This window comes from Streptomyces sp. SID8374 (genome assembly GCF_009865135.1).
GTDB lineage: Bacteria > Actinomycetota > Actinomycetes > Streptomycetales > Streptomycetaceae > Streptomyces.
In genome coordinates this window covers 2050853-2281538 of record NZ_WWGH01000001.1, presented here as the reverse complement: position 1 = coordinate 2281538, position 230686 = coordinate 2050853, and the positions used below count along the sequence as shown (strand labels likewise).

Genomic DNA, 230686 nt, shown 5'->3' with positions numbered 1-230686 from the left:
CGCGCGGCACGGCCGCCCACCCGGCCCGCTCTCGGCTCCGCCACCGCGGGCCGGCCAGCGACCAGGCCGCGCAGAGACAGCACAGCGGACGACCGGAAGCGCAGGGGAAGCCGGACGCGCCCGCACAGCGAACGCCAGGCCGACGGTGAGGCGACGGCGGGGAGTTGGCCGGGGCGGAGGCCGGAGATGGGGCCGGTCGGCCCCGTGGGCTTTACCCACCTCCCCGGGCTGGGCCCGTGTCGGGCAAGGCCAGGGGGCCACTCGTTCAAATTCCGGGCAGGTCCAAAGCCTGCCCGAGTTGCGGGCCAGCGTACGGCCCCCTGACCATGCCCGACCCCAACCCGGGCAGGACACCGGCCAAAGCCCACTCCACCGCCCTCGCCTGCGTAGCCGTCTGACGGCAACGGCGACGGCAACAGAGGCGCACAGCACGGCACTTCCATGCACACCCATGGACAGGCCGGAATTCGCTGACCAGCGAAAATGCAGGTGACGCCCGCCCGGCGCGCACACGTACTATGTGTTGGCGGGCGAGACGCCGGTACTCGTTCACAACAGCAACTGCATCCATGCTTCAGTCGCCTATCAGGACTGGGCGACGAAGGGTGCCCACATCCACATCGGGAAGAGTGAGGTTCGAGTCTTCCCGAATGATAAGGGTGGAATTGGGGCTGAAGCAATTCGACTGAGAAGCGGAACGGTGAGCCCGAAGGAAGTTCAAAAAGTTCTGAACGAGATTAACTCGAATCCCGCCCTGAGGGCTGACATCGTCGCAAAGGCTACATCTGCTCGCACCAGCATGAATTCCGGGGAATTCGGGATGCAATCCAATCGTGCTGCAGAGATGCATTTCCTTATAAAGAACTTGGAAAAACTCGAATGGGCGCCCTTCAGTTCTTGGCCGAGGTCCTTGAGTCTGGAGCCATCCAAGGGCTCGGACTGGACGCGCGACCTGAAGATTGGGAAGCAGAGCTTGGCTCCGGGTACCTAGACGAAGTACGCAAGGGTCGAATGCGTCGTGACTACGGGCTAGTGGAGCTCTCGTTCTTCAGGAAGGGCGAGATTTGGCAGTGCTTCGAGGTGAGCTTGCAGTTCACAGGCTGGCCAAAGGCATTCCCGGTGTTGTGCCGAGTTCCCTAATTGAGGAATACGGGGAAATGGAGTCGAGGGTTCGGTTCAGTGACCTCCAGGTAAACGTTACTGCCGAAATTCTCCAAGTCGCACAGATTGGTGACCGTGGTCGTCATCTTCATTCCAGATTTTCGGTGATGGAGTCTAGGGCGATCGTGCACGTCTTGGAGGCTGACTCTGGAGAAATCTTGCGGCGGGGTGATATTTGGTCGGTCTCTCTGGTCAGGGATTTCACCGCGCGAGCAGCTCCGATCTAGTGAGGGATCTCAGGAGATCCCAATAGCAAATCTGAAGCCCCGCCAGGTGACACCTGGCGGGGCTCTTGCGTGGTCTGACGGCAGTAAGTGACGGCAACGTCAGCGGACGGCGGTCGCGCAGAGCGGTGGGTCGTCGCCGTCGTCTCGCTGGCCGACCGGCTCAGCCGGGTTGAGGAGGGCGTGGCCGAGGAGGTCGATGGCGTTCTCGCTGGAGGCGGAGTCGGACGTGGGCGTAGGTGGTGGCGGTGACGCCGATGTGGGCGTGGCCAAGGAGACCCGGCCGCGTGCCGGGGGGGGGATCGGACGGCGGATAAATCCATCGACAGCGCCACACGGCGCCCGGCAGAGTGGCCGCCCGTGACGAGCAGCGAACTGTGGACCCGAGCGACCGCCGACCGCTACGACACCGAGGAGGCAGAGAACTCCTCGGCTGCCGCCCTCGCCCCGACCCTCGACTTCCTCGCCGAACTGGCGGGAGACGGCAGGGCTTTGGAGTTCGCCATTGGTACGGGACGGGTGGGCGTGCCCCTCCGGGAACGCGGCGTACCGGTGGTGGGCATCGAACTGTCCGAGCACATGGCGGCGGTGCTGCGCCGCAAGACCGACGAGAGCACGCTCCCGGTGACCATCGGAGACATGGCGACCACGACGGTGCCTGGCGGATTCACCCTGGTCTACCTCGTCTACAACACCATCTCGAACCTGCTCACCCAGGACGAGCAGGTCGAGTGCTTCCGCAACGCCGCACGCCATCTGGAGCCCGGTGGCCGATTCGTCATCGAGTTGGGCGTGCCGCCGCTGCGTTCCCTGCCACCGGGCCAGACGGCGGTGCCGTTCGACGTGTCCGAGCGGCATCTGGGCTTCGACACATTCGACCTGGTCGACCAGATGCTCGTATCCAACCACTTCACCCGCGACGAGGAGAGCGGCCAGTACCGCCGGGCCAACTCCCGTCACCGGTACGCCTGGCCGACGGAGCTGGACCTGATGGCAAGGATCGCCGGCCTCGAACTGGACCGCCGCGTCGCGGACTGGGACGGGTCGCCGTTCACCCAGGACTCCGCCAAGCACATCTCCGTATGGCGCAAGCCGACCTGAGCCCGCCGGCGCCACACCGCAACCAGGCCGCCCCGCACGACTCCCGACGTACACGACAGAACCTTCCGCCGATCGGGGCGACGGTGCGACTGGCCGGGCGCCCCCGGGGTATCCGGCGCACATGGCCCTCATGAAGCGTGTAGCCCTCGCCCCTCGCGCTGTACGGCAGCTGCGGCGCGTCCGATCGGTCTACCTCGGCGGGATGGTGCTCTCCCTGCTGGGCCTGATCATGCAGCTGGACCGCGACGCGGGCGGCAGGCAGACGGAGATCATGGCGGTCCTGCTCGTGGCGTTCGCCGCCCTGTTCGGGCTGACGGTCGTCCAGCTGTGGCGGCACACGCGGACCAGCCACTGCAGTACGGCGAAGAGGCTGACGCCGTCCATGTGACGCGGGCGGCCCGACGCCCCCCTCCACCAGGGATGGTCGCTCCGCTTACCGGAGGCGACGGCTTCTCTCAGCTGACGCACACGTGGCGCTGGGGCAGGTCATGGGTTCCGCGGTGATTCTGGACCCTGGATCGGCAGCGACGCCCCACACCCGGGGCCGCTGCGGACACCGCGGAACGGTCACCCCTGACGGAAGGCGCCCGATGAGCAAGCCGAAACCTGCCCGGACCCCTGATGGCCCCGCCTACGAGGGTCGTCTGCTGCCGCACCCGGACGAAGAGGTGGTCGACCAAGGCCTCGGATTCGACCTCGGCACACTGCACTCGCGCAGGCGAGCGCTGGCCTTCCTGGGAGGGATCGGCGGCATGGCGGCCCTGGCGGCGTGCGGCTCGGGCTCGAAGTCCACGGACGGGTCCGGTACGTCCGCGTCCCCGTCCACGTCGGCATCGACGTCCTCCGGTCTGACCGAGATCCCCGACGAGACCAACGGCCCCTACCCGGCGGACGGGACCAACGGAGTCAACGTCCTGGACAAGGACGGCATCGTCCGTCAGGACATCCGCTCAGGCTTCGGGGACTCGACCGCGACTGCTCAAGGCATCCCCTTCACCTTCGAACTCACGGTGCTGGACATCGTCAACGACGGCGGACCGATGGCCGGTGCCGCGGTCTACGCCTGGCAGTGCGACCGGGACGGCAACTACTCCCTCTACTCCGAGGGGGTCGAGGACGAGAACTACCTGCGGGGGGTGCAGGTGGCGGACAGCGAGGGCCGGGTGAAGTTCATCAGTGTCTTCCCCGCCTGCTACCCGGGCCGCTGGCCCCATGTGCACTTCGAGGTCTACCCCGACCTCGACGCCATCACCGACGCGGACAAGCGCCTGTCCACCTCACAACTGGCGCTCCCCAAGAAGGCATGCGAGACCGTCTACGCCACCGAGGGATACGAGACGTCGGTAGGCAACCTCGCCCAGCTGACCCTGAAGACCGACAACGTCTTCGGGGACGACGGCGGCGTCCACCAGCTCGCCACCACCACCGGCTCACCGAAGTCCGGCTACACGGCGAAGCTGACGGTCCCCATCGACACCAGCACCGAGCCCACGGCCGGTAGCGCACCGGAAGGAGGAGGCGGAGGCCCGGGCGCGGGAGGAGGACAGCCGCCCAGCGGAGCCCCGTCGGGCCCACCTCCCTCGGGGAACCCGTCCGGTCAAGGACCGGCGGCATCCGGCGGCTGACATCCGCTGTACGGGTGAAGGGCGGCCCGACCCCTAGCCACCAGCGGTAACACCACTCCTACGATGGGTGCCCGCGCCGATCCTGGGAGCCACCGTGCCGGACCACATCCCGGACCGCCCGCCGAAAACCCCACCCCCGCCGAAGCGCCCGATCTCCCCGCCACGCCCGGAGACGAGCCTCGCGACCACGGCGCGGGCCGGAATGCTGGTACGGAACCGCCGCGCGGCGAACTGGCAGCTGGAGGCGGCCTCTTGGTCGCCGGGGAAGGCGGCGGCGCATGTGCTCCGCAGGCTGCACGAGTGGGGCTACGACGGGGAAGTTGACGGGGTCGCAGGGCAGTTGACAGAGCTACTGGTGCGCACGGCGGTAGCGGAGGGCGGCAGGAGGGTGTCCGTACACCTCGCGGACCAGGGCGGCCAGGCACTGATCGTCGCGCTGTCGCACCAGTCGGCTCATACGGTCGCGGACACCGGCCTGCTGCCCGAACTAGCCAGACTGGGCGCGGTGTCCTGCGGCACGGACACGGCGGAGGACGGCAGGCGAGCGTGGGCGGTGTTCGCCCTGCAGGGGAGTGTCCCTTGGCGCGGCGGCTCCCGCGAATGTGTCAACGCTTGACGCGATTACGGAAGACCACGAAGTTGAGCGTGACGCTCAGGGCCGCCTCGAAGCGGTCCCCGGTGAACCGGTCCTCCGCGGAACACCTCCGCGTGTACGGGGACCACGTCGTCTACCTCGGCCAGATGGAAGAGACGCAGGGACCACCCCCGCCCACGCGGGGACCACGACGGCGGGCGCGTCGCGCTGGGCTGGCGGTTCGGGACACCCCCGCCCACGCGGGGACCACTCTTCCTGACCTGGGCGTTTATGAGGCCTTTGTAAATCCTTGACCCTCGCGCTCGCTACTCACACCTGCATAGTGACAGAGAGGGCGCTGAAGTAGTTTCGGGGCCTCCGTCCAGTCAGCCCCGCCCCCTCCACTACTCACCCCCGCAGATCCCCCAGCCGCGCAAGGGCATCACGAGCGGTCTCCTGTTCCTCGGCGGCGAGTTGGACCGAGGCCGCCTCCTCCAGCCAGGCCCGAGCCGCCTCCGTCTCTCCCAGCCTCTGCGCGATGTCCCCGCGCAGCACCAGCAGTTGAACCCTCTGTACCGGGGTCGGCTGCTCGTCCTCCAAGTTCAGTACCCGGTCGATGATCTTCGCGGCCCCCGGGTAGTCCTGCTTGGAATCCGCGAACAGGTCCGCCATGTGCAACGCGCGGGCGAATGTCTCCTTCGGTGCGGTGGCCGGCTCTTCGTCGCTCTCGTCGCCGATCACCTGGCCCACCCGGATCGTGTTGCCGGTCGGGTCGGTCGTCAGGAACTGGCGTACCCCGTACGACATACCCTTCAGCGGGCCGATGCGTGGCAGCCCGCGCGTCGGAATGCGCCCGTACGCCGCCTTGAGGCCGGACCGGAAGGCCGCGTGCAGGCCGTCAACGTCATCGGTGAGCACGTAGCAGCTCGAATGCGACGTGCTCGGGTCGTAGTCCTTCATGCCGTACAGCTGGATCTCGACGGCTCCGCGCTCGACCGCCGCATACACGTACGGGCTCTTCTGCAGGTGCGTCGTCTCGAAGCCCAGAGCTGTGTAGAAGTCGACCACGGACTGGATCAGTTCCGTCCGGCAAGGCAGTAGCGGGATGGTCTTCTCGTTCATAGCGCGACTCTAGTCAGGTTTGAGTAGCTGAGCGATGAGCCATGACAGCGGCCCCGTCAGGTCGATGACCGTGACGGAGCCGCTGGTAAGTCGTCGTACGTCAGGCGGAGAGCTCGCCGCCCTTTACGGCGGTGACGAACCGGGTCCAGCCCTGGGCGGAGAACCTCAGCGCGGGGCCGCCCGCCGCCTTGCTGTCGCGTACGGGGACGGTGGCGTAGCCGTGGGCGACCTCAAGGCACTCGCCCTGGTTCCCGCCGCTGTAACTGGACTTGAACCAGCCCGTGAGGGTGGACGCGTCCGCAACGCTCCGCCTACTGCTGACCATGTTCGTGCTCCTCCGCTGCGGCCCGCACGCGGGCCACCGACTCCTGGTGCGACAACGCATCGCCCAGAGCGAGATCGTAGGCCGTACGGCTGAACGCCACCAAGCGCGGATCGTCCATCAAGTTGCCCGTCTGGAAGCCCTCGACGTACGCCACTGGAGCGGAGTCCGCGAAGCTCATCAGCGTTAGCAGGCTCTGCTGGAGGGAGTGGGCCCCCGCTTCGAACGGCAGTACATGTAGTCGTAGCCGTCCCCTCTCCGCCATGTCCGCGATCTTCCGCAACTGCGTGGCCATCACCTGCGGGCCGCCGACCCGGCGTCGCAGCACTGCCTCGTCCAGCAGGGTCCACATGACAGGATTCAGCGGGCCGTCGAGAATGCGGGCGCGCTCTGTTCGAATGACGACGTCCTGGTCAACCTCCTCCCGGCGGTGGTTGGGCCGGTATGCCTGGAACAGAGCCCGTGCGTAATCGTTCGTCTGCAGCAGGCCGGGCACGAGCGTGAGCGCGAACTGCTGGATGAGCACCGCCTGCTGCTCCAACTCCGCCACGGCCGCGAAGTTTTCGTCGTATTTCGTATCCAGGTCCTCCAGCCACCGCTCGAAGAACCCGTCCGTCCCCAGCGCCCGGTCGATCCGTCGTGCGTCGTCCGGGCTCGGCAGTCGCCGCCCCGCCTCGTAATGGCTGATGAGGGTCGGGGAGCAGACCACTTGCTCGGCCAGCGTCTCCTGCGTCATCCCGACGGCCAGGCGTCGGAGACGTAACTCATTGCCGTACTTCTGCCGTGCTGTACGCGGCCGCTCGTTCGCCTTCATGCGCGCCCAACTCCCTGACCTGACCAGCGTGCTGTCATCCCCGACCCCCTGGAAGCGTAGCCACTCACGACCCCACTCTGTGATGGGTTCGCTACGGAAAGAAGCGACGCCCATCCACCGCGAAGACCAGAAAGCAGGCCTCCCATGAAGCACGTCTCCGCCCGGCCCCGAAACTGCTGCCACCCTGCCCGGGCCTTCGCCCCGGCACCGAAAGCGAGGCCGTCGCATGAGGGTGACCGGTGGGAGCGACGCCTCCGTCGCGCGGTTGCTGCCGTGGACGGGGACGGGTGGGAAGCCCTGCTACGTCGTGGGTGACGGCACCGGTTACGTGTCGCGGAAGGCCGACGAGGTGGAGGACCTCCAACTCGACATGGCGTACGAACTGCTCGGGCACGCCGACAGTCTGTTGGCCGAGCCTGCCGTCACCGCGCCCGAGATCCTCTTCCTTGCCCGTCGGCTGACCGAGTCCCTGGAGCAGGTCAAGCGGATCGCGGAGAGCAGGGGGCCCGGCTGGAGGCGGTGCTCCCTCAGGCCTCGACCCCTCCTCCTCAGTCGAACAGCGAGACCAGCCCGTAGATCCAGATCCCGACGAGGACTACCGCGAGGAGCAAGCACCCGATGCCCGACAGGGCGTCGGTCAGCCGACCGCTCTCCCACGCGTCCCCCTTCACCTCCACCAGCCCGTCCCACGTGACCGGCCGGCCCAAGGTGTCCGAGGCGTCCTCCCGTACGGCAGCCAGTTGCTGTGCCGCGAACGGTGTCGGGGCGTCCGATTCCGTGCCCCGCCAGGCCATGGCCCGCATCCGGCGTACGGCGTTGGCGTACCGCTCCTCGAAGGCCGCCGTCTCCTCCGGCGAGCGGTCCTCCTCCAGGTACATCCAGCGGCCGGCCTCCGCCGCATCCCCGTACAGGCGGTAGACCTCGGCCAGGCGGCGGCGGGGTGCGGGCTCGTGCGGGTAGGAGGAGACCAGGCCGCGCAGGCGCTGCCTCGCCACCGGTATGCGTCCGGCGGCGAGGTCCGCGTCCACGCGGGCCAGGGTGTCGTTGAGGGCCATGCGCTCATGATGGGGGCGGGGGAGGGGGCACACGAACAGGTTTTCACCTGGCCGGACGGACCGGGCCGTACTCCGCCTTCGTACCTCGCCAGGGCCTCCCGGCCTGCGAACCGCACTGTCAGCGGCACCCGGTAGCGTCGGACCATGTCCAACATGGCCGTCATCGAAGGGGTCCTGGAGAGGATCACGTACGCCAACGAGGAGAACGGGTACACGGTCGCCCGCGTCGACACCGGGCGCGGGGCCGGGGATCTGCTCACGGTGGTCGGTGCGCTGCTCGGCGCGCAGGTCGGTGAGTCGCTGCGGATGGAGGGCCGTTGGGGCTCGCACTCGCAGTACGGCAAGCAGTTCACCGTCGAGAACTACACCACCGTGCTGCCCGCGACCATCCAGGGCATCCGTCGCTACCTCGGCTCCGGGCTGATCAAGGGCATCGGGCCGGTGATGGCCGACCGGATCACCACCCACTTCGGCGTCGACACCCTCGACATCATCGAGAACGAACCGAAGCGGCTCGTCGAGGTCCCCGGCCTCGGCCCCAAGCGCACGAAGATGATCGCGGCCGCGTGGGAGGAGCAGAAGGCGATCAAGGAGGTCATGGTCTTCCTCCAGGGCGTCGGCGTGTCCACCTCCATCGCCGTGCGCATCTACAAGAAGTACGAGGACGCCTCGATCTCCGTCGTGAAGAACCAGCCCTACCGGCTGGCCGCCGACGTCTGGGGTATCGGGTTCCTCACCGCCGACAAGATCGCCCAGGCGGTCGGCATCCCGCACGACAGCCCCGAGCGGGTCAAGGCCGGTCTTCAGTACGCCCTCTCCCAGTCCTCCGACCAAGGGCACTGCTACCTCCCCGAGGAGCGGCTCATCGCGGACGGGGTCAAGCTCCTCCAGGTCGACACCGGGCTGGTCATCGAGTGCCTGGCCGAGCTGGCCGCCGATCCGGAAGGTGTCGTACGGGAGAAGGTGCCGTCGCCGGAGGGCGGTGAGCCGATCACCGCGGTCTACCTCGTGCCCTTTCATCGGGCCGAGCTGTCTCTCGCCGGGCAGCTGCGGCGGCTCCTGCGGACCGGGGAGGACCGGATGCCCGCCTTCCAGGACGTGGACTGGGAGAAGGCGCTGGCCTGGCTCGCGACGCGTACGGGGGCCTCGCTGGCGCCCGAGCAGGAGGAGGCGGTACGGCTCGCGCTCAGCCGGAAGGTGGCCGTCCTGACCGGTGGGCCCGGCTGCGGGAAGTCGTTCACCGTGCGGTCCATCGTCGAGTTGGCGCGGGCCAAGCGGGCGAAGGTGGTGCTGGCCGCGCCCACGGGGCGGGCCGCCAAGCGGCTGGCCGAGCTGACCGGAGCCGAGGCGTCCACCGTGCACCGGCTGCTCGAACTGAAGCCGGGCGGGGACGCGGCATACGACCGGGAGCGGCCACTCGACGCGGATCTGGTCGTCGTCGACGAGGCGTCCATGCTGGATCTGCTGCTCGCCAACAAGCTTGTGAAGGCCGTGGCACCCGGTGCCCACCTCCTCCTCGTGGGCGATGTCGACCAGCTGCCCTCGGTCGGGGCGGGGGAGGTGCTGAGCGACCTGCTCGCGGAGGGCAGCCCGGTCCCCGCCGTCCGGCTCACCCGGATCTTCCGGCAGGCCCAGCAGTCGGGGGTGGTCACCAACGCCCACCGGATCAACGCGGGGAAGCCCCCGCTCACCGAGGGGCTGAGCGACTTCTTCCTCTTCGTGGAGGACGAGACGGCGGATGCGGGCAAGCTCGCCGTCGATGTGGCGGCCCGCCGCATCCCGGCCAAGTTCGGGCTCAACCCGCGCCGTGACGTGCAGGTCCTCGCTCCGATGCACCGGGGGCCGGCGGGGGCGGGCGAGCTGAACGGGCTGCTCCAGCAGGCCATCACCCCGGGCCGGCCCGACCTCCCCGAGAAGCGGTTCGGCGGCCGGGTCTTCCGGGTCGGCGACAAGGTCACGCAGATCCGCAACAACTACGACAAGGGCGAGAACGGCGTCTTCAACGGCACCGTCGGCGTCGTCACCGCCCTCGACCTCGACGAGCAGAAGCTCACCGTCCGCACCGACGAGGACGAGGAGATCGGCTACGACTTCGACGAGCTGGACGAGCTGGCCCACGCGTACGCCATGACGATCCACCGCTCCCAGGGCAGTGAGTATCCGGCGGTCGTCATCCCCGTCACCAACAGCGCCTGGACGATGCTCCAGCGCAACCTGCTCTACACGGCCGTGACCCGGGCCAAGAAGCTCGTCGTCCTCGTCGGGTCCCGTAAGGCGATCGGCCAGGCTGTCCGCACGGTTTCCGCAGGCAGACGCTGTACGGCGCTGGATTTCCGGCTCCGAGGCGGCTCGGGAGAAGACTTCTCGTGACCCCCGCACAAAAATGATCGATCAAATCGGTGGGAAACATCACGGAGGTCTTCCGGAACCGCAGTCAAGGGGGCAGGATGAGTAAGTTGGCGGCACTCAGTGCCGCCAGTAGGTCCAATGGACGACCCCGAGTGCACTCTCCTGAGCCGAATGGGGGAGGGTGGAGACAGTCAGGGCACCTCGAAGAAGAGGCACTACGTCGGTGAGGGATGACGTGAGCGACAACTCTGTAGTACTGCGGTACGGCGATGACGAGTACACCTACCCGGTGATCGACAGCACCGTCGGCGACAAGGGCTTCGACATCGGGAAGCTCCGGGCCAATACCGGCCTGGTGACGCTGGACAGCGGATACGGCAACACCGCCGCCTATAAATCCGCCATCACGTACCTCGACGGTGAGCAGGGCATTCTGCGCTACCGCGGATACCCGATCGAGCAGCTCGCCGAGCGCTCGTCGTTCCTCGAGGTCGCGTACACGCTGATCAACGGCGACCTTCCCAAGGTCGACGAGCTGGCGACCTTCAAGAACGAGATCACCCAGCACACGCTGCTGCACGAGGACGTCAAGCGGTTCTTCGACGGCTTCCCGCGTGACGCCCACCCGATGGCCATGCTGTCCTCGGTGGTCAGCGCGCTGTCCACGTTCTACCAGGACAGCCACAACCCGTTCGACGAGGAGCAGCGCCACCTCTCGACGATCCGCCTGCTGGCGAAGCTGCCGACGATCGCGGCGTACGCGTACAAGAAGTCGATCGGGCACCCCTTCGTCTACCCGCGCAACGACCTCGGGTACGTCGAGAACTTCCTGCGCATGACCTTCTCGGTCCCCGCCCAGGAATATGAGCTGGACCCGGTCGTCGTCTCGGCGCTGGACAAGCTGCTCATCCTGCACGCGGACCACGAGCAGAACTGTTCGACCTCCACCGTGCGTCTGGTCGGCTCCTCGCAGGCGAACATGTTCGCCTCGATCTCCGCCGGCATCTCGGCGCTCTGGGGTCCCCTGCACGGTGGCGCCAACCAGTCGGTTCTGGAGATGCTCGAAGGCATCCAGGCCAACGGCGGCGATGTCGACTCCTTCATCCGCAAGGTGAAGAACAAGGAGGACGGCGTCCGCCTGATGGGCTTCGGCCACCGGGTGTACAAGTCGTTCGACCCGCGCGCCAAGATCATCAAGGCCGCCGCCCACGACGTGCTGTCCGCGCTCGGCAAGTCCGACGAGCTTCTCGACATCGCGCTCAAGCTGGAGGAGCACGCGCTCTCCGACGACTACTTCGTCTCGCGCAACCTCTACCCCAACGTGGACTTCTACACCGGTCTGATCTACCGGGCCATGGGCTTCCCGACCGAGATGTTCACCGTGCTCTTCGCGCTCGGCCGCCTTCCGGGCTGGATCGCCCAGTGGCACGAGATGATCAAGGAGCCGGGTTCGCGCATCGGCCGCCCGCGCCAGATCTACACCGGCGAGGTCCTCCGCGACTTTGTCCCGGTCGAGGGCCGCTGACTCAGGCCCGGTCTCGTACCGCCCGGTCGAGGGCCATCCGGCGTCCTCGGCCGACCCGCACCACCCCGTAGTGCCCGGCCTCTTCGGCCGACTGCCTTCGCCCCGCGTGCCGCGCTTCGCACAGAGCGCGGTGTCCGGGGCGATTCGGCGTTACGGGGCCAGTGGGCCCATGGGAGGCCTACGAGGACGGGGTCGGAGGCGGGAGGCCGTCCTGGGTGCCCCTGGAGAGCGAGAAACGCCCTGCCGCCGATCCCCCCACGGGTCGACGGTCAGGGCGCTTCCCATATCCCGGAGCGGATTCCCCCCACGGGATCCGGCCGGGCGTCTGAAGGGAGCCGAAGCTCCCGTTGTTGTGCTGTGCTGCGCTCTGCCGGGGTACGTACGCACGGGAGGGCCGCTCAAAGCTCCCCGGTGCACGTGCCCCGGCTCAACGCTTGCCACAGGAGCGTCCCCCAAGACACTCCATCGGACGTCCCCCAAGACATCCTTGGCATCGCACTCTAAGACTCGCGAACCCACCGGATGGTTACCCTGAGAACGGTGTGATCTAAATCTCTTTGTGGAAGTTACGTGAAGGTACGCAACCTAAGGCTGTTCGTGACGACGAACACGGACGAAAACGCCATGGCGGCTCCCGCGATCATTGGGTTGAGCAGGCCACTTGCAGCCAGGGGCAGCGCCGCAACGTTGTACCCGAAGGCCCAGAAGAGGTTGCCCCTGATGGTGGAAAGAGTACGCCTGGAAAGGCGGATTGCGTCAGCAGTCACCTTGAGATCTCCACGAACCAGCGTGAGGTCGCTCGCCTCGATCGCCGCATCCGTCCCGGTACCCATCGCCAGCCCCAGATCTGCCGTGGCCAGAGCCGCCGCGTCGTTGACCCCGTCGCCGACCATCGCGACGCTCCGGCCCTCCGCCTGAAGGCGCTTGACGACGTCCACCTTCTCCTCGGGGAGCACCTCGGCGTGGACCTCGTCGATGCCCACCTCACGGGCCACGGCCTCGGCCACCGCCCGGTTGTCGCCGGTCAGGAGGACGGGCCGCAGCCCCAGGGCCCGTAGCTGGGCCACGGCGGCCGCGCTGCCGTCCTTGACGGCGTCGGCCACCCCGAGCACGCCCCGGGCCTTTCCCTCCCAGGCCACGGCCACCGCCGTACGTCCCTGCTCCTCGGCCTCCGCCAGGGCGGCGGTCAGCTCGGGCGGGAGCGCGATGCCCGCGTCGGCGAGGAGGCGGGGGCGGCCGACGCGGACGGTGTGCCCCTCCACGACGCCTTGGACGCCGAGTCCGGGGATGTTGGCGAAGTCGTCGGGGGTGGGGAGGGGGCCGGGGAGGCGTTCGGCTGCGCCTGCCGCCACGGCCTGCGCGATCGGATGCTCGGAGGAGTGCTCCACCGCGCCCGCCAGCCGCAGCACGTCGTTCTTGTCCGTCCCTTCGGCGGTGTGGACGGTGAGGAGGGTCATCTTGCCGGTGGTGACGGTGCCGGTCTTGTCGAGGACGATGGTGTCGACGCGGCGGGTGGTTTCGAGGACTTCGGGTCCCTTGATGAGGATGCCGAGCTGGGCGCCTCGGCCGGTGCCGACCATGAGGGCGGTGGGGGTGGCGAGGCCGAGGGCGCAGGGGCAGGCGATGATCAGGACCGCGACGGCCGCCGTGAAGGCATCGGTGGGACCGGCGCCGCTGGCCAGCCAGAAGCCCAGGGTGCCGAGCGCGAGCACGATGACGGCGGGCACGAAGACGGCGGAGATGCGGTCCGCGAGGCGCTGGGCGGCGGCCTTGCCGTTCTGGGCGTCCTCCACCAGGCGGGCCATGCGGGCGAGTTGGGTGTCGGAGCCGATCCGGGTCGCCTCGACGACCAGGCGCCCGCCGGCGTTGATCGTGGCGCCCGTGACGGAGTCGCCCGCGCCGACGTCCACCGGCAGCGACTCGCCGGTCAGCATCGAGGCGTCCACGGCCGAGCTGCCCTCGACGACCTTGCCGTCGGTGGCGATCTTCTCCCCGGGGCGGACGACGAAGCGGTCACCGACGACGAGCCGGCCGGCGGGGATGCGTACCTCCGTACCGCCTCTGAGTACGGCGACGTCCTTGGCGCCCAGGTGCATCAGCGCCCGCAGCGCGGCACCGGACTTCCGCTTCGCGCGCGCCTCCAGATAGCGGCCCAGCAGGATGAACGTGATCACCCCGGCCGCGACCTCCAGGTAGATCGTGGAGCTCGCGTCGGCGCGCGAGACGGTGAGGTCGAACCCGTGCCGCATGCCCGGCATCCCCGCGTCGCCGAGGAACAGGGCCCACAGCGACCAGCCGAAGGCGGCGAGGGTGCCCATCGAGACGAGTGTGTCCATGGTGGCGGCACCGTGCCGGAGATTGGTCCAGGTGGCGCGGTGGAAGGGCAGGCCGCCCCAGATGACGACGGGCGCGGCGAGGGTCAGGGAGAGCCACTGCCAGTTGTCGAACTGGAACGCCGGGACCATGGCGAGCAGGACGACGGGGATGCTGAGGACGGCGGAGACGATGAGCCGCTGCCGGAGGGTGGCGAGGGAGGCGGCCTGTTCCGCTTCGGCAGCGTCGGGTGATGCGTCGGGCGGGGTGGGCGCGGGTTCCTGGTCCGCTTCCTGCTCAGGTGCGGGGCGACGGTCGGGCTTGCGTACGGGCTTGTGTACGGGCCCGGGCTCGGGGTTCTGCTCCTGCTCGGGCCCCGGCCCCGGCGCAGGGCCGCGCTCGGGCTCCCGCTCCGGCGCGGGTCCACGCGCGGGCTCCTGCGCGGGTTCCGGTTTCGGGCGGGTGAGGGGGCGGGCCGTGTAGCCGGTCTTCTCGACCGTCGCGACGAGGTCCGACAGTTCCAGGCCCTCCGCGAACGTGACGCGGGCCTTCTCGGTCGCGTAGTTCACCGTCGCGGTGACGCCGTCCATCCGGTTGAGCTTCTTCTCGACGCGGGCGGCGCACGAGGCGCACGTCATCCCGCCGATCATGAGCTCGGCCTCGGAGGCGTTCGCGGCCGGGGTCTCGGCTGCTGCTGTGCTGGCCATGTCCGAACTCCTGGGGAACGCAGGTCGGGCCGTACCTCACCAGTATCTGCTGGTGGGCCCGGCCCGACGGGGAGAAGGTGGTGCGCCGGCGCTCAGGCGGCCCGGCCGACGAGTTCGTAACCGGCCTCGTCGACGGCGGCGCGCACGGCGTCCTCGGCCAGCGGGGCCTTGGAGGAGACGGTGACGCGGCCGGTGGCGGCGACGGCCTCGACGGACGTCACGCCGCCCAGCGCGGAGATCTCCTCCGACACGGCGCCTTCGCAGTGGCCGCAGGTCATGCCCTTCACCTCGTACACCGTGGTGACCGAGTCCGCCGACTCGATCTGTACGTCGGCGGCGCCGCCGTGGCAGGAACCGCTGGGCGAGCAGCAGGAGCCGGTGGACTGGGTGGTGGGCTCGGTCTCGGCGGTCATGGCGTTCTCCTCTTCGGCGTACGAGTGTGGCGCGGGGGGCCACAGGGGTGCCCGGGGCGCCTCGCTGACTCCATACTATACCCCTAGGGGGTATGGGTGAGATCGGGGCGCGCCAGGCGCTGCCGATCGGGGGGGCGCGGTTCTAGGAGGTTCGTCCCTGGGGGTCCGCTCCCAGGGGGTTCGCCCCTAGAGGGTCCGGCCCTCGCGGGCGTGCGGGGCCAGGTGAGGCGAGTCGTCGCCGATCAGAGGGTCCAGGTAGCGGTACATGGCCGCCTTCAGCTCCCGGATGTAGGCCTCGCGCTCCTCGCCCTCCTTGGCCATGATCAGGTCGAGTCCCGCCTTGAACACCATGAAGGCCATCTCGGCGACCCGGTGGACCTGGGGGGCGGGGACCTCCGGGAGGTAGCTGAGGAGGATCTCCTCGACCCGGCTCAGCATGGCGGTGTGCAGGGTGTCGTGCTCCTCGGTGATCCGGCCGGGGATCTCCGAGCCGTGCATCAGCACGAAGAACGCCGGGTTCTCGCAGTTGAACGCGATCAGCGGGTCGAGGACGGCGTCCAGCATCCGGTCGAGGGGCAGTTCGAGGTGGCTCGGGGTGAAGGCCGCCCCGTAGGTGTCGCGCCAGCGGTGGAGCAGCTGGTCGCCGAGCTCTACGGCGATGGCCTCCTTGTTCGGGAAGAACTGGTACAGCGTGCCCGGTGAGACGCCGGCCTCGCGGGCGATGGCGTTGGTGCTGGACGCGGTGTAGCCGCTGGTGCAGAAGACGCTGGCCGCCGCCTGGAGGAGCTGGGCGATACGGGCTTCGCCACGGGCCTGGCGGCGGCGCGGGCGGGGTGCCCCCGAGGTGCCCTCCGGCCCTGCGGTGCCGCCGGCCTCGTCGGTCGCGGGTTTGCTGGCTGCGCCGTCCTCTGCGGCGCCCTTCTTGGCTCTGGCCTCCGGCACGACAATCCCCAGCTTTCCTGATGCGTTTGACAAACGCGAGTGCTCACTCGCATTCTAAGGAAACGCGAGCGATCACTCGTGTTTGCCAGTGTAAGTGGCAACGACTGACCCATGCTGCCCTGCGCCGCCGGGTCTCGGTGAAGGGGACACCGCACCATGTCCGAAGTCAACGGTCCACCCGGTACGGCCGGGCCGTCCGCTCCGCCGGGTCCACCCGCTCGGTCCGGAGCGTCCGCGTCCTCCGGGCCGTCCGCACCATCCGGGCCGTCCCGTTCATCCGGGCGCTCCGGTCCGCAGCCGGTCGGAGGCTGGACCCGGTTCGTCACCGCCAGGCCGCGGCTCGCCCTGCTGGCCGCCCTGGTGATCACCGCCCTCGCCGTGTTCGCCGGGAGCGGGGTGGCCGACCGGATGGGCAGCGGTGGCTGGCAGGCCCCCGACGCCGAGTCGTCCTACGCGACCGAGGCGCTGGAGCGGGAGTTCCCCGCCTCCCAGCCCAACCTGCTCCTCCTGGTGGACAGCGGCGCCGCCTCCGTCGACGATCCGGCGGTGGCAGCCGAGGCCGCACGGCTCACCGAGCGCCTCACCGCCGAGCAGGACATATCCGGAGTCACTTCGTACTGGCAGACCAAGGCGCCGGCCCTGCGCGCCGAGGACGGCCGCGAAGCGCTCATCGCGGCCCGGATAGGGGGCGACGAGACGGAGGCGGGCGAGACGCTCGAACGGATCGCTGCCGACTTCGCCGGGGAGAGCGGCCCGGTGAAGGTCTCGGTCGGCGGACCCGTCGCCGTCCAGCACGAGATGCAGACGATCATCCAGGAGGACCTGCTGCGGGCCGAGCTCATCGCCCTGCCGGTGACGCTCGTCCTGCTCGTCATGGTCTTCGGCAGCGCGATCGCCGCCATGCTGCCGCTCCTCGTCGGCATCGTCGCGATCCTCGGCACCAACGCCGTGCTGCGCGGACTGACCGAGTTCACCGACGTCTCGGTCTTCGCCATGAACCTCACCACGGCCCTCGGCCTCGGACTCGCCATCGACTACGCGCTGTTCATCGTCCGCCGCTTCCGCGAGGAGCTGGACACCGGGGCCGATACCCGGACGGCGGTCGGCACCACGCTGCGCACGGCCGGGCGCACGGTCCTCTTCTCCGCGCTCACCGTCGCCGTCTCCCTGTCGGCGATGCTCGTCTTCCCGCAGTACTTCCTGCGGTCCTTCGCCTACGCCGGGATCGCCGTGGTCCTGCTGGCCGCGGCCGCCGCACTGATCCTGCTGCCCGCCGCGCTCATGCTGCTGGGCCCCCGGGTCAACGCGCTGGACCTGCGCCGACTGCTGCGCCGCGGGAAGCGGACGGAAGCCGCTGCCGGGCAGTCCGGCAGGGGGTGGGCGCGCTTCGCCGGGCTGGTGATGCGCCGGGCGCCGGTCTTCGCCATCGTCACCACGGTGGGGCTCGTCCTCCTCGGACTGCCCTTCCTCGGCGTCAAGTTCGGTACGGCGGACGACCGCCAGCTCCCCGTCGGTGCCGAGTCCCGCGTGGTCCAGGAGCACATACGGGACGGCTTCCCCGGCAGCCCGAGCGGCGGCCTGGAGATGCTGGTCGAGGGGGAGGGGACGCCCGCCGCGTACGCGGCCCTCAAGGACCGGATCGAGAAGGTCCCGGGCGTGCTGCGCGTCGACGGCCCGGTCGCGGCGGACTCGACCGCGTACTTCAGCGTGCTGCCGGACGGCGAGGCGGTCGGGGAGGAGACCCAGCAGCTCGTACGGGACCTGCGCACGATGCCCGCCGACTCCTTCGACACCTCGGTGACGGGCACGGCGGCGGTCCTCGTCGACTCCAAGGACGCCATCGCGGACCGGTTGCCGTGGGCGATCGCCATCATCGTCGTGGTGACGCTGCTCCTGGTCTTCCTGCTCACCGGCAGCGTGCTCATCCCGATCCAGGCGGTCGCGCTCAACGCCCTCAGCCTGACGGCGATGTTCGGTGCGGTGGTCTGGGTCTTCCAGGACGGGAACCTCTCCGGGATCCTCGCCTTCACCAGTACCGGGGACATCGAGACGACCCTGCCCGTCCTGATGTTCTGCGTGGCCTTCGGCCTCTCCATGGACTACGGGGTCTTCCTGCTCTCCCGGATCAAGGAGGAGTACGACCGCACCGGCGACCACGAACGCTCGGTCACCTTCGGACTGTCCCGCACCGGCGGACTGATCACCGCGGCCGCAGTGATCCTCGCGGTCGTGATGGTCGCCATCGGCACCTCACGGGTCACCAACACCAAGATGCTGGGGCTCGGGATCGCCCTCGCCGTCCTGATGGACGCCATGGTGGTCCGCAGCCTGCTGGTCCCCGCGGTGATGAAGCTGACGGGCCGCGCCACCTGGTGGGCGCCCAGGCCGCTGCGCGCCTTCCACCAGAGGTTCGGCATCAGCGAAGGGGAGTCGGCCCCGGCCGGAGCCGGTACGAAGGGTGGGCCCGGCGGCCCGGGAGAGCCCACGGCCGACGGGGAGATACCGGACGAGGCGGCCCGGGACGGGGAGAAGGTCACCACGGGGGCGTAGGCGTACGACGGCTCTGCGGCCGGCCCGGGATCCGCTGGGAAAAGGGCCTCGGGTCGGCCGTGGAGGGCCCCTTGACGGGCCGTGAGGGCCGCGCGGAGGACCTGGCCGCCGGGCGGGAGGGGGTGGGGTCACCCTCCTGGCCATGGACCCGTCAGGAGCCCTCGAAGCGATCGTCAAAACGGCTCTGACCTGGGATTTCTCTCGTCTGACCTATAAAATTGGCGCAGAGGGAAAGGGGGCCGGATGGACCGGAACATCCGCACGACGGACGACGTAATGACGCTCCTGGACGACCTGTTCGCGCCCGAAGCGCACCGCTGGACCGCCGACGCCGGCTCATGGTGGGACGGCTTCTACGGGGACCGCTCGAAGCCGGTGCCCTTCTTCGTCGACAAGCCCGACGAGAACCTCGTCTCGTACGTCGACCGGGGGCTGGTCGCCCCGGGCCGCGCACTCGACCTGGGCTGCGGCCCCGGGCGCAACACGCACGCGCTGGCCTCGCTCGGCTTCGACGTCGACGCGATCGACCTCTCCCCGGCCGCGATCGCCTGGGCCGAGGAGCGCGCGGAGGCCTCGGGGATCAAGGCCCGGTTCCACCGCGGGGACGCCTTCGTCCTGACATCGGGCGGGGCGGCTGGGGCCGACGAGGCGAGTGGGGCGGGTGGGGCGGAGTTGGCCGGGCCGTACGACCTGATCCATGACTCCGGTTGCTTCCACCACCTGCCGCCCCACCGGCGTATCAGCTACCTCGCTCTCCTCGACCGCTGCCTCGCCCCCGGCGGCCACTTCACGCTCACCTGCTTCGCGGCGGGGGAGGGCGGCATGGGCTCCGAGCTGCCGGACGCGGAGCTCTACCGCCGGGGGGACCTGGGCGGCGGACTCGCCTACACCTCCGAGGAGTTGCGCGACATCTTCTCCGGCCTGGAGGAGATCGAACTGCGCCGGATGCGCGACGAGGCGCCCGGATCTCCGGTCTTCGGTGAGTCCTTCCTCTGGGCGGCACTGTTCCGCAAGGCGCCCCGACCGTAGGGGCCGTGTGCCGACGGCCCCGGGTCAGCGGCCCCGGTTGCGGGGGCGGGAGGCGACCCAGGCGCGGACGGTGTCGCCGTACCAGTACGGCTTTCCGTTCTTCACCTGGTCGGGCGGCGGGAGGAGGCCGTGTTTGCGATAGGAGCGGACGGTGTCCGGCTGGACCTGGATGTGGGCGGCAATGTCCTTGTAGGACCAGAGTGTTCTGTCCGTCATCCGTGACACCTCTCTGCGCTGCTCTGTTCTGACCGGTTCTGTCCGCCGGTTCTCTCTGCCGGTTCTGCTCCGGTGATCACGCAGCCTGCGCCCGGTTGAACGACATCGAACGGCAGGCGGGGTGGGGCTGTTGTACGCCTGTGACGGAAAACCCGCGTAACGGAGATATGTGTGGCGAAACGGTTACCGGTGTGACAGAAGGGGTGAGAGCAGCGGCGTGCGCCTCACCGTCCGGCCGATGTCAGACCCGGATGCCACGATGATGGCCATGAGCACTTCCGAACGTCCGATGCCCCCGTTGGTCGCCGACGAGCGCACCTCTCTGGAGAGCTGGCTCGACTTCTACCGCGCCACCCTCGCCCAGAAATGCGCGGAGTTGCCCGAGGAGCGGCTCCGTGAGGCCTCAGCGGCGCCCTCGTCGATCACCTTGCTCGGCCTGGTCCAGCACGCTGCGGCCGTGGAGCGGACCTGGTTCCGGCAGGTCCTCGTACAGGAGGGCGTTCCGCCGCTGTTCGCCCCCGCCGACGAGGGGAGCAGGCACACCGGTGGGTTCGAGCTCGCCGAGGACGCCACGTACGAGAGGGCGGTGGCGGTGTGGGAGGAGGAGGTCCGGCGGGGCCGGGAGAACTGCGCGGGGCGGGGACTCGACGACACCAGCCCCTTCATGGGCGGGGAGGTGACGCTGCGCTGGATCTACACGCACATGATCGCCGAGTACGCGCGCCACTGCGGGCACGCCGACCTGATCCGTGAGCGCATCGACGGGCGTACGGGGGTGTGACCCGGCGGTCAGGGCCGTCCGCAGGAGCGGAGGAACTCGCGGGTGCGGCGCGCGATCGGAAGCGGCTTGTCCGGGTCGCACGGGTACATGTCCTGCTCCACGATCGCGAACAGGTCGACGTCCAGGGCGCGCGCCGCATCCAGGACCGGTTCCAAAGCGGGTACGCCACCGGGCGGTTCGCACATCACGCCCCGTGCCACGGCCGGGCCGAACGGGACCTCGTCCGCCACCACCGCCGCCAGGATCTCGGGGTCGACCTGCTTCAGGTGGAGGTAGCCGATGCGCTCCCCGTACGTCTCGATGAGCTTGACGCTGTCGCCGCCGCAGTAGGCGTAGTGCCCGGTGTCCAGGCAGAGCGACACGAGGGAGGGGTCGGTGGCGTCGAGGAAGCGGTTGACGTTCTCCTCGCTGTCGATGTGGGTGTCCGCGTGCGGGTGGACGACGATGCGGAGCCCGTAGCGGTCCCGGACCTCCCGGCCGAGCCGCTCCGTCTGGGTCGTCAGGTCCCGCCACTGCGCGGGCGTGAGCGTGCGGTCCTCCAGCACCTCGCCGGTCTTGTCGTCGCGCCAGAAGGAGGGGATGACGACGAGGTGTTCGGCGCCCATGGCCCGGGTCAGTTCGGCGATGTCGGCGACATGTGCCCAGGTCCGGTCCCAGACATCGGGCCCGTGGTGCAATCCGGTGAAGACGGTGCCGGCGGATACGGTCAGCCCACGGCTGCGGGTCTCGTCCGTCAGCCGGGCCGGATCGGTGGGGAGATAGCCGTACGGACCGAGTTCGATCCACGCGTACCCGGCCTCGGCCACCTCGTCGAGGAAGCGCTGCCAGGGCACCTGCCGCGGGTCGTCGGGGAACCACACCCCCCACGAGTCGGGAGCCGAGCCGATACGGATGCGGGCCGAAGAGGGTGCGGAGGGGGTCATATCGCCCAGCGTCGTGGCCCGTGCGGACGAGTGTCAAGAGTTCGTCCGAATGTCCGGACAAAATGTTGACAGGGTTCCCGGGAGGGGACTAGACCTGGATCAGCCGGCCACCGGTGGGCAGAGCCGTGGGTCGCGCCGGTGGGTCGAAGGGATGCGCATGCCTGAGCCGTACGACGTGATCACCATGGGGCGGATCGGGGTGGACCTCTACCCCCTGGACATCGGTGTGCCGCTCGCCCGGGTCGAGACGTTCGGCAAGTTCCTCGGCGGCTCCCCGACGAACGTCGCGGTGGCGGCGGCGCGGCTGGGGCGGCGGACGGCGGTGATCACCCGGACCGGCCGGGACGCCTTCGGGGAGTACCTCCACCAGGAGCTGCGGGGCTTCGGGGTGGACGACCGGTGGGTGACGGAGGTCGAGGCGTATCCGACCCCGGTCACCTTCTGCGAGATCTTCCCGCCGGACGACTTCCCCCTCTACTTCTACCGGCAGCCCAAGGCGCCCGATCTGGAGATCCACCCGTCGGAAGTCGACCTGGACGCGGTGCGCGATGCGCGGATCTTCTGGATGACCGGCACCGGGCTGAGCGCCGAGCCCAGCCGCGCCGCGACGCTGACGGCGCTCCGGGCCCGCAGCGAGAGTGCCCGTGGCGGGAGCGCCCGCAGCGACAGTGCCCGCCGTGAGAGTGCCCGTAGCGAGGACCCGGCCCGGGAGCCCCGTACCGCGACCGTGTTCGATCTCGACTGGCGGCCCATGTTCTGGGACGGCGGAGACCACAGCTCCGTGGCGCCCGCCCGCTACCGGGAAGCGCTCGCCCACGCCACCGTCGCCGTCGGCAACATCGATGAGTGCGAGATCGCCACCGGCGAGCGCGAACCGCACGCCGCCGCCCGCGCCCTGCTCGCGGCCGGGGTGGAGCTCGCCGTCGTCAAGCAGGGGCCGAAGGGTGTCCTGGCCGTCCACCGCGACGGCTCCACCGCCGATGTGGAGCCACTGCCGGTGGAGGTCGTCAACGGGCTCGGCGCCGGGGACGCGTTCGGCGGGGCGCTCTGCCACGGGCTGCTGGCCGGCTGGGACATCGCCCGGATCATGCGGTACGCCAACGCCGCCGGGGCCATCGTCGCCTCCCGCATCGCCTGCTCCTCCGCCATGCCCGTCCCGGACGAGGTGGACCGGGCGCTCGCGGAGGGGGCGGTCACGGCGGACCCCACCTACGGGCCCTCCGGAGCGGCCTCATGACCCGTCCCACCCCTGCCACTCCCGCCGCCGCCTCCGTCCGCGACCTGGTCCGGCTCCGCGCCGAGCGCCCCGAAGCGGTGGCCGAAGCCGCCGCGCGACGGAAGCGGCGCCCCCTGCTCCGTACGGCAGACACCGCCACCGCCCGTGAGACCGCGCCCCACCCCGGCCGACTGATGATCATCGCCGCCGACCACCCCGCACGCGGCGCCCTCGCCGTCGGGGACCGGGCACTCGCCATGGCCAACCGGTTCGAACTGCTCGAACGGCTCTGCCTCGCCCTCTCCCGCCCCGGCGTCGACGGCGTCCTCGCCTCCGCCGACGTCCTGGACGACCTGCTCCTCCTCGGCGCCCTGGAGGACAAGGTCGTCATGGGCTCCATGAACCGGGGCGGGCTCGCGGGCGCGGCGTTCGAGCTGGACGACCGGTTCACCGGGCACCGCCCCGAGGACCTGGTCCGCCACGGGTTCGACGCGGGGAAGCTGCTGCTCCGCATCGACCACGAGGACCCCGGCTCCCTCGACACCCTGCACGCCGCCGCCCGCACCATCGACGTGATGGCCGCGCACCGGCTGCCGGTCTTCGTCGAACCGTTCCTCTGCCGCCGCGTCGACGGCCGCCTCCGCAACGACCTGGGCGCCGCCGCCGTCGCCACGTCCATCGCCATCGCGTCGGGCCTGGCCGGGACCTCCGCGTACACCTGGCTCAAGGTCCCCGTCACCGAGGACCCGGACGACATGGCGCAGGTCATGGAGACCTCCACGCTCCCCGCCGTCCTGCTCGGCGGCGAGGTGGGCGGCGACCTGGACGGGGCGTACGGCAAGTGGCGCGAGGCCCTGCGGCTGCCGACCGTACGGGGGCTGGTCGTGGGGCGTTCGCTGCTCTACCCGGTCGACGGGGACGTGGCGGGCGCCGTCGACACGGCCGTATCGCTGCTGTAGCCGGGAGAGGACGGGTAGGGAGTGGGTATGGACACGCACCGGAAGCGCGACGGCGCAGGCCACCACCTGCCCTCCGGCAGTGCGGGGCGCGGCCCGTACGCCCTGGACATCGACCCCGAAATGGCCGGATGGGACCGGTCCCATCTCCGGGTTCTGGAGCTGGAGCCGGGCGGAGTTCATACGCTGGTCACCGGGGAGTGTGAATGGATCATCCTGCCGTTGACCGGTGGCTGTACGGTGCATACGGCAGGGGAAACCTTTGAACTGCTGGGCCGGGAAAGCGTGTTCAGCGGGGTGAGCGACTTCGCCTACGTGCCGCGCGACGACCGAGCGCAGATCGCCTCCGGCGCAGGAGGCCGCTTCGCCCTGGCAGGAGCGAAGTGCGAGCGACGACTCCCCGCTCGCTACGGCCCCGCGCCGGAGGTACCCGTCGAACTGCGCGGCACCGGCACCTGCTCGCGCCAGGTCAACAACTTCGCCGCCGCCGACACCTTCGACTGCGACCGCCTGATCGCCGTCGAGGTCCTGACGCCCGGCGGCAACTGGTCCTCCTACCCGCCCCACAAGCACGACGAGCAGGTGCCGGGCGAGGAGTGCGAGCTGGAGGAGATCTACTACTTCGAGGTGGAGGGCGGCGGCCTCGGCTACCACCGGGTCTCGCCGTCGCGCGAGGGCGGTACGGATGTCCTCGCCGAGGTCGGCAGCGGCGACGCGGTCCTCATCCCCGACGGCTGGCACGGCCCGTCCATCGCCCCGCCCGCCCGCACGCTGTACTACCTGAACGTCATGGCGGGGCCGGGGGAGGAGCGGGCCTGGCTGATCCGCGACCATCCGGACCACGGATGGATCCGCGACACCTGGCGGGACGAGCCGGTGGACGCCAGACTGCCGCTGTACACGGCGCATCCGCAGACGGCCCGCCCGGACACGGCGCATCCGTCGCCCGGCCCGGAGGTAACAGGTTGAGCCCGACGAGTCCCGCGAGCCGCCCCGACTCCCGCAACGCGAGCCGCCCCGACTCCCGTAGCGCGAGCCGCGCCGACGGAGCGAGCCCCGAGAGCCCCACGCGTCCCGCAAGCCGCACCGGCCCCCGCAGCCCCACCCCCACCCGCCGCCTGACCACCGCTCAGGCCCTGGTCGCCTTTCTCTCGCGCCAGTACACCGAGCGCGACGGCCGCCGCCACCGCCTCATCAACGCCACCTGGGGCATCTTCGGCCACGGCAACGTCGCCGGGATCGGCCAGGCGCTCGTGGAGGCGGGCAACGGGAACGGAAAGCGGAACGGCGACCACGACGGCATCCGGACCGCGCCCCGCATGCCCTACCTCCAGGGCCGCAACGAACAGGCCATGGTGCACGCGGCCGTGGGGTACGCGCGCCAGTCCGGCCGGCTCTCCGCGCACGCCGTGACCACCTCCATCGGCCCGGGCGCCACCAACCTCGTCACCGGCGCCGCCCTCGCCACCGTCAACCGCCTCCCCGTGCTCCTCCTCCCCGGCGACACCTTCGCGACCCGGCCCGCCGACCCCGTACTCCAGCAGCTCGAAGTCCCGTACGCGGGCGACGTGTCGGTCAACGACTGCCTGCGCCCCGTCTCGCGCTACTTCGACCGGGTCACCCGCCCGGAAGCGCTGATTCCGGCGGCCCTCCAGGCGATGAGGGTCCTCGCCGACCCCGCCGAGACGGGAGCCGTCACGCTGGCGCTGCCGCAGGACGTGCAGGCGGAGGCGTACGACTGGCCGGAGGAGTTCTTCGCCGAGCGGGTCTGGCGGGTCCGCAGGCCCGCGCCCGACGCGGCCGAACTGGAAGCGGCGGTACGGGCGGTGCGCTCGGCCCGCCGCCCCCTGATCGTCGCGGGCGGCGGGGTCCGCCACAGCGCGGCCGAGGAGACCCTCGCCGCCTTCACCGCCGCCACCCGCATCCCGGTCGCCTCCACCCAGGCGGGCAAGGGGGCCCTGCGCCACGACCACCCGGCCGACGTGGGCGGCATCGGCCACACCGGCACGGCCACCGCCGACGAACTGGCCCGCACCGCCGACCTGGTCATCGGCATCGGCACCCGGTACACGGACTTCACCACCGCATCCGGCACCCTCTTCGAGAACCCGGCCGTCCGCTTCCTCAACCTCAACATCACCGGCTTCGACGCCCACAAGTTGGCCGCCCTCCCTCTCGTCGCCGACGCCCGCACCGGCCTGGAGGCGCTCACCAGCGCGCTCGCCGGACGGGGATACCGCGTCGACCCGGCGTACGAGACGGAGTACACCGGCGCGAAGGAGGCGTGGGAGGAACAGGTCGAGGCGTCCTTCACCACCCCCGACCCCACCGCGCGCCCCACCCAGACCCAGGTCCTCGGCCTCCTCGACACCCTGGTCACCGAGGACGACATCCTCATCAACGCCGCCGGTTCTCTCCCCGGCGACCTGCACAAACTCTGGCGCACCCGCTCCCGCGACCAGTACCACGTGGAGTACGGCTACTCCTGCATGGGCTACGAGATCCCGGCCGCGATCGGTGTCCTCCTCGCCACCGGAAGCCACGAGCGGACCCGTCCCGTCTGGGCCCTGGTCGGCGACGGCACGTACCTGATGAACCCCACCGAGATCGTCACCGCCGTCCAGGAGAACCTGCCGCTGAAACTGCTGATCCTCCAGAACCACGGGTACGCCTCCATCGGCGGCCTCTCCGAGGCGGTCGGCGGCGAGCGCTTCGGTACGGACTACCGCCACCGCGACGCCGACGGCGGCTTCACCGGCCCGCCGCTCCCCGTCGACCTCGCCGCCAACGCGGCCTCCCTCGGCATGCGTGTCCTGCGCGCCACCACCGTCGACGACCTGCGCAAAGCCCTCGCGGAGGCCCGCAGCGCGGAGGGCCCCACTTGTGTCTACGTCGAGACCGAAACGCCCGACACAGTGTCGGGCCCCCCTCCGGCACAGGCGTGGTGGGATGTTCCCGTAGCCGAAACCGCGACCCGACCGGCAGCGGTCGAGGCCCGGGAAGAGTACGACCGGCGGGTCGCCGCCCGACGCCACCACCTGTGAAAACACCCCTGCGCCTGCCTGAAGTCTGAAGGAGTACGTCATGACGAAGACCGTCAACCACTGGATCGGCGGCAAGACAGTGGAGGGCACGTCGGGCCAGTACGGTCCCGTCACGGACCCGGCCACCGGCGCGGTCACCACGCAGGTGGCGCTGGCCTCGGTGGAGGAGGTCGACGCGGCGGTGGCCGCCGCGAAGGCCGCGTACGCCACCTGGGGCACATCCTCCCTCGCCCAGCGCACCGCCGTTCTCTTCCGCTACCGCGCGCTGCTGGACGCCCACCGCGACGACATCGCCGCGCTGATCACCGCCGAGCACGGCAAGGTCCACTCGGACGCGCTGGGCGAGGTGGCCCGTGGTCTGGAGATCGTGGAGCTGGCGTGCGGGATCACCACGCAGCTCAAGGGCGAGCTCTCCACCCAGGTCTCCAACCGGGTCGACGTCTCCTCGATCCGCCAGTCGCTCGGTGTGGTCGCGGGCATCACCCCGTTCAACTTCCCGGCCATGGTGCCGATGTGGATGTTCCCGCTGGCGATCGCGTGCGGCAACACGTTCGTGCTGAAGCCGAGCGAGAAGGACCCGTCGGCCGCCAACCTGCTGGCCGAGCTGGCGGCGGAGGCAGGCCTTCCGGACGGCGTCCTGAACGTCCTGCACGGTGACAAGGTCGCCGTCGACGGCCTGCTCAACCACCCCGACGTGGCAGCCGTCTCCTTCGTCGGCTCCACCCCCATCGCCCGCTACATCCACGCCACGGCCTCCGCCAACGGCAAGCGCGTCCAGGCCCTCGGCGGCGCCAAGAACCACATGCTCGTCCTCCCGGACGCCGACCTGGACGCGGCCGCCGACGCGGCGGTCTCGGCGGCGTACGGCTCCGCCGGTGAGCGCTGCATGGCGATCTCGGCGGTCGTCGCGGTCGGCGCGATCGGTGACGAGCTGGTCGCCAAGATCCGCGAGCGCGCCGAGAAGATCAAGATCGGCCCCGGCAACGACCCCGCCTCCGAGATGGGCCCCCTGATCACCGCCGCCCACCGCGACAAGGTCGCCTCGTACGTCACGGGCGCGGCGGCCCAGGGCGCCGAGGTCGTCCTCGACGGCACGGGCCACACGGTGGAGGGCTTCGAGGACGGCCACTGGATCGGCCTCTCCCTCCTGGACAAGGTCTCCACCGACTCCGACGCGTACAAGGACGAGATCTTCGGCCCGGTCCTGTGCGTGCTCCGCGTGGAGACGTACGAGGACGGCATCGCCCTCATGAACGCCTCGCCGTTCGGCAACGGCACCGCGATCTTCACCCGCGACGGCGGCGCGGCCCGCCGCTTCCAGCTGGAGGTCGAGGCCGGCATGGTCGGCGTCAACGTGCCGATCCCGGTCCCGGTGGGCTACCACTCCTTCGGCGGCTGGAAGGACTCCCTCTTCGGCGACCACCACATCTACGGCAACGACGGCGTGCACTTCTACACCCGCGGCAAGGTGGTCACCACCCGCTGGCCGGACCCGGCGGACGCCCCGGCGGGCGTCGACCTGGGGTTCCCGCGCAACCACTGACGGCGTCCCCGCCCGGCAGGCCCCGTCGCACCTCGGTGGTGGCGGCGGGGCCTGCCGTACGCCGAAAAACCGGATGCCGGCCGGTGAGCGCCTCCCGCATCCTGTGACCCATGAACACCCCGCCCCTCCCGCCCCGTTATGAGATCCGCGCGCTCCACACCGCCACGACGGTCACCGTCTACCAGGCGTACCGGCCCGCCATCGGGCTCCCCGCCGCGCGCGACGGGCGGTTCCCCGCCGAGTGGAAGCGGGACCGCATGACGTGGATCAAGCCCAGCTTCCTGTGGATGATGTACCGCTGCGGATGGGGCACCAAGGAGGGGCAGGAGGTCGTCCTCGCCGTCGAGATCGACCGGAGCGGCCTGGAGTGGGCCCTCTCGCACGCCGAACTCTCCCACTACGTACGCGATGTGCACCCGGACCAGGCCGCCTGGAAGCGCGGCCTGCGCACCGCCCCCGCCCGGGTGCAGTGGGACCCCGAGCGCGACCTGGACCTGAACCCGCTCCCGTACCGCTCCCTCCAGCTCGGGCTGAGCGGCGAGGCGGCCCGGCGGTACGCGGACGAGTGGACCGTCTCCGTACGCGATGTCACCCCGCTCGCCCGCGAGGTGCACGCGGCGGTGCGGGCGGGGGAAAGGGAGAAGGCGGCCGCCCTGCTGCCGGTGGAGACGCCGCTTGATCTGGACGCTCCCCGGCCGGTGCCGGCCGGGCGGTAGGCGGGGTCGTCGCGGTCGTTGCGCGGCCAATGTCCGCAATGGGCTTCGGCCGGGATAAGGCCCGTACCGCATCCGGAGTACGGGGAGGGCGCACCGTACCTCTCAGGGAGGCTGCCCACCTCCCCCTGATGGCACTTCGGCCGGTGGCATCCTCCGTTTAGGGTCGAGGGATGGAGACCCCTACTGTTCGATGGCGGCGCCTGCTGCCCCGTACCCCTGGCCGGTGGGCCGCGGCCGTCGCCGCGCTCGCCGTCCTCGTGGGCGGGGGCACCTGGACCGCCGTCGCCGACGACGGCCCGCCCGCCGTGCAGCGCGAGGACCGGATGCTGCGGCCGGGCGGTGTGGAGATCGACACCTCGTACTTCACCGCCGGAGGTTCCGGTAAGCGGCCCGCCGTGCTCATCGGCCACGGCTTCGGCGGCAGCAAGAACGACGTGCGGGCCCAGGCCGAGAAGCTGGCCGCCGACGGGTACGCCGTGCTGACCTGGTCGGCGCGCGGGTTCGGGAAGTCCGGCGGGGCGATCTCCCTCAACGACCCCGAGGGCGAGGTCAAGGACGTCTCCGGGCTCATCGACTGGCTGGCGGAGCGCCCCGAGGTGGAGCTGGACAAGAAGGGCGACCCCCGGGTCGGGCTCACCGGCGCCTCCTACGGCGGGGCCGTCTCCCTGCTCGCCGCCGGGCACGACCAGCGGGTCGACGCCATCGCGCCCGTGATCACCTACTGGAACCTGGCCGACGCCCTCTTCCCCGACGGGGTCTTCAAGAAGCTCTGGGCCGGGATCTTCGTGACATCCGGCGGCGGCTGCGAGAAGTTCGAGAAGAAGCTCTGCGAGATGTACGAGCGGGTCGCCGTCAGCGGAAAGCCCGACGCCGAAGCGGTGAAGCTGCTCACCGAGCGCTCGCCCTCCGCCGTCGCCGACCGCATCAAGGTGCCCTCGCTCCTCCTCCAGGGCCAGTCCGACTCCCTCTTCCCGCTCGGCCACGCCGACGCCATGCAGAAGGCGATCAGCGCCAACGGCGCGCCCGTCTCCGTCGACTGGATCTCCGGCGGGCACGACGGCGGCGACAACGAGACCGCGCGCGTCGAAGGGCGCGTCGGCTCCTGGTTCGACCGCTACCTGAAGGAGGAGACCGGTACGGACACCGGTCCCGCCTTCCGTGTCACCCGTACCGGAGGCATCGACTCCACCGACGGCGCCGCCCTCAAGCGCGGCGCGAGCAGCGACACCTACCCGGGGCTGCGCAGCGGCGGCCGGGAGATCGCGCTGCGGGCGGGCGGCAGCGCGCCCACCGGAACCGGCCCATCCGCCGGAACCGCTGGGGCCGCCGCAACCGGAACCTCCACCACCGAAACGTTCCGCAACCCCGCCGGCTCCGCCCCGCCCGCCATCTCCGCCGTGCCCGGCGTCGGCGGCGGCCTCTCCCAGCTCTCCTCGCTCGGCGTCGGGCTCTCCCTCGACTTCCCCGGGCAGTTCGGCCGCTTCGAGTCGGCCCCGCTGGCCACCTCCGTACGCGTCACCGGCACCCCCACCGCCCGGGTGACCGTCAAGGCGACCGAGGGCCGGGACGCGGTGCTCTTCGGCAAGGTGTACGACGTGTCGCCGGACGGCAGGCAGCAGGTGCTGCCCTCCCAGCTCGTCACCCCCTACCGGATCACCCCCGACCAGCAGGGCAAGCCGGTGGAGCTGGCGCTGCCCGCCGTGGACCACGAGTTCGACGCCGGGCACCGGATGCGGCTCGTCTTCTCCGCGACCGACCTCGGGTACGCGTCCCCGGCCGAGCCCGCCACGTACACCGTGACCCTCGACGGACCCCTGACCGTCCCCACCGCACCCGCCGTCACCACCGCCGCGGCCACCCTCCCCTGGTGGACCTGGGGCCTCCCGGCCGCCGCCCTCGTCATCGCGGCCGCCCTCCTGCTCACCGCGCGCCGCCGCACCGCGACCCCCGCGCCGGACCCCGAACTCACCGACGTACCGCTCCAGATCACCGGCCTCTCGAAGAAGTACGCGAAGTCCGTCGACCGGTACGCCGTGCGCGAGCTGTCCTTCCGCGTGGAGAAGGGCCAGGTCCTCGGGCTGCTCGGCCCCAACGGCGCGGGCAAGACCACCACCCTGCGCATGCTCATGGGGCTCATCACCCCCGACGAGGGCGAGATCCGCGTCTTCGGGCAGGCCATCCGCCCCGGCGCCCCGGTCCTCTCCCGCGTGGGCGCCTTCGTCGAGGGCGCGGGCTTCCTGCCGCACCTCTCCGGGCGCGCCAACCTCGACCTGTACTGGCAGGCCACCGGCCGCCCCGCCGAGGACGCCCATATCGAGGAGGCCCTGGAGATCGCGGGCCTCGGCGACGCGCTCGCCCGTGCCGTACGGACGTACTCCCAGGGCATGCGGCAGCGGCTCGCCATCGCGCAGGCCATGCTCGGCATGCCGGACCTGCTCATCCTCGACGAGCCGACCAACGGGCTGGACCCGCCGCAGATCCGCGAGATGCGTGACGTGATGATCCGTTACGCGGCCGGGGGCCGGACCGTCATCGTCTCCAGCCACCTCCTCTCCGAGGTGGAGCAGTCCTGCACCCATCTGGTCGTCATGGACCGGGGCCGGCTCGTCCAGGCCGGTCCGGTCGCGGAGATCACCGGCTCCGGCGACATGATCCTGGTGACGACGGCCGAGGAGGTGTCCGAGCCGCTCGCGGAGAAGGTCGCCGCCCTGCCCGGCATCGGCTCCGCCGTCCGCACCGACGACGGGCGCGGGCTCCTCGTCCGCCTCGACGGGGCCACCACCTCCCGCCTCGTCGCCGACCTGGTCCGACTCGACGTCCCGGTCACCGGCGTCGGCCCGCACCGCCGCCTGGAGGACGCCTTCCTCACCCTGATCTCCGGAGGAGCAGCATGAGCGCCCCCGTACAGCCCCCCGAGGCCCGGGTGGAGACCGAGCACCCGGAAGCCGCCGGCTACCGCGCCGGGCGCACGCTCCCCCTCCGCGTCGAGGCCATGCGGCAGCTGCGGCGCCGCCGCACCCTGCTCATGGGCGGAATCCTCGCGGCCCTCCCCTTCATCCTGATCATCGCCTTCGCGATCGGCGGCACACCGGACGGCGAGGGCGGCGGCGGTGGCGGCCGGGGCGGCAACCGGATCAACCTGATGGACGTGGCGACCGAGTCCGCCGCGAACTTCGCCGCCACCTCGCTCTTCGTCTCGGCCGGCTTCCTGCTGGTGGTGCCGGTGGCCCTGTTCTGCGGGGACACCGTCGCCTCCGAGGCGAGCTGGTCCTCGCTGCGCTATCTGCTCGCCGCGCCCGTGCCACGGACCCGGCTGCTCTGGTCCAAGCTCGTCGTCGCGCTGGGCTTCAGCCTCGCCGCGATGGTGCTGCTGCCGGTCGTCGCGCTGGCGGCGGGCACGGCGGCCTACGGGTGGGGGCCGCTGAAACTGCCCACCGGGGGAGCGCTGGCCGCCGGGGACACCGTGCCCCGCCTCGCGCTCGTCGTCGCGTTCATCTTCGTCTCCCAACTCGTCACCGCCGGGCTGGCGTTCTGGCTCTCGACGAAGACGGACGCCCCGCTCGGGGCGGTCGGCGGCGCGGTGGGTCTCACGATCGTCGGCAACGTACTGGACGCCGTCACCGCACTCGGCTCCTGGCGCGACTTCCTGCCCGCGCACTGGCAGTTCGCGTGGGCCGACGCGCTCCAGCCCGAGCTGGAGTGGGGCGGCATGATCAAGGGGGCGGCGATCTCGGTGACGTACGCCCTGATCCTGTTCGCTCTGGCGTTCCGCGGGTTCAGTCGTAAGGACATCGTGTCCTGAACCTGATGTTCCGCGGTTTGCCCGGCCGCACTTGACCCCTGCCCGGCCTCTGTTGCCGCATCGAGATGGTTCCGCAACGCTTTCGTCGACTCCGGTGGGCGGCCCTGTACGTCACATTCACAAGTGTCCGAGACAGGTACGCGGCACCGTGATGACGTGGGGGGTTACGGATGATGGACCAGCGAAGCGGCAAGCGGACGACAAGGGGCAGGGCCGGGGGCAGGACGGGGGCGGCGCTTCTGCTCGCGGGTGGGATGCTGCTCACCGCGTGCGGTGCGGGCGGCTCGTCGGACGGCACCGCCGCTGACAAGCGCTCCGGCGCACGCCCGGCCCAGGGCTCCACCGGCGGGCAGCCCGCGCCCGACGCGGTGGCACCGGACCAGGGCCGGCCGTCCGAGAAGAGCGGCGAGAAGGGGAGGAACGGGGAGCACGGCGAGAACGGTGACACGGCCAAGCCGGACATCGCCGCCCCGGACTACCTCTCCACCTTCGCCCTGGACGTGGACACCGCGAGCTACGGCTATGCGCGCCGCACCCTCGGTGACGGCAGGCTGCCCGACGCGGCGGACGTACGGCCGGAGGAGTTCGTCAACAGCTTCAAGCAGGGGTACGAGCGTCCGAAGGGCAACGGTTTCTCCGTCACGGTCGACGGGGCCCGGATCGGCGCGGGCGCCAAGGGCGGCACCGGCTCCGGGGCCTCCGACTGGTCGCTGCTGCGGGTCGGGCTGGCCACCAAGGCCGCCCCGCCGAGCAGCGAACGGCCGCCCGCATCCCTCACGTTCGTCGTCGACGTCTCCGGCTCCATGGCGGGCGAAGGCCGCCTCGGGCTGGTCAAGAAGTCCCTGGACATCCTCACCGACGAGCTGCGCGACGACGACTCCGTCTCCCTGGTCACCTTCAGCGACGAGGCCGAGACCCGGCTGCCGATGACGCGCCTCAAGGGCCACCGGAACAAGATCCGCGACGCGGTCGACGCGATGGAGCCCGCCCAGTCCACCAACGTGGAGGCGGGGATCGAACGCGGCTACGAGGAGTCGGTCAAGGGCCACCGCAAGGGCGTGAACAACCGGGTGGTGCTGCTCTCCGACGCGCTGGCCAACACCGGCGACACCAGCGCCGACAACATCCTGGAACGGATCGACTCCGCCCGCCGCGAGTACGGCATCGCCCTCTTCGGGGTCGGCGTCGGCAGCGACTACGGCGACGCGTTCATGGAGCGGCTCACCAACCGCGGCGACGGCCACACCACGTACGTCGGCGACGAGGAGCAGGCCCGCAAGGTCTTCGTCGACCAGCTGCCCGCCCACATCGAACTCCGGGCGCGCGACGCCAAGGCCCAGGTCGCCTTCGACCGCAGGACCGTGAAGCAGTTCCGGCTGATCGGTTACGAGAACCGCAAGGTCGCCGACGAGGACTTCCGCGACGACAGCGTCGACGGCGGCGAGGTCGGCCCCGGCCACACGGTGACCGCGCTCTATGCCGTACGGCTGCGCGAGGGCGCGTCCGGCGAGGTGGCCAAGGCGACCGTGCGCTGGCTGGACCCCAAGACGCGCAAGGCGTACGAGGAGAGCAACACGGTCCGGACCGGGGCGATCGCCGGCGAACTCTGGAACGGCGCACCGCAGCGGCTCCAAGTCGCGGCGGTGGCGGCCTACTTCGCGGACACCCTGCGCGGCGGCGACCTGCCCGGCACGCCCGCACTCGGCGAACTGGCCTCCCGGGCGGACAAGCTGGCGGCCCGGACCGACGACGGTTCGGTACGGAAGCTGGCGACGGCGATCGGCCAGGCGCAGGCCCTCAGGGACGGGACCGGACCGGAGGACGGGGGAGACGGCGGCGAGGGGGAGATCGGCTGAGCGCACGGCCGCCGCGACAGCCGACGGCGTTCGCACAGTCATGCGAAATATGGCTGTGCGAACGGCTGTCACCGGTCATGATGTCGGCCATGACCTCACTGTTCCTCGCACTCTCCGTGATCGTCACCGGCCTCTACGCGGGCTTCATGCTGACGTTCCTGATCGCGATCATGCCGGGCCTCGCCGACCTGACGGACGAACAGTTCACGGCGGCGATGCGCCGTTTCAACGAGAAGGTCCCCGGCCCCCTCTTCCTCGTCCTCTTCTTCGGCGTGGTCGCCCTGCCCGCCGCCGCGCTCTTCACCGGACTCGGTCAGCACGACGAGGTGGCGGGCCCCGCGATCGCGGGGGCGCTGCTCTGCGTGGTCGCCGGGCACCTGGTCACGATCGCCGGGAACATCCCGCTCAACAACGCGCTCGCCAGGTCGGAGGGCGGCGACGACAGCGCCGCCCGTAAGGCCTTCGAACCCCGCTGGAACACCTTCCACCAGATCCGCACCGCGTTCGTGCTGGTGGCGTGCGTCCTGCTGGCCGTCGCGCTGTGAAACTGCCGACGCTACGGCTCCGACTCACACGTTGGGCACCTTGAGCCGGTCCCAGCTGGTCTTCCCGGGGATGCCGTCCGCGTCCGTGCCGGTGTAGCCGAGCTTGCGCTGCCAGGCCGCGTACGAGTTCCGGTCGGCGGTCGACCAGGCCGGGCCGGGGCCCACCGTGTACCGGCCGCACCCCTCCGCCACCAGCCGCTTGCCCATCGCCGTCACGATCGGGCTGTTGCGGCCGACCGTGAAGAACGAGGCCCCCGGGAACGGCTCGTACGCCGGCTTCGGAGGCGGCTTGGAGGGCCCGTCCGGCGCACCGCCCAGCCGCTTGCCGATCCTGGTGCGCATCGAGTTCATGGTGAAGCCGCGCGGATCGACCTTGCCCGGCTGCCACTCCAGGTGCCCGATCACCGACCGCGCGCCCCAGCCGTGCGCCCGGCACACGGCGGCCGCCGCCCGTTCGATCGCCAGCAGTTGGGCAGCCGGCCACGGGTCCTTGCCGTCGCCGAGGTTGACGCACTCGAACCCGTAGAAGTACCGGTTGCCGTCGGTGTTGGCCTCGTTGTCCGGCGGCAGGGCCTTCTCCGCGATGACGGCCCGCAGGACATCGTCGTCCCCGAGCCCGGCGTGGTTGGCCCGCCCGTTCCCCACGAGGTGGACGGTCCCGTCCTTGGCGATCACGCCGTGGCAGAGGGGGCCGGGGAGGGCGGAGTGGCCGTTGTAGCAGAGCTCCACCGAGGAGGCGGTGCCCGATGTGACGGTGTGATGGATCATGACGCCGTGCGTCGGGCCCCAGGGCCCCTTGTGATTCCGGTTGTTCGTACGCCAGCTCCTGTGTTCGACGACGTTGAGGCCTTCGTCGCGGAGGGCTTTGAGCAGCTTGTCGGCGGACAGCGGCGTCGCCATCGTGGCGCTCCTTTCCAGGCGGTGCGCAGATTCGCAGGCGTGTTCGGCGGTGGGAGAGCAGGCTCGGATCCCGGACGGCACAACGAAGTTGCGCTCGCCCGAACGGGTTTGCGGAGAAGTGGGGGGCGCCCTGCGACGGGATTCCGCCTACGGGCCGTACAGGATCGATTTGCCCGTTCTTGCGCCGCCCTGAACGTCATCCCGTACCGAACGTTTCGTCGGCCCGCCACCCTTGTGCTGCGGATTCCGCTTAGGGGGGTGGGAGGGGCGGGTGGGGTGGGTGTTCCGGCGTCGGTGCCTTACAGGGGGGGCGTCGCCCCGCTGCGGTACGACGCGGGGCAGCCCAGGTGCCCGGGCTCGGGGAGAAGGCCCGCGGCCGACGGGTCACCCACACCCGTCGGCTGCGGGTTGCTACTGGTGAGGGGAGGCGCGGGGCCGCGGGGCCGGGCCCGACCCCTCAGTCGGCGATGTCGACGCCGTAGCCGCGTACCAGGTCCGCGAGCCCGTGGTCGTACCCCTGTCCGACCGCGCGGAAGCGCCAGACCGGCCCGCGCCGGTAGAACTCGGCCAGGAGCAGCGTGCGTTCCGTGGTGGCGGCGTCGAGGGTGGCCCTGGCCAGCGGTGCCGCTCCGGTGCCGGGGACCGCGGTGACCTGGACCGCGCCGACGTCGCCGAAGGTCGCCTCCCCGTCGACGGCGGCCGCGACGGCGACCTTGCGGGAGGCGGGCGGGAGCGAGGCCAGGTCGACGGCGATCGTCTGCTCCGCCGGGCCGTCGGTGAGCAGCCGCACGGTGCCGGCGGGGTTCTCGGGCACACCGTAGAAGACGAAGTCCTCGTCGAAGGTGACCTGTTCGTCGTCGTCGAGAACGAACGCGACGACGTCGATCTCGCACGCGTCCTGCGGAGCCCAGGCCGCGGTGATGTGCCACAGCGATGCCGGAGCCCCCTGCGGGCCGGGCAGGTCCACGACACCGCCGCGCGGCAGGACGAGGGGGGTCCGCGGGCGCTCCGGGGTCGAGGGCCGACCGGCCTTGGGGGTGGTGCCGGTCCCGGCGGGGGCGTCCTCCGGGGCGGTCAGCCAGTGTTCGTCGTGCACGGGAAGTCCCAGCCCCGGCAGGCGTCGTATCCGGCGATCGGCCTCTCCGCCCGACAGGAGGACGGCATCGGTGACGCTGCGCGAGAGGTTGATGGCGGCGGAACCACCCAACTCGACGACCCGGGTGCGCGCGGCCGAGGCGGCGGGGTGCGTGCCGCCCAGGACGAGGACCCGCCGCCCGGCCAGGGGACGGCGGCCTTCCGGTGCTGCCGCTGGGGCCGGTCGGCCCGGAGCAGGTACGGCCGCTTCCGGTGAGGAGGGTGCGTCCACAGCCGCGAGTGCCGGGCCGTCCGGCGCAGGAGCGGTTGCCCGAGTCTCCGGAGCGGCTCTCCGGGGCTCAGGCACGGCCGCCGGAGCGTTCGCCTCGGGCACGGCCGCCTCGGGCGCAGGGGCGATGGTCTCTGAGCCCCCGGAAGCAGAGGCGCCCGACGAGCGCCTCGTGTCGGCCACCTTCGCCCCTGCCGCCTGGTGCGGTGTGCCAGGGCGTACGTCGTCGAGCAGCCGCAGGAACGTGTGCTCGTCGATCACCGGTACGCCCTCGGCCGCCGCCCGCCGGGTCTTCGCCGAACCTGAGCCCGCCTCGTTGGTGACCAGCGCGCTCGTGTGGCGGCTGACCGAGGACATGACGTTCAGCCCCGCAGCGACCGACCGCGCCACGAGCTCGGTGCGCGAGGTGGCCGTCTCCCCGGTGATGGCGATCTTCATGCCCTGCACGAGCGGGCCGCCCACTTCCGCCCGCCCCGGATTGCGGTACACGCAGGGCGTCTTCGGCGGCTGAGGTGCGAACTGCGTGTCCTGGCGCGGCGGGCAGGCCACCAGAGGAAGGGGCAGATCGAGCCGTGCGGCCTCCCGGAGCGTGGCGCGCAGGATGCCGGCCAGCACACGGGTGTCGTCCAGCGCGTCGTGCGCCCGCGTCTGCTCCACGCCGTAGTGCGCCGCGAGCGTGCCCAGCTTCATGTCGGCGGCGGGCGGGTCCACCTGCCGGTTGAGGGCGAGGGTGCACATCCGCTGGGAGACCGGCAGACGCAGACGGGCCCGGGCGAATTCGTGCGCCAGGAAGTCGTAGTCGAACTGGGCGTTGTGGGCCACCAGGACCCGGCCCTGCAACAGCGCCCCTATCTGCCCCGCCACCTGCCCGAAGGTCGGCGCCCCCAGCAGCCGCTCGGCGGTCAGCCCGTGTACATGGACCGGCCCCGGGTCGCACCCCGGGTTCAGCAGGGTCGAGAACTCCCCGGTCTGCTCCCCGTCCGGACCGATGGTCACCACCGCGACCGACAGCACCCGGTCCCGCCGCGCGATGACCCCGGACGTCTCCACATCCACCAGCGCCCAGTCGAAGGCGTAATCACGCGGGCCGGAAACATCACGGGAGGAGGAGCGCAGGGTCATGCCCGCAAGAATGATCCGGCATGTGCCCACTCCTCAACCGGAATGGCCTTTTTCCTGGATATGCGCAGGAAGCCGAGGAGCCGGGCTCCGTGCCGGATCTTCTCTTACGCCGCCACTACGCCGCTCCCCGCTAACCTGCCCCGACCAGCGAAAAGGCCCCCCGGTGCGGAGGGCCTCACGGTCGTGCGGTCGGTGTGCCCCCGGCAGGACTCGAACCTGCGGCCAAGCGCTTAGAAGGCGCCTGCTCTATCCACTGAGCTACGGGGGCCGGGAGTCCTGATCGGTGGTTCCGTGGCCGTGCCGGGACAAGGATAGGGCTCCGATCGCCTGGACCCGGTTGCTTCACCTGCGTGGCACGATGTGGAGGTTCGGTGAAGCGAACCGATAATCGCAGGTAGGTGCGGATCGTGCACCGCTTTTCGCGCCAAGCGGCCCGGGTGTTGTGCACTCGTTATGCCTGCGCCCCACTCGTCCCTCTTGTCCAGAGTTTGTCCGGAGTCCGTTCTGGTGCTGTCCAGAGGGTGGAACCGCCGCGCAGAGGGGCCTATACGCTTCAAAAAGGCGCCAAAATTGGGCATTCTTCGCATGTGGTGACCATGGACGTACGGCCTCAGCTCATCGACGCACTTTCCGCCCTGCGCGACCGTGTCGCCGCCGTGCGTCTTCCACTCCCGCTGCCGGGGGCCGAACGCGCCCGGCAGACGAGGGTCGAACTCCTCGCACAACTCGACGACTACCTCCTGCCGCGCCTCAAGGATCCCGAGGCCCCGCTGCTCGCCGTGATCGGCGGCTCCACCGGGGCCGGGAAGTCCACGCTGGTCAACTCGCTCGTGGGGTGCCGGGTCAGCGAGGCCGGGGTGCTGCGGCCCACCACCCGTACTCCGGTGCTGGTCTGTCACCCCGACGACCACCACTGGTTCGCCGGCGTACGGGTGCTGCCTCAGCTCACCCGGATCTGGCTGCCGCCGGGGCAGGCCCGGGACCCCGACGGCCTCGACGACCTCGGGGCGGGCGCCGACGACGACGCGAACGTGCTGCGGGTGGAGACCGCCGTCAGCCTGCCCCGCGGGCTCGCGATCCTCGACGCCCCCGACATCGACTCCCTCGTCGTACGCAACCGGGTCCTGGCCGCCGAACTCATCTGCGCCGCCGACGTCTGGGTGATGGTCACCACGGCGTCCCGGTACGCCGACGCGGTGCCCTGGCATCTGCTGCGTACCGCGAAGGAGTACGACGCCGCCCTCGTCACCGTCCTCGACCGGGTGCCCCACCAGGTGATCGGCGAGGTCTCCCGGCAGTACGCCGCGCTCCTGACCCGCGCCGGGCTCGGGGACGTACCCCGCTTCACCATCCCCGAACTCCCCGAGTCCGCGGGCGGCGGCAGCGGACTGCTCCCCACCACCGCCGTCGCCCCGCTGCGCGCCTGGCTCACCCACCGGGCCCAGGACCCCGCGGCCCGGCAGCAGGCGGTGGGGCGTACGGCCTCCGGGCTCATCGAATCGCTCAACGTACGGATGCCCGAGCTGGCGTCGGCCGTGGCAGCGCAGTACGCGGCGTCCGTACGGCTCACCGGCGTGGTCGAGGAGGCGTACGGCAAGGAGGCCGACCGGATCCGGCGCAGGCTCCGGAGCGGGGCCGTCCTCTCCGGGGACGCGCGGACCCGGTGGCGCGGCTACCCCCTCTACAGCGCACCCGGCGAACTCCTCGAAGCCCTGGTGGACAGCCTGATCGCCCTCCTCCAGTGCTCCGTCTCCGCCGCCGACGACCAGATCCGTACGCGGTGGAGCCGCGAGCCCGCCGCCGGGGTCTTCCGGTTCGAGAGCGCCGGGCGGGAAGCCGGGGGATGGGGGCCCGCCGAGGATATCGAGGGCCGGATCGCCGTGGCCGTACGGCGGTGGCGGCGGGTTCTGGAGGAGCTAGCCGAGGAAGAGGTGCGCCAGCTCGAACGCAGCGTGGCACCCGACCCCGAGACCGTCGCCGCCCTCCTCGCGGCGGCCCTGCTCGGCGGACGGCGGGCCCGTACGGCGGGGGAGCAGCTCGCCGAACGCATCGGGGCCCAGGGTGTGCTGCGCCTGCGCGACAAGGGCGGCCAACTGCTGACGACCTATCTGGACCAGGTGCTCGGCGGCGAACGCGACCGCAGGCTCGCCCCGCTGGACGCCCTCGACGTCGCCCCCGAACCGCAGGCCGAACTGATCGCCGCGCTTTCCGTACTGCAGAAGGAGAGGTGGCAGCGATGACTGCCGTCACGGACGAGGACCAGGGCAACGGCACGGCGGCCACCGGCGAGCGGAAGGAGAGGGCTCCGGAGGTTCCGGAGGCTCCGGTCAAGGAGGCCGCCGGACGCTGGGACGACGGGCTCATCGCGCGGCGCGCCGCGGCGGCCGACGCCCGGGGCGGTGATTCCGGCTCCGGTTCCGGCGGCTCCGTGACCGGTGGCTCCGGTTCCGGCTCGGGCGGCTCCGGAACCGGTGATTCCCGTACCGGTGACTCCCGTACGGGTGATGGCTCCGCCGAGTCCACGGGGCGGCCCGCCGACTCCGCTCCCGAGGACGACGACGTACGGCCGCAGGTCGAGGCGTACGGGCCCCCCGGCGGCCCCCTCCCCACCCGCCTCGACGCCCTGCGCGAACTCGTCGGACTCTCCCGCGCCCGCCTCGACCGCGACACCCTCGCCGAGGCGGGACGCGTGCTGGACGAGGCGGCGGCCCGGCAGCGGCTCTCCTCCCGGCACACGGTCGTCGCCATCGCGGGGGCCACCGGGAGCGGCAAATCGACCCTGTTCAACGCCCTCGCCGGGGCCCAGATCTCCGACACCGGGCTGCGCCGCCCCACCACCTCCCAGCCCATCGCGTGCAGCTGGACCGACGGGGCCGCCGGCCTCCTCGACCGCCTCGCCATCCCCGGCCGGCTCCGCCGCAGGCCCCACCCCGGACCCGCCGCCTTCGACGAGGCGCTCCAAGGGCTCGTCCTGGTCGACCTGCCCGACCACGACTCCGCCGCGACCGCCCACCGGGACCAGGTGGACCGGGTGCTGGCGCTGGTCGACGCGGTGATCTGGGTCGTCGACCCGGAGAAGTACGCCGACGCCGCCCTGCACGAGCGCTACCTGCGCCCCCTCGCCGGGCACGCCGAGGTCACCTTCGTCGTCCTCAACCAGATCGACCGGCTGCCCGGCGAGGCCGCCGACCTCGTCCTCGACGACCTGCGCCGCCTCCTCGACGAGGACGGCATGGCGCTCGGCGAGCACGGCGAACCCGGCGCCACCGTCATGTCCCTCTCCGCCCTGACCGGCGACGGGGTGCCCGAACTGCGGGAGATGGTCGGCCGGTTCGTCCAGGACCGCACGGCCGCCACCCGCCGCCTCTCCGCCGACGTGGACGCGGCGGCGGCGCGGCTGCGCCCCGTGTACGTGGCGGAGGGGCGGCCGGGGCTGGGGGAGCGGGCCCGGGAGGAGTTCACCGACCGGCTGGCCGAGGCGGTCGGGGCGGCCGCCGCCGGGCAGGCCGCCGAGCGGGAGTGGCGCCGGAACGCCGGGCGCGCGTGCGGGACGCCGTGGCTGCGGCTGTGGCGCTGGTACGAGTCCCGGGGGCTGCCGGGGAGCCTGGACCGGATGGGCCAGGCGCTCGCCCCGCCCGAGGAGGAGCTGACGGCCCGGCAGCGCGTGGAGCAGGCGGTCCGGATCGTCGCGGACGACGCCTCCGACGGGCTGCCCGCACCCTGGGCGCAGGCGGTGCGGGAGGCGGCGTTCAACGGGGCGAAAGGGCTGCCGGAGGCGCTGGACGAGCTGGCGGCCGCGGGGGGCGGCTCCTCCAAGGACGCGGGGAAGGCGTCGGGTAAGGGTTCGGGCGCTCCGGGGGGTGCCGGCCGGGGTCCGGCCACCGGCCTCGCGCTCGGCGGGCGGCCGGCCAAGCCGCCCCGGCCGAAGTGGTGGCCCGCCGCGGTGCTGGCCCAGGTCTCCATGACACTGCTCCAGGTCTTCGGCGGCCTGTGGCTGCTCGGCCAGATCGTCGGGATCCTGGAGCCGGGGCTCGTCACCCCCGCCCTGATCATGCTGGCCGGAGTCGTCGGCGGGCCACTGGTGGAGTGGTCCTGCGCGGCGGCGATCCGCGGCCCCGCCCGGCGCTACGGGCAGGACGCCGAACGCCGGCTGCGCGAGGCGGCCGCCGGGTGCGGCCGGGCCAGGGTCCTGGACCCGGTCTCGGCGGAGCTGGTGCGGTACCGGGAGGTGCGCGAGCGGTACGCGGCGGTGACGGAGTTTTCCACAACCGGCCAGTAGTCCACAGGCTCCGGCGAGATTCGTTTCCGGCGTCCACCATGAAGTCCGTACACCGGCGAAGTCGGTACATCGGTACACCGGTGAACGGAACAACAGAACGCCTGATCGACGGAACGCCGGAACGAGGGAAACGGGGCGGGAAATGAACGAGACGATGGTGACGCTGGTGGGAAACGCCGCCACGGCGGTGGACTTCCGCGAGACGGCCACAGGGGGAATGGCGCGATTCCGTTTCGCCGTGACCCCGAGGCGCCGGGACCGCGAGACCCAGCTGTGGACGGACGGCCCCACCAGCTTCTACACGGTGTGGGCCTGGCGGACGCTGGCTTCGAACCTGGCCGGTTCGGTCGCAATCGGTGAACCCCTGGTGGTGCACGGCCGGTTGAAGGTGCGCGAGGAGGAACGGGAGGGCGGGCGCAGGACGTTCGTCGACGTCGAGGCGGTCGCGGTCGGCCACGACCTGAGCCGGGGGACCGCCGCATTCCGCCGGGTCGTCCGGACCGAACCGGCGCTGACGGCAGCTGTACGGAGCGGAGCTGACGGAGAGTCGGAAGGCGGTTCCGCCGCGTCACAGGCCCTGGTCGACCGAACTCCCGAAAGGGTCGCTGTGTCCTGAAAGTGCTGGTCGGAGGGGCGGCCCCGGCGATAACGATTCCGATTCGGAATGGTTGGCCGGGGGCAGTACGGGGGACTGTGGTTCGCCCGGTCCTTAGGATTCCCAGAGCTCATGGGTCACTTGAGTCTGCTGGCGGGGCATTCCCCACACGCGCACCACGCGCGAGGGTCTCGCCCGGAGGGGAATTCTGTGTTTTCTGCGTCTTCAGTGTCCGCTTCGCCGTCCGACGCCAAGGCGGTGCACGCCGTCCGCGGCGGAGCAGCGCGCACCGGGGGGACCGGCAGAGCGGCGCACGCCGGGGGGACCGGCAGGGCGGCGCACGTCGGGGAGACCGGGCGGAGAGGGCGCGGGCGCGCCTTCCTCCGGCCGGTGACCGCGCTGCTGCTCTCCGGTCTCGTCGCGGCGGCCACCCTCGCCGGTACGGGTACGGCGGCCGCCGACGACCCGGGCCGCCACCAGGGCGGCGCGGCGGCGGTGCTGGACGGGCTGAAGACCTTCGACAGCGCCGTGCTCCGCCTGCCGGGCGAGAACGGCGCCCCCGACCGGACGCAGGAGCTGCCCGCCGGGCTCTTCGAGATGACCGTGGACGGCGGCGGCAAGCTCAAGACGTACTGCATCGACCTCCACAACCCCACCCAGGACCAGGCGAAGTACCTGGAGACGCCGTGGGCCGAGACCTCCCTCGGCGCCAACAGGAACGCCGGGAAGATCCGGTGGATCCTCCAGCACTCCTACCCCCAGGTCGACGACCTCGCCGCACTGGCCGAGGCGGCGGGCACCGGGCCCCTCACCGAGCGGACCGCCGCCGCGGGCACCCAGGTCGCCATCTGGCGCTACTCGGACGGCGCCGATGTCACCGCGTCGGACAAGCAGGCCGAGAAGCTCGCCGACTGGCTGCACAAGAGCGCACGCAACGTCGCCGAGCCCCGGGCCTCCCTGACGCTGGAGCCCGCCGCGGTCTCCGGCCGGGCGGGGGACCGGCTGGGCCCGGTGACCGTCCGTACGGACGCGGACCAGGTCTCCGTGTCACCCCCGGTGGACGCGGCGGCGAGCGGCATCACGGTGACCGACGAGAAGGGCGCGCCCGTCACCTCGGCCACCGACGGCGCCCGCCTCTACTTCGACGTGCCCAGGGGCTCCACCGACGGCTCCGCGTCCCTGACCGTCCAGACCACCACCTCCGTACCGGTCGGCCGCGCCTTCGCCGGAACCACCCGCACCCAGACCCAGATCCTGGCCGGCTCCAGCGAGTCCACGGTCTCCGCCCGGGCCACCGCCACCTGGGCCGAGACGGGCGCCGCCCCCGCGCTGACCGCCCGCAAGAACTGCGCGGCCGGCGGCGTGGACATCACCGCGGCCAACCAGGGCGACGAGCCCTTCACCTTCGAGCTCGGGGGCTACGAGCACACCGTGGCCGCCGGAGCCACCGAGACGGTGACGATCCCGGTCGCCGAGGACCAGCCGTACGACTTCACCATCACCGGCCCCGGCGGCCTCCGGAAGAACTTCACCGGCGTACTGGACTGCGCCACCAGCGGCAGCGTCATCGCGGCCGAGCAGGACCAGCAGGACCAGCAGGGCGACGAAGACACCGGGGTCGGCCCCCAGAGCGCCCGCCAGTCCGTCCCCGCCTCGACCGGCACCACCACCTCCGGCCTGGAGGGCGACCTGGCCGAGACCGGCGGCTCCAGCACCACCCCGATGATCGCCGCCCTCGCCGTCGGCTTCCTCGTCATCGGCGGCGGCGCCCTGCTCGTCATGCGCCGCAAGGAAGCACAGCAGCACGCTGAGTAGTTGACCGAGTGGCTACGGGTGCGCGGCCGTGAGCAGCGACGGGTGGCCGATCCCCGGACGGGTTTCCGTCCGGGGATGGACGTCAGGCAAGATGGGGTGTATCTGCCCACACCTCTATTGCTGCCGGACGGTTTCTCTTGGCTGAGTTCATCTACACCATGCGCAAGACGCGCAAGGCGCACGGCGACAAGGTGATCCTTGATGACGTCACCTTGAACTTCCTGCCCGGCGCCAAGATCGGTGTCGTGGGGCCCAACGGCGCCGGTAAGTCCACGGTGCTGAAGATCATGGCGGGCCTGGAGCAGCCGTCCAACGGTGACGCGTTCCTGTCGCCGGGGTACAGCGTCGGCATCCTCATGCAGGAGCCGAAGCTGGACGAGGAGAAGACGGTCCTGGAGAACGTCCAGGACGGCGCGGCCGAGATCATGGGCAAGCTCAAGCGCTTCAACGAGGTCGCCGAGCTCATGGCGACCGACTACTCCGACGCGCTGATGGAGGAGATGGGCAAGCTCCAGGAGGACCTGGACCACGCCAACGCGTGGGACCTGGACGCCCAGCTGGAGCAGGCCATGGACGCCCTGGGCTGCCCCCCCGGCGACTGGCCGGTCACCAACCTCTCCGGTGGCGAGAAGCGCCGTGTGGCGCTCTGCAAGCTCCTCATCGAGGCCCCGGACCTGCTCCTCCTCGACGAGCCCACCAACCACCTCGACGCCGAGTCGGTGAACTGGCTGGAGCAGCACCTCTCGAAGTACCCGGGTGCCGTCGTCGCCGTCACCCACGACCGGTACTTCCTGAACAACGTCGCCGAGTGGATCCTCGAACTCGACCGCGGCCGCGCGATCCCCTACGAGGGCAACTACTCCACGTACCTGGACCGCAAGGCCACCCGCCTCAAGGTCGAGGGCCGCAAGGACGAGAAGCGCCAGAAGCGGCTCAAGGAAGAGCTGGAGTGGGTGCGGTCGAACGCCAAGGGGCGCCAGACCAAGTCCAAGGCCCGTCTCGCCCGGTACGAGGAGATGGCGGCCGAGGCCGACAAGATGCGGAAGCTGGACTTCGAGGAGATCCAGATCCCGCCGGGCCCGCGCCTCGGTTCCATCGTCGTCGAGGTCGAGAACCTCTCGAAGGCCTTCGGCGACAAGGTCCTCATCGACGACCTGTCCTTCACGCTGCCCCGTAACGGCATCGTCGGCGTCATCGGCCCCAACGGCGCGGGCAAGACCACGCTGTTCAAGATGATCCAGGGCCTGGAGACGCCGGACAGCGGCTCCATCAAGGTCGGCGACACGGTCAAGATCTCCTACGTCGACCAGTCCCGCGCCAACATCGACCCGAAGAAGACCCTCTGGGCCGTCGTCTCGGACGAGCTGGACTACATCAACGTCGGCCAGGTCGAGATGCCGTCCCGCGCCTACGTCTCCGCGTTCGGCTTCAAGGGCCCGGACCAGCAGAAGCCGGCCGGCGTCCTCTCCGGTGGTGAGCGCAACCGCCTCAACCTGGCGCTGACGCTCAAGGAGGGCGGCAACCTGCTGCTCCTCGACGAGCCCACCAACGACCTCGACGTCGAGACGCTCTCCTCGCTGGAGAACGCCCTCCTGGAGTTCCCGGGCGCCGCAGTGGTCATCTCCCACGACCGGTGGTTCCTGGACCGCGTCGCCACGCACATCCTCGCCTACGAGGGTGACTCCAAGTGGTACTGGTTCGAGGGCAACTTCGAGTCGTACGAGAAGAACAAGGTGGAGCGTCTCGGGGCGGACGCGGCCCGCCCGCACCGCGCCACGTACAAGAAGCTCACGCGAGGCTGATCGTCTTGGCCCGTCACATCTACAGCTGCCCCCTGCGCTGGTCGGACATGGATGCCTTCGGCCACGTGAACAACGTGGTCTTCCTCCGCTACCTGGAGGAGGCGCGCATCGACTTCATGTTCCGGCTGGCGCCGGGGGACGGCTCGCCGTCGTTCTCGGGCGGGTCCGTCGTGGCCCGGCACGAGATCGACTACGTACGGCCGCTGGTGCACCGGCACGAGCCGGTCACCGTCGAGTCGTGGGTCACGAAGATAGGCGCCGCGTCGCTGACGATCGCCTACGAGATCAAGGACCCCGACCAGGTGTACGTACGGGCCTCGACCGTCGTCGTCCCGTACAACCTGGCCGAGGAGCGGCCTCGGCGGATCTCCGCCGAGGAGAAGCTCTTCCTCCAGAAGTACCTGGCAGAGGAGCCCGCCGCGGCATGACGGTGCCTGTGCAGTCGCTGCTGTTCGCCGACGCGAGGGAGGCGGCGGATCTCGCCGCCTTCCTCGGTCGGCTGCTCCACTACGACCGGGCCGCCGCGGTCCGGTTGCAGGCGGGCGGCGGCGACGCACTGGCCGTGTTCGGCCGCCCGCCCTCCTTCGAGGTGCTTGCGATCCGTGCCGCCCGCCTGGCCCGCCCCGAGACGCTGGACGTCACGGTGTCGGCCGGGGAGCTGCTGGAGTCCCTCGATGTCTCCGGGGAGGGCCCGGGGGATGCCTCCGGGGAGGGACCCGGTGAGCGGGGCGGTGCGCTGCCCGCTCCCGTGACCGGGCCGCCCTGGACCGGTGTCCTGCCGCCCCGGGGCCCCTGGCGGGAACAGGCCGGGCTGCCCCGGCCCGACGCCCTGCGCGCCGACCTCGACGCGGCCGTCGCCGAATTCCGTACGCGGGACGAGGCGCTGCCCGAGGAGCTGCGCACCCGCGCCGAACGCGACCGGATCGGCCGGGAGATCTGGTCCCGGCCCGTCGGCGCCACCGAACTGCCGCTGCGCGCGGTCCACGCCGCCCAGTCCCTCGGCTTCCTCCGCGCCGACCCCGGCTTCCCCGTCTCGCTCCTCGCCGCGGGCGGCTGGCTGCGGCTGCGGACCCCGTTCGGCTCGGTCGCCCTGCGCCGCGACCCCGTCGGCGGGCTGGGCTCGCTGGCCCTCACCGTCGACCACCGCTGAACGGAACCGGCCGGACCGCCGCCCGCCCGGGCCGTCTCAGTCGGCCGTGTTGACCATCGAGGCCGCCGCGTACGTCAGGTAGTCCCACAGCTGCTTCTCGTGCTCGGGCGCGAGCCCCAGCTCGTCCAGCGCCACCCGCATATGGGACAGCCACGCGTCATGGGCCGCCCGGTCCACCCGGAACGGGGCATGCCGCATCCGCAGCCTCGGGTGGCCCCGGTGGTCGCTGTAGGTGCGCGGGCCGCCCCAGTACTGCATCAGGAACAGGGCGAAGCGCTCCTCGGCCGGTCCCAGGTCCTCCTCCGGGTACATCGGCCGCAGCAGCTCGTCGCCCGCGACCCCCTCGTAGAAGCGGTGGACCAGGCGCCGGAAGGTCTCCTCGCCACCGACCTGCTCGTAAAAGGTCTGCTCCTGAAGCGTGTCGCGCGGAATCTCTGTCACCCGTCCATGGTCGCAGACGCACCGGCCGAGGTCAGGGGTCCTAGGACCAATGGCCGGGACCCTCCGCGATCCGTGCGCGGTCGCGTGCGGTCGCCTCCGCCGTCCCGCCGCAGGACAGTGGAGACATGGGCGCACACCGGGAAGTCCCGTCCGAGACCGAGGCCGAGACCGATCCTGAGGTCGAGGAGGCGCACCAGGCCCTGGTGCGGGACATCGTCGCGCAGGGCGGGCTCACCGACCCCGCCTGGCGTGCCGCCTTCGAGGAGGTGGAGCGCCACCTCTTCGTGCCGTACTACTACGTGCACGGCAGCCGGGGTTACGAGCGGCTCTGGGGCGAGGACCCCGATCCCGTACGACGTCGGCGCTGGGTGCGCGGAGTGTACGGGGACGAGGCGCTGGCCACCCGGATGCGGGACGGTGAGCTCATCTCGTCCTCCAGCCAGCCCTCGCTGATGGCCCTGATGCTGGACGCCCTCGACGTACGCGACGGGCACACCGTCCTGGAGATCGGCACCGGCCCCGGCTACAACGCGGCGCTGCTCTCCCACCGGCTCGGCGAAGCGGCGGTGACCAGCGTCGATCTCGACCCGGAGATCACGGACGCGGCCCGCAGCCATCTCGCCGCCGCCGGGTACCGCCCGACGGTGATCACCGGCGACGGGGCCCGGGGCTGCCCGCAGCGAGCCCCGTACGACCGGATCATCGCCACCTGCACGCTGCCCGCCGTACCGCCCGCCTGGCCGGAACAGTGCACTCCGGGGGCGCGGATCCTGGCCCCGGTCGCGACCGGGCTCGTCTCGCTGGACGTACGCGCGACGGCGCACGGTCCACGCGCCGAGGGGCACTTCCTGCACACCCCGGCGTACTTCGTGCCCCTGCGCGGGGGCTCACCGCACTCCGAACCGGTCGCGCGCCCCGGCGGAGTACCGAGGCGCGCGATAGGGGACGAGCTGTTCCGGTTCCTGCTGACCCTGACGGCGGGCAGCCTCGACCCGCGCGAGGCCCTCTCCCTCTGGGAGCGCGAGGGGCGCCCGCAGCGGGAGAGGTACGGCGTCACGGTCGCCGACGGCCGGGAGTGGGCGTGGCTGGACGACCCGGAGGGGCCGTATACCTGGCCCCTGGCCGGGTGAGGACCGGAAGCGCCGTTCCTCTCTAGTCCCGGCGGATCGTGATCGTCGTCCAGGCCCCGACATGCACCTGGTCGCCGTCCTGGAGGGGGACGGGGACATACGGCTGGATCGGGTCCTCGGCGCCGTTGAGCGTGGTGCCGTTCGTGGACTTCTGGTCGACCACGGACCACCCGCCGTCGGGCTGCTGCACGAGCACCGCGTGCTGGTGGGAGACGCCCGGGTCCTCCGGCGGCACCGACAGGTCGATGTCCGGGGACTCGCCCGTGCTGTGCCGGCGGCGGCCGATGGTGACCTGGCTCCCGGTGAGCGGCAGGCGCTGCTCGGGGGAGTACGCGGGCAGGTTCAGCCCGGTCGCCTCGGGGCCGCTGCGCTGCATCATCGCCAGGAAGTAGTCACGGTCCGGCGCGATGACGGCGGTCCAGGTGGTGGCGGTGGGCTGCTGCGGCTGTCCTTGGCCGGGGACCTGGCCGTAGCCCTGGTCCTGACCCTGGCTCTGGCCTTGCTGCCCCTGGCTCTGCCGGCCGCCCCGGTCGTAGCCCTGGTCCTGGCCGTAGCCCTGGCTGCCCTGACGCTGGTCGGGGTGGCCGCCCTGCTGACCCTGACCCTGGCCCTGGTACGGGGCCTGCTGCTGGAACGCCTGGGGCGGCTGCTGTGCCTGCGCCTGGGAGGGCGGTGGCAGCACCCAGTCGTCGCCACCGCCACCGCCGTGGGGGGACTGCTGCTGGGGCGGCGCGAACGGCGAGGACTGCTGCGGTTCGAACGGTGAGGGCGCCGACTGCTGCTGGTGTGAGGGAGGCGGTCCCTGCTGCTGGAAGACGGGCGGAGGCGGCGGGCCCTGCTGGAACGCGCTCGGCGGAGGACCGCCCTGACCGCCGCGCTCGTCCTGGCCGCCGTGACCGGACCGGTCGCCGTGACCGGTCTGCTCCGGGGTGAGTGGCTCGGCGGGGCGGTTCATCTGCGAGGGCCGCGAAGCCTGGAACTCGAACGGGTCGTGCTGCTGGGACGGGGGCTGGGCCTGGGGCTGCTGAGGTGCGCCGCCGGGACCGCCGCCGGGGCCACCCTGGCCGCTCTGTCCTCCGGGGCCTCCCTGACCACTCTGGCCGCCTTGTCCACCAGGACCCTGCTGGGCCAGGAAGCCGGGCGGCAGGTTGAGACCGGGCGGCGGGCCGCTGGACGCGCCGGGCTGCGGAGCCAGTGGCGTGTACGAGGTCGCCGTGTTGGTGAGGAAGTTCCAGCGGCACTCCTCGCAGTACGGGGCGCCCGCCTCGCGGGGCGTGCGGCACTGCGGGCAGAGCTCCGCCTGCATCGTCGGCGGACCGCCGTCGTTGCCGGCGGGCGGCGGGTAGCCGTAACCGGGTGCGGGGGGCGGCGGAGGCGGCGGGGGGACGGCGCCGGCGGGGGCGCCCGTTCCGGTCATGCGGTGTCCGCAGACCTCGCACCAGTCCTCTGAACCCGACTGGTGTCCGTTCGGGCAGGTCGGCATGTCGGCGCTTCCCCCTCTCCTCGTCCGGCCCCGGGGGCCGTCATGCTGTCGATCGATCGTGACCGTTCGGCCACCGGTGCTGCTACTTCTTGACGCGAACTGTCTTGGTGGAGCGCGTTTCGAGGGTCATCTCGTCCGCTTCCGCGACCTTCGCTTTCAGTCGCACAGTACCTGTCGCCGCATCGACGACGTCGACCACCTTCGAAAGCAGTTTCGCAGTGTCCTGGTTCCCGGACGCCGATGCCAATTGCACCGCACGGCCCAGTTTCGCCGTCGCACCGTCGAAGTCGCCCGACTTGCGGGCGTCCAGCCCCTGCTGGATGACTTGTGCCAGTTCCGCCTGACCTGTGTAGTGCGCGACCTGCGGATTGATCGAGGTCGAGGCCACCATGTCGTCCGTCCACACCGCCCGTACGAGCCCTTGCGAGAGGACCTGCGGGGCCCCCGCGCCCGAGGGGTCGGGGAGGATCAGCGAGACCCGGGCCGCCAGCATCTCCTGGCCGATCCCGGCCTCGGGGACCAGGACGCAGACGTGGTAGTCGCGGGACTCGTCGCCCCAGGAACCGGTCGGGTAGTCCCCGGCGCGCGGGCCCGCCTCGGTACGCCGGCCGGTCAGGTCCTCGACCGTGGGCGCGACCTGCTTCACGAACCGGATCTCCACCCCGACGGGCGTCCAGAGCCGCAGCGCCACGTCCGCGACCTCCTTGCCCATCGCGTTCTCCATCATCCGCGTGAAGTCGGCGGCCAGGTGCGAGGGGTCCGCGACGATGTCGGCGGTGCCGAGCAGCGCGGAGGCTATGGAGGTGACCTCCTTCACCTCCCAGTCGGTGCCGACGCCCCGGGCGTCACAGGTGAACCGGCCCGCGCACGAGTCCAGCGCGGCCCGCAGGTCCTCGGGCGCCTCGTGCTCGTTGCGGCCGTCGGTCAGCAGGATGCCGTGCCGGATGTCCACGTCGGCGGCGCCCAGCAGCCGGTCGGCCAGCCGCAGCCAGGTGCCGATCGCGGTCCCGCCGCCCGCGCTCAGCCTCCGCAGGGCCTCCTTCGCCTGGGCCTTCGTCTGCGCACCGGCGATCGCGAGCTGTCCGTTGCCCGGGTAGACCTCCTTGGCCACATGCGTACCGGCGACCACCGAGAACCGCGTGCCCTCGCGCAGCGTGTCGATGGCGGCGGCCGTCGCGTCGCGCGCGTTGCGCATCTTGGTGGGCGGGTAGTCCATCGAACCGGAACAGTCGACCATCAGCACCACCGCGGCGCTCGCCCCCTGCCCCGGCCCGGGTCCGTACCCGGGGACGTGTCCGGGTGAGGCCGCCGCGCCGGGCAGCGGGATGCCGCCGGTGGTGCCGCCGCCGGTCGAGGTGACGGTGACGATCGCGTTCACCTCGCGGCCGCCCTCCGGCAGGAACGCGTTCTGGTACACCTCGACGGAGAACTGCGGCACGTTCGACTTCGAGAAGTTGGCCATCTGGTCTGCTCCTTGAGGCTCAAACGGTGGTGCAGGCCGATCCTGCCCCTTGCGGCTCCACGGCGAACGGCAGCAGCGCCACTGTTACGTTGTCGTGGCCCCCGCCGTCGAGTGCGTGCCCGACGAGCACCTGGGCGCCGTGCAGCGGGCGCCGGTGGGCCTCGGGAGGCACGGCGGCGGCCATCTCCTCGGCGGATTCCGCGTAGTTCCACAGGCCGTCCGTGCAGACCACCACCAGGCCGGGGCGGTCCGGCTTGAACGAGGCGGTGTGCGGCTCCAGTTCGTAGGAGTCGGCGCCGAGCCAGCCGGTGATGGCGTGGGCGCGCTCGTCCGCGTACGCCTCGGCCTCGGTCATCAGGCCCGCCGCCACCATCTGCGCGGCCCAGGAGTCGTCCTCGGTGAGCCGGGCGGGCGGGCCCGTGCGGTCGTCCGGCACCCAGTAGACCCGGCTGTCGCCGACCCAGCCGACGACCAGCAGGCCGCCCGCCATGATCGCGCCGACCAGGGTGCAGGCCGGGGCGTTCTGATGGCGGTGGGCCTCGTGCTCGGCTGCTCCCGGCGGATCCTGGGCCAGCGCGTTGACCGCCTCGGAGGCGGCGACGATGGCCTCGTGCATCGCCTGCTGCGGGTGCGTGCCGCGCGGCAGGGACTCCAGCAGCGCCTCGTTGGCGGCGCTCGCGGCGGCGGCCGACGCCTCGTCGGGCCGGCTCGCCGAGGAGACGCCGTCGCAGACGATCGCGACGACGGCGGGCGAACCGTCCGGCAGCGCGGTCGAGGAGACCGCGAAGGAGTCCTCGTTACGGTGGTGGCGCAGGCCCCGGTCGCTGACGGCGGCCACCGAGCCGAGCTCCTGCTCCATGTGGTCGCGCTCGCGGGGCTGGGCGTGCCCGCAGTTCTCGCAGTACCCGTCGGGGTCGACCCGGCCGGACCGGCAGGCGACGCAGACCTTCGTCCCGGCGGCGGGCGTCGGTGTGGGCTCCGCCGTACGGGGATCGGGCGCGGCGAGCGCGAAGTCGCCGGAGCTGTCGGGGGATTCGGCGGGCGGGGACGCGGCGGGCGTGACGGCAGGCCCGGCAGCGGGCGCCCCGGCGGGCTCCTCAGCGGCCTGCCCCGCAGACGCCGCCCGGTCGTCGTGGCGCCCAGGGTCCGCCGCCCGGTCGTCGTGGCGCACCGGTGGCGTCGGGGCCTGCCCGTCGTGGCCCACCGGGGACGTCACCGCCTGCCCGCCCTCGTACGCCGGAGGCGTCGTCGGCAGCGGCGTGCCGCCCGAGTCCGTGCCGGGCAGGTCCGTCGGCCGGTGCACGGGCGCGGGCACGTCTGAGCTGTCCGTCGAGGAAGCGGCGGGCCACTCCACGGCCGCCACCGGCGGCGCAGGTGCGTCGGGCGCGGCGGGCGGCGCGGACGGGGGTGCGGCAGGCGCAGACGGCCCCCCAGTCGGCGCGGCAGCCCCCGGCGCCCCCGCAGGCGGCACCGTGATCGCCATCGTCGGCCGGTCGTCCGGGCGGGCCGGTACGGCCGTGAGGTCGTAGCCGCACGCTCCGCAGAACAGGTCGCCGGACGCCGGGGGTTCCTCGCAGCCGGGGCACCTCGCCAGGGCGGGCTGCTGGTGGCTCTCTGACATCTTCACACCCACGTCCGGGGGCGGAAACGGTTGGCCCGCTCCACCAGTTCGATCCTCTCGTCGCCCCGCTGGGCGAGCCGGGCGAGTATGCGGTACGAGCGTTCCAGGCCCAACCGCAGCCCCCGCTCGTCCAGTTCGGCGTCGAGCAGCTTCCGGGTGCCCGGAGGTCCGGCCGGCGATTTGCCCGGCAGCGGGGCGCCGGGACTACCGGAGAGTACCCAGTCCAGTGCCTTGCCCAGTACCTCGGTCGTCAACTGCTCGCGGCGCACCGGGTCCAGGCCGAACCCGGTCAGCGCCGCCACCTGGACGGCCGCGGCCGTCAGGTCGGTCAGCAGGGGCTCGGCGGGGTCCCGCTCGCGCAGCCGTGCGCGTACGGCTGCGACCCGGGCCGCCGTGTAGTGGATCGACGCCTCCGGCACCGACTCCAGGGTCCGCGCCGCCCCCGCCCGGTCCCCGGCGGCGATCTGCACCCGGGCCAGGCCGAACGCGGCGCTCACGAAGCTCGGGTCGGTCGCCCACACCAGGCGGTAGTACTCGGCGGCGTTGTCCAGCTGGCCCAGCACCTCCGCGCAGATCCCCAGCGCCAGCTTGGGCGCGGGCTCCCCGGGGAACGCGTCGTACACCGCGTCGAAGGAGAGCGCCGCGATCTCGTGGTCCCCGGTCACCAGCGAGGCGATGCCCCGGTACCACACGACCCGCCAGCCGTCCGGGTGCCGGGCCTCCAGCTCGGTCAACGCGGCGGCGGCGGAGTCCTGTTCACGCATCTCCAGCCGGGCCCGCAGCTCCCGCAGCCGGGTCTCCAGCGAGGCGGCGGGCACCATGTGCAGGGCCGCGATCAGCTCGGCGGGGGCGGAGGCCATCAGTCCGGCGAGGAAACCGGCGTTCGGGTCGTTCGCGTCGACCCGGGGGACCGGCAGCGCCAGCGCGGTGCCCCGCGCGTCGAACAGGGCCAGCCGGACGCCCCCGGCGGTCGTCCCGAAGGGTCCGTACGGGCCGGTGGGTCCGGGCCGTGCGGCGGATGCGGCCTCCCGGGGCGCGGGTACAGGGGCGTGCGCGGGGGGCGCGTACGCCGTCGCCGGGTCGCCGCTGCGCGGACCGGCGTACGAACCGGTGCTCGGGGCACTCTGCGGACCGGAAGACGAACCGGCGCCCGCACCGCCCGGCGGGCCGCCCCGCACATGGGTCGCCGCCGCCGTCAGCGGAGCCGCCCCTGCCGGAGACCACGCGCCCGCCCCCGGACCGGACGGCTGCCCGCCCATCGGCAGCGCCCCGGCCACCGCCGACGTCACGGCACCCGGAGCCACCGGAACGCCCTGCCCCGGTACGCCGCCACCCTGCGCCGGAACGGCCGGCAGCGGCCCCGTACCGCCCTTGCGGCGTCCGAAGCGCCCACCGCGCCCCGAGGCGGCCGCCCGGGAGCCCAGCCGGGAGACGTCGTCCACCTGCTCGGCGAACAACTCCGTGTCCGTCACCCGCAGTTCCGTACCGAACAGCGTCGACAGCGCCGGCCTCGGCCGCCCCGTCTGGAGTGCCACGACCTCGCGCAGCACCCCCGTCAGCTGCTCGGCCATCTCGGAGGCGGAGGCGAACCGCCGGGCCGGGTCCGGGTCGGTGGCCCGCACCAGCAGCCGGTAGAAGGACTCGTAGGTGCGGAACACCTCGATGTTGTCGGGGTCCGGGAGCGAGTCCACGAAGATGCTCGTGTACCCCTGGAAGTCGAAGGTGAGGACCGCCAGCGTCCGCGCCACCGTGTAGAGGTCGGAGGCGACCGACGGGCCGACCTCGGCGATCTCGGGGGCCTGGTAGCCGACGGTGCCGTAGATGGCGGACTCGTCGTCGTCCATCCGGCGCACGGCGCCCATGTCGATCAGCTTGAGCTGGTCCTCGGTCTGGATCGCGTTGTCGACCTTGAAGTCGCAGTAGAGCAGGTTGCGGCTGTGCAGATGGCCGAGCGCCTCCAGCGCCTCGATCCCGTACGCACAGGCCTGCTCCACCGGGAGCGGGTCGCGCTTGCCGGACGGGGTGCGGCGCTGGTTGGCGATCTCCTTGAGCGCCTTGCCGCCGACGTACTCCATGACGATGTATCCGTCGAGTGAGCCGGTGCGCTGGTCCAGGTGCTCCACGAAGTTGTAGATGCGGACGATGTTGGCGTGCTCGATCTCGGCGAGGAAGCGGCGCTCGGAGATGGCCGCCGCCATCGCGTCCTGGTCGCCGGTGTCCAGCAGCCCCTTGAGGACCACCCAGCGGTCCGATACGGCCCGGTCCACCGCGAGGTAGACCCAGCCGAGCCCGCCGTGCGCCAGGCAGCCCACCACCTCGTACTGGCCGTGCACGACGTCGCCGCCGGTCAGCTTCGGCACGAAAGAGTAGGGGTGGCCGCACTTGGTGCAGAACCCCTCGGTGCGGCCGGGCCGGTCCCCGCGTGAACGCCCCACCGGGGCACCGCAGTCCGAGCGGGAGCAGAACCGCTTGCGCTCGGGCACCTCCGGGTTCTCCATCACCGCCGTACGCGGGTCGGGCCGGGGCACGTCCGGGACCTCCACCAGGCCGACGCCGAGGCGGCCCCGGGTTGAGGAGGCGGCCGACGAGCCCGAGGAGCGCACCGAGACCGAGCGGGAGGCGAGGGAGCCGGAGAGCGAGCGCGACAGCCGACCCGACACCGAGCGCCGCGAGGTCGACGAACGGGACGAGGTGCGCGCGGAGGCGCGGGAGGAGGAGCGCTGCGAGGAGCTGTTGCGGTTGCTGGAACGGGCGCTGGCCCGGCCGCCGCCCGCGATCCCGGTGGGCGGCGAACTGAGCATGCCGGTCGGCGAGACGACCGGGGCCAGACCGCAGGTGTCGCAGAACAGCTCACCGCCGCCCATGTCCTCGTAGGCGCCCTCGCACGCCGGGCGCTGGCACTGCGTACTCATCGTGTCTCCCCCTGGTCCCCCTGGCCGCCCTGCCCGCCGCCGTCCCGCCGGTCCTCGGGACCCTCGGGCGGGCGCGGTGTCAGCAGCTCGGCCGCCGCCTGCTGGTAGCGCAGCACGTTCTGCTCGGCCACCCGCAGATCGCAGGGCGCGCTCCACAGCATCCGGCGCGCCGCGTCGTACCTCTCGATCAGCAGCGGGTCCTCCGCCAGGCCGTGCCGGGCCACCTTCGCCTTGTACGCGTCGAGTCGGCCGCGCAGCTCGGCGCGGACCGCCAGCGGGGCCGTCACCGAGGTCAGCGACTCCCGGGCGCGCAGCAGCTCCTCCTCGGCCTCCTGCTCCAGCGACTCCAGCAGCGGGGAGAGGCGGTTCCACTGGGCGCGCCTGCGGTACTCGGCGGCGATGTCCAGCCGCTCCTGGAGGGCGGTCGCCGGTCCGCTGACGGCGGGCACCTCGGAGGCGGCGATCTTGGCCAGCACCTCGCCGCGCGCCGCCCGCGCCTCGGTCAGCGTGCGGTCGGCCCGTGAGAGCACGTCCCGCAGCCGCATCAGCCGCGCCTCGGCGTCCTGCCGCACCGCGAGCACCGCCTCGATCTCCCGCCGTACGTCCTCCAGGGCGCGGGCCGCCCGGTCGTAGCGGGAGGTGTCCGGGCGTCCGCCGCCGGGCGCGGCGCTGCCGGGGCCCGGCAGCCAGAACGCCAGCGGGTCGGAGATCACCTGGACGCGCAGCGTGGTGAGCTCCTCGGTGATCTCCTCCAGGTCGTCCCCGGCCGGGTGCTCACCGGGGCGCACCCCGACCGAGTGGGCCAGCGAACGGGTGCGGTGCAGCTCGGCGGCGAGCAGGTCGATCCGGGCGGGCAGCGCCGACCAGACGGAGTCCGAGGCGACGACCATGTCCAGCGACCTGGCGTACAGCTCGTTCATCCGGGCGACCAGCTCCTGGAGCGAGAACCGCTCCGAGAGCCGGGCCTGGCCCGTCACCGATGAGGGCGGCACCGCACCGGAGTTGGCGACGGTGACCGCGTCGCCGCGCAGCAGCTCGGTCAGGGCGGCCAGGTCCTCCCGGTTGGGGTAGCGGCGGCGGGCCCGTATGTCCCGGGCCTCCTCCAGCGCGCCCGCGTAGGCGTCGAAATACCCCCACAGCAGCGTGATCGACTGCTCGGTCGCGGCCCAGCGCTCCCGGGTGACACCGGTCAGCTCGGCGCCCTCCAGGAGGCGGCGGCCCGCATGGTCCTGGAGGGCCAGGAGCGAGGTCTCGATGGCCTCGTGCTCCGCGCCGAGCCGGGCCAGCGCACGGTCCGCCTCGTCCCGGTCCATGACCGGGCCAGGGGGCCTCCCCGCGAAGCTGGGGAAGGATCCCGCGACACCCATAGATCACCTCTCCGCTCTCGCCGCCGGGCCGGTGGGCCCGGACGGGGTCAGTTGCTCCGGTACGGACGCGTCCACTCCGGCACACGTCCCCTCGGGTACGTACGTGGCCCGGCGCGCCGGGTTCACTCGCTGCGGTACTTCGGGGCGGGCGGCTCCGTGATGCCGGGCAGCCCGGCCGCCAGCCACTTGCGGTACGACACCATCCAGGCGCTGTCCTTCCCGCCCGCCCGGTAGTCGACCAGGACCTTGTTGACCCGGGCCACCAGATCGTCGGCCCCCTTCTTCGCCGCGACGCCGTAGAACTCGGTGGTGAACGGCCCCGCCCCCTTGAGGGCCACCGCCGGGTCCTGCGCCGCCTGCCCGGCGCCCAGCGCGTTGTCCGTGAGGACGGCGTCGACCTCGCCGAGCTGAAGGCGGACCAGGCAGTCCAGCTGGTTGGGGACGGTCAGCTGGTCCCGGTCCCGCTCGGTGCCGTCGAACTCGTCCTTGAATATCGCCCCGTACGACTCCTTCTCCAGCGCCTCGTACGCGGTGGTGCCCTCGCCGGAGCAGACCCGCTTGCCCTTCAGCGAAGCGTCGTACCCCGTGATGGGGGAGTCCTTGGGGGCCAGGATCTGCTGCCCGGTCCGGAAGTAGGCGGTGGAGAAGGAGACCTGCTCCAGCCGCTTGCAGTTGATGGTCATCGTCCGCACGATGACGTCGACCCGGTCCCGCTCCAGGGCGGCGATGCGCTGGTTGGTGGGGATGGCCCGGAAGATCACCGCGTTCGGGTCGCCCAGGATGTCCTTGGCCAGCGCCCGTACGAGGTCGATGTCGAACCCCTCCAGCTCACCGCTGTACGGGTTGCGGTAGCCCCAGCGGTAGCTGTTCTGGTCGACGCCGGCGACCAGCTTCCCGCGCGCCTTGATCTTCGCGATGCCCGGCCCGTCCGCCGACGAGGGCGGCAGGCTCGCCTCCGGATCGGTGCACGCCTCGGCCCGCACCGGCGCGGTTGTCGTCACGCCGGTGCCCGATGTCTCCGCTCCGGCGGTCCGCCCGCTGTGCCAGGAGAGCGGCAGCAGGGTCAGCGCGGCGGTGATCACGCACGCCACCGCCATCGCCGTCACCCCGCCCCAGCCGCGCAGCGTGCTGCGCGCGGGGCGGCGCCTCGCCCACATTCTCGACCTGGTCATCGCTGCCCCTCTCACCGGTACTCCGAGAGCCTGCGGTTGACCCCGAGGATCGCGGCGACCGCTCCCAGCACCGCCAGCGCGGCGGCTCCGATCGGCAGGCCCCGCAGGGCCCCTCGCCCGTCCTCGGCGGCCGCGGTGAACTCGCCCTGCTCATGGGCGAGCGCCGTCCGCAGCGCGGTGTCGACCTGCTGGAAGGACTGCCCCGTGGAGTCCTTCGCCCCGATGATCTGCTCCAGCGCGCCGTCGTAGTCGCCCTGGTCGTCCGTGGCGCGCGCCTTGCGGTGGCGCTCCTGCCACTCGGTGACGCCCTTGGCGGCCTTGGCCACCGGGGCGCTGCCGCTCTCGTCGTCCGCCAGCCGCTCGGCCTGCTTCAGCTGCGCCTGGAGGGCCTTCATGCCCGTGGTGTAGTCCGTCTCGTACTGGTCGGCCGAACCGTCGGCGGTCAGCACGGCGCCGCGCGCCACCAGGGTGAGGTTCTCGTTGGCGCGCGCCTTCAGGGAGTTGATCCGCGCGTTGTTGAGCACGTCGAGTGACTCCTGGCCGTGCGCCATCGCCGACCGCAGCTCGGTGCGGGCCACCGTGTGCCCCACCGCCAGCCAGAGCAGCACCACCGACGCGGCGGCCGTCGCCACCAGCAGTCCGTGGTTGAACACCCGGTTGGTGCGGCGGTAGTTGCGGCGCTGCGTCCACACCAGCGCGCCCAGCACGACGAGTCCGGCGGCCAGCGAGAGGAAGGGCCACTGCCGGGCGTCGGCGGCGTCCCGGTCGAGTCGGCCCGTCTCCGCCGCGTACAGCCGCTCGGCGGCCGGCAGCAGCTCCGTGCTCATCTTCTGGTTGGCGTACCGGAGATAGGCGCCGCCCAGCGGCAGCCCCTGCCGGTTGTTGGCGCGGGCCCGCTCGATCAGACCGGTGTAGACGGGCAGCAGCTCGTTGAGGGTGGTGATCTCCTGCCAGGAGCTGGTCGAGGAGTCGGTGTTCGCCGACGCCTTCACCAGCAGCCGGGCCGCTTCCTCGATGTCCTTGCGGTACTGGTCCTGGACGGCCTTCGGCTCCTGCGCCCCCGCGAGGAAGCCGCTGGCCGCCATCGTGTCCGCGTCGGCGAGCGAGCGGTAGATGTTCGCCGCGTCCGCGCTGAGCGGCTGGCTGCGTCCCACCACGTCGTCGGCGGCGGAGGCCCGGTGCGAGATCTCCAGGGCGGTCACCGCCCCGAACGCCACAACCAGCAGCGCCAGCACGGCCCCGATGATCTGGAGGCGGCCGGGCTCGGTCGTCGCCACGGCGCGCAGCCGACGGCTCCGCACGGCCCAGGTGCTCCGCCGTTGTGCGGGCAGGCCGGTGGGCGCGGGCGCCTGATCGGGCGCGCGCCGCGTCTGCGGGCCGCCCTGCGGCAGCTGTGTCACTCGACCTCCCCCTCGGTCACTGACGGTCCCCGGGCCCCGGGCGATCGGGGCCGGTGCCCGGCCAGAAGTATGGCCGCGGGGACGGGCACGCACATCACGAACGCCTGGATCCCGCACCGGTCAACGCATTCGATCAGGGCGGACGCGGCCGATCAAGGCGATCGGCGCAAGGTGCCCCGAAACATCCCCATAAGCGAACCGGCATCGTCGCCGGCCCCTTCGCACCGCTCCGTTCCGCCCCGAGCCTCCCCGACCGTCCAGCCATCCCCACGCGTTCCGGACTCCCCATCAGGTACACGTGTGGGGCGCCCGATCGGTTCCCCGGTCCCTTCCGCGTTCCCCCGAACGAGGGAGGGGCGCCCCACCGCGTCGAACGCGACGGGACGCCCCTCCCTCGTTCGGGCCGTCCGGGAGATCAGGCGTACTGCGCCCGCAGCCGCCGGTGGACCTCCGGCGCCGCCCGCGTGACATCCAGACCCAGCAGCGCCGCCCCCAGCACCGGCGGCTCGGAGACCACCCGCACCGCCGCCTTCGGGGCGCGTACCGCCAGCAGTTCGGCGATCCGGTCGTTCAGCTGCGGATGGCGCGCGGCCAGCACGCTGCCGCCCAGCAGCACCGGCGCCTCCTCCTCCAGCAGCCCGAGCCGGGTGAGCGCCACCGACGCCATCGCCACCACTTCCTCGGCCAGCCGCTCCACCAGCGCGGCGGCCACCGGATCCCCGGCGGCCGCCGTCGCGAACAGCACCGGCGTCAGCTCGTGCCGCCGGGTCAGCGGGACCGCGCCCCGGTGCAGCGCCTCGATCAGCGCGTACATGGAGTCGAGGCCGAAGTGGCCCGGCAGCGCACGGGCCAGCTCGGTCGGCTCACCGCGCCCGTCCTCGGCACGGGCGGCGAACCACAGCGCCTCCTCCGCGAGCCCCGCACCGCCGCCCCAGTCACCGGATATCCGGCCGATCGCGGGGAAGCGGGCGGTCCGCCCGTCCGGCACCATGCCCACGCAGTTGATCCCGGCCCCGCAGACCACCGCGACGCCCCGGGGCTCGTCCACCCCCGCGCGCAGGATCGCGAAGGTGTCGTTGCGCACCTCCACCGACGTGCCCCAGCCGCGGGCCTCCAGCGCCCGGGCCAGCTCGGCTTCCTCGACCGGCAGGTCGGCGTTGGCGAGACAGGCGGATATATGGCCGAACGAGCAGGGCGCGGAAGGCGGTTCAGCACCCATCCGGTCCGGCAGCGCGGCCACCGCCCGTTCCAGGACCGAACCCAGGACGTCGATCGCGGAGTCCACGCCCACCAGCGGCGGCTGGAACCCGCCGCCCCGGGCCGTGGCGAGAACGGTGCCGTCGTCACCGATCAACGCCACATCGGTCTTGCTGTTGCCCGCGTCGACGGCGACGACCGAGACGTTCACGCCCACGCGAGGTGCTCCCGGTTGTGCGCGATCAGCCGGTCGGTGAGCTGCTCGGCGTATTCGTACTGGCCGATCAGCGGGTGGGAGAGCAGCGCCTTGAAGACCCGGTCCCGGCCACCGCGCAGCGCGGCCTCCAGGGCGAGGTCCTCGTACGCCGTCACGTTGGCGATGAGACCGGCGTACAGCGGGTCCAGCGCCGGGACGGCCAGCGGGGTCGCACCGTCGTGGCCGACCCGCGCCTGCACCTCGATGACCGCGTCGTCCGGGAGGAACGGCAGCGTCCCCCTGTTGTACGTGTTCACCACCTGGACCGGCGAACCGCCACCGCCCAGCAGGGAGGCCGCGAGGTCCACGGCCGCCTCCGAGTAGAACGCGCCGCCGCGCTTGGCGAGCAGCTCGGGCTTCTCGTCCAGCGTCGGGTCGCCGTACATCGCCAGCAGCTCCTTCTCCATCGCCGCGACCTCGGCGGCCCGGGACGGCTTGGTCCCCAGCTCCCGTACGACCTCGTCATGGGCGTAGAAGTAGCGCAGGTAGTACGAGGGGACGACGCCGAGCCGGTCCACGAGCTTCCGGTCCATGTGCAGGTCGTCGGCGATCGCGTCGCCGTGCTCGGCCAGCAGCTTCGGCAGCACGTTCTCGCCGTCCGGGCCGCCCAGCCGCACGCCCAGCTCCCAGGTGAGGTGGTTGAGCCCCACATGGTCCAGGTGGACCTCGGAGGGGTTCACCTCCAGCAGCCGGGCGAACTTGCGCTGGAAGCCGATCGCCACGTTGCACAGGCCGACCGCCTTGTGCCCGGCCTGGAGCAGGGCCCGGGTGACGATGCCGACCGGGTTGGTGAAGTCGATGATCCAGGCGTCCGGGTTGGTGCGGCGCACCCGCTCGGCGATGTCCAGGACGACCGGCACGGTCCGCAGCGCCTTGGCGAGACCGCCCGCGCCGGTGGTCTCCTGGCCGATGCAGCCGCACTCCAGCGGCCAGGTCTCGTCCTGGTTGCGCGCGGCCTGTCCGCCGACGCGCAGCTGGAGGAGGACGGCGTCGGCGCCGGCCACACCCGCGTCCAGGTCGGTGGTCGTGGTGATCTTCCCGGCGTGGTCCTGCTTGGCGAAGATCCGCCGCGCCAGGCCGCCGACCAGCTCCAGCCGGTCGGCCGCCGGGTCGACGAGCACCAGCTCCTCGACCGGCAGCGTGTCCCGCAACCGGGCGAAGCCGTCGATCAGTTCAGGGGTGTAGGTGGACCCGCCACCAACTACTGCGAGCTTCATTGTCAGCCCTTTACTCCGGTGAGTGTGACGCCCTCGACGAATGCCTTCTGAGCGAAGAAGAAGACGGCGATCACGGGGGCCATGACCAGAACGGTCGCGGCCATGGTCAGGTTCCAGTCGGTGTGGTGTGCGCCCTTGAAGGATTCCAGGCCGTAACTGAGCGTCCAGGCGGCCGGGTTCTCGGAGGCGTAGATCTGTGGTCCGAAGTAGTCGTTCCAGGCGGCGAAGAACTGGAAGAGCGCGATGGCCGCGATGCCGGGCCTGGCCATCGGCAGGACGACCTTGATCAGCGTACGGAACTCACCGCAGCCGTCCACCTTGGCCGCGTCCAGGTACTCGTTCGGGATGGTCAGAAGAAACTGCCGCAGCAGGAAGATGGAGAACGCGTCACCGAAGGCCATCGGGATGATCAGTGGCCACAGGGTGCCGGAGAGGTCCATCTGCTTCGCCCAGAACAGGTACATGGGGATGATGACGACCTGCGGCGGCAGCATCATCATCGAGATGACGAGCATCAGGGACAGCTTGCGGCCCCGGAAGCGGAACTTCGCCAGCGCGTACGCCACGGGGATCGACGACACGACGGTGAGTACGGTGCCGAGTCCCGCGTACAAGAGGGTGTTGCGCCACCAGACAAGGAAGCCCGGCGTCTCGAAGACCTGTCTGTAGTTGCCCCACTCCCAGGTGTTGGGGGTGAGGTCGCGGGTCAGCGCCTGCTGGTCGTTCATCAGCGAGGTGAGCACCACGAAGACGAACGGCAGCACGAAGAAGAGCGCGGCGGCGATCCCGAGCGAGTGGACGGCTATCCAGTGCAGCAGCGCCTTACGGCGTGCGGTGCGCGCGGCGGGCGTGTGCGGGGCCTTCGCCGGGGCGGCGGGGGCGGGCTTGTCGAGGAGGTGGGTCATGGCTCAGTCACCGGCCTGGATCAGGTTGTTGCGGCCCCGCATGAGCAGCGCGGTGAAAGCCATGGCCAGGGCGAACAGGATGAGGGCGACGACACAGGCGGCGCCGTAGTCGAAGCGCTGGAAGCCGAGGTTGTAGACGAGCTGGGGGAGCGTGAGTGTCGACTTGTCGGGATAGCCGGGTTCGAAGGACTGGCCTGAGCCGCCGATGACCCCGGAGGCGACCTTTCCGGCCACCAGCGGCTGGGTGTAGTACTGCATCGCCTGGATGACGCCCGTCACCACGGCGAACAGCACGATCGGCGCGATGTTCGGCAGGGTCACGAAGCGGAACTTCTGCCAGGCGGAGGCGCCGTCCAGCTCGGCCGCCTCGTACTGCTCGGTCGGCACGTCCAGCAGCGAGGCCATGAAGATGACCATCAGGTCCCCGATGCCCCAGACCGCCAGCATGGTGAGGGCCGGTTTGGACCAGGCAGCGTCGTTGAACCAGCCGGGCGTCGGAAGGCCCAGGTCCCCCAGGATCGCGTTGACCGGCCCGGTGCCGGGGTTGAGCAGGAAGACGAAGGCGAGCGTCGCGGCGACGGGCGGGGCCAGGTACGGCAGGTAGAAGAGCGTCCGGAAGACGCCCGTCCCCGTCTTGATCCTGGTGATCAGCAGCCCGATCCCGAGCCCGAAGACGACCCGGCAGGTGACCATGACGACCACCAGCCAGAGCGTGTTCCACAGGGACGGCCAGAACATCGGGTAGTCCTGGAAGACGTACGTCCAGTTCGTCAGCCCGTTGAAGGCCGGCGCCCCGAACCCGTCGTACTCCGTGAAGGAGAAGTAGACCGTCGAGACCATCGGGTACGCGAAGAAGACCGAGAACCCGATCAGCCACGGCGACATGAAGGCCGCGTTCCGCAACGCCGATCTGCGGCGCTTGGAGCGGAGAGTGTGCGTCGTCATCGTCGGGCTACTTGGCCTTGGCGATGTCGGTGTCGATCTGCTGCGCGGTCTTCTCCAGACCGGCCTGGAGGTCCTTCACCGCGCCCTTCTCGTACTGGTAGCCGAAGTCCTGGATCGTCTGCTGGTACGTGGAGCCGTTGACGGCACCGTCCGGGGTGCTGGACTTCGGGTGCTGGGCGATGTCCAGGAACGTCTTGAAGCGCGGGTCGAACTTCAGGCCGGGCGACTTCAGCGCCTCGAAGGTCGAGGGCACGTTGCGGATGCCGTTGGCGAAGTTGACGACCGCCTCCGTGTCGCTGGTCATGTATTTGACCAGCTCCCAGGCGGCGTTCTGCTTCTTGCTGGCCGGGGCGATGCCCACGATGGTGCCGGAGAGGAAGCCCTTGCCGTAGCTGTCCGCCTCGTCGTCGGCGACGGGCATCGGCGCGACCCCGATCTCGAAGCCGGCCCCGGCGTCCTCGGCCATCCCGAGCCGCCACTCGCCGTCCAGCTGCATGGCCACCTGGCCGGTGTGGAAGGGGTGTTTGGCGCCCCACTCGTCACCGAAGGTGCCGCGGTACTTCTCCAGCTTCGCGTAGCCGCCGAGGTCCTCCACGAGCTTCTTCTGGTACGTGAACATCTCCGCGAACGCCGGGTCCTTGGCGATGTTCGACTTGCCGTTCTCGTCGAAGTACTTGTGGTCCCACGAGGACATGTAGTGGTCGGCGACGGTCTCGTATCCGTGGAAGTTCGGCATGAAGCCGAGCTGCTGGTAGGTGTCGCCCTTCTCGACCGTCAGCTTCTTGGCGACGCTGGCCAGTTCGGACATGGTCTTGGGCGGCGCGGTGATCCCGGCCTTCTTGAAGGCGCCCTTGTTGTAGTAGAGGCCGTAGGCGTCCGTGAGCAGCGGCAGGGCGCACCGCTTGCCCTCGAACTGGGTGTAGTCGAGGAGGACCTTCGGGAACGTCTTCTCCAGGTCGAGGTCCGACTTCTCGATGAACGGCTTGAGGTCGGCGAAGGCGCCCGACGAGCAGAACTTGCCGACGTTGGCGGTGGTGAAGGACGAGACGACGTCCGGCCCGTTCGAACCGCCCGCGCGCAGCGCCTGGTTGAGCTTGTCGTCGTTGATGTTGCCGGAGACCTTCACCGTGATGTTCGGGTGGGCCTTCTCGAACCGGTCGATGTTCTCCTGGACGGCCTTGACCTCGGCGGGCGAGCTCCAGCCGTGCCAGAAGTTGATCGTGGTCTTCGCCTTCGGGTCGTCGGTGGCCCCGGCCTCGGACTGGCCGGTACACGCGGTGGCGAGCACCGATATCGCGGCGACGGCGACAGCGGTGGTGGCGAGACGGCTTGTGCGCATGACAAAGCTCCCAGGGGCGGGGAAGAGAAGCAGACGACAGGGACGGGGGAGGAGACGGGTTCGGCGCGAGGCCAGGGACGGGGAGGGGGCGGACTCAGCGCGAGGTGTCGAACACTTCGTCGCGGGTGTCGGCGAGCGCCCTCTCCAGGGCGCCGCGCAGCACCGGGGTGCGATCGATCTCGCCGAGGACCAGCCGGGGCCGGGAGGCGGCGAGTTCGGCCAGCTCGGACTGGATGAGGGAGCGCAGGATCTCGCCGCCGGCCGCGACCGCACCGCCGGAGAGCACGATCAGCCCGGGGTCCAGGACGGCGGTGACGGAGGCGAGGCCGGTGGCGAGCCGGTGGGCGTACTGGCCGAGCAGCTCGGTCAGCGCCTCGTCCTGCTCGTACGCGGCGGCCGCCCGCTCCAGCAGGGTGGCGGCGGCCTGCGCGTGCGGCTGCTGGGGGGTGTCGATGCCGAGCGCCTTGGCGAGCCGGGGCACCGCCTGGGCGCCCGCCAGCTCCTGGAAGCCGCCGCTGTTGGCCTTGACGACCTGGCGTACGAGGGGGGTCCCGGGCACCGGCAGGAAGCCGACCTCGCCCGCGCCGCCGGTGAAGCCGCGGTGCAGGCGCCCGTTGATGACGAGGGCGGCGCCCAGGCCCTCCTCGTTCCACAGCAGCACGAAGTCCTCGTGGCCGCGGGCCGCACCGAGGCGCTGCTCGGCCACGGCGACCAGGTTGACGTCGTTCTCGTACTCCACCGGCATCGGCAGGGACGCCGCCAGCTCGTCCAGGAGGGTGGGGGAGTGCCAGCCGGGCAGGTGCGAGGCGTACCGCAGCCGCCCGGTGCTCGGGTCGAAGGCGCCCGGGGTGCCGATGACGACCCGGTGGATGTCGGCGCGGGTGAGCCCGGCCTCCTTCACCGCCCCGTCCAGCGCGTCGGCGACCTGCCGCACCACGCTGTCGGCGCGCCGGCCGGGCGTGGCCAGCTCGAACTGCCCGACGCTCGCCCCGGTCACGTCGGCGACGGCGGCGATGATGCGCCGCTCGTTCACATCGAGTCCGGCGACATGGGCGGCGCGCGCGTTCACGGTGTAGAGCTGCGCGTTGGGCCCGGGGCGCCCCTCGCTGGTCCCGGTGGCGACGACCAGCCCGGCCGCCTCCAGCCGGGCCAGGAGCTGGGAGGCGGTGGGCTTGGAGAGGCCGGTCAGCTTGCCGATCCGGGTGCGGGAGAGGGGCCCGTGCTCCAGCAGCAGATCGAGGGCGGCCCGGTCGTTCATGGCCCGCAGCACCCGGGGGGTGCCCGGTGTGGTTCCCGTCATCGTGGATGCCCCGCCCTCGGCGACTCTGTTAGGAAAGTTTCCTATTCTGGGAGGACGGTAAGACGCAGGTCACCGGGGCGTCAATGGGGGACGCCCGTCCGGCAATGAAAGCGTTACCTCGGACGGCGGGACACGCGGACGCCCCCGGCCGCCTTCCTGGGATCCAGGGGCGGTCGGGGGCGTCGCGGCACGGGCCTACTTGTTCAGGTTGGTCTGCGGCGGTATCGGCGTCGCCGCCAGCGACTGCGGGGAGGTGGCCGACGCGTACGCCGACGGGGGCGCCATCGCCGCCGTCGGGTCCGCCGTGGACTCGGCCTCCGTCTGGAGCGGCACCGCGCCGATCATCCGGATGCCCGCGTCGTCCAGCGCCTGCTTGATGCGCCAGCGCAGCTCGCGCTCCACGCCCACCGACTTGCCCGGCATCGTCTTCGCGGTGACCCGCACCGTCATGGAGTCCAGCAGGACCGCGTCCAGGCCGAGCACCTCCACCGGGCCCCACAGCCGCTCCGACCAGGGCTCGTCCTTCGCCATGGCCTCGGCGGCGGTGGAGATCGCCTCGCGGACGTGCTCCAGGCTCTCCGTCGGGCGGACCGTGACGTCGACCCCGGCGGTGGACCAGCCCTGGCTGAGGTTGCCGATCCGCTTCACCTCGCCGTTGCGGACGTACCAGATCTCGCCGTTGTCGCCGCGCAGCTTGGTGACCCGCAGGCCCACCTCGATGACCTCACCGGAGGCCACCCCCGCGTCGATCGTGTCCCCGACCCCGTACTGGTCCTCCAGGATCATGAAGACGCCGGAGAGGAAGTCCGTGACCAGGTTGCGGGCGCCGAAACCGAGCGCCACACCGGCGACACCGGCGGAGGCGAGGAGTGGCGCCAGGTTGATCTTGAAGGCGCCCAGCACCATCAGCGCGGCCGTTCCCAGGATCATGAAGGAGGCCACCGACCGCAGGACCGAGCCGATCGCCTCCGAGCGCTGGCGTCTGCGCTCCGCGTTCACCAGGAGACCGCCCAGGGCCGTGCCCTCCACCGCCTGGGCGCTGCGGTTCATCCGGTCGATCAAGTTGGTCAGGGCGCGCCGGATCAGATAGCGCAGCGTGACCGCGACGGCCACGATCAGCAGAATCCGCAGACCGGTGCTCAGCCAGGTGGACCAGTTCTCCTCGACCCACCCCGCGGCGTTCCCGGCCTGCTCGGCGGCTTCCTCCAGCGAGCCGCCCGGTTCGGGCGACGGGGCTGCGGCCAAGAGGACGGACAGGTGCACGGCGGGGACCTCCAGAGGGACGACGGTTGACCGATAAGACTAACGAAGCCGGGGGAGTGGATCGTTGCCGTCCTCGGGGGAGAGACAGGTCTCACCGGGGATACGTGTGCTGTGGCCGATCGCACAGTGCGCACGGCCGCCCTGGTGAGGCCCCGCTCCGGAGCCGGGCCGGCGCCCGCCGTGGCGGAGGGTGAGAAAAATCCTCCCGGCCCGTTACCCCTACGTGGTGGCGCTTCGACCAGGCATGAGGAGAGACTGAGATCGGATCGTCCCGGCGCGAGCCACGCGCCGCCGGCGTACAAGGAGGCATCCACCGTGCCGCACGTCCTGGTTCTCAACGCGTCGTACGAGCCGCTCGGCGTCGTACCGCTCCGCCGCGCGCTCGTCCTCGTCCTCGAGAACAAGGCCATCTGCCTCGAGGAGACCGGCGCCTTCCTGCACAGTGCCACCCGTGCCGTGCCCGCGCCCAGCGTGGTCCGGCTCAAGCGTTTCGTCCGGGTCCCCTACCGGGGGCCCGTTCCCCTGACGCGCCGGGCGCTGTTCGCCCGGGACGGGGGGCGCTGCATGTACTGCGGGGCCGCCGCGACCAGCGTCGACCACGTGATCCCGCGCAGCCGCGGTGGACAGCACGCGTGGGACAACGTGGTGGCGGCCTGCCGCCGCTGCAACCACGTCAAGGCCGACCGCCACCTGCCCGAGCTCGGCTGGCGGCTGCGCCACCAGCCCGCCCCGCCGACCGGCCTGGCCTGGCGGATCATCGGGACCGGACACCGCGACCCGCGCTGGCTGCCGTACTTGCAACCGTTCGGCGCGGACGACGTGATGGCCCGGATCGACGGCGTCTCCGCCTGAGACCGGGCCCTTTGCCGTCCCCGGGGCGGGCCTGCGGTACGGGTCACTCGCCCTCAGCCGTGGTACGGGTCACTCCGCGACCGTGTGCGCCGGGGCGCGACCGCGTACGCCGGAGGTCACTCCGCGACCGCGTACGCCTCCACCGACCACAGCGAGTAGCCGTACTGCGTCGCCCGCGCGTCGCCCTGCACCCGGATGAACCGGGTGTCCTTCGCGTCCATCCGCACCGACTCGCGCCCGCCCCGGCCCTCCCGGACGGTCGCGGCGGTGCGCCAGTTACGGCCGTCGGCGGAGACCTGTATGCGGTAGCCGGCGGCGTACGCGTCCTGCCAGGACAGCACCACCTGCCCCAGCCGCACCGGCTGCGGGAGCTCGGCCTGCCACCACGCGCCGTCCTCCACCGGTGAGGACCACCGGGTCTCCGGGTCGCCGTCCGAGGCGGCGGATGCGGGGAAGTCCGGGGTCTCGTCGCCGGAGGAGGAGGCCTTGGCCGTACGTGCCAGATCCGGGCCGCCCGTGCGCGGGAAGGCCCGCACGGTCAGCGTGGACTCCTGGCCGCCGAAGGTCAGCGGCACCTCGTACTCACCCGCCGGGGTGTCCGCCGGAACGGTGATGTCCACCGGCACTTCGGTACGGGACCCGCGCGGCACGGTCGTCTGCTTCGGGACCCGCACCTCGATGCCCTTGGGGGCCTTCGCGGTCAGCGCGCCCTTCACTTCGGCCGGACGCCGCCCGGCCAGCCGCGCCGCGACCCGCTGCGGCTCCCCGCCGATCTCCGCGTCCGTCTCGCCGTGCGCCAGGTCGAGTGTGGCGGCGGGCTCGTCCCCGAACCACGGCACCAGGGCGCGCAGCCTCGGGGCGCCCGCCGGGATCGCGGGGGCCGGCGGCAGGCTGGGGCTCAGGTACGACGGGGGCGTGGTCCGGGCCGCCTCGGGCACCGTGACCCGTACGGCGTCGGCGTGCAGCCCCTTCGCGGCGGTCTGGGTCCAGCCGGTCGGGGACAGCTGCCCCAGCGCCCGCCAGCCCTCGCCCGGAACGTGGGCCTCCACGACCGCACCGGCCAGATCGGGCCCGGGCTCGGCGAGCGCCGTCACGGCCTCCACCGGGCGGGCCCGGCCCAGCTGGACCGTGTAGCTGTGGGTGTCCTTGCTGACCCGGCCGCTGGACCGGTCGACCCCGTTCCACCCGTCGGCGGTCTTCTCGGCCCGGTCCAGGAAGGGGTCCAGCACCCCCTTGCCCACAGTGGCCCGGCCCGCCGCGATCTCCTGGCGCAGCGGCTCCAGCGCCAGCTGGGCCCGCCAGGCGGCCGCCCCGTCGCCCGCCGCCTGGGCCTGGAGCAGGTCCACGGCGATCTCACCGGCGCGGCCGTAGCGGGCCAGCTGCTCGGTCCAGGGGCGCACCTCGTCGGCCAGGCGCCCTTCGGCGGGGGTGGCGAGCCGGTCGGGGGCCTGCCGCATCACGGTGAAGGCCGCCCGCAGCTCGCGCGCCGCCCGCTCGCGTACCGGGGCGGCGGCCGCCCGGGACTGCCAGAACGCGGCGAACAGGGGTTGCAGATAGGCGGACTCCTCCGAGCCGAGCACCGAGTCCGCGCTGTTGCCCGCCAGCGCCCGCAGCGCCTCCCGGGCCCCCGCGTCGCCGCCCGCCAGGTCGTCCACGGCCGCCTGCCAGGACTCGTCCGCGCGGTATCCCTTGGGGTTCCACGCGAAGTCGGCGGCGGTGAACAGCGGGATGCGCGAGGCGGACGCCTGCTCCATCGCGTTGGCCAGCAGCGCCGCCGAACCGCTCGCCACCGCCGGGTCCCGGCCGGTGTACGGCCCCAGGAAGATCCGGTCCTGGGCGTAGTCGTTGACCGGGTAGTTGTCCATCGTCACCAGCGGGTGGCGGAACGCGGCGCGCGCCCCGGCCAGCTCACCGCCGGTGATCTTCTTCGGTACGACCCCGACACCCGTCCAGGCCACCTGCACCCGGTCGTCCAGCTCGGCCGCGAGCGCCGTGCGGTAGTCGGTCGCCCCGTCCTGGTAGAACTCCGTCGGCAGCACCGAGAGCGGCGCCGCGTCCGGGTGGCGCTCCTCCAGGTGCCGGGCGACCGCACCCGCCACCTCGGCCTGCGCGCGGGCCGCCGCCTTGGGGCCGCTGCCGAACGTCTCGGCGTCCAGGTCGCAGTGCCACTCGCTGTAGCTGACGTCCTGGAACTGGAGCTGGAAGACCCGCACGCCCAGCGCCCACATCGCGTCGATCTTCTTCGTCAGCGCCCGGACATCCTGGTCGGAGGCCATGCACATGGCCTGCCCAGGCGAGACGGCCCAGCCGAGCGTCACATGCTCGGCCTCGGCCTTCTGCGCCAGCGCCCGGAACTCGGTCCGCTTCTGGGCCGGGTACGGCTCACGCCAGCGGGCCAGCCGGTAGGGGTCGTCGCCCGCCGCGTAGAGGTACCGGTTCTGCTTGGTGCGGCCCATGAAGGCGAGCTGTGCGAGCCGCTCCTCCTGGGTCCAGGGCTGTCCGTAGAACCCCTCGGCCATGCCGCGTACGGCCGTGCCCGGCCAGTCCCGCACCACGACACCGGCCACGGCGCCGCCGCTCACCAGCTGCCGCAGCGTCTGGACCGCATGGAACAGGCCGTCCTCGCCGAGCCCGTCCAGGGCGACGGTGGCGCGCCCGGCGACCTGGCCGGAGGCGATCCGGTAGCCGCCGGCGGGCAGGTCGGCGCGGTCGGGTGCGCGCAGCGCCCGCAGGGCTTCCCCGGCGCCCGGGCCGCCGATCCGGACCAGGGGCCCGCGGCCGGGCAGGGTCTCGTGCAGGGTCGTGACACCGGCCGCCCGCAGCAGGGAGCGGAGCTCCTCCACGGCGTACGGATCGGCGCCCGGCTCGGCGACGACGGTGGCCTCGGTACCGAGCGGCAGGGCGGGTCCGGTGGCCTTGATGCTCTGCGGCCGGGGCCAGACGGCGGGCGGCTGCGCGCTGTCGGCGCGGTCGGGCGCGGTGGCGGGGGGGTTGCCCGGGTCGAGAGGGGCGGCGGTCGCAGCCGGTGCGAAGGGGCTCAGCAGCCCGCCGATCACGGCGACGGCAACGGCCGTGGCCTGCTTCCTGCGCCCGAACCGCACGTCGCGCTCCCTCGAAAAGGCCTGAGTGGGGTCCGAGCCCACCACCCGGGCGCGAGGGTGTCAATGCGCGTGGCTGTTCTGCCGGATTTGCCGGGAATAGTGACACCTTCGCGCCTGGTGGGGCGGGAGTGACGGACGGGAATGGCTGAAAACGGTCCATACCTGCCGTACGGGGGAACGGAATGTGACCCACAGCACGTTGGGCTCGTTGTACCGAGGTGTACGCCGTCACGCCGTCCCAGGTGACGGGTAGGTCACGTCCAGGTCTGCGCATGCGAGGTCTGGGTAGGTCCTCAAGGTCCTGTTCTCCACGGCCAGGAGGCCACCATGCCCGCATCCGCGCAGCTTCTGCTCTCCGCCCTCTCCAAACAGGTACCCGCCCAGGCCGATCCCGCACCTCTCACCAGCGGCCTTCCCCTCGCCGATGTCGCCTTCCTGATCAGCGGGCCGCCGCTCGCCGATATCCCCCTCCAGCTCGGCGAATCCTCGTTCGCCGATGTCGCACCGCTGACCAGCGAGCCCCCGCTCGCCGATGCCACCCCGCTCACGAGCGAGCCTCCGCTCGCCGCCGTCGCCCCTCTGACCAGCGAGCCGACCGCACCCGGCACCGCAGGGGGCATGGAGTTCCCAGGAGTCTGAATGGGCTTGTCCCGGCTCGCCGCACTGCACGGTGTCGCCACCTCCTACTCCCCGTCCCCGGATGTCACGGTGTCCGTCCCCGACGACACGGTCATCGCCGTGCTCGCCGCGCTGGGCGTGGACGCCGGCACTCCGGAGGATGTACGGAGGTCACTCGTCGCCGCGGAGTCCCGCTCGCGCCTGCTGCCGCCCACCGTGGTGGTCTGGGCAGGTGAGCCGCTGCCGCCCGCGCTGACCGCGCTGCCGCCCGGCTCGACCGTCACGGTCGAGCCGGAGCCGGCGGGCGGGCCGCCCGCGCCCGCCACCTCCTGGAAGGTCCCGGAGACCGCCACCTCCAGGAAGGTGCCGGAAGCCGCCTCGTCCTGGAAGGTCCCGGAGGGCGCGGAGGCCGCCCCGGAGACGGCCGGGCCCCCGCCCGGCTGGACCCCGCCCCCGTACGGCGTCCACCGCGTCCACGTCCGTACGCCCGACCACCACGAGGCCACCGCCACCCTGGTCGCCGCCCCGGCCCGGGTCCCGCAGCCGCCCGGGCGCACCCACGGCTTCCTGGTCCAGCTCTACTCCCTGCTCTCCGCCCGCTCCTGGGGCATGGGCGACCTCGGCGACCTGGCCGACCTCGCCGCCTGGGCCGGGCGCACCCTCGGCTCCGGGTTCGTCCAGGTCAACCCGTTGCACGCGGCCGTTCCCGGGAAGCCCACCGACCCCTCCCCGTACCGCCCCTCCTCGCGCCGCTTCCCCGACCCCGTGCACCTGCACGTCGAGTCGATCCCGGAGTACGGCCACGTCCGCGACCGGGCCACCCTGGAGGACCTCCACCAGGACGCCGCCGCGCTCAGCGAGGCCGTCCTCAACAAGGGCGCACTGATCGACCGGGACGCCGTCTGGGAGCTGAAGCGGCAGGCCCTGGAGCTGATCGCCGAGGTGCCCCTCACCCCCGGCCGCCGCGCCGCCTACTGCGACTTCCTCGCCGAGCAGGGCCAGGCGCTGGAGGACCACGCGCTGTGGTGCGCCCTCGCCGAGGTGCACGGGCCCGACTGGCACAGCTGGCCCGAGCCCCTGCGCGACCCGCGCTCCCCGGGGACCGCCCGCGCCCGCTCCGAGCTGCTGGACCGGGTCGACCTGCACTGCCGCCTCGCCTGGCTGACCGCCACCCAGCTCGCCGACGCCCAGCGGGCCGCCGAGGACGCCGGGATGGAGGTCGGGATCGTCCACGACCTGGCCGTCGGCGTGCACCCGGCGGGCGCCGACACCTGGGCCCAGCGGGACGCCTTCGCCCACGGCATGTCCGTCGGCGCGCCCCCGGACGCCTTCAACGCGCGCGGCCAGGACTGGGGGCTGCCGCCCTGGCGCCCCGACGCCCTCGCCGCCACCGGTTACGCCGCCTTCCGGGGCCTGCTGCGCGGCCTGCTGGCCCACGCGGGCGCCCTGCGCATCGACCACGTCATGGGCCTGTTCCGGCTCTGGTGGGTGCCGGAGGGCCGCCCGCCCACCGACGGCACCTATGTCTCGTACGACGCCGAGGCGATGCTCGCCGTCCTCGTCCTGGAGGCCCACCGCGCCGGTGCCGTCGTCGTCGGCGAGGACCTCGGCACCGTGGAGCCCGGCGTCCGCGAGGCGCTCGCCAGGCGCGGGGTGCTCGGCACCTCCGTGCTCTGGTTCGAGCGCGACTGGGACGGCGACGGCCGCCCGCTGGCCCCCGAGAAGTGGCGCCGCGACTGCCTGGCCACCGCCACCACCCACGATCTGCCCTCCACCGCCGCCCGGCTGACCGGCGACCATGTGACGCTCCGCCACCGCCTCGGCCTGCTCACCCGCCCCCTGGAGGAGGAGCTGACCGAGGACGTCACCGGTACGGCGGAGTGGCTGGCCCTCCTCGCCCGGCTGCGGATGCTCCCCGAGGGCGACGGCAACGAGGAGGCGGCCGTCCGCGCGGTCCACCGCTTCCTGCTCGCCACCCCCGCCCGGATGACCGGCGTCTGGCTCCCCGACACCGTGGGCGACCGCCGCCCGCAGAACCTCCCCGGCACCTGGGACCAGTACCCCAACTGGCGGCTGCCCATCGCCGATCCGGAGGGCCACCCCGTCACCCTGGAGGAGATCGCCGCCTCGCCCCGGCTGCACGCTCTGATGGAGGTCCTGCGCCCCGCGAAGGCCCGTACGGCACCCCCGGGCGAGCGCCCCGCCTAGCCGTTCGCTACGTTGGCACCGTGGACAAGAAGAACGGAATGCGCGCCGGCGTCGTTGCGGCCGGGACGACGCTGATGATGCTGCTCATGTCGGCCCCGGCCCTCGCGTACACCCGCGACGACGGTGACGACCCGGGTCCGGGCCTCAGCGCGATGGAGACCATCGGTCTCTACGTCATCGCGCCCATCGCCCTGTTCGCGGTGATCACAGCCCTGGTCATGGTCCTGGACAAGTCCAAGAAGCAGGTCTGACCCGCACCCGTACGAAGGATGCGCCGCCGGTAGGAGCTACCGCGCGGCGCATCCGCACGTCCGGCGCCGGACGACACGGACCGCACCGGACGGCACGGACGGCACGGACGGCACCCGGTAGGTTGCGGCCATGACCGAGTGGGACGTCAAGAAGCTCCGCATCCTGCGCACCCTGCGCGACCGGGGCACGGTGACGGCGACCGCCGAGGCGCTCCTGATGACCCCCTCGGCCGTCTCCCAGCAGCTCACCAACCTGGCCAAGCAGCTCGGCGTGGAGCTTCTGGAACCGCAGGGCCGCCGGGTCCGCCTCACGGACGCCGCCCACCTCGTCCTGCGCCACGCCGAGGCGGTCTTCGCCCAGCTGGAGCGGGCGGACGCCGAACTCACCGGCTATCTGCGCGGCGAGGCGGGCGAGGTGCGGGTCGGTGCGTTCTCCACCGCCGTGCCCGCCCTCGTCGTCCCGGCCGTGCGGCTCCTGCGCGCCGAGGACCGCCCGGGACCCGACGTACGCGTACGGGAGGCCGAGGCGGCGCAGGCGTACGAGCTGCTCACGGCGGGTGAGGTGGATCTGGCGCTCTCGCTGGCCGCCCACGCCCCGACCGCCCGCGACCCCCGCTTCTCGCTCTTCCCGCTGCTGGCCGACCCGCTGGACGTGGCGCTCCCGGCCGCCCACCCGCTGGCCGGTGCACCCGCGCTGCGCCTCGCCGACCTGGCCGCCGACCGCTGGATCTTCGGTGGCTCGGGCCCCTGGTCCGAGATCACCACGGCCGCCTGCGAGGCGGCGGGCTTCGTCCCCGAGCAGGCCCACAGCGCCGCCGGCTGGACCGCGATCCTCGCCCTGGTCGAGGCGGGCATGGGCATCGCGCTCGTCCCCCGGATGGCCTCCCGGGAGCAGCGGCGCGAAGGCGTGGTGATGCGGGTCCTGGAGGCGGACCAGCCGCGCCGCCATGTGGTGGCGGCGGTCCGGCACGGGGCGGAGAGCGGCCCGGCGGTGGCCAGGGTGCTCAAGGCGCTCACGGAGATCGCTGCATCGTTCAGCTGAGCTGAACAGTACCTGCGAAAACTTTCGATGGACCTGATGGGTCGGTCGGCGTGAAGGTAGGGCCATGACCTTCGACGCGAGCGAGACCACATTCCAGAACCCCGACACCGACCCCCACGCCAATGACGCCGCGCCCTACGGCGGCGGCGACCCCTACGCCGACTACCGGGAGGCGGGCGACCTCCCCTTCACCGAGCTGGTCGACCTCGCCGACCGCCGCCTCGGCGCCGGTGTGATCGCCGCCAACGACGAGTTCTTCGCCGAGCGCGAGAACCTCCTCCTGCGCGAGCGCGCCGTCTTCGACCCCGAGCACTTCGGCCACAAGGGCAAGATCATGGACGGCTGGGAGACCCGCCGCCGCCGTGGCGCCGACGCCGAGAACCCCTTCCCGGCCCCCGAGGACCACGACTGGGCGATCGTCCGCCTCGGCGCCCCCGGCATCGTGCGCGGCCTGATCGTGGACACCGCCCACTTCCGCGGCAACTACCCCCAGCGCGTATCGGTGCAGGCCACCGCCGTCGAGGGCGCCCCGAGCCCGGAGGAGCTGCTCGCCGACGACGTGAAGTGGGAGGAGATCCTTCCGCCCACCCCCGTACGCGGCCACGCGGCCAACGCCTTCGAGATCACCGGCGGCCGCCGCTACACCCACCTGCGCCTCTGCCAGCACCCCGACGGCGGCATAGCCCGCCTCCGCGTCCACGGCGAGGTCGTCCCCGACCCGGCCTGGATCGCCGCGCTCGGAACCGTCGACCTGATCTCGGTCCTCAACGGCGGTACGTACGAGGACGCCTCCGACCGCTTCTACTCCTCGCCCACCCAGATCATCCTGCCGGGCACCTCCCGCAAGATGGACGACGGCTGGGAGAACCGCCGCCGCCGGGTCCGCGACACCAACGACTGGGTCCGCTTCCGTCTCCCGGCGCAGGGCGCGGTCCGCGCGGTCGAGATCGACACCGCCTACCTCAAGGGCAACTCCGCCGGCTGGATCGCCCTCCAGGGCCGCAACGGCGACACCGGCGAGTGGTTCGAGATCATCCCGCGCACCCGCCTCCAGCCCGACACCCTCCACCGCTTCGTGCTGCGCGCCCAGGCCGTCGTCACCCACGTCCGCCTCGACGCCTTCCCCGACGGCGGGGTGGCCCGGATGCGGCTGCACGGCGGCTTCACGGAGTCCGGCACGGCCGAACTGACCCGCCGTTACGAGGAGTCCGCCTCGTAGCCGCCCCCTGCCACCGCCCGGCGGACGGCTGCGCTCCTGCGCCCGCCCGCCGGGCGGTCTCCAACGGGCCGGCCGGCTCAGACCCTCCCGTGGCCCACGACCGAGGCCCGCGACGACCCTTCGGGCCGTGGGCCACGGGAGACCCACCGCGTGCGCGGGCGACCGGGCGGACCGGCTAGCCTGCGGGCGTCGAACCCGTCGCCGCACCCTGGGGGAGCCGGATGGCCGAGGTACTGCTCTCCACCGGGCTGGTCCCAGGCTCCGTGACCGTCGTCGTGGTCGTGTCGGAGGACGCGGACCGTCACGAACGCGCCGTGGCCCGGCTCATGTCGTCCGGCTACGAGGGCGACGACTGCCTCCACCTGGTGCGGACGGACGGCTGGGCCGAACGGCGCCTGGACGGCGGGCTGCTGACCGTCGACATCGTCGCGTACCCCGCCCTGGTCGAGGACGCCGGGCCGTTCCCCGCCCGCTCCCTCGCCGACCCGGCGGCCCTGCGGCTGCTGCGCGTGACGGCGCGGGTCGACCCCGCCGCGTACGCCCGGGCCTCGGAGGCCACCCTCGTCCTGGTCGCGCCCGCCGGGACCCCGGCCGAGGCGGCCGTGGCGCTGGTCCGCTCGGGCGAGGACTGGCCCCTCGTACTGGCGCCGCCGCCGTAACGCACGGGGCGCCCCCGCCGCCGCAGCGGAGAGGGCGCCCCCAGAAGCACCGTACGGACTACGCGGTGGCCGCCGCCGCGTCCGCCGCCTGGGCCTTCAGGGCGCGCTCCACGCCCGACCGCGACTCCGACATCAGCCGGCGCAGGGCCGCGCTCGGCTCGGCCGAGGCCAGCCACGCGTCGGTGGCGTCCAGCGTCTCCTGGGAGACCTGGAAGGCCGGGAAGAGGCCGACCGCGATCTGCTGGGCCATCTCGTGGCTGCGCGAGTCCCAGACGTCCTTCACCGCGGCGAAGAACTTCTCGGTGTACGGGGCCAGCAGCTCGCGCTGGTCCGACTGGACGAAGCCGCTGATGACCGCTTCCTGGAGCGCGTTGGGCAGCTTGTCGGACTCCACGACCGAGGCCCACGCCTGCGCCTTGGCCTCCTCCGAGGGCTGCGCCGCCCGGGCCACGGCCGCGTGGCGCTCGCCCGCCGCCGTCCTGTCGCGCTCGTACTCGGCGGCGATCTCCTCCTCGTCCAGCAGCCCGACGGCCGCCAGCCGCTGCACGAACGTCCAGCGCAGCTCGGTGTCGACGGTCAGGCCCTCGATGGACTCCGTACCGTCCAGCAGCGACTGGAGCAGGTCCAGCTGCTGCGGGTTGCGGGCCGTCGCCGCGAACGCGCGGGCCCACGCCAGCTGGTGGTCGCTGCCCGGCTCCGCCGCCCGCAGGTGCGCCAGTGTCGCGTCGGTCCACTGGTTGAGCGCGGCCTCACGGGTCTCCGGCGCCGCGTACAGGTCCAGGGCCAGCTTCAGCTGCCGGTGCAGCGACTGGACGACGCCGATGTCCGACTCCTTGCCGATGCCCGACAGCACCAGCGAGAGGTAGTCGCGGGTCGCCAGCTCGCCGTCGCGGGTCATGTCCCAGGCGGAGGCCCAGCACAGGGCGCGCGGCAGCGACTCGGTGAAGTCGCCCAGGTGCTCGGTGACGACGCGCAGCGACTCCTCGTCCAGGCGGACCTTCGCGTACGAGAGGTCGTCGTCGTTGAGCAGGATGACCGCCGGGCGGGCGGTGTTCTCCGGGAACGGCACGGTGGTGCGCTCGCCGTCGACGTCCAGCTCGATCCGGTTCGTCCGGACGAGCTTGCCGTCCGCGTCCAGGTCGTAGCAGCCGACCGCGATCCGGTGCGGGCGCAGCGTCGGCTCGCCCTTGGCTCCGGCGGGCAGCGCCGGGGCCTCCTGGAGGACGGTGAAGGAGGTGACGTGGCCGTTCTCGTCGGTCTCGATCTCCGGGCGCAGGATGTTGATCCCGGCCGTCTCCAGCCACGCCTTCGACCAGGTCTTCAGGTCACGGCCGGAGGTCTTCTCCAGCGCGCCGAGCAGGTCGGAGAGGCGGGTGTTGCCGAAGGCGTGCGCCTTGAAGTACGCCTGCACGCCCTGGAAGAACGCGTCCTTGCCGACGTACGCGACGAGCTGCTTGAGCACCGAGGCGCCCTTGGCGTACGTGATCCCGTCGAAGTTGACGAGGACGTCGTCCAGGTCCCGGATGTCCGCCATGATCGGGTGCGTGGAGGGCAGCTGGTCCTGCCGGTACGCCCAGGTCTTCATGGAGTTGGCGAACGTGGTCCAGGAGTGCGGCCACTTGGAGCCCTCGGCGTCCGCCTGGCAGGCGATCGAGGTGTAGGTGGCGAACGACTCGTTCAGCCAGAGGTCGTTCCACCACTCCATCGTCACGAGGTCGCCGAACCACATGTGGGCCAGCTCGTGCAGGATCGTCTCGGCCCGCACCTCGTACGCCGCGTCCGTCACCTTGGAGCGGAAGACGTACTGGTCGCGGATGGTGACCGCGCCCGCGTTCTCCATCGCGCCCGCGTTGAACTCCGGCACGAAGAGCTGGTCGTACTTGGCGAACGGGTACGCGTAGTCGAACTTCTCCTGGAACCACGCGAAGCCCTGCCGGGTGACGGCGAAGATGTCCTCCGCGTCCAGGTACTCGGCGAGCGAGGGGCGGCAGTAGATGCCGAGCGGGACGGACTGGCCGTCCTTCTCGTAGCTGCTGTGCACCGAGTGGTACGGGCCGACGATGAGGGCCGTGATGTACGTGGAGATGCGCGGCGTCGGCTCGAACGTCCAGACGTCGTCCTTGGGCTCGGGCGTCGGCGAGTTCGAGATGACCGTCCAGCCGGAAGGGGCCTTCACGGTGAACTGGAACGTGGCCTTCAGGTCCGGCTGCTCGAACGAGGCGAAGACGCGGCGGGCGTCCGGCACCTCGAACTGGGTGTAGAGGTAGGCCTGCTCGTCGACCGGGTCGACGAACCGGTGCAGGCCCTCACCGGTGTTGGTGTACGCGCAGTCCGCGACGACCTTCAGCTCGTTGGCGCCTTCGCGCAGCCCGGCCAGGGCGATCCGCGAGTCGCGGAACACGGCGGCGACGTCCAGCGCCTCACCGTTGAGCACGGCCTCGTGGACGGCCGGGGCGACCAGGTCGATGAAGGTCTGGGCACCGGCCTCCGCGGAGTCGAAGCGCACGGTGGTCACGGACCGGTAGGTGCCGCCCTCCTGCGCTCCGGAGAGGTCGAGATCGATCTCGTACGCGTCCACGGTCAGCAGGCGCGCCCGCTCCTGTGCCTCTTCGCGGGTCAGATTCGTGCCAGGCACGCGGTCATCTCCTAGGTGTGCGACTTGATATGCGGCGTTTCCGTCATCCTTCCACGTGCCGCGCTCTCAGCGCGATGTCCGTTTTCCGCCGGACGCGGACGGCTCCGGGGGAGACGCTCGGACCATGACCGCACACGAACCCCGCCCCAGCACCGGGGACGAGCACCGCCCCGTCACCCGATACGAGGCCCGCCCCATCCCTCCCGCCGCCCTCGCCGAACTCCGCGCGACCGACGACGCGGGCCGCCCCTGCGTCCCGTACACGGAGACGGACAGCGGCTCCCCCTTGCGCTGCTGCCTGCGCGGCAGCGAGCCGGGGGAGCGCATCGCCCTGGTCTCCTACGCCCCGCTGCGCCGCTGGGCGGCCGCGACCGGGGCGGCCCCGGGGGCCTACGACGAGCAGGGACCCGTCTTCATCCACGCCGAGGAGTGCGCGGGCCCGGACCCGGAGCGCCCGGGCTATCCGTTCTCGCGCCCCGGCGCACTCCGCACGGTCCGCCGCTACGACGCGCGCGGGCACATCGTCGGCGGACGGCTCCTGGAGATCCCCGCCGAGGCGGAGAAGGGCTTCGACGCGGCCTTCGACGAGGCGTTCGCGGACCCGGAGGTGGCGCTGGTGCACGTACGGGCGGTGGAGTACGGGTGCCTCCACTTCGAGGTGCGGAGGCCCTGAGAGGGGTACGCGAAAGGGGCGGCCACCGGAGAACCACCGGTGACCGCCCCTTTCCGTACGCGTAAAAGGACCGCCGTTTCCGTACGCGCAAAGAATCACGCCCGTACGACGCGCGTACGCATAAAGGGTCGCGCGTCAGCCCTTCAGCTCGGCCGCCACCAGCTCCGCGATCTGCACGGCGTTCAGCGCCGCGCCCTTGCGGAGGTTGTCGTTGGAGACGAAGAGCGCGAGGCCGTTGTCCACGGTCTCGTCGACCCGGATGCGGCCCACGTAGGAGGCGTCCTTGCCCGCCGCCTGGAGCGGGGTCGGGATCTCCGAGAGCTCCACGCCCTCGGCGTCCTTCAGCAGCTCGTAGGCGCGCTCCACACCGATCGGGCGGGCGAAGCGGGCGTTGATCTGGAGCGAGTGGCCGGAGAAGACCGGGACCCGGACGCAGGTGCCGGAGACCTTCAGTTCCGGGATCTCCAGGATCTTGCGGGACTCGTTGCGGAGCTTCTGCTCCTCGTCCGTCTCGAACGAACCGTCGTCCACGATGGAGCCCGCCAGCGGCAGCACGTTGAACGCGATGGGCCGCTTGTAGACGCCCGGCTCGGGGAAGTCCACGGCCGCGCCGTCGTGGACCAGCTTCTCGGCGTCGGCGACGACCTTGGAGGCCTGGCCGTGCAGCTCGGCGACGCCGGCCACCCCGGAGCCGGAGACGGCCTGGTAGGTGGCGACGGTCAGCGCTTCGAGACCGGCCTCGGCGTGCAGCGGGCGCAGCACGGGCATCGCGGCCATCGTGGTGCAGTTCGGGTTGGCGATGATCCCCTTGGGGCGGATCCGGGCCGCGTGCGGGTTGACCTCGGAGACGACGAGGGGGACCTCGGGGTCCTTGCGCCAGGCGGAGGAGTTGTCGATCACCACGGCGCCCTGGGCGGCGACCTTCTCGGCCAGCGCCTTCGAGGTCGCGCCGCCGGCGGAGAACAGCACGATGTCCAGACCGGTGTAGTCGGCCGTGGAGGCGTCCTCGACGGTGACGGCGGAGCCCTTGAAGTCGATCGTGGAGCCCGCGGACCGGGCGGAGGCGAACAGCCGCAGCTCGTCGACCGGGAAGTCCCGCTCGGCCAGGATCCTGAGCATGACTGTGCCGACCTGACCGGTGGCGCCGACGATTCCGACCTTCACTGGGACTCCTCTGTACGTGTCTGTACGCGAGCTGTGCGTGCGCTGAACGTGTGCGCGGCCCGTTTGGCCGCTCCATGATGCGTATGACCGGGCCCGGCTTGTCCAATCCATTGTCCGACCTGCGGACTCATCGCGCGAGGGCCGCAGATTCCGCATCGGCCGTGTGTGCCAAGGGGAACATCTGCGGTTCCCCTCGGCGGGGTGTGACCATGAACACGTACAGCGGGGCGGGTGCTCGTGGAGAGCGCCCGCCCCGCTGTCTGACCGGTGGAGCCGTTACGGAGTGACCTTCTCGATCACGACGCTGCCGGTGCCCGCGGCGGTGCCGCGCGCGTTGACCAGCTGGACCTCACCGAAGAACTGACGCCCCTCGGGAGCCGCACCGGCGACCACGACCTCGGCGCCGACCTGCGCCGAGGCGCCGTTCGCGAGGTTGTAGGTCTTCGACGCGTCGACCTTCAGGGTGCCGAGCGAGGCCGAGTAGTACACGTCGCGGTAGTCGTACGTGGTCGACCCGGACGGAACCGAGTAGCCCTCGACGATCACCGTGTACGTACCGGCGGCCGGGTTGGCCAGGCTGACCTTCTCCTCCGAGCCGGCGGTGGTGCCGCTGCCGACCTGGGTGGCGCCCCGGAAGACGTACAGGTCGAGGTCGGCGTTGGCGTCCGACGTACCGCCGATGGCGAAGTCCAGCCTCTCGACGCCCGCACCGATGGTGACCGTGGTCTGGCGGGTCTGGCCCGTGGAGATCGACGGCTTGTCGACCTTGGCCGAGCCCAGCGAGCCGCCCTTGAGCTTGCCCTCAAGAGCCGCGGCGCCGTTGGTGACCTTCCAGTTCACCGCGGCCGGGGCGCCGATCTTCGCCTCGGCGATGGTCTGCACCGCCGGGTCGAAGGTGGCGCCGAGCAGCGAGACGTCCAGCTTGAACGGGTTGTCCAGCAGCGGCGACGTACGGCGCGACTCGACCTCGATCTCCCACACGCCGGGGTACGGGTCCTTGTAGGAGCGCACGTCCGGGCGGCAGGTGTTGGCCGGGTTCTCGTAGTTCGGGTAGCAGTTGACCGTGGAGGTCGGGTCGACCGGCGTCCCGTACGGGTGCAGGGCGATGAACCGGGTCTGGCTGCCCGAGCGGAGCGCGCTGAGGGCGACCTCAAGGGTCTTGGCGCCCTCCGGCACGTTGACGAAGTACGAGGTGGTGCTGTTGCGCTGCACCGAACTCGACGACTTGAACGCGTAACCGGGGTGGTTCAGCTCGTTGGCGACGACGACCGTGGACAAGACCTGGTGGTCGATGCCGATGGTCTTGCTGTCGTCCAGCTCCAGGATGGCGCTGTGCACGCCTGCGGTCTTGGCCTTCGCCGTGACCTTGAGCTTCACCGGGACGTCCAGCGGCAGCGAGACGTACTCGGGGCTGCTCAGCTTGAACGTGCCGTCGTTGTTCTTCAACGACAGCTTGTGCTGGACGTTGCGGTCCGGGCCCGTGGTGCGGGTGACGGTGATCTCGTAGACCTTCGTCTCGCCGACCTTGAGGCCGCCCTCACGGTCGTAGAGGCCGGTGCCGAAGCCCGGGTCCTTGAGCGCGAAGTCGATCGCGGTGTCGACCGGGGCCTTCACCTTGTACTCGTGCGCCGGGTTGCCCTTCTTGGTGATGAGCTTCCAGGCGGCGACGATGTCGATCAGACCGGAGCCCTGGGCGTGCGCGGGCACGTCCTTGATGTGGCTCGCCGAGCTGGTCAGCGCGACCCGCAGGTCGGCCGGGGGCAGCTCCAGGTCCTTCTGCTTCGCGGCGGAGAGCAGCAGGGCGGCGGCACCGGCGGCCTGCGGCGAGGCCATCGAGGTGCCCTGGAGCATCGAGTAGCCGGCCGGCAGGGCGTAGCCCGCCTCCTTGACCGGACCGCCCGCGGCCCAGGTCTGGGTGGTGTTGATGGCCGCACCCGGAGCCGAGATGGTCGGCGTGAAGCCGCCGTCCTCACGCGGACCGCGCGAGGAGAAGGGGAGCAGGTCGTACTTCTTGGTGACGTTGGAGCCGTAGTTCGCGGCCCACGTCTCCTTGGAGATCGACGCGCCCACCGAGATGACGTGGTCGGCCAGGGCCGGGTCACCGATGGTGTTGAGGCCCGGGCCGCTGTTGCCGGCCGAGATGACGAGCTGGACGCCGTAGATGTCGATGAGGCGCTTGTAGAGCTCGGCGCGGGCGTTGTTGCCGTCGTTCAGCGGCGGCAGGCCGCCGATCGACATGTTGACGATGTCGACGCCGCGGTTGACGACGAGGTCGATCATGCCCTCGGTCAGCGCGATGTTGGTGCAGCCGCCGGACCAGGTGCAGGCGCGCGAGGAGACGATCTTGGCGCCGGGCGCCGCACCGTTCATCTTGCCGCCGAACAGGCCGTTGGCCGCGGTGATGCCCGCGACGTGCGTGCCGTGCGAGCCCTCGATGACACCGATGTTGACGTAGTCGGCCCTGGCGCCCGCCGAGTTGTAGACCACGTTCTTACGGGTCTCGACGACGAACGGGATGCGCTCGACGATCTCGGTGCGCGGGTCGTCCTCACCGAAGTAGGCGACCTGGAACTTGTCCTTGTACGGCTTGAGCACCGCGTCGTCGGAGAAGTTGGCGTTGTTGTTCAGGTCGACCCGGACGGTGCCGGTGACCGGGTCGTAGAGCACGCCCCAGACATCGGTGGTGTCACCGTCGCGGTTGAGGTCGCCCGCCATGTCGCCACCGGTGGTGGCCGCCTCGGCGAACCGGGCGAACCGGTAGCTGCCCGCGGGCGCCGAGTAGGTCTGGCCGCCGGCGGTGAACGTCGGACCGGTGACGGTCTCGGACATCCGCAGCCAGGTGCCGTCGCCGTCGTTGACCGGGTCGGTCGCGGTGACCCAGTCGACGATCTTGCGCTCGCCGGTGGTGGTCTTCGCCAGCGCCGGGTGGCCGAGGTCGACACCGGAGTCCAGGATCCCGATGGTGATCCCGCGGCCGTCGGCCTTCGGGTTCTTCTCGACGAACTCGACCGCACCCGTCTCGAAGGACGGGTTGTACGGGTTGGCGGCCGGGGTCTTCTTGCCCGGCGCCGGGTAGCTGCCCGTGGCCTTGACCTGCTTGGCCCCGGCGGCCCGGTCGCCCGAGGGCGTCGGGTCGTCCAGCTTGATCTCCTGCTTGAGATCGATGCCGAGCACGGACTTGAGCTTGGACGCCGCCTCGATGGTGGCCTCGGCGGTGCTGGTCGGCACCGTCGCCCGGACGTAGCCGAGCTTGTCGTAGGTCTGGCCGAGCACGGACCCCTTGACGGCGTCCAGCTGCTCGGTGACCTGCTCGGTCGCCCCCGGGGTGGTGGCGATCATCATCGTGATGTTCTTCTCGCCCTTGGCCTCGGCCTTGGCCAGAACTTCGGCGTCAGCCGTGCCGAGCTTGTCGCCCCGGTCGCTCGTGGCGGCCGGTTTGACGGGTGCCGGTGCCGGGTCGTCGACGGCGAACACCGGCGCGGCGCCGGCGGCCGCGAGGGCGGCAGCCAGGCCGGCAGCGGCCGCGATGCGTGCGGCGCGTCTCGTCCCGGATATGGAGCTGGGGGATTCCTTGGTCATCAGCATCCCTGTTAATTGAAAGAGAGAGTCCGGAATTCGGTACCGGATGACCGCTCAGCCTGTCGTAAATGACAGGGCTTTGTGGAGAGTTGACGGAGACGAGACAGGTACATGGCATAGATCCGCCACGGGGGACGATGCGTCACACGGGATGAATGAGGCGAAAGCGCATGCCGGAACCACCTGTTCCGGGCGTGTGGTCCGGACCAGTGGCATCAGGACCGCCCCGGACCCCGTCTCACCGCGGCAGCACCACCAGATACGCGGCCGGCTCCCGGTCGTCCGCCGCCATGAGTGCCGTCCGCACCACCGTGGCCTGCTGATCCATCGCCTCGCGCAGCTTCCGGGGGGTGAGGTGGACGACCGTGACCCCGAGCCGTTCCAGCCGCTCCCGCTTGGCGGCGTACGCGGACCACTGCGGGTCCTCCGGGCGGTCCACGCCCCGGTTCCCGTCCCGCCGCGCCTGACTCGGCGGACCGAACCGGGGCGCCCGGGTGTCCAGCTCCACGGCGACGGCGAGATCCGGCCAGTACGCGTCGACCCCGCCCAGCTCCGGACCGCCCGGCAGCCGCAGCTCCACGTTCCACAGCGGCTCCGGCAGCCCGTGCTCGCGCACCATCGCGTACAGCCGCTCCTCCGCCACCGCCCGCCCCTCCGCCAGCAGGGCATCCACCGCACCCACCACCGCCGGCCGCCCCAGCAGCTTCGCCGCGCTCAGCTCCCGTACCACGGCGGCCGGTTCGCAGTGCCCGGCCCGCACGGCCTCGGTCAGCAGCCGCGTCACGTCCTCCGCCTCGCCCAGGCCCGTCACCGCGTCGGCCACCGCCCGCTCCACCGGGGCCACGGGCACCCCGGCCCTCCGCACCGGTGCGGGCAGCGCGGAGGTCCGCACCACCTCGACGAACCGGGTGGAGCGCAGCCGCCGGGTACGCGGCACCAGGACGTCGATCCGGTGCAGCGCCTCCAGGTCCGGCACCGAGGCGAAGCCGTACAGCGCGAGCGCCGCCAGGCCGGTCACCATCGCCTCGCCGAACCCCTCGTCCGGCTCCGGCGGCGTACGCCGGGCGGAGACCGGCGGGCGGCCCGCGTACAACAGGGCGCCGTGCAACCGCTCCTGGCCGCTGGGCGGGCCCGGGTGCAGCAGGTGGACGCCGGGCAGCAGGTGCTGCCAGGGGCCGCCGGGCAGGCAGTGCGCGGACGTCTGCGCGGCGGAGACGCCATGGGCGCGGAGCTGGGCGGCGGAGAGGACGCGGTGCCTCACGTCCTGGAGGTGGTGCGGGGGACGGGTGAACAGCGGAGAGAAGGGGGACGCGGGAGGCAGCGGGGTGTTCTGGGTCATGGGCGATGGTTTCCCGCCAACCCAGGGTGTCCTAACCCCTGTTACACGTCCGTCGACAATTCCGGACAACGCCGCCCTAAAGTACGGGCGTTCGATGACCGAAAAGGGGCGTCGTGCGGGAAATGGGCAGGGGGCGCACCGGCCGGGTGTACGAGCGCCGATTTCACGCCGCGCACACGCCGGTCCCGCGCGCCCCCTGGGGTGCCGCATCCGACCTTGATCGGCGAGGCACCCCCGGACGGGCGCCTGTCCGACCGGTCGGCGAGGCACCCCGAGACGAACACCCGCCTACGCCCCCCGGCTCACGCCCGCGCGTCGCACTCCTGGCCGCGCAGCACCCGCGCCAGGTCGTCGCGGGCCTCCAGGACCAGCCGGCGCAGCGCCGGAGCGGCCTCCGCGTGTTCGGTCAGCCAGGCGTCGGTCGCCGCGAGGGTCTCCGGGCTGTCCTGGAGCGCGGGGAAGAGCCCCTTCACCACGTGCATGCCGATCTGGATGGACCGCTCCGCCCAGATCCCCTCGATCACCTCGAAGTAGCGGCCCGCGTACGGCGCCAGCAGTTCCCGCTGCGAGGGCTGCTCGAAGCCCGCGATCGTCGCCTCGACCAGGGCGTTGGACAGCTTGTCCGACTCCACGACCGCCGCCCACGCCTGCGCCTTGACCGCTTCCGAGGGGCGCGAGGCCAGGCACCGTACGTGGTGGCGCTTGCCGGACGCCGTGTCGTCGCGGGCCAGTTCGGCGTCGATCGCCGCCTCGTCCGCCGCGCCGTGCGAGGCGAGCGGGGAGAGGAAGGCCCAGCGCAGCTCCTGGTCGATCTCCAGGCCGTCGATGCGTGCTGTGCCGTCCAGCAGCCCGCCCAGCAGCTGGAAGTCCGCCTCGGAGCCCGCGACGGCCGCGAAGAAGCGGGCCCACGTCAGCTGGTGCTGGCTGCCCGGCTCGGCGGCCCGCAGCTCGCGCAGCGCGCCCTCGGCCAGCGCCCGGCCGCCCTCCTCGCGCCAGGCGGGGGCGGCGTAGTTCACCAGCGCCGACTGCGCCCAGGCGTGCAGCATCTGGAGGACGCCGATGTCGCTCTCGCGCCCGGCGTGCGCCAGCACCAGCGCGACGAAGTCGCGGGCGGGCAGCAGCGCGTCCCGGGTGAGGTTCCACAGCGCCGACCAGCACAGGGCGCGGGCCAGCGGGTCGCTGATGGAGCCCAGGTGGTCGCGGAGGGTGGCCAGGGACCCCTCGTCGAAGCGGATCTTGCAGTACGTGAGGTCGTCGTCGTTGACCAGGATCAGATCGGGCTTCTCCGCCCCGGCCAGCTCCTTGACCACCGTGCGCTCCCCGGCCACGTCCACCTCGGCCCGCGCGTACCGCGTCAGCTCACCCTCCGGCGTACGCCGGTACAGGCCGACCGCGACCCGGTGCGGGCGCAGCTCCGGATGGGAGGCGGCGGCCTCCTGTACGACGACGATTTCCGTCAGCTTCCCGGCCGCGTCGTACGTCGCCACGGGCGTCAGCACGTTGACGCCGGCGGTCTGGAGCCACGAGCGCGACCAGGCCGTCATGTCACGCCCCGAGGTCTCCGCGAGCACCGAAAGAAGGTCGCCCAGACGCGTGTTGCCGTACGCGTGACTCTTGAAGTAGCGCCGCGCGCCCTCAAGGAAGGCGTCGCGTCCGACGTACGCCACGAGCTGCTTCAGTACGGAGGCGCCCTTGGCGTACGTGATGCCGTCGAAGTTCAGCTTGGCGTCCTCCAGGTCACGGATGTCGGCCGTGATCGGGTGGGTGGAGGGCAGCTGGTCGGCGCGGTAGGCCCACGCCTTGCGGTTGTTGGCGAAGGTGATCCAGCCGTTGGTGAAGCGGGTCGCCTCCACCATCGAGAAGGAGCCCATGAAGTCCGCGAAGGACTCCTTCAGCCACAGGTCGTCCCACCACTCCATGGTGACGAGGTCGCCGAACCACATGTGCGCCATCTCGTGCAGGATGACGTTGGCGCGCCGCTCGTAGGCGGCCGAGGTGACCTTGCCGCGGAAGATGTACTCCTCGCGGAAGGTGACCATGCCCGGGTTCTCCATCGCCCCGAGGTTGTACTCCGGCACGAACGCCTGGTCGTACTTCCCGAAGGGGTACGGGTAGTCGAAGTTGTCGTGGAAGAAGTCCAGGCCCTGCTTGGTGACCAGGAAGACGTCGTCCGCGTCGAAGTGCTTGGCGAGCCCCTTGCGGCACATCGCGCCGAGCGGGATCTCCAGGGTGGTGCCGTCGTCGAACGTACGGCTGTAGTGGTCGGTCACGTAGTGGTACGGACCGGCGACGACGGCCGTGATGTAGGTGGAGATCGGCTTGGTCTCCGCGAACCGCCACACCCCGCCCTCGTGCGACTCCTCGGCCCCGTTGGACCAGACCCGCCACCCGGCCGGCGCGGTCACCTGGAAGCGGTAGGGGGCCTTGAGGTCCGGCTGTTCGAAGTTGGCGAAGACGCGGCGGGCGTCGGCCGGCTCGTACTGCGTGTAGAGGTAGACCTCGCCGTCCTCCGGGTCGACGAAGCGGTGCATGCCCTCGCCGGTCCTGCTGTACGCGCACCGGGCGTCGACCACGAGGACGTTCTCGCCCTCCAGGAGCCCGTCCAGCGCCACCCGGGCCCCGTCGAAGACAGCGGCGGGGTCGAGGGCCTTTCCATTCAGCGTCACGGCGTCCACGCCCGGCGCGACCAGGTCGGCGAAGGTCGAGGCGCCCGCGACGGCGGAACGGAACCGGATCGTGGTGAGCGAGCGGAACGTACGCGGACCGGAGTCACCATCGCCCCCGCCGTCGCCCCCGTCGGCCCCCTCGGGCCCGTCGACGGCGGAACGCAGGTCGAGTGCGACCTCGTAACCGTCGACGGTCAGCAGCTCGGCCCTCTTCTGGGCCTCGTCGCGGGACAGGTTTTCACCGGGCACGGGCACTCCTTCGTGACGCGCGTCATGTGTCGTGTTCGAACCCATTGATCCTTGCACGCGTCTCCGGCGGCCGGTATCCGGTCAGGCCGTAGTGGCCGGTCCGGGAATGGCAGGCCCTCCGGCGGCGTTCCCGCCCACAGCAGCAACAGGCCTTATCCGAGGAGAGAGATGTCCGAGAACACCACCCCCGCGAACGGCAAGACCCCGGCCGACTTCTGGTTCGACCCGCTCTGCCCGTGGGCGTGGATGACCTCCCGCTGGATCCTGGAGGTCGAGAAGGTCCGCGACATCGAGGTGCGCTGGCACGTGATGAGCCTCGCCGTCCTGAACGAGGACAAGCTGGACGAGCTGCCCCAGGAGTACCGCGACCTCCTGGAGAACAAGGCCTGGGGCCCGGTCCGGGTCGTCATCGCCGCCCGGCAGCTCCACGGCGACGAGGTCGTCGGACCCCTCTACACGGCCCTCGGCACCCGCTTCCACAACAAGGGCGAGGGCCCCACCCGCGAGGCGATCGTCGGCGCCCTGAAGGACGTCGGCCTGCCCGAGGACCTGGTGGAGTACGCCGACAAGGACACGTACGACACCGAGCTCCGCGCCTCCCACAAGGAGGGCATCGACAAGGTCGGCCAGGAGGTCGGCACCCCGGTCGTCGCCGTGCCCGGCGCCGACGGCGAGCAGGTCGCCTTCTTCGGCCCCGTCGTCACCCCCGCCCCCAAGGGCGAGGACGCGGCGAAGCTCTGGGACGGCACGCTGCTGGTCGCCTCCATCCCCGGCTTCTACGAGATCAAGCGGACCCGTACGCAGGGCCCGATCTTCGACTGACGGTCCTTTCCGAAGACCCCTTCCGCAGGGCCTTTTCCAGGGGCCTTTCCGGTGGTCACGGGCCGGGAGCACGCGCGTGCTCCCGGCCCGTTGTCAGTGGTGGACCGTACGGTGAGGACCATGCGAATCTCACCGGAGATGATCACGATCGACTGCCCCGACCCGCAGACGCTGGCCGCCTGGTGGGCCACGGCGCTGGGGGTGGAAGGCACGCAGGACTACGGCGAGTTCGTCATCGTCCCGGCGACCCCGCTGGTCCTCGGCTTCCAGCGGGTTCCCGAGCCCAAGACCGTCAAGAACCGGGTGCACATCGACTTCGCGTCCCCCGGCCGCCCGGCGGAGGTGGAGCGCCTGACGGGGCTCGGCGCGACGGTGATCGGCGAGCACTCGATGCACGGGCTGTTCTGGACGGTCCTGCAAGACCCGCAGGGCAACGAGTTCTGCTTGGCGGACGAGGGCACGCACTGACGCAGGGGCTCAGGGACTCGGGAACCCCCAGGCCCCGAGGGCGCCCGGCCGCACCCCTTGCCGTCCGGTCGAACTCTCGTTCATGATCTGCCCCATGCCGACCGAGAGCCGCCACGACAGCGGTACGGAGCGGAATCCGGGGACTCCGGCGAGTCCGGTCCCGCTCCTCCCGCGCCGGGTGCGGATCGGCTACGGCCTGGGCTCCCTCTGCACCGGGACCTTCGCCACCGTCCCCGGCCTGATCCTGCTCTACTACCTGACCAACGTGCTCGCGGTCTCCCCGGCCCTCGCCGGGGCGGCGGTCTTCCTGCCCAAGGCCTGGGACGTCCTGATCAACCCGCTCGTCGGGGCGCTCTCCGACCGCAGCAGGCTGCGCGGCGGCCCGCGCCGCCCGTTCCTGCTCATCGGCGCCTGCACCCTGCCGCCGCTCTTCGCGCTGATCTTCGCCGCGCCCCCGCTGCGCGGCATGGCGGCCGCCGCGTATGTCGCCGCCCTCTTCCTGCTCGCCGCGACCGCCTATGCGGTCTTCCAGGTCCCGTACGTGACGATGCCCGCCGAGATCACCGAGGACCCGGCCGAACGCCGCCGGGTGCTGAGCTGGCGGGTCGGTTTCCTCGGCGCCGCGATCCTCCTCTCCGGTGCCCTCGCCCCGGCCATCGCCCATGGGGACGGCGGCACTTCGGCGAGCTACCGGCTGATGGGCATCGCGGTCGCCGTCCTGCTCGCGGTCGGCATGTTCGGCGCCTGGTTCACCACCCGGTGGGCCCCCGCCGTGGCCCGCTCCACCGCCGAACCCTCCCTCCGCGCCCAACTGGCCGTGGCCCGCACGAACCGGCCCTTCCTCTTCCTGGCCGGCATGTGGTTCCTCCAGGCCCTGGCGGTCGGCGTGATGCTGGCGGGAGTCCAGTATTTCGCCACGTACACCCTCGGCTCACCGGGCGCGGTGACCCCGCTCTTCGCGTGCCTGATCGGCCCGTTGATCCTGGTCATGCCGGTGTGGACGAGGCTGGCCCGGCTGCGCGGCGCGAAGTACGCGCAGGGCTGCGCCACCGTCCTGTACGTCGCCGGGGCGGTCGCCCTCGCCTTCACCGGCCAGGTGGGCAACGCCCTCGGATACGCGGCCGTCGCGGTCATAGGCATCGCCTACGCGGGCCTCCAACTCCTCCCGCTCACCCTGCTCGCGGACACCCTGGCCGCCGACACCGCCCGTACGGGCAAGCGCCGCGCGGCCACGTTCACCGGCCTGTGGACGGCGGCCGAGACGCTGGCGTTCGCGCTGGGCGCGGGCGTCTTCGCCCTGGTCCTGACGCTGACCGGATTCCGCTCCTCGGACGCCGACCACGAGGTGGCCCAGCCCGCGGCAGCGCTGACCGGCATCACGGCGGGTATGAGCCTGCTGCCCGCACTCCTCGCCGCCGCGAGCCTGTGGCTGCTCCACCACTACCGCGAGGACCCCGTCGACGCCCCGGAGGACACCACCCGTGCAGCCTGACCCCACCGCAAGCGCCCAGGAGACCCCCGCGCTCCCCGCAGGCCGCCCGGCCGCCGAGATCCTCACCGAGCTGAAGGCGCTGCGCACCGCCGACGCCCCCACCCGGGGCGGCCGGACCTTCGCCTACGTCTACGACGCCGGGCGCGAGGGCCTGGACGAACTGGCCGCCGAGGCCTATGCCGCGTACGCCACGGTCAACGGCCTCGACCCCACGGTCTTCCCGAGCGTGGCGCGGCTGGAGAACGACCTGGTGGGAGCGGCGGCGGCCCTCCTCGGCGCGCCGCCCGGGGTCCAGGGCACCTTCACCAGCGGCGGCACCGAATCGATCCTGCTGGCGGTCAAGGCGGCGCGGGACCACGCCCGTTCGACCCGAGGCGTGACCGACCCGCAGCTGGTGCTCCCCTCCACCGCGCACGCCGCGTTCCACAAGGCCGCCGCCTACCTGGGCCTGGAACCGGTGGTGGTCCCGGTGGACCCGGTGACGTACAAGGCGAACCCCACCGCGATGGCCGCCGCGATCACCCCCCGCACCGCCCTGGTGGTCGCCTCGGCCCCTTCGTACGCGCACGGGGTCATCGACCCGGTGGCGAGGATCGCGGAGGCGGCGGCCGAGCACGAGGTGCTGTGCCATGTGGACGCCTGCATCGGCGGCTGGCTGCTCCCGTACCTGCGCCGGGCGGGCCGCACGGTCGAACCGTTCGACTTCTCGCTTCCCGGCGTCACGTCCGTCTCGGTGGACCTGCACAAGTACGGCTACGCCGACAAGGGCGCCTCGGTGGTGCTCCACCGGAACGCCGAACTCCGTCGCCACCAGTACTTCGCCCACGCGGGCTGGCCCGGCTACCCGGTGGTCAACCCGACGGTCCAGGGCACCAAGTCGGCGGGCCTGCTGGCCCAGGCATGGGCGGTGCTCCAGCACATAGGCGAGGACGGCTACACGTCCTTGGCCGCCCGGGTGGCGGAAGCCTCCGACCACCTCATCGAGGGCCTCCGCACCACCCCGGACCTCCACATCCTCGGCGAACCGGAGGCGGGCCTGGTCGCGTTCACGGTCCTCACCCCCGCCACCCCCGACGGGACCACCGGCACCCCCGACCTGAGCCTCCTCCTGCACCTGGCCGACGAGATGCGCGTACGCGGCTGGTACCTCCAGCCCCAGCTCTCCTTCGACGGCCTCCCGCCCAACCTCCACCTCACCCTGACCCCCGCCACGGTCGACCGGGTGGACGCCCTGCTCACGGACCTGCCCGAAGCCCTCACCGAGGCCCGCACCCTCCCCCCGATCACCACCGACCCGGCCCTCACGGACCTGGCGGCGACCCTGGACCCGGATACCCTCACCCCGGAGGACGTGGCGGGCATCCTGGCCTTCGCGGGCCTGGGGGAGAGCGCCGACGGCCCGGCCCGCCTCCCGGACCGCATGGCCCCGGTGCTGTACCTGCTGGACACCCTGCCGGGCCGCCTGAAGGAACGGCTGCTGACGGAGTTCGTGGGGTCGGTGTTCCGGCTGCGTTGAGGGGGCCGGCGGCCGGGCGTCACCTTCGTGCGGACCTCGAACACGGCCAGGTAGGCCGAGTCGGCATGGCCACCGCCGATGGCCGGTGCCGCGACCTCGCGCACAATGTGCCGGGGGCACGCTTGGCAATAAGCCTTTTCCAACCTCACGCTGAAGCGTGGCGAAGGACAGTGGCTGCCTGGACCACGGTGGTGATGCGATGCCACCTGTCGGAGTGGGCGCGCCCCGGTCCGCTGCCCGCACTTTCGATCCTCGCCCGCGTCTCGCACCTCTGGCCGGACGGCGCCACAGTCGCCATGGCTCGCTCCGGAATTCCGGAGCAGGCTCCGCAGGCATGCGCGTGGTGCCCCCTCAACCCGCCTTGCAAGAATGCTTCCTGCACACATGCTTCGATCGGGGATGGGTTCGTTGGTCTGGTTTGCGGAGAGGTTCCTCTGGGACGGGGAGCGTCCTGACTGGACGTGGGTCCCATCGAGGTCCGTGGGACCCATACGGTTCGGTCAGAGCAAGGAGGAAGTCTCAGCCGCTCTGGGCGAGCCGATCACGGGCTGGGGCGAGATGTACGCGCATTGGTACCCCTTCTACGGAGTTGGCATCGACACCTACTATGACCAGGAGTCCCAGACCTTGGCTGCAGTAGCTGTCGATGCCTGCCGGGGCCCCCAGGTCAGCTTCGACGGCACTCCTCTGGTTGGCCGACTGCCCTCGGAACTCGAGCCTTGGCTCGAGGAGACCGCGTCAATACTTGAGGATCCGACTCTGCCCGAGTACGTCGACGGCCTGCGCTTCGGGCCTCGCGGGGAGCCGTATCTCCTCAGTCTGGGATTGATCCTGCGCTGCCAGCAGAACGGTGACCACGCCCGCTGTCGCCCAGTGTTCCTTGCTCCTCACTGGGCGATGCGAGGGCAAGAATGGATCGAGGACTTGATCCCCGATCGGGAGTGGCTGACGTATTGAGCCTCTTCGTGACGGGTGGTTGGGCCGACAGCCCCGGCCGGGGTGAGCGGACTGAAAAGCCGGCTCGGTCCTCAAGTCGGGTAGCCGGGTCCCGGCTACCCGACTGGGAGGCCTACGAACCGTCCTCTCGGGTGGAGCCGTTGTCAGGGCTCGTCGTGTCGGTGTCGTTGCTGTCGTCCTCCGACATGAGCCGCTGGATTTCCCCGTGGACCTGCGACGTGATCAGGTCGCCGAGCGGGTCGGTCACGTGGAAGGAGTGCGGGGCGGGGTGGTGGTCGAAGTACGCGCACAGGGTGACCGTGCGGGTGGCCAGGTTGCGGAGGCGCGCCGGGCACAGGGGCAGGACGGCCAGCCGGTAGACCCGGTGCGCGCCCGTCCCCGTCCACAGCAGCCACAGGTCCTGGTCCACGCCCGGGGTCTCGGCCGCCCAGAGGTACGCCGCGTGCTCGGCGGACTCGTCGTGCTCGCCCAGCTCGCAGAGCAGGAACTCGTCCGGGGCGAGAACATCGGGCGCGTGCTCCGGGCCGCCCTCCATCGTGGCGAGCGCCAGAAGAGCTTCGGCGTACGGGACGGGGGTCACGGCGGTGCATTGCAGCACGGTCTCGCGGTCTCTTCCTTGCAGCGCCGTGGGCAGCACGAAGCCCCGCCCACGGCTTGAGGGGGTAAGGCGAGGGCGGGGCTCGCGGTCGGTCAGAGGGTGTCGCTGGTGGTCACACCGGCAGATCCCACCCCGGCCCGTCCTCACCACCGATCCACACCCGCTGGCCCGCGGCGGAGACCGTGATGCCGAAGTCCTCCTGATGCGGCTCGCCCGCCGCCTGCCAGAGCCGGATCGCGGTCTCCACCCGGTCCCATAGGCGTACGGGACCACGCTGCACGACCGTCCACCCTCCCTCGGGCCCGGGCGACGTCCGCGCCTGGGAACCTGTGGAGACGTCCCGGAGGACCTGCTCCGCCCCGGCCCCCATCCGTTCAGCCTGGGGCACGGCGAGCTGGGCCACCCAACCGCCGGTCCACGTCCCGACCACCGCCGGGTCGATCAGGCTGGGCCGCTTCTCGCCGGGCAGCAGAGCCAGAGTCGGACGAGGCGGCCGGTCGTGCGGGCGGGCGATCATGAAGCTGGTGTATCCGGGCAGGAACCGCCCGATGGCGGTCCCGGGCTCGGTCACGGTGAGGAGCGCGAGCCCGGACGCGTAGCTCCAGCCGGAGAGGGTGACCAGGATCTTCCCGCCCTGCTTCACCTGGTGCAGCCAGGCCATGGGGACGTACCGGGCCGAGCAGGTGGCGATGAGCCGGTCGTACGCGCCACCATCCGGATCTCCCCGCAGCCCGTCCCCGACCACCAGCCGCGGGGCGTACCCGGCCGACGCGAGGGCGGCGGCCGCGGCCCGGCCGGCCTCGGGGTCGTACTCGATGCTGGTGAGCCGGTCGCCGCCGAGGTGGTGCGCACCGAGGGCGGTCGAGTAGCCGGTCCCCGTACCCACCTCCAACACCCGGTGTCCCGCTTCCACTTCGAGCTGCTGCCACATGCGCAGCACCAGGGACGGCAGGGTGGACGACGAGGTCGCGGAGCCCACCAAGGTGCTGTCGCCGCTGACGTCGTCCGCCCTGGTGCGGCCGTCGAGTTGGGTGATGAGCGTTTCGTCGGCGTAGATCCCCTCCAGCCACCCGTCCTCACCCCGGCGCACGGGCCGGTAGCGGGTCGGGACGCTGTCCGGGACCTGCGCGAAGTAGGACCCCACGAACACCTCCCGGGGTACGGCCTCGGCCGCGCCGCGCCATGCCGGGTCGGTGAGTGTGCCGTCCTCGGCCAGTACGTCGGCGAGGGCGGCGCGCAGTTGAGCGGATGTGCTCACGTGTCCGAGCCTTTCTCCAGCTGATCGGCGAGGGTATGGGCGACCGCGTCAGTGATGCCGGACGGCTGCCACGCCCACTGCCCGTTGGGGTTGCACTCAAGGAAGTACCAGGCCCCGTCATGGGTCACGGCGAAGTCGAACGCCCCGTACACACCAGACGGAAGTGGGTGAGATAGGCGTGCACGGAGACCCGCACCGCTTCGGGCACGTCCACCGGCCCGCACCGCATGAGGTTCTGCCGGCGCCGCCAGTCGAGATCGGGGCTGTCGATCCGGGCCCCGAACGCCCGATGGACGACGGCGGTCACTCGCACGTCGAACGCCTTGTCCACGCGGGCCTGGAAGAGGTGGGGGCAGACCGCCACGGCGTCCGTGATCTCCTGCTCACGCACTTCACGCACCCATACGCTGTGGGGTCGGCCGGCCACGCGGTAGGGCGTGTTCCACAGGGGCTTGTAGACGACCCCGTTGCTCTGCCGAGCGGCGAACTCCCGTGCCTCGGAGGCGACATCGGTGACCAACGTGTCCGGTACGAGGAACCCGAACCGCTGCGCGGCCGCGAGCTGAGCGGGCTTGTGCTCGGCCGCACGGTTGGTCCAGGGGTGGTTGACGTAATACGCGCCCGGGAGGGACGCGAGGATGCCCCGGCTCCCCAAGAGGCCTGCTCCGCCGCGAACTTGCGGTCCTGCGCCTCCAGCCCGGGTGGCCCTGCGTACGCCGATGGCCTGCGCACCCAGACGGACCGCACCCGGGCGAGATCGAGATCCCGACTCGGGGTGCGCAGGGCGCTCCGCTGAACGCCCGTGCCGTACGTGGCGGTCAGCGAGGCCCCTGCGTGCAGGTCGGCGCCGGGGTCGAGGCGAACCACGGGCACGCGTCGCGCGGCGAGCAGGCGCAGCACGATGTCCGTGGTCACGTCGGAGAGGTTGGTCAGCACCAGCACCGACCCGCGTCGGCCGTCCATCAGCCGGACTGGTCCTGATCGTAGGACTCCGTGGCGTCGGAGTCGTTGGCTCCGCCCGGACCGGCGCCGTCGCCCGGGGTGGTCTGCGTGGGCGTGAGCCCGCTGGTGCTGGTCCCGTGACCGCCCATCCCGACCATGCGCCCGTCTCCGTCGAGGACCAGGGCCACCTGGGTCTCGGGGTCGAGTACGGGGGTGAGCGGCGGGGTGGTGGGGCCGACCTCGTACGGGCCCATCCGGCCCGTTCCCCAGGGGGCGGGCGTCCGCGTCGTCGTGCTCATCTACGGGTACCTCCGTGCTGGTGGTGGACTGGTTGCTCTGCTGCCGCTCACCTCTCCCGGCGGCGCCCTCAGCCGCCGCACCAGCGCATCCGCCTCGGGCGAGCGCCAGTGGCCCCGCTGCGCGATCGCCGCGCTCAGCCCGGGGAAATGCCGGTCCCGGTACGCGGGGTCGCCCTCGATACGCACCAGCTCGGCGAAGGGGAGGGGCGGGGACGGGGGAGGAGCGTGCGGGCGGCGGGGGCGCCGCCTCACAGGAGCCGCGCTCCGGCGGGCAGTTGGGCCCAGACGGTCTTGCCGGGGTTACGCGGGTGTACGCCCCACCGCTCGGCGAGCGCGTCGACGATGAGCAGGCCCCGGCCGGAGGTCTCGTCGTCGGCGGGCTTACGGAGTTCCGGCATCAGCCACTGGTAGGAGTCGGCGACCTCCAGGATCAGCACGCCATCCCGGCGCCGGAACCCCAACTCGAAGTAGTCGCCGGTGCCCTTGGCGTGGGCGATGACATTGGTGGCCAACTCGCTGGCGATCAGCGACGCGTCGTCCACCAGGCCGCCGAGTTTCCACCCGACCAGGACCGTTCTGACGTGCCGCCGAGCGGCGGGGATGGAGTCCCTGCGGACCCGGAACCTCTTGCTGTCTGTGCGCCCGGACACACGTCCCCCAAGGTCGTGGGCAGGCGGGATCGTGATCACCTGGCGTGCCGGATTCGGCACTCGGTGTGACACGACCACGCTAGAGCGGAACTGGCTGGCTGTACAACCGATTCTCATCGAGAAGTTGCATGTAGCTGCGAGTTGCAACGGCGTGGCATGTAGCCTCCGTTCAGGTGCAGACTGGTCACTCGCGGTATGAGGAGGGGACATGCCCGCAGGTGGACGGCCTACTGTTCGCAGCAGGCGGCTTGGCGCGGCTCTGAGGCGGTATCGGGAGGCGGCCAAGCTCGATCAGCAGCATGCTGCTGATCACATCGTGGGCTCGAAGGCCAAGATCAGCCGTATCGAAGCCGGCCAGGTCTCGGCAAAGCCGGGCGATGTTCGGTTGTTGCTTGAGCTCTACGGCGTGGAAGACCGCGCCGCCTACCAGCAGCTGGAGCAATTGGCCCGTGACTCCAACAAGCGCGGCTGGTGGCTCAACTTCGACTGGATCACCAAGGAAACCGGATTCACGGACTTCATCACGCTGGAAACGGACGCGACCTATATCCGCACCTGGCAACCGCTGTTCATCCCCGGACTTCTTCAGACCGACGACTACCTGCGCACTCTCTTGAGTTCAGGGCTCACTGTGCACTCACCCGAGTCCGTTGAAGAGGTTCTCGCGGTGAGGCGGGTGCGCCGCGGCTTCATCGAGGAAGACGGAGCGAGGTTCGCGACGATCATCTGGGAGCCCGCCCTTACCGCTCCCATGCCATCGGCCAAGGTCCATCGCGAGCAACTGCTCCACATCCTTCACGTCGCCCAGCGGCAGAACGTGCAGGTCCAGGTGCTACCGATGTCCGAGTGGCGTGCTGCGCATCTCTCCTCACACTTCGTCATGTTGAGCTTCGGGCCTGAGCCAGCTCCAGAAGCCGTGGCCTACGACACCACGACGAGCACGGTCCTCGTCGAGGATCTTGAGGAAATGGCCGCACATGCGAGGATCTTCGAAGCGCTGAGCGCGGCAGCCCTGACGCCGGATCAGAGTCTTTCGTTCATCCGGGAGGTCTTGGCGAGCATCCCGGAAAGTGAGAAGGAAGCGGAATGAAGCATCAGCAGATCGTGACCGAATTCAAGAAATCGACCGCCTCACAGGGCGCTGCGCAGGACTGCGTCGAGGTCGCCCACACCGCTGACGGTGGCCGGGCCGTGCGGGACAGCAAGAACCCGGCCGGGGGCTTCAGCTCTTCGGGCCCGGGGACTGGGCCGCCTTCATCGACGGTGTGAAGGGCGGCGCCTTCGGCGGCTGACGGGAATCGGCCGCGCGGCCCGAATCCTGGCTCCGAGAGGCTGTGTTCACCGTCCGGACACCTTCCGGGGGCAGAAATTTCTTCCCCCGGTCATGGCTGGGCGGCCCTTCCGTGCGTACGCGCTCGCAGGTAGGCAGGAGTAAGTCCCGCCGTGCCTCCTGAGAGGCACCGCCATGCACACTCCCGCACGCGGTAGTTCGACCGATGTCAGGGCGGAGCGCGCGGCCCGGGCCCGGCAGGTGGGGGAGAGGGGCCGGAGAGGTTGCAGTCCGGCGTTCCGGGGGTGTTGCACCAGCTTCAGCGGGCCCTGGGCAACGCGGCGGTGGCCCAGTTGGTCGCCCGGGAGCGGGAGGAGCCGGAGGAGCGTGGCGGGGGCGAGGACCGGCCCGTGCAGCGGGCGATGGCCCATCAGGTGCTGCGGTCGCCGGGGCGGCCGATTCAGGGGCCGTTGCGGCGGGAGATGGAGAGCCGGCTCGGCGCGGACTTCTCCGCCGTACGGATTCACGCGGACCCCGTCGCCCAGCGGTCCGCCGCCGAGGTCGGGGCGCGTGCCTACACCTCGGGCGAGCACGTGGTCGTGGGGGACGGCGGGAAGGACAAGCACACCCTCGCCCACGAGCTGACCCATGTCATCCAGCAGTGGAAGGGCCCGGTCTCCGCACCCGTCCAGTGTGTAGAAGCCGGGACAGGAGCCCACAAGCCAGGGACCCACACAGCAACGCCCGCCGCCGGGGCCGTCGCCCAGCGCAAGGGGAACGATCCCCTGGCGCCGGACCTCCCCGCCGAGGAGCCCCGTGCCGAAGGGCTGATGAGCCGGTGGAAGGCGCTCACCCGCACCCAGCCGGACCCTGGCGGCGTCGTCATGGCCGGGGTGCGGGCCGCCGTGGCCGACTACGACAGCGATACGAGACGCGACCCCGTCCACTGCCTGACGAAGCTCATGGAAATCCAGATGAAGATCGCGGAAGCCCGTACGGGGGCGAGCGATGCCGTCCTGGCCTTCCTGCAAAGTGCCAGGCGAGTCGTCGATGCCGAGTTCGACGTGGTTGCGCACCAGTCCGAGCGGGACAACGACCTCCCGGCCCAGGCGCGGGGCCCGTTCCAGGCGATGACTGACACCGGCATGCTGTGGAACCGCACGGAATGGCCCGACAGCGCCCCCGCCTTCGGCATGCAGGGGGCCTCCTACTTCCGCGAGCTGTCGGAGCTGAACCGGGCGGGGATGGCCAAGGAGATCGCCGGGCGGGGCACACAGGGCTGGGTCGCCGGGGTCGGGAGCAGGCTGACGGCCGCGCTGAACCAGAGCGTGCTGTGCCACTACACGTCCGCGCCCCGGGCCGCGCAGATGGTGACCGGGGGACGGATGAAGTCGAAGAGCGAACTGCTCCGGGACGACCCGGACGCGGAGAACAACTCGGAGGCGTACGACAAGCACGGCCTGGCCAACGAGGGCTTCGTCTTCTTCTTCCTGGAGGTGCCGGGGAGCCCGTTCCGCGACACGCGTTTCAGCAACGGCGAGGCGGCCCGTATCGAGATCCGGCTGACCGACTCCCCCCTCATGAGCCAGGGCTGGCTGATGCTCAGCGACTTCGCCCAGCGCGACTACCCGACCGTGCGCGCGAAGCCCCAAGGACCCGGCGCGGACGCAGAGTAAGCTCCCCGCCCGCGAGGCCGACTTCTCGGCCGACTTCTCCTTGCCGGTACGGAGGTTCGACCCCGGCGCGAACAGGGCCGAGTACGACATGGACCAAGGTGTCGCCGAGATGATGGCGGAGCAGGACGCCGAGCGCAGGGGCCAGATCATGTTCGTCATGGCCCAGGTGGCGGCCGACCAGCACAGCGCCATGACCTACGGAACCCCCGGCCCCGAGGCCAAGGCCTACTCCGAGCGGCTGCGTTCCAACACGCTGATGGGGCGCGACATCGTGCCGGGTCTCGTGGAACGGGCCGTTGTGGAGATCCAGCGCCTCTCGGACACCAATCCGCAGCTCGCCGCCGCGCTCAAGGCCACGTCCGGTGCCGACCTGATGCAGTACCTGCTCAAGGATCTTCTGCGCCCGCAGGCGATGCTGCCGAACTCCGTCGACCTCAGCGCCGCCAAGGTGGTCCGCAAGTCCACCCCGCAACCGGCGACCTCCATGGCCTGACCGGCGGCGGTGACGGTGGCGGTGGCGTCAGCGGGACATGGGACACGGGACACCACGCGGGCCCCTCACCCCGCGTCCCGTGCCGCCGCCTCCAGCTCCGCCACCGTGCCCGACATCACCGTACGGATGTGGCGCGTCAGATGGTCCGCCGGCCAGTCCCACCAGGCCACCGCCAGCAGCCGCGCGATGTCCGCCTCCTCGTAACGGGTGCGGAGCAGCCGGGCCGGGTTGCCGCCGACGATGCCGTAGTCCGGGACGTCCGAGACGACCACGGACCGCGAGCTGACGATCGCACCGTGCCCGATGCGGACGCCCGGCATGACGACCGCCTCGTAGCCGATCCACACGTCGTTGCCGATCACCGTGTCGCCCCGGTCGGGCAGGTTCGTCAGCAGGTCGAAGTGGTCGGCCCAGGAGCCGCCGAGCGTCGGGAACGGGAAGGTGGACGGGCCGTCCATCCGGTGGTTGGAGCCGTTCATGAGGAACCGCACCCCCGTGCCCAGCGCGCAGAACTTCCCGATCACCAGGCGCTCCGGCCCGTAGTGGTAGAGCACGTTCCGGGTCTCGAACTCCGCGGCGTGCTCCGGGTCGTCGTAGTACGAGTACGCTCCCACCTCGATCAGCTCCGAGGTGACCAGCGGCTTCAACTGCACCACGCGCGGCTGGCCGGGCATCGGGTGCAGGGCGGTGGGGTCGGCCGGGACGGGGGCAGAACTCATGGACTCGCTTCCGGGGAGGGGGCGCGGGCAGGCGTACGAAGGTCATCGTGGCAGCCTCGCCCGGCTGAGGCGCGGGGATTTCTTACGCCGCAACGACCCCATGAGGCACGGGGATTTCTCACGCCGCACCGGCCCCATGAGGCGCGCGGATTTCTTACGCCGCACCGGCCCCATGAGGCCACGGGGATCTCTCACGCCGCACCGGCCCCGTGGGGCGCGGGGTTCCTCACGCCCCTCCTACGCCACCCCCGCCCCGCACCCCACCCGCATCGGCTCCCCCTGCGACCAGTCCGCCGCCACGCCCCGCATCACCAGGGCGCTGTCCAGCACCGCACTGCCGGGCGGGAAGCGGTCCGGGTCCTCGAAGAACGAGGAGCGTACGGTACGGGGCCGGCCCGCCGTCACCTTCCAGGCGTCCGTGGAGAGTTCGAGGACGTCCAGGTGCGTGCCCCCGGCGTTGGGGGAGAGGCCCCGGCTGCCCAGGCGGAAGAACTCCGACGCCTCCGCCAGGTCCGTGAACAGCCCGCTCCCGCGCAGCTCCTCGGCCGGCTCCACCGTCGCGTCGACCTCCACCTCACCGTCCCGGGTCGCGAAGGCCACCCGTACCGCGTCGGCCTCCTCCCGCACCGTGAAGTCCGCCCGGCCGTGCTCACCGGGGTAGATCCGGCCGCCCGCGAAGGCGTTGAGGCGGGAGGCGGTGTCACGGCGCGGGATGTAGACGCCGCGCTCCACACCGTCCGGGCCGTCCCACTCGACGGAGATCCGGTGCGCCGCGTTCTCGCTGGTCAGCCCGGTCACCGCCGGGGCCCAGCCGGGGCGGACGCCGCCGATCCGGAGCAGGCAGATGCCCGCCACCGCCTGGCCGCGCACCAGTTGGGGCCGCAGCGGCGCGGGCAGCAGGGCCGCCGCGACGTGCGGGTCCACCCGGTAGTTCACCAAAAGGCGGCGTTCGATGGTGCTGGAGAGCCGGGGCCGGATCATGAGGCGTCGCCTTCGGGGGAGGGGCGCCACTTCGTGTGGCGGAGCACGATCTGTTCGGGGCACACCGCGCTCAGGAAGCGCCCCACGCACATGGCGAGGCGCTCCTCGGCGAGCGAGTAGAGGATGCGGTTGGCGTCACGGCGCTCGGTGACGAGCCCGGCCCCTTTGAGGACGCCCAGATGGCGCGAGATGGACGGGGCGCTGATCGAGAACCGGCTCGCGATCTCCCCGGCGGCCAGCTCGCCCCCGCGCAGATCCTCCAGGATCTGGCGCCTGGTGGGGTCGGCCAGCGCGCGGAAGGCGCTCGCCTCGTCATCGGAAGCGGGGGCAAGGCCGGAGGCGGAGGGAGAGGCAGCGCCGGAGGGTGGTTCCATGTCCCATGTTTAGCATATGAGCTAAATGGCTAACAACCCGGTTCAGCGCAGGGGAAAGCCCCCGCGAGTCACGTCCTCGCGGGGGCTCTCCGTCCATCCGCCTGCCGTGGTGAAGGTTGAGAAGACGATCACGAGGCAGGACGTCTGTGGTGCGCCGGCGTCACATCAGGGGGCGAGCAGCAGCACGTCCGCGCGCTCCTTGGCGGCGGCGTAACGCTTGGCCACGTCCTGCCAGTTGACGACCTGCCACATCGCCTCGATGAAGTCGACCTTCTGGTTCTTGTACTGGAGGTAGAAGGCGTGCTCCCAGGCGTCGAAGACCAGGATCGGGACCGAGCCCTGGCCCACGTTGCCCTGGTGGTCGTAGACCTGCTCCACGATGAGCTTGCCGCTGAGGGGCTCGTACGCGAGCACGCCCCAGCCGGAGCCCTGGGTGGTGGCCGAGGCCTTCGTGAGCTGGGACTTGAAGCCCGCGAACGTGCCGAAGGACTCGGTGATCGCGTCGGCGAGGTCGCCCACGCCGTCCGCCGCGAGGGGCTCGCCGCCGCCGTCGCCCGTCATGTTGTGCCAGTAGATCGAGTGCAGGATGTGGCCGGAGAGGTGGAACGCGAGGTTCTTCTGGAGGCCGTTGATGGCTCCCCAGGCCTCCTTGTCGCGGGCCTCCTCCAGCTGCTCCAGGGTGTCGTTCGCGCCCTTGACGTACGCGGCGTGGTGCTTGTCGTGGTGCAGCTCGATGATCTGCGGGTTGATGACCGGTTCGAGCGCCGCGTAGTCGTACGGGAGTTCCGGGAGCGTGTACGTGGCCATGATGCGAGCCCTCCGACTGCTGGGAATGCCGTCCAGTTGTTATTGCAACCTATATGCAAGAGCAGGCTAACAGCAGGAAGGTCCGTGAAGTGATCAGCCCTTCGGCCTAGGACCTGCCGAGGGTCCGGGGCGCGGCGGGCCGGGACATGCGTACGCGGGCCCGTCCGGCTGAACCGGACGGGCCCGCGTCGGTGGGTGCTGACGGCTCAGTGCGTCGGGTCGCCGCCCTTCCGCTCCTCCGGGTCGACACCCGTATGGGCGGACGCGTCCTTCTCGCCGCTGGGGCGCCGGGACCTGCCGCGTCGGCCGGTGCTGTGCATGTCGGAGTCCTTGCCGCGGTCCTCCCCGCGGCTCGTCGCGCTCTCCGTCGTGGTGCCTTCCAGGGAGGCGCGCTTCTCCTCCTCGGTCGGCTTCTTCCGGGGCCTGTCCGACTCGGGGGCGTACGTGTCCGGGTTGAAGGAGCGGTGCGCGCTGGGGTTGGGCCGCTGCGACGTCCCGTCGACATCGGGGGACCAGCCGTGCTGCTCCTCGCCCTTGAACCTGCTCGGCCCCTCGCCGTGCCGGGGCGGTTTCTTCGACATGGTGGGCCTCTCGTTCTCGTCGGGTGTCCTATTATCCTCCCTTTTCTTGTTATAAAGGCGTTCTGTCTTCTCGCCTGCCCCTCTCCCTGTGGGCGCCCATGTTTGGACGCCGCTTCCCGGGGGACCCGGCCAAGCAGCCGGGCGGCTCGGGGCCGGGGCCCGCAGGTGCGCCGCCCGCCCGCCAGCCCCACCGACCAGGAGGACTTGATGGCACCCCCCAACGCCCCCGAAGCGCCGGACGGCCCGGACCGCGGCCGCGACCCGAAGCTGGCCCTGCCGGTCGCGGACGCGGCGGGCTGGGGCCCCCTCGACGTCCGTGCCGTCGACACCGTGCGGCTGCTCGCCGCCGACGCCGTGCAGAAGGCGGGCCACGGCCACCCCGGCACCGCGATGAGCCTGGCCCCGCTGGCGTACCTGCTCTTCCAGCAGGTCATGCGCCACGACCCGGCCGACGACCAGTGGCTCGGCCGCGACCGCTTCGTGCTCTCCTGCGGCCACTCCAGCCTCACCCTCTACATTCAGCTGTACCTGAGCGGTTACGGCATGGAGCTGGAGGACCTGAAGGCGCTGCGCACCTGGGGCTCCTCCACCCCCGGCCACCCGGAGTACCGCCACACCCGGGGCGTCGAGATCACCACCGGGCCGCTCGGCCAGGGGCTCGCCTCCGCCGTCGGCATGGCCATGGCGGCCCGCCGCGAGCGCGGCCTCCTCGACCCCGACGCACCGGCCGGCACCAGCCCCTTCGACCACCACGTGTACGTCGTCGCCTCCGACGGCGACCTCATGGAAGGCGTGACGTCCGAGGCCAGTTCGCTGGCCGGACACCAGGAGCTGGGCAACCTCGTCGTCTTCTACGACTCGAACCACATCTCCATCGAGGACGACACCGACATCGCCTTCAGCGAGGACGTGACCGCCCGCTACGCCGCGTACGGCTGGCACGTCCAGACGGTCGACTTCACCCGCACCGGCGACTACGTGGAGGACGTCGACGCCCTCCTCGCCGCCGTCGAGGCCGCGAAGAACGAGACCGGCCGCCCCTCCCTGATCCTGCTGCGCACGATCATCGGCTGGCCCGCCCCGACCAAGCAGAACACCGGCAAGGCCCACGGCTCCGCGCTCGGCGACGACGAGGTCGCGGCCACCAAGAAGCTGCTCGGCTTCGACCCGGACGCCGACTTCACCGTCGAGGACGACGTACTGAAGCACGTCCGTGCGGTACGGGAGCGGGGCGCCGAGGCCCACCGCGCCTGGGAGCCCTCCTACCAGCGGTGGCGCTCCGACAACCCCGGGCGCGCCGCACTCCTGGACCGGCTGCTGGAGCAGAAGTTCCCCGACGGGTGGACCGACAGCCTGCCCGTCTTCGACGCCGACCCCAAGGGCATCGCCACCCGCAAGGCCTCCGGCGATGTGCTGACCGCACTGGCGCCCGTGCTGCCCGAGCTGTGGGGCGGCTCGGCCGACCTCGCGGGCAGCAACAACACCACCATGGAGGGCGAGCCGTCCTTCGTACCGGAGGGGAAGCAGACGGGCGAGTTCCCGGGCAACCCCTACGGCCGCACGCTCCACTTCGGCATCCGCGAGCACGCCATGGGCGCCGTCCTCAACGGCATCGCGCTCCAGAGCCTCACCCGCCCCTACGGCGGTACGTTCCTGATCTTCAGCGACTACATGCGCCCGGCCGTCCGCCTCGCCGCCCTGATGAAGCTGCCGGTCACCTACGTCTGGACCCACGACTCCATCGGCCTCGGCGAGGACGGCCCCACCCACCAGCCGGTGGAGCAGCTGGCCGCCCTCCGCGCGATCCCCGGCCTCGACGTCGTACGGCCCGCCGACGCCAACGAGACCTCCGTCTGCTGGCGCACCGTCCTGGAGCACCACGACCGCCCCGCCGGCCTCGCCCTCACCCGGCAGCCGCTGCCGGTCCTGGAGCGGGGCGAGGGCGAAGGCGCCTACGCCCCCGCCTCCGGAGCGGCCCGGGGCGGCTACGTCCTCGCCGACAGCCGCAAGGAGACGCCCGACGTCATCCTCATCGGCACCGGCTCCGAGGTCCACATCGCCCTGGAGGCGCGCGAGTTGCTGGCCGCCGAGGGCCATGACGCGCGGGTGGTCTCCCTGCCCTGCCGCGAGTGGTTCGCCGACCAGCCGTACGCGTACCAGGACGAGGTCCTGCCGCCCGCGGTACGGGCCAGGGTCAGCGTCGAGGCGGCCGTCGCCCAGGGCTGGCGGGACGTCGTCGGCGACGCGGGCCGCATGGTCAGCCTGGAGCACTTCGGCGCGTCCGCCCCCTACGAGCGCCTGTACGAGGAGTTCGGCATCACCCCGCGCGCGGTGGCCGACGCCGCCCTGGCGAGCATCCGCGACGCGGCGGGCCCCGTCCGGCCCGGCGGGGAGCGCGCCGGAGCCACTCCGACCGAAGGCGGCACCGCCGACGCCGGCTGAACCCCCACCCGGCACACACCCGTCCACTGTTTCCCGATGACGAAGAGGAGCCCCATGTCCCCCGCACGCACCCCCCGCTACACCGTCCCCGGCCTCGGCGTCGACGAGGGCCGTCAGGTCATCGACCTCCTGACGCTGCGCCTGCACGCGCTCAACGACCTCGCCCTGACGCTCAAGCACATCCACTGGAACGTGGTCGGGCCGCACTTCATCGCCGTCCACGAGATGCTGGACCCGCAGACCGCCGCCGTACGGGACATGGCCGACGCGGCCGCCGAGCGCATCTCCGCCCTCGGCGGCGAGCCGCAGGGCACGCCGGGCGTCCTGGTCAAGGAGCGCACCTGGGACGACTACAGCGTCGGCCGCGCCGATGCCATCGCCCACCTCGGCGCCCTGGACCTGGTCTACACGGGGATCATCGAGGACCACCGCGAGGCGGTCGAGAAGGCCGGCGAACTCGACCCGGTCACCGAGGACCTGCTCATCGAGCACCTGCGGGGGCTGGAGCAGTTCCAGTGGTTCGTCCGCGCCCACCTGGAGAGCAGCTCCGGCACCCTGTCGAACGCCGGCGCCGACACCGAGGAGGCGGCGGCCGCCGCCGCGTCCCCGAAGCGGACGACCGCCAAGCGCACCCCGGCGAAGAAGACCGCGCTGCCCACGCCCGCCAAGAAGACGGCGGGGACGGCGGCCAAGAAGACCGCCAAGAAGACGGCGAGCAAGCGCACCACGCGCTGAGGACCGGCGCCTGGCGCACCACGCGCTGAGAGCCGGCGCTTAACCGCGCAGTTCCTCCCGCGCCTGCACCGCGATGTCCGGGAAGTCCGTCACCACCGCGTCCACGCCCTGCCCGTAGTGGAAGGCGTACTCGGCGAACGCGTCGCCGAAGTCGTTCGGCGCGGTACCCCGGCGGTGGGCGGCCGGGAGGTACTGGTTCTCCGCGCGGAAGGTGTACGCGCCCACCTTCAGGCCCGCCGCGTGCGCGTCCGCGAGGAGCGTGTGCGGCGGGACCAGGGAGGACTTGTCCGGCCCGATCCACTGCGCGTACGACGCGATCTCGCGCAGCCCGGCCGGGCTCATCATGTCCTTATAGGTGACCGCGTGACCATAAGGGCCGCCGCTCGTGCCCAGCGCCTGCCAGAGGGGGAGGCCGAGCCGGGCGGCGGCGAAGCGGTGCAGGCTGGACGGTTCGAAGGACTGGACGACGCACTCCCGGGCGGTCAGCCGGTTGCGGCGGATCACCCGGATCAGCTCCTCCTCCAGCGGCAGCCCGATCGCGCGGAAGTACGTCGGGTGCTTGGTCTCCGGGAAGACCGCGATCCGCCGGCCCGACTCCTTGGACAGCCGCCGGGCCAGGTCGATCACCTCCTGGAAGGTCATCACCCGCCCCCGGCCGTCGAAGACCGTGTTCCGGTTGCGGACCAGCGGCAGCCGCTCCACCGTGCGCAGCGTTTTCAGCTCGCGCAGCGTGAAGTCCTCCGTGAACCAGCCGGTCACCGCCTTGCCGTCCACGGTCCTCGTGGTGCGGCGGTCCGCGAATTCCGGCCGCCCGCCGACATCCGTGGTCCCGCCGATCTCGTTCTCGTGCCGCACGACCAAGACATGGTCCTTCGTCGGTACGAGGTCCGGCTCGATCCAGTCGGCCCCGGCCCGTACGGCACAGGTGTACGAGTCGGCGGTGTGCTCGGGGCGCCAGCCCGCCGCCCCTCGGTGGCCGATCACCAGGGGGCCGGAGGGATGGCGGGGGCCCGGCGCGGGGGCCGACGCGACGGCGGGGGCGGTGGCGGCGGCGGTGGCGGCGGCGGTGACGGCCGCGGTGGCCAGGAGGACCGAACGACGCCTCGGTGCAGCGGACATGACAGCTCCTCAGGTGGCGGAACCACCACGGAAGCGAGGGCGGATGACCTTCCGGCGTACGGAGTCCGACCCTGCCGTGTCCGGTGGCCCACGTGTGTGTTCCCCGGCCGCGCCCAGCACCCGTACCGGAACCGTGAGCTCCGGGCCCCGGACCGGGTCCGTACGCCGCTCCTGGCCATAATGCGCTGGTGAACAGTCCCCCCGTCCCGCTGCCCGCCGAACACATACCCCCCGGCACCGCCGCCTGGCAGACCCCCGACGCCCAGCGCTGGCTCGCCGCCGTGCCCGCCCGGTGGGCTCACCCGCTCTGGGCGGTGCTGGCGCTGCTCGTCCCGATGGTCTGGTACATCGCGGCGTCTCCCCTCACCCCTTGTACGTCCGCCCAGCCGTGCGGCACCGACTGGCCGGGGATCGGGATGACGGTCGTGCTGGTGCTGACCCCGTACTGGGTGTGGCGGCAGCCCCGGCTCGCCCTCGTGGGGCTGGCGGCCGGGCTGGTCGGGTACGCCGGGGACGGCGGCTTCACCGAGTCGTTCGGCGAACCGTACGCGCTGGCCTACCCCCTGGCCGCTGCGTTCACCACCGCCGGGATCGTCCACCGGCTCACCCTCGCCGGGCGGCAGCGGGCCCTGGCCCTGGAGGCGGCCGGGCCGGTCGAACAGCCGCTGCCCGCCGCCGCACGGACGTTCCGCCGGGGCCGGTTCTCCTTCGGTCTGGCCGCACTGATGCTGGCCGTCGCCGGGTTCGGCTACTGGCAGGCCCAGCAGGTCGCCGACGCGTACGAGGAGCGGGCCGCGCGCGCCACACAGCTGACCGGCCGGGTGGTGGCCCAGGAGCAGGACGACGACGGCGACGACATCCTGAAGGTGGAGGCCGACGAGCGGACCCACCGCTTCGAGACGGCCGTCCCCGAGGACTTCCCCGTCGGCAGCCGGGTCGACATCGTGGTGGACGGCGACTGGGCGGCGCTGGTCGCGGAGCCGTACGACGCGTTCGGCTGGGAGGCGCTGGTGGTGGGCGGCACCGCCGCCGCGCTGGCGTTCTTCGCGAACGGCGTGGACGGGCGGACGCGTTCGGCGCGGCTGCGCCGCCGTCCGCTGCCGGTGCTGCGCGTCCTGGTGCGCGAGGACCACGAGGACGGCCGGACCTGGGTGTTCGCGGCCGACGACCCGGAGGCCCTCCGGCCGATCCTGCACTTCCACTCGCTGCACGCCTTCGAGGACGAGGACGAGGAGGCGGACGGCGACGGCGACGACGCGGACGCCGTCGACCTCACCAAGGTCCGGCAGATCCTCTCCGGCGACGACCCGCCCCCGCCGCTGCGGGAGGCCGTCCTGTACGGCGCCCCCTACGCCGGTGCCGAAGTCGCCCTCGCCGCACGCCTCGACGCGGACGAGCCCGAGGTCCTGGTCGAGTGCAGCGTCACCGCCGTGAAGCCGGCCACCCCGGGGCCGGTGAAGCGCGGCCCCAGGCGCCCCGAGCGGAAGAACGCGCAGCGGCCCGTCGAGGAGATCGTCGCCGCCATGACGCCCGGCACGGGCCTGCGGGTGTGGAAGGCGCACGGCTTCTCGCGCGCGGTGGGCCTCGGCCTGCTGGTGGTGCAGGGCGGCGGGATCTGGGCCATGGTCGACGACGGGCCCTCGTGGCACTGGCTGTGGCTGCCGCTGGCCCTGCCCTGGCTGATCTCGGCGGTGGCGACGGCGCTCACCTGGCGGATCACCGCAGACCGCGACGGGCTCTGGGTGACCGGGGCCTGGCGCGTGCGGCGGGTCGCGTGGGACGCGGCCACCGCCGTACGCCACTCCGAGGACACCATCCGCGTCGGCACGGGCAAGGACCACCCCAACGTCGAGTTGTCGCCCACCGGCTGGGCGTGGCTGGAGCGCCGCGTGGGCCGTGAGCCGTACGCGGTGCGCGCCGCCGAGGAGGTGCAGGCGCTGGTGCTCCGCCCGGAGCTGCGGCCCGCCGAGGAGGCGCCGACGGCCCGGCAGGGCATGCCGGTCGGGCCGCCGCTGGTGGCCGTTTCGCTGCTGTGGGGCGCGGCGGTGCTGCTCCTGTGACCACCGCCGCGCCCCGGGCGGCTACGTCCGCTGCGCGGGGATCTCCGCCGCGGCCTCGCCGTCCCGGCGCCGCCGCTGACGTACGACACCGATGACGATCAGCACCGCAGTCAGCGCACCCGTGGCCAGCAGCTGGTCACGGGTGTCCGGCTGGCGCAGCATCAGCAGGAAGATGGCCGCCATGCCCGCGAGCGCCACGATCGTGAGGACCGGGAAGAGCCACATCCGTACGACCAGCTTCTCCGGCGTCTCGCGCTCGGTGCGGCGGCGCAGGATCAGCTGCGAGACGGCGATGAAGATCCACACGACCAGGATCACCGCGCCGATCATGTTCAGCAGCCACGGGAACACGTCGTCCGGCCGCCAGTAGCTGAGCAGCACGCACAGGAAGCCGAACACCGAGGAGAACAGCACCGCGTTGCGCGGCACCCCGGAGGAGATCCGGCCGAGCAGCGCGGGCCCCTGGCCCCGGGCGACCAGGGACCGCGCCATCCGCGAGGCGCCGTAGATGTTGGCGTTCATCGCGGAGAGCAGGGCGATGAGGATGACCACGTTCATGATCTGCGCGGCACCGCCGATGCCCAGGTGGTCCAGCATCGCGTAGAAGGGGCCGACCTCGGCGACCTTCGGGTCGTCCCAGGGGACCAGGGTGACGATGACGGCCATGGAGCCGATGTAGAAGACCGCGATGCGCCACATCGCCGTACGGACCGCCTTCGCCACGCCCTGCACCGGGTTCTCCGACTCGGCGGCGGCGATGGTGACGGTCTCCAGACCGCCGTACGCGAAGACGGAGGCGAGGAGTCCGATGATGAAGCCGTCCATGCCCTTGGGCAGGAAGCCGCCGTCGCCGGTGAGGTTGGTCAGGCCGGGCGCGTCCGTGTCCGGGAGCACGCCGAGGATCGCGAGCAGGCCGAGCACCAGGAACAGGGTGATCGCGATGACCTTCAGGGCGGCGAACCAGAACTCGAACTCACCGAAATTCTTCACGGCCGCCAGGTTCGTCCCCAGGAAGACCACCATGAAGAGGGCGACCCAGGCCCACTCCGGCGTCCCGGGCAGCCAGCCGCTGACGATCTGGGCGGCGCCGATGCCCTCCAGCCCGACGGCCACGCAGAGCAGGAACCAGAAGGACCAGCCCGCGGTGAACCCGGCCCAGGGGCCGATCGCCCGTTCGGCGTGCACGGAGAAGGAGCCGGAGGCCGGGTTGGCGGCGGACATCTCGCCGAGCATGCGCATCACCATCATGACGAGCAGCCCGGAGAGCGCGTACGCGACGACGATCGAGGGCCCGGCGGCGGCGATCCCGGCCCCGGAGCCCACGAAGAGCCCGGCGCCGATGACCCCGCCGAGGGCGATCATCGAGAGGTGGCGCTGTTTGAGACCGTGGGTGAGCGCGGAGTCCGTCGAGGGTCCGGTGGGGGCCGCGGAGTCAGCGGTGGGGGGAGACACGGAGGTCCGAGACATGGACAAGCTCTGTTCGGTAGCTGAGACGGGGGACGAACCCACAGTCTGAACATCCGCACCGCTCACACGGAACGGGTGTCCGCTATACGGGCACGAAGCTCACACAAGGTGCACATCCGCCTACCGGTCGGTAAGAGCCGACCCCATGCGCTCCCGCGCCTACCGGCCGGTGGTAGCCGACCTCTTGCGCTCCCGCCACTGGCGCCCCACCGCCACCAGCAGCACCAGCGCCGTCGCCCCCGCCGACCACAGCACCTGCGGCCGCGCGTCGGCGTCCGTCAGCATCAGCAGCAGCACCCCCAGCAACCCTGCCAGCGTCAGCCAGGTCAGATACGGGAAGCACCACATCCGCAGCGCCAGCGCCCCCGGCGCCTCCCGCTCCAGCCGGGCGCGCAGCCGCAGTTGGGAGGCGGCGATCAGCGCCCAGACGAACAGCAGCACCGCGCCGACCGAGTTGAGCATGTAGAGGAACACGGTGTCCGGCCAGAGCAGATTGAGCAGTACGGAGACGAAGCCGAAGGCCACCGACGCCAGCACCGCCCGCCGGGGAACCCCGCCCGCCTTCCCCGGAGAGCCGCCCGACACCTTCAGCAGCCCGCGCGGCGCCTCCCCGCGCTCCGCCAGCGAGAACACCATCCGCGAGGACCCGTACAGATTGGCGTTGAGCGCCGAGAGCAGCGCCACGAACACCACGATGTTCATGATCTGCCCGGCGGACGGCACCCCGATCGAGTCCAGCACCTTCACATACGGGCTCAGCCCGGCCTGCTGGGCGGTCCACGGCAGCACGGTGACGATGACCAGCATGGAACCGACGTAGAAGAAGAGGATGCGCACCACCGCACTGCGCACCGCCCGCCCCACCGCGCGCGCCGGGTCGTCGGTCTCGGCGGCGGCGATGGTGACGACCTCCAGGCCGCCGAAGGCGAAGACCACGGTCAGCACACCCGCCACGACCCCGCTCCAGCCGTTCGGCAGGAAGCCGCCCTGCCCGGTCAGGTTGGTCATCCCGACCGGGTCGGTGTCCGGGAGCCACCCGAGGACGGCCAGCACCCCGAGCCCCAGGAAGACGACGATCGCGCCGACCTTCAAGGAGGCGAACCAGAACTCGAACTCGCCGAAGTTCTTCACCGCCGTCAGGTTGGCGGCGGTGAACACGACCATGAACAGCAGCACCCACGCCCACGGTTCGACCGCCGGCACCCACCCGTGGGCGATCTGCGCGGCGGCCGTCGCCTCCACGGCGAGGACCACCACCAGCAGGAACCAGTACAGCCAGCCCACGCTGAACCCGGCCCACCGTCCGAGCGTCCGCTCCGCGTGCACGGAGAAGGAGCCGGAGGCGGGCATCGCGGCGGACATCTCGCCGAGCATCCGCATCACCAGCATCGCGAGCGCGCCCGCGATCAGATACGAGACGACGATGGCGGGCCCCGCCACGGCGATCCCGGCACCCGACCCCACGAACAGCCCGGCCCCGATCACCCCGCCGAGCCCGAGCATCGTGAGGTGACGCTGCTTCAGCCCGTGTTCGAGGGGCTCGGCGGGGGTCGCGGGAGCCCCGGACGGGGTGGGGGGAGCCTCGTGCATGGCGTGCGGGTCACTCTCGGATCATTTATGGGGAACCTACAGTCTGCGGCCGAGGTCCCCCTCCCGCCAAAACGGACCACCCACTGCCTCACCTCCGTGACGAGCATCACGCCCAGAGGTGATTGTGCGGCGGCCTTTGTGTGAACCCCACCAACCCGCCAACCACCGCTTTGTGGGCGGCTGATGGTGATCGCTCGTTCACTGCTGGGCTAACGTCGGCAGCAGTCCCACCCCACCTGCCTGGCGGAGCCGTCCCAGCCTGCCTGCCCTCACCCGCGGAGTCCCGATGAGCACTGCTGCCGCCCCCGTCCGTTCCGGAGCGGTCCTCGCCGACCTGCTGCCCGCAGCCCGGCACCGCTACGCCGTCGACGCGGCCCTCGTGCTCGGTGGCGCCGCCCTCACCGGCATCGCGGCCCAGATCGCCGTCCCGGTCCCCGGCTCCCCGGTCCCCGTCACCGGCCAGACCTTCGCCGCGCTCCTCATCGGCACCGCGCTCGGCGCCCGCCGGGGCTTCCTCTCCCTCGCGGTGTACGCGCTCGTCGGCATGGCCGGGATGCCGTGGTTCGCCGAGGGCACCTCGGGCTACGCGATGCCGTCCCTGGGCTACATCCTCGGGATGCTGCTCGCCGCCACCGTCGTCGGCGCCCTCGCCCGCCGGGGCGGTGACCGCTCGGTGCTGCGCACGGCGGGCACCATGGTGGTCGGCTCCGCGATCATCTACGCCGTCGGCGTGCCCTACCTGGCGCTGGCCACCGGCATGTCCCTGAGCGCGGCCGTCGCGGCCGGGCTGACCCCGTTCCTCATCGGCGACGCGCTCAAGGCGGCCCTGGCGATGGGCGCCCTGCCCGCCTCCTGGAAGCTGCTGGGCCGCCGAGGCTGACAGCCCGCTGTCTGAAGACTCAGGCCCCGTAAGGGCCACCGAAGAGGCCCGCCGGATCGTACTGGGAGACCAGACCGGCGAGCCTCTTCGCCGTCTCCGGCTCATGGAAACCGGCGGTACGGTCCCCGCCGCCGAAGGAGAAGTTCAGCGACCGCCCCAGGACGGCCGGCTCCAGCACCCGCCCCACCTCCCCGTACAGCGCGCGCACCGCGCCCACATCCGTACCGTCCAGCGGCGACAGCAGCCGCAGCAGGAACCGGGCGTCGCGGTACGGCACGGCGCTGGGCACCTCCGGCCGCGCGGCCAGCGCCCCGCCCAGGTGGTTGAACTGCACCACGGTCATCATCGGCGCCCGGGGCCCGGCCAGTTCGAAGGCCCGTACGGTCCGCTCCGCGTCCGGCTCGCCGAGCACCGCACTGTCCCCGTAGTACGCGTGCGGGAACGGCGGGTCGCTGTGGATGGTGTGGCTCTCGGTGTACGGCATCTCCCGCAGCGAGTCCGACAGGACGGGGGAGTCCGCCGCCCCGCGTGGACCACCCGCCCCGATCGCCCGCAGCGGCGCCACCAGCCGCTCGCCCTCCGCCACGTCCCCCGTGAAGGCCACCCGCGCGGAGATCACGTACCGGCCGCGCAGTTCCTCGGGCAGCTGGGGCATGGCCGGGTAGACGAGCGCGGCCAGCGACGACGTCACGGTCTCCGGCACGGTCCGCGTCCACTCCAGATAGCCGCGCACCACCTCGCCCGCGCACGCCCCGTCGAAGACGACCGATCCGCCGTACAGCCGCTCCACCGCCGCCAGCCCGATCTCCATACCGGTCACCACCCCCAGTCGGTGCCCGCCCCCGCGCAGCCCCCAGAACAGCTCCGGCTCGCGCTCCGGCGTGACCCGGCGCGCGGTGCCGTCGGCGGTCACCACGTCCAGCGAGCGCACGTGGTCGGCCGCGTACCCGAACTCCCGGGCCAGGATGCCGAGCCCGCCGCCCAGCGTGTAGGAGACGGCGCCCACGGAGGGGGAGGAGCCGTTGAGCGGGGCGAGCCCGTGCGGGGCCGCCGCCTCGATCACCCGGCCCCAGCTCGCGCCCGCGCCGATCCGGGCGGTGCGGCGGGCCGGGTCGATCTCGACGGAGTCCAGGGCGCCGGTGGCGATGAGGACCCCGCCCTCGACGGGGCCGGGGAGGCCGTGGCCGGAGGCGTGCGCGGCGACATGGAGCCCGCGCCCGCCGGCGTACGCCACGGCTTCCCGTACCTCCTCGGGCGTGGCGGCCTCCACCAGCCGGTCGGGCCGGATGGGGAAGCCGGTCTGGAAGGTGGGGGGTTCTGCGGGTCCGGGGTGCCCTGCGGATGCGGAAACCATGAGGGAGGCTCTCCTTCGCTCGCACTTTTCGCGGTACGAAGGAAAGCCTCCCCGATATACGTGACATCTACAGTCACGTATCACTCACGTACGTGTCACTCGGCGGGGGTGACCGCCTTGCGGCTGCGCGCCTCGCGCACCAGCGAGATGCCCACCACCAGCGCCGCGACCAGCAGCGACAGCACGACCTGCTCGCGGGCGGCGTCGTCGGTGAGCATGTAGACCAGGACGAAGGAGATCATCGCGATCGTCGCCCAGGTCAGATACGGGAAGAGCCACATCCGTACGACCAGCTTGCCCGGACTCTCGCGCAGGATGATCCCGCGCATCCGCAGCTGGGTGAAGCAGATGACCAGCCAGACGAAGAGTGCCACCGCACCCGAGGAGTTCAGCAGGAACTGGAACACCGTGTCGGGCCACTGGTAGTTGAAGAACACCGCCACGAAGCCGAAGACGACCGAGGACAGGATCGCCGCCTGCGGCACACCCCGCGTGTTGACCTTGGCGAAGGACTTCGGGGCGTCGCCCCGCTCACCGAGCGAGAACGCCATCCTGGAGGCCGTGTACAGGCCGGAGTTGAGACAGGAGAGCACGGCCGTCAGCACGATGAAGTCCATGACCTGGCCCGCGTGCGGGATGCCGATCGAGTCGAGGGCGGCCACATAGCTGCCCTTCTCCAGGATCGACGGGTCGTTCCACGGCAGCAGCGTCAGCACGACGAAGATGGAGCCCAGGTAGAAGACGGCGATACGCCAGATCACGCTGTTGGTGGCCTTCGACACGGCCCGCTGCGGGTCCGCCGACTCACCGGCCGCCAGGGTCACGATCTCGCTGCCCATGAACGAGAAGACCACCATCAGCACACCGGTGAGGATGGCCCCCGGCCCTTCGGGGAAGAACCCGCCGGAGTCCGTGAGATGGGCCAGCCCCGAGCCGGGGTTGTCCGAACCGGGCAGGAACCCGAAGACGGCGAGCAGACCGACGACCACGAACGCGCCGATCGCCACGACCTTGATCCCGGCGAACCAGAACTCGAACTCGCCGTAACTGCCCACCGAGACCAGGTTGGTGGCGGTCAGCACGACCATCACGATCAGCGCCCAGGCCCACTGCGGGACACCCGGGATCCAGCTCTCCAGGATCTTGGCGCCGGCCGTGGCCTCGACGGCGAGCACCACGACCCAGAAGAACCAGTAGAGCCAGCCGATGGAGAAACCGGCCCAACGGCCCAGCGCCTGGTCGGCGTAGGCGGAGAAGGAGCCGGAGCTGGGGCGGGCGGCGGCCATCTCGCCGAGCATCCGCATCACGAGGACGACCATCAGGCCGACCATCGCGTACGAGAGCAGGATCGCCGGACCGGCGGCCGCGATCCCCGCGCTGGAGCCCACGAAGAGGCCCGCGCCGATCACACCGCCGATCGCGATCATCGAGAGGTGGCGGTTCTTCAGGCCGGCCTGAAGCCCGCCGGAGGAGTCGGGCCGATCCGGCTCACCGGGCTCGTGACCCGGCTCCGCCAGCGTCGTCTGCGACGTCATGGGGGGAAGTCCTAACGTTTCCGTGCATGAGGGTGTGCCCTGCTCCACGTGGGGTGGTGCGGAAGACAAGGCCACGCATTCAAGCCCGGAAGACGGCAGAAACGGAACCCTCTGCTCCGGATGATTTGCCTGATCATTACCCAAGTGGCGTTCGCCACACCGGCCGACCGGGGCGGCACCGCCCCCGACCTGACAGGCTCCGACCCCGCTGACCGCTACCCCGCGAAGTTCGTGCCACACTTCGCACCATGCGCGTGTACCTCGGATCCGACCATGCCGGTTACGAACTCAAGAACCACCTCGTCGAGTGGCTCGGTGCCCACGGGCACGAGGCCGTCGACTGCGGCCCCCACATCTACGACGCCCAGGACGACTATCCGCCGTTCTGCCTCCGTGCCGCCGAGAAGACGGCCGCGGACCCGGACAGCCTCGGCATCGTGATCGGGGGCTCCGGCAACGGCGAGCAGATCGCCGCCAACAAGGTCAAGGGCGTCCGCGCCGCACTGGCCTGGAGCGAGCAGACCGCCGCCCTCGGCCGTGAGCACAACAACGCCAACGTCGTCGCGATCGGCGGCCGGATGCACACGGTGGAGGAGTCCACCAAGTTCGTCGAGATCTTCCTCTCCACGCCGTACTCGAACGAGGAGCGCCACACGCGCCGCATCGAGATGCTCTCGGCGTACGAGGCCACCGGAGAACTCCCCCCGATCCCGGCCCACCACCCGCAGCAGGGCTGACCCCCACGCAACCTGTGCCGCCGGGTCCCGAACCCGGCGGCACGGCCATGCCGTCCACCCTTCGCAGGAACCACAGGAGCAGCCCGCCGTGCCCGAGGGACACACGATCCACCGCCTCGCCCAGGACCACGCCGAGCGGTTCGCGGGCGGACCGGTCCGGGTGAGCAGCCCGCAGGGCAAGTTCTCCGACAGCGCGGCCCTCCTCGACGGGCACACCCTCACCACCACCGACGCCCACGGCAAGCACCTCTTCCTGGGCTTCGGGGACACCGGCTGGGTCCACATCCACCTCGGCCTCTTCGGCAAGCTCGGCTTCGGCACCGCGCCGCCCCCGCCGCCCACCGAGACCGTCCGCCTCCGCCTGGTCAACGCGGCCCACCACGCCGATCTGCGCGGGCCCACCACCTGCGCCCTGATCACCGAGCCCGAGAAGCGCGCGATACACGAGCGCCTCGGCCCGGACCCGCTCCGGGGCGACGAGGACGGCGAGCGCGCCTGGCAGCGGATCTCCCGCAGCCGGACCACCGTCGCCGCCCTCCTGATGGACCAGAAGGTCATCGCGGGCGTCGGCAACGTCTACCGGGCCGAGGTCCTCTTCCGCCACGGCATCGACCCGTACCGCGCGGGCAAGGACCTCACCCGCGCCGAGTGGGACGCCATCTGGGCGGACCTGGTGGAGCTGATGCGTGAGGGCGTGACGAACAACCGGATCGACACCGTCCGCCCCGAGCACCTCCCCGAGGCGATGGGCCGCCCGCCCCGCAAGGACGACCACGGCGGCGAGGTCTACGTCTACCGCCGGGCCGGCCTGCCCTGCCACATCTGCGCGAGCGAGATCCGGACGGCGGACCTCGCCGCCCGCAACCTCTTCTGGTGCCCGCGCTGCCAGGACCCGGGGCTGTCGGGCGCCTGACGCCTCTCCGGCGCCCGGTCCCCGGTCGTCTCAGAAGCTGTGCGGCAGCCACGGCTCCACATGCCACGAGAACGCGGCCGAGGCCTCCTCCACCGCGCCCGGACGCACCTCCCGCACCCGGCCCGCCGCCGCGAGCGAGGTGAACGACACCCCGCCCAGGTAGGCGGCGCCCAGCTCCCGTACCGACAGCTCCAGATCCGGCGCGCGATCCGGCGCACGCCGGCACGAGGCACCGCCCTTCGCGTCCGCCACCAGATGCCAGCGCCCCGCGTTCCACGGGCAGAAGGCGTCCTCCACCTCCAGCACCACATCCACCGGCGTCCGGTACGCCCGGGCCTCCAGCGCCGCCCCCACCTCCACCAGCCGTACGTAGAGCGAGTCCTGCACCCGCGCCTCGCACCGCCGCACATCCGAGACCAGCTGCATCAGCGGCTCGTCCACCGGCCGCCCGCCCGCCGCCACGGCCGACGTCAGGTCGATGCCGAACAGGAACCGCCACAGCGCCGCGTACGACGCCGGGTCCAGCGCCGCCAGATCCCGCAGCACCACCGTCCCCTTGGGCCCCGCCCGGTCCCAGTCCGGCCGCACCCGGAACGTGGCGTACCCCGCCACCTCCCCGTCCCGCTCCGCGAGCACGCACTGCAACGGGGAGGCGCCCGCCCGGTCCTGCTCCGTGTCGATCACCGCGGCCTGCTCCCACTTCGGCTGCCGCACCGGCGTGCCCGGACGCTCGGCGGCGAGCCGCCCGTACACGTCCTCGCAGGCGGGCAGGGCCGCCACCGGGTCCGCGTAGCGCACCCGCACCTCGTCCGTGCCCGGCGGCAGGTCCAGCTGTACGCGGGCGGTGTCGACGTCCAGGCTCAGGGCCCGGGTCGCGGCGCCGTACCCGAAGCGCCCGTAGATCGCCGGCTCCGAAGCGGTCAGCACGGCGAGCGGCTCGCCCCAGGACCGTACGTCGTCCAACTGGCGCCGCATCATCGTCCGCAGCAGCCCCCGCCGCCGGTGCGTCCCGGCCACGCTCACCATCGTCACCCCGGCCGTGGGCACCGCCGCCCCGCCGGGCACGGTCAGCCGGAAGCTGTACGCCCCCGCCGTACCGACGCACGCCTCCCCGTCCCAGAGCCCGATGAACCGGTCGAACTCGACCAGCTCCCGCCAGAGCGCACGCGACTCCGGGGCGGACAGCACACCCCCGAACGCCCGCTCCAGGCAGGGGAACCAGACGTCCCAGTCAGCAGGTCGCAGCACACGGAGTTCAGAAGTCATAGGCCATCCCTACCAGGGCCGGCCGCACCGGACGACCCGATTTCGCGCGCATTGTCACCGGGGTCCCCCTGCACCGGAGGCGTCCGGGTGGATAGGGTCCCGGCAATGGCCCGTCGCGGAGGAGTGGACGACTTCTGGGCCCGGTGGCGCAGATCGATGCACCGGGCCCGCATCGGGCTGCGCAAATCCGGGGTGGACTACTTCCGGGGCGACGGCTCCGACTGGATCGCGATGGCCGGTCTGCTGCTGACCATCCCGGCCATCACCTTCGCCACCATCACCAGCCCGGTCTGGATCGACCCGGCCGCCCTCGCCCTGCCCATCGTCGCGGGCGGCCTCCTGCTGCGCCCCGCCAGCCTGCTCGGTCTGTACGCCACGTCCGCCGCCGCCCTGATCGTGGAGGCGCTCACGCTGGGGCCGTACGCCGACGGGCCGGCCAGAGTCACCCCGGGCACCGTGCTCGTGGTCGCTGCCTGCGGGTTCTTCGGGCTGATCCTCGCCCAGTTCCGGGCCCGGGTCGGCGTGCCCTGGCGGCGCGGCGGCACCATGCTCTTCGACCTGCGCGAACGCATCCGGGTCCAGAGCGCCCTGCCCCGGCTGCCCCAGGGCTGGCACCGCGAGATGGCCCTGCGCCCGGCCGGCGGCCAGTCCTTCTCCGGGGACTTCGTCGTCGCGGCCCGCACCCACGGCGGCCGGACCCTGGAGGTCGTCCTCACCGACGTCTCCGGCAAGGGCATGGACGCGGGCTCCCGGGCCCTGCTGCTCTCCGGCGCCTTCGGCGGCCTGCTCGGATCGCTGCCGCCGCACGGCTTCCTCGCCGCCGCCAACGGCTATCTGCTGCGCCAGGACTGGGACGAGGGGTTCGCCACCTCGATCCATCTGGTGCTGGACCTGGACTCCGGCGACTACGAGATCTTCTCGGCCGGCCATCCGCCCGCCCTGCAACTGCACGCGGGCAGCGGCCAGTGGGAGGAGAAGTCGGGGGAGGGCCCGCTGCTCGGCGTCTACGACGGGGCCGAGTTCGACGCGGTCAAGGGCTCGCTCGCGCCCGGGGACGTACTCATGCTCTTCACGGACGGCCTGGTGGAGGCGTCAGACCGGGACATCGCCGAGGGGATCGACCGGCTGACGGGCGAGGCCGACCGCTATGTCTCCACCGGCTTCGAGGGCGCGGCCTGGCATCTGATCGAGGCCTGCGCCAAGGACGTCAACGACGACCGGGCGCTCCTGCTGCTCTCCCGCAGGGCCTGAGCGGGCCGCGTCGACGGGACGCGCCCCGAGGTGAGGGCCGCGTCAACGGAGAGAGGCCCATCACCCGGAGATGATGATGTGGTGATCATCACCCCCGGGTGACTCCTGGGGACGCCCTCCGTCTCCGTTCAGACAGACACCGGGATCTGTTCCTGATCCTTGTCGCCGTCCTTGCCGCCACCGTCCTTGCCGCGTCCGCCGGGGAGGACCTTGGCCAGCCAGTGGGAACGGCCGGCCGCCAGCGGAGCGAGGACGGCGAGGAGGAGCACGTAACCGGCGATGAAGGGCGAGAGCCGGTTGTCCAGTCCGGCGGCCGCCGCCATCGTGGCCAGGATGAGCGCGAACTCGCCCCGGGCCACCAGCGTGGTGGCGATGTTGGCCGTGGCCTGGGTGCCGAAGCTGTAGATCCTGGCGGCCGCGAGACCCGCGGCCACGTTCATCGCGAGCGTCAGGATGACGGCCGCCAGCACCGGCCAGAAGACGCTCAGGAGGTCGCCCGGGTCGATGGAGAGACCGAAGGCGAAGAAGAAGATGGCGCCGAACGCGTCCCGCAGCGGGTGGACCAGCTTGAGGATGCGCTCGCCGGACGTGGTGGAGCCGAGCATCAGGCCGACCATGAAGGCACCGATCGCGTCGGCGACGCCGAACATCTCGGAGACCCCGGCGACGAAGACCGCGACACCGAGGAAGGAGATGACGAGGAGCTCGTCGTCCTTGGTGTTCATCAGCTTGCCGATGAGCTTCGTCCCGAACCGGGCGGCCAGGGCGAGCAGCAGCAGGAAGCCGAAGGCCTTGCCGCCGTCCACGAGCATCGCCGAGAGGCTGTCCGCACCGGACAGGATCGGCTGGAGGGCCGCGAGGTAGAGGGCGAGGAAGACGTCCTCGACGACGATGATGCCGAGGATCGGCCGGGTCTCCGGATTACCGATGCGCCCCAGGTCCACCAGGATCTTGGTCACGATGGCGGACGAGGATATGCCGAGCACACCGGCGAGGACCAGCGCCTCCGATGTGCCCCAGCCGAGCGCGAAACCGAAGCCGAGACCGGCGCCCACGTTCAGGGCCAGATACGTCCCGCCCGCGATGGCCATCTTGCGGCCACCCGTCTTGAGGTCGTCCATGTGGAACTCGAGCCCGAGGTAGAAGAGCAGGAGGACGAGTCCCAGCGCGGAGAGCATCTCCAGGTCGTGCGGGTTGGAGAGAAGCGTGTAACCGGGGGTGTGGGGGCCGAGGAGGATGCCGGCCAGGATGAACAGGGGGATCGTCGGCAGCCCGATGCGGCCGCCGAGGCGGGCGAGGACGGCAGCGGCCAGGAAGGCGCCGCCCATGGCGAGGAGGGTGTCTGCGTGTCCGATGAGCCTGTTCCTTCGCGGTAGGTCAAGAGGGTGTCAAGAGGGCGTCAACAAACCATCAGTAATTAGTTTACCGAACGATTGACTCTGCAACTATGAAGCCGCCGAATTGTCGGCTTTTGTTCGCCGGGCAAGCGGCGGCCCGCTCCCGGTAACGCCGCAGGCCAGGGCGGGTGTTGAGGCGCCGCCGTAGAGTCGGGCCATGGCTGACGACCCTCTGGACCTGGCCGAGATCGAGGCTCTTGCCCGTGAGGCCCATGCGACACAGACCGACAAGGCGGGCCGCCCGTACACGGAACACCTGGCCGCGGTGGCCGAGGGCGTACGGGTGCGCGGCGGCACCGACCGGCAGATCGCGGCGGCCTGGCTGCACGACGCGGTCGAGGACGGAGCGCTCTCCGCGCGGTGGCTGGCGGAGGCCGCTCTGCCGCAGGAGGTCAAGGACATGGTCCTGGCCGTCACCAAGCGGCCGGGCGAGGAGCTGTCCGCGTACACGGCCCGGATCCTCGCCACCGAGGGCGCGCTGCTCATCAAGGAGGCGGATCTGGCCCACAACGCGGATCCGGCCCGCCTCGCGGTCCTGGACGAGCCGGTGCGTACCCGGCTGACGGCGAAGTATGCGCAGGTGCGGGCGCTGTTGGGGCTGGTCGGCGGGGAACCGCCCTCGGACCGAAAGGATTCGGCCAACCCGGAAACGCAGTGATCCACCCGTGGCCGACGCCACGGGTGGATCGAAAAGCAGGGAGAGCGAGGAGCGGGAGCGGGTTCAGCGCTTCGCGGGATCCTTCCGGAACGCCCACGGCATGTCCGGTTCGGTGGCGAACTTCAGGGCCCGGCCCACCGGCGGCGAGCACATGAGCGTCACCGCGACCGCGGCCACCACCGAGACGACGACCAGGCCGACGGGGTCGGAGAGCCAGGTGTACCGGTCGAACAGGCCCGTGTAGACGGCGCCCTTGATCAGGAAGCCGTGGAGCAGATAGCCGCAGATGGTCCCGGCGCCCAGCGCCGTGAACCACATGTTCCTGCGCGGCACCCAGGCCAGGAAGGCGACGGTCAGCGCCAGTGCGCAGCCGAACAGGGCCAGCGACATCACCGCGCCGGACCACCACGGGGCGTCCATCTCCTGGGCGCTGTTGGCGCGGTAGAGCCAGCCGAGCTGCATGCGCGGGGCGATCCAGTACGCGAACAGCAGGGCGCCCGCGAACAGCGGCAGGGAGAGCAGCCGCACCTCGCGGCGCCGGATCAGCTGGAAGTGCTCGGGCCTCATCAGCAGGCCGAGGACGAAGAACGGCAGGAACTGGAAGACCCGCTGGAGATCCAGGTCGTCGCCGATGTCCGGGGAGATCGAGGCCAGCATGGCGATGGCGAGCGCCACCGGCAGCGGATGGCGCAGTGTGAGCCAGATCGGCGTGGTGACCCGCCAGATGAACAGGGCGATCAGGAACCACGTCAGGAACAGCGGATCGACCAGGGTGATCGAGGTGTCGGGCGAATCGTCCACGTACCGCTTGAAGAGCGAGTAGGCCGTCTCGAACAGAACGTACGGCACGGCGACGCCGGTGATCAGGCGCTTCACCTTCGGGGCGGACATGTCGAACGTCCGGGAGAAATAGCCGGAGATGAGGATGAAGGCCGGCATGTGGAACGTGTACACGATCATGTAGAGCGCCCGGGTGGCCCGGCTGCCGTCCATCACCGGTTCCCAGGCGTGCGCCACCGCGACCAGGACGATGGCCAGATACTTCACATTGTCGAAGTAGGGGTCACGCTTCTTCGCCGCCGCCGGCGGGGCCTCGGCGGGGGCCGGGGCGGTGGGCGTCTGCTCGCGTCTGGGCTCCGGCTCCCGGGTCACCGGGGGGAGCGGGGCCCTTGTGAATACGCTCGGAGCTTGGAACATCTAAGGCACCTTAGACCCGTCGATTGCCTCGCGTAAAACCGCGTCGAGATATCGCGTGTTCCCCTCCATTCGCCTATGAAACTGTCGAACACCGCCCGTTATGACACGCTTGATCCCGCTTAAACAGGGCATATCGGCAAGGGTGTTGGGTGAGTGAATTACCTCGCATCGAACAGCTCGAATTACCTGTGAACGACCTGTGGGGACAGGGAAACGGCCACCGCGACCCGGGCCGGTGAATATGCGGTCGCGCCGATTCGGCGGCGGAAGCGCGAGCCGTCCGGCGTGGCGCCCCGGTGAGCGGGGCAGGATGGCGGGATCCGGTCAGTGCGATCCGTCACCCGGCAGCAGACACCGGGGAGTTGGTGGCACGATGGACGCGACGGGGCGCGCAGTGGTGCACGTTTCCGGGCCGGCAAGGCGGACCGACCGAGGGTGTGATCAGACGTGGCTATTTCACTGTCTATGGTGCTGCTGTTCGCGGTCATCCTGGTGGTGCTGATCCGTGGTGGCTCCATCAAGCCCGGGCCCGCGCTCGTCGCCGTGCTCTTCGGCTTCTTCCTGGCGTCGACCGGCATGGCCCCGTCGATCAACAGGTTCATGAACTCGATAGCCGACACGATCAACCAGATCAGCTTCTGAGGCGGTTCGGCCCCCGGAAGGGGGCGGCCGCGTCCGCCGCGCGGCCCGCGCACACGCAAGAGGCCCGGTCCGACGAGATGTCGGACCGGGCCCAGGCATGGAGCGGGCGACGGGAATCGAACCCGCGTAGCTAGTTTGGAAGACTAGGGCTCTACCATTGAGCTACGCCCGCGAGCACCGCAGGTCCGGGGACCGCGGCACGAAGAGCATCGTAGCGGGTCGGCGCCGGTCTCCGCACACCCGTTGACGCCGGCCCCGGACCACCGGTCCCCGCCCGCCCCGCAAAGCGGCCGACGCACGGCTCCGGTGCATGTACCCTACGTGTCGCACCGACGGGGTGTGGCGCAGCTTGGTAGCGCGTCCGCTTTGGGAGCGGAAGGTCGTCGGTTCGAATCCGGCCACCCCGACCACCGGCAAGATCGCATTGGGGGAGTCCTCCTCCTTGCCGTTACTATGCAGAATGCGTGCCCGTGTGTCTGATGTACCGGGCTCGGTCCGCGAAGCCGCCGTCGGCGGTCGAGCAGAACCCAAAGAAGTCAGCCACCAAGGAGACCGAACCGTGAAGAGCGCCGTGGAGACCCTGAACCCGACCCGGGTTCGGCTCAGCATCGAGGTGCCCTTCGAGGAGCTCAAGGACAGCCTCGACGCGGCGTACAAGAAGATCAACCAGCAGGTCACGGTGAAGGGCTTCCGCAAGGGCAAGATCCCCGCCCGGGTCATCGACCAGCGGTTCGGCCGCGGTGCTGTGCTGGAGGAGGCCGTCAACGACGCCCTCCCGAAGTTCTACACCGAGGCGGTCAACGAGGGTGAGCTGAACGTCCTCGGCCAGCCCGAGGTCGACATCACCGAGCTGAAGGACGGCGAGCTGCTGGCCTTCACCGCCGAGGTTGACGTACGCCCCGAGATCGAGATCCCGGACTACTCCGGCATCGAGGTCACCGTCGACGCCCTCGAGGTCACCGACGAAGAGGTCGAGAAGGCCGTGGAGCAGCTGCGCGAGCGCTTCGCCTCCACCAACCCGGTCGAGCGCGCCGCCGCCGACGGCGACGTCGTCACGATCGACCTGGAGGCCAAGGTCGACGGCGAGGTCCTGGAGGACGGCGTGGCCGCGGGTGTCTCGTACACCATCGGTTCCGGCGAGCTCCTCGACGGCATCGACGAGGCCGTGACCGGCCTGGAGGCCGGTGGCGAGGCCACCTTCACCTCCGAGCTGAAGGGCGGCTCCGCCGAGGGCAAGGCCGCGGAGGTCACCGTCAAGGTCACCGCCGTCGCCGCCCGTGAGCTCCCCGAGCTGGACGACGACTTCGCCCAGATGGCCAGCGAGTTCGACACGCTGGAGGAGCTGAAGGCCGACAGCCGCAAGCGCCTGGAGACCACCAAGCAGTACGACCAGGCCACCCAGGCCCAGGAGCGGGTCCTGGAGGAGCTGCTGAAGCTCGCCGAGGTCCCGATCCCGGAGAAGCTGCTCGCGGACGAGGTCCAGACCCGCAAGCACAACCTGGAGCACCACCAGCTCGGTCAGATGGGCCTCGACCTCGAGAAGTACCTCGAGATCCAGGGCAAGACCCTGGAGGAGTTCGAGAACGAGACCTCCGAGCAGGCCGTCAAGGGCATCAAGACCCAGTTCATCCTGGACGAGCTCGTCAACAAGGAGAAGCTGAACGTCAACCAGGAGGAGCTCACCGAGCACCTCATGCGGCGTGCCGCCTCCTCCGGCATGAGCCCCGACCAGTTCGCCCAGGCCGTCGTCGAAGGCGGCCAGGTGCCGATGCTCGTCGGCGAGGTCGCCCGCGGCAAGGCGCTCGCCGTCGTCGTCGAGGCCGCCAAGGTCGTCGACACCAACGGTGAGGTCGTCGACCTCGAGGACGACGAGGACGAGACCACGGAGACGGCCGAGGCCGCCACCGAGGACAAGGCCGAGGAGAAGAACGAGGCCTGAGCCTCGCCCTGATCCACGCCGGTCCCACGCCGATCGGCAACGACGGGCCCCGGACGCACCACACGCGTCCGGGGCCCGTCGCCGTATCCCTCGCATCGCTGTGCGGCCCCGGAACCCCTGTGCCCACTGCGGACCTTGCGCTCCCAGCGAACAGTTGCGGAACCGGGATGGCGTTGTCCCACCTGCGCGTTAGGGTCCATGAAGAGGAAGGGTGGGGGAGTCCCCCACCCGCCCGGTACGAAGACGCTGAGACGGCCGGAGCCGTCAGAGACGAGCAGGTGGATACGTGACGAATCTGATGCCCTACGCCGCCGGAGAGCCGTCCCTCGGTGGAGGCCTCGGTGACCAGGTCTACAGCCGACTGCTCGGCGAGCGCATCATCTTCCTCGGTCAGCAGGTCGACGATGACATCGCCAACAAGATCACCGCACAGCTCCTGCTCCTTGCCGCCGACCCGGACAAGGACATCTACCTCTACATCAACAGCCCCGGTGGTTCGGTGACGGCCGGCATGGCGGTCTACGACACCATGCAGTACATCCCGAACGACGTGGTCACCATCGGGATGGGCATGGCGGCCTCGATGGGCCAGTTCCTGCTCACCGGCGGCGCCGCGGGCAAGCGCTTCGCGCTCCCGAACACCGACATCCTCATGCACCAGGGTTCGGCCGGTATCGGCGGAACGGCCTCGGACATCAAGATCCAGGCGCAGTACCTGCTCCGTACCAAGACGCGCATGGCCGAGATCACGGCCCGCCACTCCGGCCAGACCGTCGAGACGATCATCCGCGACGGCGACCGCGACCGCTGGTACACGGCGGAGGAGGCCAAGGACTACGGCCTCATCGACGAGATCATCACGGTCGCGTCGGGCATCCCGGGCGGCGGCGGCACGGGTGCCTGATCCGGTCCCCACCGGACCGTCGGCACCACACCCGCACCCCCTTCTCGTACGCCGAGACCTCCAGCCCCAGAACGCCACCAGGATGGTGAACACCCACATGAACAACTTCCCCGGCGCCTCCGCGAGCGGCCTCTACACCGGCCCGCAGGTGGACAACCGCTACGTCGTCCCGCGCTTCGTGGAGCGCACCTCGCAGGGTGTGCGTGAGTACGACCCGTACGCGAAGCTCTTCGAGGAGCGCGTGATCTTCCTCGGCGTCCAGATCGACGACGCCTCGGCCAACGACGTCATGGCGCAGCTGCTCTGCCTGGAGTCGATGGACCCGGACCGAGACATCTCGATCTACATCAACAGCCCCGGCGGCTCGTTCACCGCGCTCACCGCGATCTACGACACGATGCAGTTCGTGAAGCCGGACATCCAGACGGTCTGCATGGGCCAGGCCGCCTCCGCCGCCGCCGTCCTGCTGGCCGCCGGCACCCCGGGCAAGCGCATGGCGCTCCCGCACGCCCGCGTCCTCATCCACCAGCCGTCCTCGCAGACGGGCCGCGAGCAGCTCTCCGACCTGGAGATCGCGGCCAACGAGATCCTCCGGATGCGTACGCAGCTGGAGCAGATGCTGGCCCGCCACTCGACGACCCCGCTGGAGAAGATCAGCGAGGACATCGAGCGTGACAAGATCCTCACGGCCGAGGACGCCCTGGCGTACGGGCTCGTCGACCAGATCGTGTCCACCCGCAAGACGACCGCGGGGGCATCGGTCTGACGTCGGTCTTTCCCCTTGGCACATTCCGTTCGCACGGTCTCGGCCGTGTGAACCGTGCCAAGGGGGGCCCGAACGGGGGCCCAGGCAAGGTACCGTCGGATAGAGGCACCAGGAGCCGCTGAACCAGGCGGCCTCCCAGGCGAAGGGGAAGCACCTCGTGGCACGCATCGGTGATGGCGGCGACCTGCTCAAGTGCTCGTTCTGTGGCAAGAGCCAGAAGCAGGTGAAGAAGCTCATCGCGGGACCCGGTGTGTACATCTGCGACGAGTGCATCGATCTCTGCAACGAGATCATCGAGGAGGAGCTCGCGGAGACGAGCGAGGTCCGCTGGGAAGAGCTTCCCAAGCCTCGTGAGATCTACGAGTTCCTGGAGGGGTACGTCGTCGGGCAGGAGCCCGCGAAGAAGGCCCTCTCGGTCGCGGTGTACAACCACTACAAGCGGGTCCAGGCCGGGGAGAACGGCGGCGGAGCCAATCGCGAGGACGCGATCGAGCTGGCCAAGTCGAACATCCTGCTGCTGGGTCCCACGGGCTCCGGCAAGACGCTGCTCGCGCAGACGCTGGCCCGGATGCTCAACGTCCCGTTCGCCATCGCGGACGCCACCGCGCTGACGGAGGCCGGCTATGTCGGCGAGGACGTCGAGAACATCCTGCTGAAGCTGATCCAGGCGGCCGACTACGACGTCAAGAAGGCCGAGACCGGGATCATCTACATCGACGAGATCGACAAGGTCGCCCGCAAGAGCGAGAACCCGTCGATCACCCGCGATGTCTCCGGCGAGGGCGTCCAGCAGGCCCTGCTGAAGATCCTGGAGGGCACCACCGCCTCCGTGCCGCCGCAGGGCGGGCGCAAGCACCCGCACCAGGAGTTCATCCAGATCGACACGACGAACGTGCTGTTCATCGTGGGCGGCGCCTTCTCCGGTCTGGAGAAGATCATCGAGTCCCGGGCCGGCGCCAAGGGCATCGGGTTCGGCGCCACGATCCGCTCCAAGCTGGAGATCCAGGCGAGCGACCAGTTCCAGGAGGTCATGCCGGAGGACCTGGTGAAGTTCGGGATGATCCCCGAGTTCATCGGCCGCCTCCCCGTGCTGACCTCGGTCCACAACCTGGACCGCGAGGCGCTGCTCCAGATCCTCATCGAGCCGCGCAACGCTCTGGTCAAGCAGTACCAGCGCCTCTTCGAACTCGACGGCGTGGAGCTGGAGTTCGAGCGCGAGGCGCTGGAGGCCATCGCCGACCAGGCGATCCTGCGCCAGACCGGAGCGCGCGGCCTGCGCGCCATCATGGAGGAAGTCCTCCAGTCCGTGATGTACGAGGTCCCGTCCCGCAAGGACGTCGCCCGCGTCGTCATCACCCCGGACGTCGTCCGCGACCACGTCAACCCGACGCTGGTCCCGCGCGAGCCGCGCACGATCGGCAAGAACGACGGCGGGCGCCACGAGAAGTCCGCGTAGCGGCACGGAAGTTATGTACGCCGAAGGGGCGCCGACCGGTCAACCGGTGGGCGCCCCTTCGGGGTTGAGCGTGTATGCGGTGCGTCAGATCTTGGTGCGCGAGGTGTTGTAGAGCTTGGCGGCGAGGGCGGCGACGTCCTCCTGGGGGATGCCCTTGCCGGTCAGGGCGCCGCCGATGTCCACGGCGAGGACCATTCCGACGGTGCTGTAGTCGGCCCAGATGCAGACCGGGGTGATGACTTCCTTCGGCCCCTTCTGGAGAGTGCCGTCGGCCTTGTCGTTGACCGTCTTGAGGTCCTGGCACCGCATCAGGGCGCCGTCGAAACCGGCCGGCTTGACGTCCTTGGGGCTGCCGATGAGCGAGACCTTGGCGCCGTTGCTGCTCTCGCCCATCTTCTTCTCGGCGTCGCTGAAGGAGTTGTTGATGACTTTGGCCGGGTCCTCGACCTGGCCCCAGTACCCCTGGAGCAGGAGCATCTTCTGGGTGAGCGGGTTCTCCTTCGAACCGCTCTGGTACTGCGCGCCGGCCTGCTGCGGATCCTTGACGCCCGCGGCCTCGGCGTCCTCCTTCGACTTCCCCGTGAGCGGGCCGGAGCGGTCCGGCTTGGACGGGTCCTTCGCGTAGTCGTCCACCGAGGCGGCCGGGGTCAGCTTGTAGCCCCTCGTGGAGTCGGCCACATCACTGTTGCTCGCCCCGCCCGCGAAGTACCACACCCCCGCCCCGATGACCGCAAGCGCCAGCACGGACGCCCCCACGATCAGCCCGGTCTTCTTCTTCTGCGGCTGCTGCGGCGGGTACGGCGGCTGCCCCCCGTACGCCGGCTGCCCGCCGTACGGAGGGGTGGGCGGCTGCTGCCCGTACGGCCCCGGCTGCTGGGGCTGCGGGTAGCCGTAGCCGGGCTGGCCCGGGGGAGGGGTGCCGTAACCGGGCTGGCCCTGCGGCGGGGCCCCGTACGGGCCGGGCTGCTGCGGCGGGACGCCCTGAGGGGCCTGCTGGGGGTAGCCGTAGCCGGGCCGGCCCTGGGGCGGGCCCTGCGGCGGCGGGCCGCCGTACGGCCCGGGCTGCTGTCCGTACGGTCCGGGCTGGCCCTGCGGCGGCTGCCCGCCGTACGGGCCCGGCTGGTTGTAGCTCATTGCGGTGTCCCCTCCGAAACTTTTATGCGTTGCGGACATCCTGACGGAAGCCGCCCTGACATGGGCCATCGGCCCGGACACCGTTACTGAACCAATCCGTTTCAGTGCAGAGCTGTGACGGCCCTAAACTGTCCCCCGTGACCGAGAACTCATCGCAGCAGCCAGCCAGCAACCCCGAACTGCCGACCTCGTACGCGCCGGCCGATGTAGAGGGGAAGCTGTACGAGCGCTGGGTAGAGCGTGGTTACTTCGAAGCCGACGAGCACAGTGGCAAGCCGCCCTACAGCATCGTCATCCCGCCGCCGAACGTCACCGGCTCCCTTCACCTGGGCCACGCCTTCGAGCACACCCTGATCGACGCCCTCGTCCGCCGGAAGCGGATGCAGGGGTTCGAGGCGCTCTACCAGCCGGGTATGGACCACGCCGGCATCGCCACCCAGAACGTGGTGGAGCGCGAGCTCGGCAAGGAGGGCAAGTCCCGCCACGACCTGGGCCGTGAGGCCTTCGTCGAGCGCGTCTGGCAGTGGAAGAACGAGTCCGGCGGCCAGATCTCCGGCCAGATGCGCCGCCTCGGCGAGGGCGTCGCCTGGTCCCGTGAGCGCTTCACCATGGACGAGGGCCTCTCCAAGGCCGTCCAGACCGTCTTCAAGCAGATGTACGACGACGGGCTGATCTACCGCGCCGAGCGCATCATCAACTGGTGCCCGCGCTGTCTCACCGCGATCTCCGACATCGAGGTCGAGTACCAGGAGGACGACGGCGAGCTCGTCTCCATGACGTACGGGGAGGGCGACGAGACCATCGTCGTCGCCACGACCCGCGCCGAGACGATGCTCGGTGACACCGCCGTCGCCGTCCACCCCGACGACGAGCGCTACAAGCACCTGGTCGGCAAGCAGATCAAGCTGCCGCTGACCGACCGTACGATCCCGGTCGTCGCCGACCACCACGTCGACCCGGAGTTCGGCACCGGCGCCGTCAAGGTGACCCCCGCGCACGACCCGAACGACTTCGAGATCGGCAACCGCCACGACCTGCCGTTCATCACCGTCCTCGACGAGCGCGCGGTCATCACGGCCCCCGGCCCCTTCGAGGGCCTGGACCGGCTGGAGGCCCGTTCCGCCATCGTCGCCGCCCTGCGCGCCGAGGGCCGGATCGTCGCCGAGAAGCGGCCGTACGTCCACTCCGTCGGCCACTGCTCGCGCTGCAAGACCACCATCGAGCCGCGCCTCTCCCTCCAGTGGTGGGTCAAGGTCGCCCCGCTCGCCGAGGCCGCCGGTGACGCGGTCCGCGACGGCAAGGTCAAGATCCACCCGCAGGAGATGGAGAAGCGGTACTTCGACTGGGTCGACAACCTCCACGACTGGTGCATCTCGCGCCAGCTCTGGTGGGGCCACCGCATCCCCGTCTGGTACGGCCCGAACGGCGAGGTCGTCTGCGTCGGACCGGACGACGAGGCGCCCACCGGCGAGGGCTGGACCCAGGACAGCGACGTCCTGGACACCTGGTTCTCCTCGGGCCTGTGGCCCTTCTCCACCCTCGGCTGGCCCGAACGGACCGACAGCCTCGCGAAGTTCTACCCGAACTCCGTCCTGGTCACCGGCTACGACATCCTCTTCTTCTGGGTCGCCCGGATGATGATGTTCGGCCTGTACGTCAACGACGGCGTCCCGCCGTTCGGGACCATCGTCCTGCACGGCATGGTCCGCGACGAGCACGGCAAGAAGATGTCGAAGTCCTTCGGCAACGTGGTCAACCCGCTGGACTGGATGGACAAGTACGGCTCCGACGCCCTGCGCTTCACCCTCGCGCGCGGCGCCAACCCCGGCACCGATGTCCCGATCGGTGAGGACTGGGTCCAGGGCTCGGCGAAGTTCTCCAACAAGATCTGGAACGCCACCCGCTTCGCCCTGATGAACGGCGCCACGATCGAGGGCGAGCTGCCCCCGGTCGAGGAGATGTCGGTCACCGACCGCTGGATCCTCTCCCGTCTCAACAAGACGGTCGCGGACGTCGACGCGTTCTACGACGACTTCCAGTTCGCCAAGATCAGTGAGGCGCTGCGCCACTTCGCCTGGGACGAGGTCTTCGACTGGTACGTGGAGCTCTCCAAGACCACGTTCTTCGCGGGCGGCCGACCGGCCGAGGTCTCGGGCCGGGTCCTCGGCGAGGTCCTGGACGTGATGCTGCGGCTGCTGCACCCGATCGTCCCGTTCGTCACGGAGGCGCTGTGGACCGCGCTCACCGGGCGCGAGTCGATCGTCATCGCCGAGTGGCCGGGCGACTCCGGCTTCCGCGACGACGCGGCCGAGAAGGAGATCGAGCTCGTCCAGCAGGTCGTCACCGAGGTCCGCCGCTTCCGCAACGACCAGGGCCTCCAGCCCGGCCAGAAGGTCCCGGCCGAGCTGACCCTGACCGGCACGGCGCTGGCTCCGCACGAGGCGGCCATCCGCCAGCTGCTGCGGCTCCAGCCCGCCGGCGACGGCTTCCACGCCACCGCCTCCCTCCCCGTCGCCGGGGCCACCGTCGCGCTGGACCTCTCCGGCACCATCGACGTCCCGGCCGAGCGCAAGCGGCTCACCAAGGACCTGGAGGCGGCGCAGAAGGAGAAGGCGCAGGCCACCGGGAAGCTCGGCAACGAGGCGTTCCTCGCCAAGGCGCCGGACAACGTGGTCGACAAGATCCGTGGCCGGCTCTCCAAGGCCGAGGCCGACATCGAGCGGATCTCCGCCCAGCTGGCGGCCCTCCCCGCGAGCTGATAGCTGTACGGCGAAGCCCCCGCACCCCGACCGACCGGGGATGCGGGGGCTTCCCCGTACCACCGCTCCGCACTCCGCCGGGCGCTGCGTGCGATGCCGGGGCCCATCCGTAGACTGGGCCCCGTGAGTGAGCCCCGCCCTTCAGACCGGCACGACGCGTCCGAGCCCGACGACACCTTCGAGGAGATCGTCGGCGAAGAGACCCAGCGCGACCCCGACCTGGCGGTGATCGAAGCCGGGAGCCGCACCCTGCGCACCTACGCGGGTTCCCCCCAGGCCGACGCGGTCCCCGCCCGACCCACCGACCCCGAGACCGACAAGGCGCTGCGCGCGGTGGAGCAGGAGCTCGCCGGACGCTGGGGCGAGACCAAGCTGGAGCCCTCCGTCACGCGCATCGCCGCCCTGATGGACGTCCTCGGCGAGCCGCAGCGCGCCTACCCCTCGATCCACATCACGGGGACCAACGGCAAGACCTCCACGGCCCGCATGATCGAGGCCCTGCTCAACGCGTTCGAGCTGCGCACCGGCCGCTACACCTCGCCGCACGTCCAGTCGATCACCGAGCGGATCAGCCTCGACGGCTCGCCGATCGACCCCGAGCGGTTCATCGAGACGTACGAGGACGTCAAGCCGTACGTCGAGATGGTCGACGCCCAGCAGCCCTACCGGCTCTCCTTCTTCGAGGTGCTCACCGGCATGGCGTACGCGGCCTTCGCCGACGCGCCCGTCGACGTGGCGGTCGTCGAGGTCGGCATGGGCGGCACCTGGGACGCCACCAACGTCATCGACTCCACGGTCGCCGTCGTCACCCCGATCTCCCTGGACCACACCGACCGCCTGGGCAACACGCCCGCCGAGATCGCCGGGGAGAAGGCCGGTGTCATCAAGGAGGGCGCCACGGTCATCCTGGCGCAGCAGCCGGTGGACGCCGCGCAGGTGATGCTGAAGAAGGCCGTCGAGGTGGACGCCACCGTGGCCCGCGAGGGCATGGAGTTCGGCGTCGCCTCCCGCGAGGTCGCCGTCGGCGGCCAGCTGCTGACGCTGCGCGGACTCGGTGGTGCGGCCACCGAGTACACAGAGATCTTCCTGCCGCTGTACGGGGCCCACCAGGCGCACAACGCGGCCGTCGCGCTCGCCGCCGTCGAGGCGTTCTTCGGGATCGGCGCCGAGCAGGCCCGCTCCCTCGACATCGACGCGATCCGCAAGGCGTTCGCCGCCGTGGTCTCGCCCGGCCGTCTGGAGGTCGTGCGCTCCAGCCCGACCGTCGTCCTGGACGCCGCGCACAACCCGGCGGGGGCCCGGGCCGCGGCGGACGGGATCTCGGAGGCGTTCAGCTTCTCCCGGCTGATCGGGGTGGTCGGCACCAGCGGCGACAAGGACGTGCGCGGGCTCCTGGAGGCTTTCGAGCCGATCTTCGCCGAGGTCGTCGTCACGCAGAACTCCACCGACCGCGCGCTGGACGTGGACGAGCTGGCCGCCATCGCCGTCGAGGTCTTCGGCGACGACCGGGTCCAGGTCGAACCGCGTCTCGACGACGCGCTGGAGGCGGCGATCACGCTGGCCGAGGAGGACGACGAGTACGCGGGCGCCGGGGTCCTGGTGACCGGATCGGTGATCACGGTCGGCGAGGCCCGGCTGCTTCTGGGAAGGGGCTGAGTCAGGGATGCGTACGCTCTGCGCCTCGACGCTGCTCGGTGAGTTCTTCGTGATCGGCTTCGCCGGACTCGTCGCGATGAAGCTGGACGACGTCTCCCAGGCCGCGGTCTGGACCGTCTGCGGGGTGGGCATGGTGCTCTCCCTGCTGCTCTGCGGGATGCTCACCCGCCCCGGTGGCGTCCAGCTCGGCTGGGCGCTCCAGGTCGCGCTGGTCCTCAGCGGCTTCGTGGTCCCGATGATGTTCATCCTCGGCCTGGTCTTCGGCGGGCTGTGGTGGGCCTCCATCCACTACGGCCGCAAGATCGACGAGGTCAAGGCCCGCTGGGCGGACCAGCAGGGCCAGCAGGACCGGCAGGAGGCCGGCGGGGCCACGGCCTGATGTGACGGCAGGTGCCCGGGGTGCGAGGGTGACCCTGAGTGAACCCGGGCGCAGACCCTGTCCCGTACCCCTGTAATCTCGCCTCACCGCACCCGTAGTGTCTGCAAGGAGCCGCACATGACCCAGCGCACCCTCGTCCTGCTCAAGCCCGACGCGGTCCGCCGCGGCCTGATCGGCGAGATCGTCGGCCGGATCGAGCGCAAGGCGGACTGGCGGATCACCGCGCTGGAGCTGCGCACCCTGGACCACGACACGCTGGAGCAGCACTACGGCGAGCACAAGGGCCGTCCGTTCTACGAGCCGCTCATGGAGTTCATGGCCTCCGGCCCCGTCGTCGCCCTGGTGGCCGAAGGTGAGCGGGTCATCGAGGGCATCCGCGCCCTGGCCGGCCCCACCGACCCGATCGCCGCCGCGCCCGGGTCGATCCGCGGTGACTTCGGCACGATCACCCGGGAGAACCTCATCCACGCCTCGGACTCGCAGGAGTCCGCAGAGCGAGAACTGAAGCTTTTCTTTCCGGGACTTTCCTGACCCGATCGGCCAAACAGCGCTGCCTGCCTGGGGCGACCGAAGTAATTCGGTCGCCCTTCGGCATAGGGTTCGGGTTCGCGGGAACGCATCCCTCCGACGTAACGTCACCATGGGTAGGACGGGCACCCGTTCCGCCCACACCGGCGAAGGACCCTCGCGCTGTGTCCGTGCATACGGCACTACGATGGAAGCTTCCACGCCCGCAGCGCCAACCTCGCCTACCAGAACAAGCCATCTTCGCTACCTGGGAAGGCCCGACGCATCCTCATGGGGAACAAGGGGAACTCAATGTCGTTCATCGGCCGTGACATGGCTATCGACCTCGGGACTGCCAACACGCTGGTGTACGTCAGGGGGGCGCGGCATCGTTCTGAACGAGCCGTCCGTCGTGGCCATCAACACCAACACCGGCGGAATCCTGGCGGTCGGCTCCGAGGCCAAGAAGATGATCGGGCGCACGCCCGGCAACATCGTTGCCGTGCGGCCCCTGAAGGACGGCGTGATCGCCGACTTCGAGATCACGGAGCGCATGCTCCGCTACTTCATCCTCAAGATCCACAAGCGCCGCTACCTGGCCCGCCCCCGGGTCGTCGTCTGCGTGCCCTCCGGCATCACCGGGGTGGAGCGCCGCGCCGTCATCGAGGCATCGACGCAGGCCGGCGCGCGCCAGGTGCACATCATCGAGGAGCCCATGGCCGCGGCCATCGGCTCCGGCCTGCCGGTCCACGAGGCCACCGGCAACATGGTCGTCGACATCGGTGGCGGCACCACCGAGGTCGCGGTGATCTCGCTCGGCGGGATCGTCACCGCCCAGTCGATCCGGACCGCCGGTGACGAGCTGGACAACGCGATCATCCAGCACATCAAGAAGGAGTATTCGCTCCTCCTCGGTGAGCGGACCGCCGAACAGATCAAGATCACGATCGGTTCGGCGTACGACATGGACAAGGACGAGCACACCGAGATCCGCGGCCGCGACCTGGTCTCCGGGCTGCCCAAGACGGTCGTCATCTCGGCCGCCGAGGTCCGCAAGGCGATCGAGGAGCCGGTCAACGCGATCGTCGACGCGGTGAAGACGACCCTCGACAAGTGCCCGCCCGAGCTCTCCGGCGACATCATGGACCGCGGCATCGTCCTCACGGGCGGCGGCGCACTGCTCCGCGGCCTGGACGAGCGGCTCCGCCGCGAGACGGGCATGCCGATCCACATCGCCGAGGACCCGCTGGACTCCGTGGCGCTCGGCTCCGGCAAGTGCGTCGAGGAGTTCGAGGCGCTCCAGCAGGTGCTGGACGCCCAGCCCCGCCGGTAGGACAGACACGACACCACCCGATCCGGCGCGCGGACGCTGCGGCTCCGCCCGCCGGATCGTTGATATAGATCGTTGCTGTACAGGTACGGCAGCACACGGGTGCTGACGTCACGACAGCCACGTACACACAGGCACGAACATTCCGACGAGGAAGGCACGGCCGCCGCACGTGAGGGACACACGAGAGAGCCGGCTGCTCCTGGTGCTGCTGATCGCCATCGCATTCGCCCTGATCACGGTGGATATCCGAGGCGGCGAAGGCTCACCGGTCGACGGCGCACGGCATGCCGCGGCCACGGTCTTCGGACCCGTGGAGAACGGCGTCGCGGCGGCGGTCGACCCGGTGGGCAACGCCATAGGGGCGGTACGGGACTCCGGCAAACGGCACGACCGGATCTCTGCCCTGGAGCAGGAGAACGCCGCGCTGAAGGCCAAGCTCGGCAGCGACGACCGCACCAACAGCCGCGTCCGCCAGCTGGACGCCATGCTGAAGAACGCGGGCGCCGGACAGTACGGCATCAAGGGCGCCGAGGTCATCGCCATAGGGGCGGCCCAGGGCTTCTCCTGGACGATCACCATCGACGCCGGGGCGAACGACGGCATCCGCCGCGACATGACCGTGCTCAACGGTGAGGGGCTGGTCGGGCGGGTCACCACCGTCGGCCCCAGCACCTCCACGGTCCTGCTCGCCAACGACCCGGACTTCACCGTCGGCACCCGGATGGAGAAGACCGACGAGCTCGGCTTCGCCACCGGCCAGGGCTCGCGCCCGCTCTCGGTCCAGTTCCTCAACGGCAAGGCCAAGGTGAAGGCGGGCGACCGGCTCGTCACCTTCGGCTCCAGCAAGGACAAGCCCTTCGTGCCCGGGGTCCCCGTCGGCGAGGTCGTCCGCGTCGACCCCTCGGGCGGCGCGCTCACCCGGACCGTCTATGTGAAGCCGTACGTCGGGTTCACCAAACTCGACATCGTCGGCGTCGTCGTCCAGGCCCCGCGCTCCGACCCCCGCGACGCCGTCCTGCCCAAGCAGCCCGTCAAGACGAAGCCCAAGCCGACCCCCACGGTCACCGTCACCGTCCAGCCCAACGGCGACCTCGTCGACGGCTCGGGCAAGGTCGTCGGCAACATCAACGAGAAGCCGGGGGACGGTGAAGCCGCCGGCGACCAGCAGGGCAACGGCCAACCCGACAACGCGGCAAACGACCAGGAGTAGAGCTGATCCCTATGCGCCTCAACCGGACTCTGCTCTCCACCGCCCTGGTCGTCGTCGCCCTCGTCGTCCAGGTCTCCGTCCTCGCCCGCCTCCAGCTCCCCGGCGCCGTCCCCGACCTGCTGCTCCTCACCGTCCTCGGACTCGCCTTCGTGTACGGGCCGGTCAGCGGCTCCCTCATCGGCTTCGGCGCGGGCCTCCTCGCCGACCTCGCACCCCCCGCCGACCACGCCGCCGGACGCTACGCCCTGGTGCTCTGCGTCATCGGCTACCTCGCGGGCCTCGCCCGGCCGGAGAACGGGCAGCTCAAGTCGGCCTTCGCCCCGATGGCCGTGGTGGTCGCCGCCGCGCTCGGGTCGACCCTGATGTACGCGGGCGTCGGCGCCCTCGTCGGCGACACGGCCGCCCGCCACGTGGGCCTGGGCAGCCTGCTGCTCACCGCCCTCGTCTACGACCTGCTGCTGGCGCCCTTCACCGTGCCGCTGATCATGGCGCTGGCCAGACGCACCGAGAACGACCCGCTCTCCGAGGCGTCCGGCGGCTCCAACGACGTCGCCGCGGGCTGGCTCGCCTCGGGTACCGGGCTGCGCATCGGCAACCAGCGCGGCGGCCTGCGCATGAAGGCCGCCCGCAGCCGCGCCGCCCGCGCGGGCCGCATCAAGGGGGTCAAGCGACTGTGAAGCCGTACGCGACGAAGGACACCGGGGGCACCGCGTGAGGCCGCATCTCCCGGGGGACGGCCCCCGTACCCCCAGCCGGACCACCACCGGGGGCACCCAGTGAGCAACATTCCCGAGACCGGACGGACCCAGCGGGTCCAGATCCGGCTCATCGTCATCCAGGTCCTCGTCTTCTCCCTGCTGCTCACCCTCGGCGGCCGCCTCTGGTACCTCCAGATCCGCAACGGCGACGAGTACACCGCCGAAGCGGCCGGCAACGGCGTACAGCAGGTCGTCCAGCCCGCCGTGCGCGGGTCGATCCTCGACGCGCGCGGCGTACCGCTCGCCGACAACGAGACCCGGCTCGTCGTCTCCGCGAGCCGCACCGAGCTGCTGAAGATGAAGGACGACGGCGTCGGCGTCCTCACCCGGCTCGCCGAGGTCCTGGACATGAAGCCCCAGGACGTGCGGGACAAGGTCCGCCTCTGCGACGCCAAGACCCCCCAGCCCTGCTGGAACGGCTCGCCCTACCAGCCGATCCCGGTCACCGACGAGGCCACCACCCAGCAGGCCCTCCAGATCCGCGAGCGCGCCGAGGACTTCCCCGGCATCACCGCCGAACCCACCGCCGTACGCCGCTACGCCGCACCCGGCAAGGCGAAGACCGCGCAGGTCCTCGGCTATCTGTCGCCCGTCACCGACGAGGAGATCCAGAAGGCGAAGGACGGCCCCTCGCCGTATCTGCGCTCGGACCAGGTCGGCCGCTCGGGCCTGGAGCGGACGTACGACAAGGAGCTGCGCGGCAAGGCGGGCGTCACCCGCTACGAGGTCGACAACCTCGGCCGCGTCATGGGCGAGGCGGAGAACGACCCGGCGGTGCCCGGCTCCAACCTCGTCACCAGCCTCGACGCCCGGGTCCAGGCGGTCGCCGAGTACGAGCTGGCGCAGGCGATGAAGACCGTCCGCCAGGAGACCGACAAGATCACCGGCCGCAAGTACGAGGCCGACTCCGGCGCCGTCGTCGTCATGGAGTCCAAGACCGGCCGGATCGTCTCGATGGCCTCCCAGCCCGACTACGACCCCAACGACTGGGTCGGCGGCATCTCCGGCAAGCAGTACGCCAAGCTCACCAGCAAGAAGTCCAACTACCCGCTGCTCAACCGGGGCATCCAGGGCCAGGCGCCCGCCGGCTCCATCTTCAAGGTGGTCTCCGCGAGCGCCGCCGTGCGCGGCGGCCACGCCTTCGACGACCGCTACGAGTGCAGCAGCTCCTACAGCCTCGGCAGCCAGACCTTCGCCAACTTCGAGTCCCAGGGGCACGGCCCCATCACCCTCGGGGACGCGCTCAAGTATTCGTGCAACACCGTCTTCTACCGCCTCGGCCACGAGGAGTGGGTCAAGGACGGCGGCATAAAGCCGAAGAAGGACGCCAAGAACTGGTTCTACACGACCGCCCGTGACTTCGGCCTCGGCGCCGAGACCGGCATCGACCTGCCCAACGAGGTCAAGGGCCGCATCCCGGACCGCAAGTGGAAGCAGGACTTCTGGAAGGCGAACAAGGACGCCTGGTGCAAGGAGGGCAAGAAGGGCGGCACGTACGTGCAGCAGATCGCGTACGAGAGCTGCCTGGAGGGCAACCAGCTCAAGGCCTACGACAGCATCAACTACGCCATCGGCCAGGGTGACGTCCTCGTCACCCCCATCCAGATGGCCACCGCCTACGCCGCCATCAGCAACGGCGGCACCCTGCACGCGCCCACCGTCGGCAAGGCCGTGATCAGCCCGGACGGCAAGTCGGTCCAGGAGATCAAGCCCAGGACCACCGGCAAGCTGCCCGTCAACGCCCAGACCATCAAGGACCTCGACAAGGGGCTGCGTTCGGTCGTGGAGCCCGGCGGCACCGCCGCCTGGCGGTTCGGCGGCTGGCCGCAGGACAAGATCCCGATGCGCGCCAAGACCGGCACCGCGCAGGTCTACGGCAAGCAGACCACCTCGTGGTTCGCCACCTACACCGACGACTTCACCATCGTCATGACGATCTCCCAGGGCGGCACCGGCTCCGGCGCCTCCGGGCCCGCCGTCCGCAAGATCTACGACGCGCTCTACGGCCTCGACGCCGAGGGCAACCAGGATGTGAAGAAGGCCCTGCTGCCCAAGCCCCAGAGGGCGCTGCCGAAGGTCCAGCCCGACGGATCGATCCACGCCCCGAAGATCAAGCCGTACAACCCCGTCCCGACGCAGCCCGAAGGCCAGGAGGCCGACCCCGAGAACCTGATCCCGCAGCCCCCGGGCCAGCCGGGACTCACCGGATCACCGGCGATGACCGGGAGGCGGCCCTGATGGCAGGTGGATTCTCCGTCTCCCGGTACGCCCCCGAGCGGGGCTCCTGGGCCAAGCTGACCGCCCGCGACTCCCTCGCGCGGCGGCTGGACTGGCCGCTGCTGGGAGCCGCGCTCGCGCTCTCCTTCCTCGGCTCGCTGCTCGTGTGGTCCGCGACCCGCAACCGCGACCACCTCACCCAGGGCGACCCGTACTTCTTCCTCCTCCGGCACGCCCTCAACACCGGCATCGGCCTGGCCCTGATGATCGGCACGATCTGGCTCGGCCACCGCACCCTGCGCGGGGCCGTCCCGGTCCTCTACGGCATCTCGGTGCTGCTGGTCCTCGCCGTCCTCACCCCGCTCGGCACCACCGTCAACGGCGCCCACGCGTGGATCAAGCTCCCGGCCGGATTCTCGATCCAGCCCTCCGAGTTCACCAAGATCACCATCATCCTCGGGATGGCGATGCTGCTCGCCGCCCGCGTCGACGCGGGCGACCAGGCCCACCCCGACCACCGGACCGTCGCCAAGGCGCTCGGCATCGCGGCCGTCCCGATGGCCGTCGTCATGCTGATGCCGGACCTCGGCTCGGTGATGGTGATGGCCGTCATCGTCCTCGGCGTCCTGCTGGCCTCCGGCGCCTCCAACCGCTGGGTCTTCGGCCTGCTCGGCGCGGGGGCGGCGGGAGCCGTCTCGGTCTGGCAGCTCGGGCTGCTGGACGACTACCAGATCGCCCGCTTCGCCGCCTTCGCCAACCCGGCACTCGACCCGGCCGGCGTCGGCTACAACACCAACCAGGCCCGGATCGCGATCGGCTCCGGCGGCCTCTTCGGCACCGGGCTCTTCCAGGGCACCCAGACCACCGGCCAGTTCGTCCCCGAGCAGCAGACGGACTTCGTCTTCACGGTCGCCGGTGAGGAGCTGGGCTTCCTCGGCGCCGGGCTGATCATCGCCCTGCTCGGTGTCGTCCTGTGGCGAGCCTGCCGGATCGCCCGCGAGACGACCGAGCTGTACGGCACGGTCGTCGCCGCCGGAATCATCGCCTGGTTCGCCTTCCAGTCCTTCGAGAACATCGGCATGACGCTCGGCATCATGCCGGTGGCCGGTCTGCCGCTGCCCTTCGTCTCCTACGGAGGGTCCTCGATGTTCGCCGTCTGGGTCGCCATCGGGCTGTTGCAGTCGATCAGGGTGCAGCGGCCGATGTCTGCCTGAACCCGATGGGGGTAGGTGTCCGTATATGGCGGACACCAAGCGCGAGATCGAGCGGAAGTACGAAGCCACCGACGCCACCCGGCTGCCCGACCTGAGCCGGGTGGCCGGGGTCGGCCGGGTCGTCGAGCGCGGCGTCACGGAGCTGGACGCCGTCTACCACGACACCGCCGACCTCCGCCTCGCCGCCGGCTCCCTCACCCTGCGCCGCAGGACCGGCGGGGCCGACGAGGGCTGGCACCTGAAGTTCCCCGTCGCCACCGGCATCCGAGACGAACTCCACGAACCGCTGGCCGACACCCTGCCGCGCTCCTTCGCGGCCCTGCTCCGCTCGCGCCTCCGCCACAGCGAACCGGCCCCCGTCGTCCGCCTGCTCACCTCCCGTGACGTCCAGCACCTCACGGACGACGACGGCACCCTCCTCGCCGAGGTCAGCGTCGACACCGTCTGCGCCGAACGGCTGGCGGGGGAGGGGACCGGGGCCACCACCACCTGGACCGAGATCGAGGTGGAGCTGGCCGACGACGGCGACCCCGCCTTCCTGGACGCGGTCGAGAAGCGGCTCCGCAAGGCCGGGGTGCGCCCCTCGGGGTCGTCGTCGAAGCTGGCCAGGGCGCTGGCGGAGACGGCTCCCGTACGCGAGGAGAAGAGGCGGACGGAGGAGGACCCGCACACCGCGGGCGACCACGTCCTCGCCTACGTACGCAAGCAGATCGACACGATCGTCCGCCTCGACCCCGCCGTCCGCCGCGACCTGCCCGACTCCGTGCACAAGATGCGCGTGGCGACCCGCAGGTTGCGCAGCGCCTTCAAGACGTACCGCAAGATCCTGGACCGCGGGGTCACCGATCCCATCGGCGCCGAGCTCAAGTGGCTCGCCGGTGAACTGGGCGTCGACCGCGACCAGGAGGTCCTCGACAAGCGCCTCGGCGACCGCACCGAGGCCCTCCCCGCCACCCTGGTCCTCGGCCCGGTCCGCGGCCGCCTCCAGGTCTGGTCGGCCGCCCGCCGCACCGGATCGCGCCGCAGGATCATCGACGTACTGGACGGGAAGCGGTATCTCGCCCTCCTCGACACCCTGGACGCGCTCAGCGCCGACCCGCCTCTTCGCCCCGCCGCCTCCCGGGCCCCCCAGAAGGCCCTGCCGCGCGCGGTGCTCAAGGACTACGAGAAGCTCGCGCGCCGCATGGACCACGCCCTGGAGCACCCGCCGGGCCCCGAGCGGGACACCGCGATGCACGAGGCCCGCAAGGCCGCCAAGCGCGCCCGGTACGCGGGCGACGCGGCCAAGCCCGCCCTAGGAAAGCCCGCCAAGCGGTTCGCCAAGCGGGTGAAGGCCGTGCAGTCCCTCCTCGGCGACCACCAGGACAGCGTGGTGGCCCGCGAGGCCCTGCGCACCCTCGCGATCCAGTCCCACGAGGCCGGGGAGACCACGTTCACCTGGGGACTTCTGTACGGGCACGAGGAGGCCACCGCCGAGGCCCGGGAGCGCGAGCTGCCCGAGGTGTGGGCCCGCGCCTCCGACCCCGTACTCCGGGCGGATCTGAAGCACTGAGCCGCGCGGTACGCTGGATGGTCACCCCAGCCGGCTCACGAAGGTTCGCGAGATGTCTGCCGCATCGGTCTTCCCACAGCTCGAAGCTCTGCTCCCGCATGTGCAGAAGCCCATCCAGTACGTCGGCGGTGAGCTGAACTCCACCGTCAAGGACTGGGAGAGCTGCGACGTCCGCTGGACCCTGATGTACCCCGACGCCTACGAGGTCGGGCTGCCCAACCAGGGCGTCATGATCCTCTACGAGGTGCTGAACGAGCGCGAGGGCGTCCTCGCCGAGCGCACGTACAGCGTCTGGCCCGACCTCGAAGAGCTGATGCGCGAGCACGACGTGCCGCAGTTCACCGTGGACAGCCACCGCCCCGTCGGCGCCTTCGACGTCTTCGGGCTGAGCTTCTCCACCGAGCTCGGCTACACCAACATGCTCACCGCCCTGGACCTGGCGGGCATCCCGCTGGAGGCCAAGGACCGCACGGTGGACCACCCGATCGTCCTCGCGGGCGGCCACGCGGCCTTCAACCCCGAGCCGATCGCGGAGTTCATCGACTGCGCGGTCATCGGCGACGGCGAGCAGGCCGTCCTGGAGATCACCGAGATCATCCGGGCCTGGAAGGCCGAGGGCCGCCCCGGCGGCCGCGACGAGGTGCTCTTCCGGCTCTCGAAGACCGGTGGCGTCTACGTCCCGCGTTTCTACGACGTCGAGTACCTCCCCGACGGCCGCATCGGCCGCGTCGTGCCCAACCGGTCCGGCGTGCCGTGGCGCGTCTCCAAGCACACCGTCATGGACCTCGACGAGTGGCCCTACCCCAAGCAGCCCCTCGTCCCGCTCGCGGAGACCGTGCACGAGCGGATGTCCGTGGAGATCTTCCGCGGCTGCACCCGCGGCTGCCGTTTCTGCCAGGCCGGCATGATCACGCGCCCCGTGCGGGAGCGAAGCATCACCGGCATCGGCGAAATGGTCGACAAGGGCCTCAAGGCGACCGGCTTCGAAGAGGTCGGCCTGCTCTCCCTCTCCTCCGCGGACCACAGCGAGATCGGCGACATCGCCAAGGGTCTCGCCGACCGCTACACCGACGACAAGGTGGGCCTCTCGCTGCCCTCCACCCGCGTCGACGCGTTCAACGTGGACCTGGCCAACGAGTTGACCCGCAACGGCCGCCGCTCCGGTCTCACCTTCGCTCCCGAGGGCGGCTCCGAGCGGATGCGCAAGGTCATCAACAAGATGGTCTCGGAGGAGGACCTGATCCGGACGGTGGCCACCGCCTACGGCAACGGCTGGCGCCAGGTGAAGCTGTACTTCATGTGCGGCCTGCCGACCGAGACCGACGAGGACGTCCTCCAGATCGGTGACATGGCGGTCAACGTCATCGCCAAGGGCCGCGAGGTCTCCGGCCAGAACGACATCCGCTGCACCGTCTCCATCGGCGGCTTCGTGCCCAAGCCGCACACGCCCTTCCAGTGGGCCCCGCAGCTGAGCGCCGAGGACACCGACGCCCGGCTGAAGAAGCTCCGGGACAAGATCCGCGGCGACAAGAAGTACGGCCGCTCCATCGGCTTCCGCTACCACGACGGCAAGCCCGGCATCGTCGAGGGCCTGCTCTCGCGCGGCGACCGGCGCGTCGGCTCCGTCATCCGCGCGGTCTACGAGTCCGGCGGCCGCTTCGACGGCTGGCGCGAGCACTTCAGCTACGACCTCTGGATGACCTGCGCCGAGAAGACGCTGCCCGACTTCGGGGTCGACGTCGACTGGTATACCACCCGCGAGCGCACCTACGAGGAGGTCCTGCCCTGGGACCACCTCGACTCCGGCCTGGACAAGGACTGGCTCTGGGAGGACTGGCAGGACGCACTCGACGAGACCGAGGTCGAGGACTGCCGCTGGACCCCCTGCTTCGACTGCGGCGTCTGCCCGCAGCTGGACCTGGACATCCAGATCGGCCCGACGGGCAAGAAGCTGCTCCCGCTGAGCGTGGTGAACAAGTAGCGCGTCGCTGACACTCCGTAGGCCCGGTCCGGCAACCCCGGAGCGGGCCTACGCGTCATTGAGGGCATGGACGCCAGCGAGCACCAGGACATGGACCGGTACGAGCCCGACACCGCCCTGACCAGGCTGATCAGGATCCCCGTGCGCATCGTGGTGCTGGTCGTGGTCCTGCCCGTCCGCATGGTCTGGGACCTGCTGGCCGCAGGCTGGCACGCCTTCGACCGGACCCTGCTCCGCCCGCTGGGCCGGGGCCTGGCCTGGCTGGCCGACACCCTGCTCCTGACCCCGTTGGCCTGGCTGTTCACCAAGGTCCTCACCCCGCTGGCCCTGGCCGTCACCTGGCTCGCGACGGCCGTGTTCATCTGGCCGTGGATCGGCCTGTGGCGGTACGTGGTCGTCCCGGTGGCGAAGTACGGGGTCGCGGTGCCGGTGGGGTGGCTGTACGCGAACCTCCTCACCCCGCTCGGCCACGGTGCGGCCCGGCTGTGCGGGAAGGCGGGCCAGGGCGTCGCCTGGCTGGTCACCACGCTGGTCGTCGCTCCTGCGGGGGGCCTGTGGCGGCATGTGCTCGTCCCGGCGGCGCGGTACGGCGTGGTCGTGCCGCTGGTGTGGCTGTACGGGGCCGTCCTCACCCCGGTCGGCCGGGGAACGGCCTGGGTGCTGGACCGGGTGTGGCGGGGCACGGCGTGGGTGTCCGAGATCGTCTGGCGGGGCACCGCCTGGGTCTCCGGGAAGGTCTGGCAGGGCGCGGCCTGGTTCTTCCGCGGGGTCTGGACGGGCCTCGCCGCCATCGGGCACGGGCTCTGGGCCGCCGTCATCTGGCTGGTCCTGACGCTGCTCGTGGCCCCCGCCTCCTGGCTGTACCGCCGCGTCCTCGCCCCGGTCGGCCGGGAGATCGCGGAGGCCGCCGAGGTCGCCTGGCGGATCGCCGGGTACCTCTCCCGGGCGGTGGGCCGGGGCATCGCCTGGCTGTTCCGGCACCTGGTCGGCGTACCGGTGGCCTGGGCCTACCGCACGGTGTGCACCCCGGTCGGCCACTTCGTACGGGACGCCCTCTGGGCCCCCGCCCGGCGCGCCGCCGCCGAGGCGGGCCGCGCCGCCCGTTCCGCCCTCGCCACCGCCCGCGAAACCGTGCGGCAGGCGCGCCGCGACGCCTGGCGCGCACTGGTCGGCGGAACGGCCGGCGCGCGGTCCGGGGAACCGCTGGGGGTGCCTGCGCGTACTCTGGGTAGTACAACGACTGTCCCCAGCGCGGCGCAGGCGTCCGAGACCTCCCTGCTGAGCGAGAAACTCGTCAAGCAGGGGTGAGCCGGAGCGGCACCCCGGGGACCACCCCGTATTTCGTGGGCGGCGCTCCACCGCGCCCGCCCCGCACCGAGGAGAAGAACCACTGGGCAAGCGACAGCCCGAAGGCCCGCCGCCCGCACCGGCAGTGCAGCGCATCCGTTTGCGCTACACCAAGCGCGGCCGCCTCCGGTTCACCAGTCACCGCGACTTCCAGCGGGCCTTCGAGCGGGCACTGCGCCGCTCCGAGGTGCCGATGGCGTACTCGGCGGGCTTCACCCCGCACCCCAAGGTCTCCTACGCCAATGCCGCCCCCACCGGCACGGGCAGCGAGGCCGAGTTCCTGGAGATCGCCCTCACCGAGGCGCGCGACCCCGACCTCCTGCGCGAGCTGCTGGACAGCTCGCTGCCGGACGGTCTCGACATCACCGACGCGGTGGAGGCCCGGACCTCGGGCCTGGCCGAGCGGCTGACCGCCTCCGTCTGGGAGCTGCGCCTGGACGGCGTCGACCCCGACGAGGCGCGCAGAGCCGTCGACGCGTTCAACGCCGCCGAGAGCGTCGAGGTCCAGCGCAAGGCGAAGAACGGCATCCGCACCTTCGACGCCCGCTCCGCCGTCGCCGACCTCCAGGCCCTCGATCCCCCGGCTGATAGGCCGGGGGACAAGCCCTGTGCGATACTGCGGCTGGTTGTTCGGCACGTGACACCTGCCGTGCGACCCGACGACGTCCTGTCCGGTCTCCGCGCTGTGGCCGACCTGGCGCCGCCGGTCCCCGCAGCGGTGACCCGGCTGGCGCAGGGGCTCTTCGACGAGGAGTCCGGCACGGTGACCGACCCGCTCGCGCCCGACCGCGAGGCCGCCCCGACCGCACATCCCGCGGTCGCAGCAGCCGTCGCGACGGCGCCGGAAGGTGCAGGTTCCGCGTAAGGCGGTCGTTGTAGCGCAGCCCTCCGACTCGGGAGCCACCTGGGTCGGGCCGCGCACTGACCCATAAGACTTTCGCCAGGCCGTCCGCAACACCGCGGACGGAACCGGCGAGCCAGACATCAGCTCCCGTGCGGCGCCCGCGCCCCGGACGAGCGGTCTCGCACCACTGCGGACCGTGCCGGACCGGAAACAGACGCGGCGCCCGGGAGCGCGACGGGAGAACCGCCCGCATGCCTCAGCCGAACGAACCCGCTTCCAACGGGAACAACGAAGAGAACACCCCCGGCGACAAGCTGCCGCCGCGCCGCAGGCGCCGCGCCGCTTCCCGCCCGGCCGGCCCGCCCGGCGCGGCCGTGACCCCGGCCGCCGAGACCGCCGTGGTGGAGACGCAGGCCCCCGTGGCCGAGGAGACGGCCCCCGAGCCGGCTCCCGAGACCGCACCCCCCGCCCGTACGCGCCGCCGTGCCGTGCGCAAGGCGACCGCGCCCGCAGGCGCTCCGGAGACCGCCGAGGTGGTCGCCGAGGTCGTCGAGACCCCCGCTCCGGTGGCCGAGGCGCCGGTCGCGGAGTCTGCCCAGCCCGCCGAGGAGGCCCCGGCGCCGCGTACCCGCCGCCGCGCGGTCCGCAAGGCGACCGCTCCGGCCGGTGCCCCGCAGGCCGCCGAGGTCGTGGAGGTCGTCGAGACCCCGGCCGAGCCCCTCACGGAGGAGACCGAGGAGGAAGAGGAGCCCGCGGCCGAGGTCGCCCCGGAGCCCGCCGCCCCGCGCCGCCGCCGTGCCTCCCGCAAGGCCACCTCGCCCGCCGGTGCCCCGCAGGCCACCGAGGCCGCTGTCGTGGTCGAACCGGTCGCGCCCGCCGAGCCCGTGGCCGAGGCTGTCGTGGCCGAGGCCGTTGAGCCCGCCGCGCCCGCCGCCGAGGCCCCGCGTGGCCGTACCCGCCGCCGTGCTTCCGCCCCGGCCGGTGCCCCGCAGGCCGCCGCGCCGGAAGCCGCCACGGACGCGGTGGACGAGCCCGCGCCCGCCGTTGAAGCCCAGCCCGCCGAGGAGGCCCCGGCGCCGCGCAGCCGCCGCCGTGCCTCCCGTAAGGCCACCGCGCCCGCCGGCGCCCCCCAGGCCGGTGAGACGGCCGAGCCGGTCGCTTCCGCCTCCGCCTCCGTCGAGGAGACCGTGGAGGCCGTCGAGGCCGCCGAGAGCCTGCCCGCCGCCGTGGCCGAGGAGCTCGCCGCCGAGGTGGAGGAGGTCGAGGAGGCCGCGCCGCGCGGACGCCAGCGCCGCCGGGCCACCGCTGCCGCGGGCCGCCCCGAGTTCACCGCCAGGACCGAGGAGCCGACCCGCAAGGGCCGCCGCGCCGCGCGCCCCGCCGTCGCCGTGTTCCAGGCCCCGGTCTTCGCCGAGCCGATGTTCCAGACCCCGGAGACGGCGGCCGCCGCCGCTGCCGCGGCCGGTTCCTCCTCCGCGTACGACGAGGTCGACGAGGCCCAGGAGCCGACCGCCGAGACCGCACAGGCCCCCGCGCCCGCCGAGGCCGCACCGCAGGGCGGCTCGCGCCGCCGTCGCCGACGCCGTGGTGAGGCAGCCGAGGCCGAGCAGGCCGCCGCGCCCGCCGCCCCGGTGGAGGCCCCCGCCGAGCAGCAGCCCGCCGAGGAGGCCCCCGAGGCCGAGGCGGACGAGCACGAGGGCGAGGACACCGACGAGTACGGCGACCGACCCTCGCGCCGCCGCCGTCGCGGTGGCCGCCGTCGCCGTCGTGGCGAGGCCGGCGACACGGACGAGGCCGAGCAGCACGCCGACGAGGCGCCCGCCCCGTCCCGCTCCGAGGACACCCGCGCCGAGGCCGAGCAGGCCCAAGCCCAGGACACCGACGAGGAGGAGGACGAGGACAACGACTCCTCGGCCTCCGGTTCGAGCAGCAGCCGGCGTCGCCGCCGTCGCCGTCGCCGCAGCGGTGAGGGCGCGGCCGAGGCCGACAACGGCACGGACGACCCGGAGCGTACGGTCGTCAAGGTCCGCGAGCCCCGCAAGAAGGAGGCCGAGCGCGAGCCCGGCACCGGCTTCGACGAGGTCCAGTCCATCAAGGGCTCCACCCGCATGGAGGCGAAGAAGCAGCGCCGCCGTGAGGGCCGCGAGCAGGGCCGCCGCCGCGTCCCGATCATCACCGAGGCGGAGTTCCTCGCACGCCGCGAGGCCGTGGAGCGTGTGATGGTCGTCCGCCAGAGCGGCGAGCGCACCCAGATCGGCGTCCTCGAGGACAACGTGCTCGTGGAGCACTACGTCAACAAGGAGCAGGCCACCAGCTACGTCGGCAACGTCTACCTGGGCAAGGTGCAGAACGTCCTGCCCTCCATGGAGGCCGCGTTCGTCGACATCGGCAAGGGCCGCAACGCCGTCCTGTACGCCGGTGAGGTCAACTTCGAGGCGCTCGGCATGGCCCACGGACCGCGCCGTATCGAGACCGCGCTCAAGTCCGGCCAGTCGGTCCTGGTCCAGGTGACCAAGGACCCGATCGGCCACAAGGGCGCCCGCCTCACCAGCCAGGTCTCGCTGCCCGGCCGCTACCTCGTCTATGTGCCCGAGGGCTCCATGACCGGGATCAGCCGCAAGCTGCCCGACACCGAGCGCTCCCGCCTCAAGACCATCCTCAAGAAGATCGTCCCCGAGGACGCGGGCGTCATCGTGCGCACCGCCGCCGAGGGCGCGAGCGAGGACGAGCTGCGCCGTGACGTCGAGAGGCTCCAGGGGCAGTGGGAGGAGATCCAGAAGAAGGCGAAGGGCACCAGCGGCTCCAACGCGCCGACGCTGCTCTACGGCGAGCCGGACATGACCGTCCGGGTCGTCCGCGACATCTTCAACGAGGACTTCTCCAAGGTCATCGTCAGCGGTGACGACGCGTGGGAGACCATCCACGGTTACGTCTCGCATGTGGCGCCCGACCTCACCGAGCGGCTCTCCCGCTGGACCTCCGAGGTCGACGTCTTCGCGACGTACCGCATCGACGAGCAGCTGATGAAGGCGCTGGACCGCAAGGTCTACCTGCCCAGCGGCGGTTCGCTGGTGATCGACAAGACCGAGGCGATGGTCGTCGTCGACGTCAACACCGGCAAGTTCACCGGCCAGGGCGGCAACCTGGAGGAGACCGTCACCAGGAACAACCTGGAGGCGGCCGAGGAGATCGTGCGCCAGCTGCGGCTGCGCGACCTCGGCGGCATCGTCGTCGTCGACTTCATCGACATGGTGCTGGAGTCCAACCGGGACCTCGTGCTGCGGCGTCTGCTGGAGTGCCTGGGCCGCGACCGCACCAAGCACCAGGTCGCCGAGGTCACCTCGCTCGGCCTGGTCCAGATGACCCGCAAGCGGGTGGGCCAGGGTCTGCTGGAGTCCTTCTCCGAGACCTGCGTCCACTGCAACGGGCGCGGTGTGATCGTCCACATGGAGCAGCCGACGTCCACCGGTGGCGGCGGCGGTTCCAAGAAGTCCAAGAAGCGCCGTGGCGGCGCGGGACAGGACCACGAGCACGGTCACGAGCAGGACCACGGCCACGAGGACCACGCGGCCGAGCCCGTCGAGACCGAGTCCGAGGCCGAGCTGGCCGCCGAGGTCGCCGCCCCGGTGTCCCTGGCGGACCTGGAGCCGGCCGCCGACGAGGAGTTCTACAGCAGCCCGGCCGAGGCCGAGGCGGCCGCCGGGCGTGGCCGTGGCCGCCGCCGGGCGTCCCGCAAGGCGTCGGCCCCGGCCGGTGCCCCGAGGACCGAGGCCCCCGCCCCGGTGGCCGAGGCGCCCGCTCCCGCCGCCGAGCCGGAGCCGGTCGCACCGGTGGTCGACACGCCCGAGCCGGAGGCTCCCGCCGTGACTCCGGTCACCCAGGAGGCCCCCGAGGCGGCCGAGGCCGCACCGCAGGGCCGTACGCGTCGTCGCGCCACCCGTAAGGCGTCCGCCCCGGCGGGTTCGCCGAAGTCGGCCGAGCCGGCGGAGCCGGTCCAGCCGGCCGAGCCCGGCACCGACCCGGTCGCCGTGGAGGACCCGGTCGTCGAGGCGCCCGCCGAGCCCGCCCCCGTACAGGAGGCTCCTGAGGCGGAGGCCCCCAAGGAGGCCGCACCGCCGAGGGCCCGTCGCCGGGTGACCCGTAAGGTCACCGCTCCGGCGGGTTCGCCCACCGGTTCCGAGGAGGCGGCCGTCGTGGTCGTGGAGTCGGCGTCCGAGGCGAAGGCCCCGGAAGCCACCGCCCCGGAGACCGAGGCCGCCGCGTCCGACGAAGCGGCCCCGGCGAAGAAGACGGCCCGCAAGGCCGCCGCCAAGAAGGCTCCGGCGAAGAAGGCGGTGGCCAAGAAGACGGCCGCCAAGAAGACCGCCGCGAAGAAGACGACGGCGAAGACGACCGCGAAGAAGGCGACGAAGAAGACCGTCGCCGCCGAGCAGTCGTCGCCTTCCGTGACCGCTTCGGCCTCGTCCACCGACGGTGAATCGTCGGCCGGATGACGTACCTGACACCGAATCCGTAATCGGTCGTTCATTGTCCGTGGCCCGCTCCGATACATTCGGGGCGGGCCACGGGCTTTGTTTCAGAACTGATGCAGTGACCGGTTAACGGGCCCGAAATGGGATGAGAAATCCCTGATAATGTGACGGCGGTTGCTGGGCTGTCAGGATTCTTCACAGAAAACTACAACCGGTGACCGGCCCGGTGAACGACAGGCCGGACCAGATTCCTCGGCAGGGCGTCGGCATCGCGCCGGTGGGGTTTCGCGCGGCCTCGTAAGACGTCCCGCACCCCAAGAGCTCTGCCCTGTAACGAGCTCTTGCGGTGTTCAAGGAGGACGTCCATGACGAGCATCAACGAGCAGCCGATCCCTGCTGCCCGTCCGGTCATCGGGGAAGACGAGATCGAGGCCGCCGTACGCGTGCTGCGCAGCGGCCGGGTCGTGCAGGGGCCCGAGGTCGCGGCCTTCGAGGAGGGCTTCTCCCGGCTGGTCGACGGCAGGCACTGCGTCGCCGTCAACTCCGGTACCTCGGCCCTGCATCTGCTGCTCCTGGCGCTGGGGATCGGCCCCGGCGACGAGGTGATCGTCCCCTCGTTCTCCTTCGCGGCCTCCGCCAACGCGGTCCGCCTGGTCGGCGCCGACGCGGTCTTCGCCGACATCGAGCCGGGCAGCTTCGGCCTCGACCCGGCAGCCGTCGAAGCCGCGATCACCCCGCGCACCGCCGCGATCATGCCGGTCCACCTCTACGGCCACCCCGCCGCGATGGACAAGCTCATGCCGATCGCCGAGAAGCACCGTCTCGCCGTGGTCGAGGACGCCTGCCAGGCCCACACGGCGGCGCTGAACGGCACCCCGGTCGGCGCGTTCGGCGCGGGCGGCACGTTCAGCTTCTACCCGACCAAGAACATGCACTCCCTGGAGGGCGGCATGGTCTCCACGGCCGACGCCGAACTCGCCCGTACGCTGCGCCTCCTGCGCAACCAGGGCATGGAGCAGCGGTACGCCAACGAGATCGTCGGCGCCAACATGCGGATGACCGACGTGAACGCGGCCGTCGGCCGTGTCCAGCTCGCCAAGGTCGAGGGCTGGACCGAGCAGCGCCGCGCCAACGCCGCCTACCTCGACGCCAACATCACCGCCCCGAGCGTCACCCTGCCGCCGGTCGCCGAGGGCGCCCGGCACATCTACCACCAGTACACCGTGCGGATCCGGGGCGACCGGGACGCCGCGATGGCCAAGCTCACCGAGGCGGGCATCGGCAACGCGGTCTACTACCCGACCCCGATCCACCGCCTCAAGCCCTACTGGGAGCCGGACCAGAAGGCGGGCCGCACCTGGGACCTGCCCGAGACCGAGAAGGCGGCCGCCGAGGTCGTCTCGCTCCCCGTCCACCCCTCGCTCACCCAGAACGACCTGGAGCGCATCGTGACCGCCGTGAACTCCCTGGGGGAGAACCTGTGAGCGCCGTACTGAAGGCCGGGCTCATCGGCCTCGGCTCCATGGGCCGCCACCACGCCCGCATCCTCGCCGGACTGGAGGGCGTGGAGCTGGTCGGCGTCGTCGACCCGATGGGCGACAAGAACGGCTGGGCGCAGGGTGCCCCCGTGCTGTCCACCGTCGAGGAACTCATCGGCCTGGGCATCGACTACGCCGTCGTCGCCTGCCCCACCGGCCTACACGAGGAGGTCGGCCTCCAGCTCGCCGACGCCGGTGTCTGCGCCCTGATCGAGAAGCCGCTCGCGGACACCGTCGAGGGCGCCCGCCGCCTCGTCGAGGCGTTCGAGTCCCGCGACCTGGTCGCGGGCGTCGGCCACATCGAACGCTGCAACCCGGCCCTGCTCTCGCTCCGCGCCCGCCTGGAGGCCGGCGAGCTGGGCGACGTCTACCAGGTCGTCACCCGCCGCCAGGGCCCCTTCCCGCACCGCATCGCCGATGTCGGCGTGGTCAAGGACCTCGCCACCCACGACATCGACCTGACGGGCTGGGTCACCGGCCGGACGTACACCTCGATCGCCGCCCACACCGTCTCCAAGTCGGGCCGCCCGCACGAGGACATGGTCTCCGCCGTCGGCCAGCTCTCCGACGGCACGATGGTCAACCACCTGGTCAACTGGCTGAGCCCGCTCAAGGAGCGGTTCACCTCGGTCACCGGCGAGCGCGGCTGCTTCATCGCCGACACCCTCACCGCCGACCTCACCTTCCACTCCAACGCCGCGGTCACCACCGAGTGGGAGGCGCTGCGCGCCTTCCGCGGGGTCTCCGAGGGCGACATGATCCGTTACGCCATCCCCAAGCGCGAGCCGTTGCTTGTCGAGCACGAGCTCTTCCGCGACGCTGTACAGGGCAAGCCCGCCGACATCTGCACCTTGCGCCAGGGGCTGCGGACGGTCGAGGTGGCCGCCGCGGTCATCGAGTCGGCGACCCGGGGCGTGACCGTACGGCCCGAAGCCATCAGCACCACCCCCTGAGACTCGGCACGACAGGCCGGTTGCCCGGCGACACGGTGTGCCGCTGACGTTCCGGGCGGGGGGCTTCGCAGGCCCCCCGCCCGGACCCGCCTGCTTTCACTGGAGGAAGCACGTAATGGAATCCCCTGCCCGCCGCCCGCGGCTCGCAGTGATCGTCGCGAATGGTGTCGCGGGCGACTCCCGGGTGCAGAAGACGGCTGTCGCCGCGGCCCGGGACGGTTGGGACGTCACCCTGATAGGGCGGAGCGCCACCAAGCGGGTCGTGCGCTCCAGGATGGGCCCGATCGACGTGATCAAGGTGCCCGTCACCAATGAGTTCAAGCGCTCGGTGAACGGGCGCAGGGCCCGTCCGCTGCGCGGCTCGGTGACGCAGTTCGGTATCCGGGACCAGAACGAGCTGAACCGGTACCAGGCCTCCTACCGCGCATGGGTCCGCCAGAAGTCCGCGGAGTCGGCCTGGGCGAAGGGGCCCCGGAAGGCGTCCCTGAAGACCGTGCTGCGGGCCCGCCGCGCCCTCCACCAGCTGCGCGTGCGCGCGTTCAACTGGGAGGAACGGCGCAACGAGACGCCCAAGGATCCCGCTCCGGTCCGTGACTGGGCCCGTGACTGGCCACAGCTCGTCGACATCGACCTGGCCTTCGGCCCGGTGCTGGAGAAGCTCAAGCCGGACGTCATCCACGCCAACGACGCCACCACCATCGTCACCGCCGCCCGCAGCGCGGCCCGGCTGCGTGCGGCCGGAAACCGCTGTGTCTGGATCTACGACGCGCACGAGTACGTCCGGGGTGTCGAATGGCCCAACCGCCGCCAGGCCTACGCCTTCCCGGCGGCCGAGGACGAGTTCATCGGGCGCGCCGACGCGGTCGTCACGGTCTCCAGCCAGCTCGCCGAACTCCTCACCACCGACCACAAGCTCGCCCGCCCCCCCGTGGTGGTGGGCAACTCACCGGTGCGTGAGGTGATCGGCTCCGGCCGCTCCGGGCTGTCGGTCCGCGAGTCCTGCGGCCTGGACCCCGACGTGCCGCTGATGGTCTATTCCGGCTGGCTCGGTCCCGAGCGCGGGGTGGACGCCGTCATCGACGGGCTCCCCGAGCTGCCCGGCGTACACCTGGCGATCGTCTCCAGCCGGGTCACCCCGCTGCTGGAGGAGCTGCTGGAGACGGCGCGGTCGCTCGGCGTGCGGGATCGCATCCACCTCGTGCCGTACGTGCTCCAGCACGAGGTCGCCGACTACCTCTCTTCCGCCGACGTGGGCCTCACCCCGTTCCGCCGGGTGCCCAACTGCGAGGTCTCACTGCCCACCAAGGTGGCCGAGTACCTGCAGGCCGGGCTCCCGCTGGTCACCAGCGACGTGCGGGTCATCAAGGCCTACGTCGAGGAGAAGGGGCTCGGTACGGTCTTCACCTGGGACGACCCGAAGACCTTCGTGGCCGCCGCCCGGGACGCGCTGAGCAGGCGCCGGGAGCTGGCCGGGCACATCACCGAGGACGTGCTCAAAGACCTCTCCTGGGAGCAGCAGAGCGCCGCCCTGCTGGAGCTCTACCGTTCGCTGTCGAAGAAGACGCCGCCCGGCCCGCGCACGGACGTGCCGTGGACCGTGCAGGAGACCCCCGGGCTCAACCGCCCGGTGAAGACCTCGGGCGAGGGCACCGAGCCGACCTGGCGGAAGCTGGGGCCGACCCGGATCAAGCTCGGTCTCGGCCCGGCCAACTACGCCGGGCAGGGCGCCGCGTTCGCCCAGGCGCTCACCCAGGCCAACCCGGACGTCTCGGTCGAAGTCGTCATGAACCAGCTTCCCCAGTCGTTCGACTACCCCGCCGACGTCTACGTCGACGCCGCGAGCCTCGCCGAACTCGACGTACAGCTGGAGCAGGTCAAGCGGGTTATCGGCCGCTACACCCATGTGCTGGTCGACGCGTTCCAGCCGCTCTTCGGCCAGCTCAACGGCAACTCGATCCAGGGTGACCTCGCCGCGCTGCGCAAGGCCCGGATCAAGGTGGCCCTGCTGGCCCACGGCAGCGAGATCCGGGACCCGGCCCGCCACCTGGAGCGCCACGAGTTCTCCCTCTTCCGCGACGCCCCCGAGGGAATAGCGGAGAAGCTCCAGACGAAGGCCCGCAACAATCTCAAGATCGCCGAGAGAAGCGGACTGCCGCTCTTCGTCACCACGCCCGACCTGCTGGAGGACCTGCCGACCGCGCAGTGGGCGCCCTTGGTGGTCGACGTGGCCTCCTGGTCCGACGACCGGCCGGTGATGGAGCGGGAGCGGCCCATCGTGCTGCACGCTCCCTCCAAGCGGTGGACCAAGGGCACCGACCGGATCATGCCGGTGCTGACGGAGCTCCACGACAAGGGAGTGATCGACTTCCGGCTCGCCGAGGGGGTCCCCTGGAGCGAGATGCAGGAGCTGGTCAAGTCGGCGGACCTGGTCCTGGACCAGTTCACCACCGGCAGTTACGGCACCTTCGCGGTGGAGGCGATGGCGGCGGGCAAACCTGTGGTCGGCTACATCAGTGAAACGGTGAGGACGGCCACACAGGGCCAGCTGCCCATCGTCAACGCCACCCCCGACACCCTCCGTGAGGTGCTGGGCGCCCTGCTGGAGGACCGGGAGGGCACAGCCGCGATCGGGCGGGCGTCGGTCGAGTTCGCCCACACCTACCATGACGGAGCCTGGACCGCCCAGGTGCTGGGTGGATTCCTGAAGTGAACGGTCCAGAAAGGCTGTTGATGGAAGCGCAGGACATGTCGGACGGCGGGTCCCGCCGGGGCCGGGTCGTCATGCTGGTCGACAACAAGGTCGACGGTGACTCCCGGGTGCAGAAGGCCGCGGAGTCCATGGCCGCGGCCGGCTGGGACGTCACCCTGCTCGGCTTGGTGCGCAGCGGCAACGGGCGCAGCTGGAAGCTCGGCGACGCGCAGGTGCGGCTGCTGCCGCTGAAGACCCCCCTGGCCAAGCGGCACGCCGAGCGGCACCGCTCCCCGTTGCGCCGGCCGCTGGCGTACCCGCCGGGCCCCCTCGGGGCCTACCGGCGGCAGTGGGTGAAGGCGTGGCGCGCGGACGTCATGACCCGGCGTGCGGCACTCAAGGTCGCCCCGCAGGCTGTGGGCTCCCCGCTGTTCCGCAAGTCCGAGAAGGCCCGTCTGGTCGTCGCCGGACCGGTCTCCCGGATCGTGCAGCGATGGGTCGCCTTCCGCTCGAACCAGACGGCCGAGGCCCAGCGCGCCGGGCGTGCGCTGCACGGCCCGCTGGACCGTGCGTTCACCGCGTTCTGGAAGGCGGCCAAGGGCAAGCGGGCCTGGCGCCGACTCGAACCCGTCCTGTGGGACTACGAGCTGACGTACGGCAAGGAGATCGACGCCCTCAAGCCCGACCTCATCCACGCCAACGACTTCCGCATGCTCGGCGTGGGCGCCCGCGCCGCGATACGAGCGAGGGCCAAGGGACGCCAGGTCAAGCTGGTGTGGGACGCCCACGAGTTCCTGCCCGGCGTGCGCCCCTGGGAGGACAACGCCCACTGGATCCCGGGCAACACGGCACACGAGAGCGAGTACGCCCCCTTCGCCGACGCCGTCGTCACGGTCTCCGAAGGGCTCGGTGACCTCCTGCGCGAGCGGCACGGGCTCACGGAGCGGCCCACCGTCGTCCTCAACGCACCGGACCGCCCCGTCGAGGTGCGCGAGGGCGAGGAGAACGATCCCGTTCCCGACCTCCGTGAGCTGTGCGGCATCGGCCCCGATGTCCCGCTGGCCGTCTACAGCGGATCGCCCGGCCCGCAGCGCGGTCTGGGCGACATGGTCGAGGCGCTGCCCGCGCTGGACGGGGTGCACATGGCGCTGGTCGTCCCCCGGCCCGCGGCCGCGTACATCAAGGGGCTTCAGGCGAGGGCCGAGGAACTCGGCGCGGGCGACCGGCTGCACGTCGTGCCCTACGTCCCGCACTGGCAGGTGGTCCGCTTCCTGTCGGCCGCGAACGTGGGCTGCATCCCGATCCACCACTGGCCGAACCACGAGATTGCCCTGATCACCAAGTTCTTCGAGTACTCGCACGCCCGGCTGCCCCTGGTGGTCAGCGATGTGAAGACCATGTCCGAGGTCGTCCGCACCACCGGGCAGGGCGAGGTCTGCGTCGCCGAGGACGTCCCGGACCTGGCCCGCGCGATCAAGCAGGTCCTCGCCGACCCGGACCGCTACACCGCGGCCTACGACAGGCCGGGGATGCTGGACACCTGGACCTGGGAGGCCCAGGCAGAGGTGCTGGACGGCCTGTACACGCGACTGCTTTCCGATGTGAAGAAGGCGGGCCCCCGAGGATGAGTGCCACCCCCGACGTCAGCGTCGTCGTCGCGGTCTACAACACGATGCCCTACCTGACGGAGTGCCTGAATTCCCTGGTCCGGCAGAGCATCGGGCTGGACCGGCTGGAGGTCGTGGCGGTCGACGACGGGTCGACGGACGACAGCGGTGCCGAACTCGACCGGTTCGCCGAGCGCTACCCCGGCGTCGTCAAGGTCCTCCACCAGGAGAACTCCGGTGGCCCGGCCGCGCCGAGCAACCGTGCCCTGGAGGTCGCGACCGGCCGGTTCGTGTACTTCATCGGCTCCGACGACTACCTGGGCGACGAGGCCTTGGAACGGATGGTCTCCTACGCCGACGAGCACGACTCGGATGTCGTCGTCGGCAAGATGGTGGGCACCAACGGCCGCTACGTCCACCAGAAGCTCTACGCGGAGACCTCCCCCGACATCAGCCTGTACGCGTCGAGTCTGCCGTTCACGCTGGCCAACACCAAGCTGTTCCGCCGTGAACTGGTGGAGAAGCACCAGCTGCGGTTCCCGGAGGACATGCCGGTCGGCAGCGACCAGCCCTTCACCATCGAGGCGTGCGTCCGGGCCCGCAGGATCTCGGTGCTGGGCGACTACACGTACTACTACGCGGTCAAGCGCGGCGACGCGAGCAACATCACCTACCGGGCGAACCACCTGGCCCGGCTCCGGTGCACCGCCAAGATCATGGACCACACGGCCGGGCTCATCGAGGCCGGACCGCAGCGCGACGCCGTCTTCAAGCGCCACTTCGAGTGGGAGCTGTCCAAGCTGCTGCTCGAGGACTTCCCCGTCCTCCCCGTCGAAACGCGGCGGGAGGTCTGCGAGGGTCTGGCCGCTCTGCTGGACGCCTACTTCACCGACGGCCTGCGCGAAGCGACCGGAGTGAAGAGACGGGTCCGCTTCGGCCTCGCCCGGCGCGGTGCCGTCGACGAACTCACCCGCGCCATCGCGGACGAGACGGCCCACGGGGCGCCGCCCTTCCTCCTGGAGGGCAAGCGGGCCTTCGCGCTCTACCCGGGCTTCCGGGACCCGGCGGTCGGCCTCGACGACCACTGGTACGAGGCGCGGGAATCGGTCGCGGGCAGGCTCGCGAACGGTACGAAGCTGGAGTCGGCGGAGTGGGAGCAGAACGGCGGGGAGCTCACCCTCGCCCTGAAGCTGCGCCTCGGGATCACCGGTGACACCTCGTCGGCCGTCGTCGCCCTCGCCCAGGGCGCCCTGCCGAAGACCGCCGACAAGCCCGGCGCCCGCAAGCTGCCGAAGGACGCCCTGCGCCCGAAGGCGGTCGGCGAGTTCACCAGGGAGCCCGCCGGGGACGGCACGGGGACCCTGCTGAGCGCCCGCATCCCCGTCGGGTCCGTCCGGGCCAAGCGCGGCGTACGCGTCTACGCCGACGTCGCGGGCGCCACGTACGAGATCCCCGTCCGCACCGAGGGCCTGCCGATGCCGCTGGCCCGCCGGTGGGGGAGCGCCACTCCCCACCGGGTCGCGGCGAGCCCCAACACCAAGGGGCGGCTCGTGATCACCACTGCTCCCCTGTGGGAACCGAAGCTCGGCGTGGGCGCACGGCTGCGCCGAGCGCTGTCCAGGTCGAAGAGGAAGTAACCCCGATGAACATCTGTGTAGTCGCGCTCGGCAAGATCGGGCTTCCGCTCGCCGTGCAGTTCGCCGCCAAGGGCCACAAGGTCATCGGCGCGGACGTCAACGAGAAGGTCGTGGAGCTGGTCAACGCGGCCACCGAGCCGTTCCCCGGCGAGCACGACCTCGACGTCAAGCTCAAGGAGACGGTCGGCGCCGGCCTGCTCTCCGCGACGACGGACACCACGGCCGCGGTCGCCGCGTCCGACGCCGTCGTGGTCGTCGTCCCGCTCTTCGTGGATGCCGAGGGCACCCCGGACTTCGGCTGGATGGACGCCGCTACCAAGGCCATCGCGGCGGGCCTGAAGCCCGGCACCCTGGTCAGCTACGAGACCACGCTGCCCGTCGGCACGACCCGTACGCGCTGGGCGCCGATGCTGGCCGAGGGCTCCGGCCTCACCCCGGGCGAGGACTTCCACCTGGTCTTCTCCCCGGAGCGCGTCCTGACCGGCCGGGTCTTCGCCGACCTGCGCCGCTACCCCAAGCTCGTCGGCGGCATCGACGAGGCGTCCGCCGCGGCGGGCGTCGCGTTCTACGAGGCCGTCCTCGACTTCGACGAGCGCGAGGACCTGCCCCGCGCCAACGGCGTCTGGGACCTCGGCACGGCGGAGGCCTCCGAGCTGGCGAAGCTCGCCGAGACCACCTACCGCGATGTCAACATCGGCCTGGCCAACCAGTTCGCCCGGTTCGCCGACCGGAACGACATCGACATCAAGAAGGTCATCGAGGCCTGCAACAGCCAGCCCTACAGCCACATCCACCAGCCCGGCATCGCCGTCGGCGGCCACTGCATCCCGATCTACCCGCGGATGTACCTGTGGAACGACCCCGAGGCGACCGTCGTCCGCTCGGCCCGCGAGGCCAACGCCGCGATGCCCGCGTACGCCGTCGACCTGCTGGCCGCCGCCTACGGCGACCTGGACGGCGTCGGGGTCCTGGTGCTGGGCGCCGCCTACCGCGGCGGCGTCAAGGAGACCGCGTTCTCCGGCGTCTTCGGCGTCGTCCAGGCCCTGAAGGCGCGCGGCGCGGTGCCGTTCGTCTCGGACCCCATGTACACCCCGGAGGAGCTGACCGCGCTGGGCCTCGTCCCGCACGACAGCCACCAGGCCGTCACGGCGGCGATCCTCCAGGCCGACCACGCCGAGTACCGCGAGCTCGCCGCCGCCGACCTGCCGGACGTCCGCGTCCTGGTCGACGGCCGCCGCACCACGGACCCGGCGAAGTGGGCGGGCGTACGCCGCGTCGTCATCGGCGGCTGACACCGCCCGGCAGCACCGAGCCCCCCGGCGTCGTACAGTCGGGGGCTCGGTGCTGTTGTGAGCAGGGTGTCAGCGCCCGGTCCGGCCGGGCCCCGGCAGGCTCGTCGCCGTCCCTCGCTCGGCCCGGTCCCGGGCCTCCCGCGCCAGCCGGGTCCGCAGCCACCGCTGGGACGGCTTCTCGACCAGGCGGTGGAGCAGCCAGGCAGCCAGGACCATCAGCGCGACGGTGAGCACCAGGGTCGGCCAGGCGCCCAGCTTCCCGTACAGGGTGCGGATCACCGCCCAGCCGAGCTCCTCGTGCAGGAGGTAGAGCGGGTAGACCAGAGCCCCGGCGGTGGCGAACCAGCTCCACCCGACGCGGTCCAGCTTGTGCAGGGCGACCGCCAGCACCAGCAGGTAGAAGAAGGTGACCAGCGCCAGCGCGATGTACGGGTCGCGGTCCATGCCCCGGTCGTGCCGGAGGCCGTCGGCGTGCTGGACCAGATCGCTCTGCATCACCAGCCAGCCGGCGGCCAGCAGCCCCCACAGCTGGAGGTCGGGCCCGAAGCGGTACATCAGGTACATCGCGATCCCGCTGACGAACAGCGCGGTGTTCAGCGGCTGCGCGAAGATCCCGAGGATCGGCACCTGGTTCCCCGGCTGCTGCACGAGCACGCTCGCCAGGAGCCAGAGCCAGCAGAAGATCGAGACGCGCCGGTAGTCGAGGCCCCGCCAGATTACCAGCAGGAAGATCAGGTAGAACGTGAGCTCCACCCACAGGGTCCAGTAGGCGCCCACCAGATGCTGCGCGGAGAGCGGGACCTGGAGCATCGTCAGGTTCGTCAGCGACTCACTGACACTGGGTCCGGTGCGGGCCCCGTCGGGCAGCGCCCGCCAGGCCACGAAAGCGGCCAGCGCCGAGAACCAGTAGGCAGGGAAGAGCCGCAGGAAGCGGGCTTGGACGAACTGGCCGGGGCTGCGGTCCCACGCCGACAGGCAGATGACGAAGCCGCTGATCAGGAAGAAGAGCTGGACCCCGTACGAACCGTACGAGGTCACGGGGAACAGCCAGGGGAACAGCTCGCGGGGGTTCACCCCCCAGTTGGCGCCGGTCGCCGCGTCCACGCCGGTGTAGTGGAAGGCGAGGACGCTCAGCGCGGCCACCACGCGGAGGGCGTCCAAGGCGTACAGGCGCGGCGCGGCGGCCGGACCGGGGGCCGGCCGCCCGGTTTCTTCCGGCGCGGCCGATCCGGCGGCAACCTGGACCTCGGTCTGGCTCATCGGGCCTCGCTCGGCTCGCTCGGAAAGGCACCAGACTAAGGCACCCGCCGGCAAGGCCCGGGCAATCCGTGGCGCGAACGAAGGTCCGGCGGCCCGTACCCCTCTTCCCGAGGACTTACGCCGGGCGCTCCACGAGAACCCCGTCCTTCTCCTCGTACACAGTCCCGCTCTGCGGGCACTCCCACCCACCAGGCTCACCTTCCCGCGCCACCAGACGCACGCCGCTGCGGCCCACCCAGCCGATCTGCCGGGCCGGTACGCCGACGACCAGGGCGAAGTCCGGGACGTCCTTGGTCACCACGGCACCCGCCGCGACCATCGCCCACCGGCCGATCCGCACCGGCGCGACACAGACCGACCGCGCACCGAGCGAGGCGCCCTCGGCGACCTTGACGCCCACAGCCTCCCAGTCACCGCCGCGCTTCTGCTTGCCGTCGGGGTCCACCGAGCGCGGGTTGTGGTCGTTGGTGAGGACCACGGCCGGGCCGACGAAGACGCCGTCACCGAGTTCGGCGGGCTCGTAGACGAGGGCGTAGTTCTGCAGCTTGACGTTGTCGCCGATACGGACGCCGGTACCGACATACGCACCACGGCCGACGACGCAGCCCTTGCCGAGCTTGGCTCCCTCACGGATCTGCGCCAGCTCCCAGACGCTGCTGCCCGCTCCGATCTCGGCGGTCTCGTCGACCTGGGCGGTGGGCTGGACCCTGTAGTTCACGGCATGCCTTCCGGGGGGAGGGGGAATTCGTCAAGAGAGGCCAGAGTATCCACCTTGAAAGACTTCCCCTTCCCGGTGCCGCTGGCTCCGGGTGAACGGGATCGGAGCTAGAGCCTTGGCAGGCAGGGTCCGCGGGTACAAGGATCTGCAAGTTGGTCGGGCACGCTGGGACGATGCCGTGGGCACAGGCTGACATTGAGTCCTATATGGGCCCGGGGTGGACCGTGACGCGGGTGCAGGGATCGGGGTGCCGTCGACGAAATCGCCCTTGCCAGGGCCGATAGCTCCTTGTTATGCCCAGACCGCCGGGACGTCCAAACCCTGCACCGTATCTGCGCGAACATCTCGCTCTTCGTGAGATGGGTGGATCCAGGAGAAATGCTTACGTCTCACCGGCGACCACACCGACCTGTTGCCCCTGCCGAATTAGGATAAAGTAGGGTTTGCGGTGTTTAGTTGGGTGGGATTCCGTGCAGATTTATCCTGCATGGTGGTTGATCTTTGCTGTGTAGACTCCAGGGTGGCCAAACGGGCCGCGAAGTCTACTGGGGGATGTATGTTCTCGTATCGAGTGGCCCGAGGGGCCGTCGTTGCTGGTGTCGTGGCCATAGCCTCACTGCTGACGGTCGGTCCAGCCGCCGCCATGCCCTTCTGGCAGAAGTGGGTACCAACGTCGGATTACACCTGTGGTCCCACCACGCATCACTGGAAATCTGTCAACGTGATCTTTCAGACATGCATCATCCGTGGGAGCGGAAGAAACATGCAGCCTGTAATGCTGGTCAGAAACAACGCCAGTGTGGATATTGAAATCTACGGACGAGTCCACGCCGGCTGGAGCCCGAATGAATTTGCCTACTGTCATGACAGCAATCTTTCTGCAGGTGCACTCACTGCTTGTTACGGACGGACCTCTTCGGGCAAGGTCGGAAACAACTATGGCTGGGGGGAGCTTTACATGAATGGCGTGAACGGAAATCCCAGTGAGACCCTCAAGGCCAATTACTGGATTCCTGGGTAACTTCAGCTCGGCTGGGCCGGTCGTTGCTGCGGCGTGCCCTCGCATCGCTGGTGGAGCGCGGGGGAGTGGGGTGCTTCGCCGAGGTGTGCCGCCTGCCCTACCCCGGTTTGACCCCCACACCCCCGCCCCGTAACCTTGACCCTCGGTGTGTTTCCGTACGCACCTACCCCTGAGCACATCCCTCCCGGTAACGGTCGGTGTTCGCGCCGTCCGCCAGGAGAGGCCGCTCATCCTTCCGGATCGGTGCGGGCTTCGGCCCGTGCGAGCGGCTGGCATCAGGGGATCCGTTCCGAGCGAGAGAGAGATCCGCGTGTACGCCATCGTGCGCAGCGGTGGTCGCCAGCACAAGGTTGCTGTCGGCGACATCGTTGAGGTTGACAAGATTTCCACTGCCAAGGTTGGCGACACGGTCGAGCTCTCGACCCTGCTCGTTGTCGACGGTGACGCGGTCACCAGCGACCCGTGGGTGCTGGACGGCATCAAGGTCACGGCTGAGATCGTGGACCACCACAAGGGCGCGAAGATCGACATCCTTCGCTACAAGAACAAGACCGGCTACCGCCGTCGCCAGGGTCACCGCCAGCAGTACACGGCGATCAAGGTCACCGGTATCCCCGCGGCTGCGAAGTAAGGGACTGAGAACACATGGCACACAAGAAGGGCGCATCGTCCACTCGGAACGGGCGCGATTCCAATGCTCAGCGGCTCGGCGTGAAGCGCTTCGGCGGTCAGGCCGTCAACGCCGGTGAGATCCTGGTCCGCCAGCGTGGCACCCACTTCCACCCGGGCACGGGTGTCGGCCGTGGCGGCGACGACACGCTGTTCGCGCTGACCGCCGGTGCGGTGGAGTTCGGTACGCACCGTGGCCGCAAGGTCGTGAACATCGTTCCGCTCGCCGTCTGATCTTTTCGACGCGCGCAGAACGGCACACAGCACCTTCCGAGGGCGGATCTCAGCTTTCCCGGCAACCGGGGAAGCGGGTCCGCCCTCGGCGTGTTACGACAGAGACAATTCCGTATTTTCCTGCTGTACCTGGAGGCACCAACCATGACCACCTTCGTGGACCGCGTCGAGCTGCATGCCGCCGCGGGTAACGGAGGCCACGGCTGCGCCTCCGTACACCGTGAGAAGTTCAAGCCGCTGGGCGGCCCCGACGGGGGCAACGGCGGACGCGGCGGCGATGTGATCCTCGTCGTCGAGCAGTCCGTGACCACGCTGCTGGACTACCACCACAGCCCCCACCGCAAGGCCACCAACGGCCAGCCCGGCGCCGGTGACAACCGTTCCGGCAAGGACGGCCAGGACCTGGTCCTGCCCGTCCCCGACGGCACCGTCGTCCTCGACAAGGCCGGCAACGTGCTCGCCGACCTCGTCGGCCAGGGCACCACCTTCGTCGCCGGCCAGGGCGGCCGCGGCGGCCTCGGCAACGCGGCGCTCGCCTCCGCCCGCCGCAAGGCCCCCGGCTTCGCGCTGCTCGGCGAGCCCGGGGAGAGCCGGGACATCGTCCTGGAGCTCAAGACCGTCGCCGACGTGGCCCTCGTCGGCTACCCGAGCGCGGGCAAGTCCTCGCTGATCTCGGTGCTCTCCGCGGCCAAGCCGAAGATCGCGGACTACCCGTTCACCACGCTCGTCCCCAACCTCGGCGTCGTCACCGCCGGCTCCACCGTCTACACCATCGCCGACGTCCCCGGCCTCATCCCCGGCGCCAGCCAGGGCAAGGGCCTCGGCCTGGAGTTCCTGCGCCACGTGGAGCGCTGCTCGGTGCTCGTGCACGTCCTGGACACCGCGACGCTGGAGTCCGACCGCGACCCCGTCTCCGACCTCGACATGATCGAGGAGGAGCTGCGGCTCTACGGCGGCCTGGACGACCGGCCCCGCATCGTCGCCCTGAACAAGATCGACATCCCGGACGGCCAGGACCTGGCCGACATGATCCGCCCCGACCTGGAGGCCCGCGGCTACCGCGTCTTCGAGGTCTCCGCGATCGCGCACAAGGGCCTCAACGAGCTCTCCTACGCCCTCGGCGGGATCATCGCCGAGGCGCGTGCCGCAAAGCCGAAGGAGGAGGCGACCCGCATCGTCATCCGCCCCAAGGCCGTCGACGACGCGGGCTTCACCGTCACCCTGGACGACGAGGGCATCTACCGCGTACGCGGCGAGAAGCCCGAGCGCTGGGTGCGCCAGACCGACTTCAACAACGACGAGGCCGTCGGCTACCTCGCGGACCGGCTCAACCGCCTCGGCGTCGAGGACGCCCTGATGAAGGCGGGTGCCCGGGCCGGCGACGGTGTGGCCATCGGACCCGAGGAGAACGCGGTCGTCTTCGACTGGGAGCCGACCGTGACGGCCGGCGCCGAGATGCTCGGCCGCCGTGGCGAGGACCACCGCCTGGAGGAGCCGCGCCCCGCCGCGCAGCGCCGCCGGGACCGCGACGCCGAGCGCGACGACGCGGAGAAGGAGTACGACGAGTTCGACCCGTTCTAGGCCCTGCCGGGCGAGGCCGCTTCAGGCCACCGGACGGCTCGGTTCCATGTGGAGCCGGGCCGTCCGGTAGCCTCGCCCCCGGATACCGGGTGGTCCGGCCGCTGTCGCGGTCACACCGGGTGGCCGGGCCGCGGGATGTGCCGATTGCGCAACACCTCTGTGGGGTCGATCACCCCGCGTACCGGCCCCGCACCATCCAACCTCCCTGGCCAGAGGGTGAACTGCGGGTTTCCGCGGGACGAGCGGCGGACGACGTCCACCTTGCGAGACGGTCACGGAGAGTGCGACCATCACACTGTTCCCCCGTCATAGCAAGGTAGGTCGTCTGTGTCTGTGCCGCACGAAGCCAAGCCCCGGACCACAGCGGTCGTGCTCGCCGGTGGAACCGGCCAGCGCGTGGGACTGTCGATCCCCAAGCAGCTGCTGAAGATCGCCGGCAAGGCAGTCATCGAGCACACGCTGACCATCTTCGAGAACGCCGAGGACATCGACGACGTCATCGTGCTGATGGCGCCGGGTTTCGTGCCCGACGTCGAGAAGATCGTCGCCAAGGCCGGACTGACCAAGGTCACCCGCATCATCGAGGGCGGCAACACCCGCAACGAGACCACCGAGCGTGCCATCGCGGCCCTCGGCGAGGGCCTGGCCGAGGGCGAGGACCGCAACGTCCTCTTCCATGACGCGGTCCGCCCCCTGCTGTCACAGCGTGTGATCAAGGACTGTGTCGACGCCCTCGACCGCTACGACGCCGTCGACGTCGCCATCCCGTCCGCGGACACGATCATCGTGACCCGCACCCACGGCGGCGACGGGGAGTTCATCACCGAGGTCCCCGACCGCTCCCGGCTGCGCCGCGGCCAGACCCCGCAGGCGTTCAAGCTCTCCACGATCCGCAAGGCGTACAGGATCGCGGCGGGGGACCCCAACTTCCAGGCGACCGACGACTGTTCGGTGGTCCTCAAGTACCTCCCCGACGTGCCGATCTACGTGGTCGCGGGCGATGAGTACAACATGAAGGTCACCCAGCCGGTCGACGTCTTCATCACCGACAAGCTCTTCCAGCTCGCCTCCACCGCCGCTCCGCGCCAGGCCGACGAGGCCGCCTACCGGGAGCTGCTCTCCGGCAAGACCCTCGTCGTCTTCGGCGGTTCGTACGGGATCGGCGCCGACATCGCGACGCTGGCCGAGAGCTACGGCGCGAGCGTCTACGCTCTGGGCCGCTCCACCACCGGCACCCACGTGGAGAACCCCGAGCACGTCGAGGAGGCGCTCTCCAAGGCGTACGCCGAGACCGGGCGCATCGACTACGTCATCAACACCGCGGGCGTCCTGCGCATCGGCAAGCTGGCCGAGACGGACAACGCGACCATCCAGGAAGCGCTGAACGTCAACTACCTGGCCCCCGTCCAGATCGCGCGCGCCTCCTACAAGTACCTCGCAGAGACCCAGGGCCAGTTGCTGCTCTACACCTCCAGCAGCTACACCCGCGGCCGCGCCGAGTACAGCCTCTACTCCTCCACCAAGGCCGCGATGGTCAACCTGACCCAGGCGCTCGCCGACGAGTGGGCGGGCGAGGGGATCCGGGTCAACTGCGTCAACCCGGAGCGGACCGCGACGCCGATGCGCACCAAGGCGTTCGGCCAGGAGCCCGAGGGCTCGCTGCTCTCCTCGGAGGCCGTGGCGCGCACCTCGCTGGACGTGCTGCTCTCCGCGCTGACCGGTCACGTCATCGACGTACGGCAGCAGGACCCGACGGCCGGAGCCTCCGCGTCCTCCGGTTTCGAGCAGGCGCTGGCCTCCGTACTGGACCGTCAAGAAGATGTGTAATAATTCTTGACAATTGTGCTTATTCGGGCCTCTGTTATCGCTTAGCGCGATCGCAGAGGCCCGTATGCGTGAAGCCGCACCTTCACATTTCCCTCAATAGGTGAATCAAACCGGCACCCCCCTGGAGCAGGTTCTTCGTGATTTCGACAGCCATTCGCCTGGCCCGCGTGGGCAGCAGGTCAGAACTGGCGGCAGCGTTGTTGATGGGGCTGGGATATCCCTGCGTCATGCTCGCCGCGCTCATTCCGAACGTCTGGTTCTTCGCGGCGGCCACGGCTGTCACGTATGCCGCGGACTGGTATCTGCATCAGCGGGGGAGCTATCTGATCAACCGGCTCAGCAAGGTGCGGGCCGGGCTGCCGATCCGCTTCCTGCTGCGCCAGCTGATGCTCATCCTGCTGCTGGCCCGGCTGGACCTCGCCGAGGAGCCGCTGTTCTACACGGCGGTCGCCACCTTCCTGCTCTTCTACGGGCTTCAGGCCCCGCACGGCGCCCTGACGACCCTGATCCGGCTCCGCCGCACCATGCCGGTCGTCACCCGCAACGTGGACCTGCACGCCGTACGCATCCCCGACGCCCCGCCGGGTGCGCTGCTGCGCCGCTCCGCCGAGAAGATGCTGCACCTCGACATCCCCGCGATGGTCGGCATCCTGATCGCCGCCGGGACCCGCGAGTACGCCGTCGGCTACGTCGGCGCCGCCCTCACCCTGGTGCTCGCGCTGGCCTACCTCGCGGCGCTCCTCCCGTACGTACGCCGCGGCGCTCTCGTACCCCCGGCCGCCGCCGTGCTCAAGGCCGTCGACACCTGGCTGCGTGAGTACCAGCCGACCGTGGTGCTCTACTTCTCCGGCTCCAACGAGTCCGCCTACCAGGGCAACATGTGGCTGGAGACCATGGCCCGGGTCGAGGGCCGGCCGCTGATCGTCATGCGGGAGCGCGGTCTCGTCCCGCAGCTGGCCGAGACCTCCGTCCCGGTGATCTGCGTCCCGGCGGGCACGCATCTGATGAACCTGGACCTCTCCACCGTCCGGGTCTGCCTGTATCCGGCCAACGTCGGCAAGAACATCCACATCCTGCGCGTGCCGACCATGAAGCACGTCTTCATCGGCCACGGCGACAGCGACAAGCTCGCCAGCGTCAACCCGTACTCCAAGGTGTACGACGAGGTCTGGACGGCCGGCCGGGCCGGCCGCGACCGCTACGCGCTGGCCGACGTGGGCGTCCGGGACGAGGACATCGTCGAGGTCGGCCGCCCGCAGCTGGAGCCCATCAAGAGCTGGACGGGCACGGTCAAGAACCCCATCCCGACCGTGCTGTACGCCCCCACCTGGGAGGGCTGGGACGACAACCCCGGCAACACCTCCCTGCTGCTCGCGGGCGAGAACATCGTGCGCCGGCTGCTCGCCGCCGACGACCCGGTCCGGATCATCTACAAGCCGCACCCCTTCACCGGCATCCGCAGCGGCAAGGCCAAGGCGGTCGACGCCCGCATCCGCGGCATGCTGGGCAAGGCGGCCACCGAGCGGGCCGCCGAGCCCCGGTGGGCCAAGGAGGCCGAGCGGGCGGCCGCCGCCCACAGCGCGGCCAAGGCCGAGCTGGTACGGATCGACGCCCGCCTCGCGGAGCTCGGGGCCGTGGGCCGCTCCGGCGGGGACGAGGCGGAGGAGTCGCGGGTCTCGCTCGCCGACCCCGCCCGCGAGGCCGAGGCCGCGCAGCTGCGGGCCGCCTGGAACGACGCCTACTGGCGCTCCTTCGGCTGGTGGGAGCACCGTACGGTGACGGGCGCGCAGCCCAAGCTGTACGACTGCTTCAACGAGTCCGACGCCATGGTTTCGGACATCTCCAGCGTGGTCTCCGACTTCATCGCGAGCGGCAAGCCGTACGCGGTCACCGACTCCGCGGGGCTCGGCGCCGAGGAGTTCAAGCGGCAGAACACCGCCGTACGGGCCGCGGTCATCCTCTCCAACAGCGCCGAGGAACTCGACGAGCTGCTGGCCGCCGTCGCGGACCCGGCGGCCGACACACTGGCCGGGGCGCGCCGGGAGCTGAAGACGTACCTCCTGGGCCCGGACGAGCCGACCTCCATGGAGCAGTTCAACGCCGCCGTACGGGCGCTCGCCGCCAAGGCCGAGGCCCGCAACGCAGGTGTCGCCCAGCGGATCGGCGACCAGGCCGTGTCCGTACCGGACCGTGAGGCGGCCTCCAGCGGCGTCGGTACGGGCGAGTCGGAGGCGCTGGCCGACGCCGGTGCCGACGCGGACCCGGACGCGGTGGGGGAGACCGAGGCGGAGACCGCGGTCACCGAGGGGACCTCGGCGGCGCGCTGACAGACGGACAAGGCGCGCTGACGGACGTACAAGGCGCGCCGGCAGACGTACAGGACGCGCTGACAGACGCACAACCGGCCAGTAGGCGCACATCTGATCGAACTGGCTGAAAATGAGGCAACCCAGACGGCGACCCGTACGTCTCTCCTCAGGGAGGGATGTACGGGTCGTTCGGCGTGTCGATGCACAAAAAAGTGCAGAGTCGGGCAATCCGCCCTCTTTCGTGATCAAATCGACAGGTGCACAGGGACGACATGCCCAGGACGAACCACGAGCCCGATGTCAGTGTGATCATCGGAGCGTATGAAGCGATGCCCTACCTGGTCCGGTGCCTGGAGTCCGTGGAGGCACAGACGATCGGCGCCGGACGCCTGGAGATCGTCGCGATCGACGACGGTTCCACGGACGGCACGGGCGAGTACCTGGAAGAGTTCGCCGCCCGTACGGCGATCCCCACGCGCGTCGTCCGGCAGGCCAATTCCGGCGGCCCCAGCGGCCCGCGGAACACTGGCCTGGAGCTCGCCCGCGGCCGGTACGTCTTCTTCCTCGACGCCGACGACTACTTCGGCGAGGAGGCCCTGGAGCGCATGGTCGCCATGGGGGACCGGGCGGGCACGGACGTGATCCTCGGAAAGATCGTCGGCGTCAACCGCGGTGCCGCGAAGTCGATGTGGAAAGAGACCGTGGAGCGCGCCGACCTCTACACGTCCAACATCAAATTCACGCTGAGCGCCCAGAAGCTGTTCCGGCGCGACCTCCTCGTACGGCTCGGCATGCGCTTCGACGAGAAGCTCAAGACCGGCGAGGACGCCCTGTTCACCATGGAGGCGTATCTGCGCGGCAACGGCGTCTCCGTCGTCGCCGACTACACCTGCTACTACCTGGTGGGCCGCGAGGACCGCAACCAGATGACCAAGAAGGGCAGCTACACCCGCCGCTTCGACTCCGCCCGCGCCCTCATGGGGCTCATCGCCGACCTGGTGCCCGCCGGACCCCGCCGCGATTCCCTGATGGTGCGCCCGTTCGTCATCACGCTGCTGCCCCAGTTCGGACCCGGACTGGTGAAACAGTCCGACGCCGTCCGCAAGAAGAAGATGGCGCTCGCCGCCCCCCTGATGGACGCCCACTGGACACCGGAGCTGGGCCGCCGGCTCAAGGTCCACGAGCGGCTGCGGCTCACCGCCCTCGCCGAAGGACGACTCGACCTCCTCCTCGACATCGCGGCCTTCCTCCGCGACAAGAAGGAGCCCGAGGTGGTCCGCCGGGGCGGCCGGACCTTCCTGGCCTACCCGCACTTCGAGGAGGCGGGCAAGGGCTCCGTACTCCCCGAGCGCGCCTACGAGGTGGCCGTCACCGAATGGGTCGGCGGCAAGCGCATCGACCCGCCGCACCCGAAGCCGCACGTGTCCTTCGCCCGGCGCGTGGTCCGCAAGGCCCGCCGTACGGTACTGAGCGCCCTGCGGGCCCCGCGCGCGCACCGCGTCTGACGCCGGGCCACCACGCGGACCTGCGGACCCGCCCCCGCGAGGGCCCGGGGCGGGTCGATCCTGTGATTGGTGTCACGCCATACTGGGGTGCAACCATGAGACCGTTGTAGACGTCTCATTTACGCCCCGTCTTCCAGGGGTTCATCATCTGCACGTCCCCCCGGAAAGGCCCTCCCCCCGTGGCGTCCCTCGAAGCGATCCCCGAAGAGCTCAGCCGGCTCATGAAGTACTTCCCGGAGACCCCGGCCGAGGAGCGCCCCGCCTTCCACAGTGCGGCCAAGGACTTCCTGGACAGGGCCGCCCCCAAGATCGTCCGGCAGTTCTCGCCGATGGCCCGGGTCAAGTGGCACCTGGCGGCCAGCGGGCGCGGCGAGGAGCTGGCGGACCTGCTTCACTACGAGCGGGAGAACCCGGGCGCCTTCTCCGTCAAGGGTCTGCGGCGGGCCCGCATCGAGCTGCCCGGCATCGAGAGCTCCTCGCTGCCGTCCTCGGTGCGCAACTTCAACCGCAGCGAACTCCCCGTACGCGGAAAGCTCCTGGACCTCGTCTGGGAGGACGGCAAGCTCGTCGTCAAGGGGTACGCCTACATCCCCAACGTCCCCTCGGCCACCGGCAAGCGCTCCCTGCGCGTCGCCGTGCTCCGCCGTCAGGGCAGCCGCTCCACCCTCCCGCTGCGCCTGCGCACGGTCGAGGAGCCCCGCGCCACCACCGAGGCCAAGGGCGCCCTGCACAACTACGACTGGTCCGGCTTCGAGATCGGCATCGACCCGGGCCGGCTCCGCGTCCGCGGCCAGTGGCAGTCCGGCACCTGGCGCCTGGGCATCGGCATCCCGCGCCCCGGCGGCATGTCCGTGGGCAGCATCACCAAGAACAACGCAGGCGCGGCCGGACACAGCTACACCCGCTCCCTCGACGACGGCGTCCGGCTCGTCGCCGGCTTCGACCGCAACCGGCTCAAACTCACCGTGGACGTCGTCCCCGCCGAGATCGACTCCCAGGAAGCGGACGGCGACACCCTCACCGTCACCCTCCGCTCCCGGGTCACGGCCCCCGCGGGCAAGTTCCCCACCGCGCTGCGCCTCGACCACGAGCCGAGCGGCTACGCCACCGACCTGCCCCTCCAGCAGAACGGCACCGGCGACGACGGCTGGCTCCGCCACACCGCGAAGCTGCCGCTGGCCGACCTCCCCGTCGACGGCATCACCCCCGGCAAGTCCCGCAAGTACCGCGCGCTCATCGTCTTCGCCGACGGCACCACCCGCCGCGCCACCAACGGCGAGAACCTGAACACCGGCGTCCACCCGCTGCCCGACGGGCGCGAGTTGGCGATCCTCACCGACGGCGCCGGGAACTTCACCCCGCAGCTGCGCACCGTCCAGCCGGTCGTCGACGGCGTCGAGTGGACCGCCGACGGCGAGCTGCTGCTCTCCGGCGCCTACACCGGCCCGGCCGAACAGATGAAGATGGTCCTGCGCCACACCGGCCGCAACGAGGACCGCCCGCTGCCCGTCGACTTCGCCGACGGCCGCTTCACCGCCCGCCTGCGCCCCGACACCATGCCCACCTACGAGGGCACCGTGCCGCTGCGCGCCGGCCGCTGGATGCCGCGCCTGCGCCTGCGCACCGAGTGGGACCACACCCGCGACCTCCCCGTCACGCTCCGCCCCGACCTCGTCTCGATGCTGCCGCTCTCCCACCGGGGCGAGCACCGCACGTACACCGTGGAGCGCCTCGACTTCGACCGCATCTTCATCGAGTCCGGCCCGGTCCTCGGCCCCGAGCTGCGCGGCGCCTACCGCCAGCGCCTCATGCGCGACGTCTACACCCCCGAGCAGCGCAAGCTGCCGCTGCGCGAGGCCGTGCTCTACAACAGCTTCGGCGGCAAGCAGTTCTCCGACTCGCCGCGCGCGGTCTACGAGGAGCTCAAGCGCCGGGGCACCGACGTGGAGCACATCGCGATGGTCCACGACCAGCAGGTCGTCCTGCCGCCCGGCGTGCGCGGCGTGGAGTGGGGCAGCACCGAGTGGTACGAGGCACTGGCCCGCAGCCGGTACGTCGTCACCAACGGCGGCATCCGCGAGTGGTTCGTCCGCCGCGAGGGCCAGGTCGTCGTCCAGACCTGGCACGGCACCCCGCTCAAGCGCATCGGCGCCGACCTGCTCGGCACCCCCAAGGCGAACCTGGCCTACATCGCCAGCCTCCCGCAGCGCTCACGCCAGTACAGCCTGTTCATCACGCCGAACGCCTTCACCACCCCCATCATGACCAACTCCTTCCGCCTCCAGTGCGAGGTGCTGGAGGCGGGCTACCCGCGCAACGACGTCTTCCACGCCCCCGACCGCGTCAAGCGCGCCGCGGCCGTACGGGAGAAGCTCGGCATCCCCGCGGACAAGAAGGTCGTGCTGTACGCGCCCACCTGGCGCGACGACCAGCGCTACGGCGGCCGCCGCTTCAAGCTGGACAACCAGATCGACGTCGAGGCCGCCCGGCGCGAGCTCGGCGAGGACCACGTGCTGCTCTACCGCAAGCACCACAAGGTCCTCGACTCCATCCCCGGTGCCGGACAGGGCTTCGTCCACGACGTCACGTACTACCCGGACATCGCCGACCTGTACCTGATCGCCGACGTGCTGATCACGGACTACTCCTCGGTGCTGTTCGACTTCGCCCACTCCGGGCGGCCGATGCTCTTCTTCACGTACGACCTGGAGCACTACCGCGACACCCTGCGCGGCTTCTACTTCGACTTCACCTCCCGCGCCCCCGGACCGCTGATCAAGACCTCCGAGGACCTGGTCGCCGCGATCCGGAACATCGACGAGGTGAGCGAGGAGTACAAGGAGAAGTACGCCCAGTTCCGGGTCGACTTCTGCGAGCCCTCCGACGGGCGCGCCGCCGCCCGCGTCGTGGACCGGATGCTCGCCATCAAGGACGAGCAGCAGCGCTGATCCACCCCGGCCGCTCCCACGGCTGTCCACCGGGCGAACCGGCGGGCAGCGGGGGCGGCCGCTCGCGTACTGTGCTGTGCCGGGGGCGGCACGTACGCCCCGCAGGACACCGGGGCGATCCAGAGCGAGGAAGCACGTGGCAGAGCAGAGGCCGTCGGACCGTACGTCGTCGGGCCGCGGGCCTGAAGTGACCGGCGCCCGCAGGATCGTCGTCAAGGTCGGCTCCTCCTCGCTCACCACCGCCTCCGGCGGCCTCGACGCCGACCGGGTCGACGCCCTCGTCGACGTCCTGGCCAAGGTCAGGGACGGCGGCGAACGCGAGGTCGTCCTCGTCTCCAGCGGTGCCATCGCCGCCGGGCTCGCCCCCCTCGGCCTGGTCCGCAGGCCCAAGGACCTCGCCCGCCAGCAGGCCGCAGCCAGCGTCGGCCAGGGCCTCCTGGTGGCCCGTTACACCGCCTCCTTCGCGCGGTACGGCGTCCGCGTCGGCCAGGTGCTCCTCACCGCCGACGACACCAGCCGCCGCGCCCACTACCGCAACGCCTACAGCACCCTGGACCAGCTCCTGGAGATGGGCGCCGTCCCCGTCGTCAACGAGAACGACACCGTCGCCACCGCCGAGATCCGCTTCGGCGACAACGACCGGCTCGCCGCCCTCGTCGCCCACCTCGTCCACGCCGACCTCCTCGTCCTCCTCTCCGACGTCGACGGCCTCTACGACGGCCCGCCCGGCACCCCCGGCGCCTCCCGCATCGCCGAGGTCACCGGCCCCGAGGACCTGGCAGGCGTCACCATCGGCAGCGCGGGCAAGGCGGGTGTGGGCACCGGAGGCATGGTCACCAAGGTCGAGGCCGCCAACATCGCCACCGCCGCCGGGGTCCCCGTCGTCCTCACCTCCGCCAGCCGGGCCGCCGACGCGCTCGCGGGCCGCGACACCGGTACGTACTTCCACCGCACCGGCCGCCGCTCCGCCGACCGGCTCCTCTGGCTCGCCCACGCCTCCACCCCGCAGGGCGCGCTCACCCTGGACGACGGCGCCGTACGGGCCGTGGTGGAGCGCCGCACCTCGCTGCTGCCCGCCGGGATCTCCGCCGTCGAGGGCGAGTTCAGCGCCGGCGACCCGGTGGAGCTGCGCGACCTGCGGGGCAACCCCGTCGCCCGCGGGCTCGTCAACTTCGACGCGAAGGAGATCCCCCAGCTGCTCGGCCGCTCCACCCGCGATCTCGCCCGTGAACTGGGCCCCGCCTACGAGCGTGAGGTCGTACACAGGGACGATCTGGTCATTCTCACGCCCCGCCTCACCCCCTGAAACGGCTGAAAGTCCCGCCATCGGGCAGGGACCTTTACCAAAACCGCCCCAGACCAGGCCGTGGACTGGTCCACTTTGTAGCGGGGAAACAGGGGTCCGCACAGCAACACATCACAGGAGGCCGCCGGTGAGACGAGCGCGCCCGGGGGCGTCGCCCCGAGGCACGGGCAGCCGCGCCCTGACGAGTGTCGGAGCGGGGGCTGATTTCGACCGGAACCCGCCCCTGGGAGGCACCGCCGAACAGGAGCCGGTGACGGCGAAGCAGGAAGAGCGCCCGCAGTCGAAACTGTGGCACATCACCCTCAGCGTCTCGGGGACCGAGACCCCGCTGGCGGAGGTCAGACGCGGCCTGGAACAGCTGGCGCACGACCACCCCTTCCTGCTGACCAGCCGTTACGCCAACGACCACGCGGAGATCCGCTACTGGGAAGAGGCCCGCGACCTGCACGACGCGGCCGCCGTCGCGCTGCGGCTGTGGGGCGAGCACCGCTCCACCGCCCAGCTCCCGCCGTGGAAGATCGTCGGCCTCGAAGTCATCGACCGCGAGACGTACCACCAGCGCATCGCCGAGGGGTACGGGCCGCCGCCCGCCGCCCCCGTGGGCGTACACCCCTACTGAAAGGCCCCAGGTGGGGCGTCCGCCCCTCGGGTCGGCCGTCTCGCATCACGGGATACGTGCCGTATGCCCGCAGAGTGCGCATTACTCTGCGGGCATGACCACGCTCTCGCCCTACGACAACCTGTCCCCGGTCGCGCAGACCGCCTACCGGGCCCGCGCCGCCGCCGCAGATATCGCGCCACTTCCGCGCGCTGCCAAGGACGACGCGCTGCTGGCCATCGCCGACGCCCTCGAAGTACGGACCGCCGAGATCGTCGAGGCCAACGCGCAGGACGTGGAGCGGGCCCGCGAGGCCGGTACGAGCGAGGGCATCATCGACCGGCTCACCCTCACCCCGGAGCGGATCCGCGCCATCGCCGCCGACGTACGGGACGTGGCCGCGCTGCCCGACCCGGTCGGCGAGGTGGTGCGCGGCTCCACGCTGCCCAACGGCATCGACCTCCGCCAGGTCCGCGTCCCCCTCGGCGTGGTCGGCATCATCTACGAGGCCCGCCCCAACGTCACCGTGGACGCCGCCGCCCTCTGCCTGAAGTCCGGCAACGCGGTCCTGCTGCGCGGCTCCTCCTCCGCCTACGCCTCCAACACCGCCCTGGTCCGGGTCCTGCGCGACGCGGTCGGCGGCTCGGGCCTCCCCGCTGACGCGGTGCAGCTCGTCCCGGGCGAGAGCCGCGACTCCGTACGGGAGCTGATGCGGGCCCGCGGCCTGGTCGACGTCCTCATCCCGCGCGGCGGCGCCTCCCTGATCCGTACGGTCGTCGAGGAGTCCACGGTCCCCGTCATCGAGACCGGCACCGGCAACTGCCATGTCTACGTCGACGCCGAGACGGACCTGACCATGGCCGTGGACATCCTGATCAACTCCAAGGCCCAGCGCCCCAGCGTCTGCAACTCCGCCGAGACCCTCCTCGTCCACAAGGACGTCGCCGACACCTTCCTGCCGCTCGCCCTGGACGCCCTGGCCGAGGCCGGGGTGACCGTCCACGGCGACGAGCAGGTCCTCGCCCACGCCGAGTCCACCAAGGCCACCGTGGTCGCGGCGACGACGGAGGACTGGGAGACCGAGTACCTCTCGTACGACATCGCGGCGGCGGTCGTCGACTCGCTGGACGCGGCGGTGGCGCACATCCGGCTCTGGTCCTCCGGGCACACCGAGGCGATCGTGACCACCTCGCAGGCGGCCGCCCGCCGCTTCACCCAGCTGGTCGATTCGACCACGGTCGCCGTCAACGCCTCCACGCGCTTCACGGACGGCGGACAGTTCGGCTTCGGCGCCGAGATCGGTATCTCCACCCAGAAGCTGCACGCGCGCGGCCCGATGGGGCTGCCGGAGCTGACCTCGACGAAGTACATCGTCACCGGCGACGGCCACACCCGGTAGCCGCACCCGCACCCGCACCTGCACCGCGCCTGCGCCTGGACCTGCGTCTGCGCCTGTGCCTGCGTCTGCGCCTGGATTTGCACCTGCCCGTCCGCACCTGCCCGTCCGCACCTGCCCGTCTGCTCCTGACCGGGCCCTGACCCGCCCCGGCGTACGCCTGCGGGTCAGGGCCCGGCCGGATGTTCCCCTCCCGCCCGCCGGGCGACTTTCCGGAGCACCTGCCCAAAAGGGCCCGGCACGGCTACGCTGAATCCGTGCCGGACGACGTGGGGGGCAAGCCGTTCCCGGACGGCGGAGAGCCCGACGACGACCGCGGGGGCGCGGACAAGGACTTCGCCTCCGTGGTGTTCGACGAGGACTTCGTCCGGGCCGCCACCGTCCATGAACCCTCCGCCGTGGAGCGGCTCCTCGCCGCCGCCGAGGCCCGTGCGCAGGCCGACGCCGCCCGGGCCCGCCGCAGCCGCCGCCCCACGGACGGCGAGTACGGCTCGTACGGGCGCTCCAGGGCCCACCACGACCCGCAGGACCTCGACTACGACCCCGACGACGGCGACGATGCCGAACCGGGCCTCTACGGGCAGGGCGGCTACCGGGGCTCCGCCCGTTGGCACCGTCCGGTCGCCTGGCTGCTGGCCCTGGTGATGGGCGTCGGGATGGTCGCCCTCGCCTTCTCCGCCGTCTACCGGGGCGCCTCGGCCAACCGCCAGGACCCGGTGGCGCCCGTGACCAGCGGCGTCGACCAGCCCGGAGCGATCCCGCCGGCCGTCGTGGACGAGTCCGGAGCGCTCCCGCCCGCCGTGGTGGACCGCTCCCGCCCGACGGTCTCCGCCACGCCCTCCGCCCCCTGAGCCGCCCCGCGCCCGTCCCCGCACCGGGCGGCCGGCCGGACCGTCACCCGTACGGCGGTGCCGTGGCCACCACTTCGGCCCCCTCCCAGCGTTTACGTACGCGCCGATCGACCTACTCTGAAGATGTGACCCCTCGCTTCCCGGGGGGCTTCTCGCTGCCGGGCGCCCGGCAGCCGAAGCAGACCGTTGCGCACCGAGCAGACCCGGTGGTGCGGAGATGCGGGAGAGACGTCATGACAGGCCGCTCAGAACCGCCGAACGGCCCGCCCGAGAACCCCGAGGGCGGCGAGGACGAGTACCGCTCTCTCGTCTTCGACGAATCGTTCATCCGCAGCGCCCGCATGCAGGAGTTCTCGGCCCAGGAACGGATGGGCGAGCACGCCCGCGCCGTACGGACCCTGCCGGAGCCGGTGCCCCCGGCCGGCCACGGCTCCAAGGCCGCCATCGTGCTGGTCGTCCTCATCGCCCTGGCCTTCGCCACGGCCGTCTACATCGGCTTCCGCAACCCCTATCCGCAGCCCGTCACCCGACGGGCCGAACCGCTGCGGACCACCGTCGTCCCCCTCGCCCCACGCGGAGCCGTACCCGCCGGATCACCCGAGCGGCTCTACCGGGCCGCCCCGCTCTCCGGCTTCCGGACCGGCGCGGAGGGCATCAACTTCCCTTCCGTACGGCGCACGCAGAACTTCTCCGACAGCCAGATCACCACCGCCCTCGCCACCGTCAAGGACTACCTGGTGGAGTCCTCGCTCAACCCGGACGTCCTCACCGGCCAGGTCCGCCGGCCCGTCGAACAGCTCCTGGACCCCGACCAGCGGGGCCAGTTCGAACGGTCGATGAGCACCCCCGCCGACGACGGGCTCCACGCCGCCACCGGCTGGCTCGTGCGCTTCGACCCGGCCCAGGTGGAGCTCGCGGACCCGAACGTGCGCGTCCAGGGCACCCTCGCGTACGCGGAGGACGGCGCGGGCACCCTGGAGGTCGTCTCGGACCACACCTTCACCTACGCCCTGCGCCCGGCGACAAGTCCCCGCAAGGAGGATGGCGCCTCCCTCTTCACCGTCCGGCGCGAGCTGCACTTCCGCTTCGACCGGGAGGACCTGCGGCTGCACCGGCTGGAGCTGCGCACCGCCCACGTACAGGCCGGGCCGCAGTCCTGCTCGTCCGGCGCGGCGGGGACGCTGCGCCCGCTCCTGGCGGGGGAGCGGGCGGACCACCGGGGCCCCGCGGCCACCGACCCGTACGCCGGGGGCCGGCCCGCCGCGGCGCTCTGCGGGACCCTGGCGCCGCTGGAAGCAGCCCCCGCCGCCCCCGCCGCCGCCCCTACGCCTTCCGGGGCCCCTCCTCAGGCCCCTCAGGCCCCTCATGCCCCTCAGTCCCTCCGGGAGTACCGCCCCCGTCCGTAGCGGAGGTGCCCGCGCCGCCCTTGGCGGCCCCGGCCCCTCCGGTGAACTTGTCGCGCAGCTTGCCGCCCAGGTCCCCGGCGCCCCCGGCGATGTCCCCGACCAGCTTCATCAGCGGGTCCTTGCTGGTGCGCACCGTGTCCGCGTAGTGCGAGGCCGACTCCCGGAACGAATCCGTCACCGAGGCGTCCTTGTCCTCGTCGCGCCGGGGGTAGTGGCCGTCCATGATCCGCTGGAAGTCCCGGGTCTCCGACCACTTCTTCAGCTCGGCGGCCCGCACCGTGGTGAAGGGGTGCGTCCGGGGCAGCACATTGAGGATCTTGAGGACCGAGTCCCGCAGATCCCCGCCCTTCTCGTACTCGTCGGCCTGGGCGAGGAAGGCGTCCACATTCATCTCGTGGAGGTGGTTGCCACCGGCGATCTTCATCAGACCGCGCATCGAAGCCTGGATGTCCTGGCCCACCAGCAGCCCGGCCCGGTCGGCGGAGAGCTCCGACTTGCGGAACCACTCGCGCAGCGCCGTCACGATCGCCATGATCGCCACATTGCCCAGCGGGATCCAGGCGACCTTCACGGCCAGGTTGGTCAGGAACAGCAGGATCGTCCGGTACACCGAGTGACCGGAGAGCGCGTGGCCCACCTCGTGGCCCACCACCGCCCGCATCTCCTCCTCGTCCAGGAGCTCCACCAGGCCGGTGGTGACCACGATGATCGGCTCGTCCATCCCGATGCACATGGCGTTGGGCTGCGGGTCCTGCTTGACGTACATCGGCGGGACCTTCTCCAGGTCCAGGATGTAACAGGCGTCGCGCAGCATGTCGTTGAGGTGGGCGAACTGGGCCTCGCTCACCCGGACGGAGTCGGAGAGGAAGAGCAGCCGCAGACTACGCTCCGGGAGCAGCCCGCTGAGCGCCTTGAACACGGTGTCGAAGCCGGTGAGCCTGCGCAGGGCCACCAGGGCCGAGCGGTCCGCCGGGTGCTCGTAGGCCCGGGAGGAGATCCCGGGAAACCGCCTGCGCGCCCTGCTCGGCACGTTCTCGTGACTGGTGTCGGTCATGGATGGCCCCCTGTTCGTACGAGACGTTGCTCGTCCCCCGGACAAAAACCAGCGTATGCGCTGGCGCTACGGTGTGCGGGGGGCTGTGGATAACTATGAGGAGCGCCCGAAATGCCGCACACCGCCGTACTGCTCGCCGCCGTCTCCGACCAGCAGGGTCCGGGGACCACTCTCCGGATCGTGCTGCTGGCCTCGATCGTCGGAGCGGTGCTGCTCGCCTGGTTCCTGCTGCGTGGATACCGCGACAACGGTGACAACGACTGAGTCGGCGTGAGCGTGCCCGGGGGCCCCGCATACGATGTGCCCGACGTCTTCCTTCCGATTCACGATCGATAGGTCCTGCCGAAGATGAGCCTCACGAGCACCTCGCACCAGCTGGTCACTCTCGCCTCCGGAGGCGAGGGCGGCGGCAACCATGAAAGCCTCAACCCCTACGTCGTCGGCGCCGGCGCCTTCATCGCGCTGATGTTCCTGCTCTGGGTCACCACCCGCTTCAACCGCGACCGCTGAGACAGAGGCGTACAGCTGTGCCAGTAGGCTCTGCACGCATGGGAGAGCAGGAAGTGCCTACCGGCCCCGGCAAACGCCGCATCGGCGTCATGGGCGGGACATTCGACCCGATCCATCATGGACACCTGGTGGCGGCCAGTGAAGTGGCCGCCCAGTTCCATCTCGACGAGGTCGTGTTCGTCCCGACCGGGCAGCCGTGGCAGAAGAGCCACAAGAAGGTCTCCCCGGCCGAGGACCGCTATCTGATGACGGTCATCGCCACCGCGTCCAACCCGCAGTTCTCGGTCAGCCGCAGTGACATCGACCGTGGCGGACCGACGTACACCATCGATACGCTGCGGGACCTGCGCGAGGTCCACGGCGACGCGGACCTCTTCTTCATCACCGGCGCCGACGCGCTCTCCCAGATCCTCACCTGGCGTGACGCGGAGGAGCTGTTCTCGCTCTCCCACTTCATCGGTGTGACCCGGCCGGGTCACGTGCTCACGGACGACGGTCTCCCCGAGGGCGGCGTCTCCCTCGTGGAGGTGCCCGCGCTGGCGATCTCGTCCACGGACTGCCGTGAGAGGGTCGCGCAGGGGGAGCCGGTCTGGTACCTGGTGCCGGACGGCGTGGTCCGCTACATCGACAAGCGCCAGCTGTACCGCGGCGACTGAGCCACGGAGAGGGGCACCGGTGAACGACCGACAGAACCCGTACGACCACGACCCGTACTACCAGCAGCCGCAGATCATCGGCTACGACGAGTACGGGCAGCCGGTGTACCAGCAGCAGGGCGGGCAGCAGTACGACCCCTACGCCACCCAGCAGGGCCAGGGGCAGGGGCAGAACCAGGCCCAGGACACGGGGTACGGATACGACCCGTACGGCCAGACCCAGCAGCCCCAGGCCTATGACCCTTACGCGGGGCAGCAGCAGGACCAGGGCGGCCAAGGCGCCGACCAGGGCTACGGCCAGGGCACCGACCAGGGCTACGGGCAGGGCCAGGGACAGGCGCAGAGCCAGGGTTACGGCTACGGGGGCTACACCGACTACGGCTACGCCACCGGGCAGCAGCCCGCCGCCGTCGACACCGATCAGTGGAACATCCCGCAGCAGGGCACCGCCCCCGCACCCGAACAGGCGCCGCAGCAGACCCCCCGGCAGGCCCCGCAGCCCCCGCGCGAGCAGGCCCCCGAGCCGGAGCCGGCGGCTGATGCGGACCCGGCCGTCCCCGGGCAGCGCGCCCCCGCTCCGGACTACCGCACCGAGCAGTTCTCGTTCATCGAGGAGCCCGACGAGGACTCCGAAGACGTCATCGACTGGCTGAAGTTCACCGAGAGCCGCAGCGAGCGGCGCGAGGAAGCACGGCGCAAGGGCCGCAACCGGATCATCGCCCTGATCGTCGTCGCCGCGCTCGTGGTCGTCGGCGGCGTCGGGTACCTCTGGTCCGCCGACATGCTCCCCGGCCTCTCCGGCCCGGAGGAGAAGAAGTCCGTCGCCGTCGGCGCGCAGCAGCGCGATGTGATCGTCGTACACCTGCACAACACCAAGAAGGGCGGCACGTCGACAGCCCTGCTCGTCGACAACGCCACCACGAAGCAGGGCACCACCATCCTGCTGCCGAACACCCTCGCCGTCGCCGGTGATGACGGGTCCACCACCACGCTGGGCAAGTCCGTCGACGACGACGGCAGGACCGGCACCCGGGAGTCGATCGAAACCCTCCTGGGCACCAAGATCAGCGGCACCTGGCGGCTGGACACCCCGTACCTGGAGATCCTGGTCGAGCAGGTCGGCAACATCGAGATGGACACCGACATCGATGTGCCCGACGCCAAGAAGGGCGCCGCGCCCTTGGTGAAGAAGGGGGAGGCGCAGACGCTCAGCGGCCCGATGGCCGTCGCGTACGCCACCTACCTCGCACCCGGGGAGGCCGAGGCCAAGCAGCTGGCGCGGTTCGGCGAGGTCATGCGCGCGGTGCTGCGCAAGATCTCGGAGGACCCCAAGGCGGCGACCGTCACCGTGGAGACGCTGGCGCAGGTCCTGGACCCGTCGCTGCCGGAGAAGGACCTCGGGGCCTCGCTCGCCAAGCTGGCCTCGCGGGCCAAGGTCGGCGACTACAAGACGGCGATGCTGCCGGTCCAGGACGACGGCACCCTCACCGACGCGGCCACCCGCAGCGTCGTCAAGGACATCCTCGGCGGCACGGTGAAGGCTCCGGAGGAGGGCGCGCCCCTGAGGGTCGCCGTCCGCAACGCCACCGGGAACGCACGCGCCGGGGAGTCCGCCCGGATCACGCTGGTCAACGGCGGCTACGCGTTCGTGGACAGCGGCAAGGCCGACGTGGAGGCCGAGTCCGTCGTGATCTACCGGAGCGCCGAGGACAAGGAGAAGGCCTCGGAGGTCGCCAAGACGCTGGGGCTGTCCGCCGGTGCCGTGAAGAAGGGCGAGCCGGCCGCCAACGCGGACGTGTCCGCGGTGCTCGGCCAGAACTACAAGACGAAGTAGCCGGGGCGAGAGCTGGCAGGATTAAGTAGCCGGGGCCGTACGACCGGCTGTTCAGCGGCGTATTTCGTCGGCGGGAGGGGTTGTCGGCGGTCCGTGAGACCCTAGAGGTTGCATCCGACCGCCGACGAAAGCCTGCATGTGACCGCCACGGACCGCTCCATCGAGCTCATCAACGCCGCCGCTCAGGCGGCCGCCGACCGGCTCGCGCACGACATCATCGCCTACGACGTCAGCGATGTGCTGTCGATCACCGACGCCTTCCTGCTGGCCTCGGCCCCCAACGACCGTCAGGTCAAGTCGATCGTCGACGAGATCGAGGAGAAGCTCCAGAAGGAGCTCGGCGCCAAGCCGGTGCGCCGTGAGGGCGACCGCGACGCCCGCTGGATCCTCCTCGACTACGTCGACATCGTCATCCACGTCCAGCACAGCGAGGAGCGCGTCTTCTACGCGCTGGAGCGCCTGTGGAAGGACTGCCCGGAGATTGCCCTCCCCGAGGACGCGATCAGGACCCGTGGCAAGGCCGAGGAGCACGCACAGCTCAACGGCAGCACGGAAGGTGACCAGAGCTGAACGGCAGTCGCAGCGGCAGGGGCCGCAGGATCGTCCTCTGGCGTCACGGCCAGACCGCGTGGAACCTGGAGCGCCGCTTCCAGGGCTCCACGGACATCGAGCTGACCGAGGAGGGCGTCGGGCAGGCCCGTCGGGCCGCCCGGCTGCTCGCCTCGCTGAAGCCCGATGCCGTCGTCGCCTCCGATCTCCGGCGGGCGGCGGCCACGGCCGCCGAGCTCGCGGCCGTCACCGGCCTCACGGTGGCCCATGACGCCGCGCTCCGTGAGACGTACGCGGGCGCCTGGCAGGGGCTGACGCATGTGGAGATCGTGGAGCGGTACGGCGAGCAGTACGCGGCGTGGAAGCGCGGCGAGCCCGTGCGCAGGGGCGGCGGCGAGCTGGAGACCGAGGTCGCCGACCGGGCCGCACCGGTCGTCCTGGAGCACGCCGAGAAGCTGCCCGCCGACGGCACCCTCGTCGTGGTCAGCCACGGCGGCACGATCAGGACGACGATCGGCCGTCTCCTCGGCCTGGAGGCGCACCACTGGGAAGGGCTCGGCGGGCTCACCAACTGCTGCTGGTCCGTCCTGGGCGAGGGCGCGCGCGGCTGGCGCCTGCTGGAGCACAACGCCGGCACCCTGCCGGAACCGGTGCTCGGCGACGACGACTAGGGCCCCTCGGACCCCGCTCGCGGGGCCGTCCCGCAGGCCGTCTCCGGGCGTCCACGGCCGGATTTCACTTTCCGGCAGGTCACAGGCTAAAGTTCTTCTTGTTCGCAGCGCGGAAACGCAGGGAAACACAGCGGACAGCGGGGCTATAGCTCAGTTGGTAGAGCGCCTGCATGGCATGCAGGAGGTCAGGAGTTCAATTCTCCTTAGCTCCACAATCAGGATCCCGTCCCCGTCTGGGGGCGGGATCTTCTGCATAGGGCGTGAAGCGGGCTGACCCCCTTGCGGGGTCATGGCAGAATCGGAGCGCCGGAGGGGGCGACGGACCGATCGGGAGGGAGCGCGATGCCTGCGAGTCGCGAACGCGTCCCCGACCTGCCCCTTGTCGCCACCTCGTCCCCCGGCCCCGTAACGTCCGAAGATCGATCCCGGCTCGGCTGTCCGTCCTGCGGTTCGTCCCACGTGGCCCAAGTCCTGGGCGACAACGGAGGGGTCTCCTACGTGTGTACGGCCTGCGGCCACAGCTGGAGCTGACTGATGGGTGCACACAGGCGTAAGTGCGACTGGTGCGGCAGCGGTACGCCCATTGTCAGGGACATGGACCCGATCAACTCCGAATACCAGTACTGGTGCGAGGAATGTGCCCGGGCGCTGATCATAAAAGGCGACCCCATCGAGACCTACCGGGAGCTCGAGGGGGAGCCGATCTACGGGCGGCTCCTGGAGGAGCACTGCACCCTCAAGCGCTTCTACTCCTTCGCCACGGCGTGATCCTCCGGGCCTCTGACCTGCGACGGACGGTTCAACGTCCGGGATAATTCGGGCATATGAGTGCATAGCGGAAACGATTTGGTGAAGCACCGGGGAGACCGTGTAATGTTCTCGATGTCGCCAAGGGGAACCGGGCGGCAAGCAGCAAGGGGCTATAGCTCAGTTGGTAGAGCGCCTGCATGGCATGCAGGAGGTCAGGAGTTCAATTCTCCTTAGCTCCACAAGTTCCACATGAAGAAGCGGGCCACCCGGATCGGGTGGCCCGCTTCTTCCGTCGTGGTGCCCGGTCAGCCGCGTCCGCTGCCCAGGGCCCGCCGGTTGACGGCGGGCAGCGCGGGCCGCTGCTCGGCGGCCGGCTGCTCCATGCGGAGCGCCAGCGCGGGGCAGCGCCGTACGGCCCGCTGGGCGCGTCCGCGCAGATGCATCGGGACCGAGGCGTCCGCCACCGCCGGATAGCCGTCGGGGCCCAGTCTGATGAGCTCGGGGACGATGTCCGCGCAGAGGCCGTGGCCCTGGCAGAGCGTCCAGTCCACCGCCAGCTTCTCGCCGCTCGGAATCGACTCCTCCACGTCCTGGTAGCCGGAGGAGGGCAGCGGCAGCACACCGAGCGTCTCGCGGCCGCAGCCGCCGTCCAGGACATGGGCGGCGAGGTCGTCGGTGAACGCCGACAGCGTCGACATGTAGAACCGCGCCGAACCGTCCGGGTGCTTGCACGCCCCCCGGCCCTTCACGGCCTGGGCCACCTCACGCAGGGCCTCCAGCGCGGCGGGCCCGCCGCCGTTCAGCACATCAGAGAGACCGCCCGCCGCGGCGGGGAGCCCCAGCTTGCACGGGCCGCACTGCCCGGCGGTCTCGGCGGCCAGCCAGTTCGCGATCCGCAGGGACTCGCCGAGCGGGCAGGTCTCCGGACCGATCGGCAGGATCGCGCCCGCGCCGAGCGCGCCGCCGACGTTGGCCAGGGACTCGCGGGAGATGACCGCGTTGTGGGAGGCGACCGCGTCGATCCAGTTGCCGTGGTAGCCGCCCGTCAGGACCCCCTGGGGCAGCGGCGGCGCTCCGGCCAGCTGGAGGATGTACCGCAGCGGCACCCCGGTCGGCACCTCGATGACCATGGGCCGCGTCACGGCACCGGAGACGGTGAGCAGGACGGTGCCCGGTTCGCCCGGCAGTCCGGTGTGCCCGTAGCGGCGGGGGCCGATCCGCGCGGCGACGGCGAGCTGGGCGTACGTCTCCGCGTTGGACAGCAGGGTCGGGGCACCGCCGACCCCGGTCTCCGCCGCCCGCTCGCGCCGGCCCGGGGGCATGGCGGGGCCGCCGTTGGCCGCGCGGATCACCGAGGACGCCTCGCCGGAGACCATCCGCTCCGGGGTGCGCACCACCCGGGCGCGCAGCTGCTGGCCGCGCCGGTCGGAGAGGCCGCGCTCGGCCAGGGCCGCGCGTACGGAGACCTCGGTGGAGTTACGGGTGACGGCGACGACCAGCGTGCGCGCGCCGAGCGCCTCGGCGGCCAGCAGGGCGCCGTCCAGGATCAGGTGCGGGGCGCGGTTGAGCAGGACGGTGTCCTTGCGGCAGGCGGGCTCGCCCTCGCTCCCGTTGATCACGACGACGGGGCGCACCCCGCGCCGGATGGACGCCTTCGCCACCGCCCGCATCTTCTTCCCGAACGGGAACCCTGCGCCGCCCCGCCCGCGCAGGGATATCGCCTCGGCCAGTTCCGCCAGCCGCTCGCCGGTCATCGGTTCGAGAGGCCCGTGCACCTTCAGGTGCATGGCGAGGTCGAGCCGCTCCACCAGGTCGAAGCCGGTGGTCAGTTGAGGCAGGCCGACGACGCGGACCTCGGGAACATCGGGGAGGGGGTCGTTCACGGTCGGTCTCCTGCGGGTGCGTGCCACGGTTCGCCGGCCGGGGGCGCGGAGAACGGTCCGGCCGGCGGCTCGGCGCCGGTGCCGGTGGTGGGCGTGTTGTAAGTGGCTGTGTCGAAGGGGTCGGCCGCGGGGGCGGCCTTGTACGGGGACTCGTAGGTGGGTGCGTAAGCGGATTCGCGGGTGGCTCCGTACGAGGCTCCGGGCGTGGCCTCGTACGCGGCTTCATAGGAAGCGGCTTCGTACGTGGCTTCGTAGGAAGGGGAGGGGGCGCTGGGGCTCGGGGCGCTACCGGTCGTGGCGTCGCCATAAGAAGGCGTCGCGTCAGCTGTGCCGTACGAGGGTGTGCTGTAAGGAGGCGTGGTGTGGAGCGGTGACGCGTACAGGGGTGGTTCCTGCGGGGGCGCGTAGGTGTGCTCGGCTCCCTGGGGGCGGTGATGGGCCTGTGCGGGCGGTGCGGGGGACGGGGCGGGCCATCTGGCACCCGGTGGGCGTGCGGAGTTGCCGGCCTGCGAGACGGCCCGGTACCCGGCCGATATTCCCGGCCCGCCTGTCACCCCGATCCCGGGCCCGCCTGTCACCCCGATGCCCGGCCCGCCCGTCGGCCCGATGCCCGGCCCGCTCGTCGGACCGTCGGCGAGCCGGTCGGAGCTGCGCGGCGGCGGTTCGTACGCCGGGGGCTGGACCCCGTACAGCAATTCGGTCGGCGCCTCGTGCGGGGAGTGCGTTCCGTGCGTGGAGAGCGGGTCGGGCAGGGGGCGGGTCTCGTCCAGTGAGTGGAGCGATCCGGACAGCGGTACGGGCGGGGGCACCGGCGGAGGCAGCGGCGCCGACAGGGTGCGCGGGCGCACCGGAGTGCCCCGCACCTCCCGGTCCGGCTCGCTCCACCCTGCCGGGTCTCCCGAGGGCGGCTCGCGGCCAGGCCCGCGCTCCGTACCCGGCCGCGAGGACCCGCGCAGCACCGGGTCCGGCGCGTCGAAGTCCGCCTCCGGGCTCATCAAGGCGCTGATCCGGTCGGTGATCCGGCGCTTCGTCGGGCCGGGCAGCAGCCGCAGGCACAGGGCGCCCGCGACGGCGGTGAGGCAGAGGCTGTACATCACGACGACCCAGGTGGCGGGCGCCCGGCCCGCGTACAGGCCGTGGATCAGCGCGGCACACCAGGCCGGATAGGCCAAGGCGTGCAGGGCCCGCCACCGCCCCGCGATCCCGCCCGCCTCCCGGGGGGAGCCCAGCGACTGCCCCAGCCGGGTGGCCGTGGCGGAGGGCTGGGCGAACGCGCTGCGCATCGCGCCGGTCGCGGCCGTGACGACCATCAGCAGTCCGGCTAGCGAGCCGAAGCCGATCAGCCCCGCCGTGCCCGTGACTCCGAGGCCGAAGGGTATGAGGGCGCCGATCAAGGACACGTGGCCGAGGGCGATCTTCACGGTGCCGTGCAGCAGCAGGAAGCCGAGCGCGGCGATGGCCGTGGCGCGGTGGATGCCCTGGCAGACGATTCGCTGCCGGGTCGAGAGGAACAGCCGGTCGGTGGCCAGCAGGCCCCAGGCGACGGCAGCGCTGAGCGACACCAGCGACAGGACGCCGGTGGTGAAATCGAGGGTGGCGCGGAAGCCGTCGCTCCCTGCGACGGCGAGCAGGGGGACGAAAACCAGGGCGGTGACAGTCAGGCCGCCCTGTACAGGCCGACTCATTCCGGGGCTCATGGTGGGGGATACGCGGATCTTGCGATGAGGGTTCATGGGGGCGACTCCGAATAGTTCGGCAAAGCGGTCCCGTTGCCGCATGCTAGGGCGCCCCATACCAACCAATACGGGCTTTGCTCGGTTGCCCCGATAGAAGTCGGTACGCCGAGTAACATCCGCTTCCCGGCCGTTCCCGCAGCCAGGCGAGTCGCCCCAGGACTCCGCGGAAAGCCCACCGGAAGCCCGCCGAACACACACCGCGCGCCCACGGGAACATCACGCGTCAACTACTGAGGGCGACGAATGAGCAGGTAGGGATCGGCCCCCGGAGCAGCTGGGAACCGGCTCGCGGAGCCGATGGGGGCCGGCCCCTGCGCACGCTGTCCGCCCACCGGTCGCTCCCCGCTCCCTTCCGGGCACGTGCGGTACCCTGACGCCATGCGTGCCGTACGCCTTCTGCTTAGCGAGCCGCGCTGAACAGTCCCGACCGGTGAGAACGCCTGGTCGGAGTCAGCGCGGCGTCCCCTCCTGTGCGAGGGGATTTTTCGTTTCCCGGCAGATGACGATCGATGGAGCTTTGAGGATCATGAGCGAGACGAATTCCGCAGCCGAGACGGCCGCGCCGCACCGCTACACGGCGGCGATGGCCGCCGACATCGAGGCACGCTGGCAGGACTTCTGGGACGCGGAGGGGACGTACGAGGCACCGAACCCCACCGGTGACCTGGCGGGCGACCCGGAGCTGGCCGCCAAGCCGAAGAAGTTCATCATGGACATGTTCCCGTACCCCTCGGGTGCGGGGCTGCACGTCGGACACCCGCTGGGCTACATCGCCACCGATGTCTACGCCCGCCACCAGCGGATGACCGGCCACAACGTGCTGCACACCCTGGGCTTCGACGCGTTCGGCCTGCCCGCCGAGCAGTACGCGGTCCAGACGGGCACCCACCCGCGGGTCTCCACCGAGGCCAACATGGAGAACATGAAGGTCCAGCTGCGCCGGCTGGGTCTGGGCCACGACAACCGCCGCTCGTTCGCGACGATCGAGGCCGACTATTACAAGTGGACGCAGTGGATCTTCCTGCAGATCTTCAACTCCTGGTACGACACCGAGGCCGACCGGGCCCGCCCGATCGGCGAGTTGGTGGAGCAGTTCGAGAGCGGCACCCGGGCGACCCCCGACGGCCGTGAGTGGAGCGCGCTGAGCGCCGCCGAACGCGCCGACCTGCTGGGCCGGTACCGCCTGGCGTACGCCTCCGACGCGCCCGTCAACTGGGCGCCCGGCCTGGGCACCGTGCTGGCCAACGAGGAGGTCACCGCCGACGGCCGTTCCGAGCGCGGCAACTTCCCCGTCTTCAAGGCCAAGCTGCGCCAGTGGAACATGCGCATCACCGCCTACGCCGACCGGCTGCTGAACGACCTGGACGGGCTGGACTGGCCCGAGGCCATCAAGCTCCAGCAGCGCAACTGGATCGGCCGCTCCGAGGGCGCCCGCGTCGAGTTCCCGGTCGACACCGCCGGTGGCATCACCGTCTTCACCACCCGTCAGGACACCCTGTTCGGCGCCACCTACATGGTGCTGGCGCCCGAGCACGACCTGGTGGAGCGGATCATCCCGGCCGCCTGGCCCGAGGGAACGCACCCGGTGTGGACCGGTGGCCACGCCAGCCCGGCCGAGGCCGTCACCGCGTACCGCAAGCAGGCCGCCGCCAAGTCCGACGTGGAGCGGCAGGCCGAGGCCAAGGACAAGACCGGTGTCTTCACCGGCGCGTACGCGACCAACCCGGTCAGCGGCGAGAAGGTCCCCGTCTTCATCGCGGACTACGTCCTGATGGGGTACGGCACCGGCGCGATCATGGCCGTACCGGCGCACGACGCGCGCGACTTCGCCTTCGCGCGCGCCTTCGAGCTGCCGATGCGCTGTGTCGTCCAGCCCTCGGACGACCGCGGCACCGACCCCGCCACCTGGGACGACGCCTTCAGCTCGTACGACGCGAAGCTGGTCAACTCCGCCAACGACGAGATCTCGTTGGACGGCCTGGGCGTCGTCGAGGCCAAGGCGAAGATCACCGACTGGCTCCAGGAGCACGGTGTCGGTGAGGGCACCGTCAACTTCCGGCTGCGCGACTGGCTGTTCAGCCGCCAGCGCTACTGGGGCGAGCCCTTCCCGATCGTGTACGACGAGGAGGGCATCGCCCACCCGCTGCCCGAGTCGATGCTGCCGCTGGAGCTGCCGGAGGTCGAGGACTACTCGCCGCGCACCTTCGATCCGGAGGACGCCGACACCCAGCCCGAGACCCCGCTGTCGCGCAACGCGGACTGGGTCAACGTGACGCTGGACCTGGGCGACGGCCCGAAGAAGTACCGCCGCGAGACCAACACCATGCCCAACTGGGCCGGTTCCTGCTGGTACGAGCTGCGCTACCTGGACCCGACCAACGACCGGCAGCTGGTCGACCCGGCGATCGAGCAGTACTGGATGGGCCCGCGCGAGGGCCAGCCCACCGGCGGTGTCGACCTGTACGTCGGCGGTGCCGAGCACGCCGTGCTGCACCTGCTGTACGCGCGGTTCTGGTCCAAGGTGCTGCACGACCTGGGCCACATCTCGTCCGCCGAGCCGTTCCACAAGCTGTACAACCAGGGCATGATCCAGGCCTTCGTCTACCGCGACGCCCGGGGCATCGCCGTCCCCGCCGCCGAGGTGGAGGAGCGCGACGGCGCCTTCTACCACGAGGGCGAAAAGGTCAGCCGCGTCCTGGGGAAGATGGGCAAGTCCCTGAAGAACGCGGTCACGCCGGACGAGATCTGCGCCGAGTACGGTGCGGACACCCTGCGTCTGTACGAGATGGCGATGGGCCCGCTGGATGTGTCGCGCCCCTGGGACACGCGTGCCGTGGTCGGCCAGTACCGGCTGCTGCAACGGCTGTGGCGCAACGTGGTCGACGAGGAGACCGGTGAGGTCACCGTCGTCGACACCGAGCCCGGTGAGGACACCCTGAGGGCCCTGCACAAGGCCATCGACGGGGTCGGCCAGGATCTGGAGGGGATGCGGTTCAACACCGCCATCGCCAAGATCACCGAGCTGAACAACCACCTGACGAAGGCGGGCGGCCCGCTGCCGCGGTCCGTGGCCGAGCGGCTGGTCCTGCTGATCGCCCCGCTGGCCCCGCACATCGCGGAGGAGCTGTGGCGCCGGCTGGGCCACACCGACTCCGTCGTCCACCAGGACTTCCCGGTGGCCGACCCGGCGTACGTCGTCGACGAGACCGTCACCTGCGTCGTCCAGATCAAGGGCAAGGTCCGGGCCCGCCTGGAGATCTCGCCCTCCATCACGGACGAGGAGCTGGAGGCGCTGGCCCTGGCGGACGAGGCGGTCGTCGCGGCGCTGGGCGGCGCCGGGATCCGCAAGGTGATCGTGCGGGCGCCGAAGCTGGTGAACATCGTCCCCGCGTGACGGCCGCTGTATGTAGGCGCTGTACGTAGTTAGGGCCATCCCCTACGGGCAGGTTGGGGGTTCCGATGGAACCCTCGGCCTGCCCGTTCCGTTTACGGTGGAGGGGAGCGACCGCTACCGGCAGCCGCATCGAGACACCGAGGGGCATTCATGGAAGCCGCGATCACGATCTTGGCGCTGCTCTTCGTCGCGTTCATCGCCTTGGGCGTCTATGTGACCGTGAAAGCCGTCGGTGCGGCCAAGCGGGGCGTGGACCGCACGATCACCCAGGCCCGTCGCACGGTGGAGGACACCACGCTCCGGGCCAAGAGCTTCGGCCAGCCCGGCGTCACGGGTGAGCTGGCACAGCTCCGGCTCGCCCTGCGCACCTCGATGCGCGCCACCCAGGACGCCTTGCACGCCGGTGTGGCGGAGGACTCCTCGCTCGCCGAGTCGGTGGGCCTCTTCCGGCGGCTGAGCGCCCACGGCCTGGAGCTGGACGACGAGCTGAAGCGGCTGGAGCGTGAGCCGGACCGGGCGACGGTCGCCGGTCTGCTGCCGCAGCTGCGCGAGCGGACGCAGCGGATCACGCACTCGGCGGACTCACTGCGCTGGGCGGCCCGGGACCGGGCGCGCCAGTTCGCCGACGACGACCTGGACGCGCTGAACGCGCAGATCGACATCGAGGCGGGAGCCCTGCGGCACTGGACCACGGAGGAGCAGTCCGGGACCTCGCAGGGGCGGTCGGGTGCCGGGGCGGCGCGGGGACGCGACGCCGGGGTGGAGTGGCCCGAGCCGGCCGCCGCCGGGGCCAGCAGCAGTACGGCGGACGAGTCCTGGGGCGGACCGGCCCGCGAGGAGGCCCCGCAGGCGATCACGGCACCGGACCCGCACCTGCGGACGAGGTACCCGTGGCAGAAGTCGGCAAGGCCGGAGACCACCAACTGAGGGTGGGGCCGGGCGAAGGCGTCCGGCCGAACGGGGCTGTCCGGTGCCGGTCGGGCTTTTGGGCGGGTGCGGCGGTGGCCGGTGCGGGTGCGGGTGCCGGTGCCAGTGGCGGTGGCCAATGGCGGTGGCCAATGGCGGTGGCTAATGGTGACAGGACGCGTTCCGAAGTGACCAGGAATGATCACAGAGCCGGGGCCGGGCTCCCGCACTCCGACCTCGGCGGGTAACCTCCGGCTCATGTCCCGCCATGTCGCTATCGTCACTGATTCAACGGCCTACCTGCCGCGCCGGACGATGGAACGGCACGGCATCACCGCGGTGCCGCTGACCGTCGTCCTGGGCGATCAGGCGCTGGAGGAGGGCACGGAGATCTCGGCCCGCTCGCTCGCCCTGGCCCTGCAGAAACGCCACTCCGTGACCACCTCCCGCCCCAGCCCCGAGGTCTTCGCCGCGACCTACCGGGCGGCGGCCGAGGGCGGAGCCGACGCGGTGGTCTCCCTGCACCTGTCGGCGGAGTTCTCGGGCACGTACGACGCCGCGCTGCTCGCGGCGAAGGACGCCCCGATCCCGGTACGTGTCGTGGACACCGGCATGGTCGCCATGGCCCTGGGCTTCTGCGCGCTCGCGGCCGCGGAGAGCGCGGAGGCGGGCAGCGGCCTGGACGAGGTCGTGGCGGCGGCGGAGAAGCGGGCCGCCGGAACATCCGCTTATTTCTATGTCGACACGTTGGACTACCTCCGCCGGGGAGGCCGCATCGGCACGGCCCAGGCGCTGCTGGGCTCCGCGCTCGCGGTGAAGCCGATCCTCCAACTCGACGGCGGCCGGATCGAGATGCTGGAGAAGGTGCGCACGGCGTCCAAGGCCATCGCCCGCCTGGAGGAGATCGTCGCCGAGCGGGCCGGTGAGGCGGCGGTGGACATCGCCGTCCACCACCTAGCCGCGCCGGAGCGGGCGGAGCGCCTGGCCGAGCGGCTGCGGGAGCGGGTTCCGGGCCTGGCCGACCTCCACGTCAGCGAGGTGGGCGCGGTGATCGGGGCGCACACGGGACCGGGGCTGCTCGGCGTGGTGATCTCGCCGCGTTGACGGCGCGGGTGCCCTCGTACGAGTGACGGGGATATCCACAACTGGCCGGTTGTCCACAGGAATCGGGGCTGTTCAGCAGGTTCGGGCGGTTGTGCCTAACGTCGTGAGGCATGGCCCTTCGAACCTCTCGGGTGTCGATGCCCGACGCCCCGTCCGCTGCCCCTGTCGCTGACCACTCGTCCGCCGCTCCACCTCCCGTCGCTTCTCCACCTCTGATCCCGGCTCCCCTCCCGCCTCCGGTCCCGCATGCGGCGTCGGCTTCCGGCGGTGAGGCTGCCGGGGTGGCGGCCGCTGCCGAGCGTGCTCCGGCGGCGGGGCGCCGGGTGCGGCACGGACCCGGCGGCCGTCCGAGCGGCCGGGCCGGGGTACGTCCCGGTGCTCGGCCGGGTGCCCGTCATGGCAGGCAGGGGTCCGCGCGAGGCCGTGCCGCCCTTGCCGCGGCGGCCGCGAGACGCCGGGCGGACGCGCTGATGGCGGGTGGGACGGGCCCGGGCGTGGTTGCTGAGCCGAGCGTGGGTGTGGGTCTTGCGCCAGAGCCGGGCCCGGGTGTGGTCCTTGAGCCCGGCCCGACCCTGAAGACGTACCCCCTGCCCGACGACCGGGCGGGGGAGGCCGCCCAGGCGCCTGTGCGTGGGTGGGCGGGGAACGTCGTGTCGGGGCTCTGGGACCGGGTGCCGCTGTGGGTGCGGCTCAGGTGGGGGCTGGCGCCACGGACGCTCGCGGCACTGGCCTTGGTGCTGCTGGTGGCCGTAGGCCTCGCCGCCTTCCACTTCTGGTCCGTGCGTCCGCAAGGGGTGCGTGCACCCGAGACGGTGGAGGCAGGGGCTGCGACGGCGGCCGAGGATCCGTTACGGGCCGGAGGCGCGGACCCGGCGCCCCGGCCGGTCGCGGGCGCACCGCCTACCCCTCCGCCCGAACCGGCGGGGGAGATCGTGGTGGATGTCAGCGGCAAGGTGCACCGGCCGGGCGTCCGGAGCCTTCCAGCCGGTTCGCGGGTGGCTGACGCGCTCCGGGCGGCGGGCGGTGTGCGTGCCGGGGTCGATGTCTCGGGGCTCAACCGGGCGCGCGTACTCGTGGACGGCGAACAGGTCGCGGTGGGGGTGCCCCAGGCCCCGGCCGCCCTCGGCACGACCGGCGGCACGACCGGCGGGGCGACCGGTGCGGCGGCGGGCGTACCGGGGGCGTCCGGCCCGGCGGCCCTGATGAGCCTGAGCACGGCGACCAAGGAGCAGCTCGAAACCCTGCCGGGGGTCGGGCCGGTGCTGGCGCAGCACATCATCGATCACCGCACGGAGAACGGCGGATTCCGGTCCGTCGACGAGCTCCGGCAGGTCAACGGCATCGGCGACCGCCGGTTCGCCGACCTCCGACCGCTCGTGCAGCCATGAGCAGCCCGGAGGCAGGCGTGGCCGACCGGGACACGGTCACCGCAACGAGCGGTGAGCCGGGGGCGGTTCCGGCGCGGGAGGACAGGCCCACGGATCTGCGGCTCGTCCCGCCGGCTCTGGCGGTCTGGGCGGCCGCGGCTCTGGCGCTCGGGCTGCCGGGGCGCTGGGTGACCGTAGGGGCGGGGGTCTGTGCCGTAGCGGCGATCGTGCTCCTGGCAGCTGCGTCAGCGAGGGGCAGGCGGACCGTCGCGGTGGGAGCCGTGCTGCTCTGCGCGGCGGCGGGCGGCGCCACGGCCGGACTGCACGGCGCCGATGTGCGGCGCGGGCCCGTCCCCGGGCTGGCCCAGGAGCATGCGCGGATCGACGCCGAGGTGCGGCTCACCTCCGACCCCCGGCCGACCCGCCCCGGCGTGCGAGGCAGCCACAGCACCCCGGCCACGCTCCTGATCGGCGCGGACATCACCGAGGTGGCCGCACCGGGCGGCCCCCGCACCCGGGTCCGTACGCCCGTGCTCCTCATGGTCTCGCCCGGAGACGACCGGGCGAGGTGGCAGGATCTCCTGCCCTCCACCCGGCTCCGCGTCGGCGGCCGCCTCTCACCCCCTGCCCACCAGGGCGAACGCCTGGCCGCCGTCCTGCGCGTGGACACCGAAGGGCCACCCCGGATCACCGGACCCCCGACCGTCGTCCAGCGCGTGGCGGGGGAGCTGCGCTTCGGGCTGCGGGAGGCGACGGACGGCCTCGACGCGGACGCGCGGGCGCTGCTGCCGGGGCTGGTGGTCGGAGACACCTCCAGGGTCTCGCCGGAACTCCACGACGCCTTCAAGGCCACCGACCTGACACACCTGTTGGCGGTGTCAGGAGCCAACCTGTCGATCCTTCTCTTCCTTCTCATCGGCCCACCCGGCTCGGCGCTGAACAGTGAAAGGCGAGGCCTGGCACCCAAGTTGGGGATCTCCCTACGGGGGACCGCGCTGCTTGGCGGCGCGCTTACGCTCGCGTTCATCGTCGTCTGCCGTCCCGAGCCGAGCGTTCTGCGCGCGGCGGCCTGCGGCCTGATCACCCTTCTCGCCATCGGGACCGGCCGCCGCAGATCCCTGATCCCCGCCCTGGCGGCGGCCGTTGTGCTCCTGGTGCTGTACGACCCCTGGCTGGCCCGGAGCTACGGGTTCCTGCTGTCCGTCCTGGCCACCGGTGCCCTGCTGACGCTCGCGCCACGGTGGAGTGCGGCGCTGCAACGGCAGGGGATGCCGGTCCGGTTCGCCGAGGTGCTGGCGGCCGCCGCTGCGGCGCAGGCGGTGTGCGCGCCCGTGGTGGTGGTTCTGGCCTCACGGGTGAGCCTGGTGGCGATTCCGTGCAACCTGCTGGCGGAGTTCGCGGTGGCGCCCGCGACGGTGCTGGGGTTCGCGGCGCTGGCCGTGGCGCCGGTCGCCCCGCCGGTGGCCGAACTGCTGGCCCGGGTCGCGGGGTGGCCGGCCGGGTGGATCGCCTCGGTGGCCCGTACGGGGGCGGACCTGCCCGGTGCGGAGGCCCCGTGGCCCGGAGGCTGGGCCGGTGCCGCTCTCCTGGCTCTCCTCACACTCCTGGCCGTGCTGCTCGCCCCTCGGCTGGTACGTCACCCCTGGCTCTGCGCGGCCGCCGCGCTGCTCCTGGTCCTGGTGGTGCTGCGGCCCGTCCCGCTGACCCGGATCGTGACGGGGTGGCCGCCGCCGGACTGGGCGTTCGCGCTGTGCGACGTGGGGCAGGGCGATGCGATGGTGCTGGCCGCCGGGGAGGGCACGGGGGTGGTCGTCGACGCCGGACCCGATCCCCGCTCGGTGGACCGCTGTCTGCGCGATCTCGGTGTCACCCGGGTGCCGCTCGTGATCCTGACCCATTTCCACGCCGACCATGTCCGGGGGCTGCCCGGCGTGCTGCGGGGCAGGGCCGTGGGCGCGGTGCAGACGACGAGCCTCGACGAGCCGCCCGAGCAGGCCGCGTTCGTCCGGCGTACGGCGGCAGCGGCCCAGGTCGCGACGGTGCGGGCGGTACCCGGTGAGCGGCGTCGGGCGGGGCCGCTGGAGTGGCGGGTCCTCTGGCCGCGCGACGGGCCCGGGGGAGCCGGTGCGGTGAAGGGGGCGGGCGGGCCGAACGACTCCAGCGTGACCCTGCACGTACGGGCCGGGGGCGGCCTGACGCTGCTGCTCCTGGGCGACCTCGAACCACCGGCCCAGCAGGGGTTGCTGCACAGCCCGGCGGGGCTGCCGCGGGTGGATGTCCTCAAGGTGGCCCACCACGGCTCGGCCTTCCAGGACGCGGGGCTGCTGGACAGCGTACGGCCGAGGCTCGCGCTCATCTCCTGCGGCGCGGACAACCCGTACGGCCACCCCTCGCCCCGGACCGTGGACGCGCTCAGGGCCGCCGGGGCACGGGTCCTGCGCACCGACACCGACGGGGCCATCGCGGTGACGGGCACGGGCAAGGAGCTGCGGGCGGTGGGCCGTTCAGGAGGGGAGGAGTGACCGGTCGGTGGTGGAGACGACGGAGGGGAGGGGAGGGGCGACCGAGGGCGGTGGCGGGGGCGACGGAGGGGAGGGATGGCCAGTCGGTGGCGGAGGTGACGGAGGGGGGACCGGCCGGTGGCGGGGGGCGAGGGAGGAGGGCCGGACCGGCCAGGTGCCGGAGGGCATCAGGTCGCGGCCGGGCTGCTCGTTCGCCTACGGCTTCTCCAGCCACCCTTCGTACTCCGCCGCGAACTCGTCCAGCGCGGCCTGGTCCAGGCGGCCGGCCGGGTCCTCCACGACCACCAGCCACTGGGCGTCCTCGGCGTCGTCCTCGCCGGCCAGGGCGTCCCGTACGAGCTGGGGCTCCTCGGCGATCCCGAAGCGGTCCGCCAGCTCCCCGGCCACCTCTTCAGCGGCGTCGCGGTCCGGCAGCACCAGTACATGTCTCACATCGCTCACCCGGTCATTCTCCGGTACGGGCATGTGTGCCCCACACCCTGGGGCGGCCGGGCTGTCAGTGGGTCATGGGATGCTGGATCGCGATGGCCACCAGGAAGAATCCCACCGACGACCCGCTCGCCCCCCTCACCCTCGCCGTGGGCCAGGAGGACCTCCTCCTGGACCGTGCGGTGCAGCAGGTGGTGGCGGCGGCCCGCGCTGCCGACGCCGATACGGATGTCCGTGATCTGGCGTCCGACCAGTTGCAGCCCGGCACGCTCGCCGAGCTCACCAGCCCCTCGCTCTTCGCCGAGCGTAAGGTCGTGATCGTGCGGAACGCGCAGGATCTCGCGGCCGACACGGTCAAGGACGTCAAGGCGTATCTCGGGGCGCCGGTCGAGGAGATCACGCTCGTCCTGCTGCACGCGGGCGGGGCCAAGGGCAAGGGGCTCCTGGACGCGGCGCGCAAGGCGGGTGCCCGGGAGGTCGCCTGCCCGAAGACCACCAAGCCGGCCGAGCGGCTCTCCTTCGTACGGTCGGAGTTCCGGACCCACGGGCGGTCCGCGACGCCGGAGGCGTGCCAGGCGCTGGTCGACTCCATCGGCAGCGATCTGCGGGAGCTGGCCAGTGCGGTGTCGCAGCTGATCGCGGATGTCGAGGGGACGATCGACGAGGCGGTCGTCGGGCGCTACTACACGGGGCGGGCCGAGGCTTCGTCGTTCACCGTCGCCGACCGGGCCGTCGAGGGGCGGGCGGCGGAGGCGCTGGAGGCGCTGCGGTGGTCGCTGTCGACCGGGGTCGCGCCCGTGCTGATCACCAGTGCGCTGGCGCAGGGGGTGCGGGCGATCGGGAAGCTGTCCTCCGCGCGGGGCGGGCGGCCGGCCGATCTCGCTCGCGAGCTGGGGATGCCGCCGTGGAAGATCGACCGGGTGCGGCAGCAGATGCGGGGGTGGACGCCGGACGGGGTGGCTCTGGCCCTGCGGGCCGTGGCGGCTGCGGATGCGGGGGTGAAGGGTGGGGGGGATGACCCTGAGTACGCCTTGGAGAAGGCCGTGGTCGCGGTGGCGCGGGCCGCGAGGTCGGGGCGGTAGCTGTTCCGCCTCCCGGGTTCGCCGCCGGGTGCGGGGCCCTGGTATGACCGGTTCCGTCCTCAAGCGCCGGACGGGCTGGGAAGTGCCCCGGGCTTCGGCTGGGGATGGCCCGGGTGGGCTGGAGCCGTCCGTGTTCCCCGTGGGGTGCGGGCCCTCGTGCGTGCACCGGTTCCGTCCTCAAGCGCCGGACGGGCTGGAAGTGCCCCGGGCTTCGGCTGGGGATGGCCCGGGTGGGCTGGAGCCGTCCGTGTTCCCCGTGGGGTGCGGGCCCTCGTGCGTGCACCGGTTCCGTCCTCAAGCGCCGGACGGGCTGGAAGTGCCCCGGGCTTCGGCTGGGGATGGCCCGGACGGGCTGGAAACGTCCCCCAGCCCCGGCTAGGGAGATGCCCGGACGGGGGCGCAAGGGGGCATACACGCGGAAGCCCCGGAGCGCTGATCTGGGGAGATCGGCGGCCGGGGCTTCCGGGTCACGCTCTTGGTGCGCCGCACCCGCGTGGCGAACGCAGGTTCGGTGTGCGGCGCGGGGTGCCGGTCAGGGGCGGGAGAGAGGGCCCGTCGAGTCCGTTCCGGCGTTCACATCAGTGAGCTTCGGGAAGAAGCTCAGGCCTGCAGGGCGGCAACCTTGGACGCCAGCGCCGACTTCTTGTTGGCGGCGGCGTTCTTGTGGATGACACCCTTCGAGACAGCCTTGTCGAGCTGACGGGAGGCGTCGCGGACGGCCGTGGTGGCCTTCTCGACGTCACCGGCAGCGGCGGCCTCGCGGGCCTTGCGGATCGCGGTCTTGAGCGACGACTTGACGGCCTTGTTGCGCAGGCGCGCCTTCTCGTTGGTCTTGTTCCGCTTGATCTGGGACTTGATGTTCGCCACGAATAGAGCCTTTTCAGGTTCGTTGGATCTTCCAGGTGAGCCGCGCCGCTCGTGAGAGCCACGAGGCACAGCTGTCCACGGTAGCAGTCACCATCCGACCGGCCCAAACCGGTCTCTGTCCCGCAGGCGTGGGACGATGGAGCCTACGTATCGATCCGACCGACGATCCGACCGACCCGACATCGACCCGAGACACGGCGTTCGGCGTCTCAAGAATCAGGACCCTGCGTGCCCGCGACTCCTTCCAACGTGCCCGAGCCGAGCCGTACCGACCCGGCGCTGATCCGCAATTTCTGCATCATCGCGCACATCGACCACGGCAAGTCGACCCTTGCCGACCGGATGCTTCAGCTGACCGGAGTGGTCGACCAGCGGCAGATGCGTGCTCAGTACCTCGACCGGATGGACATCGAGCGCGAGCGCGGCATCACCATCAAGTCCCAGGCGGTCCGACTGCCCTGGGCGCCCGACACGGGTGAGGACACGGGCACCACCCACATCCTCAACATGATCGACACCCCGGGCCACGTGGACTTCACCTACGAGGTCTCCCGTTCGCTCGCGGCCTGCGAGGGCACGGTCCTGCTGGTCGACGCCGCGCAGGGCATCGAGGCCCAGACGCTGGCCAACCTCTATCTCGCGATGGAGAACGACCTCACCATCGTCCCGGTGCTCAACAAGATCGACCTCCCGGCCGCTCAGCCGGAGAAGTTCTCCGAGGAGCTGGCCAACCTCATCGGCTGCCAGCCCGAGGACGTGCTGAAGGTCTCCGCCAAGACCGGCATCGGCGTGGACGCGCTCCTCGACCGGGTCGTCCGTGACGTACCGGCCCCGGTCGGTGACGCGGACGCCGCCGCACGCGCGATGATCTTCGACTCGGTCTACGACCCGTACCGCGGTGTCGTCACCTACGTCCGTGTCGTCGACGGACAGCTCAACAAGCGCGAGCGCATCAAGATGATGTCGACCGGCGCCACCCACGAGCTGCTGGAGATCGGGGTGTCCTCCCCGGAGATGACCCCGGCCGACGGCATCGGTGTGGGCGAGGTCGGCTACATCATCACCGGCGTGAAGGACGTCCGGCAGTCCAAGGTCGGTGACACGATCACCTCCCTGAACAAGGGGGCGACCGAGGCGCTGGGCGGCTACAAGGACCCGAAGCCGATGGTCTTCTCGGGGCTCTACCCGCTGGACGGCTCGGACTACCCGGACCTGCGCGAGGCGCTGGACAAGCTCCAGCTCAACGACGCCGCCCTCGTCTACGAGCCGGAGACCTCCGCCGCGCTCGGCTTCGGCTTCCGCGTCGGCTTCCTCGGCCTGCTCCACCTGGACGTGGTCCGTGAGCGGCTGGAGCGCGAGTTCGGCCTCGACCTGATCGCGACCGCCCCCAACGTGGTCTACCGGGTCGAGATGGAGGACGGCACCGAGCACGTCGTCACCAACCCGAGCGAGTTCCCCGAGGGCAAGATCGACAAGGTGCACGAGCCGGTCGTCCGCGCCACGGTGCTGGCCCCCAGCGAGTTCATCGGCGCGATCATGGAGCTCTGCCAGAACCGGCGCGGCACCCTGCTCGGCATGGACTACCTCTCCGAGGACCGCGTCGAGATCCGCTACACGCTGCCCCTCGCCGAGATCGTCTTCGACTTCTTCGACCAGCTGAAGTCCAAGACCCGCGGTTACGCCTCCCTCGACTACGAGCCCACCGGCGAGCAGTCGGCCCAGCTCGTCAAGGTCGACATCCTGCTCCACGGCGACAAGGTGGACGCGTTCTCCGCGGTCACCCACAAGGACAAGGCGTACGCGTACGGCGTCCGGCTCGTCGCCAAGCTCCAGAAGCTCATCCCCCGGCAGAACTTCGAGGTGCCGATCCAGGCCGCCATCGGCGCCCGGGTCATCGCCCGCGAGACGGTCCGCGCCATCCGCAAGGACGTCCTCGCCAAGTGCTACGGCGGTGACATCTCCCGTAAGCGGAAGCTGCTGGAGAAGCAGAAGGAGGGCAAGAAGCGGATGAAGATGGTCGGCAACGTGGAGGTTCCGCAGGACGCCTTCATCTCGGTGCTGTCGACCGACGAGTCCGCCGGGGAGAGCAAGGGCAAGAAGTAGCCCCGCCGCGACCCGGTCCCACCCGCCCGGGCGACGAACGGCCCGAAGGGCCCTCACACCGCAGTAACGTGCGATGTGAGGGCCCTTTCGTTATGAAAGCGGCGGCCCGTTGCCTCTTACGCGGCGGACGCGTGCGCTCTACTCTGATCACGCATCGATGGTTACTCGCCAGTTAAACAAGCCGAACAAGCAGGTTGCGCAGCAGGACAGCAGCACAGGACAGCGGCGCTCAGTTGCAGTAGTCGCAGTATCAAAGAAGCCGGTCGTAGCAATGCCGCAGGCCCGGAGGACGTCGTGAGCGACACACAGACCTTGATCGATAACCGGCCGCCCTCCGTGGCGGCCCTCTTCATCGACCGCGTGGCGGCGACCCCGGACGGGGAGGCGTACCGCTACCCGGTCCCGTCGGCCTCGGGCGAGGGTCCCGACGACTGGAAGTCGCTGACCTGGGGCCAGGCCGCCGAGCGGGTCTACGCGATCGCCGCCGGCCTGATCGCGCTCGGCGTGCGGCCGGAGGAGCGGGTCGCCCTCTCCTCCGCCACCCGGGTCGAGTGGGTCCTCATCGACCTCGGCGTGATGTGCGCGGGCGCCGCGACCACCACGGTCTACCCCTCGACGAACGCCGAGGAGTCCGCGTTCATCCTGGCCGACTCCGAGAGCCGCATCCTCATCGCGGAGGACGCCGAGCAGCTGGCCAAGGCCCGTGAGCGCCGCGCCGAGCTGCCCGACCTCGCCCATGTCGTCGTCATCGACCCGGCCGGTGTGGAGCCCGCCGAGGGCGACCCCGAGGGCTGGATCATCACCCTCGCCGACCTGGAGGCGCAGGGCAAGGAGCTCCTCGCCAAGACCCCGGACGCGGTCACCGAGCGGGTCTCCGCCATCACGGCCGACCAGCTCGCCACCCTCATCTACACCTCGGGCACCACCGGCCGCCCCAAGGGCGTACGGCTGCCGCACGACAACTGGTCGTACATGGCCAAGGCCACCGTGGCGACCGGCCTGATCACCGCCGAGGACGTGCAGTACCTCTGGCTGCCGCTCGCCCACGTCTTCGGCAAGGTCCTCACCTCGGGCCAGATCGAGGTCGGCCACGTCACCGCGATCGACGGCCGCATCGACAAGATCATCGAGAACCTGCCGGTCGTCCAGCCGACCTACATGGCGGCCGTGCCCCGGATCTTCGAGAAGGTCTACAACGGGGTCGCCTCCAAGGCCCGCGCGGGCGGCGGCGCCAAGTACAAGATCTTCCAGTGGGCGGCCGGGGTGGCCCGCGAGTACGCCAAGGTCTCCCAGGACAACTTCCGCCGCACCGGCAAGGCGTCCGTACCCTTCGCGCTCGGCGCCAAGCACAAGGTCGCCGACGCGCTCGTCTTCTCCAAGATCCGCGACGCCTTCGGCGGCCGGCTGCGCGCCTGCATCTCCGGCTCCGCAGCCCTCGCCCCCGACATCGGCTACTTCTTCGCGGGCGCCGGCGTCCACATCCTGGAGGGCTACGGGCTCACCGAGACCAGCGCCGCCTCCTTCGTCAACCCGGGCGAGGCCTACCGCACCGGCACCGTCGGCAAGCCGCTCCCCGGCACCGAGGTGCGCATCGCGGACGACGGCGAGATCCTGCTGCGCGGCCCCGGCGTCATGCAGGGCTACCACAAGCTGCCCGACAAGACCGAAGAGGTCCTGGAGTCGGACGGCTGGATCCACACCGGTGACATCGGCGAGCTGTCGGCCGACGGCTACCTGCGCATCACCGACCGCAAGAAGGACCTGATCAAGACGTCGGGCGGCAAGTACGTCGCCCCGGCCGAGGTCGAGGGCCAGTTCAAGGCGGTCTGCCCGTTCGTCTCCAACATCCTGGTGCACGGCGCGGACCGTAACTTCTGCACCGCGCTCATCGCCCTCGACGGCCCCACCATCCTGAACTGGGCCGCCGAGAACGGCCTGGAGGGCAAGGAGTACGCGGACGTCGTCGCCGCCCCGCAGACCGTGGAGCTGATCGACGGGTACGTACAGCGCCTCAACGAGGGCCTCCAGCGCTGGCAGACCATCAAGAAGTTCCGCCTCCTGCCGCGTGACCTGGACGTGGAGCACGGCGAGCTGACCCCGAGCCTCAAGCTGAAGCGGCCGGTCGTGGAGCGGGAGTACCAGGGGCTGATCGACGAGATGTACGCGGGATCGCGCGAGGCGTAGCGCGAGCCGCCGCCGTTCCCGAGGGGGCGGCGTACGCGGGCGGGGCGGCGGGACACCCAGGTGTCCGGCCGCCCCGTTCGCCGTGCGTGCCCTGCCGTACGCGTCCTGCCGTGAATGTCCGGCCGTGCGCCCCGCCTGCCGTGCCCGGCCGTGCGTGCCCTGCCGCGAGCGTCCCCGCCGTACGTCTCCTGCCCTGACCGAGCGCGCTAGCTTCCGGCACCGCGATCGGGGGCGCTCATGTCCCCCGTCGCGGGAGTGCCGTCGGCGAGGCCGTAGCGCAGGTACACCGTGCCCTTCGGACCGGCTGCCGGAGGCGCGAGGAGCGTGAGGTTGGTGGGCACCTCGCCCCCGTCGAACACCTTCTTCCCGACGCCGAGCACGATGGGGTGCAGCCAGAGGTCGAGACGGTCGAAGAGCTTCTCGCGCAGGAGGGTCTGTACGAGGTTCAGGCTCCCGACCACCTTCACGTGTTCGTGCCGGTCACGGATCTCGCGCACCGAGGCGGCCAGGTCCGGGCCGAGTCGCGTGGACCCGGCCCACGAGAGGTCGGGCCTGCCGCGGGAGGCCACGTACTTCGGGACGCCGTTGAAGAGCGTGGCGATCTCGTTGTCCTCGCCGCCCTCCTGGTGCGGCCAGTAGGCGGCGAAGATGTCGTACGTCCGCCGGCCGAGCAGGAGGGCGTCCGTGCCCTCGTACGCGTCACCGACCTGCGCCCCGGTGACCTGGTCCAGCAACGGCGCCTGCCAGCCGCCGAACGGGAACCCCGCCGGGTCCTCGTCCGGCCCGCCGGGCGCCTGCCCGACGAGGTCCAGGGTCGCGAACATCTCGATGTGGATGAGGCCCATGGTCTGCTCCTGATGAGTCGGTCGTCTCTCCAGGGGCAGACCCGTGGACGCCCGCGGGCTCATCGCCGCGACGGAACCCGGTTTCGCTCCCGGTTGATCCCACCTCTGCTTGCGTTCGAATGTGCTCGATTTTCTGCCCACTTCGGTAACTCGGCGCTTATGGGCGCGTCCGGTCTGTCACTCTGTCGGAGTCGTCGGACCCGTAGGAGCCGCACCGTGGCACCCATCCCCTTGCAGCGGGACACCGTGCAGCGCCCCGGCACCGCCCGTGCCGGGTACGCGCACGGCCCGCGCCTGGCCAGCCGTACCAGCCTGCCCGGCATACCCCTCGCCCCGTCCGCCGCCCGCCGGTTCGTGCGGGCGGCGCTCGCGGAGTGGACCGGGCTCGGGGTGCCCGCCGCCGTGGGCTTCAGCGACCGGCTCGCCGACGACGCGGTGACCGTCACCAACGAGCTGGTCACCAACGCCGTCGTGCACGCCGGGACCACGGTCGACCTGGTCCTCCGGCTGGAGGAGGAGGGCGGCGACGAGCCCTCGGCCGCCCTCGTCCTGGAGGTCACCGACCACCACCCGGCCCGCCCGGTGGGCGCCGACGAGCCGGGGGCCGCCGGAGACCCCGCGCCCGCGCACGCCCCCGCCGCTACGACCACCGAGCCACCCACCGAGGCCCGAACCGCTCCCGCCGCCCCCACCGAGGCCCGAACCGCCCCCACCGACCCCGCCCCTCTCCCCGACCCCGCCGAGTACGGCCGGGGTCTCCAGCTCGTCGCCACCCTCGCCGAGTCCTGGGGTATCACCTACCGCACCGGCCTCAAGACCGTCTGGGCCCGCCTCCCCGTCGACGACTGGAGCGCCCCGCCCGCCCCGCCCGACCAGGACACCCTCCGGCGCGGTCTGCGCGCCGCAGAGATCCTCGCCCCCGCCGCCCGGCGCACCGAGCGCGATGACGCCGTCTGGGACAGCCGGGGCGCCCCCGCCTTCCTCGCCGAGGCGTCCGACCTGCTCGCCGGGCAACTCGACGAGGATCTGGTGGCCGCCATAGCGGGCCAGCTGCTGGTGCCGCGCCTCGCCGACTGGTGCGCGATCTGGCTGGAGGCCGAGAGCGGGGGACCGGGGGCCGAACCCCGGCTCGCCCGGGTCTGGCACAGCGACGAGAGCGGTACGGAGCCCCTGCGCACCGCCCTGGAGCGCGAACCCCTCCGCCTCCCGCCCGGCGCCGGCTCCGGGCCGGTCTCCGTCCCCGTGCCCTGGCCGGCCCCGCCCACGGACGAGCCCCCGCAGCCCGGTGGCCGCGACGGTGCCGCGCTCGCCTTCCGGATCACGGCGGCCGGCCGGGCGCTCGGCACCGTCCTCGTCGGCCGGGAGGGCGTCGCCCAGGTGCCCGAGGCCGTCGCCTCGCTCATCGAGGACTTCGTACGCCGTCTCGGCCTCGCCGTCGGCGCCGCCCGCGCCTACACCCGGCAGGCCACCATCAGCCGCATCCTCCAGCGCGGCCTGCTCCCCAGCAAGGTCGCGGAGATCCCCGGCGTCACCAGCGCCCTCGTATACGAACCGAGCGACGACGGCGTGGTCGGAGGTGACTTCTACGACATCTTCCCCTGCCCCGGCGACCGCTGGTGCTTCGTCCTCGGCGACGTCCAGGGCTCAGGGCCCGAGGCCGCCGTCGTCACCGGCCTCGCCCGCCCCTGGCTCCGTCTGCTCTCCCGGGAGGGCTTCGGCGTCGGCGAGGTGCTGGACCGGCTCAACCGGCTGCTCCTGGACGACGCCATGGAGGCCGCCGAGGCCGCCGCGCTGATGGTCGCCGCCGCCGGGGGCCAGCAGCTCCACGACGGCTCGCAGTCGCGCTTCCTCTCCCTGCTCTACGGGGAGGTCGTGCCGCTCCCCGGTGGAGGTGTCCGCTGCACGGTGGCCAGCGCCGGGCACCCGCTGCCGCTGCTGCTGCGCCCCGACGGCTCCGTACGCCCGGCGGCCGAGCCGCAGGTGCTGCTGGGGGTCGTCGAGGACGTGGCGTACGAGAGCCAGGTCTTCGACCTCGCGCCCGGGGACACCCTGCTCTGCGTCACGGACGGGGTGACCGAGCGGCGGTCGGGCCCGCTGATGTTCGACGACGGGGACGGGCTGGCCCGGGTGCTCGCCGGGTGCGCGGGGCTGCCCGCCGAGGCGACGGCCGAGCGGATCAGACGGGCCGTCCACGAGTTCGCCGAGCAGCCCCCGGACGACGACGTGGCCCTGCTGGTGCTGCACGCGGACTGAAGCACGTCGGGATGCTGCACGCGGACTGAGGTACGTCGGGGTGCTGGACGCGGACCGGAGCACATCGGCGAAAAGCGGCCCGGTCCGGGAAACGTCCGGGGCGAGCGACAATGGTCGGTATGCCTTCCGTACTGCCCGATGGTGAGCCCGTGCCCGACGACGGGGCGCTGCCCCGCCACGCCCTGGAAGGCGCAGCCGACCGCCCGCTCGGCTTCTACCTGCACGTCCCGTACTGCGCCACCCGCTGCGGCTACTGCGACTTCAACACCTACACCGCCACCGAGCTGCGCGGCTCCGGCGGCGCCCTGGCCTCCCGCGACAACTACGCCGCCCACCTGATCGAGGAGGTCCGCCAGGCCCGCAAGGTCCTCGGCGACGACCCGCGCCCGGTCCGTACGGTCTTCGTCGGCGGCGGCACCCCCACGCTCCTGCCCGCTGCCGATCTCGTACGGATGCTGGCATCGATCAAGGAGGAGTTCGGGCTCGCGGAGGACGCGGAGATCACCACCGAGGCGAACCCGGAGTCCGTCGACCCGGCCTACCTCTCCGCCCTGCGCGAGGGCGGCTTCAACCGGGTCTCCTTCGGGATGCAGAGCGCCAAGCAGCACGTCCTGAAGATCCTGGACCGCACGCACACCCCCGGCCGCCCCGAGGCCTGCGTCGCCGAGGCCCGGGCGGCGGGCTTCGACCACGTCAACCTGGACCTGATCTACGGCACCCCCGGCGAGTCCGACGACGACTGGCGGGCCACCCTGGACGCGGCGATCGGCGCGGGCCCCGACCACATCTCCGCGTACGCGCTCATCGTCGAGGAGGGCACCCAGCTCGCCCGCCGCATCCGGCGCGGCGAGATCCCCATGACCGACGACGACGCGCACGCCGACCGCTACCTGATCGCGGACGAGGCCTTCGCGGCGGCCGGTTTCGACTGGTACGAGGTCTCCAACTGGGCCACCACCGAGGCCGGCCGCTGCCTCCACAACGAGCTGTACTGGCGCGGCGCCGACTGGTGGGGCGCGGGCCCCGGCGCCCACAGCCACGTCGGCGGGGTCCGCTGGTGGAACGTGAAGCACCCGGGCGCGTACGCTCAGGCGCTCTCCGAGGGCCGCTCACCCGGCGCGGGCCGGGAGGTCCTCGCCGAGGAGGACCGCCGGGTGGAGCGCATCCTGCTGGAGCTCCGGCTCCGCGAGGGCTGCCCGCTCACCCTCCTGAAACCCGACGGCCTCGCCGCCTCCCGCCGCGCCCTCACCGACGGGCTGCTGGAGCCCGTTCCGTACGAGGAGGGCCGCGCGGTCCTCACCCTGCGCGGGCGGCTCCTGGCCGACGCGGTGGTGCGGGACCTGGTGGACTGAGCCCGGGGGCCGGGCTCGCCCCCGTAACGTCACTCGGGCAGCGTCACGAAGTCGATCAACTCCTCGACCCTGCCCAGCAGTTGGGGCTCCAGGTCCTTGTAGCTGCGGACCTTGGACAGGATGTGCTGCCAGGCCGCCCCGGTGTTCTCCGGCCAGCCCAGCGCCCGGCACACCCCCGTCTTCCAGTCCTGGCCCCGAGGCACCACCGGCCACGCCTCGATCCCCACCGACGACGGCTTCACCGCCTCCCACACGTCGATGTACGGGTGGCCCACCACCAGCACATGCGGGTCCGAGACCTGCGCCGCGATCCGGGACTCCTTGGAACCGGCCACCAGGTGGTCCACCAGCACCCCGAGCCGGGCGTCCGGCCCCGGGGAGAACTCGCCCACGATGGCCGGGAGGTCGTCGATGCCCTCCAGGTACTCCACGACCACGCCCTCGATGCGCAGGTCGTCGCCCCACACCCGCTCCACCAGCTCCGCGTCGTGCCGGCCCTCCACATAGATCCGCCCCGCCCGCGCCACCCGGGCCCGCGCACCGGGCACCGCCACCGAACCGGAGGCCGTACGGGTGGGGCGCACCGGACCGCCGGGGCCCGGGCGGACCAGCGTGACCACCTTGCCCTCCAGCAGGAAGGCGCGCGGTTCCATCGGGAAGACCCGCTGCTTGCCGAAGCGGTCCTCCAGGGTCACCGTCGGACCCTGGGCCGTCTTCTCGCAGCGGATCACCGCCCCGCAGAAACCGGTGGCGACCTCCTCCACGACCAGATCGGGTTCGGCGGGGACCTCGGGCACGGGGGCGGACCTCTTCCACGGCGGGGTCAGGTCCGGCTGATAGCTGCGCATGCGCAGACGATAATCCTCACCCCGCCCCGAACCGCTCCGCCAGCGCCGCCCGCTGCGCCCGGACGAACGCCGCGTCCACCACCGCCCCGTGCCCCGGTACGTACACCGCGCCCTCGCCGCCCAGTTCGAGCAGCCGGTCCAGGGCGGCCGGCCAGCGGGAGGGGATCGCGTCCCGGCCCGCCTGCGGGTCGCCCGACTCCTCCACCAGGTCCCCGCAGAGCACCACCGGGGGCTCGCCCTCCGTGCCCGGGACCAGCACCGCGAGGTCGTGGCCGCTGTGCCCCGGGCCCACGTTGGCGAGCAGCACCTGACGGCCGCCGCCCAGGTCGAGGGTCCACTCGCCGGTCACCTCGTGGTGCGGCACCACCAGCGTGTCCACCGACCGGTGCGCCTCCTCCTCCGCGAGACCGTGGCGCACGGCCGACCCGGTCAGCTCGTCCGCCGAGCGCCGCAGCAGGGCGGCGATGCCCACCGCCCCGTACACCTGCGCCCCGGCGAACGCCGCCGTACCCAGCACATGGTCGAAGTGCGGGTGGCTCAGTGCGATATGCGTCACCCTCCGGCCGAGCAGCGCCTCGGCCTGCCTCCGCAACTCGACGCCCTCGCGCAGGGTCGACCCGGTGTCGTACAGCAGCACGCTCTCCGCCCCGGCCACCAGCGCGACCGTGGCGTCCCAGCCCGGCAGGCGGCGCCGCCCGATACCGCGGCCCAACCGCTCCCAGCCGAAGTCTTCCCAAGAGACGTCCATGGGGCGACGCTATCGGGGCCACCTGCGCGGTCCGGCGGCGGCGTGGCCGGTCGCCCTTGCCCAGGCCCCACCCCACCCCCGTACACTGACCGGTGGGTAGCTGGCACTCATACGCACCGAGTGCCAGACGGATACCGGAAGTCAGACACCGGAGAACGACAGCTGGAGGTGTGCGCCATGCTCAGCGAACGCAGACTCGAAGTGCTGCGCGCCATCGTCCAGGACTACGTCGGCACCGAGGAGCCCGTCGGCTCCAAGGCCCTCACGGAGCGGCACCAGCTGGGCGTCTCCCCGGCCACCGTCCGCAACGACATGGCGGTGCTGGAGGACGAGGGCTTCATCGCGCAGCCGCACACGAGCGCGGGACGCATCCCCACCGACAAGGGGTACCGCCTCTTCGTCGACAAGCTCGCCGGCGTCAAGCCGCTCTCCTCGCCCGAGCGCCGCGCCATCCAGAACTTCCTCGACGGCGCGGTCGACCTGGACGACGTGGTCGGCCGGACCGTACGGCTGCTCGCGCAGCTGACCCGGCAGGTCGCGGTCGTGCAGTACCCCTCGCTGACCCGCTCCACGGTCCGGCACGTGGAGCTGCTCTCGCTGGCCCCCGCCCGGCTGATGCTGGTCCTGATCACGGACACCGGCCGGGTCGAACAGCGTATGATCGACTGCCCCGCGCCCTTCGGCGAGGCATCCCTCGCGGATCTGCGGGCCCGGCTCAACAGCCGGGTCGTCGGACGCCGCTTCGCGGATGTCCCGCGGCTGGTGCGGGAGCTGCCGGAATCCTTCGACAGCGAGGACCGGGGAACGGTCTCCACGGTCCTTTCCACCCTCCTCGAAACCCTGGTCGAGGAGACGGAGGAGCGGCTGATGATCGGCGGCACCTCCAACCTCACCCGCTTCGGGCACGACTTCCCTGTGATGATCCGGCCGGTGCTGGAAGCACTGGAGGAGCAGGTCGTCCTGCTGAAGCTGCTCGGTGAGGCCACGGACTCAGCCATGACCGTGCGGATCGGGCACGAGAACGCCCACGAGGGCCTCACGTCCACGTCCGTCGTCGCGGTCGGCTACGGTTCGGGCGACGAGGCAGTCGCCAAACTCGGCGTGGTCGGACCGACCCGCATGGACTACCCCGGAACGATGGGAGCGGTACGCGCAGTGGCACGTTACGTCGGACAGATCCTGGCGGAGTCGTAAGTGGCCACGGACTACTACGCCGTACTCGGCGTGCGCCGCGACGCATCTCAGGACGAGATCAAGAAGGCATTCCGTCGGCTCGCACGCGAGCTGCACCCGGATGTCAACCCGGATCCGAAGACCCAGGAGCGGTTCAAGGAGATCAACGCCGCTTACGAGGTGCTCTCGGACCCGCAGAAGAAGCAGGTCTACGACCTCGGCGGCGACCCGCTCTCCGCCAACGGCGGGGGCGGCGGCGCGGGCGGTTTCGGAGCCGGCGGCTTCGGCAACTTCTCCGACATCATGGACGCGTTCTTCGGAACGGCCTCGCAGCGCGGGCCCCGCTCGCGCACCCGGCGCGGCCAGGACGCCATGATCCGCCTGGAGATCGACCTCGCCGAGGCGGCCTTCGGCACCACCAAGGACATCCAGGTCGACACGGCGGTCGTCTGCAACACGTGCAGCGGCGAGGGCGCGGCCCCCGGCACCTCCGCCCAGACCTGCGACATGTGCCGCGGCCGTGGCGAGGTCTCGCAGGTCACCCGGTCCTTCCTGGGCCAGGTCATGACCTCGCGGCCCTGCCCGCAGTGCCAGGGCTTCGGTACGGTCGTGCCGACGCCGTGCCCGGAGTGCGCCGGTGACGGCCGTATCCGCTCGCGCCGCACGCTCACCGTCAAGATCCCGGCGGGCGTCGACAACGGCACCCGCATCCAGCTCGCCGGTGAGGGCGAGGTCGGCCCCGGCGGCGGCCCGCCCGGCGACCTGTACGTCGAGATCCACGAGCTGCCGCACGCCGTCTTCCAGCGGCGCGGCGACGACCTGCACTGCACCGTCACCATCCCGATGACGGCGGCCGCCCTCGGGACGAAGTGTCCGCTGGAGACCCTGGACGGCGTCGAGGAGATCGACATCCGGCCCGGCACCCAGTCCGGCCAGTCCGTCCCCCTGCACGGGCGGGGCATCACCCACCTGCGCGGCGGCGGCCGGGGCGACCTCATCGTGCACGTCGAGGTCATGACCCCCTCCAAACTCGACGCGGAGCAGGAGCGGCTCCTGCGGGAGCTCTCCAAGCTGCGCGGCGAGGAGCGGCCCCTGGGTCAGTTTCAGCCAGGTCAGCAGGGCCTCTTCTCCCGGCTGAAGGACGCCTTCAACGGCCGCTGAACCCTTTTCCGCCTTTCACCGCACCGCCCACCGGTTACCCGCCGGTGGGCGGTGCGGCGTTCTGCGGGAGATCCGGTCACGCCGGACGCTGGCTGATTCGGCCCTGTGCGGCGGACGTGGCACGATGCGGTCATGTCCTCCGCGTTGACCGATCTCTGCCGGTATCCGATCGTGCAGGCCCCCATGGCGGGCGGCGCTTCCGGACCTCAGCTCGCCGCGGCCGTCGCCGAGGCGGGCGGGCTCGGGTTCCTCGCCGCCGGGTACAAGACGGCGGACGGCATGTACAACGAGATCAAACAGCTGCGCCGGCTCACCGGCGGCCCCTTCGGCGTCAACCTCTTCATGCCGCAGCCCGCCCTCGGCGACCCCAGCGCCGTCGAGGTCTACCGCCACCAGCTGGCCGGTGAGGCCGCCTGGTACGAGACCCCGCTCGGCGACCCCGACAGCAGCGGCGACGACGGGTACGAGGCGAAGGTCGCCATCCTGCTGGAGGACCCCGTCCCGGTGGTCTCCTTCACCTTCGGCTGTCCCACCCGCGACACGCTGGACGCCTTCGCCAAGGCGGGGACGTACACCATCGTGACGGTCACCTCCGCCGAGGAGGCCCAGGGCGCCCAGTGGGCGGGCGCCGACGCCGTCTGCGTCCAGGGCGTCGAGGCGGGCGGCCACCAGTCCACCCATCGCGACGACCCGCAGGCCGACCACACCGGCACCGGGCTGCTCACCCTCGTCACCCAGGTCCGCGAGACGGTGCAGATCCCCATCGTCGCCACCGGCGGTCTGATGCGCGGCTCCCAGATCGCCGCCGTCCTCGCGGCGGGCGCGGACGCCGCCCAGCTCGGCACCGCCTTCCTGATCTGCCCCGAGTCCGGCGCCCACCTGCTCCACAAGCAGGCCCTGACCAACCCGCTCTTCGTCCGCACCGAGCTGACCCGCGCCTTCTCCGGGCGGCCCGCGCGCGGACTGGTCAACCGGTTCATCCGCGAACACGGCCCGTACGCCCCCGCCGCCTACCCCCAGGTCCACTACCTGACCACCGGGCTGCGCCAGGCCGCGGCGAAGGCGGGGGATGCCCAGGGCATGGCCCTGTGGGCGGGGCAGGGCCACCGGATGGCCCGCGAACTGCCCGTCGGCGAGCTGATCGAACTGCTCGCCGACGAACTGGAGGCCGCCCGTACGGCCCTGAGCATGAGGAGTCCCCGGTGACGGCACCGGTCTTCGTCGTCGAACGGATGCCCACCGGACCGGAGTTCGTCCTGGACGGCCCCGAAGGACGGCACGCCGTCTCGGTCAAGCGGCTGGAGCCCGGCGAGGCCGTCGTCCTCACCGACGGGCTGGGCCACTGGGCGGAGGGCGTCGTCCGGGCGGCCGAGGGCAAGGACCGGCTGACCGTCGGTGTCGAAGGCGTCCACGAGGAGCCGGAGCCGGCGCCCCGGATCACCGTCGTCCAGGCGCTCCCCAAGGGCGACCGGGGCGAACTCGCCGTCGAGACCATGACCGAGACCGGCGTCGACGCGATCGTGCCCTGGCAGGCCGCCCGCTGCATCACCCAGTGGAAGGGCGAGCGCGGCGCCAAGGCCCTGACGAAGTGGCGCAGCACGGCACGGGAGGCGGGCAAGCAGTCCCGCCGCGTCCGCTTCCCCGAGGTGGCCGAGGCCCTGACGACCAAGCAGGTCGCCGCCCTCCTGGCCGGTGCCGACTTCGCCGGGGTCCTGCACGAGGACCGCGACCACGACAGCACCCCCCTCGCCACCGCCGAACTCCCCGCCACCGGCACGATCGTGCTCGTCGTCGGCCCCGAGGGCGGCGTCTCCCCTCAGGAGCTGGCCGCCTTCGCCGAGGCGGGCGCCCGCCCGTACCGGCTGGGCCGCAGCGTGCTGCGTACGTCAACGGCGGGGACGGCCGCGACGGCGCTGCTCCTCGGCCGCACCGGTCGCTGGGGCTGAACGGCCCCCACGGACCGGCGATAACATGCCCGTGTACTGATCACCAGCGAACGAGGAGGCCCGGCCCTATGGCGGGAGAGCCGCAGACCGACTGCCTGTTCTGCAAGATCGTCTCGGGGGACATCCCGGCGACCATCGTCCGCGAGAGCGACACGACCGTCGCCTTCCGCGACATCAACCCGCAGGCCCCGACCCACGTCCTGGTCATCCCCAAGGTCCACTACCCGGACGCCGCCTCGCTGGCCGCCGCCGAACCGCAGATCGCCGCCGACGTGCTGCGCGAGGCCGGAGCGGTCGCCGCCGACGAGAAGGTGGACTCGACCGGCTACCGGATCATCCTCAACACCGGCTCGGGCGCGGGCCAGACCGTCTTCCACGCGCACGCCCACGTCCTGGGCGGCCGCGGCCTCCAGTGGCCGCCCGGATAACACCCGCACCGCAGGAGCGTTTCCCCATGTCCGTACGCGAGCTGGTGGTGCTCGGCACCGCCAGCCAGGTCCCCACCCGGCACCGCAACCACAACGGCTATCTGCTGCGCTGGGACGGCCAGGGCATCCTCTTCGATCCCGGCGAGGGCACCCAGCGCCAGATGCTCCGGGCGGGGGTCGCCGCGCACGACATCGACCGGATCTGCGTCACCCACTTCCACGGCGACCACTCCCTCGGGCTCGCCGGAGTGATCCAGCGCATCAACCTGGACCAGGTTCCGCACCCCGTCACCGCCCACTACCCGGCGAGCGGGCAGCACTTCTTCGACCGGCTGCGGTACGCCACCGCCTACCGCGAGACCGTCCGGCTGACCGAGACCCCGGTCGCCGGAGTCGGCGGGGTCCTCGCCGCGACGGACTCGTACACGCTGGACAGCCACAAGCTCTCGCACCCCGTCGAGTCGTACGGCTACCGCCTCACCGAGCCCGACAGCCGCCGCATGCTGCCCGCCCTCCTCAAGGAGCACGGCATCAGCGGGCCGGACGTCGGCCGCCTCCAGCGGGAGGGCGTCCTCGGCGGCGTCACCCTGGAGCAGGTCTCCGAGCACCGGCGCGGGCAGCGGTTCGCGTTCGTCATGGACACCCGGCTCTGCGACGGGGTGTACGCGCTCGCCGAGGGGTGCGACATGCTCGTCATCGAGTCCACCTTCCTGGACGAGGACGAGAAGCTCGCCACCGACCACGGCCATCTGACCGCAGGCCAGGCCGCCCGGGTGGCGAAGGATTCCGGCGTACGCCACCTGGTGCTGACCCACTTCTCGCAGCGCTACAGCGACCCCGAACTCTTCGAGACCCAGGCCCGCGCCGCCGGGTTCGACGGCGAACTCACCGTGGCGCAGGACCTGATCAGAGTCCCGCTGCCGCCCAGGCACCACCACTGACCCCACCCAGCACCACCGTTTGCGAGACACCGTGCACCTCCCCAAGGCAGAACTCCACCTCCACATCGAAGGCACCCTCGAACCCGAGCTGGCCTTCGCGCTCGCCGAACGCAACGGGGTGACCCTGCCGTACGCCACCACCGACGAGCTGCGCCAGGCCTACCGGTTCGAGGACCTCCAGTCCTTCCTGGACCTCTACTACGCGCTCATGGCCGTGCTGCGGACGGATGAGGACTTCACCGAACTCGCCGACGCCTACCTCGCCCGAGCCGCCGCCCAGGGCGTGAGGCACGCGGAGATCTTCTTCGACCCGCAGGCCCACACCGCCCGTGGCGTCCCCATCGGCACGGTCATCGAAGGGCTGAGCCGCGCGCTGGAGCGCAGCGAGGAGACCCACGGCATCTCCACCCAGCTCATCCTGTGCTTCCTGCGCGACCTCTCCGCCGAAGCCGCCCTCGGCACCCTGGACGCGGCCCGCCCCTACCTCCACCGGATCAGCGCGATCGGCCTGGACTCCGCCGAGGTCGGCCACCCGCCCGCCAAGTTCCGTGCGGTGTACGAGGAGGCCACCGCGCTCGGCCTGCGCAAGGTGGCCCACGCGGGGGAGGAGGGGCCGCCGTCCTACATCGTGGAGGCCCTGGACGTCCTCGGCGTGGAGCGGATCGACCACGGGCTGCGGTGTATGGAGGACCCGGAGCTGGTGGCGCGGCTGGTCGCGGACCGGGTGCCGCTGACGCTCTGCCCGCTCTCCAACGTGCGGCTGCGCACTGTGGACACGCTCAAGGACCACCCGCTGCCGGAGATGGTGGCCGCCGGGCTGCTCTGCACGGTCAACTCCGACGACCCCGCCTACTTCGGCGGGTACGCGGGCGACAACTTCGACGCCGTACGGGACGCCCTCGCCCTGGACCCGGAGCAGCTGCGCACCCTGGCCCGGAACTCCTTCGAGGCGGCCTTCCTCGACCACGACGAGGAGCGCCGGGCGCGCTACCTGTCCGAGGTCGAGGCGTACGCGTTCGACTGACCGGGCCCGCCGTCCGGACCGGCCGTCCGGATCGCGCTGCGCACCAGCCGCCTGCGCCGTACGCGGAGTTCGGTGACGGCCTGCTCCGGTGAGCCGAGCTTCGGCACCGCGCCGGAGAGGCTGCCGGTGGTGGCGGCCAGCAGCGCGGCCGGGGCCCCACCACGGCGGCGGACCGAGCCGGGCACCAGCGGACGGCCACCGGTGTGCAGGGCCACGGCGGTCACGGGCGCGGCGACCAGCAGGGTGGCCGCGCCCAGGATCAGCCCCATCGCCGGGTAACCGGCCTCCTCGGAGAGCACGCTGCCCAGGAGCGGGCCGCAGGCCACACCCACGGAGGAGGCCGAGCCCGCCAGGACCGCCCAGCGGCCGCGTACGTCCAGGGAGGCGGCCAGCCCGATCAGGTAGGAGAGGACCACCGGGTAGACGGTGTTCCACAGGATCTCGCCGGTCGCGAACGAGCCGAGGTCCCGGGCCGAGGAGCTGACCACGATGCTCCCCGCGATCACCACGGTCCCCAGCCCGATCGGCACCGCCCGGCCCACCCGGGCGCCGAGCACGCCTGCGCCCATGACGCCCAGCAGCCCCGCGCCGAGTGCGGCGGCGAACACCGCGCCGACGGTCACCTCGGTCAGCCCCGCCTGGACCACGCCGATGCGGCTGCTGACGCCCCAGAGCGCGTTCTGCGCCATGGACCAGACGAGCATGCCGCCCGCCAGGACGAGACCGGAGCGGCGGTGCGGCAGGCGGCCGGTGATGCGGGAGGTGGACTCCTCGGGTGCGGTGGGGCCGTTCAGCCGGGTGGTCGCGGGCCAGACGAGCAGGGCGACCAGGGCGATGGCGGCGAACGGCAGCCGGTGGCCGCCGCCGAGGTGCGGGATCGTCAGATAGAGGGCGCCCGCCGTGGCGGAGACGGTGAGCAGGCCGAGCGAGGACGTCCGGTGCGGGTCGCGCCGCGCGGCGATCCCGGCCGCCGCGGCCGCCGTCGCCGCACCCGAGCCGAAGCCGCCGACCACCACGGAGGCCACCACCAGCGGCACGGACCCGGCCAGCGCCGCGCAGCCGTACCCCACGGCGGCCAGCACCAGTCCGGCCCGGGCCGGGGTACGGGCCCCGTACCTCTCGACCCGGCCCGCCAGCGTGAACCCGGCACTCGCCGAGCTGAGCAACAGCGCACTGCCGACCAGGCCCGCCTGAGCGGGGGTCAGCCCGAGATGGACGCTGAGGCGGCCGACGATGGTGGGGAGCAGGTAGGAGGCGAGGTAGCCGGCGGTGAACACGGCAACCAAGGGCCACGCGGCACGGCGCGACGACATGGGCGTTCCTGAAGACATGCCTGAGCAGGCAGGGGGGAGGGGGAGGTGACGCGGGCGCGCCCGAGAAGGGCAGCGCGAAGCAAGCGGGGCAATGCGAAAATGCGGGGGGTACGGCGAGATACGCGGGGATACGGGGAGGTACGGCGAGATAAGCGGAAGTGCGGCTCTCGTCGGACAACGTCCCCGAAGGTGCTCGCGGGGCAATTTGTATCAAGCGCTCCCGGCCGACCGAAAGCCGCCCCGATGTGATCTGGGTCACTTATGCGTTTATGCACTCGGAGCCCGGGTAGCAGCGCATGTTTATGCAGGTCAGGATGGCATGCCGGCCCTGCCGCGATCGGCGGGGGAGGCCCCGCCCCTGACCTCGAATCCGGCAGACTGGCCGGATCTCACACTGTCCAGATCTGCCGCACGGCCGGGGAGCGCACGGTGAGCACTGACACTTCAGGGATCGACCCGCTGCTGGCGCTGCGCGCCCCGCAGGACCCCGCCTGCGACGTCTTCCTGACGGGGACGGTCTTCCTCGACATCATCTTCACCGGCCTCGACAGCGCCCCCGTGCGCGGCACCGAGTCCTGGGCCCGCGGGATGGGCTCCAGCCCCGGCGGCGTCGCCAACATGGCCACCGCGCTCGCCCGGCTCGGCCTGCACACCTCGCTGGCCGCCGCCTTCGGCGACGACCACTACGGCGAATACTGCTGGGACGCCCTGGAACAGGGCGAGGGCATCGACCTGTCGATGTCGCGCACCGTCCCCGGCTGGCACTCCCCGGTCACCGTCTCCATGGCGTACGAGGGCGAGCGCACGATGGTCTCCCACGGCCACGAGGCCCCGGCGCCTTCGGCCGCCCCGGGCCAGGCCACCACGGATCAGGCCGCCACCGCCTCGGGCCAGGCCACCACGGACCAGGCCACCGCCGTCCCGGGCAAGGCCACCACGGACCAGGCCACCGCCGTCCCGGGCCAGACGGGCACGGCCGACGCCCCTCCCGTGGACACCCCCGCGAACACCGCCCCGAACCCCGCCTTCCCCCAGTGCCCCCCGCGCGCCCGCGCCGCCATCGCCTCGCTCGTCCCCGGCCGCAGCGAACCCTGGGTGGCCACCGCCGCCCGGCACGGCGCGCTGATCTTCGCCGACGTCGGCTGGGACGAGACCGGCCGCTGGGACCTGGACGCGCTGCCCGACCTGGCGCACTGCGAGGCGTTCCTGCCCAACGCGGAGGAGGCGATGCGCTACACCCGTACCGACTGTCCGCGCGCCGCCGCCCACGCGCTGGCCGAACGCGTCCCGCTCGCCGTGGTCACCCTGGGCGCCGAGGGCGCGTACGCCGTCGACGGCCGCACCGGCACCGGCGCCCAGGTGCCCGCCATCGAGGTGGAGGCCCTCGACCCGACCGGCGCGGGGGACGTGTTCGTGGCCGGGTTCGTCACCGGCACCCTCGCGGGCTGGCCGCTCGCCGACCGGCTCGCCTTCGCCGGGCTGACCGCCGCCCTCTCGGTCCAGGAGTTCGGCGGCTCGCTCTCCGCGCCCGGCTGGGCCGAGATCGCCGCCTGGTGGCAGCGGATCCGCACCTGCGAGAGCCAGGACCCCGCCGCGCTGGAGCGGTACGCGTTCCTGGAGGAGCTGCTCCCCGCCACGGCCCGCGCCTGGCCGCTGCGGCGCGCGGTCCCCACGATCGGCTTCCGGCAGTGAGCGGGACGCGTCGTACACACGGGCGGTAAAAGCACTCTGCGTTGTCACTGCCAGGTCGTAGGCTGGGTAATCCAGAGGTTGTCGAGCAGCGAGAACCCTGCAACGGGAGGTATGCGCAGGCCCGAGGGCCGGCCCATGACTCAGACACCCACACAGCCGCAGGCGCGTGCCCAGATCCGGATCCCGGCCGCACACCCCATGGTGATGCTCCTCGGATCGGGTGACTCGCTGTTGCGCGTGATCGAAGAGGCCTTCCCGGCGGCCGACATCCATGTCCGGGGCAACGAGATCAGCGCCACGGGCGAGGCGGCCGACGTCGCCCTCATCCAGCGCCTGTTCGACGAGATGATGCTCGTGCTCCGCACCGGAGCGCCGATGACGGAGGACGCAGTGGAACGGTCGATCGCCATGCTCAGGGCGGCCGGCACCGGCGAGGGAGACCCCCAGGGCGAGACACCCGCCGAGGTGCTCACCCAGAACATCCTCTCCAACCGCGGCCGCACCATCCGCCCCAAGACGCTCAACCAGAAGCGGTACGTCGACGCGATCGACGAGCACACGATCGTCTTCGGGATCGGTCCCGCGGGCACCGGCAAGACCTACCTGGCCATGGCCAAGGCGGTCCAGGCGCTCCAGTCCAAGCAGGTCAGCCGGATCATCCTGACCCGCCCCGCCGTCGAGGCGGGGGAGCGGCTCGGCTTCCTCCCGGGCACGCTCTTCGACAAGATCGACCCGTATCTGCGCCCGCTCTACGACGCCCTGCACGACATGCTGGACCCCGACTCGATCCCGCGCCTGATGGCGGCGGGCACGATCGAGGTGGCGCCGCTGGCTTATATGCGGGGCCGGACCCTGAATGACGCGTTCATCATCCTCGACGAGGCGCAGAACACCAGCGCCGAGCAGATGAAGATGTTCCTCACCCGCCTCGGCTTCGACTCCAAGATCGTCATCACCGGTGACATCACCCAGGTCGACCTGCCGAGCGGGACCAAGAGCGGGCTGCGGCAGGTCCAGGAGATCCTGGAGGGCCTGGACGACGTGCACTTCTCCCGTCTCACCTCCCAGGATGTCGTCCGGCACAAGCTCGTCGGCCGTATCGTCGACGCGTACGAGAAGTACGACAGCCGAAACGGTCAGCAGGACGGTCAGGCGGACGGCCGCGAAGACGGCCGACGCGACCGCCGAAAAGGGAAGTAGTCGCAGCGCACCATGTCGATCGACGTCAACAACGAGTCCGGAACCGAGGTCGACGAGCAGGCGATCCTCGACATCGCCCGCTACGCACTGGCCCGGATGCGGATCCACCCGCTGTCCGAGCTCTCGGTGATCGTGGTGGACACCGACGCCATGGAGCAGCTGCACATCCAGTGGATGGACCTCCCCGGTCCGACCGATGTCATGTCCTTCCCGATGGACGAGCTGCGTCCGCCGGCCAAGGACGAGGAGGAGCCCCCGCAGGGGCTCCTCGGTGACATCGTGCTCTGCCCGGAGGTCGCGAAGAGGCAGGGCGAAGAGGCGCCGACGCAGCACTCCATGGACGAGGAGCTCCAGCTCCTGACCGTCCACGGAGTGCTGCACCTGCTGGGGTACGACCACGAGGAGCCGGACGAGAAGGCCGAGATGTTCGGCCTCCAGGCCGCCATCGTGGACGGCTGGCGCGGTGAGCAGGGGCTCACCGGAGCGTCCCCCGCCCCCACCGTCTCGTGATCGCGCCCCTGATCACCGGCGCCGTCCTGCTGGTCGTCGTCGGCTGGCTGGCCGCCTGCGCCGAGGCGGGCATCGCCCGTACGTCGAGTTTCCGGGCGGACGAGGCGGTCCGGGCCGGGCGGCGCGGCAGCGCGAAGCTGGCGCAGGTCGCCGCCGACCCGGTGCGCTATCTCAACGTCGCCCTGCTGGTGCGGGTCGCCTGCGAGGTGTCGGCCGGGGTGCTCGTCACCTACGTCTGCCTCCAGAAGTTCCCGGAGACCTGGGAGGCGCTGGCCTTCGCGATGGGCGTGATGGTCCTCGTCAGCTATGTCGCCGTCGGGGTCTCGCCGCGCACCATCGGCCGCCAGCACCCGCTGAACACGGCGACGGCCTCGGCGTACGTCCTGCTGCCGCTGGCCCGGATCATGGGCCCGATCCCGCAGCTGCTGATCCTCATCGGCAACGCGTTCACCCCCGGCAAGGGGTTCCGCAAGGGCCCGTTCGCCAGCGAGGCCGAGCTGCGGGCCATGGTCGATCTCGCCGAGGCGGAGTCGCTGATCGAGGACGACGAGCGCCGCATGGTGCACTCGGTCTTCGAGCTGGGCGACACCCTGGTGCGCGAGGTGATGGTGCCCCGC

The 230686-nt window shown here is 71.4% G+C and carries 181 protein-coding genes, 5 tRNA genes and 2 pseudogenes (1 of these 188 only partly in view); 123 read left to right on the top strand and 65 right to left on the bottom strand.

Translation table 11 applies throughout. The features are described 5' to 3' along the window. Positions 1–1487: 1487 nt before the first annotated feature. Complete coding sequence (locus GTY67_RS10145) at positions 1488–1658, bottom strand: hypothetical protein (protein ID WP_202462319.1); 171 nt, start codon at positions 1656–1658, stop codon at positions 1488–1490. 87 nt (positions 1659–1745) lie between these two features. Here GTY67_RS10145 and GTY67_RS10140 point away from each other — a divergent pair, with 87 nt between their 5' ends. From GTY67_RS10140 to GTY67_RS10125, 4 genes are all read left to right on the top strand, one after another. After that, the gene (locus GTY67_RS10140) at positions 1746–2486 is read left to right on the top strand and encodes a class I SAM-dependent methyltransferase (RefSeq protein WP_161278446.1); all 741 of its coding nucleotides are present in this window, start codon (positions 1746–1748) and stop codon (positions 2484–2486) included. A gap of 121 nt (positions 2487–2607) precedes the next feature. Then, positions 2608–2874 (top strand): hypothetical protein, encoded by a 267-nt coding sequence (locus tag GTY67_RS10135; protein ID WP_093688407.1) that lies wholly within the window; start codon positions 2608–2610, stop codon positions 2872–2874. A 202-nt stretch (positions 2875–3076) separates the two neighbouring features. Next, complete coding sequence (locus GTY67_RS10130; protein ID WP_161278445.1) at positions 3077–4111, top strand: 3,4-dioxygenase subunit beta; 1035 nt, start codon at positions 3077–3079, stop codon at positions 4109–4111. Between the two features lie 94 nt (positions 4112–4205). Continuing rightward, the gene (locus tag GTY67_RS10125; RefSeq protein WP_343238659.1) at positions 4206–4727 is read left to right on the top strand and encodes a hypothetical protein; all 522 of its coding nucleotides are present in this window, start codon (positions 4206–4208) and stop codon (positions 4725–4727) included. 366 nt (positions 4728–5093) lie between these two features. On the opposite strand, the gene GTY67_RS10120 is transcribed toward GTY67_RS10125, so the two are convergent. The 3 genes from GTY67_RS10120 to GTY67_RS10110 all read right to left on the bottom strand — a co-directional run bounded on the left by GTY67_RS10120 (position 5094) and on the right by GTY67_RS10110 (position 6943). Then, positions 5094–5807 (bottom strand): VOC family protein, encoded by a 714-nt coding sequence (locus tag GTY67_RS10120; RefSeq protein WP_161278443.1) that lies wholly within the window; start codon positions 5805–5807, stop codon positions 5094–5096. 100 nt (positions 5808–5907) lie between these two features. Then, complete coding sequence (locus GTY67_RS10115) at positions 5908–6132, bottom strand: DUF397 domain-containing protein (protein WP_161278442.1); 225 nt, start codon at positions 6130–6132, stop codon at positions 5908–5910. Next, a complete protein-coding gene (locus GTY67_RS10110) occupies positions 6119–6943 on the bottom strand; it encodes a helix-turn-helix transcriptional regulator (protein WP_161278441.1) in 825 nt (274 codons plus the stop codon). Before GTY67_RS10110 ends, GTY67_RS10115 begins: the two co-directional genes overlap by 14 nt. 226 nt (positions 6944–7169) lie before the next feature. On the opposite strand from GTY67_RS10110, the pseudogene GTY67_RS34850 reads away from it, so the two are divergent. Then, positions 7170–7519: pseudogene (locus GTY67_RS34850) on the top strand (hypothetical protein). Here the strand turns inward: GTY67_RS34850 and GTY67_RS10105 are convergent. Next, positions 7492–7998: a DUF6584 family protein gene (locus GTY67_RS10105; RefSeq protein WP_161278440.1), complete on the bottom strand. Its 507-nt coding sequence runs from the start codon at positions 7996–7998 to the stop codon at positions 7492–7494. The pseudogene GTY67_RS34850 and the gene GTY67_RS10105 overlap by 28 nt on opposite strands. A gap of 144 nt (positions 7999–8142) precedes the next feature. Between GTY67_RS10105 and GTY67_RS10100 the strand changes: the two genes are divergently transcribed. Continuing rightward, entirely contained in the window at positions 8143–10368 is a 2226-nt protein-coding gene (locus GTY67_RS10100) for an ATP-dependent RecD-like DNA helicase (protein WP_161278439.1), read from the top strand. A gap of 214 nt (positions 10369–10582) precedes the next feature. Continuing rightward, positions 10583–11872, top strand: a complete 1290-nt coding sequence (locus GTY67_RS10095) for a citrate synthase (RefSeq protein WP_031122682.1) — start codon at positions 10583–10585, stop codon at positions 11870–11872. 566 nt (positions 11873–12438) lie between these two features. Here the strand turns inward: GTY67_RS10095 and GTY67_RS10090 are convergent. The 3 genes from GTY67_RS10090 to GTY67_RS10080 all read right to left on the bottom strand — a co-directional run bounded on the left by GTY67_RS10090 (position 12439) and on the right by GTY67_RS10080 (position 16247). Then, positions 12439–14892: a heavy metal translocating P-type ATPase gene (locus GTY67_RS10090; protein ID WP_161278438.1), complete on the bottom strand. Its 2454-nt coding sequence runs from the start codon at positions 14890–14892 to the stop codon at positions 12439–12441. A 92-nt stretch (positions 14893–14984) separates the two neighbouring features. Further along, positions 14985–15305: a heavy-metal-associated domain-containing protein gene (locus tag GTY67_RS10085; RefSeq protein ID WP_093688391.1), complete on the bottom strand. Its 321-nt coding sequence runs from the start codon at positions 15303–15305 to the stop codon at positions 14985–14987. Positions 15306–15491: 186 nt separating this feature from the next. Further along, complete coding sequence (locus GTY67_RS10080; protein ID WP_176727420.1) at positions 15492–16247, bottom strand: TetR/AcrR family transcriptional regulator; 756 nt, start codon at positions 16245–16247, stop codon at positions 15492–15494. Between the two features lie 156 nt (positions 16248–16403). Here GTY67_RS10080 and GTY67_RS10075 point away from each other — a divergent pair, with 156 nt between their 5' ends. Both GTY67_RS10075 and GTY67_RS10070 read left to right on the top strand, forming a co-directional pair. Continuing rightward, on the top strand, positions 16404–18797 hold the full coding sequence (locus tag GTY67_RS10075; protein WP_161278437.1) for an MMPL family transporter: 2394 nt from the start codon (positions 16404–16406) through the stop codon (positions 18795–18797). Between the two features lie 243 nt (positions 18798–19040). Further along, positions 19041–19826: a class I SAM-dependent methyltransferase gene (locus tag GTY67_RS10070; protein ID WP_093688387.1), complete on the top strand. Its 786-nt coding sequence runs from the start codon at positions 19041–19043 to the stop codon at positions 19824–19826. A 24-nt stretch (positions 19827–19850) separates the two neighbouring features. On the opposite strand, the gene GTY67_RS10065 is transcribed toward GTY67_RS10070, so the two are convergent. Then, positions 19851–20042 carry a MerR family transcriptional regulator gene (locus tag GTY67_RS10065; protein ID WP_010064909.1) on the bottom strand — a complete coding sequence of 64 codons (192 nt, stop codon included), beginning with the start codon at positions 20040–20042 and terminating at the stop codon, positions 19851–19853. Positions 20043–20310: 268 nt separating this feature from the next. Between GTY67_RS10065 and GTY67_RS10060 the strand changes: the two genes are divergently transcribed. After that, positions 20311–20823 (top strand): DinB family protein, encoded by a 513-nt coding sequence (locus GTY67_RS10060; RefSeq protein ID WP_176727419.1) that lies wholly within the window; start codon positions 20311–20313, stop codon positions 20821–20823. 8 nt (positions 20824–20831) lie between these two features. Here GTY67_RS10060 and GTY67_RS10055 read toward each other — a convergent pair whose 3' ends face one another. Further along, positions 20832–21746, bottom strand: coding sequence for a sugar phosphate isomerase/epimerase (locus tag GTY67_RS10055; protein ID WP_093688385.1), 915 nt, complete (start codon positions 21744–21746; stop codon positions 20832–20834). 157 nt (positions 21747–21903) lie between these two features. Here GTY67_RS10055 and GTY67_RS10050 point away from each other — a divergent pair, with 157 nt between their 5' ends. From GTY67_RS10050 to GTY67_RS10005, 10 genes are all read left to right on the top strand, one after another. Beyond that, positions 21904–22983: a 5-dehydro-2-deoxygluconokinase gene (locus GTY67_RS10050; RefSeq protein ID WP_161278436.1), complete on the top strand. Its 1080-nt coding sequence runs from the start codon at positions 21904–21906 to the stop codon at positions 22981–22983. After that, a complete protein-coding gene (locus GTY67_RS10045; RefSeq protein ID WP_093688381.1) occupies positions 22980–23921 on the top strand; it encodes a deoxyribose-phosphate aldolase in 942 nt (313 codons plus the stop codon). Before GTY67_RS10050 ends, GTY67_RS10045 begins: the two co-directional genes overlap by 4 nt. A gap of 27 nt (positions 23922–23948) precedes the next feature. Beyond that, positions 23949–24887, top strand: a complete 939-nt coding sequence (iolB, locus tag GTY67_RS10040) for a 5-deoxy-glucuronate isomerase (protein ID WP_093688379.1) — start codon at positions 23949–23951, stop codon at positions 24885–24887. 149 nt (positions 24888–25036) lie between these two features. Continuing rightward, positions 25037–26962, top strand: a complete 1926-nt coding sequence (gene iolD / locus GTY67_RS10035; RefSeq protein WP_161280019.1) for a 3D-(3,5/4)-trihydroxycyclohexane-1,2-dione acylhydrolase (decyclizing) — start codon at positions 25037–25039, stop codon at positions 26960–26962. 40 nt (positions 26963–27002) lie between these two features. Continuing rightward, a complete protein-coding gene (gene mmsA, locus GTY67_RS10030) occupies positions 27003–28505 on the top strand; it encodes a CoA-acylating methylmalonate-semialdehyde dehydrogenase (protein WP_161278435.1) in 1503 nt (500 codons plus the stop codon). A 110-nt stretch (positions 28506–28615) separates the two neighbouring features. After that, a complete protein-coding gene (locus GTY67_RS10025) occupies positions 28616–29221 on the top strand; it encodes a DUF4291 domain-containing protein (protein ID WP_161278434.1) in 606 nt (201 codons plus the stop codon). A 170-nt stretch (positions 29222–29391) separates the two neighbouring features. Continuing rightward, the gene (locus GTY67_RS10020) at positions 29392–32115 is read left to right on the top strand and encodes an alpha/beta fold hydrolase (protein WP_161278433.1); all 2724 of its coding nucleotides are present in this window, start codon (positions 29392–29394) and stop codon (positions 32113–32115) included. Beyond that, the gene (locus tag GTY67_RS10015; protein ID WP_161278432.1) at positions 32112–33023 is read left to right on the top strand and encodes an ABC transporter permease; all 912 of its coding nucleotides are present in this window, start codon (positions 32112–32114) and stop codon (positions 33021–33023) included. The genes GTY67_RS10020 and GTY67_RS10015 overlap by 4 nt, the downstream gene beginning before the upstream one ends. A 173-nt stretch (positions 33024–33196) precedes the next feature. Next, positions 33197–34879 carry a von Willebrand factor type A domain-containing protein gene (locus tag GTY67_RS10010; protein WP_161280018.1) on the top strand — a complete coding sequence of 561 codons (1683 nt, stop codon included), beginning with the start codon at positions 33197–33199 and terminating at the stop codon, positions 34877–34879. 77 nt (positions 34880–34956) lie between these two features. Continuing rightward, positions 34957–35424 (top strand): anthrone oxygenase family protein, encoded by a 468-nt coding sequence (locus GTY67_RS10005; RefSeq protein ID WP_161278431.1) that lies wholly within the window; start codon positions 34957–34959, stop codon positions 35422–35424. A 24-nt stretch (positions 35425–35448) separates the two neighbouring features. Here GTY67_RS10005 and GTY67_RS10000 read toward each other — a convergent pair whose 3' ends face one another. The 3 genes from GTY67_RS10000 to GTY67_RS09990 all read right to left on the bottom strand — a co-directional run bounded on the left by GTY67_RS10000 (position 35449) and on the right by GTY67_RS09990 (position 39077). Further along, the gene (locus tag GTY67_RS10000; protein WP_093688367.1) at positions 35449–36324 is read right to left on the bottom strand and encodes a peptidoglycan-binding protein; all 876 of its coding nucleotides are present in this window, start codon (positions 36322–36324) and stop codon (positions 35449–35451) included. Positions 36325–36781: 457 nt separating this feature from the next. Beyond that, a complete protein-coding gene (locus GTY67_RS09995) occupies positions 36782–38809 on the bottom strand; it encodes a TerD family protein (RefSeq protein WP_161278430.1) in 2028 nt (675 codons plus the stop codon). 195 nt (positions 38810–39004) lie between these two features. Then, positions 39005–39077 (bottom strand) — tRNA-Arg (locus GTY67_RS09990). 328 nt (positions 39078–39405) lie between these two features. On the opposite strand from GTY67_RS09990, the gene GTY67_RS09985 reads away from it, so the two are divergent. The 7 genes from GTY67_RS09985 (at position 39406) to GTY67_RS09955 (ending at position 48450) form a co-directional block, all read left to right on the top strand. Further along, on the top strand, positions 39406–41049 hold the full coding sequence (locus tag GTY67_RS09985) for a dynamin family protein (protein WP_161278429.1): 1644 nt from the start codon (positions 39406–39408) through the stop codon (positions 41047–41049). Beyond that, on the top strand, positions 41046–43088 hold the full coding sequence (locus GTY67_RS09980; RefSeq protein WP_161278428.1) for a YfjP family GTPase: 2043 nt from the start codon (positions 41046–41048) through the stop codon (positions 43086–43088). Before GTY67_RS09985 ends, GTY67_RS09980 begins: the two co-directional genes overlap by 4 nt. Before the next feature lie 142 nt (positions 43089–43230). Then, entirely contained in the window at positions 43231–43704 is a 474-nt protein-coding gene (locus tag GTY67_RS09975) for a single-stranded DNA-binding protein (RefSeq protein ID WP_093688359.1), read from the top strand. Between the two features lie 189 nt (positions 43705–43893). Beyond that, positions 43894–45498 carry a Cys-Gln thioester bond-forming surface protein gene (locus GTY67_RS09970; protein WP_161278427.1) on the top strand — a complete coding sequence of 535 codons (1605 nt, stop codon included), beginning with the start codon at positions 43894–43896 and terminating at the stop codon, positions 45496–45498. A 137-nt stretch (positions 45499–45635) separates the two neighbouring features. Continuing rightward, positions 45636–47300: an energy-dependent translational throttle protein EttA gene (gene ettA, locus GTY67_RS09965; RefSeq protein ID WP_093688355.1), complete on the top strand. Its 1665-nt coding sequence runs from the start codon at positions 45636–45638 to the stop codon at positions 47298–47300. Positions 47301–47305: 5 nt separating this feature from the next. Further along, positions 47306–47728, top strand: coding sequence for a thioesterase family protein (locus GTY67_RS09960; RefSeq protein WP_107439760.1), 423 nt, complete (start codon positions 47306–47308; stop codon positions 47726–47728). Continuing rightward, positions 47725–48450: a hypothetical protein gene (locus GTY67_RS09955; protein ID WP_161278426.1), complete on the top strand. Its 726-nt coding sequence runs from the start codon at positions 47725–47727 to the stop codon at positions 48448–48450. Before GTY67_RS09960 ends, GTY67_RS09955 begins: the two co-directional genes overlap by 4 nt. Before the next feature lie 36 nt (positions 48451–48486). On the opposite strand, the gene GTY67_RS09950 is transcribed toward GTY67_RS09955, so the two are convergent. Then, positions 48487–48891 (bottom strand): globin, encoded by a 405-nt coding sequence (locus tag GTY67_RS09950; RefSeq protein WP_018511419.1) that lies wholly within the window; start codon positions 48889–48891, stop codon positions 48487–48489. A gap of 125 nt (positions 48892–49016) precedes the next feature. Here GTY67_RS09950 and GTY67_RS09945 point away from each other — a divergent pair, with 125 nt between their 5' ends. After that, positions 49017–50021, top strand: a complete 1005-nt coding sequence (locus GTY67_RS09945; RefSeq protein WP_161278425.1) for a methyltransferase domain-containing protein — start codon at positions 49017–49019, stop codon at positions 50019–50021. Positions 50022–50043: 22 nt separating this feature from the next. On the opposite strand, the gene GTY67_RS09940 is transcribed toward GTY67_RS09945, so the two are convergent. From GTY67_RS09940 to GTY67_RS09875, 14 genes are all read right to left on the bottom strand, one after another. Then, a complete protein-coding gene (locus GTY67_RS09940) occupies positions 50044–51504 on the bottom strand; it encodes an FHA domain-containing protein (protein WP_161278424.1) in 1461 nt (486 codons plus the stop codon). A gap of 82 nt (positions 51505–51586) precedes the next feature. Next, positions 51587–52966, bottom strand: a complete 1380-nt coding sequence (locus tag GTY67_RS09935) for a VWA domain-containing protein (RefSeq protein WP_093688347.1) — start codon at positions 52964–52966, stop codon at positions 51587–51589. A 19-nt stretch (positions 52967–52985) separates the two neighbouring features. Then, entirely contained in the window at positions 52986–54587 is a 1602-nt protein-coding gene (locus tag GTY67_RS09930; protein ID WP_161278423.1) for a protein phosphatase 2C domain-containing protein, read from the bottom strand. Positions 54588–54589: 2 nt separating this feature from the next. Continuing rightward, the gene (locus tag GTY67_RS09925) at positions 54590–57499 is read right to left on the bottom strand and encodes a serine/threonine-protein kinase (protein WP_161278422.1); all 2910 of its coding nucleotides are present in this window, start codon (positions 57497–57499) and stop codon (positions 54590–54592) included. Next, positions 57496–58866 carry a hypothetical protein gene (locus GTY67_RS09920; RefSeq protein WP_161278421.1) on the bottom strand — a complete coding sequence of 457 codons (1371 nt, stop codon included), beginning with the start codon at positions 58864–58866 and terminating at the stop codon, positions 57496–57498. The genes GTY67_RS09925 and GTY67_RS09920 overlap by 4 nt, the downstream gene beginning before the upstream one ends. 122 nt (positions 58867–58988) lie before the next feature. Beyond that, on the bottom strand, positions 58989–60038 hold the full coding sequence (locus GTY67_RS09915) for a glutamate ABC transporter substrate-binding protein (RefSeq protein WP_161278420.1): 1050 nt from the start codon (positions 60036–60038) through the stop codon (positions 58989–58991). 11 nt (positions 60039–60049) lie between these two features. Then, positions 60050–61438, bottom strand: a complete 1389-nt coding sequence (locus GTY67_RS09910; RefSeq protein ID WP_161278419.1) for a hypothetical protein — start codon at positions 61436–61438, stop codon at positions 60050–60052. 415 nt (positions 61439–61853) lie between these two features. Then, positions 61854–62852 (bottom strand): BadF/BadG/BcrA/BcrD ATPase family protein, encoded by a 999-nt coding sequence (locus GTY67_RS09905; protein WP_161278418.1) that lies wholly within the window; start codon positions 62850–62852, stop codon positions 61854–61856. Further along, entirely contained in the window at positions 62843–64108 is a 1266-nt protein-coding gene (locus GTY67_RS09900) for a 6-phospho-beta-glucosidase (protein WP_161278417.1), read from the bottom strand. The genes GTY67_RS09905 and GTY67_RS09900 overlap by 10 nt, the downstream gene beginning before the upstream one ends. 2 nt (positions 64109–64110) lie before the next feature. Beyond that, positions 64111–65013 (bottom strand): carbohydrate ABC transporter permease, encoded by a 903-nt coding sequence (locus tag GTY67_RS09895; RefSeq protein WP_093687124.1) that lies wholly within the window; start codon positions 65011–65013, stop codon positions 64111–64113. 3 nt (positions 65014–65016) lie between these two features. Then, entirely contained in the window at positions 65017–65958 is a 942-nt protein-coding gene (locus GTY67_RS09890; protein WP_161278416.1) for a sugar ABC transporter permease, read from the bottom strand. A 7-nt stretch (positions 65959–65965) separates the two neighbouring features. After that, on the bottom strand, positions 65966–67297 hold the full coding sequence (locus tag GTY67_RS09885; RefSeq protein WP_161278415.1) for an ABC transporter substrate-binding protein: 1332 nt from the start codon (positions 67295–67297) through the stop codon (positions 65966–65968). Between the two features lie 94 nt (positions 67298–67391). Next, positions 67392–68597, bottom strand: a complete 1206-nt coding sequence (locus GTY67_RS09880) for an ROK family transcriptional regulator (RefSeq protein ID WP_161278414.1) — start codon at positions 68595–68597, stop codon at positions 67392–67394. A gap of 195 nt (positions 68598–68792) precedes the next feature. Then, the gene (locus GTY67_RS09875; protein WP_093687132.1) at positions 68793–69860 is read right to left on the bottom strand and encodes a mechanosensitive ion channel family protein; all 1068 of its coding nucleotides are present in this window, start codon (positions 69858–69860) and stop codon (positions 68793–68795) included. A 315-nt stretch (positions 69861–70175) separates the two neighbouring features. Here GTY67_RS09875 and GTY67_RS09870 point away from each other — a divergent pair, with 315 nt between their 5' ends. Further along, a complete protein-coding gene (locus tag GTY67_RS09870; protein ID WP_031122726.1) occupies positions 70176–70712 on the top strand; it encodes an HNH endonuclease in 537 nt (178 codons plus the stop codon). A 116-nt stretch (positions 70713–70828) separates the two neighbouring features. Here GTY67_RS09870 and GTY67_RS09865 read toward each other — a convergent pair whose 3' ends face one another. Next, positions 70829–73813, bottom strand: coding sequence for a beta-N-acetylglucosaminidase domain-containing protein (locus GTY67_RS09865; RefSeq protein WP_161278413.1), 2985 nt, complete (start codon positions 73811–73813; stop codon positions 70829–70831). 327 nt (positions 73814–74140) lie between these two features. Here GTY67_RS09865 and GTY67_RS09860 point away from each other — a divergent pair, with 327 nt between their 5' ends. The 6 genes from GTY67_RS09860 (at position 74141) to GTY67_RS09835 (ending at position 79810) form a co-directional block, all read left to right on the top strand. Beyond that, entirely contained in the window at positions 74141–74452 is a 312-nt protein-coding gene (locus GTY67_RS09860; RefSeq protein ID WP_093687136.1) for a hypothetical protein, read from the top strand. Further along, entirely contained in the window at positions 74453–76639 is a 2187-nt protein-coding gene (gene malQ / locus GTY67_RS09855) for a 4-alpha-glucanotransferase (protein WP_161278412.1), read from the top strand. Between the two features lie 20 nt (positions 76640–76659). Continuing rightward, entirely contained in the window at positions 76660–76890 is a 231-nt protein-coding gene (locus tag GTY67_RS09850; protein ID WP_093687140.1) for a hypothetical protein, read from the top strand. Positions 76891–77020: 130 nt separating this feature from the next. Then, positions 77021–77932, top strand: a complete 912-nt coding sequence (locus GTY67_RS09845) for a LysR family transcriptional regulator (RefSeq protein WP_093687142.1) — start codon at positions 77021–77023, stop codon at positions 77930–77932. A 64-nt stretch (positions 77933–77996) separates the two neighbouring features. Continuing rightward, a complete protein-coding gene (gene alc / locus GTY67_RS09840; RefSeq protein ID WP_093687144.1) occupies positions 77997–79151 on the top strand; it encodes an allantoicase in 1155 nt (384 codons plus the stop codon). 221 nt (positions 79152–79372) lie between these two features. Then, positions 79373–79810, top strand: coding sequence for a hypothetical protein (locus tag GTY67_RS09835; RefSeq protein ID WP_093687146.1), 438 nt, complete (start codon positions 79373–79375; stop codon positions 79808–79810). Between the two features lie 58 nt (positions 79811–79868). Here the strand turns inward: GTY67_RS09835 and pepN (GTY67_RS09830) are convergent, their stop codons facing one another. Then, complete coding sequence (gene pepN, locus GTY67_RS09830) at positions 79869–82445, bottom strand: aminopeptidase N (RefSeq protein ID WP_161278411.1); 2577 nt, start codon at positions 82443–82445, stop codon at positions 79869–79871. 124 nt (positions 82446–82569) lie between these two features. Here pepN (GTY67_RS09830) and GTY67_RS09825 point away from each other — a divergent pair, with 124 nt between their 5' ends. Further along, complete coding sequence (locus GTY67_RS09825) at positions 82570–83118, top strand: DUF1203 domain-containing protein (RefSeq protein WP_161278410.1); 549 nt, start codon at positions 82570–82572, stop codon at positions 83116–83118. A 135-nt stretch (positions 83119–83253) separates the two neighbouring features. On the opposite strand, the gene GTY67_RS09820 is transcribed toward GTY67_RS09825, so the two are convergent. The 4 genes from GTY67_RS09820 to pepN (GTY67_RS09805) all read right to left on the bottom strand — a co-directional run bounded on the left by GTY67_RS09820 (position 83254) and on the right by pepN (GTY67_RS09805) (position 92115). Then, positions 83254–84282, bottom strand: a complete 1029-nt coding sequence (locus tag GTY67_RS09820) for an aspartate-semialdehyde dehydrogenase (RefSeq protein WP_161278409.1) — start codon at positions 84280–84282, stop codon at positions 83254–83256. A gap of 276 nt (positions 84283–84558) precedes the next feature. Then, positions 84559–87867 (bottom strand): S8 family serine peptidase, encoded by a 3309-nt coding sequence (locus tag GTY67_RS09815; RefSeq protein ID WP_202461397.1) that lies wholly within the window; start codon positions 87865–87867, stop codon positions 84559–84561. 232 nt (positions 87868–88099) lie between these two features. Then, a complete protein-coding gene (locus GTY67_RS09810; RefSeq protein WP_161278407.1) occupies positions 88100–89200 on the bottom strand; it encodes a hypothetical protein in 1101 nt (366 codons plus the stop codon). A 302-nt stretch (positions 89201–89502) separates the two neighbouring features. Then, positions 89503–92115 carry an aminopeptidase N gene (pepN, locus tag GTY67_RS09805; RefSeq protein WP_161278406.1) on the bottom strand — a complete coding sequence of 871 codons (2613 nt, stop codon included), beginning with the start codon at positions 92113–92115 and terminating at the stop codon, positions 89503–89505. A 168-nt stretch (positions 92116–92283) separates the two neighbouring features. On the opposite strand from pepN (GTY67_RS09805), the gene GTY67_RS09800 reads away from it, so the two are divergent. From GTY67_RS09800 to GTY67_RS09780, 5 genes are all read left to right on the top strand, one after another. Further along, the gene (locus GTY67_RS09800) at positions 92284–92937 is read left to right on the top strand and encodes a DsbA family protein (RefSeq protein ID WP_093687158.1); all 654 of its coding nucleotides are present in this window, start codon (positions 92284–92286) and stop codon (positions 92935–92937) included. Between the two features lie 120 nt (positions 92938–93057). Beyond that, positions 93058–93405, top strand: a complete 348-nt coding sequence (locus tag GTY67_RS09795) for a VOC family protein (RefSeq protein ID WP_161278405.1) — start codon at positions 93058–93060, stop codon at positions 93403–93405. A gap of 94 nt (positions 93406–93499) precedes the next feature. After that, a complete protein-coding gene (locus tag GTY67_RS09790; RefSeq protein ID WP_237502574.1) occupies positions 93500–94897 on the top strand; it encodes an MFS transporter in 1398 nt (465 codons plus the stop codon). Continuing rightward, positions 94887–96413 (top strand): aminotransferase class V-fold PLP-dependent enzyme, encoded by a 1527-nt coding sequence (locus tag GTY67_RS09785; protein WP_161278404.1) that lies wholly within the window; start codon positions 94887–94889, stop codon positions 96411–96413. Before GTY67_RS09790 ends, GTY67_RS09785 begins: the two co-directional genes overlap by 11 nt. Positions 96414–96812: 399 nt before the next feature. Beyond that, positions 96813–97370: a hypothetical protein gene (locus GTY67_RS09780; RefSeq protein WP_161278403.1), complete on the top strand. Its 558-nt coding sequence runs from the start codon at positions 96813–96815 to the stop codon at positions 97368–97370. Positions 97371–97482: 112 nt separating this feature from the next. Here the strand turns inward: GTY67_RS09780 and GTY67_RS09775 are convergent, their stop codons facing one another. The 5 genes from GTY67_RS09775 to GTY67_RS34840 all read right to left on the bottom strand — a co-directional run bounded on the left by GTY67_RS09775 (position 97483) and on the right by GTY67_RS34840 (position 101117). Beyond that, the gene (locus tag GTY67_RS09775) at positions 97483–97968 is read right to left on the bottom strand and encodes a hypothetical protein (RefSeq protein ID WP_161278402.1); all 486 of its coding nucleotides are present in this window, start codon (positions 97966–97968) and stop codon (positions 97483–97485) included. Between the two features lie 112 nt (positions 97969–98080). Continuing rightward, entirely contained in the window at positions 98081–99226 is a 1146-nt protein-coding gene (gene tgmC, locus GTY67_RS09770) for an ATP-grasp peptide maturase system methyltransferase (RefSeq protein ID WP_161278401.1), read from the bottom strand. A gap of 124 nt (positions 99227–99350) precedes the next feature. Beyond that, positions 99351–99881: a hypothetical protein gene (locus tag GTY67_RS34845; RefSeq protein ID WP_237502573.1), complete on the bottom strand. Its 531-nt coding sequence runs from the start codon at positions 99879–99881 to the stop codon at positions 99351–99353. A 307-nt stretch (positions 99882–100188) separates the two neighbouring features. Then, the gene (gene tgmA, locus GTY67_RS09760) at positions 100189–100467 is read right to left on the bottom strand and encodes a putative ATP-grasp-modified RiPP (protein ID WP_161278400.1); all 279 of its coding nucleotides are present in this window, start codon (positions 100465–100467) and stop codon (positions 100189–100191) included. A 248-nt stretch (positions 100468–100715) separates the two neighbouring features. Next, a complete protein-coding gene (locus GTY67_RS34840; protein ID WP_161278399.1) occupies positions 100716–101117 on the bottom strand; it encodes an ATP-binding protein in 402 nt (133 codons plus the stop codon). Between the two features lie 208 nt (positions 101118–101325). On the opposite strand from GTY67_RS34840, the gene GTY67_RS09750 reads away from it, so the two are divergent. The 4 genes from GTY67_RS09750 to GTY67_RS09735 all read left to right on the top strand — a co-directional run bounded on the left by GTY67_RS09750 (position 101326) and on the right by GTY67_RS09735 (position 104556). Continuing rightward, positions 101326–102207: a helix-turn-helix transcriptional regulator gene (locus GTY67_RS09750; RefSeq protein ID WP_161278398.1), complete on the top strand. Its 882-nt coding sequence runs from the start codon at positions 101326–101328 to the stop codon at positions 102205–102207. Next, positions 102204–102386: a DUF397 domain-containing protein gene (locus tag GTY67_RS09745; RefSeq protein ID WP_343238658.1), complete on the top strand. Its 183-nt coding sequence runs from the start codon at positions 102204–102206 to the stop codon at positions 102384–102386. Before GTY67_RS09750 ends, GTY67_RS09745 begins: the two co-directional genes overlap by 4 nt. A gap of 306 nt (positions 102387–102692) precedes the next feature. Further along, positions 102693–104063, top strand: a complete 1371-nt coding sequence (locus GTY67_RS09740; protein ID WP_343238657.1) for a DUF4157 domain-containing protein — start codon at positions 102693–102695, stop codon at positions 104061–104063. 88 nt (positions 104064–104151) lie between these two features. After that, positions 104152–104556: a hypothetical protein gene (locus GTY67_RS09735; protein WP_161278397.1), complete on the top strand. Its 405-nt coding sequence runs from the start codon at positions 104152–104154 to the stop codon at positions 104554–104556. 65 nt (positions 104557–104621) lie between these two features. On the opposite strand, the gene GTY67_RS09730 is transcribed toward GTY67_RS09735, so the two are convergent. From GTY67_RS09730 to GTY67_RS09710, 5 genes are all read right to left on the bottom strand, one after another. Further along, entirely contained in the window at positions 104622–105275 is a 654-nt protein-coding gene (locus tag GTY67_RS09730; RefSeq protein WP_161278396.1) for a CatB-related O-acetyltransferase, read from the bottom strand. A 237-nt stretch (positions 105276–105512) separates the two neighbouring features. After that, on the bottom strand, positions 105513–106256 hold the full coding sequence (locus GTY67_RS09725; protein ID WP_161278395.1) for a DUF2071 domain-containing protein: 744 nt from the start codon (positions 106254–106256) through the stop codon (positions 105513–105515). Then, entirely contained in the window at positions 106253–106630 is a 378-nt protein-coding gene (locus GTY67_RS09720) for a metalloregulator ArsR/SmtB family transcription factor (protein WP_161278394.1), read from the bottom strand. The genes GTY67_RS09725 and GTY67_RS09720 overlap by 4 nt, the downstream gene beginning before the upstream one ends. Positions 106631–106795: 165 nt before the next feature. Next, complete coding sequence (locus tag GTY67_RS09715; protein ID WP_093687176.1) at positions 106796–107437, bottom strand: superoxide dismutase; 642 nt, start codon at positions 107435–107437, stop codon at positions 106796–106798. A gap of 206 nt (positions 107438–107643) precedes the next feature. Continuing rightward, a complete protein-coding gene (locus GTY67_RS09710; RefSeq protein WP_093687178.1) occupies positions 107644–108018 on the bottom strand; it encodes a hypothetical protein in 375 nt (124 codons plus the stop codon). Positions 108019–108225: 207 nt separating this feature from the next. On the opposite strand from GTY67_RS09710, the gene tkt reads away from it, so the two are divergent. Next, on the top strand, positions 108226–110460 hold the full coding sequence (tkt, locus tag GTY67_RS09705) for a transketolase (protein WP_161278393.1): 2235 nt from the start codon (positions 108226–108228) through the stop codon (positions 110458–110460). A gap of 54 nt (positions 110461–110514) precedes the next feature. Continuing rightward, entirely contained in the window at positions 110515–111195 is a 681-nt protein-coding gene (locus GTY67_RS09700; protein WP_161278392.1) for a DNA starvation/stationary phase protection protein, read from the top strand. Positions 111196–111234: 39 nt separating this feature from the next. Here the strand turns inward: GTY67_RS09700 and GTY67_RS09695 are convergent, their stop codons facing one another. Then, entirely contained in the window at positions 111235–112314 is a 1080-nt protein-coding gene (locus GTY67_RS09695) for a glycerophosphodiester phosphodiesterase family protein (protein ID WP_161278391.1), read from the bottom strand. 188 nt (positions 112315–112502) lie between these two features. Here GTY67_RS09695 and GTY67_RS09690 point away from each other — a divergent pair, with 188 nt between their 5' ends. Next, complete coding sequence (locus tag GTY67_RS09690) at positions 112503–114374, top strand: hypothetical protein (protein ID WP_161278390.1); 1872 nt, start codon at positions 112503–112505, stop codon at positions 114372–114374. A gap of 21 nt (positions 114375–114395) precedes the next feature. On the opposite strand, the gene GTY67_RS09685 is transcribed toward GTY67_RS09690, so the two are convergent. Next, on the bottom strand, positions 114396–115841 hold the full coding sequence (locus tag GTY67_RS09685) for an amino acid permease (protein WP_161278389.1): 1446 nt from the start codon (positions 115839–115841) through the stop codon (positions 114396–114398). A 159-nt stretch (positions 115842–116000) separates the two neighbouring features. Next, positions 116001–117431 carry an amino acid permease gene (locus tag GTY67_RS09680; protein WP_161278388.1) on the bottom strand — a complete coding sequence of 477 codons (1431 nt, stop codon included), beginning with the start codon at positions 117429–117431 and terminating at the stop codon, positions 116001–116003. Positions 117432–117717: 286 nt separating this feature from the next. On the opposite strand from GTY67_RS09680, the gene GTY67_RS09675 reads away from it, so the two are divergent. Further along, positions 117718–118311 (top strand): biotin transporter BioY, encoded by a 594-nt coding sequence (locus GTY67_RS09675; RefSeq protein WP_161278387.1) that lies wholly within the window; start codon positions 117718–117720, stop codon positions 118309–118311. Positions 118312–118330: 19 nt separating this feature from the next. On the opposite strand, the gene GTY67_RS09670 is transcribed toward GTY67_RS09675, so the two are convergent. Both GTY67_RS09670 and GTY67_RS09665 read right to left on the bottom strand, forming a co-directional pair. Beyond that, positions 118331–119665: an FAD-binding oxidoreductase gene (locus GTY67_RS09670; protein WP_161278386.1), complete on the bottom strand. Its 1335-nt coding sequence runs from the start codon at positions 119663–119665 to the stop codon at positions 118331–118333. A gap of 95 nt (positions 119666–119760) precedes the next feature. Next, positions 119761–121200, bottom strand: a complete 1440-nt coding sequence (locus GTY67_RS09665; protein ID WP_093687228.1) for an amino acid permease — start codon at positions 121198–121200, stop codon at positions 119761–119763. A 248-nt stretch (positions 121201–121448) separates the two neighbouring features. Between GTY67_RS09665 and GTY67_RS09660 the strand changes: the two genes are divergently transcribed. Then, a complete protein-coding gene (locus tag GTY67_RS09660) occupies positions 121449–121937 on the top strand; it encodes a ribose-5-phosphate isomerase (protein WP_093687230.1) in 489 nt (162 codons plus the stop codon). An 88-nt stretch (positions 121938–122025) separates the two neighbouring features. Beyond that, positions 122026–122850, top strand: coding sequence for a DNA-formamidopyrimidine glycosylase family protein (locus GTY67_RS09655; protein ID WP_161278385.1), 825 nt, complete (start codon positions 122026–122028; stop codon positions 122848–122850). 30 nt (positions 122851–122880) lie between these two features. Here GTY67_RS09655 and GTY67_RS09650 read toward each other — a convergent pair whose 3' ends face one another. Continuing rightward, a complete protein-coding gene (locus GTY67_RS09650; RefSeq protein ID WP_161278384.1) occupies positions 122881–124116 on the bottom strand; it encodes a GNAT family N-acetyltransferase in 1236 nt (411 codons plus the stop codon). Positions 124117–124221: 105 nt separating this feature from the next. Here GTY67_RS09650 and GTY67_RS09645 point away from each other — a divergent pair, with 105 nt between their 5' ends. Further along, positions 124222–125367: a PP2C family protein-serine/threonine phosphatase gene (locus tag GTY67_RS09645; RefSeq protein WP_093687236.1), complete on the top strand. Its 1146-nt coding sequence runs from the start codon at positions 124222–124224 to the stop codon at positions 125365–125367. 128 nt (positions 125368–125495) lie between these two features. Here GTY67_RS09645 and GTY67_RS09640 read toward each other — a convergent pair whose 3' ends face one another. Next, on the bottom strand, positions 125496–126695 hold the full coding sequence (locus GTY67_RS09640; protein ID WP_093687238.1) for a cation:proton antiporter: 1200 nt from the start codon (positions 126693–126695) through the stop codon (positions 125496–125498). Between the two features lie 226 nt (positions 126696–126921). Here GTY67_RS09640 and GTY67_RS09635 point away from each other — a divergent pair, with 226 nt between their 5' ends. Continuing rightward, positions 126922–127422 carry an HD domain-containing protein gene (locus GTY67_RS09635; RefSeq protein ID WP_161278383.1) on the top strand — a complete coding sequence of 167 codons (501 nt, stop codon included), beginning with the start codon at positions 126922–126924 and terminating at the stop codon, positions 127420–127422. A gap of 63 nt (positions 127423–127485) precedes the next feature. Here the strand turns inward: GTY67_RS09635 and GTY67_RS09630 are convergent, their stop codons facing one another. Next, positions 127486–128619, bottom strand: coding sequence for an acyltransferase family protein (locus GTY67_RS09630; RefSeq protein ID WP_161278382.1), 1134 nt, complete (start codon positions 128617–128619; stop codon positions 127486–127488). A gap of 447 nt (positions 128620–129066) precedes the next feature. Between GTY67_RS09630 and GTY67_RS09625 the strand changes: the two genes are divergently transcribed. Further along, positions 129067–129261, top strand: a complete 195-nt coding sequence (locus tag GTY67_RS09625) for a hypothetical protein (RefSeq protein ID WP_026241379.1) — start codon at positions 129067–129069, stop codon at positions 129259–129261. Between the two features lie 98 nt (positions 129262–129359). On the opposite strand, the gene GTY67_RS09620 is transcribed toward GTY67_RS09625, so the two are convergent. Beyond that, positions 129360–129433 (bottom strand) — tRNA-Gly (locus tag GTY67_RS09620). 161 nt (positions 129434–129594) lie between these two features. Between GTY67_RS09620 and GTY67_RS09615 the strand changes: the two genes are divergently transcribed. The 5 genes from GTY67_RS09615 (at position 129595) to clpX (ending at position 134326) form a co-directional block, all read left to right on the top strand. Further along, a tRNA-Pro gene (locus GTY67_RS09615) sits at positions 129595–129671 on the top strand. Positions 129672–129820: 149 nt separating this feature from the next. After that, the gene (gene tig / locus GTY67_RS09610; RefSeq protein WP_158650497.1) at positions 129821–131200 is read left to right on the top strand and encodes a trigger factor; all 1380 of its coding nucleotides are present in this window, start codon (positions 129821–129823) and stop codon (positions 131198–131200) included. A 298-nt stretch (positions 131201–131498) separates the two neighbouring features. After that, entirely contained in the window at positions 131499–132104 is a 606-nt protein-coding gene (locus tag GTY67_RS09605; RefSeq protein ID WP_030563671.1) for an ATP-dependent Clp protease proteolytic subunit, read from the top strand. 82 nt (positions 132105–132186) lie between these two features. Further along, positions 132187–132870 (top strand): ATP-dependent Clp protease proteolytic subunit, encoded by a 684-nt coding sequence (locus GTY67_RS09600; RefSeq protein WP_030563669.1) that lies wholly within the window; start codon positions 132187–132189, stop codon positions 132868–132870. A gap of 157 nt (positions 132871–133027) precedes the next feature. Continuing rightward, positions 133028–134326, top strand: a complete 1299-nt coding sequence (gene clpX / locus GTY67_RS09595; RefSeq protein ID WP_093687246.1) for an ATP-dependent Clp protease ATP-binding subunit ClpX — start codon at positions 133028–133030, stop codon at positions 134324–134326. Positions 134327–134410: 84 nt separating this feature from the next. On the opposite strand, the gene GTY67_RS09590 is transcribed toward clpX, so the two are convergent. After that, positions 134411–135460: a hypothetical protein gene (locus tag GTY67_RS09590; RefSeq protein ID WP_161278381.1), complete on the bottom strand. Its 1050-nt coding sequence runs from the start codon at positions 135458–135460 to the stop codon at positions 134411–134413. Between the two features lie 137 nt (positions 135461–135597). Between GTY67_RS09590 and GTY67_RS09585 the strand changes: the two genes are divergently transcribed. The 20 genes and pseudogenes from GTY67_RS09585 to GTY67_RS09490 all read left to right on the top strand — a co-directional run bounded on the left by GTY67_RS09585 (position 135598) and on the right by GTY67_RS09490 (position 167405). Further along, positions 135598–138219 (top strand): valine--tRNA ligase, encoded by a 2622-nt coding sequence (locus GTY67_RS09585; protein WP_161278380.1) that lies wholly within the window; start codon positions 135598–135600, stop codon positions 138217–138219. Positions 138220–138342: 123 nt separating this feature from the next. Further along, positions 138343–139875, top strand: coding sequence for a folylpolyglutamate synthase/dihydrofolate synthase family protein (locus GTY67_RS09580; protein ID WP_093687252.1), 1533 nt, complete (start codon positions 138343–138345; stop codon positions 139873–139875). A 7-nt stretch (positions 139876–139882) separates the two neighbouring features. Further along, positions 139883–140254 carry a DUF4233 domain-containing protein gene (locus GTY67_RS09575; protein WP_161278379.1) on the top strand — a complete coding sequence of 124 codons (372 nt, stop codon included), beginning with the start codon at positions 139883–139885 and terminating at the stop codon, positions 140252–140254. Positions 140255–140371: 117 nt separating this feature from the next. Then, on the top strand, positions 140372–140785 hold the full coding sequence (gene ndk, locus GTY67_RS09570; protein ID WP_093687256.1) for a nucleoside-diphosphate kinase: 414 nt from the start codon (positions 140372–140374) through the stop codon (positions 140783–140785). 288 nt (positions 140786–141073) lie between these two features. Next, positions 141074–142094, top strand: a pseudogene (locus GTY67_RS09565) (rod shape-determining protein). A 169-nt stretch (positions 142095–142263) separates the two neighbouring features. Beyond that, positions 142264–143304, top strand: coding sequence for a rod shape-determining protein MreC (gene mreC, locus GTY67_RS09560; protein WP_093687260.1), 1041 nt, complete (start codon positions 142264–142266; stop codon positions 143302–143304). Positions 143305–143315: 11 nt separating this feature from the next. Beyond that, positions 143316–143981 carry a rod shape-determining protein MreD gene (gene mreD, locus GTY67_RS09555; protein WP_093687262.1) on the top strand — a complete coding sequence of 222 codons (666 nt, stop codon included), beginning with the start codon at positions 143316–143318 and terminating at the stop codon, positions 143979–143981. A 99-nt stretch (positions 143982–144080) separates the two neighbouring features. Next, entirely contained in the window at positions 144081–146300 is a 2220-nt protein-coding gene (mrdA, locus tag GTY67_RS09550) for a penicillin-binding protein 2 (protein ID WP_161278378.1), read from the top strand. Beyond that, positions 146300–147493, top strand: coding sequence for a rod shape-determining protein RodA (gene rodA, locus GTY67_RS09545; protein WP_093687266.1), 1194 nt, complete (start codon positions 146300–146302; stop codon positions 147491–147493). Before mrdA ends, rodA begins: the two co-directional genes overlap by 1 nt. A gap of 25 nt (positions 147494–147518) precedes the next feature. Beyond that, entirely contained in the window at positions 147519–149045 is a 1527-nt protein-coding gene (locus GTY67_RS09540; RefSeq protein WP_161278377.1) for a CYTH and CHAD domain-containing protein, read from the top strand. 52 nt (positions 149046–149097) lie between these two features. After that, complete coding sequence (locus GTY67_RS09535; protein ID WP_161278376.1) at positions 149098–151026, top strand: TIGR03960 family B12-binding radical SAM protein; 1929 nt, start codon at positions 149098–149100, stop codon at positions 151024–151026. Positions 151027–151092: 66 nt separating this feature from the next. Further along, a complete protein-coding gene (locus GTY67_RS09530) occupies positions 151093–152334 on the top strand; it encodes a hypothetical protein (protein ID WP_161278375.1) in 1242 nt (413 codons plus the stop codon). 124 nt (positions 152335–152458) lie between these two features. Next, positions 152459–153238: a TIGR03936 family radical SAM-associated protein gene (locus GTY67_RS09525; protein WP_093687274.1), complete on the top strand. Its 780-nt coding sequence runs from the start codon at positions 152459–152461 to the stop codon at positions 153236–153238. Between the two features lie 230 nt (positions 153239–153468). After that, the gene (locus tag GTY67_RS09520; RefSeq protein WP_161278374.1) at positions 153469–157710 is read left to right on the top strand and encodes an Rne/Rng family ribonuclease; all 4242 of its coding nucleotides are present in this window, start codon (positions 153469–153471) and stop codon (positions 157708–157710) included. Between the two features lie 344 nt (positions 157711–158054). Further along, positions 158055–159173: a DegT/DnrJ/EryC1/StrS family aminotransferase gene (locus tag GTY67_RS09515; RefSeq protein WP_093693239.1), complete on the top strand. Its 1119-nt coding sequence runs from the start codon at positions 158055–158057 to the stop codon at positions 159171–159173. Then, positions 159170–160180 carry a Gfo/Idh/MocA family oxidoreductase gene (locus GTY67_RS09510; RefSeq protein ID WP_161278373.1) on the top strand — a complete coding sequence of 337 codons (1011 nt, stop codon included), beginning with the start codon at positions 159170–159172 and terminating at the stop codon, positions 160178–160180. The genes GTY67_RS09515 and GTY67_RS09510 overlap by 4 nt, the downstream gene beginning before the upstream one ends. Before the next feature lie 115 nt (positions 160181–160295). Then, positions 160296–162890 carry a glycosyltransferase gene (locus GTY67_RS09505; RefSeq protein ID WP_161278372.1) on the top strand — a complete coding sequence of 865 codons (2595 nt, stop codon included), beginning with the start codon at positions 160296–160298 and terminating at the stop codon, positions 162888–162890. Between the two features lie 20 nt (positions 162891–162910). Then, positions 162911–164497, top strand: coding sequence for a glycosyltransferase family 4 protein (locus tag GTY67_RS09500; RefSeq protein WP_237502571.1), 1587 nt, complete (start codon positions 162911–162913; stop codon positions 164495–164497). Next, positions 164494–166113: a glycosyltransferase gene (locus tag GTY67_RS09495; RefSeq protein WP_161278371.1), complete on the top strand. Its 1620-nt coding sequence runs from the start codon at positions 164494–164496 to the stop codon at positions 166111–166113. The genes GTY67_RS09500 and GTY67_RS09495 overlap by 4 nt, the downstream gene beginning before the upstream one ends. A gap of 5 nt (positions 166114–166118) precedes the next feature. Further along, on the top strand, positions 166119–167405 hold the full coding sequence (locus tag GTY67_RS09490; RefSeq protein ID WP_161278370.1) for a nucleotide sugar dehydrogenase: 1287 nt from the start codon (positions 166119–166121) through the stop codon (positions 167403–167405). 69 nt (positions 167406–167474) lie between these two features. On the opposite strand, the gene GTY67_RS09485 is transcribed toward GTY67_RS09490, so the two are convergent. Both GTY67_RS09485 and GTY67_RS09480 read right to left on the bottom strand, forming a co-directional pair. Next, positions 167475–168665 carry an acyltransferase gene (locus tag GTY67_RS09485; protein WP_161278369.1) on the bottom strand — a complete coding sequence of 397 codons (1191 nt, stop codon included), beginning with the start codon at positions 168663–168665 and terminating at the stop codon, positions 167475–167477. A gap of 115 nt (positions 168666–168780) precedes the next feature. Continuing rightward, positions 168781–169383, bottom strand: a complete 603-nt coding sequence (locus GTY67_RS09480) for an acyltransferase (RefSeq protein ID WP_161278368.1) — start codon at positions 169381–169383, stop codon at positions 168781–168783. A 601-nt stretch (positions 169384–169984) separates the two neighbouring features. On the opposite strand from GTY67_RS09480, the gene GTY67_RS09475 reads away from it, so the two are divergent. The 13 genes from GTY67_RS09475 to GTY67_RS09415 all read left to right on the top strand — a co-directional run bounded on the left by GTY67_RS09475 (position 169985) and on the right by GTY67_RS09415 (position 187034). Then, positions 169985–170404, top strand: coding sequence for a hypothetical protein (locus GTY67_RS09475; RefSeq protein WP_161278367.1), 420 nt, complete (start codon positions 169985–169987; stop codon positions 170402–170404). A 310-nt stretch (positions 170405–170714) separates the two neighbouring features. Then, a complete protein-coding gene (gene rplU, locus GTY67_RS09470) occupies positions 170715–171035 on the top strand; it encodes a 50S ribosomal protein L21 (RefSeq protein ID WP_003969204.1) in 321 nt (106 codons plus the stop codon). A 14-nt stretch (positions 171036–171049) separates the two neighbouring features. Next, positions 171050–171307 carry a 50S ribosomal protein L27 gene (gene rpmA / locus GTY67_RS09465; protein ID WP_015608479.1) on the top strand — a complete coding sequence of 86 codons (258 nt, stop codon included), beginning with the start codon at positions 171050–171052 and terminating at the stop codon, positions 171305–171307. 144 nt (positions 171308–171451) lie between these two features. Beyond that, on the top strand, positions 171452–172888 hold the full coding sequence (gene obgE / locus GTY67_RS09460; protein ID WP_093693248.1) for a GTPase ObgE: 1437 nt from the start codon (positions 171452–171454) through the stop codon (positions 172886–172888). A gap of 327 nt (positions 172889–173215) precedes the next feature. Then, positions 173216–174715 carry a bifunctional cytidylyltransferase/SDR family oxidoreductase gene (locus GTY67_RS09455; RefSeq protein ID WP_093693249.1) on the top strand — a complete coding sequence of 500 codons (1500 nt, stop codon included), beginning with the start codon at positions 173216–173218 and terminating at the stop codon, positions 174713–174715. Positions 174716–174942: 227 nt separating this feature from the next. Next, positions 174943–177042, top strand: a complete 2100-nt coding sequence (locus GTY67_RS09450) for a hypothetical protein (protein ID WP_202461392.1) — start codon at positions 174943–174945, stop codon at positions 177040–177042. Between the two features lie 254 nt (positions 177043–177296). Then, entirely contained in the window at positions 177297–178529 is a 1233-nt protein-coding gene (locus GTY67_RS09445; RefSeq protein WP_093693251.1) for a glycosyltransferase family 2 protein, read from the top strand. A gap of 179 nt (positions 178530–178708) precedes the next feature. After that, positions 178709–181477 (top strand): CDP-glycerol glycerophosphotransferase family protein, encoded by a 2769-nt coding sequence (locus GTY67_RS09440; protein ID WP_093693252.1) that lies wholly within the window; start codon positions 178709–178711, stop codon positions 181475–181477. Between the two features lie 187 nt (positions 181478–181664). After that, positions 181665–182783, top strand: a complete 1119-nt coding sequence (gene proB / locus GTY67_RS09435; RefSeq protein WP_161280014.1) for a glutamate 5-kinase — start codon at positions 181665–181667, stop codon at positions 182781–182783. 127 nt (positions 182784–182910) lie between these two features. Beyond that, positions 182911–183402 carry a hypothetical protein gene (locus GTY67_RS09430; RefSeq protein ID WP_093693254.1) on the top strand — a complete coding sequence of 164 codons (492 nt, stop codon included), beginning with the start codon at positions 182911–182913 and terminating at the stop codon, positions 183400–183402. 94 nt (positions 183403–183496) lie between these two features. Continuing rightward, positions 183497–184780: a glutamate-5-semialdehyde dehydrogenase gene (locus tag GTY67_RS09425; RefSeq protein WP_161278365.1), complete on the top strand. Its 1284-nt coding sequence runs from the start codon at positions 183497–183499 to the stop codon at positions 184778–184780. Positions 184781–185034: 254 nt separating this feature from the next. Next, complete coding sequence (locus GTY67_RS09420; RefSeq protein WP_161278364.1) at positions 185035–185628, top strand: hypothetical protein; 594 nt, start codon at positions 185035–185037, stop codon at positions 185626–185628. A 233-nt stretch (positions 185629–185861) separates the two neighbouring features. Beyond that, the gene (locus tag GTY67_RS09415; RefSeq protein ID WP_161278363.1) at positions 185862–187034 is read left to right on the top strand and encodes a hypothetical protein; all 1173 of its coding nucleotides are present in this window, start codon (positions 185862–185864) and stop codon (positions 187032–187034) included. On the opposite strand, the gene GTY67_RS09410 is transcribed toward GTY67_RS09415, so the two are convergent. Then, positions 186952–188088, bottom strand: coding sequence for a M48 family metallopeptidase (locus GTY67_RS09410; protein ID WP_161278362.1), 1137 nt, complete (start codon positions 188086–188088; stop codon positions 186952–186954). The genes GTY67_RS09415 and GTY67_RS09410 overlap by 83 nt on opposite strands. 111 nt (positions 188089–188199) lie before the next feature. Here GTY67_RS09410 and GTY67_RS34490 point away from each other — a divergent pair, with 111 nt between their 5' ends. The 10 genes from GTY67_RS34490 (at position 188200) to GTY67_RS09370 (ending at position 193297) form a co-directional block, all read left to right on the top strand. After that, positions 188200–188352 (top strand): hypothetical protein, encoded by a 153-nt coding sequence (locus tag GTY67_RS34490; protein ID WP_176727573.1) that lies wholly within the window; start codon positions 188200–188202, stop codon positions 188350–188352. A gap of 84 nt (positions 188353–188436) precedes the next feature. Beyond that, positions 188437–188598 carry a hypothetical protein gene (locus tag GTY67_RS34485; protein ID WP_176727574.1) on the top strand — a complete coding sequence of 54 codons (162 nt, stop codon included), beginning with the start codon at positions 188437–188439 and terminating at the stop codon, positions 188596–188598. Positions 188599–188636: 38 nt separating this feature from the next. Next, positions 188637–189254, top strand: coding sequence for a nicotinate-nucleotide adenylyltransferase (nadD, locus tag GTY67_RS09405; protein WP_093693259.1), 618 nt, complete (start codon positions 188637–188639; stop codon positions 189252–189254). A gap of 19 nt (positions 189255–189273) precedes the next feature. After that, the gene (locus GTY67_RS09400) at positions 189274–191088 is read left to right on the top strand and encodes an LCP family protein (protein ID WP_161278361.1); all 1815 of its coding nucleotides are present in this window, start codon (positions 189274–189276) and stop codon (positions 191086–191088) included. A gap of 138 nt (positions 191089–191226) precedes the next feature. Beyond that, positions 191227–191658 (top strand): ribosome silencing factor, encoded by a 432-nt coding sequence (rsfS, locus tag GTY67_RS09395; RefSeq protein ID WP_093693261.1) that lies wholly within the window; start codon positions 191227–191229, stop codon positions 191656–191658. Continuing rightward, positions 191655–192308: a histidine phosphatase family protein gene (locus GTY67_RS09390; RefSeq protein WP_161280013.1), complete on the top strand. Its 654-nt coding sequence runs from the start codon at positions 191655–191657 to the stop codon at positions 192306–192308. The genes rsfS and GTY67_RS09390 overlap by 4 nt, the downstream gene beginning before the upstream one ends. A gap of 139 nt (positions 192309–192447) precedes the next feature. Beyond that, positions 192448–192520: transfer RNA gene (locus tag GTY67_RS09385), tRNA-Ala, on the top strand. Positions 192521–192650: 130 nt separating this feature from the next. Beyond that, positions 192651–192839, top strand: a complete 189-nt coding sequence (locus GTY67_RS34835) for a hypothetical protein (protein WP_093693263.1) — start codon at positions 192651–192653, stop codon at positions 192837–192839. A gap of 3 nt (positions 192840–192842) precedes the next feature. Continuing rightward, on the top strand, positions 192843–193076 hold the full coding sequence (locus tag GTY67_RS09375; protein WP_093693264.1) for a hypothetical protein: 234 nt from the start codon (positions 192843–192845) through the stop codon (positions 193074–193076). Between the two features lie 148 nt (positions 193077–193224). After that, positions 193225–193297: transfer RNA gene (locus GTY67_RS09370), tRNA-Ala, on the top strand. Between the two features lie 66 nt (positions 193298–193363). Here GTY67_RS09370 and GTY67_RS09365 read toward each other — a convergent pair. Together GTY67_RS09365 and GTY67_RS09360 are read right to left on the bottom strand one after the other, a co-directional pair. Beyond that, positions 193364–194941, bottom strand: a complete 1578-nt coding sequence (locus tag GTY67_RS09365; RefSeq protein ID WP_161278360.1) for an NADH-quinone oxidoreductase subunit NuoF family protein — start codon at positions 194939–194941, stop codon at positions 193364–193366. Next, positions 194938–196626, bottom strand: a complete 1689-nt coding sequence (locus GTY67_RS09360) for a hypothetical protein (RefSeq protein ID WP_161278359.1) — start codon at positions 196624–196626, stop codon at positions 194938–194940. The genes GTY67_RS09365 and GTY67_RS09360 overlap by 4 nt, the downstream gene beginning before the upstream one ends. Before the next feature lie 577 nt (positions 196627–197203). Between GTY67_RS09360 and leuS the strand changes: the two genes are divergently transcribed. The 5 genes from leuS to GTY67_RS09335 all read left to right on the top strand — a co-directional run bounded on the left by leuS (position 197204) and on the right by GTY67_RS09335 (position 205970). Then, positions 197204–200071 carry a leucine--tRNA ligase gene (leuS, locus tag GTY67_RS09355; protein WP_093693267.1) on the top strand — a complete coding sequence of 956 codons (2868 nt, stop codon included), beginning with the start codon at positions 197204–197206 and terminating at the stop codon, positions 200069–200071. Positions 200072–200221: 150 nt separating this feature from the next. Continuing rightward, a complete protein-coding gene (locus tag GTY67_RS09350; protein ID WP_161278358.1) occupies positions 200222–200998 on the top strand; it encodes a hypothetical protein in 777 nt (258 codons plus the stop codon). 237 nt (positions 200999–201235) lie between these two features. Next, positions 201236–202081 carry a DegV family protein gene (locus GTY67_RS09345; RefSeq protein ID WP_093693269.1) on the top strand — a complete coding sequence of 282 codons (846 nt, stop codon included), beginning with the start codon at positions 201236–201238 and terminating at the stop codon, positions 202079–202081. 470 nt (positions 202082–202551) lie between these two features. Next, a complete protein-coding gene (locus GTY67_RS09340; RefSeq protein ID WP_237502569.1) occupies positions 202552–203469 on the top strand; it encodes a ComEA family DNA-binding protein in 918 nt (305 codons plus the stop codon). Next, positions 203466–205970, top strand: coding sequence for a ComEC/Rec2 family competence protein (locus GTY67_RS09335; protein WP_161278357.1), 2505 nt, complete (start codon positions 203466–203468; stop codon positions 205968–205970). Before GTY67_RS09340 ends, GTY67_RS09335 begins: the two co-directional genes overlap by 4 nt. Positions 205971–206165: 195 nt before the next feature. Here the strand turns inward: GTY67_RS09335 and GTY67_RS09330 are convergent, their stop codons facing one another. After that, positions 206166–206411 carry a hypothetical protein gene (locus GTY67_RS09330; RefSeq protein ID WP_256062371.1) on the bottom strand — a complete coding sequence of 82 codons (246 nt, stop codon included), beginning with the start codon at positions 206409–206411 and terminating at the stop codon, positions 206166–206168. Between the two features lie 83 nt (positions 206412–206494). Here GTY67_RS09330 and holA point away from each other — a divergent pair, with 83 nt between their 5' ends. After that, positions 206495–207481, top strand: a complete 987-nt coding sequence (gene holA, locus GTY67_RS09325; protein ID WP_093693272.1) for a DNA polymerase III subunit delta — start codon at positions 206495–206497, stop codon at positions 207479–207481. A gap of 600 nt (positions 207482–208081) precedes the next feature. Here holA and rpsT read toward each other — a convergent pair. Then, the gene (gene rpsT / locus GTY67_RS09320; RefSeq protein ID WP_030077886.1) at positions 208082–208348 is read right to left on the bottom strand and encodes a 30S ribosomal protein S20; all 267 of its coding nucleotides are present in this window, start codon (positions 208346–208348) and stop codon (positions 208082–208084) included. 228 nt (positions 208349–208576) lie between these two features. Between rpsT and lepA the strand changes: the two genes are divergently transcribed. Next, positions 208577–210451, top strand: a complete 1875-nt coding sequence (gene lepA / locus GTY67_RS09315) for a translation elongation factor 4 (protein WP_093693273.1) — start codon at positions 208577–208579, stop codon at positions 210449–210451. 294 nt (positions 210452–210745) lie between these two features. After that, the gene (locus tag GTY67_RS09310) at positions 210746–212635 is read left to right on the top strand and encodes an AMP-dependent synthetase/ligase (RefSeq protein ID WP_161278356.1); all 1890 of its coding nucleotides are present in this window, start codon (positions 210746–210748) and stop codon (positions 212633–212635) included. Positions 212636–212841: 206 nt separating this feature from the next. On the opposite strand, the gene GTY67_RS09305 is transcribed toward GTY67_RS09310, so the two are convergent. After that, positions 212842–213480, bottom strand: a complete 639-nt coding sequence (locus GTY67_RS09305; RefSeq protein ID WP_161278355.1) for a dihydrofolate reductase family protein — start codon at positions 213478–213480, stop codon at positions 212842–212844. Between the two features lie 216 nt (positions 213481–213696). Between GTY67_RS09305 and GTY67_RS09300 the strand changes: the two genes are divergently transcribed. Then, on the top strand, positions 213697–215733 hold the full coding sequence (locus GTY67_RS09300) for an ATP-binding SpoIIE family protein phosphatase (protein ID WP_161278354.1): 2037 nt from the start codon (positions 213697–213699) through the stop codon (positions 215731–215733). A 110-nt stretch (positions 215734–215843) separates the two neighbouring features. Further along, positions 215844–217085, top strand: coding sequence for a radical SAM family heme chaperone HemW (gene hemW / locus GTY67_RS09295; RefSeq protein WP_161278353.1), 1242 nt, complete (start codon positions 215844–215846; stop codon positions 217083–217085). A gap of 29 nt (positions 217086–217114) precedes the next feature. Here hemW and GTY67_RS09290 read toward each other — a convergent pair whose 3' ends face one another. Together GTY67_RS09290 and GTY67_RS09285 are read right to left on the bottom strand one after the other, a co-directional pair. Then, positions 217115–217933, bottom strand: coding sequence for a DUF3097 domain-containing protein (locus GTY67_RS09290; RefSeq protein ID WP_093693278.1), 819 nt, complete (start codon positions 217931–217933; stop codon positions 217115–217117). Positions 217934–217949: 16 nt separating this feature from the next. Then, the gene (locus GTY67_RS09285; RefSeq protein ID WP_161278352.1) at positions 217950–218681 is read right to left on the bottom strand and encodes an MBL fold metallo-hydrolase; all 732 of its coding nucleotides are present in this window, start codon (positions 218679–218681) and stop codon (positions 217950–217952) included. Between the two features lie 177 nt (positions 218682–218858). On the opposite strand from GTY67_RS09285, the gene hrcA reads away from it, so the two are divergent. The 7 genes from hrcA (at position 218859) to GTY67_RS09250 (ending at position 225354) form a co-directional block, all read left to right on the top strand. After that, positions 218859–219875: a heat-inducible transcriptional repressor HrcA gene (hrcA, locus tag GTY67_RS09280; RefSeq protein WP_030563440.1), complete on the top strand. Its 1017-nt coding sequence runs from the start codon at positions 218859–218861 to the stop codon at positions 219873–219875. Beyond that, positions 219876–221015 carry a molecular chaperone DnaJ gene (dnaJ, locus tag GTY67_RS09275; protein WP_093693280.1) on the top strand — a complete coding sequence of 380 codons (1140 nt, stop codon included), beginning with the start codon at positions 219876–219878 and terminating at the stop codon, positions 221013–221015. It begins immediately after the preceding gene. Positions 221016–221147: 132 nt separating this feature from the next. Then, positions 221148–222221, top strand: coding sequence for a nitronate monooxygenase (locus tag GTY67_RS09270; protein ID WP_093693281.1), 1074 nt, complete (start codon positions 221148–221150; stop codon positions 222219–222221). Then, positions 222218–222961, top strand: a complete 744-nt coding sequence (locus tag GTY67_RS09265) for a 16S rRNA (uracil(1498)-N(3))-methyltransferase (RefSeq protein ID WP_093693282.1) — start codon at positions 222218–222220, stop codon at positions 222959–222961. Before GTY67_RS09270 ends, GTY67_RS09265 begins: the two co-directional genes overlap by 4 nt. 68 nt (positions 222962–223029) lie before the next feature. After that, positions 223030–223389, top strand: a complete 360-nt coding sequence (locus tag GTY67_RS09260; RefSeq protein ID WP_030563432.1) for a histidine triad nucleotide-binding protein — start codon at positions 223030–223032, stop codon at positions 223387–223389. Positions 223390–223415: 26 nt separating this feature from the next. Continuing rightward, positions 223416–224330, top strand: coding sequence for a ribonuclease Z (locus GTY67_RS09255; RefSeq protein ID WP_161278351.1), 915 nt, complete (start codon positions 223416–223418; stop codon positions 224328–224330). Between the two features lie 31 nt (positions 224331–224361). Further along, entirely contained in the window at positions 224362–225354 is a 993-nt protein-coding gene (locus GTY67_RS09250; RefSeq protein ID WP_161280011.1) for an adenosine deaminase, read from the top strand. Here GTY67_RS09250 and GTY67_RS09245 read toward each other — a convergent pair. Next, positions 225318–226667 carry an MFS transporter gene (locus GTY67_RS09245; protein WP_161278350.1) on the bottom strand — a complete coding sequence of 450 codons (1350 nt, stop codon included), beginning with the start codon at positions 226665–226667 and terminating at the stop codon, positions 225318–225320. The two genes, GTY67_RS09250 and GTY67_RS09245, sit on opposite strands and share 37 nt — an antisense overlap. 429 nt (positions 226668–227096) lie before the next feature. On the opposite strand from GTY67_RS09245, the gene GTY67_RS09240 reads away from it, so the two are divergent. From GTY67_RS09240 to GTY67_RS09225, 4 genes are all read left to right on the top strand, one after another. Further along, positions 227097–228359: a PfkB family carbohydrate kinase gene (locus GTY67_RS09240; protein ID WP_161278349.1), complete on the top strand. Its 1263-nt coding sequence runs from the start codon at positions 227097–227099 to the stop codon at positions 228357–228359. Positions 228360–228494: 135 nt separating this feature from the next. Continuing rightward, on the top strand, positions 228495–229559 hold the full coding sequence (locus tag GTY67_RS09235) for a PhoH family protein (RefSeq protein ID WP_093693286.1): 1065 nt from the start codon (positions 228495–228497) through the stop codon (positions 229557–229559). Positions 229560–229571: 12 nt separating this feature from the next. Further along, complete coding sequence (gene ybeY, locus GTY67_RS09230; protein WP_093693287.1) at positions 229572–230069, top strand: rRNA maturation RNase YbeY; 498 nt, start codon at positions 229572–229574, stop codon at positions 230067–230069. Beyond that, positions 230066–230686 carry the 5' portion of a hemolysin family protein gene (locus tag GTY67_RS09225; protein WP_093693288.1) on the top strand. The gene runs 675 nt beyond the window's last position, so the window shows 621 of its 1296 coding nt (coding positions 1–621); the start codon lies at positions 230066–230068; its stop codon lies beyond the right edge, outside the window. Before ybeY ends, GTY67_RS09225 begins: the two co-directional genes overlap by 4 nt.

What these genes read in the sequence shown, in the direction of transcription:
- malQ (WP_161278412.1), top strand. Translation starts at nt 74,453, where the DNA reads ATGGGCTTGTCCCGGCTCGCCGCACTGCACGGTGTCGCCACCTCCTAC.
- GTY67_RS09675 (WP_161278387.1), top strand. Translation starts at nt 117,718, where the DNA reads ATGAGCACTGCTGCCGCCCCCGTCCGTTCCGGAGCGGTCCTCGCCGAC.
- GTY67_RS09530 (WP_161278375.1), top strand. Translation starts at nt 151,093, where the DNA reads ATGGACGCCAGCGAGCACCAGGACATGGACCGGTACGAGCCCGACACC.
- GTY67_RS09695 (WP_161278391.1), bottom strand. Translation starts at nt 112,314, where the DNA reads ATGTCCGCTGCACCGAGGCGTCGTTCGGTCCTCCTGGCCACCGCGGCC.
- GTY67_RS09880 (WP_161278414.1), bottom strand. Translation starts at nt 68,597, where the DNA reads ATGACGGGAACCACACCGGGCACCCCCCGGGTGCTGCGGGCCATGAAC.
- GTY67_RS10010 (WP_161280018.1), top strand. Translation starts at nt 33,197, where the DNA reads ATGGACCAGCGAAGCGGCAAGCGGACGACAAGGGGCAGGGCCGGGGGC.
- tgmA (WP_161278400.1), bottom strand. Translation starts at nt 100,467, where the DNA reads ATGAGCACGACGACGCGGACGCCCGCCCCCTGGGGAACGGGCCGGATG.
- GTY67_RS10045 (WP_093688381.1), top strand. Translation starts at nt 22,980, where the DNA reads ATGACCCGTCCCACCCCTGCCACTCCCGCCGCCGCCTCCGTCCGCGAC.
- GTY67_RS09415 (WP_161278363.1), top strand. Translation starts at nt 185,862, where the DNA reads ATGACAGGCCGCTCAGAACCGCCGAACGGCCCGCCCGAGAACCCCGAG.
- GTY67_RS10070 (WP_093688387.1), top strand. Translation starts at nt 19,041, where the DNA reads ATGGACCGGAACATCCGCACGACGGACGACGTAATGACGCTCCTGGAC.
- ybeY (WP_093693287.1), top strand. Translation starts at nt 229,572, where the DNA reads ATGTCGATCGACGTCAACAACGAGTCCGGAACCGAGGTCGACGAGCAG.
- GTY67_RS09485 (WP_161278369.1), bottom strand. Translation starts at nt 168,665, where the DNA reads ATGAGCCAGACCGAGGTCCAGGTTGCCGCCGGATCGGCCGCGCCGGAA.
- GTY67_RS09270 (WP_093693281.1), top strand. Translation starts at nt 221,148, where the DNA reads ATGTCCTCCGCGTTGACCGATCTCTGCCGGTATCCGATCGTGCAGGCC.
- GTY67_RS10100 (WP_161278439.1), top strand. Translation starts at nt 8,143, where the DNA reads ATGTCCAACATGGCCGTCATCGAAGGGGTCCTGGAGAGGATCACGTAC.
- GTY67_RS10115 (WP_161278442.1), bottom strand. Translation starts at nt 6,132, where the DNA reads ATGGTCAGCAGTAGGCGGAGCGTTGCGGACGCGTCCACCCTCACGGGC.
- GTY67_RS09685 (WP_161278389.1), bottom strand. Translation starts at nt 115,841, where the DNA reads ATGTCTCGGACCTCCGTGTCTCCCCCCACCGCTGACTCCGCGGCCCCC.
- iolB (WP_093688379.1), top strand. Translation starts at nt 23,949, where the DNA reads ATGGACACGCACCGGAAGCGCGACGGCGCAGGCCACCACCTGCCCTCC.
- GTY67_RS09445 (WP_093693251.1), top strand. Translation starts at nt 177,297, where the DNA reads ATGCCCAGGACGAACCACGAGCCCGATGTCAGTGTGATCATCGGAGCG.
- GTY67_RS09940 (WP_161278424.1), bottom strand. Translation starts at nt 51,504, where the DNA reads ATGCCGACCTGCCCGAACGGACACCAGTCGGGTTCAGAGGACTGGTGC.
- GTY67_RS10110 (WP_161278441.1), bottom strand. Translation starts at nt 6,943, where the DNA reads ATGAAGGCGAACGAGCGGCCGCGTACAGCACGGCAGAAGTACGGCAAT.
- GTY67_RS10050 (WP_161278436.1), top strand. Translation starts at nt 21,904, where the DNA reads ATGCCTGAGCCGTACGACGTGATCACCATGGGGCGGATCGGGGTGGAC.
- GTY67_RS09665 (WP_093687228.1), bottom strand. Translation starts at nt 121,200, where the DNA reads ATGACGTCGCAGACGACGCTGGCGGAGCCGGGTCACGAGCCCGGTGAG.
- GTY67_RS09350 (WP_161278358.1), top strand. Translation starts at nt 200,222, where the DNA reads ATGGAAGCCGCGATCACGATCTTGGCGCTGCTCTTCGTCGCGTTCATC.
- GTY67_RS09600 (WP_030563669.1), top strand. Translation starts at nt 132,187, where the DNA reads ATGGTGAACACCCACATGAACAACTTCCCCGGCGCCTCCGCGAGCGGC.
- GTY67_RS09235 (WP_093693286.1), top strand. Translation starts at nt 228,495, where the DNA reads ATGACTCAGACACCCACACAGCCGCAGGCGCGTGCCCAGATCCGGATC.
- GTY67_RS09360 (WP_161278359.1), bottom strand. Translation starts at nt 196,626, where the DNA reads ATGAGTCGGCCTGTACAGGGCGGCCTGACTGTCACCGCCCTGGTTTTC.
- GTY67_RS09255 (WP_161278351.1), top strand. Translation starts at nt 223,416, where the DNA reads ATGTCCGTACGCGAGCTGGTGGTGCTCGGCACCGCCAGCCAGGTCCCC.
- GTY67_RS10085 (WP_093688391.1), bottom strand. Translation starts at nt 15,305, where the DNA reads ATGACCGCCGAGACCGAGCCCACCACCCAGTCCACCGGCTCCTGCTGC.
- GTY67_RS10075 (WP_161278437.1), top strand. Translation starts at nt 16,404, where the DNA reads ATGTCCGAAGTCAACGGTCCACCCGGTACGGCCGGGCCGTCCGCTCCG.
- GTY67_RS09505 (WP_161278372.1), top strand. Translation starts at nt 160,296, where the DNA reads ATGGAATCCCCTGCCCGCCGCCCGCGGCTCGCAGTGATCGTCGCGAAT.
- GTY67_RS34485 (WP_176727574.1), top strand. Translation starts at nt 188,437, where the DNA reads ATGAGCCTCACGAGCACCTCGCACCAGCTGGTCACTCTCGCCTCCGGA.
- GTY67_RS09335 (WP_161278357.1), top strand. Translation starts at nt 203,466, where the DNA reads ATGAGCAGCCCGGAGGCAGGCGTGGCCGACCGGGACACGGTCACCGCA.
- GTY67_RS09930 (WP_161278423.1), bottom strand. Translation starts at nt 54,587, where the DNA reads ATGTCAGAGAGCCACCAGCAGCCCGCCCTGGCGAGGTGCCCCGGCTGC.
- GTY67_RS09750 (WP_161278398.1), top strand. Translation starts at nt 101,326, where the DNA reads ATGCCCGCAGGTGGACGGCCTACTGTTCGCAGCAGGCGGCTTGGCGCG.
- GTY67_RS09245 (WP_161278350.1), bottom strand. Translation starts at nt 226,667, where the DNA reads ATGTCGTCGCGCCGTGCCGCGTGGCCCTTGGTTGCCGTGTTCACCGCC.
- leuS (WP_093693267.1), top strand. Translation starts at nt 197,204, where the DNA reads ATGAGCGAGACGAATTCCGCAGCCGAGACGGCCGCGCCGCACCGCTAC.
- GTY67_RS09285 (WP_161278352.1), bottom strand. Translation starts at nt 218,681, where the DNA reads ATGGACGTCTCTTGGGAAGACTTCGGCTGGGAGCGGTTGGGCCGCGGT.
- GTY67_RS09890 (WP_161278416.1), bottom strand. Translation starts at nt 65,958, where the DNA reads ATGACGACGCACACTCTCCGCTCCAAGCGCCGCAGATCGGCGTTGCGG.
- GTY67_RS09815 (WP_202461397.1), bottom strand. Translation starts at nt 87,867, where the DNA reads ATGCTGATGACCAAGGAATCCCCCAGCTCCATATCCGGGACGAGACGC.
- GTY67_RS09540 (WP_161278377.1), top strand. Translation starts at nt 147,519, where the DNA reads ATGGCGGACACCAAGCGCGAGATCGAGCGGAAGTACGAAGCCACCGAC.
- GTY67_RS09860 (WP_093687136.1), top strand. Translation starts at nt 74,141, where the DNA reads ATGCCCGCATCCGCGCAGCTTCTGCTCTCCGCCCTCTCCAAACAGGTA.
- mmsA (WP_161278435.1), top strand. Translation starts at nt 27,003, where the DNA reads ATGACGAAGACCGTCAACCACTGGATCGGCGGCAAGACAGTGGAGGGC.
- GTY67_RS09735 (WP_161278397.1), top strand. Translation starts at nt 104,152, where the DNA reads ATGGACCAAGGTGTCGCCGAGATGATGGCGGAGCAGGACGCCGAGCGC.
- GTY67_RS09490 (WP_161278370.1), top strand. Translation starts at nt 166,119, where the DNA reads ATGAACATCTGTGTAGTCGCGCTCGGCAAGATCGGGCTTCCGCTCGCC.
- GTY67_RS09375 (WP_093693264.1), top strand. Translation starts at nt 192,843, where the DNA reads ATGGGTGCACACAGGCGTAAGTGCGACTGGTGCGGCAGCGGTACGCCC.
- GTY67_RS09795 (WP_161278405.1), top strand. Translation starts at nt 93,058, where the DNA reads ATGCGAATCTCACCGGAGATGATCACGATCGACTGCCCCGACCCGCAG.
- tkt (WP_161278393.1), top strand. Translation starts at nt 108,226, where the DNA reads ATGGCACCCCCCAACGCCCCCGAAGCGCCGGACGGCCCGGACCGCGGC.
- GTY67_RS09645 (WP_093687236.1), top strand. Translation starts at nt 124,222, where the DNA reads ATGGCCCGTCGCGGAGGAGTGGACGACTTCTGGGCCCGGTGGCGCAGA.
- GTY67_RS09680 (WP_161278388.1), bottom strand. Translation starts at nt 117,431, where the DNA reads ATGCACGAGGCTCCCCCCACCCCGTCCGGGGCTCCCGCGACCCCCGCC.
- GTY67_RS10105 (WP_161278440.1), bottom strand. Translation starts at nt 7,998, where the DNA reads ATGGCCCTCAACGACACCCTGGCCCGCGTGGACGCGGACCTCGCCGCC.
- hemW (WP_161278353.1), top strand. Translation starts at nt 215,844, where the DNA reads ATGGTCGGTATGCCTTCCGTACTGCCCGATGGTGAGCCCGTGCCCGAC.
- GTY67_RS09995 (WP_161278430.1), bottom strand. Translation starts at nt 38,809, where the DNA reads ATGACCCTGCGCTCCTCCTCCCGTGATGTTTCCGGCCCGCGTGATTAC.
- GTY67_RS09635 (WP_161278383.1), top strand. Translation starts at nt 126,922, where the DNA reads ATGGCTGACGACCCTCTGGACCTGGCCGAGATCGAGGCTCTTGCCCGT.
- GTY67_RS09650 (WP_161278384.1), bottom strand. Translation starts at nt 124,116, where the DNA reads ATGACTTCTGAACTCCGTGTGCTGCGACCTGCTGACTGGGACGTCTGG.
- GTY67_RS10000 (WP_093688367.1), bottom strand. Translation starts at nt 36,324, where the DNA reads ATGGCGACGCCGCTGTCCGCCGACAAGCTGCTCAAAGCCCTCCGCGAC.
- GTY67_RS34490 (WP_176727573.1), top strand. Translation starts at nt 188,200, where the DNA reads ATGCCGCACACCGCCGTACTGCTCGCCGCCGTCTCCGACCAGCAGGGT.
- GTY67_RS34835 (WP_093693263.1), top strand. Translation starts at nt 192,651, where the DNA reads ATGCCTGCGAGTCGCGAACGCGTCCCCGACCTGCCCCTTGTCGCCACC.
- GTY67_RS09260 (WP_030563432.1), top strand. Translation starts at nt 223,030, where the DNA reads ATGGCGGGAGAGCCGCAGACCGACTGCCTGTTCTGCAAGATCGTCTCG.
- GTY67_RS09945 (WP_161278425.1), top strand. Translation starts at nt 49,017, where the DNA reads ATGGGCGCACACCGGGAAGTCCCGTCCGAGACCGAGGCCGAGACCGAT.
- GTY67_RS10065 (WP_010064909.1), bottom strand. Translation starts at nt 20,042, where the DNA reads ATGACGGACAGAACACTCTGGTCCTACAAGGACATTGCCGCCCACATC.
- GTY67_RS09340 (WP_237502569.1), top strand. Translation starts at nt 202,552, where the DNA reads ATGGCGGGTGGGACGGGCCCGGGCGTGGTTGCTGAGCCGAGCGTGGGT.
- GTY67_RS09885 (WP_161278415.1), bottom strand. Translation starts at nt 67,297, where the DNA reads ATGCGCACAAGCCGTCTCGCCACCACCGCTGTCGCCGTCGCCGCGATA.
- GTY67_RS10135 (WP_093688407.1), top strand. Translation starts at nt 2,608, where the DNA reads ATGGCCCTCATGAAGCGTGTAGCCCTCGCCCCTCGCGCTGTACGGCAG.
- GTY67_RS09745 (WP_343238658.1), top strand. Translation starts at nt 102,204, where the DNA reads ATGAAGCATCAGCAGATCGTGACCGAATTCAAGAAATCGACCGCCTCA.
- GTY67_RS09985 (WP_161278429.1), top strand. Translation starts at nt 39,406, where the DNA reads ATGGACGTACGGCCTCAGCTCATCGACGCACTTTCCGCCCTGCGCGAC.
- GTY67_RS10025 (WP_161278434.1), top strand. Translation starts at nt 28,616, where the DNA reads ATGAACACCCCGCCCCTCCCGCCCCGTTATGAGATCCGCGCGCTCCAC.
- GTY67_RS10060 (WP_176727419.1), top strand. Translation starts at nt 20,311, where the DNA reads ATGAGCACTTCCGAACGTCCGATGCCCCCGTTGGTCGCCGACGAGCGC.
- GTY67_RS09935 (WP_093688347.1), bottom strand. Translation starts at nt 52,966, where the DNA reads ATGGCCAACTTCTCGAAGTCGAACGTGCCGCAGTTCTCCGTCGAGGTG.
- holA (WP_093693272.1), top strand. Translation starts at nt 206,495, where the DNA reads ATGGCCACCAGGAAGAATCCCACCGACGACCCGCTCGCCCCCCTCACC.
- GTY67_RS09515 (WP_093693239.1), top strand. Translation starts at nt 158,055, where the DNA reads ATGACGAGCATCAACGAGCAGCCGATCCCTGCTGCCCGTCCGGTCATC.
- GTY67_RS09290 (WP_093693278.1), bottom strand. Translation starts at nt 217,933, where the DNA reads ATGCGCAGCTATCAGCCGGACCTGACCCCGCCGTGGAAGAGGTCCGCC.
- GTY67_RS09800 (WP_093687158.1), top strand. Translation starts at nt 92,284, where the DNA reads ATGTCCGAGAACACCACCCCCGCGAACGGCAAGACCCCGGCCGACTTC.
- GTY67_RS09575 (WP_161278379.1), top strand. Translation starts at nt 139,883, where the DNA reads ATGCGTACGCTCTGCGCCTCGACGCTGCTCGGTGAGTTCTTCGTGATC.
- GTY67_RS10120 (WP_161278443.1), bottom strand. Translation starts at nt 5,807, where the DNA reads ATGAACGAGAAGACCATCCCGCTACTGCCTTGCCGGACGGAACTGATC.
- GTY67_RS09730 (WP_161278396.1), bottom strand. Translation starts at nt 105,275, where the DNA reads ATGAGTTCTGCCCCCGTCCCGGCCGACCCCACCGCCCTGCACCCGATG.
- GTY67_RS09305 (WP_161278355.1), bottom strand. Translation starts at nt 213,480, where the DNA reads ATGGGCCTCATCCACATCGAGATGTTCGCGACCCTGGACCTCGTCGGG.
- GTY67_RS09845 (WP_093687142.1), top strand. Translation starts at nt 77,021, where the DNA reads ATGACCGAGTGGGACGTCAAGAAGCTCCGCATCCTGCGCACCCTGCGC.
- GTY67_RS09660 (WP_093687230.1), top strand. Translation starts at nt 121,449, where the DNA reads ATGCGCGTGTACCTCGGATCCGACCATGCCGGTTACGAACTCAAGAAC.
- GTY67_RS09780 (WP_161278403.1), top strand. Translation starts at nt 96,813, where the DNA reads ATGGGTTCGTTGGTCTGGTTTGCGGAGAGGTTCCTCTGGGACGGGGAG.
- GTY67_RS10005 (WP_161278431.1), top strand. Translation starts at nt 34,957, where the DNA reads ATGATGTCGGCCATGACCTCACTGTTCCTCGCACTCTCCGTGATCGTC.
- hrcA (WP_030563440.1), top strand. Translation starts at nt 218,859, where the DNA reads ATGCTCAGCGAACGCAGACTCGAAGTGCTGCGCGCCATCGTCCAGGAC.
- GTY67_RS09955 (WP_161278426.1), top strand. Translation starts at nt 47,725, where the DNA reads ATGACGGTGCCTGTGCAGTCGCTGCTGTTCGCCGACGCGAGGGAGGCG.
- GTY67_RS09900 (WP_161278417.1), bottom strand. Translation starts at nt 64,108, where the DNA reads ATGAAGCTCGCAGTAGTTGGTGGCGGGTCCACCTACACCCCTGAACTG.
- GTY67_RS09810 (WP_161278407.1), bottom strand. Translation starts at nt 89,200, where the DNA reads ATGACCCAGAACACCCCGCTGCCTCCCGCGTCCCCCTTCTCTCCGCTG.
- GTY67_RS09715 (WP_093687176.1), bottom strand. Translation starts at nt 107,437, where the DNA reads ATGGCCACGTACACGCTCCCGGAACTCCCGTACGACTACGCGGCGCTC.
- GTY67_RS10055 (WP_093688385.1), bottom strand. Translation starts at nt 21,746, where the DNA reads ATGACCCCCTCCGCACCCTCTTCGGCCCGCATCCGTATCGGCTCGGCT.
- GTY67_RS09670 (WP_161278386.1), bottom strand. Translation starts at nt 119,665, where the DNA reads ATGGTTTCCGCATCCGCAGGGCACCCCGGACCCGCAGAACCCCCCACC.
- GTY67_RS09535 (WP_161278376.1), top strand. Translation starts at nt 149,098, where the DNA reads ATGTCTGCCGCATCGGTCTTCCCACAGCTCGAAGCTCTGCTCCCGCAT.
- GTY67_RS10130 (WP_161278445.1), top strand. Translation starts at nt 3,077, where the DNA reads ATGAGCAAGCCGAAACCTGCCCGGACCCCTGATGGCCCCGCCTACGAG.
- GTY67_RS09700 (WP_161278392.1), top strand. Translation starts at nt 110,515, where the DNA reads ATGTCCCCCGCACGCACCCCCCGCTACACCGTCCCCGGCCTCGGCGTC.
- GTY67_RS09500 (WP_237502571.1), top strand. Translation starts at nt 162,911, where the DNA reads ATGGAAGCGCAGGACATGTCGGACGGCGGGTCCCGCCGGGGCCGGGTC.
- GTY67_RS09975 (WP_093688359.1), top strand. Translation starts at nt 43,231, where the DNA reads ATGAACGAGACGATGGTGACGCTGGTGGGAAACGCCGCCACGGCGGTG.
- GTY67_RS09895 (WP_093687124.1), bottom strand. Translation starts at nt 65,013, where the DNA reads ATGACCCACCTCCTCGACAAGCCCGCCCCCGCCGCCCCGGCGAAGGCC.
- GTY67_RS09825 (WP_161278410.1), top strand. Translation starts at nt 82,570, where the DNA reads ATGACCGCACACGAACCCCGCCCCAGCACCGGGGACGAGCACCGCCCC.
- rpmA (WP_015608479.1), top strand. Translation starts at nt 171,050, where the DNA reads ATGGCACACAAGAAGGGCGCATCGTCCACTCGGAACGGGCGCGATTCC.
- mreD (WP_093687262.1), top strand. Translation starts at nt 143,316, where the DNA reads ATGCGCCTCAACCGGACTCTGCTCTCCACCGCCCTGGTCGTCGTCGCC.
- alc (WP_093687144.1), top strand. Translation starts at nt 77,997, where the DNA reads ATGACCTTCGACGCGAGCGAGACCACATTCCAGAACCCCGACACCGAC.
- rodA (WP_093687266.1), top strand. Translation starts at nt 146,300, where the DNA reads ATGGCAGGTGGATTCTCCGTCTCCCGGTACGCCCCCGAGCGGGGCTCC.
- obgE (WP_093693248.1), top strand. Translation starts at nt 171,452, where the DNA reads ATGACCACCTTCGTGGACCGCGTCGAGCTGCATGCCGCCGCGGGTAAC.
- GTY67_RS09640 (WP_093687238.1), bottom strand. Translation starts at nt 126,695, where the DNA reads ATGGGCGGCGCCTTCCTGGCCGCTGCCGTCCTCGCCCGCCTCGGCGGC.
- GTY67_RS09345 (WP_093693269.1), top strand. Translation starts at nt 201,236, where the DNA reads ATGTCCCGCCATGTCGCTATCGTCACTGATTCAACGGCCTACCTGCCG.
- GTY67_RS09915 (WP_161278420.1), bottom strand. Translation starts at nt 60,038, where the DNA reads ATGACCAGGTCGAGAATGTGGGCGAGGCGCCGCCCCGCGCGCAGCACG.
- GTY67_RS09790 (WP_237502574.1), top strand. Translation starts at nt 93,500, where the DNA reads ATGCCGACCGAGAGCCGCCACGACAGCGGTACGGAGCGGAATCCGGGG.
- ndk (WP_093687256.1), top strand. Translation starts at nt 140,372, where the DNA reads ATGACCCAGCGCACCCTCGTCCTGCTCAAGCCCGACGCGGTCCGCCGC.
- GTY67_RS09410 (WP_161278362.1), bottom strand. Translation starts at nt 188,088, where the DNA reads ATGACCGACACCAGTCACGAGAACGTGCCGAGCAGGGCGCGCAGGCGG.
- GTY67_RS10090 (WP_161278438.1), bottom strand. Translation starts at nt 14,892, where the DNA reads ATGGCCAGCACAGCAGCAGCCGAGACCCCGGCCGCGAACGCCTCCGAG.
- GTY67_RS09710 (WP_093687178.1), bottom strand. Translation starts at nt 108,018, where the DNA reads ATGTCGAAGAAACCGCCCCGGCACGGCGAGGGGCCGAGCAGGTTCAAG.
- GTY67_RS09495 (WP_161278371.1), top strand. Translation starts at nt 164,494, where the DNA reads ATGAGTGCCACCCCCGACGTCAGCGTCGTCGTCGCGGTCTACAACACG.
- GTY67_RS10020 (WP_161278433.1), top strand. Translation starts at nt 29,392, where the DNA reads ATGGAGACCCCTACTGTTCGATGGCGGCGCCTGCTGCCCCGTACCCCT.
- GTY67_RS09925 (WP_161278422.1), bottom strand. Translation starts at nt 57,499, where the DNA reads ATGAGTACGCAGTGCCAGCGCCCGGCGTGCGAGGGCGCCTACGAGGAC.
- GTY67_RS09720 (WP_161278394.1), bottom strand. Translation starts at nt 106,630, where the DNA reads ATGGAACCACCCTCCGGCGCTGCCTCTCCCTCCGCCTCCGGCCTTGCC.
- GTY67_RS09725 (WP_161278395.1), bottom strand. Translation starts at nt 106,256, where the DNA reads ATGATCCGGCCCCGGCTCTCCAGCACCATCGAACGCCGCCTTTTGGTG.
- nadD (WP_093693259.1), top strand. Translation starts at nt 188,637, where the DNA reads ATGGGAGAGCAGGAAGTGCCTACCGGCCCCGGCAAACGCCGCATCGGC.
- GTY67_RS09980 (WP_161278428.1), top strand. Translation starts at nt 41,046, where the DNA reads ATGACTGCCGTCACGGACGAGGACCAGGGCAACGGCACGGCGGCCACC.
- GTY67_RS09590 (WP_161278381.1), bottom strand. Translation starts at nt 135,460, where the DNA reads ATGAGCTACAACCAGCCGGGCCCGTACGGCGGGCAGCCGCCGCAGGGC.
- GTY67_RS09835 (WP_093687146.1), top strand. Translation starts at nt 79,373, where the DNA reads ATGGCCGAGGTACTGCTCTCCACCGGGCTGGTCCCAGGCTCCGTGACC.
- GTY67_RS09425 (WP_161278365.1), top strand. Translation starts at nt 183,497, where the DNA reads ATGACCACGCTCTCGCCCTACGACAACCTGTCCCCGGTCGCGCAGACC.
- GTY67_RS09450 (WP_202461392.1), top strand. Translation starts at nt 174,943, where the DNA reads ATGCTCGCCGCGCTCATTCCGAACGTCTGGTTCTTCGCGGCGGCCACG.
- GTY67_RS09520 (WP_161278374.1), top strand. Translation starts at nt 153,469, where the DNA reads ATGCCTCAGCCGAACGAACCCGCTTCCAACGGGAACAACGAAGAGAAC.
- GTY67_RS10015 (WP_161278432.1), top strand. Translation starts at nt 32,112, where the DNA reads ATGAGCGCCCCCGTACAGCCCCCCGAGGCCCGGGTGGAGACCGAGCAC.
- GTY67_RS09630 (WP_161278382.1), bottom strand. Translation starts at nt 128,619, where the DNA reads ATGTTCCAAGCTCCGAGCGTATTCACAAGGGCCCCGCTCCCCCCGGTG.
- GTY67_RS09605 (WP_030563671.1), top strand. Translation starts at nt 131,499, where the DNA reads ATGCCCTACGCCGCCGGAGAGCCGTCCCTCGGTGGAGGCCTCGGTGAC.
- GTY67_RS09920 (WP_161278421.1), bottom strand. Translation starts at nt 58,866, where the DNA reads ATGGGTGTCGCGGGATCCTTCCCCAGCTTCGCGGGGAGGCCCCCTGGC.